The organism is Streptomyces litmocidini (assembly GCF_014649755.1).
GTDB classification, from domain to species: Bacteria; Actinomycetota; Actinomycetes; order Streptomycetales; family Streptomycetaceae; genus Streptomyces; species Streptomyces litmocidini.
Genome location: NZ_BMTQ01000013.1, coordinates 53,660 through 270,657, shown reverse-complemented (window position 1 = coordinate 270,657; position 216,998 = coordinate 53,660). Strand labels below are relative to the sequence as shown.

The window sequence follows — 216,998 nt, the reverse complement described above, 5'->3', positions numbered from 1 at the left end:
GGCGAAGCCGGGGAAGGCGAAGCCGGGGAAGGCGAAGCCGGGGAAGGCGAAGCCGGGGAGGGCGAAGCCGGCCGGGGGCGGCCGGACATCGCCTTCGCCGGTTCGGCGGTGCCGCCGAACATCCTCGGGGCGGTCAGTCGAGCGCCCTCGGGGCGGTCGGTCCGACGTCCTCGGGGTGGGCACGCGGGGGCCCGTCCGGGGTGGGGCGCAGCCCCGGGACGAGCGCGGCGAGGGCCGCGCGGGTGGAGGAGGCGTCGACGTGCAGGTGGGCCCGCATCCCGACGGCTCGCGCGCCGAGCACGTTGGGCTCGGCGTCGTCGACGAAGACCGCGTTCCCGGCGGCGACGCCGAGGCGCGCGAGGGTCAGCTCGTAGATCGGGGCCGCCGGCTTGCGCAGACCGACCTCGCCGGAGACGACGACGGGATCGAGCAGCGCGTCGAGCCGCTCGCGCGGGTAGGTGTTGCCCCAGCTGTTGGACAGCAGGGCGACCCGGAGGCCGAGCGCGCGCAACTCCTCGACGAGCGCGAACATCTCCGGGTCGGGCCGCATCCCGGCGAAGAGCCGGGAGAGCACGCCGACCGGATCGACCGGCCGGCCGTCGACCATGGTGAGCTGCGCGGCGAGGAGGGCGTCGAACTCCTCGACGGTCAGCTCTCCGGTCTCCAGGCGGTGGATCGGGGTGCCTGCGGGCGCGCCGCGGGACATCCAGGCCTTGAGGGTCCGGGAGAACGACGCCGGGTCGATGCCGTCGGCTTCGATCCAGGCCGCGATCGACTCCTTCACGGGCCCGGTGAGCACGCCGCCGTAGTCGAGGACGACGGCCTCGACCCGTGCGGTGGGCGGGGTGCCGGCGCCGGTCATTCGCCTGCCGCGACGCGCGTGACGCCCCCGTCGACGACGACGGTCTGGCCGGTGAGCCAGGCGGCGTCCTCGGAGAGCAGGAAGGCGACGACCCCGCCGATGTCCTCGGGCTCCCCCAGCCGCTTGAGCGGGTAGCGGGCCGCGAGCTGTTCCTCACGGCCCTCGTACAGGGCGGTGGCGAACTTCGTCTTGACGACGGCCGGGGCGACCGCGTTGACCCGGATGTCCGGGCCCAGTTCGACGGCCAGGAGCTCGGTCATCGAGATCAGCATCGCCTTGCTGGCGCCGTACATGCCGATCATGGGCGCCGGCTGGACGCCGGAGACCGAGGAGACGTTGACGACGGCGCCGCCGTGCTCCTTCATCCACGCGCCGTGGACCGTCTGGATCCAGGAGAGCGCGGCGAGGCAGTTGATCTCGACGATCTTGCGGCCGGCCGCCAGGTCGAGCTCGATCATCGGACCGTACACCGGGTTGATGCCGGTGTTGTTCACCAGCAGGTCCACGCTGCCGAACGCCTCGATCGCCTGGCGGACGGTGTCGGCCTGGTGTGCCTGGTCGTCGGCCTTGCCGGCGACGCCCAGGGCGTGCGCGGGACCGCCGAGGCCGGCGACCGCCCGGTCGAGCGTGTCCTTGGTGCGGCCGGTGATGACGACCCGGGCCCCCTCGGCGACGAGCCGCTCGGCGATGGCCAGGCCGATGCCGCGGCTGGCACCGGTGACGATCGCCGTCTTTCCCTCGAAACGCTTCATGCCTTCCGTGCTCCTTCTCGATCTCGATGCGGACGTGCTCAGCGACGTGCTCAGCCCGGACGCTCGGCGGTCACGGCCGTGCCCACGCCGCCGCCCGCACCCGTGAGCTCGACGCCGGACCGCTTGTCGTGCCGCTGGAGCGGGGTGGTGAGGACGGTGGTGACGCGGGCGCCGGTCATGTCGAACGGCCGGCGGGGCCGGGGCTCTTCAGCGCGGCGGCGTCGAGCGGCGGGCGCCGTCGGCGGTCACGGTGCCGCGCGGGCGCGTGACCGGGGTGATCCCGCGCGGGTCGAGCTCGGGCACGGAGGCCTCCGTCCACATGCTAAGCGGTTGCTTACTCAGGGTGGGCCCACTGTGCAACGGGCAAGGGGCGGTAGTCAACAGCCGCCGGGGCGGGGGCGGCACGGCCCCGGCAGGGCCTTCGCCGACGGAGCCGGCGCCGACACTGTCGCCGACGCCGATCCCGTTCGGCGTGGGGCCGCCGGCGAGCCGGGGCGTCCGGCCCGGCGGGCATGGGGCGGAACCGTGCGGCGACGGGCAGCAGCCGCCGCCTCCACCGTCGCCGGAGCCAGGCCCGGGGTCGACGAAGCGCAGCGGGCTCCGACGGTCCCCGCGGAGCGCGCCGCGGCGCATGGACGCCTCGAACCGCATCCGCGGGGCCGGGAGTCCGAGGCCCTGAGGCCCTGAGGCCCTGAGGCCCTGAGGCCCTGAGGGAAACCGGACCTGAGGTCCCGTCAGAAAGCGAAGACCGTACTGTCCGCCGTGCGGGCCCGCAGTTCACACGGGTTGCCGTAGGTCGCCGACCAGGTGACGCGCCGGCCCTGCCAGACGCCGTCACCGGTGATCGTGACCGGGTTCCACTCGTGCGTACAGGGGTGGCCCTCCCGCGAGCCGGTCAGGCTCGCGAAGTCGCCTCCCGCGGAGGCCAGTTCCCCGCAGGCCGCTTCCGGCGCGGGGTGACTGCCGGACGGCAGGGGGGCGCAGTTCAGGGTGACCGCGCGGACGACGGTGTCGGTCGCCGGGTGCGCGCCCTCACTCATGGTGAGGACGAGCGCCGACGGCGCGTAGAGGCTCGCGGGCGCCGCCTCGGCGGTGCCGGTGCCGGTGAAGGCGGTGCCGACGAGCGCGAGGCCGGTCGCGGTGGCGAAGGCGGTGGCGCCAAGGGCACGGAAGTAACGCACGGAAATGTCCCTTCCTGGGATGACTCGGATGATCGGGATGGCGGGTGCGATGCGAGCCGATCGGCTTCGCAACGGAGTCTTGTCGACGCGGAGGGTGATCGCACACGCGGTCGCACCTTTCCGGCCGCGCCCTCGACAGCCCCCTACCGACTGGTCGTTCGGCCAGTTGAGAGGTGGTGTTCCGGTACTGCGCCCCGCCTGCCGGGCGCGGACGCCACAGGCGGTCCAACCTCGAACAATCCGCTGACCTGGGCCGTCGCCGAAATGGTTCGGAACGTGACCGCCCGCACCCGCCCGCGATCGTCCGGAATCCAGGACCCCGGCACGGTCCAGCCGGGCCCCGGCAGGCCCGCGCCGCCACCCCGGACACGCGGGAGGCACTGCGGCACGCCCGGGCCCCGTACGCGATGCGGGGCCATCCAGGTGACCGGCAGGGGTCCACGGGGGGCAGTGGCTCGGGTCCTCGGCGGCTCCACTCCTATCGTGGAGCACAGTGACGGTCGGCACCGAGGTGGGCAGTGTATGAGGAAACCGCAGATCGACTATGCGGCGGTGTTCCAGGCCCTGCCCGGAATGGTGGCTCTGCTCACGCCGGACCTGGTGTACGCGGACGCCAACGAGGACTTCCTGCGCCTGGCCGGACGCACGCGCGAGGAATTGCTGGGCCGGTACATCTTCGACGTCTTCCCCGGGAACCCCGACGACCCGGCCGCGGCGGGCAGGAGGGAGACCGAGGCGTCGATGCTGCGCGTGGTGGCCACCGGGGAGCGGGACACCATGGCACTGCTGCGCTACGACATCGAGGATCCCGGCCGGCCCGGCCACTGGGTGGAACACTTCTGGAGCCCCGTCAACGCCCCCGTACTGGGCCCGGACGGAAGGGTGGTGCTGATCGTCCACCGGGTGGAGGAGGTCACCGAACTCATTCGCGCCCGGGGCGACACGGGCGACCACGACAGCCGCGCCCGCGGCACGGCCAACGAGGGCAGCCGGGCCCGCGTCCTGGAGGCGGAACTCTACACCCGTGCCCGGGAGCTGCAGGAGGTCAACGAACGTCTGCGCCGTGCTCATGCGCGCGAGCGCGAGGTCGCCCTGGCTCTGCAGGAGGCGATGCTGCCCGCCCCGACGCCCCTCAGGAACCATCGGGTGGCCGTGCGCTACCGGCCCGCCGTCGGCGCCCTGAACGTGTGCGGGGACTGGTACGACCTGGTCGACCTGCCCGGAGACCGCATCGCGGTCGCCGTCGGCGACGTCGTCGGCCACGGCCTCGGTGCCGCCTGCGTGATGGGACAGCTGCGCAGTGCGCTGAGCGCGGCCGCCCGTGTCGCCGACGGCCCGGCCCGGGCCCTGGAAGCCCTGGGCCTGTACGCCCGCCATGTCGACGGGGCCGAGTCGACCACGGTGGTGAAGGCATTCGTCGACTGGGACACCCACACCCTCACGTACAGCAGCGCCGGCCATCCACCGCCCGCTCTGCTCCACCCCGACGGCACCGTGACCTTCCTCGACCGGGCGACCGATCCGCCGCTCGGCGCCCGCCCCGAACACGTCCCCCGGCCACAGGCCAGTGCGCCCTTCACCGAGGGCGCCACCTTGGTCATGTACACCGATGGGCTGATCGAGCGCCGTGACGAGGACATCGACGTGGGCCTGGGCCGCCTCGCCGGCTCCCTCGTCCGTCACGGGGCGGCCGACTCCGAGGCCCTGGCCGACGCACTCCTGGCCGACCTCCTCCCGCCCGGCGGCAACACCGACGACACGGCGCTGGTCATCATCCGCCTGTGACCCGTCCGGCGGCGAAGCCGAGGACCCGGTCGGCGCCCGTCCGCCGGGGCACGGCCGGGAATCCGGCCGTGCCGGCGGCGGGACGCGGGCGGGCGACGGACGGCCCGGCCTCGTCGGGCAGTCCGGTCTGCGCGGTTCACGGTCCCCCACTCGGGGGCCGGGGCAGGCCCTGCTGCCGCCGGCGGTGCCGGACGGCGGCCACGACGAGCCGGATCGCGAGACCGAGAACGATCAGGTTGGCGACCATCTGCCCGGTCACCACCAGCCGCGCCGTCTGGGACTTGGCGGTGATGTCGCCGAAGCCGACGGTGGCGAACACGGTGACGGCGAAGTACAGACCGTCGGTGTGCGTCAGACGCCCGCCGAAGTTGACCGGCGACAGCGCGGCCAGGACGACGTAGGAGGCGGCGAACAACAGCAGGAAGAACGGCACGCTGAGGGCCAGGGCCTCGACCGCGCGGACGACCGGGATCGGCGACCGGATGATCGTCCGGATCTGGAGACCGACCAGCACGACGAACGCGGCCAGCCCGGCGACCAGGATCGTGATGGCGGACCGCGTGGAGGTGCGGTCCAGGGGAAGGGCGTAGTAGAGGGCCAGCAGCACGGCGACCGACGCCACCGCCCTCAGCACCATCCACGCGATCCTGCCGGAGGAGAGCCCGGGCGCGGGCCGGGCGCCTCGTGCGGTCGTGGCGCGGTCCGTCATGACCTGCGCCGCACCTCGCCCAGGGCGGACCGGAACGACAGGCCGTGCTCCGTCCACACCAGACCGAGTGCCGCTCCCAGGACCAGGACCACCCCGATCGCGATGAAGAAGGACATCAGCGCGAACACGGTCCCGATCAGACCGTATCGCTCGTCGTAGCTGACGATCAGGCCGGAGAAGATCACCGAGAACACCGCCATCATGCCCGTCCAGCAGGCGCCGGTGGCGACCGCGCACGGCAACAGGCCGCGCCAGGTGATCCTCCCGGCCAGCAGGAACCACATCGAGAACCAGAAGAAACCGATGCTGAGCACGGTGTGCGCGATCCAGAACAGTACCGGACCGGTTCCGCGCAGCCCCGGCCCCGCCGCGGAGACCGCGAACACCGTGCCCACGACCAGCGCCAGCCACACGAGGGCGCGCACCGAGTCCGCCGCGCCCCTGGTCCGTACGTCGAACACCCGCTGGTACAACTGCTGGACCGCCTTCACCCCGGCCACCCCGGCCAGGACGAAGAACACCCAGGACAGCCCGGTCACCGCGGCGGAAATGGCGGAGGAAGAGGCGAACAGCTTTCCGACGTCGGCCGCCGCCTGTTCGTCGAGGCCCATGCGATGCGACAGCGTCGACGCCGCCGACCGCCCGGCCAGAGCCGTCACGATCAGGAAGAACGGCACCACGCACAGCAGCAGCGTGGCGGCCAGCACCATGGCCTGGCTGATGAAGTCCACCGCGTCCAGCCGCTGCCACAGGGAATCGGCCCACGACCCGCTGTACTTCGCCCTGCCCCAGTCGGCCGTCCGGCGCACCCGGCCCGCGCCGCGCGGGGCCGTGGACGGACCGTCCGACGGGCGGGGGCCTGCGGCCTCCGACGACCGCGCCCCCGGCTCGTCCCCCTCGCCCTTCGGAGTTCTGCTCGACGAATTCATGTCCCTCTCCCGGTGACGCGTTCACCTGGAGGCCGGCGACCGGCTCGGGCGCGCGGATCCGGGACCCGGCACCCGGCGGTCACACCGCCGGCGGCGTACGCCCTACCTCGATCGTCTCTCGCGCCCGCCACCCTCGCGGCGGCCGGATGCCCCCGGGGGGCATCCGGCGGTTTTCCCGTCAGTGATGGAACCCGACACGGTCCTTGTCGCGCGGGCGGCCCTCGTCGAGCTGTTTGATGGCGCGGCGCATGTCGTCGGCGAGGAGCTCGAGCTCGTCGCGGTCGACGCCGTGGCGGACGAGGACGCGTTGGATGACGGTCTCCTGCCGGTCGGGCGGCAGCGGGTACGACGGCACCTGCCAGCCGCGCATCCTCAGCAGGTCGGAGAGGTCGTACAGGCTCCAGCCGACCGAGTCCGGGTCGGTGAGCGTGTAGGAGACGGCCGGCAGCGCCCCCGCTCCGTCGTACAGCAGGGTGAAGGGGCCCATCTCCGCGACCTGCCGGGCGAAGTGCCGGGCGGTGTCGGAGCAGGCCTGGTAGACCCGGCGGTAGCCCTCTCGCCCCAGCCGCAGGAACATGAAGTACTGGGTGACGACCTGGCCGCCGGGGCGGGAGAAGTTCAGGGCGAGGGTGGGCATGTCGCCGCCGAGGTAGTCGACGTGGAAGACCAGGTCGTCGGGCAGTGCGGCCTGGTCGCGCCACAGTGCCCACCCGACGCCGAGCGGGGCCATCCCGTACTTGTGGCCGGAGGCGTTGATGGAGGCGACCCGCGGCAGCCGGAAGTCCCACACCAGGTCGGGCTGGAGGAACGGCGCGATGAACCCGCCCGACGCCGCGTCGACGTGCAGCGGTACGTCGAGGCCGGTCTCCGCCTGCAACCGGTCCAGCTCGGCGGCGATCTCCGCGACCGGCTCGTACGTGCAGGTGTAGGTCACCCCGAGGATCGCGACCACGCCGATGGTGTTCTCGTCGACGTACTCCCGCAGCTGGTGCGGCTGAAGACCCGTCGCCCCGGGCTCCACCGGCACCTGCCGCAGCTCCACGTCGAAGTACCGGGCGAACTTCTCCCAGCACACCTGCACCGGCCCGCACACCAGGTTCGGACGTTCCGCCGGCTGTCCGGCCGCGCGCCGCCGGTCCCGCCAGCGCCACTTGAGGGCGAGGCCGCAGAGCATGGCCGCCTCGCTGGAGCCGGTGGTCGAGCAGCCGACCGCGTTGGCCTCGTCGGCGCCGGCCGGGGCGTGCCAGAGGTCGGCGAGGATGTTCACGCAGCGCGACTCGATCTCCGCGGTCTGCGGGTACTCGTCCTTGTCGACGATGTTCTTGTCGAGGCACAGGTCCATCAGGCGGCGGACCTCGTCGTCCGCCCAGGTCGTGCAGAAGGTGGCGAGATTCTGCGCGGCGTTGCCGTCCAGCAGCAGTTCGTTGCGCAGCAGCTGGAAGACCACGGGCGGTGGGGCGGGGAACTCCGGCATGGCCCGCTTGGGCAGCGGACGCTCGCTCAGCGGCGAGGCGAAGATGTCGACGGCGGGATCGGCCGCCGGCTCCTGAGCATTGTGCAGCGCCACCAGTCACCTCACGTGTCATTTCTCGGACTCGAACCAGACATTACGGACCCGGCCAGGCGCGCGGCATGAACACGTACGCCATCCGAGCGCGACCCGGTGGCCCTCGGGCCCGCCGGGCAGCCCTCCGCTGCGGCGTCGTCGCGGCGGGGACGGACGGCGACCGGTTCGACTCTTCGGGTGCCTCTGCCGAGGCGGAAGGTGTCAGGTCCGAATCCCGCGGCTCTGCCCGCGACGGCGCTCCCGGGGCCCGACGCCGCACGGCGGCCCTGTTCTCGCCGCCCGGTTCACGCCCCCCGGGGGGACCCGATGAGGCACATCCGTACGGTCTGCTCGCGCGGTTCCGGTCGCCGGGCCTCCACGTGGTGGAGACGCGCGGGCCCCCCTGACGTGGATCACCGGCGCACGGGCCTGCCGTGACAGCGGGCCCACTTGCGTCCCCCCGCGCACGGACAGGGCGAATTGTGCGGCCGGCGGGCGTCGGCGTCCGCGTACTGGCGCATGATCAGGGCGGGGGCCTGCCCCTGGCGCAGCAGCCCGGTCATGGTGCGCATCGGAGGGTCGACGTGGTGGAAGAAGGACTTGAAGCCGGCGCACAGGTGGTTGAGGCCGGGCTCGCCGTCCGGAGCGGTGTCGAAGCGGTCCTTGGGGCAGCCGCCGTGGCAGGCGAAGCGGACGTCGCAGTCGAGGCAGTACCGGGGCAGGCCGTCGTGCTTGTCCCGGCCGAACTTCCGTTGCTGCGGCGAGTCGACGAGCTCCAGCATGTGCCGGTCGCCGATGTTGCCGAGCAGGTGGCCGGGCTCGACGAAGTGGTCGCAGGAGTACAGGTCCCCGTTGTGCTCCAGGGCGAGGGCGCTGCCGCACGTCTCGGAGTGCACGCACAGGGAGGGCGGCTCGCCGTACCAGTTGGCCAGGGCCACGTCGAACATCTGGACGTACACGCGGCCGACGTCGTGGCGGACCCAGTCCTCGAAGACGTCGATGAGGAACCGGCCGTACTGCTCCGCCGTGACCGACCGGCCGGTGACGTGGTCGCCCTCCTGCCGGTACAGGGGCCGGTCCTCGGCGCGGGCGCCCCAGCCGGCGTCGGCCGACGGCAGCCCGTCCGCGGTGGTGCGTTCCACGATCGGGATGAACTGCATGTGCTCGGCGCCGCATTCGTCGCGCAGGAAGGCGTAGACCTCGCGGCCGTGCCCGGCGTTGGCGTCATGCAGCGTGGTGAGCGCGTTCCACCGCACGCCGTGCGCGCGCAGCTGCCCGAGCCCGCTCATGACGCGGTCGAAGGTGGGCTTGCCGCCCTTGTCGACCCGGTAGGCGTCGTGGAGCTCGCGGGGGCCGTCGATCGACAGGCCGACGAGGAAGTCGTTGTCGCGGAAGAACCGGGCCCATTCGGCGTCGATGAGCGTGCCGTTGGTCTGGATGGTGTTGACGATCCGCCGGCCGGGACGGGCGTACCGCCGCTCGTACTCCAGGGACCGGCGGAAGAAGTCGAGGCCCATCAGGGTCGGTTCACCGCCCTGCCAGGCCACGGTGACCTCGGGCGCCGGACCGTGCGCCTCGATCAGCTGCCGGATGTAGGCGTCCAGCAGTTCGTCCGCCATGCGGAACCTGCTGCCTTCGTAGAGCAGCTCCTTGGACAGGAAGAAGCAGTAGGTGCAGTCCAGGTTGCAGATCGCCCCGGCCGGCTTGGCCAGGAGGTGGAACGGCCGGCGCCGTACGGTCGGATCGGGCGGCTTCACGGTGCTCATCCGCCCAGGATGGGACGCATGCCCGCGTGAGCGCGTCACTCGCCTCGGGTGACGCGGGGAGATTCCCTCGTACGCCGTCGGGCACCGTGGTCAGAGGTGGTCGCGGGGTGGGCGCGCCGTCCCGGTCGGATCCGCGACCGGCCGCCGGCACGCCGGCGGCTCATCCTGCTCACGCACGGCGACTTCGAGCAGCGCCCGGGGCCGGTCAGCCTGGTCGCGGAGGCCGGGTGGCGTGGGCGCCGCACTTCCTCGGGGCCGAGGGGGCGTGTGGCGCTCACGGCGTCCACGGGCACCGGCGCGCTGCGTAGCACCAGCGGCGCGGGGGTCCGGACGAAGACGTCCTGGGCCCACCGGCCGTATCCGGACCGCCACCGCCTCCGGAACCCCTCGGCCTCGCCCTCCACGAGCCGCGCGGCGCCCCGGAACACGCCCGGCCGACGGGCGAGCCACCGACGCCGGCCGAGCATGACCACCAGGAACGCCACGAGGACCCAGAAGGTCGACACCGAGGACGGCGAGCAGTGCGACGAGCAGGCCCTTCACCTCCCCTCACCGCGGGAGACCGTCCCGGCACCCCCGTCAGTCCCGCCGCACGACGCACAGGGCCCAGATGACGAAGGCGTACAGCGCGATCAGGATGATCGACCAGAACGGGTAGTACGGGATCGACAGGAAGTTCGCGATGATCAGCAGTCCCGCGATGCCGACGCCGACGACCCGGGCCCACGTGGCGCGGGCGAAGAGGCCGAAGCTGACGAGCAGGGCGATCACGCCGAGGATCAGCTGGATCCAGCCCCAGCTGGTCAGGTCGAACTTGAAGAGGTAGTTGGGCGTGGACACGTAGACGTCGTCATCGGCGATCGCCATGATGCCCCGCAGGACGTCCAGGACGCCGGCGATGAACAGCAGGACGGCGGCGAGCGTCGTCAGTCCGCCTGCCGCCCCCTCGGCCGCGTCCGAGTGATGGTGGAGCTTGGCCATGGGTCTTCCTCACTTCGTCGGTACGACGCAGCGCCGAGCGCTGCTCCACTGCTCCTTCGAGCATGCGGAGGCGGCCGGGGACCTGTGATCACCCGCGACGGGTGATGTCGGCGGGCCGGATCACTGGTGCGCTGAAGGCCCACGGACGGAGAGGGTCCGGAGATGAGCGGTGAAACCTGGACCGGTGTGGCGGTGGCGGGCGTCACCGCCGCGTACGCGCTCGGCTCGCGACGGCTCGCCTCGACACCGGTGTCCTCGGCGATGGTGTTCGTCGGCTGCGGGGTGCTCCTGGGACCCGCCGTGCTCGACGTCATCGATTTCGAGCGCGACGCAGGCCCGATCCTCACCCTGCTCGAGGCCGCCCTCGCCCTGATCCTGTTCACCGACGCCATGACCGTGCGCCCGCGGGACCTGCGGTCGGGCGGTTTCCTGCCGGGCCGCCTGCTCGGCATCGGACTGCCGTTGACCATCGGTGCGGGCTGGCTGCTGGCATGGCCCCTGCTGCCCGGCCTGACCGTCTGGGAGCTCGCCCTGGTCGGCGCCGTCCTGGCTCCGACGGACGCGGCCCTCGGCAAGACGGCCATGACGAGTCCACGGGTCCCGGCGCTCGTACGGAACGGACTCAACGTGGAGAGCGGACTGAACGACGGCATGGTGCTGCCCTTCTTCGTGCTCTTCCTGGCCGGCATTCCGGGCACGTCCGCCGCCGAGGAGGGGGCGGCGGGCGTGTTCTGGCGCGCGCTCGTGCTGAGCGCGGTGCTGGGCCTCCTGGTCGGCGCGGGCGGGGGCCGGCTGCTGGGAGCGGCACAGGCCCGGGGGTGGGTCTCGCGGGAGTGGGCGCAGCTCTTCGTCCCGGCGGCGGCCGCGGCGGCGTACACGCTGGCCGTCGTGGTGGACGGCAGCGGCTTCATCGCCGCCTGGGTCGCTGGATTCTCCTTCGGTCTCGCCCTGCGCCGCTCCCGGACCACCGGGGCGGCTGTCGGTCCGCAGGAGGGGTCCGGCCGCACCGCGGACTTCACCGAGCACCTCGGCGCCCTTCTGGCCTCGGTCAGCCTGCTCGTCTTCGGCGCGGTACTCCTCGGTCCGACGCTGGAGGACCTGAGCTGGCGGATCGTCGGCTACGCGCTACTCAGCCTCACCGTCGTCCGGATGCTGCCGGTGGCCGTCGCACTCGCCGGCAGCGGGCTCCGGCTGCCCACGGTGGTCTACATCGGGTGGTTCGGGCCGCGCGGTCTGGCGTCCGTCGTGCTGGGGCTGCTCGTTCTGGAGGAGCACGTCCACGGTACGGGGCTCCTGGGCAGGGTGGTCGCGGTCACCGTCGGCCTGAGCGTCCTCCTGCACGGCGTCTCGGCCATCGCCCTCGCCGACCGGTACGGCCGCTGGATCGAGCGGACCACGGCCGGAGGCAAGGAGCTGCGTGAGGGCGCCCCCGTTCCCGAGGCCGCCCGGCGACGCATCACCGCTCGATGACGCCGTACGCCTGCTCCACGGACGGTGTGGTGCTCCAGGAGCCTGTCACCCGAAACGGGTGAGGCGGAACGGGCCGTCCCTGGTGATGGTGGAAGTTGCGCCGGTGCAGAACTCGGGGCAGCGAGGAGAACCGTCATGGCCAAGCCGTTCAAAGGGAAGATCGCCCTCGACATCCGTGACGCAGAGCCGGACTGGGCGCCCTACCTCGCCCCGAAGGCGCCCGAGAACGCTCCGAACGTGCTGGTGATCGCGTGGGACGACGTCGGCTACGGGACGATGGACTGTTTCGGCGGTCCGGTGAGGACGCCGGCGATGTCGCGGATCGCCGACATGGGGGTGCGCTACTCGAACTTCCACACCACCGCGTTGTGCTCCCCGACCAGGGCCTCGCTGCTGACCGGCAGGAACGCGACGTCGAACGGGATGGCGACGATCGCCGAGTTCGGCTCCGGTTTCCCCGGCATCTCCACCCGCATCCCGTTCGAGAACGGCTTCATCTCGGAGGTGCTGGGCGAACGCGGCTACAACACCTACTGCATCGGCAAGTGGCACCTCACCCCCGGCGACGAGACCAACATGGCCGCGTACAAGGGCCGCTGGCCCCTGGGACGCGGCTTCGAGCGGTTCTACGGCTTCCTCGGCGGCGAGTCGAGCTGCTGGTACCCGGACCTGATCCACGACAACCACCCGGTCGACCCGCCGGCCACGCCCGAAGAGGGCTACCACATCGCCAAGGACTTCTCCGACAGGGCCATCGAGTTCATCCGCGACGCCAGGGCGGTCGACCCCGACAAGCCGTTCTTCATGTACCTCTCCCTCGACGCCGCCCACGCGCCGCACCACGTCTTCAAGGAGTGGGCCGACCGGTACGAGGGCGTGTTCGACGAAGGGTACGAGGCGATCCGGCCCGGGATCCTGCGACGTCAGAAGGACCTGGGCCTGCTGCCGGAGGACACCGGGCTCTCCGCGATCAATCCGCACGGGGAGCCCGCCGTGACCGGCCCGGACGGCCAGCTGTGGCCGGTGCTCGACACCGTCCGGCCCTGGGACGACCTCAGCGCCGACGAGCGACGGCTGTTCATCCGCATGGCCGAGGTCTTCGCCGGATACGTCTCGTACAGCGACGACCAGCTGGGCCGGGTGCTCGACTTCCTGGAGTCCGCCGGCGAGCTCGACAACACGATCATCGTGGCCGTCTCCGACAACGGGGCGAGCGGTGAGGGCGGCCCGAACGGGACGTTCAACGAGTGGCGGTTCTTCAACGGCATGGACACGCCGACCGCACTGTCCCTGGAACACATCGACGAGCTCGGCGGCCCGACCTCGTACAACCACTACAACACCGGCTGGGCCTGGGCGTTCGACACGCCGTTCCCGTACTGGAAGCGCTGGGCCGGTTACGAGGGCGGCGTGGCCGACATGTGCCTGGTCGCCTGGCCTGCGGGAATCGAGGCCCGGGGCGAGGTGCGCCGGCAGTACGTCCACGCGGTCGACGTCGTGCCCACCCTCTACGACCTGCTCGGCATCGAGCCGCCCGAAGTGATCAAGGGCTACCCGCAGAACCCCATCGAGGGCGAGAGCTTCAAAGCTTCGCTCACCGACCCCGACGCGCCGGGACGGCGGACCCAGTTCTACACGATGCTCGGACAGCGGTCCTTGTACCACGAAGGATGGCTGGCCTGCACGGTTCACCCGCCGCTGAGCGGCTGGGGCAACTTCGCGAACGACGTGTGGGAGCTCTACGACCTCACCACCGACCGCGCGCAGTCGACGGACCTGGCCGCCCGGGAACCGGAACGGCTGGAGACCCTCAAGAGCCTCTGGTACTACTACGCGGGCATCTACAACGGGCTACCGCTCGACGACCGCACCGCCCTGGAACAGGTACTGGCCGAGCGCCCGCACGGAAGCCCCGAACGCGACCGCTACGTGTACTTCCCGGGCTCCGCGGCGGTGCCCGAACAGTCCGGCGTCGTGACCAACGGCCGGTCGTACGCGATAGCGGCGGGAGTGGACGTCGAGTCGGCCGAAGCCGAGGGCGTTCTGTACGCCCACGGCGGCGTGGCGGGCGGTCACAGCCTCTACGTCAAGGACCACCGTCTGCACTACGCGTACAACTGGGTCGGCACCACCCTCCAGGTCGTGCACGCGGACCGGGAGATCCCGCCGGGCAAGCACGTGCTCACGGCCGAATTCGCGGCGAACGGACGCAGCAGCGACCCGGCCATGCCGGGTGCCGCGGGGACGCTCACCCTCTACATCGACGACCAGGAGGTGGGCAGCCAGGACATCACCACCCAGCCCGGCGCCTTCTGCGCCGTCGGGGACGGGATCTGCGTGGGCCGCGACGACGCCTCACCGGTCACACCCGACTACCAAGGGCCCTTCCCGTTCACCGGAGGCACGATCGACAAGGTCGTCGTCGACGTCTCCGGCGAACGCTACGTCGACCACGAAGCCCAGGTACGCGGCTGGTTCATGCTCGACTGACAGGACAACGCCCACACACGGAACCGGACGGACGGAGCCGGAACATGGCGGAACCAACGCAAGGGGCAGGTGCCGTGAACATCCCCGACGAGTCCGAGACCCCCCTACTCGACACCCTGGTCCAGATGACGCTCAACGCGTTCGAACGATCCGGTCTGGACCCCGAGACGTATCTGCTGACCCGCATCGCGGCGCTGGTGGCCATGGGCGCGTCCCCCGCCTCGTACCTGCTCAACGTCGGCGCCGCCGACGACATCGGCGTCCCCCCGGAGAAGATCCGGGGCACCCTCGTGGCCATCGCCCCCGTCGTCGGCACCGCCCGCGTGGTGACCGCCGCCGGCGGCATCGACGAAGCGTTCGGGCTGCGCCTGTTGCCCGGCGGAGGCGAGGAAGAAGGAGCGGTGACATGATTCTGGCCTACGACTACCCCGTCCTCGGAGCGTTCTGGACGGTCATGTGGATCTTCCTGTGGATCCTGTGGATCATCCTGCTCTTCCGGGTCATCGGCGACGTCTTCCGGGACGACACCCTCGGTGGGGGCGGCAAGACCGGATGGCTCGTCTTCGTGGTCCTGGTCCCCTTCCTCGGCGTGTTCGTCTACGTCCTGGCCCGGGGCAAGGGCATGGGCAAGCGCGAGGTGAAGCACGCCCAAGCCCGGCAGCAGGCCTTCGACGACTACGTCCGCGAGACCGCCGGCACCGGGTCCGGGAGCGAGGCCGATCAACTCGCCAAGCTCTCCGAGATGCGCGCCAAGGGCGACATCACCGACACCGAGTTCCAGCGGGCCAAGGAGAAGATCCTCCACTGACCGCCGGGACGTGGCGCCGCGCCGGCTGCTCGCAGCGGTCGGCGCAGCACCATGTGACGCCTCCTCAGGATCAGGCGGCCTCAGCGGGCAGCCGTCCGGCTTCGACGGCCTCGACGAGCGCCTGGTGATCCCGTTCGTTCTGGTCGGCGTACCGCTCGGCGAACGTCACCAGCGCCCGGTCGAACGCGTCGCCGCCGCCCAGATAGGAGGCGATGGCGATGCGGTCACCGGACCTGGCGTGGGCGCGGGCCAGCGTCGCGCCGCACAGGGCGCCGAACGTGCGCATGCCCCGCGGCACCATGTCCTCGGCCACCGCCACCCACTTCCAGTCCCGCAACTGCCTCACGTAGAAGTCCCGGCGCCGCCCGTCGATCCCGTCGACCCGCTCCCAGCCCAGGAAGATGTCGCTGGTGGCCTGCATCAGCCGCTGCCCGGAGACGACCCGCTCGCCCTGCGTCAGGTACGTGCTGGCCCCCACGTGGGGCGCCAGTACGGACTCGTCGGCCTCCTTGGCCTGGAGGAACAGGGGGTCCTCGCCGTCCCGGCCCAGCAGGAGCACGATCCAGCAGCGGGTGCCCACGCTGCCGACCCCCACGACCTTGCGTGCCATGTCGGCCACCCGGTACTGCTCCAGCAGGAACCTCCGGTCGGACTGAAGGGTCCTGCCGTAACGCTCGATCAGCCGGGTGATCTGCTGCTCCAGCCGCCCGCGCGACTCGTCCGGCAGCAGGTCCTCCAGAGGAGTGATGAGCGGCGGATCGGGTGTGATCCGGCGCTCGCCGTCGACGACACGGGTGAGCTTGTCGAAGACCTGGAGGGTGTCGTGCGAACGTGCCTTGGTGACCGCCTGCGCCCAGCGTTCACGGCCCCGCGCGGACAGGCCCGATCCGAACCGGCCCCGTACCCATGCCTCGTCGAACTGGGCGTACCAGACGGCCAGGTTGCCCATGCCGGCGAAGGCCCGCATGCTCTCGCGGTAGGAGCGCACGGTGGCCCGTACGATCCCGGCCCGCTCCTTGGTGCTGAAGCCGTTCGCCCGGCCTGCGATGACGAGACTGGAGGCCAGGCGCTTGACGTCCCACTCCCAGGGGCCCGGCAGCGTCTCGTCGAAGTCGTTGATGTCGAACATGAGCCGGCGCTCGGGCGAGGCCAGCAGCCGGAAGTTCAACATGTGGGCGTCGCCGCACAGCTGGGCCCGGAGCCCCGTCCTCGGTGTGTTCGCGAGGTCCGACGCCATGATGGCGGCGGCCCCCCGGTAGAACCGGAACGGCGACTCGGACATCCTTCCGTAGCGGATCGGCACGAGCTCGGGCAGCCGCGTCGCCGACTGCCGCTCGATGATCCCCAACGGATCCGGCCGCTCGGGACCCGGCGAGAACTCGGCGTGGCTGGAGCGGGGCACGGCGGCCCGCGCCTCCTTGCCCAGCGCGGCCCGCTCCCGTGCGGTGTAGTGCCGCAACTCGCGGCCGTCCGGGTGGTTCTCGGTCATACCAGCGGCTCCAGGGACGGACACGTGGCTCGGCGGGGCACTCGTGGCGAACGGGGTCAGGGGGCGGCGGCACCGGCCCGGGGCGGTGCCTCCGGTGCGGGGCCGCGGTCGTCCAGGAATTCGCGGATCGCGAAGCCCACCAGGACGATCACCGCGGTCCACACCACGACCGCCGTCGTCGGGTAGCTCCAGGTGAACAGCACGACCGCGGCGACCACCAGGATGGCCACCCCGATCCAGCGCTTGAAACGATGGACGAACCGCCCGACCGCGCCGAGACGAAGCCCCGCCGACGTCGTCACGTCGCGCAGGGCGCCGATGCTTCTGCGGCAGCCGGTGCGCGTGAGGACGGCGATACGGGACGGGCCCGCGAGGAAGGCGCCGACGGCGGTGAAGAGGGCGACCGCGGCGAGCGCCCGCACACCGGCCCTCAGGAACTTCACCAGGGCGTCGTACACGGTTCCCGCCGCGGCCTGGGACGCCCCGGGGGGCAGGTGGTCGAGGTAGACGTCACGGGCGACGGTGAGGCCGATCCCGAGAACCAGCATGGCGACGAAGACGGCCAGCGCGGCCCCGATGAGCGCATGCCTGCGGTTGAACGCCACGTACACCCCGGCGGCCGCGACCAGCAGCGCGATGACGGGCAGCCAGCCGCCGAGGATCTCCAGCACCCTCACGTAGGTCTTGATCTTGCCGACATCCTGCGACGCGAACACCACGAAGTCCGTGTGGACGGCCGGGATCTTCGCAGCGGGTGCGAAGCCTGCGTCGACCAGCTGGTCCTTCACCTGGGCGACGATCGGACCGAGGTCGATGACGACCTGGTTGTTCTTCAGCTCGACCGCGCTGTCGGATCGGCCCGTCAGTGCTTTGTCCAGCGCCGTGTGCGCCCTGCGGTTGGCGTCCACCCAGACCGTCTGGAAGGCACTGCTGGTGACCACCCGCTCCACCGTGTTGTGCACCAGTTGCTTGAGACCGTTCGCGATCGGGGTGTCCAGGTCGCCCAGCAGCTTGGACACCCGTGGCGGGGCGCCCTTCTCTGCTGCGGCGTCCGTCAGTTGCTTGACCAAGGCGTCCACGTCGACCTGCGCCAGCACCGCGTCGGTGACCCGGTTGGTGACCGCCTGCTGCACGTCGGGATCGCTCGCCAGCGGTCCGACGGTGGCGACGTAGCGGTCCGTGTCCTCGACAATGCTGTTCGCCCACACCGCGACGACGGACAGCAGCGACAACAGCGCGGCGAAAAGGATCAGCACGACCGAGCCGAGCGAGCGGAACGGGTGATGACGTGGGGGACGTGCCGGCCCGGCACCCTCCAGGGCGTTCACCCGCTGTCGCAGATCGGCCAGCTCGCTGCGCTCCGTGGCCGAGAGCCGCTCGTCACCGTTGTCGCTCATGGCCACCAGCAGATCCGTACGGCGTACGGCCCGCGACCCGGGCGAACCAGGCGGGTGAACGGCGTACCGGGGCGCGACGGCGGTGCCCCGATGGCGGGGGCGACGTCGTCACCAAAACGGTCAGGGGCCGTTCCAGATTGCTCTGAAACGGCCCCTGATCTGCGACTCTTTCGAGTCGGGACGACAGGATTTGAACCTGCGACCCCTTGACCCCCAGTCAAGTGCGCTACCAAGCTGCGCCACGTCCCGATACCCGTCTGACCTGGGGTTTCCCCTGGCCGAACGCGCATGAGAACAATACCGCACTTTCCCCGGTGGTCACGCACGCCTTTCCGGACGCCCGGGCGGGTGCGCACCGGTGAAGGGGTGTCACTCTCCGTGACGCTCCTCTGCGCCTCCGCGCCTCGGCGCGCGCCCGCGCGTCCGTTCCGGCGGGGCGGGAGGAGGAGCCGAGGGGCGAGGAGGGATGCCGCCCGGACGGAGGGAGGGAGGGAGGTGTTCCGGAATGTCTCCCATCCCGCGAGGAAGGGGCCGACGGGATGGTACGGGCGCTTTCATCACGTTGTGTCCCCATCCTCGCCTCCATGGATGCATGGCGGAAAGACGCCCATGGAGAAAGAGGCCCGGACCCGGTCGAGAGGGCCAAGACCACACGAAACACAGTCAGATTCGATCGTCAACCGCTCCTGTTTCGGACAAACTTCATGGCGATATTGATCCGTTCTGGAAAGATCAACACCATGAATGGGTCGGCCTGTTCGGGACGGGACCACTGCCGATGCTCCACCTGTTCGGACAAACCGCCGAGCAGGCATTTCGCAGGTGAGGACTCGGATGGACAGCTACTTCAGCAGCCGACTGCATCATGAGCTCAGGAAGACGGTCCGTGACTTCGCGGAGCGTGAGGTCCGGCCCCGGATAGCCGAGATGGAGGAGTCCCGGACGGTCCACCACGAGCTGTCCCGCATGATCGCAGAGCAGGGCTGGCTGGGCGCGACAATCAGCCAGGAGTACGGCGGCATGGGCGCCGGCCACCTGGCCAAGACGATCATCATCGAGGAGCTCTCCCGGGTCAGCGGCGCCATGGGCGCCATGGTCCAGGCCTCCCAGCTGGGCACCGCCAAGATCGTCCACTTCGGCAGCGACGAGCAGCGCAAGACCTGGCTCCCGGAGATCGCCGCCGGCGCCTGCCTGCCGACCATCGCGGTCACCGAGCCCGAGTCCGGCGGTCACGTCCTCGGCATGAGCGCCAGCGCGGTCCGGGACGGCGACGACTACGTCCTCAACGGCAGCAAGGTCTACGTGGGCAACAGCCACGTCGGCGATCTGCACGGCGTCGTGGTCAGGACCGGTCCGGGCTCGAAGGGACTCACCGCATTCCTGGTCGAATCCGACCGCCCGGGGTTCAGGACCGGTCCCCAGCAGCAGGCGATGGGCCTCCACGGCTTCAGCTTCGGCGAGCTGATCTTCGAGAACTGCCGGGTGCCGGCCGCCAACCGGCTCGGCGACGAGGGCGACGGGCTCGCCGTCGCGTACTCCTCCAGCGTGCTGTACGGACGGGCCAACCTCACCGCCGTCTCGCTCGGCATCCACCAGGCGATCCTGGAGGAGACCACGCGCTTCGCCTCCGAGCGCATCCGCTACGGCAAGCCGCTCCACGACCTGCCCACGGTCAAGCTGAAGCTGGGGCAGATGCAGTCCCGGCTGATGACCGCCCGGCTGGCCGCGTACCACGCCGTGCACCTGCTCGACCAGGGGCTCTCCTGCGACACCGAGCTGATGAACGCCAAGCTCGTCAACGTCGAGTCGGCGATCGACTCCGGTCGCAACGCCATGGAGATCCACGCCGCCGCCGGCCTCTTCACGGACCGGGCCATCGAGCGCTACCTCCGGGACGCCCACCACATCTTCGCCCCGGCCGGCACCTCCGACATCCAGCTGCTGCGGCTGGCCGAGGTCGCCCTCGGCCAGGACAAGGGCAGCTGGTCGGAGCGCCTGTCCGAACTGGTCCGCACTCCGGAGCCGGAGTTCCTGCACGTCTGATCCCACCCCCACGGGCCGGGGGCCCCGGTACGGCAGCGGCCGTACCGGGGCCCCCGGCTGTCGTCGGACGGTGACGGTCAGTACCTGCCGTCCTCACGGCGGTGGATCTGCTCCATGAGCTCCATCGCCATCGACTTGATCGTCTCCAGACCGGCACGCCCCCACGGCCGGACGTCGGTGTCGACCACGCAGATGGTGCCCAGGGCGACACCGGTGCGGTCGATCAGCGGCGCCCCCATGTAGGACCGGATGCCGATCTCGTCCACGACCGGGTTGCCCGCGAAGCGCGGGTAGTCGCAGACGTCCTCCAGGACGAGCGCCTTGCGCCGCACCACGACGTGCGGGCAGTAGCCGTGGTCGCGGGCCATGAAGCGGCCGACACCACCGCCCGCGGCGGCCGCGCCCAGGTCGCTGCCGGAGTGGGTGCCCTCGGGGGTGTGCAGCCCCGCGAAGAACTGCCGGTTCTCGTCGATGAAGTTGACCATCGAGAACGGGGCGCCGGTCACCTCGGCGAGCCGGTGGGCGAAGTCGTCGAACGCCGGGTCCGGCCGCTCCCCGAGACCGAGTTCGCGCAGCCGCTGCACGCGGGCGGGCGCCTCCTTGTCGATGGGGGTCAGCAGGAGGTGACCGGTCGGGTCGTAGGTCATGGCGTGGCTCCGTAGCTCGGCACGGTGTCCGGAATGGTGGTGAGCAGATGCTGGACGAGGGTCAGCAGGGTGCGGATGCCGGAGCTGGAGATCCGGGCGTCGCAGTTGACGACCGGCACCTCCGGCTTGAGGTCGAGGGCGGTCCGTACCTCGTCCGGTTCGTAGCGATGGGCGCCGTCGAACTCGTTGACCGCCACGATGAACTGGATGCCCCGCCGCTCGAAGAAGTCCACGGCGGAGAAGCACTCCTGGAGCCTGCGGGTGTCGGCCAGGACGACCGCCCCGAGCGCACCCTCGGAGAGTTCGTCCCACATGAACCAGAAGCGCTCCTGGCCCGGGGTGCCGAAGAGGTACAGGACGTGGCGGTCGTCGAGCGTGATGCGGCCGAAGTCCATGGCGACGGTGGTGGTCGTCTTGGACTCCACGCCCTCCAGGCTGTCGGTGGCCGCGCTGACCGAGGTGAGCAGTTCCTCGGTGCTCAGCGGTTCGATCTCGCTGACCGCGCCCACGAGGGTCGTCTTGCCGACGCCGAATCCGCCCGCCACCAGGATCTTCAGCGCGGTGGGAAAGGGATCGGTCGCGAAACCGTCGTGGCGCTCAGAGCCGTTGTCGTAGGCCATCGAGCACTGCCTCCAGCAAGGAACGGTCGGTGGGATTGGCGTGGAAGCGGGGCGCCCGGGCGGTCAGCGCCCCGCAGTCCACGAGGTCGGAGAGCAGGACCTTGGTCACGACGGCCGGAAGCCGTAAGTGCGCCGCGATCTCGGCCACCGAGGTGGGCCCGTCGCACAGCCCGAGGGCCAGGCTGTGCTCGGGACCCATGTGAGCCTGGGGGGTCGAACCGGTCGCCATCACCATGGACAGCAGGTCCAGGGCGGTGGTGGGCTTGGTCCGGCCGCCGCTCACGGTGTACGGGCGGATCAGCCGCCCGGCCGCGTCGTCGAGCCAGGGTCCTTCCTGATGGGACGTCACGTCTACTGCCCGCGCCCGCCGACCACGCCGGCGGCCTGCCTGGCGGGGGTGACCAGGTACGGCCGGACGCTCTTGACGAGCATCGCCATCTCGTAGCCGAGGACGGCGGCGTCCGCCTCCCGCCCGGCGAGGACGGCCAGGCACGTGCCGGAGCCCGCGGTGGAGACGAACAGGAGGGTGGAGTCGAGCTCCACGACCACCTGGCGGACCTCTCCGCCGTCACCGAAGCGGGCGCCCGCGCTGCGGCCGAGCGAGTACAGCCCGGAGGCGAGGGCCGCCATGTGGTCGGCGGCGTCGGGGTCGAGGCCGTGCACGGATTTCACGAGACCGTCGGAGGAGAGCAGGACGGCGTTGCGGGTGTACGGGACCCGCTGGACCAGTCCGCTGAGCAGCCAGTCGAGGTCCGAGGAATGGCCGGTCGGCACATTGCTCGCCATGGTGATCTACTCCTTGTGCGCGTCGCCGGGACGCTGCGATTCGTGGGGGGCGGGCTGGGATTCGGCGAGGCCGATGCCGCGCTGGAACGCGGCCATCAGACCCGGGTCGTGCAGGGCGTGCTCCTCGGTCTTCCGGACCACGGGCTCGTCCCGCAGCTGCGGGACGAGGTGCTCCTGCGCACGCCTCTTGGGGAGCAGGGGCCTGCCGTCGGCCTCGGCGCGGGGGGCCGGGGGGAGCGGTGAGAGCAGGTGGTCCGGCGGTCCGGCGGACCCGGCGCCGACCGGCCCGTCCGGCATCGCGGGGGCGGGACCGGTGTCTCCGTACCCGCCCGACCGCTCGCTCGTACGGAGGTACGGGTGCGAGCCGGGCACGGGGGCCTCCTCGTGACGGACGGCGGCCCGCTCCGGGGTGGGCGAGGGTGCGGGTGCGGACTGCGGTACGGGAGCGGTGGGAGCCGCCGTCCCGTTCGCACCGGACGGCGCGGGCGCCTGGGCGTGGCCGGCGGCATGGCCCGTGGCCTGCGGCGCGACCGGGGCCGGCGTCTGGTGCGGCAGGGGGGCCTGGCTCTGGGCCGGGACGTGGCCGGGCACGGGGGCCGGGGGCTGGACCGGGGCGTGGCCCGGGGCCTGCGCCGTGACGGCGGCCGCGGGCCGGGCCTGCGGCTGCATCTGCACCTGGTCGGGCGGGATCGCCGCGGAGCCGGCGGTCGCGGCGGTCTGGCGCTCGTGCTGCGCGAGGCCCTCGGGGTCGGAGCCGAGGAGGCCCTGCGGGAGGACGAGGACGGCCTGCACACCGCCGTAGATGTTGGACTGGAGGCGCACGGCGATGCCGTGCCGGCGGGCGAGCGCCGAGACGACGAAGAGTCCGATGCGGCCGTCCTGGAGCAGGTGCGCGACGTTGACCTGGTCGGGGTCGGCGAGCAGGGCGTTCATCTTGTTCTGCTCGGTGACGGGCATGCCCAGGCCCCGGTCCTCGACCTCGATCGCGAGGCCCGCCGTGACGTACTGGGCGCGCAGCAGCACCGTGGTGTGCGGTGCGGAGAACAGCGTCGCGTTCTCGACGAGTTCGGCGAGGAGGTGGATGACGTCGGCCACGGCATGGCCCCGGAGCGTACCGTCGATCGGGGGCACGAGCTTCACGCGCGGGTACTGCTCGACCTCGGCGATGGAGGAGCGCAGCACCTCGGTCATGGTGACCGGGTTCGACCACTGGCGGCGGGAGATGGCGCCGCCGAGCACGGCGAGGTTCTCGGCGTGGCGGCGGATGCGGGTGGCCAGGTGGTCGACGTGGAACAGGCCCTTGAGCAGTTCCGGGTCCTCGACCTCGTTCTCCAGCTCGTCGAGGAGCTGGATCTCGCGGTGGACCAGGGACTGCAGGCGCCGGGCGAGGTTGACGAAGACCTCGACCTTCTGTTCGTTGCCGACGCTGCTGGAGAGCCGGGAGGCCTGCACGACGGCCGCCACGGCGGCTTCGTGCGAGCGCGTCAACTCGTGCGAGAGGAGGTCGAACTCGTCGCCGGAGGCGGGGGCGGTCGGCTGCGCCGGCCGTGCCGGCGGGGCCTCTCCCCTGCGCAGCTGCTCGACGACCGCCCGGAGTTCGCTCTGCCCCCGGGCGCTGGTGCGGCGCAGGGAGTTGCAGCGGTCGAGGACGGCCTTGGCCGCCCGGTCGGCGCCGAGCGCGGCGGCCGTCACGGAGGCGATGGTGAGGGCGGCGGCGCCGGTGAGCGCGGCCCAGAGGCCGGGACTCGGGCTGGCTCCCGTGGACCGGATGGTGAAGAGGACGGCCGCCGCGCCGCCCAGGGCCACCGCGACGGCGGGAAGTACGGAGGTGCGCAGGAGTTGGGGGCGTATGCGGGCTTCGGCGGGGAGCGGTGCGGAGGCCTGCGCCGGGGGGTTGCTGTGGGTACCGGTGGCGGAGCGGGCGCCTGGCCGGCCGTGCCGCCCGCCCTCGCGTCGTTCGGACCGCGAGGCGGGTGCGCGAAGTTGAGACATGAGTGTCCTTGGTACGTGCCCAGGAGTCGGCGTACTGCGGGAGTGTGTGTTCTGCAGGGGGTGTACGGGGGGAGGTGTTCTACAGACGTTCGATGAGCCTACCGATGATCATCAGCCACACACTGTAGTCGTCAACCGTTCATGTGCGGTGCGCAGTTGACAAACTTACCCGTAGACCGGCCCGCTCTGGTATCGACCCCCGTACGACCGGCCGAGAATGATCGGCCGAAACTCGACGCCACGGCTGGACGGGGGCGTCGGAGAACGGGAACGGAAGAGCCCGGAAGTGCCCCCGCGCCACCCCCCTGGCGGAAAACACCTCCTACCGGAATGCGCCGGAGGCGACGCGGCTCCTCGACCGGCACTCCTCCCCTCCGGGGCGAACGCGGTCTCCGGTCCGCCCCGCCCGCGCCCCCGCCGGGCCCCCCGGCAGCCCCTCCGGCCCACGGATCGCCCGCGCCGCCGGGCTCCGGACCCGGTCGGGCGGTGACGGTCGGTGAGAGCGGGGACCCGACGGGGCAACACCGCCCCGGGCAGTCGTGACGGCCGCGGACACGTTATGTTCGGGGTCATGGAGCACCACGATCCGTCGGAGAACGAGATCCAGCTCAAAGCCATCGCGGCGCTCACGGCTCTGCGCGGTGGCGTCGGAGCGGACTACGTCTCCGAGCTGCTCGGCGAGGTCATCCCGACGGCGTTCCTCGTCCCCGACACCGGCGATCCGGCCGAGATCGGCTCCGCCGTGCTCGACCAGCTCTCCGCACCGCTGAGCGCCCTGATCAACGGATTCGTGCTGGCCTTCGAGCAGCTGGCGGACGCCTACGACCGTACGGAGCCCGAGGCGCCCACCGACGCCGTCCTGCAGTCGCTCGCACTGGCCCTCGCGCGCGAGCAGGACTGATCCCGCCGCCTGCCGGCGGGGCCCGTCACGCCGCCGCGAGCGGGCGACCGGAGCGGTCGAGGGTGAACAGCGCGCCGTCGGGGTCCCGGAGCGTCACCTGACGGCCGCCGCCCCACTCCGGGCCGGTGACCGTGCCGCCGCCGTGTTCCAGCGCCCGTGCGACCGCCCCGTCGAGATCCGGGACCCTGAAGTGGACCAGCCAGCGGGGCCGCAGCTGCGGTTTCGGCGCCGCCTCTTCGACGGGCCCGCTGTTCAGCCTGGCGACAGGCCGGCCGCGCCGCCGCAGCACGACCTGGTCCTCCTCGTACGAGGTGTCGCAGGCGCTGTCGCCGTCGGCACCCCGGCCCCACCCCAGCACCTCGCCGTAGAACAGCGCCGCGTCGAACGCGTTGCCCGTGTGGAGCTCCAGCCAGGCCGGGGACTCGGCCGCACCGACGCTCCACCCGGCCAGGACGCCCCCGTCCCAGACGCCGAAGACCGCTCCCTCCCGGTCCGCCACCAGCGCGGCCCGGCCGCTCGGCGGGTACGACACCGGGCCCACCCCGACCGTCCCGCCCCGCTCCCGGATCCGGGCCACGGCCGCATCGGCGTCATCGACGGCGAAGTACGGGGTCCAGGCCACCGGCACGCCGAAGTCACCCGCCACGGCCCCGATGCCGGCGACGGGCACTCCGTCGGCCTCGGCCACCGAGAAGGCCCGCCCGAAGCTGCCCGGGCGAAAGGTCCAGCCCAGCACGGCTTCGTAGAACCGCTCCGCCGCCCCACGGTCGCGCGCTGCCAGACTCAGCCAGCAGGGCGCGCCGATCGCGTCCGCTGCCACCAGCACCACGGGAGTCCCCTTCCGCGCGTCTCCGAAGCCCCCGCCAGGGCGTACGGGAGCACTCACCTGTGACCATGCCCCCCGGCACGCCCTCTACGCGGCCCTGCCGGGGCCGGGCCCGGACGCCCGGGGCCGCTGTGGCGGGGTCGTGGGTGACGTCGGCGGAACGCGGCCACGGCCCGCGCACGACGGCGAACCGAAAGGGACGGAACCGGGACGACCAGACATCCCGGGCAAGGGCGTGCCGGAAAGCACGGGGGCGTGTTCGGCCCTCGGCCGTTCGGAGGGACACCGTCCCCGACGGCGCGAAGGACGGCGCCTCCGGGCCAACGGTTCCGTGACGCGGAAGTCCCTCGCGGACGAGCGGACGAGCGGACAAGCGGACCGATGGCACCGGCCCGGCCCGGCCGGAGGACGGCCGTGGCGTCCTCCCTCGGTCACGGCGAGGGCACGGAGGGAGGCGGCGGCCGTGGCGCGCCTGCTGGTGCGGAACGACGACGCGGTCGTACGGCCGTCGGGCGAGAGGCGCTCCTCGCCCGGCGGAAAGAGATGCGGACGCCCCTCGCGGACGTGCGCGGGGCGGGGCGAGACGGACTGGTGGCACACCTCGCGGGGCACCGCGGGGCACGGGCGCCGACGACCGGAACGCTTCTGCCCGGGCACGTGGCGGCATGCGGGCGGCACGGACTTCGTCGCCGTACACGCTCCCGGCCCGGTGGCCGTGGTCGATCTGTTCCCCGGCCGCCGTTTCGCCCGCCCCTCCGTCTCCGCCGCCGCCCCGGAGCGCACGGGCACCGTGCGGGCCGTGCGGCTCGCGGCGCGGCGGGCGCGGGAGGCGACAGGTCCGTCCGGCGGCGCACGGCGGCACGAGCCGTCATGAGACGGAGGAGGAGGCGGAAGGGCGTCCCGCCGAGCCGTCGCCCGGCCGGCGGGACGTCCGTTCGTCCGTTTCGCGCCGCGAGCGTCAGCGGCCCGAGGCGCGGGTACGCGGGGTACGCGGGTACGCGGGTACGCGGGTACGCGGGTACGCGGGTACGCGGGTACGCGGGTACGCGGGTACGCGGGTACGCGGAGGGAGCTTCGCGAGGGCCCGCGGGTGCGGTCCGCCGCTGTCCGGCGCCCTCGGCACACGGTCACGCCCTTCGGGCGGGAGGCGCTCCGGCGTCGGCGACCCCGGCAGGACCGTCCCCGGCCGCTGTCACCTGTCGCCCGCGAGGTCGAGGTCACCGCTCCGCGTCTCCCCGGCCGTGACCTCGACGCTCCGGGGCCGGCGCCACGGGCGTGCGACCGGACGGGACACCGCCCGCCACCACGACTCGCCGGGCAGCTTCCCCGCAGGCTCGAACGGCTCGCCGGGGAGGGGGAAGGCCACCGCCTGGCCGGCTTCCTCTGCCGCGTCCCGCGTCCACTCCCCCGGCTCCGCCCAGGCGTGCGGGGCGAGGTTGAAGGTGCCCCAGTGGATCGGCAGCAGCACACCGCCCGGAGCGCCGCCCTGGAGGTCCAGGTGGGCCCGCATGCCCTCGGCCGGAGTCATGTGGATGTCGGTCCAGAACTCCGAGTAGGCGCCGATCTGGATCATGGTGGCGTCGAAGGGGCCGTGGGCGGCGCCGATGTCCTTGAAGCCGGAGAAGTAGCCGGTGTCGCCGCTGTGGAAGATCCGGTGGACCGGCCCCCGCACCGCCCAGGAGGCCCAGAGCGTGTGCTGCTTGTTGCGCAGGCCGCGGCCGCAGAAGTGCCGCGCCGGGGTGGCCGTGAGCCGGAGCTCGCCGACCTCGGTGGACTCGTTCCAGTCCAGCTCGCGCAGCCGGGAGGCGGGCACGCCCCAGCGTTCGAGGTGCGCGCCGACGCCGAGCGGCACCGCGAAGAGCGTGTCCGTGGTGGCCAGGGCCTTGATCGTCGGCAGGTCGAGGTGGTCGTAGTGGTCGTGCGAGATCACGACGACGTCGACCGGGCCGAGCTCGGCGAGCGGCACGGGCACCGGGTGGAGCCGCTTGGGGCCGGCGAAGGGGAACGGCGAGCAGCGGTCGCCCCAGACCGGGTCGAAGAGGACCCGGTGGCCGTCGATCTCCGCGAGGACGCCGGAGTGTCCCATCCAGGTCAGGCGCAGGCCGGTGGCCGGGGGCCCGGCCAGGTCGGCGAGGGTGGTGGGATGGACGGGGATCGTCCCGGTGGGGACGCGGCGCGCGCGCCCCTCCTTCTCGAAGTAGATCTTGGCGAACTCGATGCCGGACCCGGAGGGACCGCGTCGTGCCGGTTCGGGGTTCTGGAAGATCCCGTCCTTGAAGTTCGGCGAACGGCGGATCCGGGCGAGGCGCGCACCCGTGGGTTCCGCGCCGAAGGACTCGGGGCGCAGCTCGCGCAGCCGGGCCCGTGGCGAACGGTCGGAGCCGGTACCGGTCACAGGACCTCCTGATCTCTGGGGGTCGTTCCATTATGGGCGCCCCGCGCCGGGGACGGCCGGGCCGGTCGCCCTACCGAACCGCCGTTCAGTACGACCTCGGCCCTCCGCGGTCTGGAGGTCCTTCCGTGAACGCCGCTCCCCTGCTGTCCGTCGACCGGGCCGACCACGCGACCGGGCGCCGGGGCCACCTGGTGACCGGCCGGCCGGCCGAGGGCCGGCGGCCGCGGATCGGGGGCTGGGCCGTCGCGCTCCGCGGCCTCCCTCTCCCGCACCACGACGCTCCGCCGGGCGGACACGGCCCTCGCCCGTGAACCGGACCTCCCGGACCAGGACCCGTCGGCCGCAGACCGGGACGCCGGGACCGGGGCCGAGGCCGGGGTCGAGGCCGGAGCCGGGGCCGGGGCCGCAGAGCAGGGCGCCTCGTCCGGGGCCGGTTCTCCTCAGACGAGCTCGTAGACCGCCGAGACCGTGACCTGCTCCTCGATCTCGCCCGGCGCCAGAGGAACGGTCGGTTCGTCCGCCGAGACCTCGGGGGCCGCGCCGGGGCCGGGGCGTACGGACTCGCCCTCGCTCAGCGAGACGAGCCGGCCGAGTCGGTGGCCGCTGAGCCGGGCGTGCTGCGCTGCCTTGTCGTACGCGTCCTGGTAGGCGGCCTCGCGGGCCTTCGCGCGCAGCGCGGACGGGTCGGCGACGTCGAAGACGACGCCGTTGATCCGGCCCGCGTCCTTCTTGGCGTCGTTGACCGCGCCGATGACCTGGCCGGTCCTGTCGAGGTCGCGGACCTTCACGGAGAAGGACTGACCCGCCTGATAGCCGGTCACCTTGCTGTCCCCCTCCTTGTTCTGGGTGTAGACCGGAGTGAGCGAGAGGTTGTCGGTGCGGATGTCCCGGTCGGCGATCCCCTGTCCGTGCAGCACGTCGAGCACCCTCTCGGCGGCGGTGGTCTGCGCCGCCATCGCCGCCTTCGCCGTCGGGCGGGTGGCCTCGACCCCGACGGACAGGATCGCCAGGTCGGGCGCGGCGGACGCGCGGCCGTTGCCGGTGACGGTGACGGTGGCCGGGGCGGTCTCCCGGACGGTGGTGCGGAGGGCGGTCCGCTCGGGCGCGGCGGCCAGGGCGGGGGCCGCGGTGCCGGCGAGGAGGCCACCGAGCACGGCGGTGGCGGCGAGCAGTCTGGCGGTACGGGCGGCGCTGGGCCGGCGGGTCGTCACAGGCGGTCCTTTCGGGAGGTGGGTGCCGGGGCTCCGGCGGGCACATCCCAGCACCCGGCGCCGCCGCCTCCCGCGCGCCACTCCTGACCGGCGGCTCCCTTCACCTCTCCGCACCAACCGCGGCCGGATCCCGGGCGTGCGCTCAGGTCTGGACGAGCGGCTCGTACTCCTCGGGCCGCAGGCCGAAGGTCCAGGCGACGCCCTCCCGCGCGGTCCGGGTCCTGGGCGGCACCCGCAGCCAGTACGTGCGGTGGGTGCCGTCCGGCTCGGGCGTGGAGTTGACGACCTCGACCATCACGACGTCCTCGTCGTCGGCGAGTGCGATCCGCCAGAGGACACCCGTCTCGTCGCTGTGCTCGTGCCGGGCCCCCGAGGCGGCGAGGTACCGGTCGTAGCCGTGGTACTCCAGCATCACGCGCCGCAGTTCGGCGTTCTCCTCCTCGCGTATCCGCTCGGGGGTGAGGTCGGTGAGACCGGCGAGGAAGTCGGCGGAGACCCGCAGGCCCCGCCAGGCGTGGAGGGCGAACCCGTCACGGAAGGCGAGTGCGGGACCGTCGCCCCGGTCGAGGCGTCCCGCCTCGTCCCGGTGGAGCTCGACGGGTCGCTCGCAGAGCACGGCGGCGTTCTCGTACGGCCACCACCACCCGGCGTGCTCGGCGACGGCGGCGAGGCCCGCGAGGCGCTCCCCGTGCCCGTCGAAGGCGGCGAGCCAGGCGGCGTCGTGCTGGCCGAGCACCGCGTCGAGCAGCACGAGACGCACGTCGCCCTCCCCGGCGCCCTCCTCCGCCTCCTCGACGGCCTCCGCCACCGCCGCGCGTATCCGGTCGACGAGGGCCCGCGTGAGGTCCCAGAGCGGCGCCCCCGTCGCCTGCCAGTGGCCCGCCCAGCCGGCCGGGCCGAGTGCGTCGTGGAGGCGACGGCGCTCCTCGGCCCACGGCCGGGTGCGCACCTCGTCCCGCACCGAACGGCCCGTGCCCGTCAGGCCCCGGAGGAGCGTGACGGCCGCGAGCGGCGAGTCCGCCCAGAGGATCCGCTCGGGCCCGGCGAGGCCCGCCGAGCGGTAGGCGAGCCGGACGCCGGCCTCGGCGGCGGCCCGGTCGGCGGGTCCGGTGGCGGCGGCGACGGCCCGCCACTTGTCGGCGGCGGTGGTGCGGTTCATCTCGGTGTCCTCCCTGTCCTTCCCTGCTTCTCCGGCGGATGCTTCTCCGGCGGACATCAGTCCGCGACGATCCGGTACGCGCCGGGCACGTACTCCCGCTGCCGCACCACCCGGTACCAGCCCTTGGGAAGGGGTATCGGCGCGTGTTCCTCGTGCACCACCCGTCCGCCCTCGGGCAGTTCGAGCAGGAGCGGGCCGAGGGGCCCCGGCTCCCGCACGAGCCGGCCGGGGCCGGGGACCGCGTGGGCGTGTCCGGTGACCTCGCCGAGGGCGAGGACCAGGCGGCCCCGGCCGTCCCTCGGCTCCCCCGCCGCCTCCTTCACCCGCTCCGGAACGGCCGCCTCCGCGACGGGCGCGATCAGCACGTCTCCCTGCCGGTACATGGCTCTCCCTCCCCGTCCGGCGCCTGTGGCCGAACACGAGAACGACGCTAGGACCCGGCACTGACAATCGGTCGGGAGGCGACCCGGCGAGGCGCGTTGTCGGTGCCGCTTGGTAGAACTCTCTCCATCAGCCGAGCCCCTCGACCGTCGTCTGGAGCCCCGTCATGACCGTTGGCAGCCACCTTCAGGAATTCCACGGCCTGCCCGTGTTCGACTTTCCGGGTGCGGACGCGCGGGTCGAGCTGCCGGCGGCGGACTCGGTCGCCTGGCGGATCTCCGCCCCGACGTACTCCGATCCCGGTGACGAGCTGTGGGGGCCGCAGTTCGAGCGGTTCCTGAAGACGGTCGACACGGGCCGGGTGCGCGCGCTGGTCGTCGGCGGCTGGGACGAGGCCTACGAGAACTCCTCCGCGGACATCGTCACCGCGCTGATCGGCGCCAACGATCGGCTGACGGCCCTGGAGGCGGTCTTCCTCGGTGACATGACCGGCGAGGACTGCGAGATCTCGTGGATCATCCAGTCGGACGTGACGCCGCTCCTCGCCGCCTACCCGGCCCTCCGGGAGTTCGGCGTGCGCGGTGGCTCGGAGCTGGCCTTCCCGTCGGTCCGGCACACCGGTCTGGAGACCCTGGTCGTGGAGACCGGCGGCCTGGGCGCCGAGGTGGTGCGGGGGATCGCGGGCAGCGACCTGCCCGCCCTGGAGAAGCTGGAACTCTGGCTCGGCACCGACGAGTACGGCGGTGACAGCACCCCCGAGGACCTGGCGCCGCTCCTCGCCGGCACGGCCTTCCCCGCCCTGCGCAGTCTGGGCCTGTGCGACAGCGCGATCCAGGACGCCGTGGCCGCGGCCGTCGCGGGCGCGCCCGTCGTCGCGCGCCTGGAGCGGCTCGACCTGTCCATGGGCGTGCTCACCGACGAGGGCGCGGCGGCCCTTCTCGACGGGCAGCCGCTGACCCATCTCGCCCACCTCGACCTCTCCCACCACTACCTGTCGGAGGCGATGTGCGAGCGGGTCCGCGCCGCACTCGTCCCGTACGGCGTGACCGTCGACCTCGGTGACGCGCAGGTCGGCGAGGACGACGGCGACGGGGACGTCTGGCGCTACGTCGCGGTCGCCGAATGACCTCCGGCCCGCGCCTCGTGGTCGTCGGCGATCCGGCGGGCCGCCGCGTCGCGTTCTTCCAGGACGCGCTGCGGGCCGCCGGGCTGCCCGGGGCGCGGGCGGTGTCCTGGCCGGAGGTGCTCCGGGGCCGGGCGCGGTTCGCCGTCGGGGAGACCGTGCGTCTCGACTCGCCCGGCGAGGACCCGGAGGCCGACGGGCTGCTGCGCGGGGTCGACGATCCGGCCCGGGTCGAGGGCACGGGCCGCTGGTACGGACGGTTCACCGCCGCCGTGGCGGACCTCGCCCGCTCCGTCGCGGAGGCGGGCGCCGTCCTCGTCGACGACCCCGCCGAACTCGCGGTCCTGTTCGACAAGAGGCTGAGCCACGGCCGGCTCCGGGCGGCCGGGGTCCCGGTGCCCGACTCCCCGACCTCGGGCCCCGGCGCCCCGGTCGTACGTGACTGGGCGGACGTCAGGGCGCTGACCGCGGAGGCGGGCATGCGCCGGGTGTTCGTGAAGCTCGCGCACGGCTCCTCCGCGTCGGGGGTGCTGGCGGTGGAGACGAACGGCGCGGGCCGGGTCCAGGCCACCACCTCGGTGGAGCGCGGAGCCGACGGACGCCTCTTCAACTCCCTGCGGGTGCGGCGCTACACGGGCGAGCACGAGGTCGCCGCGATCGTGGACGCCCTCGCCCCCGACGGCCTGCACGTCGAGCGCTGGCTGCCGAAGGCGACCCAGGACGGCCGGGCGGCCGACCTTCGGGTGGTGGTGGTCGACGGGCGGGCCACCCATGCCGTGCTCCGCACCAGCCGTTCCCCCATGACCAACCTGCACCTGGGCGGTGCCCGGGGCGACCTGGACGCCGCGCGGGCGGCGATCGCCTCGGCCGGTGGCCGGTGGGCGGACGCGCTCGCGGTCTGCGAGCGGGCCGCCGCCGTCTTCCCGGGCACCCGGTGCGTGGGGGTCGACCTGCTGCCCACGACCGGCTGGCGCCGGTTCGCCGTGGGCGAGGTGAACGCCTTCGGCGATCTGCTGCCCGGCCTCACGGGCCTGCCCGGCAGCGGCGCCGAGGGACTCGACACGTACGCGGCGCAGGTCGCGGCGCAGTTCCGGAGCGCGTCCGGCGTCCCCCGCACCCCCATGAACCTCCCCCGCACCACAGGAACGAGCACCCCGTGAACCAGCCCGACATGAACGCGATCGTCGGCAGCCACGATCTGCTCCTGGTCACCCTCGACACCCTCCGGTACGACGTGGCCGCCGAGCTGGCGGCCGAGGGCCGCATCCCGAACCTGGCCCGTCACCTCCCCGGCGGAGTCTGGGAGCGGCGGCACGCGCCAGGAAGCTTCACGTACGCCTCCCACCAGGCGATCTTCGCCGGATTCCTGCCGACCCCCGCGGCCCGGGGCCCCCATCCGCGGCTGTTCGCGGCCCGCTTCGCGGGCAGCGAGTCGACGGCGGACGGCACGTGGGTCCACGACACCCCGGACTTCGTCTCCGCGCTGGCGGCCGAGGGCTACCGGACGGTGTGCGTGGGCGGGGTGGGCTTCTTCAACAAGCGGCCGCCCCTGGGCTCCGTGCTCCCCGGCCTGTTCCGGGAGAGCCACTGGGAGCCCTCCTTCGGCGTCGCCTCCCCGACGTCCTTCGAGTCCCAGGTCGCGTGCGCCGAGGAGGTCGTCGCCGGCCTCCCCCGCGAGGAGCGCCTCTTCCTCTTCGTGAACGTGTCGGCGCTGCACCAGCCCAACTGGTTCCATCTGCCGGGGGCGACCCGCGAGGCGGGCGACTCTCGGGAGACGCACGCGGCCGCCCTGGAGTACGTCGACCGGCACGTCGGGCGGCTCTTCGCCGCGATGAGCAGCCGCCGCCCCTGTTTCGCGATCGTCTGCTCCGACCACGGCACCGCGTACGGGGAGGACGGCTTCACCGGGCACCGGCTCGGCCACGAGGTCGTGTGGACCGTGCCGTACGCGCAGTTCGTCCTGGCCGGCCCCGAGGGCGGGGCGGCATGAGCGACGTCCCCCGTCCGTACCGGAGCTACGTCTACGCCTATCCGCACAAGACGGCGTACCGCGCGCTCCCCGAGCGCCCGGAGCTGGCCGCGCTCTGGGCCGGGGAGCCGAAGGACGCGCTCTCCCTGTACGCGCACATACCGTTCTGCGAGGTCCGCTGCGGCTTCTGCAACCTCTTCACCCGGATCGGCGCCCCGGACGGGCTGACCACCCGTTACCTCGACGCGCTCGACCGGCAGGCCGCCACCGTCCGCGAGGCCCTGGGGGACGCGTCGCCGGTGCGGTTCGCCACGGCCGCGTTCGGCGGCGGCACGCCCACCTTCCTCACCGCCGCCGAGCTGGAGCGGCTCTGCGACATCGCGGAGGAGCGGATGGGCGTGGACCTGCGGGCGGTGCCGCTCTCCGTGGAGACCTCGCCCTCGACCGCGACCGCCGACCGGCTCGCGCTGCTCGCGGACCGGGGCGCGACGCGGCTCAGCATCGGCGTGCAGAGCTTCGTGGAGGCCGAGGCGCGGGCGGCGGTCCGGCCGCAGCGCCGCGCGGACGTCGAGGCGGCGCTCGGCCGGATCCGGGACACGGGCGTGCCCGTGCTCAACATCGACCTGATCTACGGCATCGACGGGCAGACGGAGCGGTCCTGGCGGGTCTCGCTCGACGCGGCCCTCGCCTGGCGGCCCGAGGAGCTGTACCTCTACCCGTTGTACGTGCGCCCGCTCACCGGTCTCGGCCGGATCCAGGATCCGGCGGCCGCCGACCGGGAGTGGGACGAGTCGCGGCTACGGCTGTACCGGTACGGCCGGGACCACCTCCTGGCGCACGGCTACGAGCAGGTGTCGATGCGGATGTTCCGCCGCGCGGACGCGGGCCCCGCGGGGCCGGACGACTACGCCTGCCAGACGGACGGCATGATCGGTCTGGGCTGCGGTGCCCGCTCGTACACCTCGGCCCTGCACTACTCCTTCGACTACGCCGTCGACATGCGGGAGATCCGCTCGATCATCGACGCGTACACGGAGACGGAGGACTTCTCCCGCGCCGAGGTGGGCCGGGCGGTGGACGGGGACGAGGCGCGTCGCCGGCATCTGCTCCAGTCGCTGCTGCAGGCCGAGGGCATGCCGGTCGCCGGGTACGAGGAGCGGTTCGGGTCCTCGCCGTTCGCGGACTTCGGCCCGGAGCTCGCCCGGTTCGAGGAGTACGGCTGGATCGCGGACGCCCCGGCGGGGCTGCTGCGGCTGTCGCCCGAGGGGCTCGCGCACTCCGACGGGCTCGGCCCCGAGCTCTTCTCCCCCGTCGTGCGGGCCGCGATGGCCGCGTACGAGGCGAAGTAGGCGGCGATCGTGGACCTGACCCTGCTCTACCGGGGCCCGCTCTCCTCCTGCGACTTCGACTGCCCGTACTGTCCCTTCGCCAAGCGCCGGGACAGCCGGGAGCAGCTGCGTGCGGACCGGGCGGCGCTCGAACGGTTCACCGGCTGGGCCGCCGCGCAGACCGGGGACCGGCTGCGGATCCTCTTCACCCCGTGGGGCGAGGGGCTCGTCCGGTCCTGGTACCGGCGGGCGCTGGTCGAGCTGTCGCGGCTGCCGCACGTGGAGCGGGTGGCGATCCAGACCAATCTGAGCTGCCGGACGGAGTGGCTGGCGGAGGCGGATCCGGAGAGCGTGGCCCTGTGGTGCACGTACCACCCGGGGCAGACGCCGTACGAACGGTTCCTGGCGAAGTGCCACGAGCTGGCGGAGCGGGGCGTCCGGTACAGCGTCGGGGTGGTCGGTCTGCCCGAGCACCGGGAGCACGCCCGCCGGCTGCGGGAGGCGCTGCCGCCGCACGTCTACCTCTGGGTGAACGCCGCCGAGGGGCACGCGTACACCGACGCGGAGGCCGAGGGGTGGACGGAGCTCGACCCGTTCTTCCCGTACAGCCGGCATCCGCACCGTTCGGCGGGGCTGCCCTGCCGCACCGGGGAGTCGGTGGTCTCGGTGGACGGCGAGGGGACGGTGCGGCGCTGCCACTTCGTCAGGGCCGAGCTGGGGAACCTGTACGACGGTTCGTACCGTGCCGCGCTGCGCCCCCGCGCCTGCCCCCTCGCCGTCTGCGACTGCCACATCGGCTACGTCCACCTGGAGACGCTGCCGCTGTACGACGTGTTCGCCGGCGGGGTCCTGGAGCGGATCCCCGCCGCGCCACGGGCTACAGGGGCATGAGGTCGGGGCGCTTCGCCTCGACGTGGTCGCCGGAGCTCTCGCCGCGCAGCCGGCGTCCGATCCAGGGCACCAGGTACTCCCGGGCCCAGTGGATGTCGTCCTTGCGGACCTCCAGCGTGCCGCGCGGCGGTACCGGCGGCCAGGGCTGGTCCGGGTCGGCGGGCACGGGCAGGCCGATCACCTGGGCGGCGCGTAGGGCGACGCGGGTGTGCCCCTCGGGCGAGAGGTGCAGCCGGTCGTCGTCCCAGGCGCGCCGGTCCTGGACGGACTTCAGCGACCACAGGTCGAGGACCGGGCAGCCGTAGCGGTCCGCGACGGCCCGGACGTGACCGTTGTAGGTGGCGATCTTGCCGCGCAGGTGCTTGAGGAGCGTCACGCCGCGGGTGTCGAAGCCGGTGGTCACCATGACGGTGCCGACGGCGGAGGTCAGGTCGGCGACGGCGCGCTCGAAGCGCTCGGCCACGTCGTCCGGGTCCGTCCCGGGGCGGATGATGTCGTTGCCGCCCGCGCAGAAGGTCACCAGGTCGGGGGCGAGTTCCTTGGCCCGCGGGACCTGTTCCGCCACGATCTGGTCGAGGAGGCGCCCGCGCACGGCCAGGTTGGCGTAGCGGAAGGCGTCGTGCTCCGGCAGCTGGTCGGCGAGCAGGACCGCGAAGCGGTCCGCCCAGCCGACGTACGTCCCGTCGGGGCCGGGGTCGCCGACGCCCTCGGTGAAGCTGTCACCGATCGCCGCGTACGACCCGAATGCGTTCTTGTCTGTTGATCTCGAATCGTCTGCCACGGGAACACATCCTTCCTCCTCCGGTGTGACCTACGCGACCGTAAGGAGGGGTTGACGGTGGGTGACATATGCCACCGATAAAGATTCCCCCAAACCGGAATACGCCGGAGGCCCGGCACGTGGGTGCCGGGCCTCCGGAGGGCGGGAGGAGACGACGGTGCGTCAGATGTTCACGCCGTGCTGGCGCAGGGCGGCCAGCGGGTCGATGTCGGAGCCGTACTCCGGTCCGGTGCGGATCTCGAAGTGCAGGTGCGGTCCGGTGACGTTGCCGGTCGCGCCGGACAGGCCGATCTGGTCGCCGCCGCTGACGGCCTGGCCGGCGGAGACGGAGATCGAGGAGAGGTGGGCGTACTGCGAGAAGGTGCCGTCGGCGTGCTGGATGACGACCTGGTTGCCGTACGCGCCGCCGTCGCCGGCGGAGTAGACGGTGCCGGGGCCGACCGCGTGGACCGGGGTGCCGGTGGAGGCGATGAAGTCGACACCGGTGTGGTAGCCGGAGGACCACATGGAGCCGGCCTGGTGGTACGGGGTCGACATGCCGGCGCCGGCGATCGGGGCGACCCAGCCGGAGGAGGAGGTCGCACCGGAGGTCGCGGAGGACGGCGAAGAGGTGGCGGCGGTCGCGGCGGCCGGGGCCGAGGAGCGCTCGCCGCCCCGGGAGGCGCGGGGGGCGCTGTCGCCGTTCTTGCCGGAGCTCCGCGTGCTCTGGTGGTCGGCCTTCGGCGCGGCGGTGTTCTTCGTGCCGAGGGTGAGCTTCATGCCGGGCAGGATCAGCGAGGGGTCCTCGCCGATGACGCGGCGGTTGTCCTTGTACAGCTTCTGCCAGCCGCCCGCGAGGTGGTGCTCGGTGGCGATCTTCGAGAGGTAGTCGCCGCGGACGACGGAGTACGTCTTCGGCGCGGCCTTCGCGGCGGCGGGGGCGGCGGTCTGCACGTGGGCGACGGCCTGGGCGGGGGCGGCGGCCGGGGCGGCCTGCTCGGCGGCGTGGGCGCCGGTGGCCCCGAGGAGCGGGAGGGCGACGACGGCGCCGCCGGTACCGGCGGCGGCGATGCCGCGGGTCAGACGGTTGGACTTGGTGCGGCGGTGCTTACCCTTCGCGGGCATGGCGAATTCCTCTCCGGCGCCTGCGAGGTGAGCTGTCGGGTTCGGACTGGAGATGTCCGGCCGCGCGTTCACGCGGCTTCACCCCGAGCCGTCCTTCTTCGAGGGATCGGCGACTTACCTGGGTCCCCCGCTCCTGCCTCGTACGGGTGAGTGCGGATTCCGGTCGGTGGCAGGATTCGGCGGTCCGTCCGGATTGAGCGCGACGCTAGACGAGGGGGGTCGGCGCGAACAAGCCACGGTTTTCAAGTGCGCCGGGATTCTTCGGGATCCGGCTGGTGTCCGGCCGGAATTCCGGTCACCCTCCGTGGAGGGCGGTCCTTCGATCTCCTTTTGCCGGGGGGTATTTGGAAAAGACGATCAGGCACGGTCCGTCACGGTTATGACGCTGCTCACGCACCGCTCCCCATCTCCCCTGCAACCGGGGCGGGTTATGGCGAACACCTCAATACGGACAGATCACCCATTCCCATCCGAGGGGGTGCCCGTAACGGTCTCCGGCCGGGATGATTGCCCCAGGAACCGATCGACAGAACAGGAGCAGCCGTGACGCAGCAGCTGCCGCAGATCCCGTCCGCCGAAGCCGCCGAGCCCGAGCTGACGGAGGTCCGCAACTTCCGGGACGTGGGCGGCCTGCCGACGACGGACGGACGCGCCGTCCGCCCCGGCCGTCTCTTCCGCAGCGGTCACCTCGCCCACGCGACGGAGGGCGACGCCGCCTTCCTCGCCTCGCTGGGCCTGCACACCGTCTTCGACTTCCGCAACGAGTCGGACCGGAAGGTCGAGGGCGCGGACGTCGACCTGCCCGGCGTGCGGAACGTGAACATACCCCTCAACGACCCGGCCGACGGCAAGGAGTTCTGGAAGCTGGTGCGCGACGGCGAGATCGCGCAGCTGCGGGAGGTCCTCGGCGACGGCAAGGCGGCCGCCCGCATGTCCGACTCGTACCGGAAGATGGTGATCGAGCGGACCGTGGAGCACAGCCGGATCCTGCACTCCATGGCGGAGGAGAGCGTCCCGGCGCTCATGCACTGCGCGGCCGGCAAGGACCGGGCGGGGCTCGCCGTCGCGATCACCCTGCTCGCGGTCGGGGTCGAGCGGGAGGCCATCGAGGCCGACTACGTGAAGTCGAACGAGCCGCACCGCCGCTACAAGGTGCGCCGCAGCTCCACCTCCCCGGACGCGATGTCGCCCGAGGTGATGGAGCTGCTGAGCCCGCTCTTCGACGCGCGGGTGGAGTACCTGCGGGCCGCCTTCGAGACGATCGAGGCGACCTGGGGCTCGGTGGACGCCTACCTCGCGGAGGGCCTGAAGCTGGCGCCGGAGACCCGTGAGCGCCTGCGGGAGCGACTGCTGACGGAGGCGTGAGGCCGCCTACTGGTTCTGCGCGCCCATCATGAAGAGCAGGTAGAGGAAGCCTGCGAAGAGGTGGCCTGCGATCAGATAGGCGAAGAGGCGGAGCACGAGCCCCTTGGGGAACTTGCCTTCACCGCGCTCCTCGCCGGTGACCGGTGCGGACTTCTCGGACATGTCGTTCCTTTCCTGGGGATTCAGGACTCGGAAGGGGGCGTGCGGGATCAGCGCCGGTGCGGGGTCCCGTCACCGAGGCACAGCTCGGCGGCGGGGCTCTGCATCAGGGTGTGGACGAAGAGCAGCTCGGCCCCGCCGGGGGTGGCGGCGCCGATCCGGTGCGGGGTCAGCGAGTCGAAGTGCGCGCTGTCCCCGGGATCGAGGACGTGGACGGCCTCGCCGAGCGCGAGCCGGACCCGTCCCTCCAGGACGTGGATCCACTCCTCGCCGGGGTGGACGCGCACGATGTCGGCCCGGGTGGCGTACGGCACGTGGACCCGCAGGCACTGGAGGGCGCGACCGGCGCCGCCCGCCTGGCGGTAGATCCAGCCGTCGGCCTCGACGGGTTCGGAGCGGTCCGCCCGGACGACGGGGTCGCGCTCGGGGGGCGACTCGCCCAGGAGCTCGGAGACCGTCGTACCGTAGATGCGGGACAGTGCCAGCAGCATCGGCAGCGAGGGCTGCCGGTTCCCCGTCTCCAGGCGCGAGAGGTGGGCCGGCGAGAGGCCGGCCCGCTGGGCGGCGGCCTCCAGGGTGAGCCCCCTGCGGCGGCGCAGGGCCCGCAGCTGCGGGGCGACGTCGGGCAGGACGTCGGGGGCGGCGGGGTCCGGGGAGGTGTCCCCGGGGACGTGGTCCATGCGTCCATTCCGCCAGGATCGTGCCTCTGAGGCAAGTTTCTTGCCTCAGAGGCAAAAGCGGCGTCGAGAACCGGTCAGCGCTGCGCGACCGCCTGCTTGACCAGCGTCTTCCCGAAGTCCCACATCAGTCCGCCGCCGCCGTGGGCGTCGTCCATGACCGCGGTGAAGGCGGTGACGAACCGGTCCACGTCCGCCTCGTCGATGACCAGCGGCGGGATCAGCTTGATCACCTCCAGGTGGTCCCCGGAGACCTGGGTGAGGATCCGGTGCCGCTGGAGGAGCGGGACGACGACCATCTGGGCGAAGAGGCCCTTGCGGGCCGCCTGGAGCATCGTCCAGCGCCCGCGCAGTCCGAGCGAGGACGGCCGCCCGAACTCGATCCCGATCATCAGGCCGCGCCCGCGGATCTCGTGCAGCAGCTCGTACCGCGGCACGAGGTCCCTCAGACGGCCGGAGAGCAGGTCGCCGATCCGGCGGGCGTGGGCGACGGTGCCCTCCTCCTCCATGACCGAGAGGACGGCGAGTCCGGCGGCCATGGCCTGCGCGTTCGACCCGAAGCTCGCCGAGTGGACCAGGACCCGGTCCATCGACGAGTAGACCTTCTTGAAGATCCAGTCCTTGCCGAGGGTGGCGCCGACCGGGACGTAGCCGCCGGAGAGCGCCTTGGCGACGCAGACCAGGTCCGGCTCGACCCCCTCCTCGTGCTGGTAGGCGTAGAAGTCGCCGGTCCTGCCGAGGCCCGTCTGCACCTCGTCCGCGATGAGCAGCGCACCGTGCCGGTGCAGCAGCTCCTGGGCCTCCCGGAGGAAGCCCGGCGGCGCCGCGTGGACGCCCTTGCCCTGGATGGGCTCGACGACGAAGGCGGCCACGTCGCCCCCGCGCAGCTCCCGCTCCAGGGCGTCGAGGTCGCCCAGCGCGATCGCGGTGTCCGGCAGGAGCGGGTCGAAGCCCTCCCGGAAGCCCTGCTCGCCGTTGACGGAGAGGGAGCCGGTGGTGAGCCCGTGGAAGGCGTGGTGGCAGTAGAGGACCCTCGGCCGCCCGGTGGCGTACCGGGCGAACTTGAGGGCGGTCTCCACGGCCTCGGTGCCGCTGTTGCCGAAGAAGACCCGGTCGAGGTGCGGGCTGTGGGTGAGCAGCTTCTCGGCGAGGAGGCCCGGCAGCGGCTGGCAGTCGAAGCGGGTGAGGTCGGCGAGCCGGGCGTCCAGGACGTCGTGGAGGGCCTTGCGGACGACGGGGTGGTGCCGTCCGAGGCCCATCACGCCGAAGCCGGCGAGCATGTCGAGGTGGTCGACGCCGTCGGCGTCCCAGAAGTGGGCGCCCTCGGCCCGCTCGTAGACCTTGTCGAAGCCGATGGTGTGCAGCATGCGCGGCAGCTGGGGGTTGAGGTACCGGGAGTGCAGCTCGTACCGCTCGCCGCCGCGCTCGGAGAGCAGCGCCCGCAGGTCGAACCCGCCGGTCATGGCGTGGTGGTCCCGGAGACGGTCTCCCGGATCGCGCGCAGGGACTCCTTGAGGGAGCCCATGGTGGCGAGGACGGCGGTGGGCTCGTAGCCGCAGTGCGCCATGCAGTTGGCGCAGCGCGGGTCCTTGCCGCGGCCGTACTTGTCCCAGTCGGTTTCCTCGACGAGCTCGCGGTACGTGGGGACGTATCCGTCGCTCATCAGATAGCAGGGTCGCTGCCAGCCGAAGAGCGAGTAGTTGGGAATGGCCCAGGCGGTGCAGGGGAAGTCGGCCTTTCCTTCCAGGAAGTCCAGGAAGAGCGGCGAGTGGTTGAGCCGCCAGCGGCGCCTGTTGCCGCCGGCGAAGGCCTTCTTGAAGAGTTCGCGGGTCTGCTCGACGCCGAGGAAGTGCTCCTGGTCGGGGGCCTTCTCGTAGGCGTAGGCGGGCGAGATCATCATTTCGTCGACCTGGAGGTCGTCGTTGAGGAAATTGAGCACCTCGATGATGGTCTGCGGGGTGTCGGTGTTGAAGAAGGTCGAATTGGTGGTGACCCGGAAGCCGCGCCGCTTGGCCTCCTTGATGGCCGCCACCGCCTCGTCGAACACGCCCTCCTTGGCGACGGACTCGTCGTGCCGTTCCCGCAGGCCGTCGATGTGGACGGCGAAGGCGAAGTACGGGGAGGGGGTGAACTTCTCCAGCTTCTTGCGCAGCAGCAGCGCGTTGGTGCAGAGGAAGACGTACTTCCGGCGGGCCACCAACTGGCGCACGATCTCGTCGATCTGAGGGTGCATCAGGGGCTCGCCGCCCGCGATGGACACCATGGGCGCGCCGGACTCCAGGACCGCGCCGACCGCCTGGGCGACCGGCATGCGCTGCTTGAGGACACCCGCCGGGTGCTGGATCTTTCCGCAGCCCTCGCACTTGAGGTTGCAGGCGTAGAGCGGCTCCAGCTCGACGATCAGCGGGAACTTGTCCCGCTTGCGGAGCTTCTGTTCGAAGAGGTAGGTCCCGACCCGGATGGACTGACGGAGCGGCATGGCCATAACTCGTTCACCTCCTGGGGAGCAGCAAAGAACGGTGCCATTCGAAGAAAGCGGGAAGGACGGCACGAAGAACACGGAAGGCTGATATTCCCCCGCGTACCGTGCCGATCCGGACCAGTTCATGTTCCGGAGCGTCCACGACCACCCGGACGGCCGCAACCGGGCGGGGTCCGGACGACGCCGCGGTACGGAGCGTGGTGGCGGACTCCATGTCGACGGCGATCGCGCCGCCGGCGCCCAGCGCGGCCCGCTCGGGGCCGCGCACCACGTGGTCGGAGCCGATCAGCGGCCCGGTGTGGACGGCGCGCCGGGGCACCGCCTTGACCAGGGCCTTCACCAGGAGCTCGGTCCCGGTGCAGGGGGTCGTGCCGTCGGGTCCGCGGGTCTCGTCCGCGACGATCAGATCCCCCGGGTGCATGCCCGGCGCGAGACCCGCGCAGAAGCCGGAGGCGATCACCGCGGCGTCCCGCCAGGGCTCCTCGCCGAGCACCCGGGACACGGCCCGGCGGGCCCGGTCCGGTCCCATGCCGGTGCGCAGCACGGTCACCGGGCCGGACGCGCCGCCCCGCTCCCCGCTGCGCAGGGCGAACTGCTCGATGCCGAGGGCACAGGCGATCAGCAGCGGCGGCCCGGCGCCCGGGCCGGGCCCGCGGCCCATCAGCCCGCCTTGCGGGGCGCGGGGTCCCCGTGCACGTAGCGCCCGAGCGCCGTGAGCGGGAACACCTGCCGGTAGAGGTGGTAGTTGATGGAGAAGTCCCAGGGGAAGCCGGTGCCGGTGAAGTACGGCTCGTCCCAGGACCCGTCCTCCCGCTGGCTCTCGGCCAGCCAGGCGACGCCCCGGCGGACGGGCTCGGAGTCGCGCTCGCCGGCGGCGAGGAGGGCGATCAGCGCCCAGGCCGTCTGGGAGGCGGTGGAGGGGCCGCGCCCGACCCATTCCTCCTCCTTGTACGAGCGGAGGTCCTCCCCCCAGCCGCCGTCGTCGTTCTGCACGGCCGCGAGCCAGGCGACGGCCCGGCGGACCGCCGGGTGGGAGCCCGGCAGTCCGGCGGCGACGAGCGCGGGGAGCACCGAGCCCGTGCCGTACACGTGGTTGACGCCCCAGCGGCCGAACCAGGCCCCGTTGGGCTCCTGTTCGGCGAGCAGCCACTCGATGCCCCGGCGGGCGCGCGGGTCGTCGGTCATTCCCTCGTACGCGAGCATCTCCACCACGTGGGCGGTGACGTCGGCGGAGGGCGGGTCGATGACCTCGCCGAAGTCGCAGAACGGCAGCTTGTTGGGGAAGGCGCTGGTGTTGTCGGCGTCGAAGGCCCCCCAGGCTCCGTTGCGCGACTGCATGCCGAGCGTCCAGCGGGCGCCGCGGGCGACGGCCGCCTCCACCCGGGCGGGGTCGGGGTGCTCGACCCGGCGCAGGGCGAGCAGGACCTCGGCGGTGTCGTCGATGTCGGGGTAGTTGTCGTTGTGGAACTCGAACGCCCAGCCGCCCGGCGGGAGTCCGGGCCGGCGCACCGCCCAGTCGCCGGTCCGGGTGATCTCCTCGTCGAGCATCCAGTCCACGGCCTTCACCAGCGCCGGGTGGTCCGGGCGGAGGCCCGCGTCGGCGAGGGCGATGGTGGCGAGGCAGGTGTCCCAGACGGGCGACTGGCAGGCCTCGATCATCCGCGAGCCGTCCTCGCGCCAGACGGCGAACCGGTCGAGGGATTCCAGGCCGGCCCGCATGACCGGGTGTCCGAGGTCGTAGCCGAGGAGGTGGAGGGCGATGACCGAGTAGACGGCGGGCGGCTGGATGCCGCCCCAGCAGCCGTCGTTCTCCTGACGCTCGACGATCCACCGGGCGGCGACGTTCATGGCCGCCCTGCGCAGCGCGCGCGGGGCGAAGCGGTGGTAGACGTGCAGCGCCTTGTCGAGCCGCTGGAAGATCCCGTCCCAGCCGGTGGCCGGGGCGAGCGGCCGGGGCGGGTTCGGCCGCGCGGGGTCGGTGTGCAGCTCGTCCAGCGGGAAGGGCGCGGGCCTGACCGGGCGCTTCGCGGACACCACGGTGAGCGGCACGATCGTCTGCCGGGCCCAGCAGCCGAAGTCGTAGATGTTGAGCGGGAACCACTTCGGCAGGAAGATCAGCTCCGGCGGCAGCTCGGGCAGGTCCTCCCAGCGCCACCAGCCGAAGAGCGCCAGCCAGATCCGGGTGAAGACCCGGGCGGCGGCGATCCCGCCGCGGGCGCGGACCCAGGCGGAGGCGCGGGCCATGTGCGGGGCGTCGGGCGGGTCTCCGGCGAGCCGCAGGGCCACATAGGCCTCGACGGTGGCGGAGAGTTCGCCGGGGCCGCCGTAGAACGTGGCCCAGGCGCCGTCCTCGCCCTGCCGGCCGCGGATGTGGAGGGCGGCGGCGCGGGTGGTGTCGGCGTCGAGGATGCCCAGGAACTGGCGGAGGAGCAGGTCCTCGGCGTCCATGGTGACGTTGGTCTCCAGGTCGCCCTTCCACCAGCCGGCCGGGTCCTGCCGGGCGAGCAGGTGCTCGACGGCCCGTTCGACGGCCCGCGCGGCGGTGCCGTCGAGGCCGGACGCGGAGGCGTCGGCGTCGTTCGTCCTGCTGGCCGCGGCCGCCCGGGGGCCCACGGCCCCGGCGCTTCCGTCGGTCGTCGCTGTCATGGCTTCCCCTTCGTGCAGTCGGTTCCTTCTGCTCCTGCGGGTCTGCCGTCGGCCGGCGCCGGGTGGCACCGGCCGGCGACCGCGAACTCATATCAGGGTGATGGTGATCATCTCTTCCGTACGACCACGAAATCGGCCAGTGCGGTGAGCTGCGCCCTCACGCGGGCGGGCATGTCCACCTCGTCCAGGGCCTCGATCGCGACGGCGTGCTGGCGGCGGGCCTCCTGGGAGGTCCACTCCCGTCCTCCGGCCTCCTCGATGAGGGCCGCGCGGGCGGCGAACTCCTCCTCGGAGAAGGTGTCGAAGTCGATGGACTTGGCGTCCGCGGCGAGCAGCTCGCCGAGCCGCTCGGAGGCCGGGCCGCCCGCGGCGAGGGCGGCGACGACCGGGAGGGACTTCTTGCGCTGCCGCAGGTCGCTCCAGGTCTGCTTGCCGGTGGCCTCCGGGTCGCCCCAGATGCCGAGCAGGTCGTCCACGGCCTGGAAGGCGAGGCCGAGGTGGTAGCCGTACTCCTCCAGCTTGTCGGCGGTGCGGTCGTCGGCCCCGCCGAGGACGGCGCCGATGGAGACCGCGCAGGCGAGCAGGGCGCCCGTCTTGTTGCCCTCCATCTCCAGGCACTCCTCGACGGTGACCCGCTCGCGGTGCTCGTAGGAGATGTCCTGGGCCTGCCCGTCGATGAGCTTGCGGCTGGCCGTGGTCAGCCGGCGGGTGGCGCGGCCGGCCTCGACGGTGCCGAGTTCGAGCAGGATCTCGTTGGCCAGGGCGAAGAGGGCGTCGCCGACGAGGATCGCCTGCGCGGGGCCGTGCACCTTCCACACCGTGTCGCGGTGGCGGCGCTGCTCGTCGCCGTCCATCAGGTCGTCGTGGAGCAGCGAGAAGTTGTGCACGAGCTCCACGGCGACGGCGCCGGGGATCCCGACCTCGGGCGCGGCGCCCGCGGCCTCGGCCGACAGCAGGGCGAGCGCCGGGCGGACGGCCTTGCCGCCGTCGCCGTCGGCGGGGTTGCCCTGCACGTCGATCCAGCCGAAGTGGTAGGCGGCCACGGTGTCCATGGGCGGCGCGAGGCGGTCGACGGCCGCCCGCAGTACGGGGGTGGACAGGGTCCGCCCCCGCTCCAGCAGTGCGGACACGTCCGCGGTGTCGACGGCCGGATGTCCCGGCGGCACTGTCGGCACGGTCTCTCCTCTTGTTCCGGTACTCACACTCATACCGCCTCCTGCAGCGGATGGTCATGGCGGCGGCCGAGGGCGGAGAGCGCGGCGCCCGCGGCGCTGAATCCGCTGCGGACGGCACCCTCCATGGTCGCGGGCCAGCCGGTGGCGGTCCAGGCCCCGGCCAGGTACAGCCCCGGGGCGCCGGTACGGGCGCCGGGCCGGAGCCGGCCGACGCCCGGGGTGGGGGCGAACGTGGCCGTCCGCTCCCTGGTGACGAAGAAGTCGCGGATCCCGGCGCCGCGGGCGGCGGGCAGGAGCCGTTCCAGTTCGGGGAGGTACTTCGCGCGCAGAGCGGCGACGGGCTCGTCGATCTCGTCCCGGGCGGCGGACTGGGAGACGGCGAGGTACTGGCCGCCGCCGGTGAGCCCGGAGGAGTCGGTGCGGTCGAAGACCCACTGCACCGGGGAGCCGAGCGTGGTGAAGAAGGGCCGCTTCAGCACCTTGCGGTCGTAGACGACGTGCAGGTTGAGGATGGGGGCGGTGTCGATGTCGAGGAGCCGGTCGGGGTCGTCGAGGGCGCCTTCGGGGAGCAGGCCGTGGGTCTCCCGCTGCGGGACGGCGAGGACGACGGCGTCGGCCTCGAGGCGCTCCCCCGGTACGTCGACGGTCCAACGTCCGTCGTCGGTACGGGAGATCCGTTCGGCCTTGGCGCGGAGCAGGGTGCGGACGCCGAGGGCGTCGAGCTCCTTCGCGGCCCGGGTGTCGTGGAGTTCGCCGAGCGGGACGTGGGCCCAGCCGATGTCGGCGGCGCCGGGCTCGGAGAGGAGCCCGGTCTTGAAGACCATCGCGGCGAGCCCCATGGAGGCCCGGGGGGCAGGGGCGTTGAGGGTGGGGATGCCGACGAGGTCCCAGAGGGCCTCGACGGCCCGCGGGGACTGTCCGTGCCGGCCGAGCCAGGTGGCGAAGTCGATGCCGTCGAGCGCCGGGTCGGCGGGGTCGAGCTTCTTCAGGGCGAGCGCGGCCCGGCCGACGGAGGCGCGCTCGGCGAGGGAGAGGTGCGGATACGTGGCGAGGCTGCGCGCGAGGTGCAGCGGTACGGGCAGGTCGTCGCGGCGGATCCGGCCGAGCCGGGGGCCGCGGGGGTGCGCGACGTCGAGGACGGGGACGTCGAGGCGGTCCTGGAGGGGGGCGAGGCGGGCGCCGCCGATCCGGTCGAGGAACCAGCGGTAGGCGGTGCAGCAGCGCAGGTAGACGTGCTGGCCGTTGTCGACGGTCAGGTCGCCCCGGCGGAAGGAGAAGGCGAGGCCGCCGAGCCGGGGCCGGCCTTCGAGCAGCGTGACGCGGACGCCGCCCTCGGCGAGCCGGAGCGCGGTGGTGACACCGGCGAGCCCACCCCCGACGACGACGGCCCGGGGCTGCGAGCCCCCGCCGGTGCGGGCGGCCGGCGCGGCACGGGAACCGGCCCCGGTGCCGGAGACGGACCCGGTGGTCGTGAGAGGCGCGCCCGGACCGGTGCCGGAGGCCGGAGCGGGATCCGCGCCCGGCGGGGCGGTCCGCTCGGTCGCTTCGTGGTTCACGCCGCCTCCGTTCGGGTCGTCGTCGCGGTCGGGTTCGGGGGTGCCTCCGGCAGGGACGCCGGGGCGGTGCCCGGGGTTGCCCGGGGGGCGGGGGCGCAGGGACGCATCAGGCGCGCCTCCTGACGGTGCGCCGGGCGATGTTGCGGGTGTCGAGGCCGGAGAGGCCGCGCACCGCGACGTACGCCTTCTCGCGGCCCGGCAGCGAGACGCGGCCGCGCAGGACGGCCCCGGGGTCGCGTTCGATCCGGTCGAGGAGGCGCCGGTAGATGCCGGCCATGGCGGCGACGCAGGCGCCGCTGCGCCGGTCGAGCATCGGCAGGAGCCGGTAGCCCTCGGCGAACAGGGCGCGGGCACGCCGCACTTCGAAGTGGACGAGACCGGCGAAGTCGGCCCCGGGGGCCGGGGTCTCGCTGTGGAAGCCGTCCCCGCAGCCGAACTTGGCGAGGTCGTCGGCGGGCAGGTAGGTGCGCCCGTTCCCGGCGTCCTCGCGTACGTCCCTGAGGATGTTGGTGAGTTGGAGGGCGAGGCCCAGGGTGTCGGCGTACTCGGGTGCCCGGTCGGCGCCCTGGGCGCCGGGCTGGGTGCCGAAGACGCCGAGGGAGAGGCGGCCGATCGCGCCGGCGACGCAGCGGCAGTAGACCTTGAGGTCGTCCCAGGTCTCGTAGGTCGCGCCGCGCACGTCCATGAGGACGCCGTCGATGAGCTCGTCGAGGCCGTCGAGCGGGATCGGGAAGCGGCGGGCGGAGTCGGCGAGGGCGACGGCTACGGGGTCGGTGTCGTCCTCCTCGACCAGGCCCTTGCGGATGCGGTCGAGGACGTCGCGGGTGGCTTCGAGCCGCTCCCGCTTCTCCTCGGGCGCGAGCGTGCCGTCGCCGATGTCGTCGACGCGCCGCGAGAAGGCGTACAGCGCGGACATCGCCTGGCGCTTCTCGGCCGGGAGCAGCCGGATCCCGTAGGCGAAGTTGCGGGCCTGCTGTCCGGTGACCGCCTCGCAGTAGCTGTAGGCGGCCTGGACCGGTGCGGACGGCTGGTGCTGGGCCTCCACCGTCGTGCTCACCCCTCTCTCCGCGCCCGGAGCAGAACCGCTCCCACCTGGCGCATCAGGCTCGGCTTGGTGGCCTTCGGTGGGCCGGTCAGCACGTCGTACCCGGCTTCGGTGATCGCGTCGAGCGCCGCGAGGCCCCCGCCGGTGAAGCCGGCGAGGAGGACGCGGAGCCGTCCGTGGACGCTGCCGACGAGGGGGGCGCCCGCGTGGAGGAGCCCGCGGGCCCGCTCGGCCTCGAAGGCGATCAGGGCCCGCACGGAGGCGCCCGCGGTGGGCGCGGCGAGGTCGCGCTCGGTGACGTGGAAGCGCTTCAGGTCCTCGGCGGGCAGGTAGATCCGGTCGTGCGCGAGGTCCTCGGCGACGTCCTGGAGGTGCTCGACGATCTGCAGGGCGGTGCAGATCTCGTCGGAGCGCCGGATCCGCTCGGGGGTGTCGGTGCCGGTGAGGGCGAGGACGAGCCGGCCGACGGGGTTGGCGGAGAGCTCGCAGTACGCGAGGAGGTCGTCGTACGTCTCGTAGCGGCGGACCAGCTGGTCCTGCCGGTTGGCGGCGATCAGCCCGAGGAAGGGTGCGGGGGTGAGCCCGCGCCGCTCGACGGTCGGCTGGAGGGCGCGCAGCAGGGGGTGGTGCGGGGTGGAGTCGAAGACCCGCCGGAGGTCGGCCTCGAAGGCGTCGAGGAGGGCGAGCCGGTCCTCGGCGGCCTCGGGGGCGACGCCGAGGTGACGGGCGTCGGCGCCGCCGGGGGCGAGGTCGCCGTCGCCGATGTCGTCGACGAGCCGGGCGAACCCGTAGACGGCCATGAGGTCGTCGCGCCAGGCGCGGGGCAGGAAGAAGGGGGCCACGGGGAAGTTCTCGTCCGCGGCCTTGCCGAGTGTGGTGCGCGAGGAGGCGTCGATGCGCGCCTGCCGGGTCTCCGTCACTGGGCGCTTCCTGACGGAGGGACGGCGAGACCCTCGTGGAGCTGGAGATTCTGCGTCATGGCCGTCACGTCTCCCGTTCTACACTGCCGATCCAATCCATCCTATTTCGGACACGCCGCCGACCCCTGCCCGTAGGTCCGCCACCCGCGGGCCCGATGGCCGCGGGTATCGCCCTACTTGCCGCGAAACAGACCGGTCCAGCTTACGTTGTACGACGACCTTCGCCATTCCGGGGTGGCGGACGTCGCGCGCCTCACCCGTACGGGGTTCGCGGCAGCCGCCAACACACTTTTCCCGCAAGGAAGTTCGGGATCAGCCGACGGCCGCTCCGGAGACCACCATCGCGAGGGTCGCCTCGACGACGACGCCGCGGCGCTGCGCGGAGAGACGGCGAAGGGGCCCGTCGACCAGGAGGAGTGACAGGCCGTGCACGGCCGACCACGCGGCGGCGGCGGTGGCGGGACGGCCGCCGGGCCGTGCGGCGCCCTGCCCCGCGAGCGCTTCGAGGGCCTCCCTGAGCAGGGTGAACGCCAGGATCTCGGGCTCCGCGGGCGGCCGGACGGGCAGGGGCTCGTCCACGGCGGGGCCGGGGACGCAGAACGCGGCCCGGTAGAGCCCGGGCTGCTCCACGGCGAAGCCGACGTATCCCCGGCAGAGGGCGGTGACCCGGCGCTCGGCGGCGAGGCCGGGGTCGTCGGCGCCCGGCTCGCGGGCGGCGGCCCGCTCCATGGCCGCGGCGAGTTCCCGCCGGGCGTGGGTCCGTACGGTGCGGAGGAGTTCGCCCCGCCCGTCGAAGTGGCGGTAGGCGGCGGTGGGCGAGACGCCGACCCGGCGGGCCGCCTCGCGCAGGACGACCCGTTCGGGGCCGCCTTCGGTGGCGAGGTCGACGGCCGCGCAGATCAGCGCGTTGCGCAGATCGCCGTGGTGGTAGGTCTTTCCCGCCGAGGTCGCTGCCATGGACGTATCCTGCCCGAAGTTAACCGCATGAACATTCCAGGCGGGGGAGCGACGCGCGGGAACCGGAAGAGCCCCTACCGGATGAATGGATCCGGCAGGGGCTCCTGGACGTCGGGCCTCAGCGCGCGGTCTCGCGCTCGTAGGCCTTGAGGACCTCGTCCGTGGGGCCGTCCATCAGGAGCTGCCCCTTCTCCAGCCAGAGCACCCGGTCGCAGGTGTCCCGGATGGACTTGTTGCTGTGGCTCACCAGGAAGACCGTGCCGGCCTCCTTGCGGAGCTCGCGGATGCGCTCCTCGGAGCGGATCTGGAACTTGCGGTCACCGGTCGCGAGCGCCTCGTCGATGAGGAGGACGTCGTGGTTCTTGGCCGCCGCGATGGCGAAACGGAGCCGGGCGCCCATGCCGGAGGAGTACGTCCGCATGGGGAGGCTGATGAAGTCGCCCTTCTCGTTGATGCCGGAGAAGTCGACGATGTCCTCGTAGCGGGAGCGCACCTCCTCGCGGCTCATGCCCATGGCGAGGCCGCCCAGGATCACGTTGCGCTCGCCGGTGAGGTCGTTCATGAGGGCCGCGTTGACGCCCAGGAGCGAGGGCTGCCCGTCGGTGTAGACCTTGCCGCTCTCGGTGGGGAGCAGGCCGGCGATGGCGCGCAGGAGCGTGGACTTGCCGGAGCCGTTGGTGCCGATGAGGCCGATGGCCTCGCCCCGGTAGGCGGTGAAGGTGACGCCGCGGACGGCGTGGACCTTGCGGACGCCCCGGGAGACCTCGGCCTTGCCGCGGCCGACGATCCGGCTGAGCGCCGCCGTGGCGCTGCCCTTGCCCCCGCCTCCGGTGTGGACCCGGTAGACGATGTGGACGTCGTCGCAGATGACGGTGGGGACGCGGTCCCGGTTCGTGTCAGCCACGGCCGTACCTCTCCTCGGCCTTCCAGAAGTAGACGAAACCGCCGATGCCGAAGACCAGGGCCCAGGCGAGGGCGGTCATCCAGACGTGCGACGGCAGGTTCTCGGCGCCGTAGCCCTCGATGAGGGAGTAGCGGATCAGGTCCATGTAGACCGCCGCCGGGTTGTACATGAGGACGTCGGCGATCCAGGCCGGCTTGTCCGCCAGCATGGCCGAGATCGAGAACATCACGCCGGACGCGTACATCCAGGTCCGCATGACGAACGGCATCAGCTGGGCGAGGTCCGGCGTCTTGGCGCCCATCCTCGCCATGATCAGGGCCAGCCCGATGTTGAACACGAACTGCAGGAGCAGTGCCGGGACCAGCAGCAGCCATCGGAGGGAGGGGTAGCTGCCGAAGGAGATCGCGACCGCCACGAGCACGATCATCGAGAACAGCAGCTGCTGGAGCTGCTGGAGCGAGAAGGAGATCGGGAGGGTGGCGCGCGGGAAGTGCAGGGCCCGGACCAGGCCGAGGTTGCCCGAGATGGCCCGGACGCCCGCCATCACCGAGTTCTGGGTGAAGGTGAACACGAAGATGCCGGTGACCAGGAACGGGATGTAGACGTCCTTGCTCAGGCCCTTACCGGCGCCGAGGATCAGCCCGAAGATCAGGTAGTAGACCAGGGCGTTCAGCAGGGGGGTCGCCACCTGCCACACCTGGCCCAGCTTCGCCTGGCTGTACTGGGCGGTCAGCTTCGCCGAGGAGAAGGCCAGGATGAAGTGGCGACGGCTCCACAGATCGCGGACGTACTCGAACAGGCCGGGCCGGGCGCCGCTGACGGAGAGGCCGTACTTCGCGGCGAGGGCGGCCGGGTCCAGGCCCTCGTCGGCGGAGGACGGAGGCGCGCTCGTCGCGACCGCCCCGCCCAGGTGTGTGTCACTCACAGTCGAAACTTTCGTGTTCAAGATGCGCGGCACGTGGAGTACCACGATGTCAGACGACCGGGGGGCGACCCAGCCGGGTCAGGCGCCACACCGTACGCCACCTCATGGGGCGGCGCGGTCCGCAGGGGGTCGTCCAGCCCGCGCGGAATCCGCCGAGCCACGCCTTCAGCGCGGAGGGCGAGGGCCGCCGGGCCAGGGTGAGCAGGAGCCAGACGCCGAGGTAGACCGGCACCAGGGGCGCGGGCAGGTTGCGACGTGCCAGCCACACTCGGTTGCGGGCCACGTTGAAGTGGTACGAGGCGTGCCGGGACGGGGCTGTGGTGGGGTGCAACAGCACCATGTCGGAACGGTAGTCGATCATCCAGTCGGCGTCGAGCGCGCGCCAGGCGAGGTCGGTCTCCTCGTGCGCGTAGAAGAACTCGTCCGGCAGACCGCCCACTTCGGCGAAGACCTTGGTGCGGACGGCGTTGGCGCCGCCGAGGAAGGTGGTCACCCGCGAGGAGCGCATCGGGTCGGCCGCACGGAGCCGGGGCACGTGCCGGCGCTGGGTGGCCCCGGTCTCCGGATCGGCGATCCGGAAGCTGATGATGCCGAGGCGCGGGTCGGCGGTGAAGGCCTGCCGGACCAGCTCGACGGTGTCCCGGTGGGCGAGCAGCCCGTCGTCGTCGAGGAAGAGGAGGACGTCGACGTCGGTGCCGCCGGGGCCGAAGGCCTCGATGCCGACGTTCCGGCCGCCGGGGATGCCGAGGTTCTCGGGCAGGTCGACGGTCCGCACCCGGTCGGGCACCCCGGTGACCGGGGTGCCCTGACCGACGACGACGACCTCGACCGGGTCGCCCTCCTGCGCGGCGACCGAGTCGATGAGCGCGCGCAGGTCGTCGGGGCGGTTGCCCATCGTGATGATGACGGCGCCCACCCTGAGCGGCGCACTCACGGCCGGCCTCACTTCAGCCTGCTGGAGACCATGATCGACACGAGGTGCAGCACGGTCTGGAGCAGGGCGATGCCGGCGAGGACGGCGACACCGAGCCGGGAGAAGAAGAGGTCTCCCCTGACCCGGTCCGCGACCGCCAGGACCACGATGAGCAGCGAGGCCTCGATGCCGAGGACGAGCCGGTGGAACTTGAGCGCGGCGGCGGCCCGGCGGGCCAGCGCCATGCCGGAGGAGCGCGGCTCGGACGCCGCCTCCTTGACCGGCGGCAGCCCGCCCTGGTGGCGGGCGACGCCGACGAGGTCGGTCTCGGCCTTGATCAGGACGGCGCCGAGCGCGGCCAGCGTGCCCAGGAAGGCCCACAGCCAGTCGATCCGGCCCGAGCCCCACAGGTCGGCGGCGCGCAGTCCGAAGCCGACGAGGACGGCGGCGTCGCACAGGTAGGCGCCGACCCGGTCCAGGTAGACGCCGGCCAGCGAGTACTGCTTCTTCCAGCGGGCCACCTCGCCGTCGACGCAGTCGAGCAGCAGGTAGAGCTGGACCATGAGCGCGCCGAGCAGCGCCCCCGGGATCCCGGGCACCAGCAGGGCCGGTGCGGCGAGGACGCCCGCGAGCGTCATGACGTACGTCAGCTGGTTCGGCGTGATCCTGGTGCCGACGAGCTGCCGGGTGATCCTGAGCGAGATCTCCCGCATGTAGAGGCGGCCGCCCCAGTGCTCGCCGCTCCGCCGGTCCTTCACGCCCGGGGGGTGGACGACCGGGCGGAGCTCGGCCACCGAGGGCTTGCGCGAAGGACGGAGCTCAGCTACCGATGGATTTGGCATAGTCGGCGTACGCGTCCCTGATCTCGTCGTCGGACAGGTCGAGGTGTTCGAGGATGGTGTAGCGGCCCGGTCGGGTCTGCGGGGCGAAGGACACCGCCCGGACGAACTCGTCCACGGTGAAGCCCATCTCCTCCGACAGGACGGGGAGCCCGTGCCGTCGGAGGGTCTCGACCATCAGGGCGGACGCGTCGCGGTCGCCGCGCAGGTGCATGGCGAAGGCCGCGCCGAGTCCGCACTGCTCGCCGTGGCTGGCGGCGCGGTCCGGGAAGAGCAGGTCGAAGGCGTGGCTGATCTCGTGGCAGGCGCCCGAGGAGGGGCGGCTGTCGCCGCTGATCGACATGGCGATGCCGGACATCACCAGGCCCTCGGAGAGGGTCACGAGGAAGTCGTCGTCGCCGACGCCGCCGGGGTGGCGGAGCACGGCCTCGCCGGCGCTGCGGGCCATGGCGGCCGCGAGGCCGTCGACCTTCTCGCCGGTCTCGCGGTGCGAGAGCTCCCAGTCCGCGATGGCGGAGAGGTTGGAGATCGCGTCGCCGATGCCGGAGCGGACGTACCGCACGGGGGCGTCCCGGATCACGTCGAGGTCGATGACCAGCGCGATCGGGGTGGGGACGCCGTACGAGCCGCGGCCGTTGTCGTTGTCCAGGGTGGAGATCGGCGAGCAGATCCCGTCGTGCGACAGGTTGGTGGCGATGGCCACCAGCGGCAGCCCGACCCGGGCCGCCGCGTACTTCGTCACGTCGATGATCTTGCCGCCGCCGAGGGCGACCACGGCGTCGTACCGCTTGCCGCGCATGGCGTCGGCGAGCTTCACGGCCTCGTCGATCGTGCCGCCCGAGACCGGGTACCAGTCGGCGCCGGGCAGCTCGGGGGCGAAGTGGTCGCGCAGCTTGAGGCCCGAGCCGCCGCTGATGGCGACGGCGATCTTGCCGTTGCTGGAGATCCGCTGGTCCGCGAGGAGCGCGGACAGGTCGTCCAGCGCTCCCCGGCGGATGTCGACGACGACCGGCGAGGGGATCAGCCGGGTCAGTACTGGCACGCGATCTCACGGCCCTTCGCGAGGTCGTCGTGGTTGTCGATCTCGACCCACTTGACGTCGCCGATGGGGGCCACGTCGACGGTGAAGCCGCGGTTGACGAGCTCCTGGTAGCCGTCCTCGTAGTAGAGGTCGGGGTCGCGCTCGAAGGTGGCCTTGAGGGCGTCGGCGAGCTCCTCGGCGGCCTCGGCCTCGATGAGGGTGACGCCGATGTACTCGCCGGTGGCGGTGGCCGGGTCCATGAGCTTGGTGATGCGCTGGACGCCCTTGCCCTCGGCGGTGATGACCTTCATCTCCTCGTCGGCGAGGTTCTTCACCGTGTCGAGGGCGAGGATGATCTTCTGGCCGTCGCCGCGGGCGGCGAGCAGGGTCTTCTCGACGGAGACGGGGTGGACGGTGTCGCCGTTGGCGAGGATCACACCGCGCTTGAGGACCTCACGGGCGCACCACAGGGAGTAGGCGTTGTTCCACTCCTCGGCCTTGTCGTTGTCGACGAGGGTGATCTTGAGGCCGTACTCGGCCTCCAGGGCGTCCTTGCGGTCGTAGACGGCCTCCTTGCGGTAGCCGACGACGATCGCGACCTCGGTGAGGCCGATCTCGGCGAAGTTCTTCAGCGTGAGGTCGAGGATGGTGGTGTCACCGTCGACCGGCACGAGGGCCTTCGGAAGGGTGTCGGTGTAGGGGCGCAGACGCCGTCCGGCACCGGCTGCCAGTACGAGGCCGATCATGCTGTTTCTCCTTCGTCGTGAACGGCGGGTGCTCCGGAGGAGACCCAGAAGCGGATGGACTCCACGAGCACCACCAGCGCGACGGCGACCGCGAGCGCGGTCAGTGCCAGGGTGAAGTCGTCGCCGCGGTCCGCCAGCAGGGCGGCGAGGACGGTCACCAGGAGCGTGCGCCCCTCGTGCCCGCCGGTGACGCGCACCAGCCAGGCGGGCGGCGCGCCGGTGCCTCCGCGGATGCGGTACACCGTGTCGTAGTGATGGTAGGCGACGGCCGCGACCAGCCCGAATGCGGCGGGGAGCGCCTGGGGCACATCGGAGCGGGCGGCGAGCACGAGGACGGTGGTGTACTCGGCGGCGCGGAAGAGCGGGGGGACGAGCCAGTCGAGGGCGCCCTTGAGGGGGCGGGCGACGGCGGCGCCGGCGAACACCACGTACATGCACGCGGCGACGACGGTCCCGCCGTCCCCGAAGGGACGGCCGAGGACGGCGGGGATCAGCACGCCCGCGGCGACGAACGCGAGGACGAACCCGGGGAGCTTCGCGATCCCGGCGCGGCCGGAGATCCGGCCCACGAGGCTCGCGAGTGGCCCGGAGTCCGCGAGGTCCGCCAGTGCCTGGGCGGCACGGTCGGTCCGCTTCGCCTTGCGGGTCAGGGAGCGCAGCACCCGGCCCGCCGTGGTGTAGCAGGCGCCGAAGGCGCAGCCGACGATCAGGGCCCAGAAGACGATCCGGGGGCTGGTCGCCGCGGTGAGGACGGCGATCATCGCCCAGCGCTCGCCGATCGGCAGGATGATCATGCGGCGGGCCCAGACGGTCCAGCCGACGCCGTCGAGCTTGCTGGAGAGGGCCGCGGTCGGGCTGGTGTTGGCGGTGGCGTCGTGGTTGGCCTCGTTGAAGGAGAAGTCCACGACGTGCCGGCAGGTCATGAGGACCATGGCGCCGAGGGCGAGCGCCCACACGTCGTCGCCGTCGCGGGCGGCACCGAGGGCGAGGCCCGCGTAGAAGGCGTACTCCTTGGCCCGGTCGAAGGTGGCGTCGAGCCAGGCGCCCATCGTCGAGTACTTGAGCGCGTAGCGGGCGAGCTGCCCGTCGGTGCAGTCGAGGACGAAGGAGACGATGAGGAGGACGCCGGCGGCGATGTAACCGCCGCGGGCTCCGGTCGCCGCGCAGCCGGCCGCGATCAGCGCGGTGAGCAGCGAGGCGGTGGTGACCTGGTTGGGGGTCAGTCCGCGGCGCGCGCACCAGCGGGCGATGTGGCGCGAGTACGGGCTGACGAAGAAGGTGGTGAAGAAGCCGTCGTGCGCCTTGACGGCCGAGCGCAGGCGCACGGCCTCGTCGTCGACGGCCTCGACGGCGGCGCGGGCCGCGTGGCGGGCCTCGGCGTCGGTGGGCACGGTGGCGACGAGGGTGCCGAGCTGCGGCCGGTGCACGGCGACGCCGTCGGCGTCGAGGGCCTCGGCGAGCGAGTCGGTGAGGCCGTGCGCGTCGGTGAGCGTGCCGCTGCCGGGGGCCCCGGCGGCCGTGGAGACCGCTTCCAGGGCGCGGGCGAGCGCGGGGCGGGCCTCCCGTTGGGCGGTGAGCGCGCCGGGGGCGGCGGCCGCGGGGAAGCGGGGGTCGGTCAGGGCGAGGCGCAGCGCGTGCAGGTGACCGACGAACCGGGGGTCGACGAGCGCGACGCGCTCGCCCGCCGGGACGGCGGCCAGCAGGACGCGGGCCTCCTCGGCGCCGGAGGCGATCCGGACGTCGAAGCCGAGCGACCGCAGATCACCGTCGAGCGAGGATCCGGGTGCCGGCGGGCCGGTGAGGATGGCGGTCGACAGACGAACTCACTCCTTGGAGCTGACGGAGGGGCCGGCGGGGCCATGGCGGTCCCGGCACGGCGGTGCGGCCCGGCACCGGGCGGCGACACGTCGGCTGAGGCTATCGGATGAACGGAACGCGATTTCACCGAGGCTTCGCCGACAGGACCCCCCCGGGACCGTCCGTGTCCGTCCGGGTGCGCCGCGTTCCGCGGAGATCATCACCGGTGATCGGCGTCCCGCCCCGCGAACCCCGCCCCCGGAGTTCGGCGGCGGGGCCCCTCGTTCTGACGTCGTCGCAGGTCAGAGCATATGACAACGGTGTTCAGTACCGTGTTGCGCATACCCCCCACCCGTAGTTCACTTGCGAATCGGGGCACACACTCGACACGACCGGGAGGCCTTGTCATGGGGGCTGGACACGATCACGGGCACGGCCACGGCGGCCCGCCGCCGACGGGTACGGCGGCCGCCGCGTACAGGAACCGGCTGCGGATCGCACTCGGCATCACGCTCTCCGTGATGGTGATCGAGATCGTCGGCGGCCTGGTGGCCGACTCGCTCGCCCTGATCGCGGACGCGGCGCACATGGCGACCGACGCGGTCGGCCTCGCGATGGCGCTCCTCGCGATCCACTTCGCGAACCGGCCCCCCTCGGGGAACCGCACGTTCGGGTACGCCCGGGCCGAGATCCTGGCCGCGCTCGCCAACTGTCTGCTGCTGCTCGTCGTCGGCGGGTACGTGCTGTACGAGGCGGTCCGGCGCTTCGTCGAGCCGGCCGAGACCCGGGGCGGCCTGACGATCGCGTTCGCGGTGGTCGGCCTGGTGGCCAACGTGATCTCGCTGTCGCTGCTCATGCGGGGCCAGAAGGAGAGCCTCAACGTGCGCGGGGCCTATCTGGAGGTGCTCGCGGACGCGCTGGGTTCGGTCACCGTGATCGTCGCGGCCGCGATCATCCTGGCGACGGGCTGGCAGTACGCGGACCCGATCGCCTCGATCGTGATCGGCCTGATGATCGTGCCGCGCACGGTCAAGCTGCTGCGCGAGACCCTGGACGTCCTCCTGGAGGCGGCTCCGAAGGGCGTCGACATGGCGGAGGTGCGGGCGCACGTCCTGGCCCTGCCGGGCGTCGAGGACGTGCACGACCTGCACGCCTGGACGATCACCTCGGGGATGCCGGTGCTCTCCGCGCACGTGGTCGTCGACCAGGACGCGCTCGACTCGGTCGGGCACGAGAAGATGCTGCACGCCCTCCAGGGCTGCCTGGGCTCGCACTTCGACGTGGAGCACTGCACCTTCCAGCTGGAGCCGGTCGGCCACGCGGAGCACGAGGCGAAGCTCTGCCTCTGAGCGGCCTCCTGCTGTTAGCCTCCTCGTACGAACGCGTGGGGAGAGGAGCTGAGGTCGATGACCGTCGTGATGGAGGCCGCCCAGTGCGGCGGCGCCCGGTCGTCCCTCAGCCTCCGGGTCTCCGGCTGACCTGATCCCGGTCCTTCCACCGGTGCGTCACGTCGTCGGCCGGGGCCCTTTCACACCAAGGGTCTCCACGTTGTCCGACAACGCTTTGCACGACTCCTTCTTCGCCCTGCGCCACGGCCTGCCGCGCCAGGGGCCGGGCTCCGACGCCACCACCCGTCGGCTCCTCGCGCTCGCCGGGCGGCTGCCCGGGCGTCCGCGCGTGCTCGACCTGGGCTGCGGCCCCGGCCGCTCCGCGCTGCTCCTGGCCGCCGAGGCGGGCGCCGAGGTGACCGCCGTCGACACCCACGAACCGTTCCTCGCGGAGCTGCGGGAGGCCGCCGCCGCCCGCGGGCTCGACGGCGCGGTCCGCACCCTGAACGCCGACATGCGCGCGCTGCCGTTCCCCGACGGCTCCTTCGACCTGGTCTGGGCGGAGGGCTCGGTCTTCGTCCTCGGCTTCGACCGGGCCCTCGCCGAGTGGCGCAGGCTCCTCGCGCCCGGGGGCACGCTGGTGCTCACCGAGTGCGTCTGGACCACCGGGGAGCCGGGCCCGGCGGCCCGCGCCTTCTGGGAGGAGCACTACGCCCTCCGCACCGTCGCCGGGAACGCGGCGGCGGCCGTGGCGGCCGGCTACCACGTCCTGGGAACCGTCCCGCAGCCCGAGAGCGACTGGGACGAGTACCACGTCCCCCTCGCCGCGCACGCCGACGCGGCGGACACCACCGTGCCCGGCACGGCCGAGGCGGTGGCGGGGGCCCGCGCCGAGATCGCGCTGCGGCGCGAGCACGGCTCCGACTACGGGTACGCCGGCTTCGTCCTGCGGGCCGCCGATCCGCGCTGGCCCACGCGGCCGGAGACCGAGGCGGACGCGGCGGCGGTCCGGCGGGTCGTGGCCGCCGCCTTCGGCCCGGAGGGGGCGGCCACGGCGCCGGAGGCCGATCTGGTCGACGCGCTCCGGCACGACGACGCCTGGCTGCCGGGCCTGTCGTACGTGGCCGAGGCCCCGGACGGCACGGTCGCGGCGCACGCGCTGATCACCCGGTGTCTGGTGGGCGGCGTCCCCGCGGCCGCTCTCGCCCCGGTCTCGGTGGCGCCCGCCCGGCAGCGGACGGGGGCCGGGCAGGCCGTCGTCCGGGCGGTGCTCGACGCGGCGCGGCTGCAGGGAGAACGGCTCGTGCTCGTACTGGGCCATCCGGAGTACTACCCGCGGTTCGGGTTCGTACGGGCGTCCGAGTATGGAATCAAGCCAGGTTTCGAGGTTCCGGACGAGGCGATGATGGCGCTCGTCCTGGACGCTTCCGTGCCCGTTCCCCGTGGCACGCTCGTCTATCCGGCGCCTTTCGGGGTGTAGTGCCCCTCCGCGTCCCTCCCGCTCCCGCCGCACCGCTTGTACTCCGGCGCGGTGGGAGCGGCCGCGTCCGGACGCCGAAGTGCGGACAAGCCGCTTTTGTACGGCACACTGTGGGGGCCCCACAGGGCCGAGGACCGATGCGAAGGATGGGTATGCCGACCACACCAGCCACCGCGGCTCAGATCTCGCCGGAGATCACGTCGAACGGTGTCCAGCCGTCCGGAGCCCCGGCGCCGATCATGCTCGAACTGGTCGACGAGGAGGGGAGGACCATCGGCACCGCGGAGAAGCTCGCCGCGCACCGGGCGCCGGGACAGCTCCACCGCGCCTTCTCCGTCTTCCTCTTCGACGAGTCGGGCCGGCTGCTGCTCCAGCGACGGGCGCTCGGCAAGTACCACTCCCCCGGCGTCTGGTCGAACACCTGCTGCGGCCACCCCTACCCGGGCGAGGCGCCGTTCGCCGCGGCGGCCCGGCGGACCTTCGAGGAGCTGGGCGTCTCGCCGACGCTGCTCGCGGAGGCCGGCACCGTCCGCTACAACCACCCGGACCCGGCCTCGGGCCTGGTGGAGCAGGAGTTCAACCACCTCTTCGTCGGCCTCGTGCAGGCCGCCCCGCGGCCGGACCCGGAGGAGATCGAGTCCACCGACTTCGTGACCGCCGAGGAGCTGGTCGAGCGGCACGCCGCCGCGCCCTTCTCCGCCTGGTTCATGACGGTCCTGGACGCGGCGCGGCCGGCGATCAGGGAGCTGACGGGTCCGTCCGGGGGCTGGTGACCCCGGGCACGGCCTCCCGGCCCCGGTGCCATCGGGGCCGGGGCTTCCGGCCGCCCGCGCCGGAACCGGACTCCGGGGCCTCCGGCCGCGTGCGCCGGAAGCCGGACCCGGCGGGCTCCGTCAGACGGGTCCCAGGGGCAGCGCCGCCCAGATGATCTTCCCGCCGCTCGCGGTGTGCTCGACGTCGCAGGCGCCGCCGGCCTCCTGGGCGATCTCGCGGACCAGGAGGAGCCCCCGGCCGCCGGTCTGTCCCCAGTCCGCCTCCAGGGCCTTGGGGCGGTAGGGGTGGTTGTCCTCGACGGACACCCTGACCCACTCGGGGCCGATCGCGACCTCCACCGCTATCTCCGGGGAGAGCAGCGCCGCGTGCCGCACGGCGTTGGTCACCAGCTCGGAGACGATCAGCAGCAGGCCGTCCATGATCTCCTCGCGGACGGGGACGCCCTGGCGGACCAGCAGGTCGCGTACGGCGTGCCGGGCCTGCGGGACGGAGACGTCGACCGCCGCAGCGGTGAAGCGCCAGACTCCTTCGTAGGACGGTTGCCGGGCGGGGAGACCCCCGTGGGTCTCCACGGTCCCGTTCCCACCCTCGTGCTCGATTCTCGCCACGGATCGAGTCTTGGCAATGCGCGCGAGCGGACCGGCCTACTGACCAGAAGTCGACACCTATCGGTCACCTTCTGATCGGCTGGGTATGCCAACGTCAGTTGTTCGACTGATCCTGCGCGGTTTCTGGGGAGTCCGGAGAGGAGCCCTCCTGCGGCGACGGCGTCACCATACCGACGATCCGCCTGCCGCCCACCCCGATCGCGATCAGGCCCAGCCCGTCGAAGAGCAGGGCGAGCGAGAAGAAGAGCCCGAGGACGTACCGGCTGCTGTGCGGCCAGTCGAACAGGACCAGCAGGCCCAGCAGCAGCCCGAAGGCGCCTTGGAGCAGCGTCCAGCCGAACTGAGGCCCGCGCACCACCACGCTGCCCACCAGCCGGAACAGCCCGCCGGTGAGGAAGAGCAGGGCGGCGAACAGCGTCAGCGCCTCCGCCGAGCCCTGCGGGTGACGGATGACCACGACACCGGCCGCGATGTTCAGGGCGGCCACCACCGCGGCGAGCCAGAAGTAGCTGGTCCCGCGCGACTGGACGGCCTGCAGCAGCCCCACGACGCCGCCGATGAGCAGCAGCCAGCCGAAGAGCAGCATCGAGGTCAGGGTGGCGACGCCCGTGTAGACCAGACCGACGACACCGCCGACGACGAGCAGGGCGCCGAGCGCGGCCAACCAGCCGAAGCCGCGGCTGAGCCTCTTCCCCTCGCGCGCCATCTCCCGGACCGGGTCGGGGCCGGCTCGCGCCCCTCGGGCGTCCTCGGTCATGCGGTGCCTCCTCGGGCGACCCCTTCCTGATCGTACGTTCGGGCCCGGCGGATAGCATCCGGCCCATGGAGCCGCAGCTGAAGGACAGCGTCACGGACGGGATCGCCACCGTCGTCATCTCCAACCCCGCCAAGCGCAACGCCATGAGCGCCGGCATGTGGCGCGCCCTGCCCGCCCTCCTGGAGCGGCTCGCCGCCGACCCGGCCGTCCGGGTGCTGGTCCTCACCGGCGAGGGCGACACCTTCTGCGCCGGGGCGGACATCGCGGCGCTCCGGGAGCCCGGGGACGAGCAGCAGACGCTCGCGGTACGGGCCGAGGAGGCGCTCGCGGCCTTCCCCAAGCCGACCGTCGCGGCGGTGCGGGGCTTCTGCGTCGGGGGCGGCAGCCAGCTCGCCGCCGCCTGCGACCTGCGCTTCGCCGAGGAGGGCGCCCGCTTCGGGATCACGCCCTCCAAGCTCGGCATCGTCTACCCGTCCTCCTCGACCCGCAGGCTCACCGCCCTGGTCGGCCCCTCGACCGCCAAGTATCTTCTGTTCTCCGGCGAGTTGATGGAGGCCGAGCGGGCCCTGCGGACCGGTTTCGTGGACGAGCTGCACCCGGCGGGCGCGCTGGACGAGCGGGTGGCCGAGTTCGCCCGGCTGCTCGCCTCCCGCTCGCTGCTCACCCAGGCGGCGGCCAAGGAGTTCGCCGACGGCCGGCCGGACCGGGACGCCCACTGGGCGGAGCAGGCGCGCGGCAGCGGTGACACCGCCGAGGGCGTCGCCGCCTTCCTGGAGCGCCGCGCGCCCCGCTTCACGTACGGCCTCTGAGCCGGTCCCGCGCGCCCGGCCCGACGGCCGTCCGGCCGTTCCCCTCGTACCGACCAGTCGGTAACCTTCGGTCCATGACGACTGCTCTCCCCCCGCGCGCGGGCCGCCGGTGCCACAACGCCCTCAACCCGATGCACTCCGCGCTGTACTTCTCCCCGGACCTCGACCGCGAGTTCACCGCCCTCGGCTTCACCGACCAGAGCGCGATGCGGCTCGCCGCGCGGAGCGCCGCACTCGGCGCGGTGGGCGCGGGCACAGTCGCCGCCACCTTCTACAACTACAACCACGAGTTCCTCTCCGGGCACCTCCCGGCCCTCTGGGAGACCGCCTCCCCCGCCGAGGTCCTGGACGCGCGGCTGCGCACCGCCGACGCCACCCTGCGGCGGCTGCTCGGCGACGACGTCGTCGCCTCCCCCGAGATGGCCGAGGCGGCGGAGCTCGCCCTGCGCGCCACCGAGGCCTGCGCCCGGCACGCCCGGCCGCTCTACTCTGCCAACGCCGACCTGCCGGTGCCCGAGCAGCCCCACCTCGCCTACTGGCACGCCGCCACCCTGCTCCGCGAGCACCGCGGCGACGGCCACCTCTCGGCCCTGCTCGCCGCCGGCCTCGACCCCGTCGAGGCCCTCGCCTCCCACACCGCCACCGGCAAGGGCATGTCCCCGCGCTGGGTGCTCGGCACGCGCGGCTGGCGGCGCGCCGACTGGGAGGCGGCACGGGAGCGGCTGCGCGAGCGCGGGCTCCTGGACGCCGAGGGCGAGCTGACGGAGGCGGGGACGGCCCTGCGCGCCGCACTGGAGGAGCACACCGACCGGCTGGACTCCGCCCCGTACGAGCACCTCGGCGCGGCCGGGGTCGAGCGGCTCACCGAGCTGGGGCGCGGCTTCCTGGTCGCGGCGGTCGGCGCGGGCGCCTTCCCGGCGGACCTGCTCGGCAAGGACTGACCCGGCGGACGGGGACGCGCGCGGGACGGGTCGGTTGCCGCATACGGGTGACCGACCCGGCAGAATGCACTCGCAAGCTTGAGGCACGAGAAGGCGAGTCGGGACACCGTGACGACGTCCATCGAAGCAAGGATCGCCGAGGAGCTCGGCGTACGCGAGCGACAGGTGAAGGCAGCCGTCGAGCTCCTCGACGGCGGTTCGACCGTGCCGTTCATCGCGCGCTACCGCAAGGAAGCGACCGAGATGCTCGACGACGCGCAGCTGCGCACCCTGGAGGAGCGGCTGCGCTATCTGCGCGAGCTGGAGGACCGTCGGTCGGCGATCCTCGACTCGGTGCGCGAGCAGGGCAAGCTGACGGCCGAGCTGGAGGCGAGCATCCGGGCGGCCGACACCAAGGCGCGGCTGGAGGACATCTACCTGCCCTTCAAGCCGAAGCGCCGGACGAAGGCCCAGATCGCCCGTGAGGCGGGGCTCGAACCGCTGGCCGAGGGGCTGCTCGCCGATCCGTCCGTCGAGCCGGCGGCCGCCGCCGCGGCCTTCGTGGACGCCGGCAAGGGCGTCGCGGACGCCGCCGCGGCCCTGGAGGGCGCGCGGGCGATCCTCGCCGAGAAGTTCTCCGAGGACGCCGACCTCATCGGCGAGCTGCGCGAGCGCATGTGGGGCCGCGGACGGCTCGTGGCGAAGGTCCGCGACGGGCAGGAGGAGGCGGGAGCGAAGTTCGCCGACTACTTCGACTTCGCCGAGCCCTTCACGGCGCTGCCCTCGCACCGCGTGCTCGCCATGCTGCGCGGCGAGAAGGAGGACGTCCTCAGCCTGGAGCTCGAGCCGGAGGAGCCGACGGAGGGACCGTCCTCGTACGAGGGGATCGTCGCGAGCCGCTTCGGCGTCGCCGACCGCGGCCGCCCCGGGGACAAGTGGCTCCGCGACACGGTCCGCTGGGCCTGGCGCACCCGGATCCTGGTGCACCTCGGGATCGACCTGCGGCTGCGGCTGCGCACGGCCGCCGAGGACGAGGCGGTCCGGGTCTTCGCGGCGAACCTGCGGGACCTGCTGCTCGCCGCGCCGGCCGGCACCCGGGCGACGCTGGGACTCGACCCCGGTTTCCGCACGGGCGTGAAGGTCGCCGTCGTCGACGCGACCGGCAAGGTCGTCGCCACCGACACGATCCACCCGCACGTCCCCGCCAACAAGTGGGACCAGGCGCTGGAGAAGCTGGCGCGCCTGGCGAAGGAGCACGCGGTCGAACTGATCGCGATCGGCAACGGCACGGCCTCCCGCGAGACCGACAAGCTGGCGACCGAACTCCTCGCCAAGAACCCCGAGTTGAAGCTGACCAAGGTGATGGTCTCGGAGGCCGGCGCCTCGGTCTACTCGGCCTCGGCCTTCGCCTCGCAGGAACTCCCGGACCTCGACGTGTCGTTGCGCGGCGCCGTCTCCATCGCCCGGCGGCTCCAGGACCCGCTCGCGGAGCTGGTGAAGATCGACCCGAAGTCCATCGGCGTCGGCCAGTACCAGCACGACCTGGCCGAGGTGAAGCTGTCGCGCTCGCTCGACGCGGTGGTCGAGGACTGCGTGAACGGCGTCGGCGTGGACGTCAACACCGCCTCGGCGCCCCTGCTCTCGCGGGTCTCGGGCATCAGCTCCGGACTCGCGGAGAACATCGTCGCGCACCGGGACGCCCACGGCCCCTTCCGCTCCCGCAAGGCGCTCAAGGACGTGGCCAGGCTCGGCCCGAAGGCGTACGAGCAGTGCGCGGGCTTCCTGCGCATCCGGGGCGGCGACGACCCGCTCGACGCCTCGGCGGTGCACCCGGAGGCGTACCCGGTGGTGCGCCGGATGGTGAAGGCGACCGGCGGCGAGGTCGCGGCGCTGATCGGCGACACGGGCACGCTGCGCTCGCTGCGGGCGGACGACTTCGTCGACGAGACCTTCGGCCTGCCGACGGTGACGGACATCCTGCGCGAGCTGGAGAAGCCGGGCCGTGACCCGCGGCCGGCGTTCCGTACGGCCACCTTCAAGGAGGGCGTCGAGAAGATCGGCGACCTGGCGCCGGGGATGGTCCTGGAGGGCGTCGTCACCAACGTGGCCGCGTTCGGCGCGTTCGTGGACGTCGGTGTGCACCAGGACGGTCTGGTGCACGTGTCGGCGATGTCGAAGACCTTCGTCAAGGACCCGCGTGACGTGGTGAAGCCCGGTGACGTGGTCAAGGTGAAGGTCGTGGACGTGGACATCCCGCGCAAGCGGATCTCGCTGACGCTGCGGCTGGACGACGAGCCGGGCGCGGGCGGCCAGGGCGGCGCGCCCCGGCGTGACCGCGGCGAGCGGGGCGAGCGGGGCGAGCGTTCCGGTCGGCCGCCGCAGCAGCGTCAGGGCGGTGGCCGGCGGACCGAGGGCGGAAACCGGAACGACCGGGGGGAGCGGGGCGGCCGGGACCGTTCGGCGGCGCCCGCGCCCGCGAACAGCGCGATGGCGGACGCCCTCCGCAAGGCCGGCCTGCTCGGCGAGGGCGGCGGCAAGCGCCGGTAGACGCACAGGTCGGACGGGGGTTCCGACAGGCCCGGCGAGTCCGTCCTCGCGCGCCCCGACCGGGGACGCGGGGACGGACCCGGGCCGACCGGGCATCGTGCCGAAGCGATCCGTTTTGCCCGTTGACGCGCTCAGGGCAGGCGTTCATGATCGTCTTCGGCCTCCACGGGGGAGGCGCACGATGTTCCTGCTCCTGGAGGTCGCACCACCCATGAAGCGCATGATCGCGAAGGTGGCGGGCACCGCGGCCGCCGCAATGACCATGGCCCTGGTCCCGCTCGCCGGCACCTCGTACGCCGCCGGCTGCAGCGGGTCCGGCTGCGACAACCTCGGCCCCGTCTCGCAGGCCTGCGACGGCGACGCCACGACCAAGGCGACCGCCGTCAACGGCAACGGCTTCAAGGCCGAACTGCGCTGGTCCGGCGCGTGCCAGGCGGGGTGGGTCCGCGTCACGTCCCCCTCCGGCAGCCAGTGGTGGCCCCGGTACGGCTCCATCGAGAAGTGGCTGGGCCCCGGCACCGACTTCCAGCGCAGCCTCACGGTGCAGTTCCCCTACCAGGCGGGCAGCGACTGGTCCAACATGCTGGGCAGCGGCAGCGCCTACTACCGCGTCTGCATCAGTGACAACGGCAACGTGACCTGCAGCAACTTCTGGTAGGCCGCCGGCCCCCGCGTCCGCGTGAACGAGGCCGCGGCCCGGAGGGCCGCGGCCTCGTCGCGTCGCGCCCGGTCACGGCAGGAAGCGCAGCGCCCAGTCGGCGCGGTTGGCGACGGAGAGGTCGTCGTCCTCCGTCATCGGCCGGAGGAGACGACGGGCCGTCTTCGGGTCCGCCTGGACCAGGTCGACGATCTCGGCGGCCAGGCCGTCCTGGTCGTCCCCGAGGTCGACGGCGGAGGCGCGGATCAGGACCGGGAGGACCTCCGGGCCGCCGAGGGCGGCGAGGACGCCGCCGAGGAGTTCCCGGGCGTAGGCGTTCCGCTCGGTGAGGGCCCGGTCCAGCTGCGTCCGGAGGCCCGGCAGGAGACCGGCGTCGCCCGAGGCGGCGATCTCGTCGGCGAGGTCGATCGTCTCGTCCACGTCCGCGTCCGGATCGTCCAGCATCTCGGTCAGCCGGGTCAGTAGGTCGGTCATCGTGCCTCCTGGAAAGCGCCGTCCACCAGAACGGGAACGGCCGTCGAGCTGTCGATCTCGGCGGTCACGGCCACGTCCTGGGGAAAGCCGTACTCGTACAGTTCACGACCCGGTCCGCAGCCGTGCAAGGCGGCGACCGGGTCCTCGGCCGCCGCCCACGGCGTGGCCGCCGCGGTCGCCTCCGGGTTCATCCGGGTGTGCGGGCCCCCGAGGGCGGAGAGCACCGCGCCCGCGCCCAGCAGGTCTTCGAGCGCCGGGCGCAGCGATCCGTCGGGCCACCGCTCGCCGGCGGCGACGACGGCGAGCGGACGGTCGCCCGTGCCGTACCCCCGGTCGGTGAGCCGGCGGGCGACGGCCGAGCGGTTGCGCAGGGAGGCGACGACGACCGCGCCGCCCGAGGCCGCCTCGGCCGCGATGGTGGAGCCGTTCGGGGACGGCAGGACCGGGCGCGGCGGCCTCGGGGCGGCCCGCAGGGCGGCCGGGGGGAGCGTCCACGGGTGCGCCCCGGTGGCCTCGCTCCGCCCGACGGCGAGGACGGCGTCCGTCTCCCGGGCGTACGCGGCGGCCCTCCGGCGGTACGGCGGGACGGCGGTGCCGCCCTCGACGGCGACGCCCACGGAGGCGGTGAAGGACAGCACGTCGACCACGACCGCGCAGGCGGCCGCCGGGGCGAGGGTCCGCGCCTCGACGGGGCCCCGGCCGAAGGAGACGGTCATCGCGGGCCCGGCCCGGAGGAGAGCGGCATCAGAGTTCGGTCACCTTGCCGTCGGCGACCTCGACGCGGCGGGTGGTGCGGACCGCGTCGAGCATGCGCCGGTCGTGGGTGACGAGCAGCAGCGTGCCGGTGTACGAGTCGAGGGCGGACTCCAGCTGCTCGATGGCCGGCAGGTCCAGGTGGTTGGTCGGCTCGTCGAGGACGAGCAGGTTCACGCCCCGGCCCTGGAGCAGGGCGAGCGCGGCGCGCGTCCGCTCGCCCGGGGAGAGCGTGGTGGCGGGCCGCAGCACGTGGACGGCCTTGAGGCCGAACTTGGCGAGCAGGGTGCGGACCTCGGCGGGCTCGGTGTCGGGCACGGCCGCGCAGAAGGCCTCCAGGAGCGTCTCCGTGCCGTGGAAGAGCTTCCGGGCCTGGTCGACCTCGCCGACGACGACGCCCGAGCCGAGGACCGCGTCGCCGGAGTCCAGCGGAAGACGGCCGAGGAGGGCGGCGAGCAGGGTCGACTTCCCGGCGCCGTTGGCGCCGGTGACGGCGACCCGGTCGGCCCAGTCGATCTGGAGGGTGACGGGGCCGAAGGCGAAGTCCCCGCGGCGGACCTCGGCCTCGCGCAGGGTCGCGACGACCGAGCCGGAGCGGGGCGCGGCGGCGATCTCCATGCGCAGCTCCCACTCCTTGCGGGGCTCGTCGACCGCGTCGAGGCGCTCGATCATGCGCTGGGTCTGCCGGGCCTTCGCGGCCTGCTTCTCGCTGGCCTCGCCGCGCAGCTTCCGGCCGATCTTGTCGTTGTCGGAGGCCTTGCGGCGGGCGTTGCGGACGCCCTTGTCCATCCAGTTGCGCTGCATGAGGGCGCGCCCTTCGAGGGCCGCCTTCTTGTCGGCGTACTCCTCGTACTCCTCGCGCGCGTGGCGCCGGGCGGTGTCCCGCTCCTCCAGGTACGCCTCGTAGCCGCCGCCGTACAGGGTGATCTGCTGCTGGGCGAGGTCGAGTTCGAGGACCTTGGTGACGGTGCGGGTGAGGAACTCGCGGTCGTGGCTGACGACGACGGTCCCGGCGCGCAGCCCCTTCACGAAGGACTCCAGGCGCTCCAGGCCTTCGAGGTCGAGGTCGTTGGTGGGCTCGTCGAGCAGGAAGACGTCATAGCGGGAGAGCAGCAGCGAGGCGAGGCCGGCGCGGGCGGCCTGGCCGCCGGAGAGGGCGGTCATCGGCTGGTCGAGGCCGACGGTGAGGCCGAGGGAGTCGGCGACCTCCTCGGCGCGCTCGTCGAGGTCGGCGCCGCCGAGGTTCAGCCAGCGCTCCAGGGTGAGGGCGTACGCGTCGTCCGCGCCGGGCGTGCCGTCGACGAGGCCCTGGGTGGCCTCGTCCATGGCGGCCTGGGCGGCGGCGACGCCGGTGCGGCGGGCGAGGAACTCCCGCACGCTCTCCCCCGCGCGCCGCTCGGGCTCCTGCGGGAGGTGGCCGACGGCGGCGGTGGGCGGGGAGAGCCGCAGCTCGCCCTCCTCGGGGGTGTCGAGCCCGGCGAGCAGCCGCAGCAGGGTCGACTTGCCGGCGCCGTTGACGCCGACGAGGCCGATGACGTCACCGGGGGCGACGACGAGGTCGAGCCCGGCGAAGAGGGTGCGTTCGCCGTGGCCGGCGGCGAGGTCCTTGGCGACGAGGGTTGCAGTCATCAGGGAACGAATCCTAGGCGACGCGGCGACACGCCGAGGATTCGAGGAGCCGGAGCAGTACGGACCGGTAGGTCGCGCCGTGGAAGCGGTACGGCCCGACGCCGGGGTAGCCCTCGCGCACGGGGTCGGCGGCGGTGCCGGTCTGCCAGGCGAAGTCGCGCCAGACGACGTCCCCGCCCTCGCGGGCGACGACGGCCGTGACCGCGCCGCAGCCGGGGTCCTCGCAGTCGGGGCAGGAGTGGATCACCTGGCGGGTTCCGTCGGCCGGGAGGAGGCGGTGGGCGTGCTCGGGGCGGACGGTGGGCGGGAGGTCCGCCGCGAGGGGCGAGACGACGTCGTGACCGTCGGTCTCGTCGAGCCGGTGGAGCAGCGGCCTGCCGTCGACGAGGAAGTCGTGGTGGTGGGGGTCGCCGCCCGACGGGGCGGCGGGGGCGAGGTCGAAGGACGTGTACGGGACCGGCATGACTCGAGTCTTCCGTCCTTCCGTGGCCGCCTCGTCCCGGAAATGTCCCGGTCCCGGTACGGTCCGGGCCATGAGGAGCGACGTGATCGTGGTGGGAGGCGGGGTCGTCGGTCTGGCGACGGCGACGAGGCTGGCGGAGCGCGGGCTGCGGGTGCTGATCCGGTCCCGGGACGCCGTGACGAGGACGACCTCGGCGGTGGCGGGCGCCCTGTGGTGGCCGTACCGGATCGAGCCGGCGGCCGAGGCCGGGACCTGGGCGCTGGCCTCCCTGCGGGTGTACGAGGAAATGGCCGCCGATCCGGAGCGCAGCGGGGTCCGCCGGGTGTCCGGGGTCCACGCGGGCGTGGCCCTCGGCGGGCTCGGCCCCTGGGCGGAGGAGGTCGGGGGGTTGCGGCAGTTGGAGCCCGACGAGGTGCCGGGGCCGTACCGGACGGGGCTCGGGGCGCGGCTTCCGCTGATCGACATGCCGGTCCACCTGGCCTTCCTGCGCAGCCGGTTCGAAGCGATGGGCGGCGTCTTCGAGGAGCGCGGGGTCACCGGCTTCGAGGAGGCGGCGGCGCTGGCCCCGGTGGTGGTCGACTGCGCGGGGCTCGCGGCGCGGGAGCTCGTACCGGACCCCGGGATGCGGCCGGTGCGGGGGCAGTTGGTCCTGGTGGAGAACCCGGGGATCGAGGAGTGGTTCACGGCGGCGGACGAGTCGGCGGGCGAGACCACGTACTACTTCCCCCATCCCGACCGGCTGGTGCTGGGCGGGACGGCGGAGGAGGGCGACGAACGGCTCGCCCCGGATCCGGCGACGGCGGCGGCGATCGTGGCGCGGTGCGCGCGGGTGCGGCCGGAGATCGCGGAGGCCCGGGTCCTCGGGCACCGGGTGGGGCTGCGGCCCGCGCGGGTGGGCGGGGTGCGGATCGAGGCGGTGCCGCTGCCGGGCGGCGGGCGGCTCGTCCACCACTACGGCCACGGCGGTGCGGGAGTGACGGTGGCCTGGGGCTGCGCCGAGCGGGCGGCGGAGCTGGCGGTCGGCTGAGGACGGCCCTCCCGCCCGGCCGGAAGGGGCGGGAACGGCCGCGGGGCGGTCGCCTCCTTCCGGATGGCGACCGCCCCGCGTGACGTACTGCTTGCTACTTCCAGAGCGGCGGCTTGTTGTTCCGGTCCGCGTCGCTGCACTGCCGGGCCCGGTGCTCCAGGGCGTCGGCGCGGGCGAAGGCCCTGCGGGCCTCCTCCCTGGCGCCGAGGCGCTTGAGCTGGTTGCCCCGGTCGCGCTCCTTGCGGGCGTCCGCGCGCAGCTTGTTGATGTCGCAGGTGATGGGCTTGGCGGCGGCCGGTCCGGCGGTCGCCGTCTGGCCGAGCAGCACGCCCCCGGCGAGCAGCGTGGTGGCGAGCAGAGCCGTGAGCGTCCGGCGCGCGGGCTTGGTGTGGCGCATGGTGCTTCTCCAACTTCAGGGCCGAGCGGCCCTGTTCGAGGCATGGTCAGTACCGACGGGTAACTTTACCTCGGCAAACATCGGGAACGCGCCGCGCCGGGCCGGAGGCGGCCGATCGTCAACACTCCTCCACAGGACTCCCACTGACGAGGTGATAGGCGGACCGCGCGTCCAGCAGCAGCGGGACGAGCGCGCGCTGCGACTGGCGCAGCGGCACGAACGCCCCGGCGCCCTCCGCCCGTACGGTCACGCCGTGCAGGGCGAGTTCGTCGCCGGCCTCGGCGTACCGGGCGGCGTCCAGGCGGTAGCCGCAGGGCGGGTCGGCGAGGATCTCCCCCGGCTCGGCCGGGTCGTTGTCGGCGCCGCCGAGGTAGACCGGACCCCGGTCGGCGAAGCCGGTGCGCCGGGCGAGGGCGGTGGCCGCCGCGAGGGGCCCGCGCCGCTCGTCGAGGTAGGCGAAGGCTCCCTTCAGGGCGGCGTGCTGGGTGGCGACGCGACGCCGGCGGTTGAGGGCCGGATCGTCCTTCTCCGCCTGGTCGAGGGCGTCCACCCGGGTCTCGACGAGCAGCCCGGCGGAGTGCTTGACGCCGGCCGTGTTGCGCAGGATGCGCTCCTGGCCGTCACCGGCGACCTGCTTGACCGGTTCCCCGGTGAGGGGGTCGGTCCAGATGCCGTAGATGCCGCTGGTGTAGCCGGCGGTCCCGGCGGCGGGCCGGACGTAGGACTCCGAGAGCGTCCGGGACTCGTCGTGGACGTGCGGGTCGGCGTCGAGGCTGCGGGGCCAGAGGGCGAGCAGGTCCTTGTCGTAGTAGCGGGGGGTGGCGCCGTACTCGTGGAGGTCGTACACGAGGGCGGGCTTCCGGTCGCGGACGACGGCGGCGATCGCGCGCGCCTCGGCGGTCCGCAGGGCGAGGTGATCGCGGTTGACGTCGACCCCGTCGCCGTTGCCCCGGGTGTCGGCCTCCCGGCCGTCGGGGTTGGCGGTGGGGACGACGAGGAGGGTGGTGCGGGCGAGGAACCGCCGGGTCTGCGGGTCCTGGGCGTACGCGAGGTCGCGCACCGTGCTCAGACAGGTCTCCCTGCCCGCCGGCTCGTCGCCGTGCTGACTGCAGACGAGCAGCACGGTGGTGCCCGCGCGGTCCGCGCCGACGGTGGCGAGCCGCAGCGGGCGCCCCTGGCCGGTGGTGCCGATCTCCCGCAACGACACCCGGTCGCTCCCCCGGTCGACCGCCGCGAGGAACGCGCCCTCCTCGGCCTCGGTCGTCCACCGGGCGCCCCGGCTCTCCTCGAAGCCGGTGCGCGGCAGCGCCTTCGCGGGCGCGCTGTCCGCCGCCTTGGCGGGGACGGTGACGAGCGGCAGGGCGAGGACGGCGGCCCCCGCCACGAGGGCGAGCGACCGGCGCGAACTCCGTTTCCTGATCAGGGAGTTCGAGTGACGGCGGTTCATCGGGCGCCTCCCGGGCCGGCGACCGCTCCCGGGCCGGCGACGGCTCCCGGGCCGGGCAGGCGCGGTCCGGTGACGGCGGCCGGCGGGACGGGACCGCTCGGGGACGGCGCCGCCGTGAGCGGGGGCACGGCCGGGGCCGCTCCCGTCGTCGCCCGGTCGAACGCCCCGGCGCCGCCGACGAGGGGCAGCTTCGCCCAGGTGCGGGCGAGGTCGAGGGTGAGGGCCGGGGTGGTCGACGGAGGATCGAGGAGGTCCTTGTCGGTGCCGCCGACGATCAGGGCGAGCCGGTGGCCGGCCGGGACGACGTGGTCGGTCGGGGCGAGGTCCAGGGTGAGGGTGTACGCCCTCCCGGGGGTCAGCGGGCGCTCCCGGCGCGGGTCGGCCCAGGTCCCGAGGTCGGCCCATCCCCGGCTGACGACCGTGTACGCCACGTCCGCCGTACGGGCCGCGGTCTCCTTGAAGCAGGCGCTGTCTCCCGGTGTGCTCGCGCCCCAGCAGGTGCGGTCGGTGAGGGTGGTGATGCCCTCGCCGTCCGCCGCGTAGTCCCGGATGGTGTCGGGGCCGAGGTCGACGAGGACGGCGGAGAGGTGGGCGGTGGAGGTGGTCGGGGCCGCGGTGACCGTCACCTTCGAGGAGCCGGAGATCCGCAGGTCCCGGGAGAGCGGGCGGGTGACGAACCCGGCCTTCTCGGGGGTCGCGCCGTCGATCCGGGCGGCCCAGTCCAGCTCGCCCAGGTGCGGGTCGTCGGTGAAGGTCGCGGTGGAGCCGGGGGCGGCGGCCGCGCGGCCGAGGACGCCCGGGCCGGAGGCGGGGCCGGGGGCGGGGCGCAGGGTGGTGGTCGTCGCGGCGCGCGCCGGCCACTGCCGGTCGGTGGCCCAGACGTCCGGGGCGCGCTCGACGTCCGCGACGGGCTCGCGGTCGACGCCGTTGTCGTAGCCGAGGAGGTAGTGGTCGAACCAGCGGTGCAGGGTGCGGACCCAGTCGGCGCGCCGGAAGTCGAAGGGGTCGACGTGGCCGGTCTGGGAGAGCCAGATCTTCCGCTCGACGCCGTGGGCGGCGAGCGCGTCCCACCACCGGCCGAACTGGCCGGCGCGGACGTTGAGGTCCTGCTGTCCGTGGACGACGAAGACGCTGGCCCTGACCTTGCCGGCGTCCTTCACGTAGTCGCGTTCGGTCCAGGCCGGGGTCCAGTCGCCGCTGTAGGGCGTGCCCGCGGTGACCCGGTCCTGGACGGCGCCGCAGCGGCCCTGCGCCTCGGGGCTGTTCACGTACTCGGAGAGCCAGCTCGGGTTGGCGTCGTAGAGCGGGGCGCCCTGCGAGTGGAAGTAGTCGTACCAGGAGGAGATCGCGGCGATCGGAACGATCGTTTTCAGCCCTTCCACGCCGGTGGCGGCCACGCCGTTGGCGATGGTGCCGTCCCAGCTCTTGCCGATCATGCCGACGTTCCCGGTGCTCCAGGCGGTGGCGCGGGCCGGGGTTCCGCCGGTGCGGGAGGTGTAGCCGCGGGCGCGGCCGTTCAGCCAGTCGACGACGGCCTTCGCGGACTGGACGTCGGAGCGTCCGCCGACGTCGTCGCAGCCGTCGGAGCGGTTGGTGCCGGCGAGGTCGACGGCGACGAAGGCGTAGCCCCGGGGGACGAAGTAGTTGTCGTAGAAGAGCGGGAGCTGGACGGGGTTGCCGTCGGCGTCGTAGGTCTTCTTCTGGCCCTCGTTGCCGCGTCCGCAGCAGGAGTAGTACGGGCTGGCGTCCATGATGACCGGGACCTTCCGGCCGGCCGCCGCGGGCTCGCGGGGACGCACGATGTCGACGGCGACCCGGTCGGCGCGCCCGTCGCCGTCACCGTCGAGGCCGGTGTCGACCCAGACGGACTCGCGGACGGCGTCGGCGTACGAGTGGACGGGCCGGGACTCGCGCGGGAAGGACGACACCGGTTCCGGCCGGGCGCCGGCGGGGGTGACCAGGGTCGCGAACAGGGCGGCCGTGGCCGCGGAAACGAGGGTTCCGTACGTCAGTCGGGCTCCGCGGGTTCTCCGCTTTCGCATCGGCATGCGCCGGAACGTACCCCGGTCGACTCCCGGGCAAAAGAGTGCCGGAGGGAATCAGGGGGATCCGGGGTCATTCCGGTGACGGACGGGTTCGTGTCGGCCGAATGGCGATCGTGTGACGGGGGGTCCTCTGGGCGTGACGGTGCGTCGAAAGGCTGAATAGGGTCCGAACCAAGGACCGACGACCACCCGTGCGTCTTACGTTTCTTATGACTTGGGGAGCACCTGTGCACCGCAGAATCATCGTTCCGAGCACCCTCGCGGGCTCCCTGCTGCTGGCGATCCCGGCATCGGCGGCCTCCTTCACCCCGGGCGCCCCGGGCATCGGCGACTCCTACTACCCCGCCAGCGGCAACGGCGGCTACGACGTCTCCCACTACGACCTGCGCCTGAAGTACCAGCCGGCGACGGACCTCCTGGAGGGCACGGCGACGATCCTGGCCACCACCGAGCAGGACCTGTCCCGCTTCGACCTCGACCTCGGCCTGAAGGCCAGTGAGGTCCGGGTGAACGGCCGCCCGGCGAAGTTCGCCACCTCGGGCGCCCACGAGCTGGAGGTCACCCCGGCGTCCCCGCTGGCGAAGGGCACGGCGGTCTCGGTGGTCGTCCGCTACGCGGGCAAGCCCTCCGAGTTCAGGATCGACGGCTGGTCGGCCTGGGCCCGCACCCCGGACGGCGGCGTCGCCGCGCAGGAGCCGGACTCGGCCGTCTGGTGGTTCCCGTCCAACGACCACCCCCTGGACAAGGCCACCTTCGACGTCTCGGTGCTCGTGCCGGACGGCCACCAGGCCATCAGCAACGGCGTGCTGCAGTCGCGGTCCTCCCGGCTCGGCTGGACCCGCTTCAACTGGCGCTCCGACAAGCCGCAGGCGACGTACCTGGCGACGCTCGCCGTCGGCAGGTTCGACATCACGACGGACAGGACGGCGAACGGACTGCCCGTCCTCAACGCGTACAGCAAGGACCTCGGCGACAACGCGGGCGCGGCGCGCGCCTCGATCGAGCGCACGACCGAGGTCGCGGAGTGGCTGGAGTCGGTCTTCGGGCCGTACCCCTTCAACTCCCTGGGCGGCTACGTGCCGAACGTGACCAGTGGTTTCGCCCTGGAGACGCAGACCCGTCCGTTCTACAGCCCGCGCCAGTTCGCCAACGGATCGAACGTGTCGGTGGTCGTCCACGAGCTGGCGCACCAGTGGTACGGCGACAGCGTGTCCGTCGCCGACTGGAAGGACATCTGGATCAACGAGGGCTTCGCCCGCTACAGCCAGTGGCTGTGGTCGGAGAAGGAGGGCGAGGGCACGGCCCAGGAGCTGGCGGACTACGTGTACGCCACGCGGGCGGCCGACGACCCGTTCTGGACGGTGAAGCCGGGCGACCCGGGTGCCGAGAACCAGTTCCACGGCGCCGTGTACGACCGGGGCGCGCTGGCGCTCCAGGCGCTGCGCGACGAGGTCGGCGACGAGGACTTCTTCGCGATCCTGAAGGGCTGGCCGCAGGAGCACGCGTACGGCAACGCACACGTCGCGGACTTCGTGCGGTACGCGGAGCGCGTCTCCGGCGAGCCGCTGGCCGCGCTCTTCGACACCTGGCTCTACCAGCCGTCGAAGCCGGCCGCTCCGGCGGCCGCCCCGGCCGGGCCGTCCGCCTCCGCGCCGGCGCCGTCGGCCCGCTCCGCCGCGAAGCCGGCGAAGCCCGTACAGCCGAAGTCGTGGAAGAAGATCGCGGAGACGAACACGATCCACGAGAACGAGGGCCACGCCGGGCACTGACCCGGGCGCCCGTCGGCCGGCTTCGGCGGGCCCACGGTCCGGGCGCCCGCCGGCCGGCTTCGGCCGGCCCGGCCTGCGGGCCGGCCGGTGCCCGGACCGTGCGCTTCGGCGGCCCGCGTCCGGGGCCCGCGGGGCCTTCGGGAGGCCGTCCGTCAGCGCGTCGCGCGGCGGGCGGCCTCGCGGGCCTTCCGGGCCAGGGGCAGATAGCGCAGGCGCTCGGGCAGGACGGGGACCACGGCCCTGACGACGCGGGCGAACCGGCGCAGGGTGCGCTCCTGCGCGTCCGTCCACTCCAGGCCGATGGCCTCGCGGGCGTCCGGCGGCATCAGACCGACGGTGAGGAAGGCGCGCAGCCGCAGGAAGGGGCGGCGGAGGACGGGCCACAGGAGGCGGAGGGCGAGCCGCAGCGGCAGCGGGCCCCGGTCCGGGGCGGGCACCGGAGCGTCGGTGTCGAGCAGCTCCCGTACGACGGTGGTGGCCTCGATCTCCTCGGCGAGGACCTTCCGGTAGTACGGCCAGAACGCCTCGATCGTCCGGGGCATGTCCCGGTCGTGGATGCCGAGGACCCGGCCGACCCGGAGCCACTCGGCGTACAGCTGCCGCTCCTGCGCCTCGGTGAGGGGGCGGGCGAGGAGGCGGAGGCCGTGCCGGTAGATCGGGAAGCCGGTCGCGTGCACCCAGGAGTAGTAGGCCGGGGTGAGGGCGTGGTAGCGGCGGCCGTGGGCGTCGGTGCCCTGGATGGTCCGGTGCAGCTCCCGGAGCCGGCGGCCTTCCCTGGCGGCCTCCTCGCCCCCGTAGATCCACAGCTGGAGCGAGCGCAGGGACCTCTCCCCGCGGCCCCAGGGGTCGGTGCGGAAGACGGAGTGGTCGTCGACGCCGGCGCCGATCGCGGGGTGGGCGACCTGCAGGGTGAGGGCGGCGGGCAGCATCAGGAGCGCCCGGACGTCCCCCGCGACGCTCCACAGCACTCCGCCGACGGGCGGCGGCACGGGGTCGTGACCGGCCGGGGCGCGGTCGAGCGGCCTCGCCCGGTCGTCGGGCGGCTTCACACGGTCCATGGCCTTCTCCTCACGTGTTTCCAGACTGCACCCATGACGAAGGGGCCGTCACGCGGGCGCTGCGGCCCTGGTGACGGCCCCTTCGGGGGAGTGCGGGGTCAGGCGCGGTCGGCGCCGACCGGCTCGCCGACGATGCGGGCGGCGAGGGCGTGGGCCCAGGCGTCGACGTCGGCGTTGAGCTCGCGCTCGGCGGCGGCGCGCTCCTCGGCGATCTTGGCGGCACCGGCGGCGAGGATCGCGTCGCGCTCGGCCTGGCCCTCGGCGCGGGCGGCGGCGATGGCGGCCGAGCCCTCCTCGGTGGCCTGGGAACGGATGCGCGCGGCCTCGTGGCGGGCCTCGGCGAGCTCCGCCTCGTACTGCTCGCGGATCGCGGCGGCCTCGGCGCGCAGGTCGTCGGCGCGCTCGGTGCCGCCGTCGATGGCGTCCTCGCGCTCGTCGAGGGTGCGCTTGATCTTCGGAAGGACGCCCTTCGCCAGGATGAGGAAGGTGAGCCCGAACAACACCAGGCCGAGGATGAGCTCGGCCCAGACGGGGTTGAGCGGACCGAGGTCCATCTTGAAGACAGTGGAGTTCGCGAGGGTCATGCGCGCATTCTACCTGCTCCAAAAAGTGACAAATCAGACAGCGGGGCGAGAGTTGGCGTGACCTTGCAGGCTCGGCAAGATTCCCGGCACCCAGAGGCTACCGGAAGGTAACCACGGCTGGTTGTATGTGCGGCGCCCGTCCAACCCCCCACGCAATCATGGGAGTTCACGTGTCGTTCGCCGCGCTCCGCCGCGCCCCCGGCGCCGCCCTTTCACTCGCGCTCGCCGCCGCCACCCTGGTGACGGCCGCCCCGGCCGCGACCGCCGCCCCCACCGAGGCGCCCCGGCTGAAGGTGCTCACGTACAACACGTTCCTGATGTCCAAGACCCTGTACCCGAACTGGGGGCAGGACCACCGGGCCCAGGCGATCCCCGCCGCGCCCTTCTTCCAGGGGCAGGACGTCGTCGTGCTCCAGGAGGCCTTCGACAACTCCGCCTCGGACGCCCTCAAGGCGAACGCCGCCGGGCAGTACCCCTACCAGACCCCCGTCGTCGGCCGCGGCAAGACCGGCTGGGACGCCACCGGAGGTGCCTACTCCTCGACCACGCCCGAGGACGGCGGGGTGACGATCCTCAGCAAGTGGCCGATCGTCCGCAAGGAGCAGTACGTCTACAAGGACGCCTGCGGTGCCGACTGGTACTCGAACAAGGGCTTCGCCTACACCGTCCTGAACGTGAACGGCAGCCTCGTCCACGTCGTCGGCACGCACGCGCAGTCGACCGACCCGGGCTGCTCGGCCGGCGAGGCGGCGCAGATGCGCAGCCGGCAGTTCAAGGCGATCGACGCGTTCCTCGACGCCAAGAACATCCCGGCGGACGAGCAGGTCATCGTGGCGGGCGACATGAACGTCGACTCGCGCACGCCCGAGTACGGCACGATGCTCACGGACGCGGGCCTGGTGGGGGCCGACGCCCGCACCGGCCACCCGTACTCCTTCGACACCCAGCTGAACTCGATCGCCTCCTATCGCTACCCCACCGACCCGCGCGAGGACCTCGACCACGTCCTCTACCGGGCCGGGAACGCCCGCCCCTCGGGCTGGACCAACAACGTGGTCCTGGAGCAGAGCGCGCCGTGGACGGTCTCCAGCTGGGGCACGCGGTACACCTACACCAACCTCTCCGACCACTACCCCGTCACCGGCTTCTGACCGGGGCGGCGCCTCAGTGGGGGTACCGCCCGAAGAGGCTGTACAGCCAGGCGCCGAGCACCGCGACGACGCAGAGCAGGACGAACCAGGAACCGGGGCCCGTGTGCCGCTCCCCCCGGGGGCGGCGGCCGGTGCGGGCGGCACGGGCCGCCCGCGCCGGCTTCTCCTTCTTCCCGGGCCGTCCCGCGCGCGAGGGCCCCGGACCCGGCGCGGGCCCGGCGGCCGCGGCGACCTCCGCGAGCAGCCGGCGGCAGACGGTCGCCAGCTCCGCCGTCCCGGCCGTCAGGTCGACGACGACCTCCGTACGGGCCGGGGCGGTCGTCCCCCCGTCCAGGATCCGCCCGGCCCGCAGCAGGGCCCGGTCCTTCCCCCCGGTCGGGGCGAGGCTGATCCACCGGCGCACGTGTTCGCCCCGGATCACCACACCGCCGCCCCGCTCCCGGTAGACGGTGTGCTCCCGCCACAGGACTCCGGCCAACTCGTCGGCCGTCTCCCTGAGTTGCGCGTACATCTGACTCCCCTGTTCCGGTCCCCCGATTCGAACAGCCGCCGACTCTAGCCCGTCCGGCCGCACACCCCCACGGCGCCCCGTCCCGTCACCCGTCACCCGTCACCCGTCGAAGTCGTACACGCTGACCGGCACCCCCCGCTCCACGAGCCGCCGGAGGACCAGCGGCTCGACCTCCTCCCAGGAACCGCCCGCGAGCCCGCAGCCGATGCGCGGCATGTGCACGGACGCCCCGAGCTCGACCGCCTTGTCCGCGAGCAGCGCGAGGGCGGCGTCGACGGCCTCGTACCGCACGGGCGCGCCGGTGCTCCGGGCCGTCCGCATCCCCCGCCGTCCCACCAGGTTGGCCACCCAGACGTGCGGCTCGACCTGGACGAACCGGGCCGCGCCGAGGCCGAAGTCGTTCCGGGCGCGCTCGCGGTGCCACCCCCGGAAGGCCGCCTCCGGCTCCGGCCGGCGGCGCGAGACGGCGAGTACGAAGCCCCTGCCCCAGCCGCCCAGGTCGTTGCAGACGTGGGCGACGATCCGGGTGCCCTTCCCCCGGGGTGCGGTGGCGTCGCCCCGTACGTACGTGATCACGGTCATGGGGCCACCGTGGGGAGAGGCACTGACAGCGGGGGCACCCCGAAATGTCAACCAGGGTTGACACCCTTTCGATTGTCAACCTACATTGACAGCATGACCGATGCGACCGATCTCGCCGCACGGGCCGGCGACCGCGACCCCCGGGTCGGGCTGCGGGCCGTCTCCGCCCTGCGGCGACTGCTGGAACAGCTGGAGGCCGTCCAGGTGCGCAGCGCGCGCAACCAGGGATGGTCGTGGCAGGAGATCGCGACCGAGCTGGGAGTCAGCCGGCAGGCCGTCCACAAGAAGTACGGGAGGCAGTGATGTTCGAACGGTTCACGAAGGCCGCGCGCGCCACGGTGAAGGGCGCGGCCGTCCACGCGGAGCGCGGCGGCGCGACCGTGGTCACCCCGGAGCACCTCCTGCTCGCCCTGCTCGACCGCGAGGGCACGCGCGCGGCGGCGGTGCTCGGGCGGCTGTGCCCGCCGGAGCACCGCCCGGCCCTGCTCGCCGCGCTCTCCGACGCGCGGCGCCGGGCCGGGCTCTCCCGGGCGGACGCGGAGGCCCTGGCCGGCCTGGGCATCGACGTCGGCGCGATCGTCGAGCGCGTCGAGGAGACCCATGGCACGGGCGCGCTGGCGGGCGACCGCAAGGACGCCGGGTGGTGGTCGGGCCGCCCCACCTTCTCCCGCGAGGCGAAGACCGTCCTGGAGAAGTCGCTCCGCGTGGCCCTGGCCCGCAAGGACCGCGAGATCGGCGACGAACACCTCCTCCTGGCCCTCACCTCCCTCGGCGGCGTCGTCGCCGAGGCGCTGGCCGACCACGGCGTCACCTTCGCCTCCGTCGACACGGCCCTGTCCTCCCCCGCCCCCCTCTGAACCCCGGCCGCCGGACGTCCGGCGGGTCACCGGGCGGCGAAGACGGGCCCCGGGGTCTTTTACACGAGTGGTGAGACAGCAATACTGTTGAACCATGGAGCAGGCGAGCGACGCGCGAGGGCCCGTGTACACCGTGGACGAGCTGGCCGCGCGGGCCGGGGTCACGGTGCGGACCGTGCGGTTCTACGGGACCCGGGGGCTGCTGCCGCCGCCCGTCATCGGTGCGCGGCGGGTCGGGCATTACGGGCCCGATCACCTGTCGCGGCTCGCGCTGATCGAGGAGCTCCAGCGGCAGGGCATGACGCTGGCCGCCATCGAGCGGTACCTGGAGCAGTTGCCGCCGGACCTCAGCGCGCAGGACCTCGCCATCCACCGGGCCCTCGTGGCCTCGTGGGCACCCGAGTCCGCCGAGACGATCACCCGGCGCGAGCTGGAGCGGCGGGCCGGGCGGGCGCTGACCGGGCGGGACGTGGACCGGCTGGCCGCGATGGGCGTGCTCGACCGGACCGACGAGGACGACACGTACCGCCTCGACGGGGCGCTCCTCCGGCTCGGGGTCGAGCTGCTCGACGTGCCCATCGAGCACGAGACGATCCTCGCCTCCCGGACCGTGCTCCTGGAGCACGCGCGCGCGGCCGCCCAGGAGCTCTCCCGGCTCTTCCGGGACGAGGTGTGGAGCCCGTACCGGGAGAGCGGGGAGGACCCGGACCACCTGAGCGCGATGAAGTCGCTCTCGGCCCACATGCAGCCGATGGTGGTCCAGGCCCTCCTCACGGCCTTTCAGCGGTCCCTGAGCGCGGAGTTGCGGTCCGCGTTCAGGCGTCCGTGAAGGTCTCGCCGCGGTCCGCCTTCTCCACCAGCAGGGCCGGGGGCTCGAAGCGCTCGCCGTACGTCTCCGCCAGCTCGCGCGCGCGGGCGACGAAGCCGGCCACACCGCCCTCGTAACCGTTGACGTACTGGAGGATGCCGCCGGTCCAGGCCGGGAAGCCGATGCCCATGATGGAGCCGATGTTGGCGTCGGCGACGGAGGTCAGCACGCCCTCCTCCAGGAGCCGGACGGTGTCCAGGGCCTCGGAGAACAGCATCCGCTCCTGCATGTCGCGGAACGGGATCTCGTGCCCCGGCTTGGTGAAGTGCTCGCGCAGCCCCGGCCAGAGCTTGCCGCGCTTCCCGTCCTCGCCGTACTCGTAGAAGCCCGCGCCGCCGCTGCGGCCGGGGCGGCCGAACTCGTCGACCATGCGGTCGATGACGGCCTCGCCGGGGTGGGTGACCCAGGTGCCGCCCGCCTCCTCGATCGCCTTCTTCGTCTCGTTGCGGATCTTGCGCGGGAGGGTGAGGGTCAGCTCGTCCATGAGGGAGAGCACCTTCGCCGGGTAGCCGGCCTGGGCGGCGGCCTGCTCGATCGAGGCGGGCTCGATGCCCTCGCCGACCATGGCGACGCCCTCGTTGATGAAGTGGCCGATCACCCGCGAGGTGAAGAAGCCGCGCGAGTCGTTGACGACGATCGGCGTCTTGTTGATCTGGCGGACCAGGTCGAAGGCGCGGGCCAGCGCCTCGTCGCCGGTCCGCTCGCCCTTGATGATCTCGACGAGCGGCATCTTGTCGACGGGCGAGAAGAAGTGCAGGCCGATGAAGTCGCCCTGGCGCTCGACGCCCTCGGCGAGGACCGAGATGGGGAGGGTGGAGGTGTTGGAGCAGAGGAGCGCGTCGGGGGCCACCACGTGCTCGATCTCCTGGAAGACCTTGTGCTTGAGCGCGGTGTCCTCGAAGACCGCCTCGATGACCGCGTCGCAGCCGGCCAGGTCCGCCGCGTCGGCGGTGGGCGTGATGCGGGCGAGGAGGGCGTCGGCCTTCTCCTGGGTGGTGCGGCCCCGGGAGACGGCCTTGGCGCAGAGCTTCTCGGAGTAGCCCTTGCCCTTGGCGGCGGACTCGGCGGAGACGTCCTTGAGGACGACCTCGATGCCGGCGCGGGCGCAGGAGTACGCGATGCCGGCGCCCATCATGCCGGCGCCGAGGACGGCGACCTTGCGGACCTGCCGCTTCTCCACGTCCTTCGGGCGGCTCGCGCCCGAGTTCACCGCCTGGAGGTCGAAGAAGAACGCCTGGATCATGTTCTTCGCCGTCTGGCCGGTGACCAGCTCGGTGAAGTAGCGGCTCTCGATGGTCAGGGCGGTCTCGAAGTCGACCTGGGAGCCCTCGACGGCGGCGGCCATGATGGCCTTCGGCGCCGGGTAGGGGGCGCCGTTCAGCTGCTTGCGCAGGTTGGCCGGGAAGGCCGGCAGGTTGGCGGCGAACTTCGGGTTCGACGGGGTGCCGCCGGGGATGCGGTGGCCGGGGACGTCCCAGGGCTGGTGGGACTCGGGGTGGGTGTCGATGAAGGCGATGGCCTTGGCCATCATCTCCTCGGGGGTGGCGGCCACCTCGTGCACGAGGCCGTTCTCCAGGGCGCGCTTCGGGTTGTACTGGGTGCCCTGGAGCAGCGCCTTGAGGAGGGCGTCGGTGATGCCCATGAGGCGCACGGTGCGGGCGACGCCGCCACCGCCCGGCAGCAGGCCGAGGGTGACCTCGGGCAGGCCGATCTTGGAGCCGGGCGCGTCGAGGGCGACGCGGTGGTGGGAGGCGAGGGCGATCTCGTAGCCGCCGCCGAGCGCGGCGCCGTTGATCGCGGCGACGACCGGCTTGCCGAGGGTCTCGATGCGGCGCAGCGCGTTCTTGATCTCGATGGCGCTGTCGAAGATCTCCCGGGCGTGCTCGGGGCCCGCCTGGATCATGTCCTTGAGGTCGCCGCCGGCGAAGAAGGTCTTCTTCGCGGAGGTGTAGATGATGCCGCGGATGGAGTCCTTCTCGGCCTCCACGCGGTCGGCGATCGCCTTGACCGAGGCCCGGAAGGCCTGGTTCATGGTGTTGGCGGACTGGTCGGGGTCGTCGAGGACGAGGGTGACGATCCCGGTCTCGTCCTGCTCCCAGCGGATGGTGGTGCTCTCGCTCATGACTGCTGCTTCTCCGTAAGAGGGGTGCGGACGGGACGGTCAGACGCGCTCGACGACGGTGGCGATGCCCATGCCGCCGCCCACGCAGAGGGTGGCGAGGCCGTAGCGCTTGTCCTGGCGCTCCAGTTCGTCGACGAGGGTGCCGAGGATCATCGCGCCGGTGGCGCCGAGCGGGTGGCCGAGCGCGATGGCGCCGCCGTTGACGTTGACCTTGTCCAGGGAGAGGCCCATGTCCTTGACGAAGCGCAGGACGACGGCCGCGAAGGCCTCGTTGATCTCGACGAGGTCGATGTCGTCGATGGTGAGGCCCGCCTTGGCGAGGGCCTTGCGGGTGGCCGGGGCGGGGCCGGTGAGCATGATGGTCGGCTCGGAGCCGGAGACGGCGGCCGAGACGATCCGGGCGCGCGGCGCGAGGCCGTTCCGCTCGCCGGCCTCCTTGGAGCCGATGGCGACGAGGGACGCGCCGTCGACGATGCCGGAGGAGTTGCCCGCGTGGTGGACGTGGTCGATCTCCTCGACCCAGTGGTACTTCTGCAGGGCGACGGCGTCGAATCCGCCGAGCTCGCCGATGTCCTTGAAGGAGGGCTTCAGGCGGGCGAGGGAGTCGGCGGTGGTGCCGGGGCGCAGGAACTCGTCGTGGTCGAGGACGGTGAGTCCGGCGCGGTCCTTGACGGGGACGATCGAGCGGGCGAAGCGACCGTCCTTGACGGCGGCGGCGGCGCGCTCCTGGGAGAGGGCGGCGTACTCGTCGACGTCGCGGCGGGAGAAGCCCTCGATGGTGGCGATGAGGTCGGCGCCGATGCCCTGGGGGACGAAGTTGGTCGCCAGGTTGGTCATCGGGTCGGCGAACCAGGCGCCGCCGTCGGAGGCCATCGGCACCCGGGACATGGACTCGACGCCGCCGGCGAGGACGAGGTCCTCCCAGCCGGAGCGGACCTTCATGGCGGCCATGTTGACCGCTTCGAGGCCGGAGGCGCAGAAGCGGTTCTCCTGGACGCCGGCGACGGTGTCGGGCAGGCCCGCGGCGATGGCGGCGATCCGGGCGATGTCGGAGCCCTGGTCGCCGACCGGGCCGACGACGCCGAGGACGATGTCGTCGATGGCGGCCGGGTCGAGTCCGGGGTTGCGGGCCTGGATCTCCCGGATGAGGCCGACGACCAGGTCGATGGGCTTGGTGCCGTGCAGGGAGCCGTTGGCCTTGCCGCGTCCGCGCGGGGTGCGGATCGCGTCGTACACGTACGCTTCGGTGCTCACGGGAAGCCTTTCGCGAGGGGGTTCTTCGAGGGGTGGGGGACGGGGTCAGCCGAGGAGGGAGCGGCCGATGATCTCCTTCATGATCTCGGTCGTACCGCCGTAGATGGTCTGGATCCGGCCGTCGGTGAAGGCGCGGGCGACCGGGAATTCGCTCATGTAGCCGTATCCTCCGTGCAGTTGCAGGCACCGGTCGGCGACCCGCTTCTGGAGTTCGGTCGCCCACCACTTGGCCATGGAGGCGTTGACGGGGTCGAGGCCGAGGCCGGTCGGGTCGGCGTGCTCGGCGATGCAGCGGTCGACGAAGGCGCGGGTGACGGCGCACTCGGTGGCCATCTCCGCGATCTCGAAGCGCACGTGCTGGAGCTTGGCGAGCGGTCGGCCGAAGGCCTCGCGCTCCTTCACGTACCGCGTCGTGAGCTCCAGGAGGTGCTCGGCGCCGGCGATGCCGGCGACGGCGATGGCGAGGCGTTCCTGGGCGAGGTTGGTCATGAGGTGCACGAAGGCGCCGTTGAGCTCGCCGAGCAGGTTCTCCTTGGGGACGCGGACGTCGGTGAAGAAGAGCTCGGCGGTGTCCTGGGACTTCTGGCCGATCTTGTCGAGGTTGCGGCCGCGCTCGAAGCCCTCCATGCCCCGCTCGACGACGAGGAGGGAGAGTCCGTGCGCGCCGCCCTCGGGCGTGGTCCGGGCGACGACGATCACCAGGTCGGCGAGGATGCCGTTGGAGATGAAGGTCTTGGAGCCGTTGAGCGTCCAGTGGTCGCCGTGGTCCTCGGCGGTGGTGCGGATGCCCTGGAGGTCGGAGCCGGCGCCGGGTTCGGTCATCGCGATGGCGCTGATGGTCTCGCCGGAGCAGAAGCCGGGCAGCCAGCGCCGCTTCTGCTCGTCGGTGGCGAGCTTGGTGAGGTACGGGCCGATGATGTCGTTGTGGAGGCCGATGGCGAGGCCGGGGGCCGCCGCCCTGGTGAACTCCTCGGCGAGGACGGAGGCGTACCGGAAGTCGGGGTTGCCGCCGCCCCCGTACTCCTCCTCGACCGCGAGCCCGAGGAGGCCCTGCCGGCCCGCGGCGAGCCAGGCCTCGCGGGAGACGATGCCGTCCTTCTCCCACTGCGCGTAGTGCGGCAGCACCTCCTTCTCCAGGAAGGTGCGGACGGTGGCCCGGAAGGCCTCGTGGTCCTCGGTGTAGAGGGTGCGCTTCATGCGGTCTTCGACTCCTGGGTCTTCAGGGCGGGTACGGCCCAGTCGCGGGCGACCTCGGCGGTGTCGGCACCCGGCAGGGCGGGGCCCGTGCGGAGGGTGCCGGGGGTGACGGAGAAGCGGGGTGCGGGGGCGGGCTGGGGGATGCCGTCCCGCTCGGTGAAGGTGGCGCGGGCCGCGAGGTGCGGGTGGGCCGGTGCCTCACGGAGGGAGAGCACGGGGGCGACGCAGGCGTCGCTGCCGTCGAAGACGGCTGTCCACTCCTCGCGGGTGCGGCTCCGGAAGCGGTCGGCGACGGCCTCGCGCAGTTCGGGCCAGCGGGCGAGGTCGTGGCGGGCGGCGGCGACGTCCTCGGCTCCGAGGAGGCGGACGAACTCGGCGTAGAACCGCTCCTCCAGGGCACCGACCGCCATGTGTCCGCCGTCGGAGGTCTCGTACACGCCGTAGAAGGGGCAGCCGCCGTCGAGGAGGTTGACGCCCCTGCGGTCCTGCCAGCCGCCGGCGGCGAGCATGGCGTGGATCATGGTGGTGAGGTGCGCGGTGCCGTCGACGATGGCGGCGTCGACGACCTGTCCCTCGCCGTGCGTCCGGGCGTGCTGGAGGGCGGCGAGGACGCCGATGACGAGGTAGAGGGAGCCTCCCGCGTAGTCGCCGACGAGGTTGGCGGGGATGGTGGGCGGGCCGTCCGGGTCGGGGCCGAACATGCCGAGGGCGCCGGTGACCGCGATGTACCCGATGTCGTGTCCGGCGGTCGGGGCGAGCGGGCCGTCCTGGCCCCAGCCGGTCATCCGGCCGTAGACGAGGCGCGGGTTGCGGGCGAGGCAGGCCTCGGGGCCGACGCCGAGGCGTTCGGCGACGCCGGGCCGGTAGCCCTCGACGAGGACGTCGGCCCGCTCGACGAGGTCGAGCACGGTGGCGGGGCCGTCCTCAGCCTTGAGGTCGACGAGGACGGAGCGCTTGTTGCGGTTGGTGAGGTCACGGGCGGGGTCGATGCCGATCCCGGCGCCGCCGGGGCGGTCGACGCGGACGACGTCGGCGCCGAGGTCGGCGAGGAGCATGGCGGCGAAGGGGCCGGGCCCGATCCCGGCGAGTTCGACCACGCGCACGCCCGAGAGCGGGCCGTTGCGGGCGGTGTGCGTCGTGCTCATCGAGCCCCCAGGAGTGTGTGACACCAATGATGTAACACCGAAGATGCTAGGAACGTGTTCCACTCGGCACAAGCCCCCGGGCCGAGCAAGCGCTTGGAAATTCCGGAGGCGCGCGGTCCGGGGGCCGCCTTCCGGATCGGGCCGGATCCGGGCGTGGGGACCCGCCCCCGGTTCCGCTATCCTCCGCCGACGACAACCGCGCGCGGCGGCGCGGCACGGCCGAGATGAGGGCTTGATGGAGACAGGGGCGGGCGTGGGGCGCGAGACCGGGACCAGGCCGTACGACGTGGTCCTCTTCGGGGCGACCGGCTTCGTGGGCGAGCTCACCGCGGAGTATCTGGCCGAGCACGCCCCCGCGGACTGCCGCTGGGCGCTCGCCGGGCGCAGCCTCGGCAGGCTGGAGGCCCTGCGGGACCGGCTGGCCGCCGGACGACCGCGGCTCGCCGCCCTGCCGCTGGTCGTCGCCGACTCCGCCGACCCCGGCTCGCTGCGCGGACTCGCCGAGTCCGCGCGGGTGGTGGCGACCACGGTCGGCCCGTACGTCTGGCACGGGGAGGGACTGGTCGCCGCCTGCGCGGAGGCGGGCACCGACTACCTGGACCTGACGGGCGAGGCCGAGTTCGTGGACCTCATGTTCGTACGGCACGACGCGCGCGCCCGGGAGACCGGCGCCCGGATCGTGCACGCCTGCGGCTTCGACTCCGTCCCGCACGACCTGGGCGTGTACTTCACCGTCCGGCAGCTCCCGGAGGGCGTACCGCTGCGCGTCGACGGCTTCGTCCGGGCGGGGGCAGCCTTCTCCGGCGGCACCTTCGCCTCGGCGCTGACCGCGTTCGGCCGGGGCCGGGAGATCCTGCGGGCCGCGCACGAGCGGCGGCTGCACGAACCGCGCCTCGTGGGCCGCCGGGCCCGCGCGCCCCTCGGCGGACCGAGGTTCAGCCGGGAGACGGGCACCTGGGCGCTGCCGCTGCCGACGCTCGACCCCCAGGTCGTGGCCCGCTCGGCCGCCGCCCTCGAACGCTACGGACCGGACTTCCGCTACCGGCACTACGCCTCCGTGAAGACCCTCCCGATGGCCCTGGGCGGCGCCGCCGTCATCGGTGCGGGCGTCGCCGCCGCCCAACTGCCGCCGGTCCGCTCCTGGCTGATGGGGCGTTACTCGTCGGGCCAGGGCCCGTCGGCGGAGCGCCGCGCACGCAGCTGGTTCTCGGTCCGGTTCGTCGGGGAGGGCGGCGGGCGGCGGGTCTTCACCGAGGTGTCGGGCGGCGACCCGGGCTACGACGAGACGGCGAGGATGCTCGCCGAGGCGGCCCTCTGCCTCGCCTTCGACCCCCTCCCGAAGACCGCCGGCCAGGTGACGACGGCGGTGGCGATGGGCGGCGCCCTCACCGACCGCCTGCGGGCGGCGGGCATCCGCTTCCGGGTGGCGCACCGGGGCTGAGGCCCGTCGCCGCCGGGCCCGATCGCGTCCGCCCCCGCGTCCGAGCCGGACGGTTCAGGCCTCCTGGCGCCGGGTCAGGCGCGGACGAGGCGGAAGGGGTGGCCCGCCGGGTCCGCGTAGACGCGCCAGGAGGACGCCTCGCCCCCGTCGAGCGGGACGGCCCCGAGCCCGAGCACGGCCGTGTGGGCGGCGACCGGGTCCCCGACCCGTACGTCCAGGTGGAACTGCTGCTCGGGCGCGCCCCAGACGGGCGGACGGTGGTCGGCCACGCTCTGGAAGGCGAGCACCGGGCCGCCCTCGTCGCACAGCACGGCGGACCCCTCGCCGACGGCGAGCGCCGGGTCGGGGCATTCGACCTCGCCGCCCAGCAACCCCTGGTAGAACGCGGCCAGTTCGCGGGCGTCGGGGCAGTCGAGCACGACGCAGCGCAGACGACCGATCATCCGAGCGTCCAGTCCGCGATGACGTACAGGATGGCGCAGGCCCAGGCGAGGGCGGAGACCCCGGCGACGGCGAGGGCGGCGGTGAGACCGCGGGAGGCGGGAACGCGAGCTGTCATGGACCCCACTCTGCCGTGGGGGTCCGACAACGGGCATCCGTACGGGTACTCACCCGGGATACTCAGACGGGCCCGAGCGAGCCCCGCGCCTCCTCGAGCGCCCTGCGGCAGAGGGAGTCGGCGTGCCGGGTGGTCTCGGGCACGCGGTAGCGGGGGGAGAGGAGCAGGGTGTGGGCGCAGGCGTTGTCGAGGGAGACGCGGTGGCCCACGGAGACGTAGACGGGTTTGACGCCGGCCCGGGTGCGCAGGGCCCTGCCGACCTCCTCCCCGTCGGCGAGGAGCGGGGCGAAGTCGCCGCGCACGCCGCCGGGCGGGTCGTACGTGAAGGTGAAGGGGTTCTTGGCCACGCCGATGGACGGCCGTCCGGTGAGCACCCCGAGGTGGCTGGCGAGGCCGAAGCGGCGGGGGTGGGCGAGGCCGTAGCCGTCGCAGACCAGCAGACCGGGGTCGGTGCCCAGGGCGTCGAGCGCGGCGAGCACGGTCGGGATCTCACGGAAGGCGAGGAGCCCGGGGACGTACGGGAAGGAGACCCGGCCGACCGCCGTGGCCTCCTCCACCACGTCGAGGGTGCGCGCGTCGAGCACGACGGCCGCGGCGGCGACGAGGTCGCGCTCGTCGTCGTAGGCCACGTCGAGGCCGGTGACGTGCCCCTCCCCCGGCGGCGGCCCGCTCTCCCCGAGCACGAGCCGCTCCCGCAGCTCCCGCTGCACGTCCCGCGCGGTGTCCTCGTCGGCGGGCCAGCCCGCCGGAATCCCGATGATCGTCATGATGGGCCCACCCTACGGCGGGACCGGGCGCGGTGACCCGGGCCCGGCACGCCCGGCGGGGCGTGCGGGGACCGGACGGTCGCCGGGGGCGCCGGTAGCCTGGCGCCCATGTTCATACTCGAATTGACCTACACCGCGCCCGTCGAGCGGGTGGACGCGCTGCTCGACGCGCACGTCGAGTGGCTCGACGCCCAGTACGCCGCCGGCGTGTTCCTGGCGTCGGGACGGAAGAACCCCCGGGACGGCGGGGTGATCCTGGCCGCCGGGGTCGACCGCGCGGAGATCGAGAAGATCGCGGCGGCCGACCCGTTCAGCGTCGAGGGCGTGTGCGCGTACCGGATCACGGAGTTCTACGCGACCAAGACGGCCGACGGGATCGCCGCGTACCGGGAGGAACTGCCCTCCTAGTCCTTGGTGGTCAGGTGGTCCTTCGTGGTCAGGTGGTCCTTCGTGGTCAGGTGGTCCTTCGTGGTCAGGCGGGCGATGCGGCCCTTCTCGCCGGAGGCCCAGCAGGAGCCGTCCGGGGTGCAGCCGACCGTGTCGTACGAGCCGGTGTCGACCGTGCGCCAGGTGCGGCCGCCGTCGGTGCTGAGGTCGGTGCCGGTCGGGCCGACGGCGAGCGCGGCCGCCCCGCCGTGCGGGAGCCAGGCGACGCCGGAGCGGTAGGCGGGCGGCGGCGTGGCCGAGCCGTGCCAGGTGCGGCCCCCGTCGGCGCTGACCGCTCCGGCCCGCGGCGACGGCTGGTCCTTGCGGTAGTCGCCGCCGACGGCGATGCCGTGGGCGCGGTCGCGGAAGGCGAGTCCGAAGACGCCGCGGGCCGGGTCGCCGGCCGGGACCGGCGTCTCCGTGGCGGTCCAGGTCAGCCCCCGGTCGGCGGAGTGCAGCACGCGCGCGGTGGCGCCGCCGCCCGTCGCGAGCCACACGTCCCGGGGGCCGGCCGACACGAGGCACTGGCCGCTCGCGGCGAAGCCCGCCTCGCCGGGGAGGGCGTCCGGCATCCCGGCGTCCGGCAGGACCTGCCAGGAGCGGCCGCCGTCACGGGTGGAGAGGATGCGGTACTTCCCGTCGACCGGGTCGCTCACGGCAAGTCCGTGCCGGTGGTCGAAGAAGGTCATGCAGTCGTAGAAGGCCCGCGCGTCGGTGTTCCGGAAGGACTCGGTCCAGGTGGCGCCGCCGTCCTCGGTGCGCAGGACGCGGGAGGCCTCGCCCTCCCCGATGGCGAGGACGACGGCCCGGCGGGCGTCGAAGGCCTCGACGTCGCGGAACTCCAGGCCGCCCGCACCCGCCGGCGATACGTTTCGCCAGCTCCGGCCGCCGTCGGTGGTGCGCAGCACCGTCCCCTTCGAACCCGCGGCCCAGGCGGTCCGGCGGTCGACCGGGGCGAGCCCCCGGAAGCGGGCGTCGGTCCCGGTCGGTGTCGACTGCCAGCCGGCCGCCGCCGTGGGGGTCTCCCCGGCCCGCGCCGGGGCGGCCAGGGTCAGCGCGAGCGCCGCCCCGATCAGCCCCACCGACATCGTTCGTCTCGTCTTCCCCATGGACGTCATGGCGCCGGAAGCTAGTGCCCGGGGCCGGTCCGCGTCCAGGGTGCGTCCTCGGCCGGGCGTTCCTAGGCTGGGTCGCATGACCGACCGTACGGGCGAACGGACGGGCGACGAGAAGCCGAAGCTCAAGGAGTACGAGGGCGAGGGCATCACCGTCACCTTCGAGCCGCGCCGCTGCCTGCACGCGGCCGAGTGCGTCCACGGCCTGCCGGAGGTCTTCGACCCGTCCCGGCGCCCGTGGGTGCTGCCCGGCGCCGCCGAGCCCGCCCGGGTCTCGGAGGTCGTCCGGCGCTGCCCCTCCGGCGCGCTCCAGTACCACCACCGCCCCGGGGACGCCGTCGCCGAGCCCCCTGACTCCCCCACCACGATCCGGCGCACGCCCGCCGGGCAGCTGGTGGTGCGGGGCGACCTCGTCGTGACCGGCGCCCACGGCGACCGGCACGAGACGCGGGTGGTGCTCTGCGGCTGCGGGGCGTCCGGGAACCGGCCGTACTGCGACCGCTCCGGCCCCTGCGCGGAACCGGACGACGACGATGTGCCGGAAGAACGCTGACGGCCGGCCCGGCCGCGTGCGCGCACCGACCCCGTCCGGGCCGCCGGGTCCCGCCCGCCCCGGCCGTACGCGCGGCGACGCCTGACGGCACCGGCCGACGACGGGCCTCGCTCCGGGTGCCCGAGGGGCCGTCCCGGCGGGCGCCGGCCGCCCGGTGACGCAACTCACGTGGAGGGGGAGTGCACGTTCCGGCCCCGCCGCTCGTCTTGAGGGGTGTCAGGTGCCCTGGTGTCGGGGAGACGCACAGGATCCGAAGCCCGCGTGAGAGGAGCCGGTCTTGTCCGCCGTCATCGAGCAGGCCGTGCAGGCCCGTCTGGTCGCGTCCGCTCCCCGGATGGAGACCGTCCCCGCCACGCTGCGGTACGACCGGGAGGATCCGTACGCCGTGAGCATGGCCTTCCCGCCGCCGGCGACCCTGGAGGGCGTCGAGGTCTCCTGGGCCTTCGCGCGCGAGCTGCTCGTGCAGGGGGTCGAGCGTCCGGCCGGGGACGGGGACGTGCGGCTGCGTCCGTACGGCTACGACCGCACGGTGGTCGAGTTCCACGCCCCGGAGGGGGTGGCCATGGTCCACGTGCGGACCTCCGAGCTGCGCCGCTTCCTGGAGCGCTCGCAGCACCTGGTGCCGACGGGGCGCGAGCACCAGTACCTGGACTGGGACCAGGGCCTCGCGGAGCTGCTCCGCGAGCGTCCGTGGGGGCCCGCCGCGTAAATCGTTTGCGGGCCTCCCGGGCCGGGGCGTACGGTCCGTAGCGACCTTGTCGTCGCCCGATCGGAGAAGGACGTTGCTCGTCTGAGGTTGCGAGACACCGAGCCGCGCGTGCCCCCGTGCCGCGTCGTGCCGTTCTCGACCTCGGCGTACGAGCCGTTCTCCCCACTGCCCGCGCCCCGGTGTCTCCTCGCGTTGCCCCATTCCACGCTCGCGCGACCGGGAGGCCTCCATGGCGCACCACCCCACTTTCCTCACCTGTTCCGCCCTTTCCTTCTCCTGGCCCGACGGCACCGAGGTCCTCGACGGCTTCCGGCTCTCGATCGGCCCCGGCCGCACCGGCCTCGTCGGGCTCAACGGCTCCGGCAAATCCACTCTCCTGAAGCTGATCGCGGGCGAACTGACCCCGCAGGACGGCACGGTCAAGGTCACCGGTGAGCTGGGGTACCTCCCGCAGAACCTGGTCCTGGACACCTCGCGGCGGGTGGACGAGATCCTCGGCATCGCCGGCAAGCGGGCGGCCCTGCACGCCATCGAGGCGGGCGACCCCGCGGAGGAGCACTTCAGCGCCCTCGGCGACGACTGGGACGTCGAGGAGCGGGCGCGGGCCGTCCTCGACCAGCTCGGGCTCGACCACGTCGGCCTGGACCGGACCGTGGGCGAGATCTCGGGCGGCGAGTCCGTGCTGCTGCGCCTCGCCGCGCTGCTGCTCGCCCGGCCCGACGTGCTGCTGCTCGACGAGCCCACCAACAACCTGGACCTGCACGCCCGTGCCCGTCTGTACGAGGCGGTGGAGAAGTGGTCGGGGGTCCTGGTCGTGGTCAGCCACGACCGGGAACTCCTGGAGCGGGTCGACCAGATCGCCGATCTGCGCGACGGCGAGGTCGCCTGGTACGGCGGCAACTGGACCGCGTACGAGGCGGCGCTCGCCGCCGAACAGGAGGCGGCGGAGCGGATGGTGCGGGTCGCCGAGGCCGACGTGCAGCGCCAGAAGCGCGAACTCGCCGACAACCAGGTGAAGTCGGCGCGCCGCAAGCGGTACGGGCAGAAGAGCTTCGAGAACAGGGTCGCCTCGAAGCTCGTGGCGAACAGCCAGAAGCGCAACGCCCAGGTCACGGCCGGCAAGCAGCGCACCCTGCACGCCGAACGCCTCTCGGAGGCGCGGGAGCGGCTCGACGCGGCGGTGGAGACGGTACGGGACGACGACGAGATCCGCGTCGAGCTGCCCCGCACCTCGGTGCCCCCGGGCCGCGAGGTGCTGCACCTGAGGGAGCTGGAGCTGCGCCACGGGGTCCGGGTCGACGGCTCGTTCGAGCTGCGCGGCCCGGAGCGGATCGCCCTGGTCGGCCGGAACGGCTCCGGGAAGACGACGCTGCTCCGGACGGTCGCCGGGGAGCTGGAGCCTTCGGCGGGCGAGGTGGACGCGCGGGTGCCGCTGCGCTTCCTGCCGCAACGGCTCGACGTGCTCGACGACGGGCTGAGCGTGGTGGAGAACGTGGCGCGCTTCGCGCCCGGGGCGACGGCGAACGCGATCAGGGCGCGCCTCGCCCGGTTCCTGTTCCGCGGGGCGCGGGCGGACCAGCCCGTCGGCACCCTGTCGGGCGGGGAGCGGTTCCGGGCGACGCTCGCCGCGCTGCTCCTCGCGGAGCCGGCCCCGCAGCTGCTGATGCTGGACGAGCCGACGAACAACCTGGACATGGCGTCGGTGCGGAAGCTGACGGCGGCCCTGGAGGCCTACGAGGGGGCGCTGATCGTGGCGAGCCACGACGTGGCGTTCCTCGAGTCGCTGGGGATCACCCGCTGGCTGCTGCTCGACGGGAGGCTGCGACCGACGACGGCGGAGGAGATCAGGGGGACCGCCCCGAACCCCCGCCGGAGCGAGGACCAGGGCCTGACGGCGGGGTGAGCCCCGGGGCCGGCTCCCCCGACGGCGAAGCCCCGGAGTCGCCCCCCCTCGCCGGGGGAACCCCGGCCTCGGCTCCTCCTCCGGGCCGGGGCGGGCCGGGCCCCGGTCGCCGCGTGCGCTGAGCCGTCGGGCGCGTGCGCTGTGTAGTCGGCCGCTCGGTTCCCCGGCGGCCGTCCGGGGGTGACCTGCGTCTCCGGCGCCCCGCCGGAGCTGCGCGCATAACGGAACGTAACCGGACATCGCCGGGACGGGCTTGGCCGACGCCTTACGGAGCCTTAACCTACGGTCTCGTAACCTACGAATCCGTAGGTACGCCTGTACGCCCTCCCCGTCCCCCATCCCCAGGAGTTCCCGTGACGCTCACCTCCCCTTCTCTCGGCAGCTCGGCGGAGTGGACCGACGCACGGTTGCTCTACGCGCTGGAAGAGGTCGTGGAGAAGGAGCTCAACCGGCACCTGAAGGTCACCAAGGACTGGATGCCGCACGAGTACGTGCCGTGGTCCGACGGACGGAACTTCCCCGGCTTCTTCGAGGACGGCGAGGCCTGGGACCCGTCGCAGTCCAAGGTCACCGAGATCGGCAAGATCGCGCTCGTGGTCAACCTGCTCACCGAGGACAACCTCCCGAGCTACCACCACGAGATCGCCAGCCTGTTCGGCCGCAACGGCGCCTGGGGCACCTGGGTGCACCGCTGGACCGCCGAGGAGGGCCGGCACGGCATCGTGATGCGCGACTACCTGCTCGCCTCGCGCGCCGTCGACCCGGACAAGCTGGAGCAGTTCCGGATGGCGCACATGAGCGAGGGCTTCGAGTCCGACAACAGCCACTCGATGCTGCACTCCGTCGCGTACGTGGCCTTCCAGGAGCTCGCCACCCGCATCTCCCACCGCAACACCGGCCACCAGTCCGGCGACCCGGTCTGCGACCGGATGCTGGCCCGGATCGCCACCGACGAGAACCTGCACATGGTCTTCTACCGCAACCTGCTGGGGGCGGCCTTCGAGATCGCCCCCGACCTGACCATGCAGGCCGTGCGGGACGTCGTGGTCAACTTCCGGATGCCCGGACACGGCATGCCGGGCTTCGAGCGGGCGGCCGCGCAGATGGCCATCGGCGAGATCTACAACATGCGCATCCACCACGACGACGTCCTCCAGCCCGTCCTGCGCTTCCTCAAGGTCCTCCAGATCGAGGGCCTCGGCCCGGACGGCCTGCGCGCCCAGGAGGAGCTGGGGCTCTACATGAACGGGCTGGACAGCGAGGCGAGCAAGTTCGACGAGAAGCTCGCGGCCCGCAAGGCCCGGATGGCCGCGCGCGCGGCCGGCTGAACCACCCGCTCCCGGGCGCCGTCCGGCGGCTCAGCGGCTCCGCCGCTTGAGCCGCCCGCGCTCCTTCTCGGAGAGGCCGCCCCACACCCCGAACCGCTCGTCGTGGGTGAGGGCGTACTCCAGGCACGCCAGGCGGCCCTCGCACGCCCCGCACAGCTGCTTCGCCTCGCGGGTCGAGGAGCCGGGGGCCGGGAAGAAGAACTCCGGGCCGGCCTGGGCGCACAGGGCGTTCTCGCGCCAGGAGAGGTCGGGGGCGGTCAGCACGTCGGTATCCGTCTGCATGACCGACAGCTTGCCCAGGGGCCGTAAACGCGCCATCAACGTTCGATCAATGGCGGATATCCGGTGCCGGGACCGGCGGGAGGTCCGCCGCTCCGTCACCCCCCTCGAACACGGCTCCCGCGTGCCGGACCACGCGTGAACAGAGTGTTTCCGACCCCGTGGGGAGCCTGGTTCGTCTCCCGTCATGTGGGAGCGTGGGAGCCCGATCACCCACGGGGAGCGAACCCATGACGACCGAGGCCGGCATCGTCCGACCCCCGGCGGGCGCCCAGGCGGTCCGCCGCGCACTGGACGTGCTGCACTGTTTCCACGACAACGGGCCCGATCTGAGCGCCTCCGACCTCGCGCGCCGGCTCGGGCTCTCCACCTCGACGGCGCACCGGCTGGCCCGCACCCTGCTCGGCGCGGGCTTCCTGGAGCAGGACGCCCGGACCGCGCGCTACCGGCTCGGTCCGGCGGTGACCGAACTGGGCCGGCTCTCGTACCACCAGCGGGGGCTGCACCGGGCCGCGCCCGAGCTGTCCGATCTCGCCGGGCGGACGGGCGCGGCGGCCGATCTGGCGCTGCGCAGCGGCCCGCACGCGGTGATCGTGGCGGGCGGTCCGGTGACCCCGGAGGTGGGGCTGCGCCGGCCGCTGCACTCGACGGCGCTCGGGAAGGTGCTGCTCGCGTGGCCCCGGGCGGCCGAGGACGGCCCGCGCGCGCTGCCGTCGCCGCACGGGTCCCCGGAGCGGTCCGTCGTCGAACCGACCGACCGGGCAGCCGAGCTGGCGCGCGTACGGGAGGCGGGGTACGCCCTCCAGGACGGCGAGCCGGTCCACGGGGTCCGGACGCTGGCCGTGCCGGTCCTGGGGCGCGCGGGGCACGCCCGGTTCGCGCTCGCGGTGCGGGGGACCCCCGAGCTGATCACCGACGCGCGGCTCGACTGGTACCTGGCGCAGGCGCGGGCCTGCGCGCGGGCCCTGGAGGTGCTGCTGCTCGCCCCGGCGGAGCGGCGGGAGCCGGGAGAGCGGTTCGGGTAGGGCCCGTGGCCGGGGGGCGGACGTCGCCTCGGTCGAGGGACTCGGAGGCCCGTCCCCGGGGCGGATCGCGACCGAGCCGGGGCTGGGCGAGGGCGGCGTCTTCGCCCTCTTCGGCTCCGAGGAGGACGACGAGGACGCCGGAGGAGTGGGCGGCGACGGCCTCGGAGCGCCGTGCCGGGCGTGCAACTCCCGGATGCTCTCGCGGTACTCGACGATGTCGCCCGCCCTGCCGGAGGAGTCGCCGTGACCGGGCGCGTCGGAGGCGACCGGGCCGCATCCCCGCGCGAGGAGCTCCTCGGCGAAGGCGCCGAGCCGTGCGTGCCGGTGCCGCCCGCCCGGAGACGTCCCGGCCCTCCGTTCCCCTTCCCGGCCCTCCGTTCCCCTTCCCGCCCTACTCCCCCTCGGCCCCCTCCTTCGCCCGGCTCGGCTGCACCCGCTTCGGCTCGCCCGGCATCTTGGGGTACTCCGGCGGGTACGGCAGGTCGCCGAGACCGCGCTCCGCCTCGTCCCGCCGGGCCAGTTCGAGCAGCGACTCCAGGCCGAACCGCTCGTCGTCCATGCCGGCGTGGACGTCGCCGACCTCCGCGTACCGGTCCGGCATCGTCCTGATGTCGAAGTCCCGCGGCACGACCTCGCCGATCTCCTCCCACCTCAGCGGCGCCGAGACGGGGGCGTGCGGCCGGGGGCGGACGGAGTAGGCGGAGGCCATCGTGCGGTCCCGGGCCATCTGGTTGTAGTCGACGAAGATCCGCTCGCCGCGCTCCTCCTTCCACCACCGCGTCGTGACCCGGTCCGGCATCCGCCGTTCCAGCTCCCGGCCGCAGGCGATCGCAGCCCGTCTGACCTGGGTGAACGTCCACTCGGGCAGGATGGGCACGAAGACGTGGAGACCCCGGCCGCCGGAGGTCTTCGGCCAGCCGCGCAGGCCGTGCTCGTCGAGGACCGCGCGCAGCTCGTGGGCGGCGCGGACGGCGTCGGCGTAGTCGGTGCCGGGCTGGGGGTCGAGGTCGAGACGGAGCTCGTCGGGGTGGTCGGTGTCGTCCCGGCGCACCGGCCAGGGGTGGAAGGTGACGGCGCCGAGGTTGGCCGCCCAGAGCACGGCCGCGGTCTCGGTGGGGCACATCTCGTCGGCCGTCCGGCCGCTGGGGAAGGCGATGCGGGCCGTCGGGATCCAGTCCGGGAGGTTCTTCGGGGCGTGCTTCTGGAAGAAGGACTCGCCGTCCACCCCGTCGGGCCGGCGCTCCAGGGTGGTGGGGCGGTTCCGCAGGGCGCGGGTGATGCCGTCGCCCACGGCCAGGTAGTACCGGACCAGGTCCAGCTTGGTGTAGCCGGGCTCGGGGAAGTACACCTTGTCGGGACTGGAGATCCGCACGGTCCGGTCGCCGACCTCGAGCTCCACCGCTGCCGCCTTGCCTGCCATGCCGGTCAGCCTAGGGCTCGCCGACGAGCACCGCATACCGGACAATCTCCCCATGGATCTTCCGGTGATGCCGCCCGTGAAACCGATGCTCGCCAAACCGGTGAAGCGGATCCCGCCCGGGATGCACTACGAGGCGAAGTGGGACGGCTTCCGCGCGATCGTGCACCGGGACGGGCCGGAGCTCGTCATCGGCAGCCGGACGGGCAAGCCGCTCACCCGCTACTTCCCCGAACTGGTCGGGGCGCTGACGGCCCGGCTGCCGGAGCGCTGCGTCGTCGACGGGGAGATCGTCGTCGAGCACGACGGCCGCCTCGACTTCGACCGGCTCGCGGAGCGGATCCATCCGGCCGCCTCCCGCGTCCGCCTGCTCGCCGAGACCGCCCCGGCCCGGTTCATCGCCTTCGACCTGCTCGCCCTCGGGGACGACTCTCTGCTCGACACCCCGCTGAGCGAGCGCCGGGCGGCCCTGGAGCGGGTCCTCGCCGGAGTCGACGCGCCCGTCCACCTGGCCCCCGCGACCCGGGACCCCGAGCTCGCGGCACGCTGGTTCGAGCAGTACGAGGGCGCCGGCCTCGACGGGGTGGTCGCCAAGCCGCTCGACCTGCCGTACGAGCCGGACGTCCGCCTCATGTACAAGATCAAGCACGAGCGGACGGCCGACGTCGTCGTGGCCGGATACCGCTTCCACAAGAGCGGGCGGGTCGTCGGCTCGCTGCTGCTCGGCCTGTACGACGGGCGGGACGCCCTCCAGCACGTCGGCGTGTGCGCGGCCTTCACCGCCGCCCGCCGCGCCGAACTCGTCGAGGAGCTGGAGCCGCTCCGGATGGATCCCCCGGGCGGGCACCCGTGGGCGGCGTGGACGGACGGGGCCGCGCACGAGAGCGCCCGGTTGCCGGGCGCTCCCAGCCGCTGGGCGGGCAGGAAGGACCTGTCGTGGGTGGCGCTGCGGCCGGAGCGGGTCTGCGAGGTCGGCTACGACCACATGGAGGGGGACCGCTTCCGCCACACCGTCCGGTTCAAGCGGTGGCGCCCGGACCGGACGCCGGAGTCCTGCGGCTACGAGCAGCTGGAGGAGCCCGTCTCGTACGACCTGGCGGAGATCTTCGCGTAGGCCGTGGCGGCGGCCCGCGGGCCGTGGGCACGGAACGCGCGCCGGCGGAAGCGGCCGGGCCGGTACGTGAGATGCCACACATTCCACGGCCGGGCCGCCCGCCCCCGGCGCCTCGATCCGACGGTACGTTCGACGAACTCCCGCGCGATGCGCAAGATCGGTGCGCGGAGCGGTGGCGGGCGGCCGCCCCCGTACCTGCGGGAACGCGTCCCGGGCCGGACCGCGCCCTCGCCCGGTCCGCTCCCCCGGGGCCCGCGCGGCCCTCCTCCGGCGCGCCCCGCCGTCACCCGGCCGCGACACCGCCGTGCCGGAACCGGTACGGCCATCCGGTACGTATGGAGGTGGAGACCCTTCCGTACCCTTCCCGGACCGACTAGGACTGACCCGTGATCACCTCGCCCTCGCGCCTCGTTCCCGTCCCGATCCCCGACAGCGTGGCCGCGATGATCGGCGCCTGCCTGCCGCTGCACGTCCTCCAGGCCGAGGTCGACGCGGACTGCGCGGCGCGCGAGGTGTACCGCTTCCGGGGACCGCTCTGCGCGGAGGACCGGGCGGACCGCGAGCACGCGCTCGCCGCCCTGGCGCGGGCCAACAAGATCCTCGCCAAGCACCATCCCCGACTGCCCATCACCCCCTGACCGGACCGACACCCCTCCGGCCGTCCCCCGCATGCGTGAGGGCGGTGGCGGTGTGACGCTGCGAGAGTGACCACGATCAGCGACGCAGCGCCCGCGCCCCCGGCCGCCACCGAGCCGCCCGTGCTCGACAGCCGCCGCCGCAACATCGTCTTCGGCACGATCATGCTGGGCGTCCTCCTCGCCGCCCTCGACCAGACGATCGTCGGCACCGCCCTGCCCACGATCGTCGCGGACCTCGGCGGCGCCGCCCACATGTCGTGGGTGGTCACCTCGTACCTGCTGGCGGAGACGGTCGCGACCGTCCTCGTCGGCAAGTTCGGCGACCTCTTCGGCCGCAAGGTGGTCTTCCAGATCTCCGCGGTCGTCTTCATCACCGGCTCGTTCCTCTGCGGACTCGCCACCAACATGACGCTGCTGATCGTCTGGCGCGGCCTCCAGGGCATCGGCGCCGGCGGTCTGATGGTCACCTCGATGGCGCTCATCGCCGATGTGATCCCCCTGCGCGACCGCGGCAAGTACCAGGGCGCGATCGGGGCCGTCTTCGGCGTCTCGACCGTCATCGGCCCGCTCCTCGGCGGTCTGTTCACCGACCACCTCAGCTGGCGCTGGGCCTTCTACGTGAACGTCCCCATCGCGATCCTCGTCGTCATCGCCGCCGCCCGCACGATCCCCTCGGTGCGCTCCGCGAGCCGGCCGGTCATCGACTACGCCGGCATCGCGTTCGTCGCCGTCGGCTCCAGCGCCCTGATCCTGGCGACCAGTTGGGGAGGCAACGAGTACGCCTGGAACTCCGGCGTCATCATCGGACTCTTCGCGGGCGGCCTCGTCGCCCTGGGCCTGTTCTGCTGGGTCGAGACCCGGGCGGTCCAGCCCATGCTGCCCATGCGGCTCTTCCGGAACCCGGTCTTCACCGTCTGCTCCGTGCTCAGCTTCGTGGTCGGCTTCGCCATGCTCGGCGCGATGACCTTCCTGCCGACCTATCTGCAGTACGTCGACGGGGAGTCGGCGACCATGTCCGGCATCCGCACCCTGCCCATGGTCATCGGCCTGCTCATCGCCTCGATCTTCAGCGGCAACGTCGTCAGCAGGTCCGGCCGTTACCGGATCTTCCCCATCGTCGGGTGCCTGGTGATGGGCGTCGGCCTCTTCCTGCTCTCCCTCATGGGACCGGACACCGGCACCGGGCCGGAATCGCTGTACATGTTCGTCCTCGGCGTCGGCATCGGCCTGTGCATGCAGGTCCTGACCATCGCCGTGCAGAACACCGTCGACTACGCCGACCTCGGCACCGCCACCTCCGGCGTCACCTTCTTCCGCACCCTCGGCAGTTCCTTCGGCACGGCCGTCTTCGGAACGATCTACGCCAACTCCCTCCGGCCCAACCTCACCGGCGGGATCGTCGAGGCCGCCGCCGTCGCCCGGCGCCTCGGCGTGGACCCGGCCGGGATCGCGCAGGCCGCCCAGAGCCCGGCCGGGCTCCACGGACTCCCCCCGCGGATCGCCGAGCCGATCGTCCAGGCGTACGCGGACACCCTCCAGACCGTCTTCCTCTGGACGGTGCCGGTCGCGGCCGTCGGCTTCGTCGTCGCCCTCTTCCTGAAGCAGGTGGAGCTGCGCGACTCGGCCCGCTCCGCCGCCCCCGACATGGGCGAGGGCTTCGGCTCCCCCACCATGTCCGGCGACTCGGAGAAGCTCCTCGAACTGGTCGTCGGCCGGATCCTGCGACGGCAGGACATGGAGACGGCCCGCCGGATCGTCGGCGACTCCGACACCCGGCTCGACTTCGCCGGGGCCTGGGCGGTCATGCAGGTCGAGCTCTACACCCGGACCGTCGGGCACGCCAGCCTGGGCCTGATCTCGGCCGGGCGGCGCGTGCCGCCGGAGGTGCTCCTGCCGGTCTTCGACCGGATGGTCGACGAGGGCTTCCTGACGCGGGACGGCAGCCTGCTCTCCCACACCCGGGCGGGCAGGCGCGAGGCGGACGTCATCACGCACGCCTGGGGCGACTGGCTGGCCGACCGGGTCGAGCAGGAGCGCGGACGGCCCAGCGGGCCCGAGCTGCGGGTGGCGACGGACGCCATCGCCAAGAAGATCGTGGCCGAGGACCTCGCGAGCGGAATCCCGAGGGAACGGGTGACGGCGGGCACGGGCGCGCGCTGAGCCGGGAGCCGGCCCGGCCGGGCGAGAGGCCCGGCTCAGTCCAGGAAGTCGCCGTCCACGTACACCCACGCGCCCTCGTGGCGGGCGAAACGGCTCCGCTCGTGCAGGGAGCCGGCCTCGCCGCCGTGGACGTAGCGGGCCGTGAAGGTGACGGTGCCGTGCGAGTGGAAGGCGGTGCCCTCGGTGGTCCCCTCGATCTCCAGGCCGGCCCAGCGCGTCCCCGGGTCGAACTCGACCTCGCCCGGCCGTGTCCCCGGCGCCCAGGTGCGCAGCAGATAGGCCTCGTCGCGGACGACGAAGGCGCTGTAACGGGAGCGCATGAGGAGCTCGGCGGTGGGCGCCGCACCGCCGGTGCCCGAGTGGAACCGGCCGCAGCACGCGCCGTACGCGGCGTCGAGGCCGCAGGGGCAGGGCGAGGCCGCGGTCACGGCGGGGGCCGGGGACGTGCGGGGGCGGGTCTTGCGTCGGGACATGGCGTCATTCTCCCCCACCCGGAGGATCGCGGAGGCGCCCGTCATGTGGACGGCCCCGTGGACGGCGGCCCGGAATCCCGCGGCCCGGAGGGCGCGCCCGAGTAGCGTACGGGCATGAAACTGACGATTCTCGGAGGCGGCGGATTCCGGGTGCCGCTGGTGTACGGCGCCCTGCTCGGCGACCACGCCGAGGGGCGGGTCACCCACGTCACCCTGTACGACCTCGACGAGGGGCGGCTCTCGGCCATCGCCCGGGTCCTCGCGGACCAGGCGGAGGGGGTGCCGGACGCGCCGGCGGTGACGGCGACGACGGACCTGGACGAGGCGCTGCGCGGGGCGGACTTCGTGTTCTCGGCGATCCGGGTCGGCGGTCTGGAGGGGCGGGCGGCCGACGAGCGGATCGCGCTCGCCGAGGGCGTGCTCGGCCAGGAGACGGTGGGGGCGGGCGGCATCGCGTACGGGCTGCGGACCGTGCCCGTGGCCGTACGCGTCGCCCGGAGGATCGCCGAACTCGCCCCCGACGCCTGGGTCATCAACTTCACCAACCCGGCCGGCCTGGTCACGGAGGCGATGTCCCGGGTGCTCGGCGACCGGGTCGTCGGCATCTGCGACTCCCCCGTCGGCCTCGGCCGCCGGGTCGCCCGCGTCCTGGGCGCGAACCCGGACGAGGCCTGGATCGACTACGTGGGCCTCAACCACCTGGGCTGGCTGAGGGGGCTGCGGGTCGGCGGCCGGGACGTGCTGCCGCGGCTGCTCGCCGACGAGGAGGCGCTCGGCTCCTTCGAGGAGGGCCGGCTCTTCGGCCCGGAGTGGCTGCGCTCGCTCGGCGCGGTCCCCAACGAGTACCTGCACTACTACTACTTCAACCGGGAGGCGGTCCACGCCTACCGGACGGCCGAGCGGACGCGCGGAGCGTATCTGCGGGACCAACAGGGCGCCTTCTACGAGGAGATGGCCAAGCCCGACGCTCCGGCCCTCGACACCTGGCACCGTACGCTCGCCGACCGCGAGGCCACCTACATGGCGGCCAACCGGGAGGCCGCCGGGATCGGGGAGCGCGACGAGGAGGACCTGGAGTCGGGCGGCTACGAGAAGGTGGCGCTCGCGCTCATGCGGGCGATCGCCCGGGACGAGCGGACCACGCTGATCCTCAACGTCCGCAACGGCTCGACGCTCTCGGTGCTCGACGCGGACGCGGTGATCGAGGTGCCGTGCTTCGTGGACGCGAACGGCGCCCACCCCGTGTCGGTGGACCCGCTGCCGTACCACGCCGTCGGTCTGGTGACCGCGGTGAAGGCGGTGGAGCGCGAGGTCCTGGCCGCCGTGGAGAGCGGCTCGCGGGCGACGGCCGTCAAGGCCTTCGCGCTGCATCCGCTGGTGGACTCGGTGGCGGTGGCCCGCCGTCTCGTGGAGGGCTACACGGCGGCGCACCCGGGCCTCGCCTGGCTGCGGAGCCGGGACGGCCGAGCGCGAACGGACGGCTGACGAACACCTTTACGGGGCGGGGGGCGCGGCCTAGGCTCGCGCCCCATGACCTCACAGCGCAAGGGAGTTCGACGTGCGGCGGCCCGCCTCGCCGCGGTCTGTCTGCTGGCCGCCGGCCTGGTGGGAACCACGCCGGCGGCCGCCGGGACGCCCACGCCGGGCGAGGGTCCGACCGTCGTCCCCGTGCAGACCACCGGACCCGCCGAGCGACGGTTCAACCTGGTGTTCATGGGCGACGGCTACACCGCGGCGGAGATGCCCGCCTTCCGGGCGGACCTGGAACGGCACCTCAACACCCTGTGGTCCGTCGAACCCTTCGCCTCGTACCGTTCGTACATCAACGTGTGGGCGGTGGAGGTCCCCTCGGCGGAGTCCGGCGTGGACTGCGACCCGGGCCTCGGCGCGCCCGCCCGTGACACGGCGCTCGACATGGGCTTCTGGGGCGGCTGCGATCCGGACAGCGTGCAGCGGCTGCTCACCGTCGACGGCCGGAAGGCCGGAGCGCTCGCCGACCTCGTCCCCGGCACCGGCCGCGCCAACCGGCAGATCGTCGCCCTCGCCCACAGCGACACCTACGGCGGCGCGGGCGGGAGCTACGCCACGGCCTCCGGCGGCAACGCGCTCTCCTCCCTCATCACCCCGCACGAGATAGGGCATTCGCTCGGCGGCCTCCAGGACGAGTACGACTACTACGCGCGCGGGGTCCCCGGCGGGGCCTACGAGGGGCCCGAGCCCTCCTCCGTCCACCACACGCTCCTGACGGAGGAGCAGATGCGGGAGCAGCGGGCCAAGTGGTGGCGCTGGCTCGGCGAGGAGAGCGAGTCCGGCGGGGTCATCGGCCGCCACGAGGGCGGGATGTACAGCACGAAGGGCGTGTGGCGCCCGAGCCGGCACTCCCTCATGAAGACCCTCGGCTACGCCTTCGACCAGGTGGAGCGCGAGGTGATGGTCCGGGCGATCTCGGCGAAGGTGGACCTGGTCCAGGACCACACCCCGGACACGGCGCCGATCGGGGCGGACCGCACGGTGTGGGTGGACACCCTGCACCCGGTGGGCGGTGCGCTCTCCGTGACCTGGAAGCTGGACGGGCGGACCCTCGACACCCGTGGCGCCCGCACCGTCGACCTGCGGAGGCTGCGGGTCCCTCCCGGCACGCACACCCTGACGGCGGCGGTCACCGATCCGACGCCCTTCGTCCGCGACCCGGCGGTCCGCGCCTCGGCGGCGCTCACCCGGACCGTCACCTGGACGGTGGACCCCTCGCTGACCACCGTACGGAGTCCGGAGGCGCCCGGCTTCACCGGGCACACCCCGACCGGGCCCCCCGTCGGCGCCCGCGGCGTCGTCCACGCGGACACCACCCACGCGGTGGACGCCACTCCCGCCGTGCGCTGGCGGCTCGACGGCCGACCGGTCGCGACGGCCGGCCGCAACGACCGTGACCTGGACCTGCGTTCGCTGCGGATCACGCCGGGAACGCACGCCCTCACGGCCCGTCTCGCGGGCACCGGCGAGGAGTTGAGCTGGACGGTGGACGCCCGCCCGGCCACCGCCGCGTACGAACTGTCCGAGCCGCTGCGGACGGTACGGCGTCCCGGGCGTCCCGTGGAGTACGTCTACGACGGCGCGTTCACGATGCGGCTGACCGCGCGGGACGACCGGGAGGGCGCCGTGGTGAGCCAGTTCCGGGTGGACGGCGACGGCTGGTACACGTACTACGGCTGGCCGACGGACGCCTCCGCGCCCTTCCGCTTCTCGCCGGGCGGCACCGTGATCGACGGCCTGGTGTACGGGAAGCTGGGCCGGAGCCGAGCGGTGCCGTGGGACGACGCGACCCCGGACCACGGCACGCACACCGTGGAGTACCGGACGATCGACGCGGCCGGCAACATCGGCCGGGCGCGGAGCTTCCTGGTGACGCTGGTGAAGCCGTAGCGGCACGGAGGAGGGGCCCGCCGGCGTCGTCGGCGGGCCCCTCTTCTCCTACGGACCGGGTCAGGGCTTGCGGGCCACCGCGGCCCATCCCGGGATGGGGTCGTCGCCCTGGACCGGGACGGGCTCGCCCAGCTCCGGGTGCCACTCGGCGGTGAGCGAGACTCCGGGCTCGACGAACTCGAGGCCGTCGAAGAACGCGGCCAGCTCGTCGCGCGAGCGGGGGCGCAGGGTCAGCCCGCGCGCCCTGTACAGGGCGGCGGCCTGCGCCGCGCCCTCGGGGTTGAAGTCCCCGGTGACGTGCGAGAGCACCAGGTAGCTGCCCGGCGCGAGCTTCTCGACGAGCTTGGAGACCAGTTCGTACGCGCCGTCCTCGTCCCCCACGAAGTGCAGCAGGGCGAGCATCGACAGGGCGATGGGCTGGTCGAAATCAAGGACCTTTCCGGCCCTTTCGAGGATGACCTCGGGCTCGCGGGCGTCCGCCTGGATGTACTCGGTGGCCCCCTCCGGGGTCGAGCGCAGCAGGGCGGCCGCGTGCGCGAGCACGATCGGGTCGTTGTCGCAGTAGACGATGCGGGACTCCGGCGCGGCCTCCTGCGCGATCTGGTGCAGGTTGGGCTCGGTCGGGATGCCGGTGCCGACGTCCAGGTACTGGCGGACGCCGTGGGCGCTGAGCCAGCGGATGGCGCGGTGCATGAAGGCCCGGTTGACGCGGGCCATGTCCCGGCCCCGGGCGTCGACGGTGAGCAGCTGGCGGGCCATCTCCTCGTCGACCGGGTAGTTGTCCTTGCCGCCCAGGAACCAGTCGTACATGCGCGCCGGATGCGGCTTGCTGGTGTCGATCCGTACGGCTGCGGATTCCTGGGTCATCGGCTCTCCTGGTCGGGATGAACGGGCTGCGCTGCTACAAGAGTTACGCGATGGTAGGGCTGGGACGGAAGGTTCAGGTGAGCAGAAAATCTGCCTGGCCGGATTTGGCGCCCTGGATGAAAGCGGCGATCTCCCCGTGGGTGTAGATGAGCGCTGGTCCTTCAGGGTCTGCGGACTGTCGCACGGCGACCCTGCCGTCGGCCAGCTTCATGGCCTCCACGCAGTTGCCCCCGTTCCCGCCGCTCCAGGGCTTGTGCCAACCCTCGGCACCGAGCTCCGCGGCGGGCATGCCGTTGTATATGCGATCCATTCACAGCTCCTTGCGGAGGTCCCGGAGGATCTCCTTCGTGCGTTGTGCAGTCGCGGCCTGCGCCGCCATGCGGTCCATGACCTCCAGGTGGGATGCCACCTCGGGACGCGCGTCGAGATAGACCGCGCCGGTCAGGTACTCGCTGTAGACCATGTCCGGGAGTTCGGGCATGGCGAAGCGGAAGAGGACGAACGGTCCGTAGGTGCCGGGGTGGTGGCCGGACGCGAACTCCGCGATCTGCAGGGTGACGTTCGGCAGCTCGGACGCTTCGAGCAGCCGGTCGAGCTGGTCGCGCATCACTTCGGGCCCGTCACCGACCGGTCGGCGGAACACCGTCTCGTCCATGATCACCCAGAGCTTCGGGGCGTCGTCCCTGGTCAGCAGGGACTGACGCTCCATCCGCAGGGCTACATGGCGTTCGGTCTCCTCTTCCCTGGCGGCATCGCTGCCGCCACCGACCGCCCCGCTGCGCAGAATGGCGCGGGCGTACTCCTCGGTCTGGAGCAGACCGGGGACGAACTGGGGTTCATAGGCCCGGATGAGGCTGGCCGCCCCCTCCAGGCTGACGTACATGGAGAACCAGCCGGGCAGCACGTCGTGGAACCGCTGCCACCAGCCGGGGAGGTTGGCCTCCTCCGCGAGGGCGACGAAGCCCTCCGCCTCGGAGTCCGTGATCCCGTACTCCTTCAACAGGAGCTGCACGTACGGGATCTTCAGCGCGACCTCGGCGGTCTCCATCCGCCGGACGGTGGCCGGGGCCACCCGGAGGATCTTCGCGGCCTCTTCCCGCTTCATGCCGGCCCGCTCGCGCAGGTCCTGCAGACGCTTTCCGAGGACGACCTGTCCCACTGTCGGGGCGGACCGCGGCTCGCTCACTCTCAGACCTCCCCGACGCGCTGTTTTCGACGAGTGTGCCACGAAGCCGAGCCAGAGAGAACACAGCACTCTGCAATTTTCAGAGTGCCACTTGCCAAGTGTCCGAGTCAGGAGGACAGTGTTCCGGTGAACCAGTACACGCTGCCTCCGTGCGCCACCGCGCCCGGGCGGCAGCGCCGTACGGCAGTCCTGCCCACTGTTGTGAGGAACCGGTCGTGGCTTCTGGTAACGCGCAGCCCTCAGGTCTCATGAGCCTTCGAGCCCCCCGGGTCATGGCCCAGCGCCCGCACCACACCGATCCCGTCCGCCGCTTCGCCTTCGAGCTCCCGGCCCTCACCGGCTCCGTCGCCCGGGCCCGCCGGCTCGCGGAGGAGCGGCTCATCCTCTGGGGCTGCGGCCCCGACATACGCGACACGGTCGCCCTCGTCGTCTCCGAACTCGTCACCAACGCCGTCGTGCACACCGCGAGCGACCGCGTCGTCTGCGAGCTCCGCGAAGGAGAGGACACCCTGCGGATAGCCGTGCGGGACGAGGGCGGCCCCGCCGGCCCCCGGATACGGGACTGCGGCGAGGAGGAACGCGGCCGCGGACTCCTCATCGTCGACGCGCTCTGCACCGCCTGGGGCGCCGACCGCACCGGCCTCGGCACGGCACAGATCGTCTGGGCGGAACTCGCCCACGGCATGGGGGAACCGTGCTGAGGTCGATGGCGATCCGCATGCTCCCGCGGTCCTTCAGGACCCCCGAGGCCGCCTCCGTACCGGTCCCGCGCCGCTCACCGGAACCCCTGCCCGGCCCCCGCGACCGCATCCGGGGCGCGCACCGGCTCGGCGCCACCCGCCTCACCGTGCCCGTCGGACTCCACACCGGGCTCGGCTGCGACGCCGTCGGCGTCCCCGCCCGCTTCGGCTTCAAGGTCCTCTCCCGGCTCCCCGCCAAGGGCTGCGTCTACGCCGACTCCGAGTGGTGGTGGTGGCTCGTCCCCGCCGGCTCCGACCACGACCTCACCTGGCCGCTGCCCGCCTGCTACGCGCCCGGTGCCGAGATCCCGGACCGCGGCCCGCGCCTCATCCACCACCCCGACGGCACCTCTCCCTACACCCCGCCGATCCCCCTCTACCTCCTCGCCTGCCAACTGACGGGAACCACCCCGTCCTGGCCGGCGCCCCCGGTGGGCAGCACGCTCTGACACGCGGAGGCGCTCTGACGCACGGGGGGCGTGACCCCCTAGGCTCGGTGCCATGTTCACCCCGCAGGGCCCCGGCCTCCGCGAACTGACCGTCCAGGCCCTCTCCTCGGTCGAGCGCGGTTACGACCTGCTCGCCGGCAAGTTCGACGCGACCCCCTTCCGCACCTCCGACCGCCTCCTCGACGCGGTCGCCGAGACCCTGGAGGGCCTCGGCCCCTTCGGCCCGGGCCTCGACGTCTGCTGCGGCACCGGCGCCGGCCTCGGCGTGCTCCGCTCGGTCTGCGCGGGCCGGATCACGGGCGTCGACTTCAGTACGGGCATGCTGGCCCGGGCCCGGCAGGCCCACCCGGACGCCGATCTGGTCCGCGCCGACGCCCTGGCCCTCCCCTTCGCCCCGGCCTTCGACCTGGCGGTCAGCTTCGGCGCCTTCGGCCACTTCCTCCCGGCCGCCCAGCGCGCCCTCTTCGCCCAGGTCCACTCGGCCCTGCGCCCCGGCGGCACCTTCGCCTTCCCGCTCCCCGCGCCCCCGCCGGTCGGATCCCGCCTCTACTGGACCCTGTGGGGCTTCGACGCGGCGATGCGCGTCAGGAACGCCCTCTGGCGGCCGCCGTTCGTCATGTACTACCGCACCTTCCGCCTCGCGGACGTCCGCACCCTGCTGGAGGAGTCGGGCTTCGAGGTCACCCTCGTCCCGATCGGATCCCTGGGCCACCGCGAGGACGGCAGCCCGCGGTGCAGGCTGGTGGTGGCGCGGAAGGCGTAGCCGTCGGGTCGGACCTCCTCGACCGCGCGCTCCCCGCGGTGCCGGCGGCGTCCTCGGCGGGGACCCGCTCGTGGCCGCACCGATGAGCGGCGCCACGCCCCTGAGCTCGGGCGACGATCCGCGGACGGGGAACGGGAAAACGGGAAGTGCCGGTCGATACGAGATCGACCGGCACTTCCGCGTGGTGTCCGAGGGGGGACTTGAACCCCCACGCCCGATAAAGGGCACTAGCACCTCAAGCTAGCGCGTCTGCCATTCCGCCACCCGGACCGGGTGATTGCCGTCCCGGGTTTCCCCCGCGGCGACAGAGATAACTCTACCAGGGGTTCGCGGTGCCTTTCACCAGCGTTTCCCATGGTCAACCGGTACCGGGTGGGAGCCCGGCGCCCCCCGACGCCGGCTCCGTGGAGGCCACACTGACGACCGGGACGCGGTCCGGGCCAATCCTTCGGCGGGAGTCCGTCAGGTCGGTTGACCTGGAAGGGGCCGGCGGACCTCGACCAGGCGGGCCGAGACCACCACGTTGCCCGCGTAGCCGCCCTCCTCGGTGAAGGCGCCGCCGCAGGTGATCAGCCGCAGTTCGGGGACGCCCGCGTCCCCGTAGACCCGCTCGGCGGGGAAGCCCTCCTTGGGGACGACCTCCACCCCGTACACGGCGAAGACGGCGGTCCTGCCGTCGCGCCGGACGACCTCCACGCGGTGGCCCTTGCCGAGGGCGCCGAGGTCGTAGAAGACGGCCCGGCCGTTCGGGGTGTCGACGTGGCCGACGACGACGGCGGTGCCGCGCTCGCCGGGGGTGACCGCCCCGGTGAACCAGCCCGCCAACCGGTCGTCCTCGGGCGGCGGCGCCTCGATCCAGCCGTCGGCGTCGAGCCCGACCGCGGTGACGGGCGCGTCGATGCGGACGGCGGGGACGCGGACCCGGACGGGGGGCGAGGCCGGCAGGGCTGCGGGGACGGACACGGGCGCGAGGGCGGCCCGAGTCCCGTCGGGCGCGGCCGCGGCGAGGGGCTGCGGCGGGCCGAGGGCGGTGAACTCCCCCGTGCCGCCGCGCACGAGGTGCACCCCGACGAGGAGGACGACGGCGACGGCGCCCCAGGCACCGCGCCCTCCCGTACCGTCCGAACGCCCCACTTCCGCCCTCCTCCGCCTTCCGCGCGTGCTGGCGCCCCTCCGTCCCGGACCTCGTCACACCGGGGCGGAGGGGCCGTTTCGGGTCCCCCGGGACCGGGCCGTCAGGCGCGGCCGTCGGCGTGGCGGCGGGTCAGCACGACGGCGGCGCCGAGCGCTCCGGCGATGAGCAGGACGCCGGTGACCAGTTCGGTGGCGCCGAGCCCGTCGGCGTCCGCGCCGGAGGCGGCGGTGCCGTAGCCGGCCTTCACGCCCTTGTGGGCGCCGGTGTGCGTGCCGGTGCCGGTCTCGTGCCCGGTGTTCCCGCCGGTGTCGTCCTGGGCGATGGTGAGCTTGGTGGTGCCCCGCTCGCCCTTGCAGTCGAAGGTGATCTCGTACTGGGTGCCGGCCTTGGCGTCGAGGTCCACGGTCGCGGTGCCCGGACGGCCCTCGTTGAGCGTCACGGTCTCGAAGACGGTGGAGGTGACGGTCACGGAGGGCACTTCGCAGCCGTCGGAGGTGAGGGTGACGGTGCCGCCGGGGGCGATCGTCGCGGGGGTGACGGAGAAGCCGAACGACGTGATGTCGTGGTCGCCCTCGTCGGCCGTCGCCAGGGGCGCGACCGTCACGAGGGCGACGGCGCCGAGCAGGGCGGCGGAAGCGGCACGTATCACGCGCATGGCGGTCCTCCAGATCACGGGAGGGCCCGGAGGCGGATCGATTCCGCAGCCGGAAAGGGACGACCCTCACCGCGATCGAAGCTAGGTCCGCCCCCGGCGCGCCGCCACCGGACTCCGCCGAACGGGGCAACGGCGGCAGGACACCCCCTACGGGACGCGGACGACCTGTCCGGCGTAGGAGAGGTTGCCGCCGAAGCCGAAGAGGAGGACCCTGCCGCCGGAGGGGAGCTCGCCGCGTTCGACCAGCTTGGCGAGGGCGAGCGGGATGGAGGCGGCCGAGGTGTTGCCGGAGTCGACGACGTCACGGGCGACGACGGCGTTGACGGCGCCGATCTTCGCGGCGAGCGGTTCGATGATCCGCAGGTTGGCCTGGTGCAGGACGACGCCCGCGAGTTCCTCGGGGGCGATGCCGGAACGCTCGCAGGTCTGCCGGGCGAGGGCGGGCAGCTGCTGCGTGGCCCAGCGGTAGACGGACTGGCCCTCCTGGGCGAAGCGGGGCGGGGTGCCCTCGATGCGGACGGCGTGGCCCATCTCCGGGACCGAGCCCCACAGGACCGGGCCGATGGCGCCCGTGTCGGTCTCGGTGGCCTCGACGATCGCGGCGCCGGCCCCGTCGCCGGTGAGGACGCAGGTGGTGCGGTCGGTCCAGTCGGTGATCTCGGTCATCTTGTCGGCGCCGATGACGAGGGCGCGGCGGGCCGCCCCGGCCCGGACCGCGTGGTCGGCGGTGGCGAGCGCGTGGGTGAAGCCGGCGCAGACCACGTTGAGGTCCATGGTGGCGGGCGACCCCATGCCGAGGCGGGCGGCGACGCGGGCGGCCGTGTTGGGCGAGCGGTCGATCGCGGTGGAGGTGGCGACGAGGACGAGGTCGATGTCGCCGGCGGTGAGGCCCGCGGCGGCGAGGGCCTTGCCGGCCGCGTGGGCGGCGAGCTCGTCGACGGGCTCGTCGGGCCCGGCGACGTGCCGGGTGCGGATGCCGACCCGGCTGAGGATCCACTCGTCGCTCGTGTCGACCAGTTCGGCGATGTCGTGGTTGGTCAGCACCTTGGCGGGCTGGTAGTGCCCGAGCGCGGCGATGCGAGTGCCCGTCATTCTCGGGACCCCCTAGGTGGTTCGTTCGTCGACAGGATTCCCCAGTGTTGTCAGCGACTGATCAGTAACAGGTGACGTAAACCACCAACATTCCCCCCTACCGCTTGGCCGACCGCGACAAGGCCCCGGGCCCGGCACGGCTCCCCGCCCGACCGCGGACGTGCGTTCGACGGAGGGGCGTGGCGGAGAATGGGGGCCGTCAGGGCCTTCCCGGCCTTCCCGCGGAGAGAATCGAGTGCGTCACGATGGGACGGGTCACCGAGCGACGGCGTGTCCTGCGGATCCGGGGCGGTGCGGTCAACACGCGGCCCGACACCCTGGTGGCGGAGGAGCCGCTGGAGATCCGGCTGAACGGGCGCCCGATCGCGATCACCATGCGCACGCCGGGCGACGACTTCGCGCTCGCGGCCGGTTTCCTGGTGAGCGAGGGGGTCCTGGCGGCGGCGTCGGACGTGCGGAACATCGTGTACTGCGCGGGGGCGACGGACGACGGCCGGAACACGTACAACGTGGTGGACGTGCAGCTCGCCCCCGGCGTGGCGGTCCCGGACATCTCGCTGGAGCGGAACGTCTACACGACGTCCTCGTGCGGACTGTGCGGCAAGGCCAGCCTGGACGCGGTCCGCACCACGGCCCGCTTCCCGATCGCCGACGCTCCCCCGCTCCGGATCGCTCCCGGGCTCCTCTCCCTGCTCCCGGAGCGGCTGCGGGCGGCGCAGCGGGTCTTCGACTCGACCGGCGGGCTGCACGCGGCGGCGCTGTTCACGGAGGACGGCGAGCTGCTCGACGTCCGGGAGGACGTGGGCCGGCACAACGCCGTGGACAAGCTGGTCGGGCGGGCGCTGCGGGAGGGGCTGCTGCCGTTGGGGCGGGCCGTGCTGCTGGTGTCGGGACGGGCCTCGTTCGAGCTGGCGCAGAAGGCGGTGATGGCGGGGATCCCGGTGCTCGCCGCGGTGTCCGCGCCGTCCTCGCTCGCCGTGGACCTGGCCGCCGAGACGGGCCTGACCCTGGTCGGCTTCCTGCGCGGACCGGACATGAACGTGTACGCGGGCGAGCACCGGATCGCGCTCTGAGGGCCCTCAGTTCTTCGGCGGGTCGATCATCTGGAGGGCGAGGGCGGCCGGGGGCGGGCTGACGCCGGGGCCGCCGGCCTCGGTCCAGGCGAGGACCTCGTCGAGGCAGTCGTCGTCCGCGCTCCAGCCGATCCAGGCGGCCCTGCCGCCCCGGCGCCGTCCCTCGGTGGAGGGCTGGACGACGAGGACGTCGGCCTGGGCGCAGGGGCCGAGACAGTCACTGGTGCGGACGACCAGCCGGCCCCCGGAGGCCGCGGCGGCCGCCCGGAGGCGGGCCAGCTGGCCCTCGTGGTCCATGCCCGGGTTCTTGCGGGCGTCGCCGCAGCAGCAGCCGCGGCAGACGACCAGGGAGCAGGGGCGGGCCCCGTACCGTATCGGGACCGGGGTCACTCGGGGCCGTCCAGGGTGATCGCGGAGACCGGGGCGACCGTGCCGAGGCGCGGGAAGTCCAGGTCGACGGAGGCGCGGTGCTCGTCGGCGGTGAGGGCGGCCATGGCGTCCTCCGCGAAGACGAGGTCGTAGCCCAGGTCGCAGGCGGCGCGCGCGGTGGACTCGACGCCGAGGTTGGTGGCGATGCCGCCGAGGACCAGGGTGGTGGCGCCGAAGCCGGCGAGCAGCTCGTGGAGTCCGGTGTCTTGGAAGCCGCCGATGGTGCGCTTGACGACGACGGGGTCGCCGTCCCGGACGAGGTCGGGGACGAGCTCGCTGCCGGACGGCTGGGCGTCGACGTTCGGCCGTTCGACGCGGATGTGGACGACGGGCGCGCCGGCGTCCCGGAAGGCGTCGGCGAGCCGGGCGGAGGCGGCGAGGACGTCGGTCCCGGGGCGGGGGGCGAGGGGCAGCGCGACGATGCGTTCCATCAGGTCGACGAGGACGAGCGCGGTGCTGCCGGGATCGAGTGCGGGCATGGGAGCACCGTAGCGGCCCGGATGATCATCCCGGGCGGGTCAGGGGCGTGATCCGGCCGACGGAGAGGGCGTACGGGGACGGGGACGCGACCACGGGGGTGGTCTCCGGGGCGCGACCACCCGGCTTCCGGGGCGCGACCACGGGGCCGCGGCCCGGGGGGCGCGCGGCCGTCGCGCCTCCCGGAAGCGCGGGGCGGGATCAGGCGCCCGGCGCCGGGACCTCCGACGTCCGTACGGCTTCCGCCGGGCGGCCCGGCACGTCGGCGGGCTCCGGGTCGCGGGAGCGGCGCTTCGCGATGGCCGCGCAGACCACCAGCTGCATCTGGTGGAAGAGCATCAGCGGCAGCACGGCGAGGGAGGCCTGCGGGCCGAAGAGGACGCTCGCCATCGGCAGCCCGGCCGCCAGGCTCTTCTTGGAGCCGGCGAACTGGATCGTGATCCGGTCGGCCCGGTCGAAGCCGAGGCGCCCGGCCCCGTACCAGGTCGCGGTCAGCATCACCGCGAGGAGCACGGCCTCGACGGCGAGCAGCAGACCCAGCCGCGCGGGGGTCACCAGGTGCCAGATGCCGGCGGTCATGCCCTGGCTGAAGGCGGTGTACACGACGAGGAGGATCGAGCCCCGGTCGACGTGGCCCAGGACCTTCTTGTGGCGGACCAGGAAGGCCCCCACCCAGCGGCGCAGGAACTGCCCGGCCAGGAACGGCACGAGGAGCTGGAACACGATCTTCAGGAGCGCGTCGGCGGAGAGCCCGCCCGCGCTGTCGCCGAGGAGCAGCGCCGCGAGCAGCGGGGTGAGGACGATGCCCGCGAGCGAGGAGAAGGAGCCCGCGCAGATCGCGGCGGGCACGTTGCCCCGGGCGATCGAGGTGAACGCGATGGAGGACTGGATGGTGGACGGCACCAGGCAGAGGAAGAGGAGGCCGCCGTAGAGCTGCGGGGTGAGGACGCCGGGGACGAGACCGCGCGCGGCGAGCCCGAGGAGCGGGAAGAGCAGGAAGGTGGAGCCGAGGACGGTGAGGTGGAGCCGCCAGTGCTTGAGGCCGTCGAGGGCCTCGCGGGCGGAGAGCCGGGCCCCGTAGAGGAAGAAGAGCAGGGCGACGGCCCCGGTCGACGTGCCCTTCACGACGCTCGCGGTGGTGCCCGAGGCGGGGAGGAGCACGGCGAGGACGACCGTGCCGAGCAGCGCGAGGACGTACCCGTCGACGGGCAGCCAGGACGGCGGGCGGAGGGAACGGCGTGCGGGAGGGGCGGGCGTGCGGGGGGTCATGGGCTCCACTGCTCTGTGCACTGCTGGGGCGGGTCGCGCCCGTCCATCCTGCGCCACGGCCCGGTGATCGGGAATCCCGTACAGCGCTCTGACTGTCATCGTGGTGCGCGATAACGTCGCGGCATGTACGAGCCCGCCCAGTTGCGCACCTTCCTCGCCGTGGCCCAGACGCTGAGCTTCACCCGGGCCGCGGAGCGGCTCGGGCTGCGCCAGTCGACCGTCAGCCAGCACGTGCGGCGCCTGGAGGAGGCGACGGGGCGCCCGCTGTTCGCCCGGGACACGCATCGCGTGGAGCTGACGGAGGACGGCGAGGCGATGCTCGGCTTCGCGCGCACGATCCTCCAGGCGCACGAGCGGGCGGCGGCCTTCTTCGGCGGGACGCGGCTGCGCGGGCGGCTGCGGTTCGGGGCGTCGGAGGACTTCGTGACGACCCGGCTGCCGGAGATCCTGGAGTCCTTCCGGCGCGAGCACCCCGAGGTGGACCTGGAGCTGACGGTCGAACTGTCCGGGACCCTTCAGGCCCGGCTCGCGGCCGGCCGGCTCGATCTGATCCTGGCCAAGCGGCGCGGGGCCGAGAGCGAGGGCCGGCTCGTCTGGGAGGACGCGCTCGTCTGGATCGGGGCGCCGGGACTGCGGCTGGATCCGGACCGTCCGGTGCCGCTGATCCTGTACCCGCCGCCGGGGATCACCCGGGCGCGCGCCCTGGAGGCGCTGGAGGCGCAGGGGCGGGCGTGGCGGATCGCGTGCACGAGCTCCAGCCTGAGCGCGAACGTGGCGGCGGCCCGCGCGGGGCTCGGGGTGATGGCGCACACGCGGGGTCTGGTGCCGCCGGGGCTCGTCCCGGTGCCGGCCCGCGCGGGGCTCCCGGAGCTCGGGGACGTGGGTTTCGTGCTGCGGAAGGGGCGCCGGGGCGGGGAGACCCAGGAGGCGGCGGACGCCCTCGCGGAGGCGATCCTGGCGGGCGGCGACCGCCTGCACCGGCCGCGCTGAGCGGGGGACGGGCCCGGCGGCACCGGTGGCGCCGGGCGGGAGACGGGCCGCGGCACCGGGGGGAGGGCGGCCCGTGGCGCCGAGCGCGCCGGACGGAGACGGGCCGGCACCGGCCGCGCCCGCCGGGGCCGCTCGGTGTGCCCGGGGAGCGGCGAGAAGGCGCCATGGGAGTGCTCCGGGGGCGGGGGCGTGAGCGGCCGGTACAGATTCCGTGGAGATTCACTCCCGGAGGGCGTACCGTCTGGTCGGTAACCGCCCCGGGCCGCCCTCGACCCGACCGCCCCACCCGCCCTGACCTGTACGAACGCGGAATGTCCCGGATTGGTGAAGCTCCTCCCGCCGACGGGTCGGGTGGGGTACCGTCACCCGCGCCGTACGGAGCGCGACAACAGGCTTTTCCAGCCACCGAGCCGTCGAGGAGCAGGTCAGTGCGCGAGTTCACCGTGCCGCCCGTCGAGGCGGCGCCTCAGGTCGGCGGTCTGGCGGACGCCGTGTTCGACCACGCCCTCGCCGACCCCCAACGGATCGCCTTCGGCCGGAAGGGCCCGGACGGCGCGTGGTACGACGTGACGGCCGAGCGGTTCCGGGACGAGGTGGTGGGCCTCGCGAAGGGACTGGTCGCGGAGGGCGTGCGGTTCGGCGACCGGGTCGCGATCATGGCCCGGACCCGGTACGAGTGGACGCTCTTCGACTTCGCCCTGTGGACGCTGGGCGCGCAGCCCGTGCCGGTCTATCCGACCTCCTCCGCCGAGCAGGTCTTCTGGATGCTGCACGACGCCGGGGTCACGGCCTGCGTGGTGGAGCACGAGGACCACGCGATGACGATCGGTTCGGTGATCGACCGGCTGCCCCGGCTCCAACGGCTGTGGCAGCTGGACGCGGACGCGGTGGGCGAGCTGACGGCGGCGGGCGCGGACATCGACGAGGAGGTCGTGCACCGGCACCGGCGGGCGGTGACCCCGGAGACGATCGCGACCGTCATCTACACCTCGGGGACGACCGGCCGCCCCAAGGGCTGTGTGATCACCCACGCGAACCTGATGTTCGAGACGGACATGGTGATGGGCCGCTGGGAGCCGGTGTTCCGCTCCCGGCCCGACGAGCAGGCCTCGACGCTGCTGTTCCTGCCGCTCGCGCACGTCTTCGGGCGGATGGTGGAGGTCGCGGCGGTCCGCGGCGGGGTGAAGCTGGGGCACCAGCCGGTGATGGCGGCGGCCGACCTGCTCCCGGACCTCGTCGCGTTCCGGCCGACCTTCGTCCTGGCCGTGCCGTACGTCTTCGAGAAGGTCTTCCGCGCGGCCCGCCGCAAGGCGGAGAGCGAGGGGAGGGCCGGCCCGTTCGACAAGGCCGTCGAGGTGGCGGTCGCGTACGCGGAGGCGCTGGAGCAGAAGGCCTTCGGGACCGGCCCGGGGCCGTCGGCGGCGCTGCGCGTGCAGCACCAGTTCTTCGAGAGGACGGTGTACGTCAAGGTGCGCGCGGCCCTGGGCGGGCGGGTGCGGCACGCGATGTCGGGCGGCTCGGCCATGGACCGCAGGCAGGGACTGTTCTTCGCGGGCGCGGGCATCACGGTCTTCGAGGGGTACGGCCTCACCGAGTCCTCGGCCGCCGCCACGGCGAACCCGCCCGGACGGACCAAGTACGGCACCGTGGGCCAGCCGGTCCCGGGGACCACGGTCCACATCGCGGAGGACGGCGAGGTGTGGCTGCACGGCGGCCAGGTCTTCTCCGGCTATCTGAACGCCCCGGAGGCGACGGCCGCCGTCCTCAACGACGGCTGGCTGGCCACCGGGGACATCGGCGCCCTCGACGCGGACGGCTATCTGACGATCACCGGGCGGAAGAAGGAGATCCTGGTGACCTCGGGCGGCAAGAGCGTCTCCCCCACCGCGCTCGAGGAGCGGGTGCGGGCGCATCCGCTGATCGCCCAGTGCATCGTGGTCGGCAACGACCGGCCGTACATCGCCGCTCTCGTGACGGTCGACCAGGAGGCGGTGGACCACTGGCTCGCGATGCAGGGGCGCGCGCCGCTCCCCCCGGCCGAGCTGGTGCGCGATCCCGCCCTGGAGACGGAGATCCGGCGCGGGGTGGTGGCGGCGAACACGCTGGTCTCCCAGGCGGAGTCGATCCGGACGTTCCGGATCCTGGCGCATCCGTTCAGCGAGGAGCAGGGACTGCTCACGCCCTCGTTGAAGCTGAAGCGGAAGGCGATCGAACGGGCGTACGCGGCGGAGGTCGCCGCACTGTACGGCTGAACGCGCCGGCCCTCTCCGGAATGCGTACGGCCGCTCGCCCGTTGACCATGGCAGTAGGACCATGACGACGTAAGGATCCATCCCACGTGAGCACGGACAGCAGCGTTCCCTCGGTCATCCTGAACAACGGCGTGCGCATGCCCCAGCTGGGGTTCGGCGTCTGGCAGGTGCCGGACGACGAGGCGACGGCCGCGGTGGCGACGGCCCTGGAGGCCGGCTACCGCTCCATCGACACCGCCGCGATCTACGACAACGAACGGGGCACCGGCCGTGCCGTCGCCCAGTCGGGGATCGCCCGCGAGGAGCTGTTCATCACGACCAAGCTGTGGAACGACGCGCAGGGCCGCGACTCGGCGCTGCGCGCCTTCGACGCCTCCCTCGACAAGCTGGGGCTCGACTACGTCGACCTCTACCTGATCCACTGGCCGGTGCCGGCGAAGGACGCGTACGTCGACACGTACCGGGCGTTCGAGAAGATCCTCGCGGACGGGCGCGCGAAGGCGATCGGCGTCTCGAACTTCCTGCCGGAGCACCTGGAGCGGCTGATCGGCGAGACCTCGGTCGTGCCCGCCGTCAACCAGATCGAGCTGCACCCGCAGCTCCCCCAGCGGGAGTCGCGCGAGCTGCACGCCCGGCACGGCATCGCGACCGAGGCGTGGTCGCCGCTCGGCCAGGGCAGGGGACTCCTGGAGGTCCCGGCGCTCGTGGCGATCGGCCACAAGCACGGGCGGACGCCGGCCCAGGTGGTGCTGCGCTGGCACCTCCAGCTGGGGAACGTGGTGATCCCGAAGTCGGTCACCCCCTCGCGCATCCGCGAGAACATCGACGTCTTCGGCTTCGAGCTGGACGCCGAGGACCTGGCGGCGATCGCCGCCCTCGACGAGAACCGCCGGCTCGGCCCGAACCCGGCGGAGTTCAACGCCGGCGCCTGAAGGAGTCGGAGGGGCCGGGGACGGCGCGCCGCGTCGGCGGCGCGCCGTCTTCTCGGCAGCCGTGTACGGCGCCGCCCCGGCAGCCGTGCACCGCGCCGCCCCGGCGGCGAGCCGCCTCAGTAGCCGTCCGCGCCGAGTTCGGTGATCGAGGCGAAGAGGTGCTCCCACACCTCGGCGCCGGGCGCGCCGGCGGCCAGCGCCCCGGCGTCCACCTCCGCCATCGCCCGGAGGAAGCCCTTCACGCCGTCCTCCCCGGGGTACGGGTCCCAGCAGACGCCCATGTGACGGCGGACGCCCTCCAGGAAGCGGACGAAGGAGTCCAGGTCGCGGACGAGCGGGAAGACGGCGTCGCCTCCGGGCCCGTGACTGCCGTCCGGCTGGCGCAGGCCGACGGCGCCGGTCCCGGGGTGGACGAAGACCTCCCCCGGGTCGCAGTACCCGAGGTCGAACTCCCCGACGCGCAGCAGGCCTTCGGGGCCGGGGGCCAGCAGCTCGTCCGTGAGGGCGAAGGACGTGACGCCGGCCGCCCAGTGGCGGGGCAGCCCGGCCTCGGCGAGCAGCGTCCGGGTCGGGGCGTGCGTGAGGACGGCGGGGAGGTCGGCCGGCGGGACGCGGACGACCCAGGAGGGTCCGAAGACCCCGTCGAGCCGGGCGGCGGTGAGCGGACCGTCGGCGTTCCTCGTGCCGGGCCGGAACCACGGCCCGCCGTCCACCGGTGTCGGGCGGGAGGAATCGGCCCCGCCCGTCGGCCAGTCGGCGAGGGCGGGGTCGTTCTGTTCCACGACGACCACTCCGCGCGCGTCGTGGAAGACGTGGCGGCCGCCGTCCAGCGGGATCGGCTCCTCCCAGGAGTCGGGGTGGCGCAGCGCCCAGGACTCGTCGTCGCCGTCGAACAGCCAGGGCCCGTCCGGTTCGGTCTCCTCGTACGGTTCGACCGTGTCCTCGGCGGGCGCGGGCCGGGGGCCGCCGGTGGCCAGGTCGAACCAGGCGTCCTCGCACCACAGGGCCCGGACCTTCAGGAGCGGGGTGCCGTCGGCCTCGTACGCCTCGACGGAGCGGTCGCCGCTGAGGTTCGGCGCGGCCTCGTGGGCGCCGACCGGCCGCCACCAGGCCCACACCGTCCGCCACGGCAGCCCGGGTTCGGCGGCCGCCACCCGCTCGGCGTACTCCCGGTGGCCGAGGACGGTCGCCGCGAAGTGCAGCCAGGAGGCGAACTCGGCGGACGTCACCGGGGTGCCCCCGAAGACCGCCTCGGCCTGGGTGAACACCTCGCGGCCGACGCCGCCCTGCTCCTGCGGCAGGGCGGCGAGGCGGGCACGGAGCTCGGCGCGGTCGTGGCGCAGGACCCGGGCGGGGTCGTCGAGCAGGGGACGGAGAGCGAGATCGGTCACCGGCCCATCGTGCCGGCCGCACCGGCGGGCGGGGCCGCGGCCGGTGCGGACCGTGGGGGATCAGCCCTTGCGGGCGGTGTGCACGGTGTGGGCGGTGAGGTGGAACAGGTCCGTGCGGTGGTGCAGGGACAGCGCGTCGGCCGGGTCGAGCAACCGGTCGAGCGTCTCCTTGTCGTCGGCGTCGAGCCGGACGGCCAGTCCGTCCCGGAGGCGCTCGTAGTGGGCGAGGACCAGCTCCCGGACGGCCGGGGAGACGGGCGCGGGGACGTCGACGAGGAACGTGCGGGTGCCGGCCGGAGTGAGGCCGGCGCCGGCGAGCAGCGCCCGCCAGTCGTCCGGCTCGTCCTTGGAGCCGGGGAGCTCGGCGCGCATCTCGCCGAACCACTCGGTGTGGGCGGCGTCGAGCCGGGCTTCGAGGCCGGGCCTGCCGATCCCGATGTTCCGGGGCAGGTGCCGCCGGGGCAGGCCGCCCTCGACGAGGACGACGAGGCCGCCGGGGTTCAGGACGCCGGCGAACTCGGCGAGTGCGGCGCTCTGGTCGCCCATGTGGTGCAGGGAGTTGCCCGCCCAGATGAGGTCGGCCTGTCCCAGGGCGGCGATTCCTCCGGGGAGTTCGGCGTGGCGGGTGGAGACCCGGGCGCCGAGGCCGCGTGCCTCGGCGCGGGCCCGGGCCCGGGTGAGGAGTTCGGGGGCGCCGTCGACGGCGACGGCCTCGGCGGCCGGGAAGGCCTCGACGAGCAGGCTGGTCACCACACCGGGGCCGCTGCCGACGTCGAGGATCCGGCGGACGCCCTGCACCGGCGCGAGGGTGCCCAGCCAGGCGGCGGCTTCCGCGTACGCGGGGCTCGCGATCTCGGCCTGCCGCTCCAGGAGCGACGCCATCTCGCTCCAGTCGAGGTGGGTGCTGTCGTGGTGGTCGTGACCGTGCCGGTGGCCGTGGCCGGGGTGGGACGCGTGATGCTGGCTCATGGCTCCAGGGTGCGACGGGACGGCCGCGGGTGCGAGAAACGTTGCCGTTCCGGCAACGGGGTTCCTGTCGGCGCCGGGCCGGTCAGCCGCGGCCCCGGTGCTCCTGCGGGCTGATGCCCCGCACGCGCTTGAAGGCGGCGCTCAGGGCGAACGCGCCGCTGTACCCGACCTGTCGGGCGACGGACTCGACCGTGGCGTCCGTCCGGCGGAGCAGATCGGCGGCGAGCGCGAGCCGCCAGCCGGTGAGGTACGCCATCGGGGGCTCCCCGACGAGTTCGGTGAACCGGCGGGCGAGCGCGGCCCGGGACGCGCCCGACTCCGCGGCGAGCGAGGCGACGGTCCACGGGCGGGCGGGCTCGTTCTGGAGCAGCCGGAGCGCCCGGCCGACCACCGGGTCGGCCATCGCGCGGTACCAGGCGGGGGCCTCGGCTCCCGGCCGGGAGAACCAGGAGCGGACGGCGGCGATGAGCAGCAGGTCGAGGATCCGGTCGAGGACGACGCTCTGGCCGGGTTCGTCGCGGGAGATCTCCTCGTCGAGGAAGGGCATGAGGGGGCAGTTCCACACGTCGGCGGGCAGGTGCGCCAGTCCGGGCAGGGCGTCGAGGAGCCTGCGGCCGACCTCGCCGTCCATCAGGTAGGTGCCGACGAGGACGGTGGTGCCGCCGTCCGGGGCGTTGCCCCAGGTGCGGACGCCGAGGCGCATCGACTGGGCGAGCGGCTCCCCGGAGAGGGTGGTGCAGCCGCCGCCGGGGCCGATCCTGGCGCGGGGCGGGGCGTCGGGGTCGTGGGCGACGGTGTACGGCTCGGGGCCGCGGGCGATGGCGATGTCCCCGGGGCGCAGCAGGACGGCGTCGCCGGTGTCGGGGACGATCCAGGCCTCGCCCCCGGTGACGCACATGAGGCAGACGGGGGCTTCGTCCTCGATGCGCACGGACCACGGCGGCTCCATGATCATGCGCAGCAGGAAGGCGCCCCTGGCGCGTGGCCCGTCGAGGAGTCCGGCGAGTGCGTCCATGAGGCGCAAGGGTAGGGCGTCGACGGGGCGGGGCGAGACGGAGGCGCAGGGCGTCGACGGGGCGGGCGAGACGGAGGCGCAGGCGGACGAGACTGCGGAGCATGGGCGGGCGGGTCCCCGGGCGGGAGTCTTGAGCCATGACGACGCACACGGACGACACCCCGAACACACCGACCACGACGGTCCTGGTGACGAGCGCCACCGGCAAGACCGGGCGGCGCGTGGCCGAACGCCTGACCGCCCGCGGCGCGGCGGTCCGCGCCGGGTCCCGGCGCGGGGCGACGGTCTTCGACTGGGAGGACCCGGAGACCTGGGCGCCGGCGCTGCGGGACGCGGACGCCGCGTACGTGGCCTACTACCCGGACCTGGCCGCCCCCGGCGCGGTCGGGGCGATGGACGCCTTCGGCCGGCTGGCCGTGGAGAACGGCGTACGGCGCCTCACCCTTCTCTCCGGGCGCGGGGAGCCGGCGGCGGTCCTGGCGGAGGAGGCCCTGCGCGCGGCCGCCCCGGGGGCCGAACTCACCGTCGTACGGGCCTCGTTCTTCGCGCAGAACTTCTCCGAGGGGCTGCTCGCGGAGGGAGTCGCCGAGGGCGCGGTCGTCTTTCCCGCCGGGGACGCGGCCGAGCCGTTCATCGACGCGGACGACCTGGCGGACGTCGTCGTGGAGACGCTGACGACGGACGGGCACGCGGGGCGGGTGCACGAGGTGACGGGCCCCCGGCCGGTCGGCTTCGCGGAGGTGGCGGCGGAGATCTCCCGCGCCTCGGGCCGTCCGGTGGTCTACCGGCCGGTGTCCGAGGGCGAGTACGCCGGGCTGCTCACCGGGTTCGGGCTGCCGGTCCCCGAGGCGGAGTGGCTCGCGGCGCTGTTCGCGACGCTCCTCGACGGCCACAACGCCTCGGCGACGGACGGGGTGAAGCGGATCCTGGGCCGCGAGCCGCGCTCCTTCGCCGACTTCGCGGCGGGGGTCTGGGGCGTACGGGGGGCCTGACGGGCTCCGTTCAGCCGTACCGCTCCGCCAGCGTCCGCACGGTCGCGGCGATGCGGTCGCGGAGGTCCTCCGGGGCGAGGACCTCCACCTCCGCGCCGAGCCCGAGGAAGGTGGCGTGGGCGTGTTCGAGCGATTCGACGGGGAGGGTCGCCCGGGTCCAGCCGTCGGGCTCGGGGGTGCCGCCGGCGGCGAGGGCCCGGGCGGCGGCGCCGGTGAGACGGGCGGCACCGCGCGGGGAGATCCGTACGACCGCCTCGTCCCGGTGGAGCCGGCCGTGGAAGTCCTCCTGACCGGCCCGCCAGTGGGCGGCGAGGTCGAAGCCGGCCGGGATCTCCGCCTCCTCGGCGGTGACGGTGAGGGCGAGGATCTGGTCGACGCGGTAGGTGCGCGGGCCGGGCCCGGCGACCAGGTACCAGCGCCCGGCCTTGAGGACGAGCCCGTACGGCTCCAGGCGCCGGTCGACGTCCGTGGGCTCCTTCCAGCGCCGGTAGCGGACCTCCAGGACCCGACCGGCGCGGACCGCGTCGGCGACCTCGGGCAGGAACGGGGCCTCGGTGGGCTCCGCGTACCAGCCGGGGGCGTCGATGTGGAAGCGGGCCCGCAGCCGGTCGACGTGCTCGCGCAGCGGCGCGGGCAGCGCCGCCCGCAGCTTCAGCTGGGCGTCCGCGAAGTGCGGGCCGAGCCCGAGTTCGTCGGCGGCGACGGGCAGGCCGGCGAGGACGAGCGCCTCGGCCTCCCGGGCGTACAGCTCGGCGAGGCGGTGCCGGTACCCGGCGAGCAGCCGGTAGCCGCCGCGGTGCCCGGCATCGCCGTACAGCGGCACTCCGGCGGCCTGGAGCGCCTCCACGTCGCGGTAGACGGTGCGGACGGAGACCTCCAGTTCCCCGGCGAGGCGGGCGGCCGTCATCGGACCGCGGGTCTGGAGCAGGAGGAGGAGCGAGACGAGTCGGCCGGACTTCACTGACACACGGTGTCAGTGGAAGGTCCTTACGGTCCAGCCATGGCTTTCGCAGAGAAGAACCTCCTCGTGCTGCCGCCGGTCGAGATCGCCGGGCGGCACCTCAAGCGCTACCACGTCACCGCGGATCCGGCGGGCATCGAGCCGGAGGTGGAGAAGGCGGCGTACGCGCTGCTCCCGGAGCTGCTGCCGGAGCCGGACGGCACCCCGGCGGCGGGCTTCGTGGTGCTGCACCGGGGCGGCGACAGCGGCGCGTACCTCAACGCGTACAGCTGGGTGTGGGACAACGTGCTCCACTTCGGCGGCGGGGCCGCGGGGCAGCCCGTCCTGGGCTGTCCCGACACCGATCCGACGCGCTTCGTCCGCGTCGACCGGTCGTGGATCGGCTGTGTGTGGGAGCTACCGCCGCTCGGGCACGAACGGGACGCCTGGGTGCGGCACGTGCTGTCCCCGGACGTCCCGGACCTCGCCGGCTACCTGGAGGACGCGCTGCCCTCCGGCCCGACCGGAGGCCGGGCGTGAGCGCCGGCGGGGCGACCCACCGGGCGGGCTTCGTCAGCCGCGCCTGACGAAGCTCGCGAGCCGGTAGCGGGGGTCGGGGCGGCGGCGGTCCTGGTCCGGGAGGGCGGCCAGGTCGGCGGCGAGCGTCTCGGTGGTCGCCGGGTCTCCGGTGAACCAGGAGGCGAAGTACCCGGCGCGCAGCTTCCTGGCGGTGTCGCGCGGGGTGCTGCCCTGTCCGTGGCCGGTGAAGCGGGTGCCGGGGGCCGGGTCGAGGCCGTGGGCGGCCGCGTACGCGGTGATCAGGTCGGCGCGGTCGGAGGCCGCGTCGGCCGCGCGGTACGGGCGGAGGACGGCGTCGACGTCGCTGCCGACGTCGTGGGCGGAGTCCTTGTCGACGGTGACGACGAGGACGCCGCCGGGCCGCAGCACCCGGGCCGCCTCGGCGACGACGTCCGCCGCGAAGGGGACGAGGTGCAGCAGCCAGACGGCCGCGACGGCGTCCAGGGAGGCGTCGGGCAGCGGGAGCCGCCGGGCGTCGGCGCGTACGGCACGGCCGGGCACCCGGCCCGCGGCGACCCGCACCATGGCCTGGGCGGCGTCGGCCCCGTGGACGCGCAGTCCGGGCCGGGCGAGGCGTTCGGTGACGAGACCGGTGCCGCAGGCGAGGTCGAGCAGGGTGCGGGCGCCGGGCGGGACGAGTCGCAGGACGGCCCCGGCGGCCGCCTCGGCGCGGGGCACCCCGCCGCGGGTCCGGTCGTAGTGCGCCGCTTCTGCCTCGTAGTCGAGCACGGTCTCCGCCATGCCCGCGAGCCTAGGGGAGGGTCAGTGCGCGCCGTGGCCGGGGGCGATCCGTTCGACGCGCTCGGCGAGTTCGAAGTCCTTCTCGGTGACGGCGCCGCCGGCGTCGTGGGTGTTCACCGCGAGGGAGACCGTGTCGTAGCCGAGGGTGAGGTCGGAGTGGTGGTTCAGCTCCTGCTGGATCCGGGCCACGTGGACGACGAGCGCGGTCGCCGCGAAGTGGTCGCCGAGCCGGTAGGTCCGGGTGAGCCGGTCGGCCTCGACGGACCAGCCGGGGAGCTCCCTGAGGCGGTCCTCGATCTCCTTCTGCGACAGCGGCTGTGTGGGCACGGCGGTGCTCCCTCCGGTCGGGTGGTGCGGCTGACGGGGTGACGGACAGGGGCCCCGGGGGGAAACTACCCGGGGTCCCCCTCTGAGATACCGTCTGGCCATGACAACTGTCGTGACCGACACGGGAGTGGGGCCGCTGCTGCGCGGATGGCGTGAGCGGCGGAGGCTGAGTCAGCTGGAGCTGGCGCTGCGCGCCGACTCCTCGGCGCGGCACATCTCGTTCGTGGAGACGGGTCGCTCCCGGCCGAGCGAGGAGATGGTCCTGAAGCTCGCCGAGCACCTGGAGGTGCCGGTGCGGGAGCGGAACGCGCTGCTGCTCGCGGCGGGGTACGCGCCCCGGTACGCGGAGTCGCCGCTGGACGCGCCGCGCCTGGAGACGCTGCGCTGGGGCATCCAGCAGCTGCTCGACGGCTACGAGCCGTACCCGGCCCTGGTGGTGGACGGCACGTACACGGTGGTGGCGGCCAACCGGGGGATCGGGCTGCTGCTCGGCGGGCTTCCGGAGCACCTGCTGACCCCGCCGATGAACGCGATGCGGCTGACCCTGCACCCGGAGGGCCTGGCTCCCCGGATCCGGAACCTGCGGGAGTGGCGGGGCCACCTCCTGGCCCAGATGGAGCGTCAGATCGCACTGGCCCGTTCGGAGCCGCTGCGGAAGCTGTACGCGGAGGTGGCGGCCTATCCGCTGCCCGAGCGGATCGACCCGGAGGACCGGCCGGAGGCGGAACCGTACCCGTACTTCGCGCTGCCGCTGCGGATCGAGCACGACGGGCGGGTGCTGTCGTTCGTGTCGTCGATCTCGACGTTCAACACGCCGATGGACGTGACCGTCGCCGAGCTGGCCATCGAGACGTTCCTCCCGGCCGACCCGGAGACGGTCGCGTACCTGCGCTCGCTCAGCGCGCGGCAGCCCTGAGGGCCGTCCACTGGAGTACGGCGAAGCCGGCGACGGTGGCCGCCTGCACGGGCGTCCAGAACAGGCCGACGGTGGTCGGCTCCAGCCAGGCGACGAGGGCGACGACGCTGAGGACGGCCCAGAGCACGTTGACGTCGACGACGAGCTTCACGGCGAGCGCCGGCGGCTGCGGGCGGCTCGCGAGCCAGGCGACGCCCGCGGCGAACGCGGTGAGGAGGACGCCGAGTTCGAGGAGGAGGCCGGCGTCGACGCCGAGGAGTTCCCCGAGGGGACCGGAGGCGGCGAGGTAGGCGATCCCGTTGGCTCCGGTGACGGCGGCGTCGAGGGCGAGGAACCGGCGCACCGCGGACCGGGGCCGGGTGGCGCGGGCGGTCCTCGAAGATCGGCGCAGGGTCTGGGACATGGCGGATCACCCTCCGAAGGGGACGTTCGTGCTGGTGGTGGACCCGGAGCCCGAGCGGAGTGCGCCGCCCGGGTTCCGGTGTTCCCGAGCATGCCGGGCGGCACGGAGGGGGTCGATTACCTGACGGGTCATGCCGGGCCGTGGACAACCGCGTCGCCGCTCCCGGCGGTGTGAGTAGTCTTCCCGCCGGGGTGGCCGGGACCGGCGCTCCGAAGGGGGAGGACGCAGATGGCGTGGAACAGGGAACGGGCCATGGTGGCCACCGGGGGCGATCACAAGGTGACGCCCGCGGAGCTCTTCTTCGACCTGGTGTTCGTGTATGCGATCACGCAGGTCACCGCCCTCATGGCGGCCGCGCCCTCACCGGTGCGGGTGGTGGGCGCGATGGTCGTGCTCGCGCTGCTGTGGTGGTGCTGGTGCGCCTTCGCCTGGCTGGGCAATGTCGTACGGGCCGATTCCGGCGCGGTGTTCGGCGTGCTCGTCACGGTCATGGCGGTCGTCCTGATCGTGTCCCTCGCCGTCCCGCGCGTCTTCGCGGACGCGTCCGACGGGCTCTCGGCGCCCCTGGTGTTCGTGCTCTGTTACGGCGCGGTGCGCGTCCTGCACCTGACCTCGTACTGGCTCTCCAGTCCGGGTGACGCCGCGCTGCGGGCGACCCTGCGGCGTACGGCCATGGCGTCCGTGCTGCCGCCGCTGGTGCTGCTGCTCACGGGCTGCGCGTACGACGGCCGGGCCCAGCTCCTGTGGTGGCTGGGGGCGGTGGCCGTCGACTACGGCGGGATCTACGTCACCGGTTCCTCCGGCTGGCGGGTCAACTCCCCCGGGCACTTCGCCGAGCGGCACGGCCTGATCGTGATCATCGCCCTGGGCGAGTCCATCGTGGCCATGGGCGTCGGCGTCTCCGATTCCCCGCTCTCGTACGCGGTGCTCGGCGCTTCGGCCGCCGGGCTGCTGCTCTCGGCCGGGCTGTGGCGGCTGTACTTCCGGCAGCTCGGCGAGGCCACCGAGCACCGTCTCACCGGACTGGACGGGGACGACCGCACCCGCTTCGCCCGGGACGCCTACACGTTCCTGCACCTGCCGCTGGTCGCCGGGATCGTGCTCTGCGCGCTCGGGATGAAGAAGGTCCTCCAGCAGGTCGCCGACACCGGGCACTACGGGCTCGCCGAGCCGCTGCACGGCGCCGTGGCCTGGTCCCTGACCGGGGGCGTCGGCGTCTATCTGCTGGGCGCCGCCGCGATCGTGCTGCGGACCTCGGGGCGGCGGCCGACCGCCCTGGCCGTGGGCGGGGCGTGCTGCCTGGCGGCGGGCCCGCTGGTCGGCCTCGTCCCGGCCCTGGTGGCGCTCGCGGTCCTCGCCGCGGCCGCGGCCCTCCTCGTGGAGCTGCACTCCCGAGGGGGCACGCGGACGCTCAGGACGGTGGAGGCGGCCTGACCCCGGCCGGCCGGTGCCCGGCGCGGTGGTGGCCGCGCCGGGGCGGGGTTCAGCGCGGACGGTCCTCCCGGTGGACGGTCGGCTCGGACGTGCGGGCGGTGTGTCCGGAGGTCCGGGCGGTCCGCTCGGCGGGGCGGGTGGATGCCGGGGATCCGGGCTCGGGGGCGGTGCGCCGGGCGCGTGAGGCCTCGGCGCGCAGCAGGGCCTGGAGTACGGCGTACGGGTCGACGGGCATGGCGGAGCTCCTCGTGGTGCGGGGGTGATGTGGGGGGACTGCGGGGAGGCGGGGCCTCTCAGCAGCGCATCACCACGCACCGGAGCGCGTCGCCGCGCGGGGCGGGTACGGGGGCGGGGGCCGGAGTCCGGCGGCGGCCCCGGGGGCCGTGCGGCCGGGGCCCGGACCCGGCGGCGCGGAAGTGCGCGCGGTGGGCGCGGGCCCGGCCGGGGAGTCCGGCCACGGCGCCGGCCGGGTCGTGGGTCTCGCCGCCCGGATCGGAGGCCGGGGCGGCGGCCGCGGCGCGCGTCTCGGCGACGGGGAGCGCGGCGGCGGCCCCGGCGCCGAACAGCGCGGCGAGGACGAGGAGGAGCGCGATCCAGCGGTGCCGCCCCCGGGCCGGGCGCGCCCGGTGCCCCGCCGGGGCGGCGGGCGCGGCGGGCGTCTGGTGCGCGGGGCTCACGGAGATCCGTACTGCCCCGCCGCGGGACCGGTACGGCTCCCCCGGCCGGTGATCCGCCCGGGCGGCCTACGTCAGGGCCCCGGATTCACCGGCCCGGCGGTCACCGGCGAACGCCCGCCCGGCCGGCCGGGGGCGGACCCGGTCACCCCGGGGCGGTGGCGCGCTGCCTGCGGGCCGCCATCCAGGCGTACACGAGCACGCCGGCGAAGAGGAACAGGACGCCCTGGTAGACGGCGGCGTAGCCGGATCCGGCGACCAGCCAGAGGGAGAAGCCGAAGGCGGCGAGGGCGAAGACGGCGTCGCGGGCGAGCCGGGCCCGGGAGACCTCTCCGGAGCGGCCGGAGAACAGGAAGTAGACCTGGGCCGCCGTGGACAGCAGATAGGGCACGGTGGCGGTGAAGGTGGTGACGAGGACGAGGATCTCGAAGACGCCCTTCGTGCCGGCCGTGTAGTTGTAGACCGTCAGGAGAGAGGCGAGGACGACGGTGACGAGGACGCCGACGGTCGGCACACCGCGCCGCTTGACCGTGAACGCCTTCGGGAAGAGTCCGTCGCGGGCGGCCGCGTAGGGGGTCTGGGCGCTCAGCAGGGTCCAGCCGTTGAGGGCGCCGAGCATGGAGACCATGGCCATGCAGGCGACGGCGGCACCGCCCCAGGAGCCGCCGAACATGGCGTTCACGGCGTCGGAGAAGGGTGCGGTGGACGTGACCAGCTCGTCGTGGGCCACGGTGCCGAAGACGGCGAGGGTGCCGAGGAGGTAGACCGCGGCGGCGCCGAGGGTGCCGAGGACGGTGGCGCGGCCGACGTTGCGGCGGGGGTCGCGGACCTCGCCGGCGCTGACGGCGGCGGACTCGACGCCGAGGTAGCTGAAGAGCAGGATCGCGGCGGAGGCGGAGACCGCGCCGAGCGCGCCGCCCCCGCTCGGGTGGAAGGGCCCGAGGTTGGCGCTGTCGAAGAAGAACAGGCCGCCGACGGTGACGAGGATCAGCGGGACGAACTTGAGCACGGTCGCGACGATCTGTACCGCGCCGACGTAGCGGGTGCCGGCCAGGTTGGCGAGCGCGGGCAGCCACTGGAAGAGCAGGGCGGCGGCGATGGTGGCGGGCTTGGACCCGTGGACGGGCACGAGGACGTCGAGGTAGCCGACGGCGGCGACGGCGAGGGCGGCGTTGGAGACCCAGGCGGTGATCCAGTACGACCAGGCGGCGAGGAAGCCGGCGAAGTCGCCGAAGGCGGCGCGTGCGTAGACGTAGGGGCCGCCGGTCTGCGGCAGGCGGTGGGCGAGCCGGCCGAAGACGAGGGCGAGCGCGATCGCGCCGAGGGTGAGGACGCCGAAGGCGACGAGGCTGACGGTGCCGTAGGGGGCGACGGAGGCGGGCAGCAGGAAGATTCCGCCGCCGATGATGTTGCCCATGACCAGGGCGGTCGCGATGGGGAGGCCGAAGCGGCGGGCGTGCTTGTCGTCCGTCTGCCGCGCCGCGTCCCGCTGTGGAGTTGTGGTGGCCGTGCTCATGGGGTGGTGCGCCTTCCGTCGTGCAAATCCGGACCATCGTCCGGTAACGGCGAACAGGCGTCCAAATCAGCGGTTTTTGTCCTGCGGGGCCGGGCCCTCGACCGGAAGAACTGATTCCGTTTCGCGCGTGGACGGGGAAATCTCCCGCGGACCCGCGGACCCCTCCCGCAACGCCCCCGCCCGACCGAGCGGCACCTGCGGACCCGAGGACTCGCGCAGCCAGCGCCGCAGCACCCGGTGCACCTGCTCCGCCCCGACCAGCTCCTGCCCCGCGCCGACCGGCGGCGACAGGTCCGGCGGCGACAGGAGGAAGGCGTGCGACTGCTCCCCGCCGAGGCCGCCGTGCGAGCCGATCTGCTCCTCGAAGGCGTGCACGTTCCCCGTCGCCGGGTCGTACATGGAGTTGATCATGATGTCCGCGACGTGCGGGAAGCCGTCCGTGCGCCGCACCGCCCGCGCCGCGCCCCGCCCGAAGACCGCGAGCGGTCCGTCGTCCGTGAGCTCGGCGACCGGCACCTCCGCGCCGTCGCGGGTGAGCACCACCGAGCCGTGCTCGGCGCTCGCCACCAGCACGAAGCCGATGCCCGGATGGTGCGCGAGGGTGCGCAGGAGGGCCGGATGACGCCGGTCGATCTCCTCCCGGGTCATCCGGTGCGGCACGTCGGGGAAGGAGACGAGCCCCAGGTTGCCCGAGGCCAGGACCACCGGCTCGGAGGGCCTCGCGGGCAGCTCCCGGGCCGTCTCGCCGCTCTCGTCCAGCGGCCGGTGCAGCACGCTGCGCAGCGCGTCCCTGGCCGCGTCCCGCGCCTCCGAACCGCTACGGGTGCGCCGCACCCGGCGCGGCACCGGCAGCCCGCAGCCGGCCCGTACGAGGTCCTTGAGCGTCAGCCCGTACGCCGACTCGAAGGTCTCGCCGGGGCTCTGCCCGTGGTCGGAGAGGAGCACGATCCGGTACGGACGCGGGGCGTGCTCGGCGACGGTGGCGATGAGCGCGATCGCCCGGTCGAGGCGCGCCAGGACCTGGTCCGTGTCGCGGCCGTGCGGCCCCGAGTGGTGCGCCACCTCGTCGTACGCGACGAGGTCGGCGTAGACGGCGGTCCGCCCCGCCAGCATGTCCCCCATCACGGCGGAGACCACGACGTCCCGCTCGACGACCGTCGCGAAGGCGCGGACGAAGGGGTACGTGCCGCCGCGCGAGACCCTCGGCGCCTCCCGCCGCAGCCGCGCCCGCGTCGACTGGTACACCTCCCGGACGCACTCGGCGACGAGCGATCCGGCGGTGCGGACGGCGTTGGCCGGGTCGGAGAAGTACGCGAAGTAGCCGGCCCGGGAGCGGTTGCGGCGGCCGCGCCGGGCGGCCATCGACAGGACGAGGGCGAGCTGGTCGGCGCCGCCGCTGAAGAGGTTGCCCCGGGAGGCCCCGTCGACGGTGAGCAGACCTCCGTCCCCGGTGCGGCGCACGGCCCTGCGCTGGAGCTCGACGGCGCTCGCCGGGCGGTTCGACACCATGAGCCGGCCGGTGTCCTTCTCGTACCAGCGGAAGGCGGGCACGTCCTCGTTGGAGCCGTGCAGGATGCCGAGCTGGCTGGCACCGGTCTGGCTGGACCAGTCGGTGCGCCACGGGGTGAGCCGGTGGCCGGCCTCCAGCCACCCCGCGACGGTCGGCATGAGGCCGTCGGCGACGGCGCCGCGCAGCACGTGGTGGCCGACGCCGTCGAGCTGGAGGAAGACCGTGCCGGGCACGGACCCCGCCGTGTCGCCGGGGTCGCGGGGGCGGGTGCGGCCGGTGAGCCGGTAGAGCCGGCGCCGGTAGGCGTCGTCGTCGCGGACGGCGAGGGCCGTGGAGGTGGCGGAGGCCACGGCCGACATGACGGCGGCCACCGCGACGGCGGTCTCGGGCGCCGCGGCACCGCGCCCGTCGGGGATCAGCCACAGCGCGACGAGCAGCAGCGAACCGTTGAGGAAGAAGACGAGCAGTCCGAGGACGAGCGCCGGGACGAGCAGCACCGCCCGCACGATCAACGGCCAGACGAGCGCGCCGAGCAGACCGAACGCGCCGGCGGCCGTGGCGGCGGTGAGGGCGGTCCTGGTGAAGCTGTCGCCGTCGGCGGACTGGAGCCGGAAGTCGGGCAGCAGCCCGGCGAGGAGGAGCATCGTGAGCGTGGACACCGCCCAGACCACGAGCACCCGCACCAGAGTTCTGCCCGCGGACCGCCAGCGCTCGGCGCCACCCCATCGCCCGTCACCCACGCCCGCTTCGCCTTTCACCCGTTTCCTGCCCCAAGCGTGGCACAACGGCCGTGATCGGGCGGCGGAGGGGGAACTCCGCGCCGAGGGGGACGTCAGGAGCCGGCCCGGGGGACGACCTCAGGAGCCGGTCCGGGGGACGGCCTCAGGAGCCGTCGTACCCGGCGGTGGGCATCGAGAGCCGTCGGTGCACGACCGCCTTGGCCGCCTTGTCGTACGGAGGTTCGTCAAGTCCCACGGTCTCCACCCGGACACCGCGCCGCTCGCACTCGGCGCGGAAGCCCGGCACGGAGGTCAACGCGCGGGCGAGGACCCGTTCGCTGGGTGCCACGAAGAGGTCCACCGTCCCGGCCTCCACATCGGCCCAGAGAGCCGCGTGGTCCGGGCGGATTCCGTAGCAGAACAGCTGGCGGGCGAGCACGTACCCCTGGTCGTCGGCCCAGCGGGCACACACCGCGTGCTGGCCCCTCGTGTCGACCAGGAAGGGGTCGCTGTCGAGCTCTTCGAGCGGGGTGAGGCTGGCGATCGCCGCCACCCGAACGTCGTCCATGGACCGACCCTACTGCCGGAAGGTGACGCCCGAACATCCTCCGGAGCGCGCTCCGGACATCTACCCTCGTGACGACAGACGTCTGACGAGACGGACAGCGGAGGGGCGGCATGCCGGTGGAGGTCACCTGGTGGGGGCACGCCACCTGCACGGTCGAGGACTCGGGGGTCCGCTTCCTCACCGATCCGCTGTTCGCACGGCGGCTCGCCCATCTGCGGCGGCGGCGCGGCGCCCCGCCGCCGCCCGAGGCCGCCCGCGCCGAGGCCGTCCTCATCTCGCACCTGCACGCCGACCACCTCCACCTCCCCTCGCTCACCCGGCTCCCGCCGGGAACGCGGATCCTCGTGCCGCGCGGCGCGCCCGCCGCCGTGCCCGGGCTGCGCAGGCTCGACCGGAACGGGCTGCGGCTGACCGAGGTGGAGCCGGGCGACACGGTGGCGGTGGAGGGCCTGACGGTACGGGCCGTCCCGGCGCTCCACGACGGGCGGCGGCTGCCCGTGGGACCGCACCGCTCCCCCGCGCTCGGCTACGTCGTCGAGGGCGAGGCGCGCACGTACTTCGCCGGGGACACCGGTCTGTTCGACGGCATGGCGGACGCGGTGGGCCCGGTGGACGTGGCCCTGCTGCCGGTCGGCGGCTGGGGACCCTACCTCGGGCACGGCCACCTCGACGCGGGGCGGGCGGCCCAGGCGCTCGCCGCGCTCTCGCCGGCGGCGGCGGTGCCGGTGCACTACGGCACGTACTGGCCGATCGGGCTCGACGGGGTCCGGCCGCACGAGTTCCACGCGCCGGGCGACGAGTTCGTCCGGCACGCGGCCCGGCTCGCGCCGAAGGTGGCGGTCCACCTCCTCGGCCACGGCGACCGGGTGCGGCCGGAGGTCGCGCGGTGATCGGTGGACTCGTGGGGGCCGTGCGCGAGCTGCCGCCGGAGTCGACGCAGCAGGCGGTCGGCTATCCCTCGCTGTTCCTGCTCGTGGCGCTCGGCGCGCTGGTGCCGGTCGTGCCGACGGGCGCGATCGTCAGTTCGGCGGCGGTGGTCGCCTTCCACCAGTCCTCGCCGTTCTCCCTGCTCTTCGTCTTCCTGGTGGCGGCGTCCGCCGCGTTCCTCGGCGACGTGGCGCTCTACTGGTTCGGGCAGCGCGGGGTCCGGTCCCGCAACGGCTCGCGGTGGCTCGCCGCGCTGCAGTCCCGGGTGACGCCGGAGCGGCTCGCGCACGCGCGGGAGCGGCTCGACACGCACCAGGTGTCGGTGCTGGTGCTGTCCCGGCTCGTGCCGGCCGGCCGGATCCCGGTCATGCTGGCGTGCCTGCTCGCCCAGATGCCGCTGCGCCGCTTCGCGCGGGGAGACGTGGCGGCGTGTCTGGCGTGGGCGGCGACGTACCAGCTGATCGGCATCCTGGGCGGCTCGCTCTTCCCCGAGCCCTGGCAGGGCGTGGTCGCGGCGGTGGGCCTGACGGTGCTGGTCAGCGCGGTCCCGGCACTGTGGCGGCGGTTGCGGGGCTCCGGGGCTCCGTCGGGGCCCGAGCACCCGTGAGGGCTCGCCCGGCCCGTCGGGGCCCGAGCACCCGCGAGCCCCGGCCCCTCGGGGCACGGGCACTCCTGAGCCCCGGCCCCTCAGGGCACGAGCACCCTTGACGCGCCGACCGGGAGGTCCCACAGGTCCTCGCGGGGCAGACCGGCCTCCTCCCAGGCGGCCCTGACCCGGGTGAGGGGTTCGAGGACCGGCTCGGCGGACAGCACGAACGTGGCCCAGTGCATGGGCGCCATCCGCCGCGCGCCGAGGTCCTGGTGGGCTCGGACCGCCTCCTCGGGGTCGGTGTGGACGTCGCTGAGCCACCAGCGCGGGGCGTACGCGCCGATCGGGAGCAGCGCCAGGTCGATGCCGGGGTAACGGCGGCCGATCTCGGCGAACCAGTGGCCGTATCCGGTGTCCCCGGCGAAGTGGATCCGGTGCCCGGCCCGGTCGGTGAGGACCCAGCCGCCCCACAGGGAACGGCAGGTGTCCAGGAGGGTGCGCTTGGACCAGTGGTGGGCGGGGACGAAGTCGAAGCGCACCCCGTCGAGTTCGGCCGCCTCCCACCAGTCGAGCTCGGTCACGCGGCTGAACCGGCGGCGGGTGAACCAGCGGCCGAGTCCGGCCGGGACGAAGACCGGGGTGTCCCGGGGCAGCCGCTTGAGGGTGGGGCCGTCGAGGTGGTCGAAGTGGTTGTGGCTGATGACGACGGCGTCGACGGCCGGCAGGTCCTCCCAGCGGACCCCGACGGGGGTGAGGCGGGCCGGCGTGCCGAAGATGCGGCGGGACCAGACCGGGTCGGTGAGGACCGTCAGTCCGCCGACGCGCAGGACCCAGCTGGCGTGCCCGGCCCAGGTGACGGCGACGGTGTCGGGCCCGGCGGGCGGCAGCGGACCGGGCTCGAAGGGCAGCAGGGGGATGTCGCGGAGCCCCTCGGGGCGGGGGCGTACGGCTCCTTCGCGGGCGAGGCGCGCCATGGCCCGGACGCCGGGGAGGGGCGCGGTGAGCCGGTCGGTGAAGGTGCGGGGCCAGTCCTGCCGCAGCCGGCCGACGGGCTGCAGGGCGGGGGGCGCGGCCCGGCCGGGGTGGTGCGGGGCCGGGGCCTGCCCGGCCCGGGCGGGGGGTGCCGTCCGTTCGGTCATCTGCGGGCTCCGTTCCGCTCGTGCTCGGCACATCGGGGAGGGGCGGGGGTCGCGGGGCGCCGGCGCCCGGTCATCGGAGTTCCTCCAAGGCTGCTCCGAAGTCCTCCAACGCCCGGGCGACGTGAGGCAGTTCCACGGGGTCGGGTGCCCCGAGGGCCTCCGCGCACTCCTCCTCGGTGGCGCCCAGGAACATGCCGGTGCCGAATCTGACGCGCAGCGCGCCGAGTTCGTCGCCGAAGCGGTGGCCGCCGGTCGCCGGGGCGCCGAGCCGCGCGGTGAGGTGGCTCTCCAGCTCCAGGGAGTCGGCGACGCCCCGGGCGGCGAGCCCGGCGCGCAGCGGTCCGAGGTCGGCGTAGAGGTGGCGGCCGGCCTGCGGCGGCCGGGCCAGGGCTCCGGCGGCGAGGACGGCGCGGTGCGCGGCCCCGGCGAGCCGCCCGTGGACGGCGGCGGCGCGCCGGGCCCGTACGGTGACGTCCTCGGGCTCGTCGAGGGCGTGGGCCACGGCGGGGGCCACGGGCCCTGGGACGAGGGCGCCGAGGGCGGTGAGCACGTCGAGGACGCGGGCCCTGGGGTCGGTCCAGCGGTCGGCGCGGGACGGGTCGGTGGGCGGGAAGCGGGCGACGGCGCAGGGCCAGGCGGCGGGGGCGAGGGCGCCGCCGAGGTCGGTGAGGACGGTGACGTCGTCGGGGCACATCTCGGCGGGACTGAGCAGCACGGTGCCGCCCGGCTGGTGGAGGGTGTCGCGCCAGGTCTCGTCGCTGATGACGTGCAGGCCCTCGGCGACGGCCGCCTCGCAGGCCTCGCGGACGAGTTCCGGCGCGGGGACGGTGGCGGTGGGGTCGTCGGCGACGGAGAGCAGCACGAGCCGGGGGTCGCCGCCCTCGGCGCGGATCCGGCGGACGGTCTCCAGGAGGGCGTACGGGTCGGGGACGCCGCCCGCCTCGGCGGGCGTGGGCACGTGATAGGCCGGGCGGCCGAGGAGACGGGCCTGCGGGGCCCACCAGGCGGGGCAGGGCCGGGGCAGCAGGAGGTCGCCGCCGTGGGCGGCGATCAGGGCCAGGAGGAGGGCGGGGGCGCCGGGCGCGGCCACCACGTCCTCGGGGTGGGTCCGCAGGCCGCGCCGCCACCAGTAGCCGGCGGCGGCCTCGCGCAGGACGGGCCCGCCGCCGGGCGGTTCGGGAGCGGTCCGTCCGGCGGCGGCGGCGAGCAGCCCGGCGAGTCCGGGCAGGACGGGGAGGCCGGTGTCGGGTGCGGGAGGTCCGTAGCGCACCGGGCCGCGGCCTTCCGGAGCCGTCTGCCGCATGTCCCGTACCTCCTGTGCGCGCGGGGGCGCCGGCGGGCACCCCCGTGCCCTTTATACGAAGGTTCGACCGTTCCCGCTCCTTCGGACGACGGTGACCGGGTGACGCACGACCGCGTCGAGGAGGTACCCCCGGGTGTTGTGCACGGCCTGCGCCGGCCGGGTGTTCCCGGCGCCGTCGGTGGTGCGGGAGAGCAGCGTGACCCGTCCGGTGGCGTGCGGGCGCCACGGCACGCTCCAGCGGACCCGGCCGTCGCGGCGGGGGCGCCGTGGAGCCGGGCGTGCCGCCCGTGGGCGCCGGACCCGGCCGAAGTCGACGCCGCCGAAGACGTACGGATCGTCCAGGACGCGGGGCTGGAGGTCGACGGCGTCGTGGGCGATCCCGGCGCGCCGGAGCACCTCGGCGAGGCGGACGCCGCGCCGGCGGGCGGCTCCGACGGCACCCGGGGTCCAGGCGGTGCCGGTGACCGGTCGGTCCTGCTGGGCGGTGGAGAGGCCGCGGCCGTTTCCGGCGCATTCGATCAGGGCCGTACGGGTGACGGAGGGCAGGTCCCGCAGTTGCCCGTGGGTGAAGTGGACCGGGCCGCGGCCGTGGAGTCCGTCGCCCCGGAGGGTCAGCCGCCGGTCGGCGGCGGCGAGGCCGCCGAGGGCGGAGGCCGCGGGACCCGCTGCGAGCGGCTTCAGCAGGGTGCGGCGGGCGGGCGCGGGCGGGTACGGCACGGGTCTCCTCGACCCGGGGGAGAGAAACGGGCCGCCGGACGGGACGGCGGTGCGGGAGGGGGCGGGTGGGCGGGTCCTGGAGGAACTCCGTTGCCGGCGGGACCTGTTGGAGTGACCCTCTGTCCACATCACAAGACGCTGGTCTCATCATGCGGCGGGGGTGCGTACGGTGGAAGCACGCACCCACACCGAGGGAGTCGCTTCGATGACGCACGCCTCCGCGCAGCCCGCGGCCTCTGAGACCGCCGTCTACACGCACGGCCACCACGAGTCGGTCCTGCGCTCGCACACCTGGCGGACCGCCGCCAACTCCGCCGCCTACCTGCTGCCCGAACTGAGCCCCGGCCTGGACGTCCTGGACGTGGGCTGCGGGCCCGGCACCATCACGGCCGATCTGGCCGCGCTGGTCGCGCCGGGCCGGGTCACCGGGGTCGACGCCGCCGAGGACGTCCTGGCGAAGGCCCGCGGGGTCGCCGCCGAACGCGGCCTGACGAACGTCGGGTTCGCGGTCGCCGACGTCCACGCCCTGGACTTCCCCGACGACTCCTTCGACGTCGTCCACGCCCATCAGGTGCTGCAGCACGTCGGCGACCCGGTCCGGGCGCTGCGCGAGATGCGCCGGGTGTGCCGGCCCGGCGGTGTCGTCGCGGCCCGCGACAGCGACTACGGGGCCTTCACCTGGTACCCCGAGCGGCCCGCCCTGGACGGCTGGCAGGACCTGTACCACCGGGTCGCACGCGCCAACGGCGGCGAGCCGGACGCGGGACGGCGGCTGCTCTCCTGGGCCCGGCGGGCCGGCTTCACCGAGATCACGACGACGGCCGCCGCCTGGTGCTTCGCCACCCCCGAGGAGCGGGACTGGTGGAGCGGCCTGTGGGCGGACCGCACGACCGCCTCCGCCTACGCCGGCCTGGCCGTGGACGGCGGGCACGCGACCGTCGCCGAACTGGAGGCGATCGCGGAGGCCTGGCGGGAATGGGGCGGGCAGGAGGACGCCTGGTTCATGGTGCCGCACGGCGAGATCCTGTGCCGGGTCTCCTGACCCGCACCACGGCCCCCGCCGCCCCTCAGTGCGGGCGCGTCCTGAACTCGTAGGCTTCCGGAAGGGGTTCGTCGGTGAGGTCCGCCCAGACCTCACCGAGCACCTCCGCGCCCTCGCGCAGGTCCGCGACCTCGAAGCCCTCGTCGAAGACGGCACGGGCCTCGTCCGTCCGGCCCTCCGCCCGCAGCATCCGGACCTCCAGGAGACGGAAGGCGCCCCTCCCCCGGACCTCGTCCGGCAGCCGCCCCCACAGCTCCCGCGCCGGACCGGACCGGCCCGCGGCGAGCAGCGCCGCCACGGCCTCGCGCCCGAGGGCGGCGGCCACGAGCCCGCTCCCGTCGTGGTCCGCGTGGTCGGCGAAGGCGTCCGCGAACCGCTCGGCGGCCCGCAGCGGATGGCCGTCCTCCTGGTCGGCGACGGCCAGGCAGTACAGCAGGGGCCAGCGCACCTCGGCCCGGTGGAGTCCGCGCTCCCAGCTCCGCACCGCCTGGGCGCGGTCTCCCGCGTGCCACTGGGCGATGCCCAGGTGGTACTCGGTGGACGGGTCGGCGGGGGCGGTCTCCAGCATGTCCCGCCAGGGGGCGCCGACCAGCGGCGCACCGGGGCCCGCCCCCTTCGCCGGGGACGGCAGGACGCCGGTGCGCAGAAGCTCCCGCCAGGGTTCCTGGTCCGGCCCGAGGGTCGACTCGGGGAAGGGCGTCCCCGGCAACTCGTACCCTCCGCGCAGGACTTCGAGGGCTCCCCAGCCGGAACCGGCCGCGAGGACGGTCTCCGGTGCGGCGTCCGCGGCGCCCTCCCGCCAGGCGGTGTGCGCCGCGTCGACGGCGGCGCGGGGCAGCGCCGCCGCCAGCTCCGCCTCGACGGCGGCGCGGGCGGCGGTCCAGTCGTCGCCGAGGGCCGCGGCGGGGTCTGCGGCGAGCGGCCCGTACGCCTCCAGCCAGCTGAACTCGGCGCCGCCCTCGAGCTCCAGGTGCTCCAGCTGGGTGCGGGCGAGCCCGGCCTGCACCTCGGCGTAGCCGGGGGTGCCGGGCTCGGTCAGCCACTCCTGCCAGCGGCGGCCGCCGCGCCCGGTGCCCCACAGGAAGAGCTTGCGGCCGCGCAGCGCGTCGGTGGAGGTCTGGACGAGCCCGTGGCCGTCCGCGTCGAGGGCGGCGATCCAGCGGCGGCGCCCCTCGGGCAGGTCGTAGAAGTAGTCCGCGGCGTGGACGCCGTTCAGCGGGTACGAGCGGTCGGCGCCGTCCTCGGCGGCCGGCACGGGAAGGCGGTTCAGGCCGCGTTCCCAGCCGTGGTGCCAGGCCGCGTCGGCGGGCACGAGGATCCTGCGCTCCTCGGGGACGGCGGTGTTGGACCACCAGTAGGCGGGGGCGGTCCGCTCGTGGGGGTTGCGGACGCGGACGCCGACGTACAGGAAGTCGGAGTCCTCCGGGAGCCACAGGTCGACCTGGAAGGGCAGGCCGCGCAGGCGCTCCCACTCCCACAGGCGCAGCATCGGGCCGCCGTCGGGGGCGCGGACGGTGGCCGCGTGGAGGGGCGAGCAGGAGAGGGTGGTGTGGCCGGTGGCCCCGATGTTCCACTCGATGCCGCCGGAGAACCAGGCGCCGTTGAGGGCGAAGGCGGCGGGCTGGAACACCGGGTTGCGGTAGAGGAGTTCGCGTCCGGTGGGCTTGTGGTGCAGGGAGTGGACGCGGCCGCCGAGGCCGGGCAGCACGGTCGCCCGGAGCCTGTCGTTCTCGATCACGATCGCGTCGAGGTCGGCGGGCGTGCGCGCGCGGCCGTAGCCGTCGCGCACGGCGACCGGAAGCAGGCTGCGCAGGGGCGCCCGTCCGATGCCCCGGGCCATGTCGCGCGGGAGTTCCGCGAGGGTCCGCGCGTCGACCGCGTGGGCCCCGGCGCCTGCGGGGGCCCGCAGTGCGGGAAGCGGGTTGTCCGGGCCCAACGGGGCCGCGGGCAGCGTCAGTACGGCACGTCGTACGGTCGTCATCGATCCATGGAACACGCCGGAGCCGGTCCTGACCAGGGGTTCTCCACGTCGTGCTTCGGCCAGGCCCCGGCAGGGCCGCCGGGGGCGGGGCGCCCGGATATTCCCGGCGCCGGTGGTGCCCGCCGCCGTAGTGTGGAGGGCCGGTCCGCCGCCTGGGCGTCCGGGAACCAGTGGCACAGGGAGTACGAGGAATGGGCACGCAGCACACCTACCGGGTCATCGTGCGCGGCACGTTCGACGGTCTGTCGGAGGAGAGCCGGTCCCGGCTGCTCGCCGAGGCGGACGCTCACGGGCTGACGGCGATGCGGTTCACGGAGGAGGGCTCGCTGGCCTACGACCGGACGCTGAAGCACTTCTCGTACCGCCTGGTCGTCGTCTCGGACGCCGAGGACGGCGAGGAGATGGCGGGCGCGATCGCGGAGGACCGGGTGGAGAAGGCGCTCGGCGAGCTGGGCCACGGGTACAAGGCGCTGCGCTCGACGGTGACGGACCTCGACACGATGAAGATCAACTACAAGCGTTAGTCCGGGTCGGGCGCGGTGATCGCCCAGCGTTCGTGGTCCCGCCAGGCCCCGTCGATGTGCAGCATCGCGGGCGAGAAGCCCTCCAGGCGGAAGCCGGCGCGGCGGACGAGGGCGCGGGAGGCGGCGTTGCCGGGCTGGATGTTCGCCTCCAGGCGGTGCAGCTCCAGGGGGCCGAAGGCGTGCTCCAGGACCAGCCCGAGTGCCTCGGTGAGGAGTCCGCGTCCGGCGGCGTGCGCGAAGGCGCCGTAGCCGAGGGCTCCGCTGCGGAAAGCACCGCGGACGATGTTGTTGATGTTGACGAAGCCGGCGATCCCGCCGCCGTCGGCGCGCTCGCAGACCAGGAAACCCGCGCGCGCCGGGTCCTCGATCAGGACGCCCGCGTAGGCGGCGTACGCCTCGGCCGTGCACGGCGGGAAGAGCCAGGGGCGGTGGAACTCCCGGCTCTCGCGGGCGCGGGCGGTGAACTCCTCGGCGTCGTCGAGGGAGAAGGGCCGCAGACCCACGCGGGGTCCGACGGCGAGGTAGGCGGCGAGATCGTCGGACATGCGGCCAGGCTACGTGGTGCGGGGCGGCGTCCGGTGGGGGCGGGGCGGTGCCCCGTACGGGCGAGCGCGGCGTCCCGTACGGGCGGGCTGTCGTCCCGTACGAACGGACGCGGCGTCCCGTACCCGCGCGGCGGCGTTCAGCGGCGGGCCTCGCGGACGCGGGGCGGGCAGGTCTCGCCCTTGCGCACGACTCCGATCGTGGCGGTGGTCCGCCGGTCCAGGGCCGTGCCCGCCGCCGGGTACTGGGTGCAGACCTCCCAGCACGGCGGCCACAGCACCCGCCGGTCGCGGCCGCTCACGTCGTGGACATCGAGGCGGGTCCGGCGGTCGAGGCGGGTGAAGACCTGCCACAGGCCCCGGCCCAGGAAGTCCGGCATCGGCCGTGTCCCGGCCTCCTCGCCGGACGTGGCGGCGCCCTCCGCCGAGGAGGCGGCGACGGCCGCGAGCGCCAGGGCCGCGCCGACGCCGACGACGGCGGCCCGCCTCACTTCCGCCTCCGGGCGGCGAAGTAGGCGCCGCAGCCCGCCCCCAGGAGGGCGGTCGCGAGCAGCGCCACGTAGAGCGGCAGGGTGACCTCGGGGACCAGCAGGCGGATCCTGACCTCGCGGGTGTTCTCGAAGATGAAGACCAGGGTGAGGACCGCGACCGCGACCATCGCGATCCGCCCCGGGGTGAGGGCTCCGGCCCACCGGGACTTGCCCCCGCCCGCTGCCCGTGGCGTCCACTTGGGACTCATGCCCGGCCCCTCTCCTCCGTCGTGCCGTCGCCCGTACCCGGCCACAGCCGTGGGACCAGAATGGGACGCGCGGCGCCTCCCCGTGACGGCGAGCAGAGCCGTACGGGTGACTTGTCAGACAACGTGAGCCGACTACCGTGGTGCGGAGGCCGGCGCAGAGCGAGCCGGGGACGAGACGAGGAGGGGCCGTGGCGGTCAGCGGACAGCGGCGGCGACCGGTCGTGGCGCTCTACGAGCGGATCGCGGACGCCGTCCACGACGGCACCTACCCGCCGGGTTCCACGCTCCCCTCCGAGCCGAAGCTCGCCGCCGAGCTGGGCGTCAGCAGGCCGGCCCTGCGCGAGGCGCTGCTGCTGCTCCAGGAGGACGGCGTCCTCACGGTGCGGCGCGGGGTGGGCCGCACCGTCAACGACCGTCCGCCCCGGCGCGGCTTCGAGCACGTCCAGCCGCTGGAGGGACTGATCGGCACGGGCGCCCCGCTGCGGGTGCGGGCGCTGCTCAGGACCGTCGAGGAGCCGACCGACTTCACCACCCAGCACCTGCTCGCGCCCGCCCGCGCCGAGCTGCGGTTCTGGGAGTCCGTCCTGGGCGGGGAGGGAACGGCGGCGGCGTTGAGCCACGAGTGGGCGGCGCCCGACGAGCTGCTCGACCGGGTGCACCCGGAGTTCGCGCGGGCCCTGCGGGCGGCGGAGGCCGAGCCGAAGGGCCGCGGCGCGGTCTCGATGCTGGCGGTGCTGGTGGGGGCCTCGCGGGAGACGGCCCTGAGCGCGCACAGCGGGATCACGGCGACGCTGCTCGGGCGGCGGCGCGGGGAGCAGCTGGGACGTCCGGCGGACACCCCGGCCGTCCTGGTCACCCAGGTGGTGCGGGTCGGCGAGACGCCGGTGCTGGCGGCCAAGCACATGCTCCCGACGGGCACGCCCGCGCTGCCGGTGCTCCAGTCGTACTGAGCGGGGGCGGGGGGACGGGGAGCACCTCGTCGGTCCCGCCCTCCGCTTCCGGCCGTCACCACGGCCGCCGCACCGGACGGGGAACGAGAAGCCCGCCCGGCCTCCGGGCCGTGAACCGCGGGGACGCCTCCGCACGCCTGCCCCCTGCCGCGGGCCACGGGCCGCGGGGGGCGCCTCCGCACGACCGACCCCCGCCGCGGACCGCGGGGCCGCCCCCGCGCGACGCCCCGGACCGCAAGCCGTGCGGGCGCCTCCGCACTCCCGGCCTCCGGGCCGCGAGCCGTGCGGGCGTCCGCCCTTCGGCGCCCCGGCCGAGGGGCCCGTAGGGCGCCTCCCCCCGTCCGCTCGGGGGCGGAGTCCCCGGCCCGTCGACCGCCCGTCGGGTCCGTCACAGCACCCCGCGCGTCCGTGGCGTACACTTCCCCGCCATGCACTTGTCTGACAACTCTGCCTCGCCTGCCGCCGCCACCGTCTCCGAGTGGATCCGCCGGGCCCCCAAGGCCGTCCTCCACGACCACCTCGACGGAGGGCTGCGCCCCGCGACCATCGTCGAGCTGGCGCGGGAGTGCGGCTACACCGCGCTGCCGACCGAGGACCCGGCCGAGCTCGCGGTCTGGTTCCGGGACGCCGCCGACTCCGGTTCGCTGGAGCGCTACCTGGAGACCTTCGCCCACACCTGCGCGGTCATGCAGACCCGCGAGGCGCTCGTGCGCATCGCGGCCGAGTGCGCCGAGGACCTGGCGGCGGACGGCGTCGTCTACGCCGAGATCCGCTACGCCCCCGAGCAGCACCTGGAGGGAGGCCTCACCCTCGACGAGGTCGTCGAGGCGGTGAACGACGGCTTCCGCGAGGGCGAGCGCCGCACCGGCGGCCGGATCACGGTCCGCACCCTCCTCACCGGCATGCGCCACACCGACCGCTCCCTGGAGATCGCGGAGCTCACGGTCGCGCACCGGGACAACGGCGTGGCGGGCTTCGACATAGCCGGCGGCGAGATCGGCAACCCGCCGGCCCGCCACCTCGCCGCCTTCCAGCACCTGAAGCGGGAGAACTGCCACTACACGATCCACGCCGGCGAGGCCGTCGGCGCGGAGTCGATCCACGAGGCCGTGCAGGTCTGCGGCACCGAGCGGATCGGCCACGGCGTGCGGATCACGGACGACATCGCCGAGGACGGCACGCTGGGCCGGCTCGCCTCGTACGTCCGGGACAACCGCATCGCCCTGGAGGTCTGCCCGACCTCCAACCTCCAGACGGGCGCCGCGAAGGACTACGCCTCGCACCCGATCGACGAGCTGCGCCGGCTCGGCTTCCGGATCACGCTCAACACCGACAACCGGCTGGTCTCCGGCACCACCATGAGCGAGGAGTTCCAGCACATGGTGGACGCGTTCGGGTACGGCCCCGAGGTCTTCGAGGAGTTCACGGTCGCCGCCCTGGAGGCCGCCTTCCTGCCGCTGCCGGAGCGGCAGCGGCTGATCGACGAGGTCGTCCGCCCGGGGTACGCGGCGCTGTAGCCCACGCCGTCACCCGACCCTCCCCTCCACCAGGGGGAGGGAGAGCGTCCCCGTGGACTCGGGGGCGCTGACGACGGTCACCGGCTTGACGCCCCGGTTGCCGAAGTACGCGGTGTCGCTCGCCGCGACGACGAACTCCAGCCGGTGGCCCGTCTCGTACCGGTGGACGATGCCCGGCAGCTCGACGGTGAAGGGGCGGGTGACGTCCGGTACGCGCACCGGCGCGACCAGCCGGTTGACCAGGGTCTTCGTCCCGTCGGGCGCGACGTCGTAGAGCTTGGCGAAGAGGACGAGCTTGTCGGCGGCGTCGCCCGACTCCTGGACGCGTTCGGCCGCCGGGGAGACGACCCGAAGGGTCGCCCTCGGCGCGCCGACGAGGTCCACGGGTGCGGTGAGCGGGGCGCTGGTCCAGCCGAGGTAGGTGCCCGGGGTGTCGTACGGCCGGGGGTCGGGGAGCCCGATCATGCCGGCGAGCGAGGACTCGGAGTGGCTCGTCGGGACCAGCCAGTTGGTGTACCGACGGGAGCCGCGGGCGACCTTCGTACGGTTGTCGACGAGCTTGCCGTCGCCGGAGAGGTACAGCTTCTGGCTGAGCGCCGGGACCCGGTCGGCGGTGCCGTAGCCGCTCCGCCCCTCGCGGTACCAGGCGAAGGCGGGACCGGTGTCCGAGGCCGCGTTCTTCCGGAGGTACCGGTCGAACCAGGCGAGGACGCGTTGCCCGACGTAACTCCCCTCCGGGTCCGCGAGGTCGAGTTCGCCCGGCTTCTGCCCTCCGCTGTGGCCCCAGGACTGCCAGATCATCCGGGTGTCGACGCCGCGCTCGCGCAGCCGGTCGTAGGTGGCGCGCGCCTCGTTGAGGTTGAACAGGCTGTCGGACTGGCCCTGGACGATCAGGGTGGGGGCGGTGATCCGGTCCAGGTAGGAGACCGGGGAGACGCTGCGGGCGTACGTGAGCATCTCCTCGCTCTCGGCGGCCGGGTAGCGGCCGGAGTTGAGGAGCCTCACGGTGTCGCAGGCGTCGGTGACGAAGTGCAGACAGCCGAGGGAGTTGATCCGGCTGGGGTCGAGGGACGGGGAGAGCAGGGGCTGGCCCTCGCCGATGAGGTAGAAGCCGTTGGCCCACTGCCACTTGAAGACCCCGGGGGTGGCCCGGTCGGCGGCGTTGGGGGCGAGCGCGTACGCGAGGTCGTTCCAGGTGATGAGGGGGACGAGGGCGTCGATGCGGGGATCGACGGAGGCGGCCGCGAGTTGGACGGCCCCGCCGTAGGAGCCGCCGATCGTGCCGACGCGCGGGTCTCCCGCACCGTCCCGGGTGACGAAGTCGACGCGGGTGCCGTCGTCGGCGGCGCGGGTTCCGGCGAGGAAGTCGACGAGGCGGGCGGCGGCCCGGCCGTCGGTCTCGGGTGCGTCGAGGGAGATCGGACAGCCGGACTTCCCGAAGCCGAGGCCCGAGTAGACGAGGCCGACGTAGCCGCGCTCGGCGAAGGCCTTGCCGATCGCGGCGGTGGAGCCGTCGCTCTTGCTGCCGCCGAAGCCGTTGGTGGCGAGGACGGCGGGCGCGGGGTGGGCGGCGTCCGCGCCGGCGGGCCGGTAGAGGTCGGCGTCGACCGTGCAGCTGCGTCCGTCCGCCTCGACGGTGAACCGGAGCGGGGTGACGGTGTACGCGCCGGGGTCGGCCTCGGCGCCGCTCGCGGGAGCGGCGAGGGCGAGCGGTGCGGCGAGCGCGGCCGCGCCGGCCACGAGCGCGAGGGCCTTGCGGGATCGGGGCACGGCACGGGACACAGGGACCTCCACGCTGAGGACGACACCGAGCGGCCCGACAGCACCTACCGACTGGTAGGTACCCGGGCAGCGCCCATGCTGTGACACGTGTCATGAGGCCGTCAACGCGTCGGACGAAGGTTGTTGACGGAGATTCAGTGAAGGCGACGCTCCCCGCGCGGGCGGCCGGGTGCCGCGGGCCGCCGCCCGCCCCGCGAGGGGAGAACGGCGCCATGACCGGCGCCGAGGAGTTCAGACCCGAATCGGAGCGGGTGACGCGCGTCCTGCGCGATCAGATCATCGACGGGACCCGGGCCCCGGCAGCAGGCTGGTGGAGCGCGAGATCGCGGCCGAGCTGGACGTGAGCCGGCTGCCCGTCCGCGACGCCCTGCGGGACCTGGTCGCGGAGGGCCTGGTGACCCCGCGCCCGCGGACCTGGGCGGTGGTCCGCGAGTTCACGGCGTCCGACGTCGCGGACCTCGGCGAGGTCAGGTCCGCCCTGGAGATCCCCGGCTTCCGGCTCGCCGCGCAGCGCCGCACCCGGGCGGGGCTCACCAAGCTCCGCGCCGACCTCGATGCCGAGCCGGCGGCCGCGGACAAGGGCGACGGGCAGGCCGCCCGGCGGGCGGCCGCCGACTTCCACGAGACCGTCACGGAGCCGGCCGACAACGCCCTGATCGGCGAACTCGACGCGACGCCGCGCAGCCGGATGCGCTGGCTGCTCGGGCAGCACGCCGCCTTCACCGTCGTCGCCGAGGAGCACGCGGAGCCGTACCGGGGGATCGAGGCGCGGGACGTGGAGCGCGTCGAGAAGCCGGCCCTGCGCCACCTGGGGACGAGCCGCGACGAGGCCGCCGCGCACCGGCGCAGGACGGCGGAGCAACCGCTCCGGCACCGCACCGGCTCCCGTCGGCGCGCCTCCGTCCCCGCGCCGTGGGGCCGGCGCCGCGCCGGCGCGTCGGCATCGCCCGCGCGCCGCGCGCCCCTTCAGCGCAGGGCCGGTGCGTCCAGGGTGAGCGTGCCGGTGTCCGCGTCGAGTGCGGCGGTCACGCCGAGCGGCATGGTCAGCGCGGTCGCGCTGTGCCCGAAGCCCATCTCCTCCACGACCGGCACCCCCAGCCCGCCGAGCCGGTCGACGAGCAGCGCCCGCACCTCCTCGTACGGACCGCACTCCTCCCAGGAGCCGAGGCCGATGGCCGCGACCCCGTCGAGCCAATCGGAGCGCAGCAGGTGGGTGAGGATGCGGTCGAGGCGGTACGGCTCCTCCCCCACGTCCTCCAGGAGCAGCAGTCCGCCGCGGGCCGAGGGCCGCCCGTGCGGGGTGCCGATGTCGGTGGCGAGGAGGCTGGCGCAGCCGCCGAGCGTCACGCCCCGGGCGCGGCCGGGCACCAGGGGCCGTGCCGTCTCCAGGCCGAGCGTGAGGACGGTCTCGGGCTCGAAGAGGGTGGCCCGCAGCGACTCCTGGGTTCGGGGATCCGACAGGAAGGTGCCGGCGGCGACCATCGGCCCGTGCAGGGTGGCGAAGCCCGCGCGGACGGCGAAGGCCTCGTGCAGGGCGGTGACGTCGCTGTAGCCGACGAACGCCTTGGGCCCGGCCGCCCGTATCGCCGTCCAGTCGACCAGGTCCACCATGCGCTGGGCCCCGAACCCGCCGCGCGCGCAGAGCACGGCGGAGACCGACGGGTCGCACCAGGCCTCGGTCAGATCGCGGGCGCGCGCCCGGTCCGCGCCCGCGAGGTGGCCGAGCGTGGGGTGGGCGTCCAGGACGTGCGGGGCGACCACCGGTTCCAGGCCCCAGCCGCGCAGGATGTCGAGCCCGGCCGCGAGCCGCTCCTCGGGGACGGGACCGCTGGGGGCGACGACGGCGACCCGCGCCCCGGGACTGAGTCGCTCGGCCCGGGTCAGGGGTTCGACGGCGGAGGACGGGCTGGTCATGTGCGGTACTCCAGGTCCGGGACGTCCGGGCGCTCGATGCCGAAGGTCCGTGCGTACAGGGCGAGTTCGGCCTCCAGGGCCTGGATCATGGTGTCGGCCCGGCGGAAGCCGTGTCCCTCTCCCTCGAAGGCGAGGTAGGCGTGCGGGACGCCCCGGCCGGCCGCGCGGGCGAGGAGGCGCTCGGCCTGCGCGGGCGGACAGATGACGTCGTCGAGGCCCTGGAGCAGCAGGAACGGGGCCGTGACGCGGTCGACGTGCTCGATCGGCGCGCGCTCCTTGTAACGGGCGGGCACCTCGTCGAGCGGTCCGATCAGTCCGTGGAGGTACCGGGACTCGAAGTCGTGGGTCTCGCCGGTGGCCCAGCTCCGCGGGTCCAGGACGGGGTAGATGATCGTGCCGCAGGCGTACACGTCGGTGGAGACGAGGGACGCGGCGCTGGTCCAGCCGCCCGCGCTGCCGCCGCGCACGGCGAGCCGGGCGGGGTCGGCGGTGCCCTCGGCGGCGAGGGCCGCCGCGACGGCCGCGCAGTCCTCGACGTCGACGACGCCCCACCGTTCCCGCAGCCGCTCCCGGTACTCGCGGCCGTAGCCGGTCGAGCCGCCGTAGTCGACCTTGGCGACGCCGATGCCACGCGAGGTGAAGTAGGCGGTCTCCAGGTCGAGGACGAGCGGTGTGCGGCTGGTGGGGCCGCCGTGGGCCCAGATCACATAGGGCGGCAGCTCGCCCTCGGGTCCGGTGAAGCCGGGGTGGCGCGGCGGGTACACCTGGGCGTGGATCTCCCGCCCGCCGGGACCGGTGAAGGTGCGGGCCCGGGGTTCGGGGAGGTAGGCGGGGTCGACGGCGTCGGTGTGCGCGGCGCCGACCACGCGGCTGCGGCCGGTGCGGGTGTCGAGCTCGACGAGCTCGGCGGAGCGGTGCGGTCCGGCGGCGACGCCGACCACCCGGGTGCCGTGGGCGGCGAGGGTCGCGGCCCACTCGGTGCGGGGTCCGCCGGCGTCGACGAGGGCGCGGCGCTCGGGGTCGAGGATCCCGAGGGTGGTGTTCCCCCTGCCGTGGACGACGGCGATCAGGCCGTTCTCCAGGGGGGTGAACCAGCGGAGGCCGATCTGCCAGAGCGGACCGCCGAACTCCTCGGCGCGGGGGCAGAGCGCCTCCGGTTCGGCGAGGCCGCCGTCGGGGGTGACCTCGGCGCGGTAGAGGTTCCACCAGCCGGTGCGGTCGCTGACGAGGAGCAGCCGGCCCGCCGCGTCCCAGTCGACCTGCGGGATCGACTCGGCGGCCGAGCCCGCGACGGTCCTGGCTCCCCGGAAGGCGCCGTCGGGGGTGACGTCGGCGAGCCGGACCTCGGTGCCGTCCCAGGGCATCCGGGGGTGGTCCCAGGCGATCCAGGCCGCCCGGCGGCCGTCCGGGGAGAGCCGGGGTCCGGTGACGAACCGGTCGCGCCCGTCGGAGAGTTCCCGGAGGGCGCCGCGGTCCTCGGCGGCCGAGCCGTCGAGGGGCACGGCGACGAGGACGCGGCGCACGTCGGTGGGCGCGGGTCCGGTGAACTCCTCCAGGACGCACCACACCTCGCCCCGGTCCGGGTGGACGACCGGGTCCGCCCACCGCAGTCCGCCGCCGACGGAGGAGACCGGGGTGAGCGGCCGCGGCCCGGCGGCGGGCTCGGCGTCGGGTTCGTACGCGTAGAGCCGCTGGTCGGGGAAGTGGCAGAACACGGCGAGCGGCCCGCCCGCCGGGCGCGCGACGGCCGCCCAGGGCTGTCCGCCGTACTCGATCACCCTGCTGCGGACGTTCCACGGGGCGGGCAGCAGACTCTCCTCGGTGCCGTCGGCGCGCCGCCGGACGAGGGCGCGCCGGCCGCCCTCGGCGGGGCGGGGCGCGGTCCACCAGAGCTCGTCGCCGACGGCGCCGAGGTATTCGGGCCGCCCGTCGTGGGCGGCGGCGAGCGCGGCGCCGACGGGCGACGGCCAGCTGCCGTACCCGGCCGTGGTCGTGGCCATCTCGTCTCCCCCTGTCATGGGACTGGTCCCCCCTCTGTCCCTACGCGGACTTCAGATAGTGGTCGAGCACGCGGACGCCGAAGTGCAGGGCGTCCACCGGGACGCGTTCGTCGACGCCGTGGAAGAGCGCCCCGTAGTCGAGGTCCGGGGGCAGCCGGAGCGGCGAGAAGCCGTAGCCGGTGATGCCGAGGCGGGAGAACTGCTTGGCGTCCGTGCCGCCGGACATGGTGAACGGCAGGACGTGCCCGGCCGGGTCGAAGCGCTCGACGGCGGCACGGAGCTTGGCGAAGGTCGGGGAGTCGACCGGGGCCTCCAAGGGGACCTCGCGATGGTGGAACTCCCATTCCACGTCGGGGCCGGTGAGCAGGTCCATGGTGGCGGCGAACTCCTCCTCGCCGCCCGGCAGCATGCGCCCGTCGACGTAGGCCACGGCCTGGCCCGGGATGACGTTGACCTTGTAACCGGCTTCCAGCATCGTCGGGTTGGCGCTGTTGCGGACGGTCGACTCGACGAGGGCGGCGGCGGGGCCGAGCTTGTCGAGGAGGACGTCGACGTCGAGGTCGGGGGCGCTCGTGTCGACGTCGACGCCGTACAGCGCGGCGAGTTCGGTGAGGGCGGCGCGGACGGTCGTGGTGAGGCGGACCGGCCAGGTGTGGGCGCCGATCCGGGCGACGGCCGCGGCGAGGCGGGTGACGGCGTTGGCCGTGTTCACCTTGGAGCCGTGGCCGGCCCGGCCGCGGGCGGTGAGCTTGAGCCAGGCGGTGCCTCGCTCCCCCGCCGCAATCGGGTAGAGGGTGGTGCCGGGCTGCGGGTGGAAGCTGAACGCCCCGGACTCGCTGATGCCCTCCGTGCAGCCCTCGAAGAGCGCCGCGTGCCGGTCGGCGAGGAAGTCGGAGCCGTCCTCGGCGCTGGCCTCCTCGTCCGCGGTGTAGGCGAGGACGATGTCGCGGCGGGGCCGGATGCCGTGGCGGGCCCAGGAGCGGACGACGGCCAGGACCATGGCGTCCATGTTCTTCATGTCGACGGCGCCGCGCCCCCAGACGACCCCGTCGCGCACCTCGCCGGAGAAGGGGTGCACGGACCATTCGGCGGGGTCGGCGGGCACCACGTCCAGGTGGCCGTGGACGAGGAGCGCCTCGGCCGAGGGGTCGGTGCCGGGGATCCGCGCCACCACGTTGGTGCGGCCGGGGGTCCGCTCCAGGAGGGTGGGCTCGATCCCGGCGTCCGCGAGCCGCTCGGCGACGTATTCGGCGGCCGGCCGCTCGCGGCAGTCGCCGCCGCCCCGGTTGGTGGTGTCGATGCGGATGAGCTCGGAGGTGAAGGTGACCACCTCGTCGAGCGCCGTCGTGTCCGGGCTCCGGACCTCCTCAGCCATACTGCTCCTCCACCGCGGCCGAGACGATGGTCGTGACCGCCTTGAACGTGCGAATTGCCTCGTACATGGTCTCGCTGGTGAAGGCGACGCGCCGCTCGCCGCTCCGCGCCACGCCGGGAACCACCGTGGCGGCGGCGCCCAGGTGCTCGGCGTCGAACTCCAGCTCCACGGTGAACGGGCCGCCGCGGACCGGCTCGTACCGGACGGCGAGCGCGGCGGCGGTCTTCGCGGCGGCGCGGATGTCCGCGGCAGTCCTCGCCGGGGGGCGGCACACCGCCGCGTACCGGGAGACGTGGTCCTTGACGGCGACCTTGAGTGCCCCGGGCGCGTAGCCGAGGGCGTCCTCGCAGGTCAGGTCGTCTCCGGTGACGAGGACGACGGGCACGCCGTACTCCGCGACCACCTGGGCGTTGAGCAGTCCCTCGCTCGCCCGCTCGCCGTTGAGCCAGACCCCGGTGATGGAGTTGGCGAGGTAGGTGTGCGCGAGGACGCCCTCGGTGCCGGCGCCGGTGTGGTAGCCGACGAAGGCGATGCCGTCGACGTCCCCGTGCTGCACGCCCTCGACCATCGAGAGGGACTTGTGCCGGCCGGTGAGCATCTCGGCCCGCTCGTCGAGCCGCTCCAGGAGCAGGTTCCGCATGGACCAGTGCGCCTCGTTGATGAGGACCTCGTCCGCGCCGCCGTCGAAGAAGCCGAGCACGGCGGCGTTCACGTCGGAGGTGAACATCGCGCGGCACCGCTCCCACTGCGGCGTGCCGGGCAGCACGTCGGCGGGCCAGGTCACACCGGTGGCGCCCTCCATGTCGGCGCTGATGAGGATCTTCATGCCTGGCACCGTACGCGCCGCCCGGCGGCCCTACCACCCCTGTGGATAACCTCCGTTGGAGTGGACCAATGACGTCCACCGGGCGGCGGTACGGATCACCCGGCCGGTTCCGGATGCCCCCTGGGTTCCTCCTCCGCCGGTCGGCACGGCGGCGGCCTGGTCCCCGGGCGGTCTGCGGGCGTCCGGGAGCCGCCGGAGGAACCGGCGCGCCTGCTGCTCCGCGTCAGGTGTGCCGTCGGCGTTCAGGGGCGGCCCGTCGAAGGTGACCACGGTGGGGTCCGGTGCGCGGGAGTCCGTGGAGATCCACCCTCCGGAGTGCCCACCGGGTGAGCGGCGGGCAGCTCCGGCGGGCCCGGCGGCGTGCCCGGCCGCCGTCGTCCGTCCCGGACGACGTGCGGGCCGTCGCGCCGCACGGTGACGCACGGCGCGGCGGCCCGTCGGGGTCGCCGCCGCGCAGGCCCTCGGCGTACGCGTACAGCGCAGGTGCGGGCGTCGGGCGCTCGTGCGAGGGGGGGCTCATCGCGCGGGGGGCACTCGTTTCCGTGGACCAGGGAGGCACGGTGCCCTCCGTGTCGCCCGCTCCGCCACCGATGTGCCGGAGCTTCGAATCGGACGAAACATCGCCAACACGTGTGTATAGGCTGTCGGCCGCAGTTGTCGTTGTCGACCTTCCGGAGAGCTCTCGGTGACCATCGCCTTCACCCCGTCCGAAACGACCCCCGCCGAAGCCGAGAACGTCACGGCGATCTCCGAGCCGGAGTTCTGGGAGCCCTCGGATCCCGAGCCCCGGGACACGCAGGAATCCCGGGACACGCAGGAATCCCGGGATGCGCCGGAGCCCCGGGACACGCCGGAGCCCCGGGACACGCAGGACACGGACGGTGCCGACGGCCACGGGCAGGACCACGATCCCGTCGTCGTGCGTGACGCCCGGGAGTTCGGGGTCTATGCGCGGACCGGCGGCTGGGCCTTCGCGCTGAAGGTGGCCCGGAGCGTCCGGCCGGGCGGTCAGCCCGCCGAGGGGACGGCCCGGACGAAGGTCTCCGCGAAGGCCTTCGCGGAGCTCGCCGGGTGCTCGCCCGAACGGGTCATGCGCTACTACCGGGCCTGGGACATGGCGGCCGACGACGGTCTGGTCCCGCAGTTCGAGGTCCTGGTCCCGGGCGAGGACATCGAACTTCCGGACGCGGACGTCTGGCTCTCGTACTACGCCTCGCGCAACAGCGCCTCCTCCGTGCGCGGCCAGGCCATCAGCGCGGCGGCCGAGGCGGAGGGCATCCGGCCGACGAAGGCCCTGGAGGTCGCGGAGAACCCGACGGCGCTGCGGGCGGCGATCCTCGCGGACCCCGGGACGGCCCAGGCCGCGCGCGGAGCGCTCCTGGACCGGATGAAGGAGGACCCGGCCCTCCAGACCGAGATGGCCCGCGCCATCGCCCGTACCGACGACCTGAAGAAGGCCGTGGCGAACGAGGCGAAGGCGGCCGACCGCATCGGGTACGTGCGGCAGATCGTCGAGAAGGGGCAGATCAAGACCCCCGCCGGGCAGACCGTGGAGGCACCGGCCGAGATCCGGGCCGAGGCCGAGCGGCACCTGTCGCTCCTCGACGAGCTGGACGACTCGGAGGAGGCGGGCGAGTGGGCCGGCGAGGCCTACGACACGGTGAGGAACCTGGTCGCCAGGGCGGTCGACGAGGATCCGGCGCTGCGCGTCCAGGAGCGGCGGACGAAGTTCTACAACAGCCTGCAGAAGGCGACGAAGGTCTTCGAGGAGCTGACGCTCGACGAGGTGATGGAGGAGGACATCTACGAGGCGGACATGCTCCAGCGCCTCGAAGCCCTCCAGGAGGCGATCGGCACCTGCATCAGCGCGCTGCGCAAGGCGACGACCGCCTCCTCCTAGGACTTGTCCGGCCGCTCGTGGCGCCTTCCCCTCGTGTCCGGCCGACGGATCGGGTGATCGGGCGGCCGGACACAGGAGGGCTTCGCGTGGGCCGTGCCGGCCGGGGCACGGACCCGCCCGGGACGAGCTCGACCGGGACGAGCTCGACCGGGTTTCCGTGACGTCCGGCAGGTTCGAAGGGGCGGATCCCGGCGGTCGTCCCTTCCCGGACGACCGCCTCCTCCCGGGAGGGACCGCGGGGTTCACCCGTCCCGTCCGTAGTCGCGCAGGGTGATGTTCTCCGCGGTCTTGCGGGCGATCCTGGCGGCCATGTTCTTGCCCGGCAGATAGGGCATGACCTTGTAGTAGCGGTTGAGGAGGGCGGCCATCAGCCGGCTGCCGGGGACCATCAGCCCGGCGACCCCGTCTCCCATCTTCCGGCAGCCCTCGGCGTACTCCCGCAGTTCCTCCTCGTAGCGGGCGAACGCGACGCGGTGGTCGCCGTGCGCGGCGGCCAGCTCTCCCGCCAGGACGTACGCGCCGACGAGGGCGAGTCCCGTGCCCATGCCGGACAGGGAGGACGGGCAGTGGGCGGCGTCGCCCAGCAGGGCGACGCGGCCGCGGGACCACGAGTCCATGCGGACCTGGCCGACCGAGTCGAAGTGGAAGTCGGGCGCGTGCCGCATGTCCCGGAGCAGTCTGTCGCACTCCCATCCGGTGCCGGCGAACTGCTCCGCCAGGATCGCCTGCTGTCGTGGGACGTCCCGCCGGTCGAGGTCGAGGAGATCGGAGGCGAAGTAGAAGACGGCTTTGGCCTCGGTGTTGTGGCGGGCGCTGTACAGGGCAGCGAGCTTGCCGGCGGTGCGGTAGGCGTGGCCGGTGTGGTCGAGCCCGAGGTGGTTGGCGGTGGTGAAGACCGCGCAGTGGACGCCGAGGTGCTTCACGAACCGCTCCTCGGGTCCGAAGGCCAGCCGGCGGGTGGTGGAGTGCAGCCCGTCGGCACCGATCACCAGGTCGAAGCGGCGCGGCGCGGCGCGTTCGAAGGTGACGGTCACGCCCTCGGCGTCCTCGGTGAGCGAGGTGACGGAGTCCCCGAAGACGTACTCGGTGTGCTCCTCGGTCGCGTCGTGGAGGATCCGCGCCAGGTCGCCGCGGAGGATCTCGACGTCTCCGGCGAAGAGGTCGGCGGGCAGCTTCGCCTGCGGCTTGCCCGCGCTGTTGACGTACGACATGGAGCCCATGCCGGTCCTGGCCCGCTGGACGGCGTCCATGATGCCCATGCGGCGCAGGATCGACAGGTGGGCCTCGCCGCGGAAGTCGACGGCGTAGCCGCCGTCGCGGAGTGCGGGGGCGCGTTCCACGACGGTGGTGGTGAAGCCGTATCGGTGGAGCCAGTGGGCGAGGGCGGGGCCGGCGACGGAGGCGCCGGAGATCAGGACGTCGATGTTCTTCGTGTTCTTGGTGTTCTTCGTGTCGGTCACGGGAAGAGCTTCCGGCGAGGTCCTCACCGCGGGCTCACCGCGGGCTCACCGCGCGCTCACCGCGCGCTCACCGCCGCAGGCACGCCTCCGACACGCTCTCCACGACGTGCTCGGGAAGGCCCAGCAGACGGAGCGCGCCCGGGGTGCCGGGACCCATGGCGGCGGCGGACTCGCCGGCCTCCCGGTAGCGGGCGCGGGCGGTCGCGTGATCACCGCGCGCCTCGGCGACGCGGCCCAGTCCCGCGAAGGTGCGGACCCGAGTGCCGACGCTCCTGACCCAGTGCGGGTCGACCCGTTCGAGGGCTTCCGCGTACAGGCGCTCGGCCTCGCTCAGGTCGCCGTCGAGCAGAGCCGTGTCGCCGAGCCCGCGCAGGGCCGCCGCGAGACCGGTGGAGCTGCCGGACCGGCGGGCGAGGACCGCGGCCCTGTCGTAGTCGGCGCGGGCCGACACCGGGTCCTGGCCGATGCGTTGGTCACCCCGGTTGACGAGCAGGTCGGCGCTGTCCTCCAGCGCGCCGATCTGCTCGGTGAGCGCGAGGGCCTCGTCGGTCAGCTCGACGGCCCGCGCGAGCTCGCCGCGCCCGCCCGCGAGGCCCGCGAGCGCGTCCAGGGCCAGCGCGGTGCCCCAGCGGTCGCCGAGCGAGCGGAAGCCCTCGACGGCCGTGGCGAAGGCGCGTTCGGCCGCCTCGGTGTCCCCCTCGCCGAGGGGCCCGAATCCCGACACGTACCACGCGGTCGCCCTCGCCCACGGCTCGGCGCGGTCGCGCAGGGAGGAGACGAGGGCGAAGGCGCTCCGCGGGTCGGCTTCGCTCGCGTTGCGCAGCATCCACAGGAGCGGGGCGACGGGATGGCGGCCCGTCCGTCCGTCCGCCCACGCGGTGGCCAGCACCTTCTCGGCGGTCGCGCGGTGGCGCTGCCAGACCGGCCGGCCGGCGGCGCCGGAGGCCGCGAGCAGCACGCACAGCACGTACTCCTCCTCGTCGAGGGGATCGCCGCCCGCCTCTTCCAGGAGCGCGATCGCGTGCGGGGCGACCGAGGCGGAGACGCCCCGGATCCAGAGGTGGTTCGCGGCGTGGGCGAGCAGCTTCAGGCCCGTCTCCCGTTCCCCGGCCCGGACCGAGCGGCGCACCGCCGCGAGGAGGTTGTCGTGCTCGGCGGCGAGGACGGGCAGCCACTCCAGCTGTTCGGCCCGGCGCAGGTGGGGGTCGGCGGTCCGCAGCAGCTCCAGGAGCCATTGGGCGTGGGCGTGCTCCGCGTCGGCGCGTTCGTCCGCCGCGTCGAGCCGTTCGGCGCCGTAGGCGGCGATCGTCTCCAGCATCCGGTAGCGGCCGCCCGCCGCCTCCAGGAGCGACTTGTCGACCAGCGACTCCAGGGTCTCGTCGTCGGTCGCGCACACCCGCAGCGCGGACGCGGCCGTCGCTCCTCCGGCGAAGACCGTGAACCGCCGGGCCGCCCGCTGCTCCTCCTCGGAGAGCAGGTCCCAGCTCCAGGCGACCACGGCGCGCAGGGTCCGGTGCCGTTCGTCGGCCGTACGGCTGCCCCGGGTGGCGACCCCGAGCCGGTCGTCGAGGCGTCCCGCGAGGTCGTCGGCGTCGAGCGTGCGGACGCGTGCCGCCGCGAGTTCGATGGCCAGCGGCAGATGGTCGAGGGCCGCGCAGATCCGGCCGACGACCTCCGGTTCGGCGGCGAAACCGCGCCGCACGGCGCGGGCCCGGTCGGTGAAGAGGCGCACGGCGGCGACGGCGTCGAGCGGCTTGACCTGCCAGAGGTTCTCACCGGTGATGCCGAGCGGCTCACGGCTCGTCGCCAGGACCCGGAGCCGTGGGCAGACCGCCAGGAGCCGTGCGGCGAGCATCGCGACCTCCTCGATCACGTGCTCGCAGTTGTCCAGGACGAGGAGGAGCGCCCGGTCGGAGAGCGCCGCGATCAGCCGGTCGACGGGGCCCTGCCCGCCGGCCCCCGTGCCGAGGCCGTTCTCGCGCAGGCCGAGCGCGCTCGACAGCGCCTGGGGCAGTGCGGCGGCGTCGCGCAGCGGCGCCAGCTCCACGAAGCAGACGTCGTCGGCCGCGGCTCCGGCGAGCCCGGCGACCTCGACGGACAGCCGGGTCTTGCCGACCCCGCCGGGGCCGGTCAGCGTGACCAGCCGGGCCACCCGCAGCAGCCGGGCGACCTCCGTCACCTCGTCGGCGCGGCCGACGAGCGCGGTCAGCTGGGCGGGGGGCGCCGCGGGCCCGGGCGACGGTGCGACGCTCAGCAACTCCTGGTGCATTGAGACGAGTTCGGCGGAAGGATCGGCGCCGAGCTCCTCGGCAAGGCGCCGCCGGGTCTCCTCGAACACCACGAGCGCCGCGGCCGGCCCGCCCTCGGCGAACAGGGCCCGCATCAGCAGTCCCGCGAGGCGCTCCCGCAGCGGATGGCGGCCGATCAGCTCGCGCAGCTCGGGCACGACGGCGCGCGGGTCGCCGGTCCGGAACTCCGCCTCGATCCGGTCCTCCAGGGCCCCGAGCCGGTGCTCCTCGAGCCGGGCGGCGGCGGGCCCGGCGGTCTCGCCCTCGGCGAGGCCGGCCAGCGCGGGTCCCCGCCACAGCCCCAGCGCCTCGCGCAGCGGGGCGAGGGCACGCGCCGCGTCCCCGGCGCGCAGGGCGGCCCGCCCCTCCCGGGCCAGGCGCTCGAAGCGGCCGGCGTCCACGTCGTCGGGTGCGACCAGGATCCGGTAGCCCGCCCCGGCCTGTTCGATCACGGCCCCGGAGCCGAGGGCCTTGCGCAGCCGGGACATCTGGGACTGGACCGCGTGGGCCGACACCGCGCCGTCCGGGTCGACGGCGTCGGCGAGCCGGTCCGTCGACACGACCTCCCCGGGCCGTATCAGCAGCAGGGCGAGCAGCGAGCGCCGGGCGGGCCCGCCCAGGGGAACCTCGGTCCCGTCGTCGTACCACGCGCGCGTCTCGCCGAGGATCCCGAACAGCATGCCGGTGATTATCCACCGGAGTCGATCACCCGTGGGCGACCGGACCGGGACGGGACGGGTCCCGCCCGAGATGCCGGTCGCCCGTATTCCGATCGCCGAGATGCCGGTCGTCCGCATCCCGCTCGCCCGGACGCCGCTCGCCCGGACGCCGCTCGCCCGGCCGACGGCAGGGCCGCCGTGGCGGCGGGAACGCCCCGGCCGCCCGGCCGCCCGGCCGCCCGGCCGCCCGGCCGCCCGGCCGCCCACCGCCCACCGCCCGATGCTCAGTCCTCGTGGCCGAGTTGGAGGTCGCGCTCGGTGCGCCCGCCGCCGGCCACCTGGAGGACGGTGGCGACGGGCGGGTACCCGGCGGCGATGACCGTGTACTCGCCGGAGGACAGGTCGACGAAGCGGAAGGTGCCGTCGGGCCCGGTGGTGAGGGTGTCGACGACGTTGCCCGCGGCGTCCAGCAGGGTGACCCGGGCGTCCTCCACGGGGCGCCCTCCCCCGGCCCGTACGGTGCCGCGCAGCACCGCCCCGCCGGCCAGTTCGATGTCCTGGCGGGTCTCGCGGGAGGCCTGGACGCTGACGGGGAGCGCGGCGGGCCGGAAGGCGGGGGCGCTGGCGGCGAGCGTGTACTCGCCCGCGACCAGTTCGCCGATGACGTAGCCGCCCTCGCGTCCGCTGCGGGTGGAGGCGACGACCTCGCCGCGCACGTCGGTGAGGGTGACGGCCGCGTCGCGCACGGGCGTGCCGTCGGCGGTGACGACGCTGCCCGCGAGCCGCCCGGCGCCGCCGAGGACGACGTCGAGCTCGACCGGCCGGTCGCCGACGGTGACGGAGACGGCCTGCGGCTGGTGGCCGCCGGCCGCCGCGATCAGGACGTACGCGCCGCCGCCGGGGACGCTCAGGGCGTACCGCCCGTCCTCGCCGCTCGCGCCGCGGCCGATCTGCCGGCCCTGGACGTCGATGAGGGTGAGCGCGGCCCGGGGGACCCGGCTGCCGTCGTGGTGCTGGACGGTGCCGCAGACGGGCACTCCGGAGTGGGGAGGGGCCGCGGGAGCGGGGGTGGGGGTGGCGTGGCGGGCGTGCGGGACCGCCTGGAGGCCGCCGGTCTCGTCGGCGTGGGTGGCCTCGGTGAGGGGGCTGTGGTGGGACACCAGCGGTTTCTCCTTGAGGAAGAAGGCGAGGACGAGGCCGAGCACGAGGACCGGCACGAGGTAGAGGAAGATCCGCGGCATCGCGTCCGCGTACGCCTGGACGTACGCGTCGCGCAGGGCGGGCGGCAGGGTGCGGACGGTCCCGGGGGTGATCGACTCGGCCGGCGGCAGCGGGGTGGAACCGTCCTGGGCGAGGACGCCGGCGAGCCGGTCGCCGAGGGCGTCGTCGAGCCGGGAGGCGAAGAGGGTGCCGAAGACGGCGGCGCCGACGCTGCCGCCGATCTGGCGGAAGTAGGTGTGGGCGCTGGTGGCGGTGCCGAGGTCGGCGGGGCGTACGGAGTTCTGCACGGCGAGCACGAGGACCGGCATGACGAGGCCGATGCCGGTGCCGAGGACGGCCTGCCAGAGGCTGTGCTGGAGGCGCGGGGTGTCGGCGTCCATGCGGGAGAGCAGCCACATGCCGAGGACGGAGACGGCCCCGCCGATCACCGGGTAGGGCTTGTAGCGGCCGGTGCGGCTGATGAGCTGGCCGGAGACCACGGAGGCGATGACGATGCCGCCCATGAGGGGCAGCATCAGGAGGCCGGATTCGGTGGCGCTGGCGCCCTCGACCATCTGCAGGAAGCTGGGGAGGTAGCTGGCGGCGCCGAAGAGCGCGATGCCGACGACGGCGCCGACGAGGGCGGTGACGGTGAAGACGGGGTCGCGGAACAGCCGGAGCGGGATGAGCGGTTCGGGTGCGAAGCGCTCGACCACCAGGAAGAGGAGGGCCGTTCCGGCGGCTCCGCAGCCGAGGGCGAGGACGACCCGGGAGTTCCAGGCGTACTCGGTGCCGCCCCAGCTCGTCAGCAGGACGAGGCAGGTGGAGGCGGCGGCGAGGAGCAGCGCCCCGAGGACGTCGAAGCGCGCGCGTGCGGTGGGCTTGGGGAGCTTGAGGACGACGGCGACGACGGCGAGGGTGACGAGCCCGAAGGGCACGTTGAAGTAGAAGCACCAGCGCCAGGAGACGTGGTCGGTGAAGAAGCCGCCGAGCAGCGGTCCCGCGACGGAGGCGAGTCCGAAGGCGGCGCCGATGAGCCCCATGTAGCGGCCGCGTTCCCGGGGCGGGACGATGTCGGCGATGATCGCCTGGACGCCGATCATGAGGCCGCCGGCGCCGATGCCCTGGACCGCGCGGAAGGCGATGAGCTGGTCCATCGTGCGGGACCAGCCGGCGAGGCCGGATCCGATGACGAAGACCACGATGGCGAAGAGGAAGACGCCCTTGCGGCCGAGGAGGTCGCCGAGCTTTCCGTAGACCGGCAGGCCGATGGTGGAGGTCAGCAGGTAGGCGGTGATCGCCCAGGACATCCGGTCCAGGCCGTGGAGTTCGCCGACGATCTTCGGCAGGGCGGTGGCGACGATCATCTGCTCCAGCGCGGCGAGGAGCAGCGCGAGCATGAGGCCGCAGAAGACGAGCCGGACGCGGCGGGGGTCGAGGCCGGCGGGCCCCGGACCGGGCGGTGGCGCGGGGTCGGCGGGCGGGCCGTCCGGGGCGAGCGGTTCCCCGTCCCCGTCGAGGCCTTTCACGATCGTGATCGCACCCACGTGTCTGCTCCCCTCGTCACGGCGTCTGCGCCGCGCCATTCTTCGCATTGCGCGCGAAGGGGGAGCAAGTCGGGCGGTACGGGAGGGGGGTGGCGGGCCGGTGGGTGAACGTCCCTGCACCACGGCGCACTTGGGGCGCTCATCAGCGCGTTTACGAGAAGGCCCGCGCCCCCCGGCGCGCGGAGGGCCGGTACGGGGGGCGCGGGCGATCCACTCGAATCGGTGAACGCTCCGGGCGTTACTTCTCGACCTCGTCGGCCAGCTTGGCGAGGACGGCGTCGTAGATGCGGCCGAGGCCCTTGGGCGCGAAGGTCTTCTCGAAGAAGCCGCCGATGCCGCCGGCGCCGTTCCAGACGGTGGTGACGACGGCGCGGGACTTGCCCTCGCCGGCGGGCGTCACGGTCCAGGTGGTGACCATGGAGGAGTTGCGGTCCTTCTCGACGAGCTGCCCGTCGGTGGGCTCGGTGACCTCCAGGAGGCAGTCGCGGACGCGCTTGCTGGTGGCCTGGAGCTTCCAGTGGACGAGGGTGCCCTCGCCGTCGCCGCCCTCGCGCACCTCGTACTCGCTGAAGTGCTCGGGGAGCAGCTTCGCGCGCGTGCCGCTGTAGTCGGCCAGGGCGTCGAACACCGTCTCCGCGTCCGCGGCGATGATCCGTTCCGTGGTGGCCTCGACCTGCGCCATCGACTTCCTCCAGCTCGTGATTCCTCAGGGGGTGTGGGCCTAGCGAACCACGTGGGCTCCGGGGGGCGAAATCCGGGTTGCGACAATCAAGGGAACAGGTGTTCTATTCTGAGCGAACGGTCGAGGCCGAGCCATCGAGGAGACGTCCATGCGCCGGGACAATCCGGGCGACACCCCCACCGCCCCCGCCGGCATCGCCCTGTTCGGCACGGACGCGGTCACCACCCGCACCTTCGACACCCCCGACCTCCGGGGCGTCACCTTCCACGAGGTCCGGGCCCGCTCGATCCTGAACCGGGTGCCCGGCGCCTCCCGGATGCCGTTCGAGTGGACGGTCAACCCGTACCGCGGCTGCACGCACGCGTGCGTGTACTGCTTCGCCCGCAGGTCCCACGCCCATCTCGACCTGGACACCGGCCTGGGCTTCGACTCCCAGATCGTCGTCAAGGTCAACGCCCCGGAACTCCTGGCCCGGCAGCTCGCCTCCGCCCGCTGGCAGGGCGCGCACATCGCCATGGGCACCAACGTCGACTGCTACCAGCACGCCGAGGGCCGCTACCGCCTCATGCCGGGCATCCTCGCGGCACTGCGGGACCGGGCGAACCCGTTCTCGATCCTCACCAAGGGCACCCTGATCCTGCGCGACCTGGAGCTCCTCGCCCAGGCCGCCCGGGTCACCGAGGTCGGCGTCTCCGTCTCGGTCGGCTTCACCGACCGGGAGCTCTGGCGGACGGTCGAGCCCGGCACCCCCTCACCGCGGCGTCGCCTCGACGTCGTCCGCACCCTCGTCGAGCACGGCATCGACTGCGGGGTCCTGATGGCGCCCGTGGTGCCCTTCCTCGGCGACCGGCCCGAGCAGCTGCGCGCGACGGTCCGCGCGATCGCCGAGGCCGGCGCGAGCTCGGTCACCCCGCTCGTCCTGCACCTGCGGCCGGGCGCCCGCGAGTGGTTCACGGCCTGGCTGCGCGACCACCACCCGGGCCTGGTCCGGCGGTACGAGCGGATGTACGCGGACGGGGCCTACGCGCCGACCTGGTACCAGCGCCGGATCACCCGTCAGGTGCACGAGCTGGCCGCCGAGTTCGGCATCGGGCCCGCCCACCGGGGCGCGGCGCGCCGGATCCCCGTACCGGAGGAGCCGTCCCCGGCGACCGTCCCGGAGCAGCTCACCCTCCCCTGAGCGTCCGGGCGGCACCCCGACAGCGCGCCGGGCCGATCATCGGACCGGTCACCTGACACGCCGTCGGATCCGCATCCGTTCGGGTCAACTCTCGCCGGAACAGGTCCCCTCGGCGCCGGTTCGGGACACAAACGCCCTATGACCCCACGCGCAGGAATGCTGATCGCCGCTGGAGCGCTGGTCGCCGGGACGGTCACCGTCCTGCCCGCCGCCCCCGCGGGCGCCGGTGAACCGGCCCCCCGGCCGATCCCCGGCCTCACCTGGACCGAGTGCGCCACGAAGGCCTACCCCCGGCTCCAGTGCGCCACCCTGAAGGTACCGCTCAACCACGACGACCCGGCCGGGCGGAAGATCACCCTGGCCCTCACCCGCGTCCCGCACACCGCGAGGACCTTCCAGGGACCGCTGCTCGTGAACCCGGGCGGCCCCGGCGGCAGCGGGCGCGGCATGGCCGGGTACGTGGCGGCCTCCCTGCCCCCGAAGGTGGCCGCCGAGTACGACGTGATCGGCTTCGACCCTCGCGGCGTCGGCAAGAGCGAGCCCGCGCTCGACTGCAAGCCGGGCCACTTCGCGCCCGTGCGGGCGGACTCGGTGCCGACCGGGGCCGCGGCCGAGCGGACGGCCGTCGATCGGGCGCAGTCCTTCGCCCGGGCCTGCGGCGAGAAGTACGCGGACGTGCTGCCGTACATCGACACCGTGAGCACCGCCCGGGACCTGGACGCGATCCGGCGGGCGGTCGGCGCTCCGAGGATCAACTACCTCGGCTACTCGTACGGCACCTATCTGGGTGCCGTGTACGCGCGCCTGTACCCGGACCGGGTGCGGCGGATGGCGCTCGACTCCGTCGTGAACCCGCACGGCGTCTGGTACGAGGACAACATCGCGCAGGACTACGCCTTCGACGACCGCCACAAGGACTTCATGGCCTGGGTGGCCCGGCAGAACGCCGTGTACGGGCTGGGCACCGACCCGGCGGCCGTCGAGGCCGCCTGGTACCGGATGCGCGACGCCCTGCGCACGACCCCGGCGGGCGGCAAGGTCGGCCCCGCCGAGCTGGAGGACACCTTCCTGCCCGGCGGCTACTACAACGGCTACTGGCCCCGTCTGGCGAGCGCCTTCGCCGCGTACGTCAACGACGGGGACCCGGAGCCGCTGAAGGAGGCGTACGAGCGGTACGGGGAGGCCGACGCGGCCGCCGACAACGGCTACTCGGTCTACACGAGCGTGCAGTGCCGGGACGCGGGCTGGCCCCGCGACTGGAACGTGTGGCGCAAGGACAGCTGGGACGTGCACGCGAAGGCGCCGTTCTCCACCTGGAACAACGCCTGGTACAACGCTCCTTGCGCCTTCTGGCCGGTGGAGTCGCTGACCCCGCCGGACCTCACCAACGACCAGCTGCCGCCGGTCCTCGTCTTCCAGGCCACGGACGACGCCGCGACGCCGTACGAGGGCGGGGTCGCCCTGCACCGTCTGATGCGCGGCTCCAGCCTCGTCGTCGAGGAGGGCGGCGGGAACCACGGGGTGACCCTCGGCGGGAACGACTGCCTCGACGAGCACCTGGCCGCCTACCTCGCCACGGGCAGGGTCCCGCGCGGCGAGGGCGACACCGAGGTGGACGCGATCTGTGCCGCGCTCCCCGACCCGGAGCCGGAGCCCGTGACCGCGGCCGCCCCGGCGCCCCCGGAGAAGAGCGGCAAGCGGGCGGGCGCGGTGCGCGCGGAACGTGCCGGCATCGCCCTGCACGGTCTCCTCGGCCACGTGCGCTGACCCCCTCCCGCCTTTCCCGGTGGCCGCTCCCCGCAAAAAAAAGGGGGGCGGGCACTGTCGGTGGCGTGCGCGAGGATGGAGGACATGACGAGCCACCTCACCCACGTGCCCGCGCCCGACGGCCTCGCGCCCAGCCCCCAGTACAGCCACGTCGTGTGGGGGACGGGCCGGTTCGTCGCGATCTCCGGGCAGTGCGCCCTCGACGCCTCCGGCGCGGTGGTCGGGGAGGGCGACGCGGCGGCCCAGGCCCACCAGGTCTTCGCGAACCTGGAGCGCTGCCTCGCGGCGGCCGGCGCGGGCTTCGGGGACGTGGTGAAGCTGACGTACTTCGTCACGGACGTGGCCCACCTCCCGGCGGTACGGGAGGCCCGTGACGCCCACTTCGCGGGCGCGCCGCTGCCGGCGAGCTCGGCGGTCCAGGTGTCGGCGCTGGTCCGTCCCGAACTCCTCGTGGAGATCGAGGCGTTCGCGCTGATACCGGAGCAGGCCTGAGCGGCGCCCGGTGAGACCGGCGCGGAGCGCCGTTTGCTAGGTTGACGCGCATGTTCCTCTTCCGTGCGTAGGAGTCGGCGATCCGACGACCGTGCCCAGCCGGGCGCGGTGTCCCGCCGTCCCTTCACGCCCCGGCGCCGCGGGCCGTCTCCCGGCGCCCTCTTCGAGGAACTCCGTCATGTCCGTGACCTCCCCTGCCCGTTTCCCCGCGCCCGGCTACGCCGCGGTGCTGCGCACCCCGCACGCACGCCGCACCTTCGGCGCGGCCCTCCTGGGGCGGCTGTCCAACGGCGTCACCCCGCTCTCCCTGGTCCTCTCCGTGAAGGACGGCACCGGCTCGTACGCCGCGGCCGGCACGGCCATGGCCGTGTTCGGGCTGGCCGGTGTCCTGCTGTCGCCCGCGCGAGCCGGTCTCGTCGACCGGTTCGGGCCGCGCCGCGCGCTGGTGCCCCTGGCCGTCGCGTGCGCGCTGCTGCTCGTCGCGCTCGCGGTGGCGGCGGCCCGGCCCACGGCCCCACCGGCCGCCCTCGCGGTCCTGGCCGCCGGCGCGGGGGCGCTGATCCCGCCGCTCGGCCCGGTGTCCCGGGCGTTGTGGAGCGGGATGCTGTCCGACCGGGACCTGCTGAGGCGGGCGTACAGCCTGGACACGGTGGCGGAGGAACTCCTCTTCGTCACGGGTCCGTTGCTGGTGGGGCTGCTCGTGCGGTACGCGTCGGCGCCGGCCGGTCTCGCGGTGAGCGCCGGACTCGTCCTGACCGGCACCCTCGCACTCGTCACCTCCCCGGTCGTGCGGGGCGCGACGAAGGAGCGGGAGCGCGAGGCTCCCGGGACGGGGGCGGGTCCGGTGGGGTCGCCCGGCGGCGGACCGGCCCGGGCGGCGGCCGTCGCCGCGGCGACGGGCATGTGCCTGGGCGCCGTGGACCTGCTCGTGATCGCCTTCGCGGACGCGCACGGGCGGCCGGGGACGGTGCCCTGGGCGCTGGCCGCACTGTCGGCGGGCAGCGCGGTGGGCGGCCTGGTCCACGGCGCCGTGTCCTGGCGGCTGCCCACCGCCGTCCGCCTCTCCCTGCTCACGCTCGGCCTCGGTGGGGTCCTGGCGGTGGCGGGCCTCTCCCCGCATCCGTACGCGCTGGTCGGCGGGATGGCGTTCGGCGGGCTGTTCCTGGCGCCGGCGCTCACGAACGCGTACCTGCTGGCGGACGAGTCCGCTGCACCCGGCCGCCGCACCCGGGCCGGGGCCTGGGTCAACACCGCGTTCAACGCCGGCAGCACGGCGGCGACAGCGGGGGTGGGCCTCCTGGTGGGGCGGCTGCCGCTGTCCCTGTGCTTCGCGCTGGCCGCGTCCCCCGCGGTCCTCGCGGCCGTCGGAACCCTGGTGCCCGTGCTCCCGCGCCCGGGCCGCCGGTCAGCCGGCGGGGCCGAGCAGGTGCAGTGACCGTGCGGCGGCCGTACCGAGCCTGGGGTGCGGGAGGGCCGCCTCCAGGGCGGGGCGGGCCCGGGTGTCGCCCAGGGCGCCGAGGCCCTCGACGCAGGCGAGGCCGACCCGCCAGTGGGGGTCGTCGGTCCGAAGTCGCCGTCCGAGGACGGTGATCAGGGCCGGCACGGACTCGGGGGCGCGGAGCTCTGCGAGCAGCCGGACCGGGAGCAGGGCGTAGGCGACGCGGAGTTCGTTGGTCGCGAGGGCGGCGGCCGCGCGCGCGGTGCGGGGGTCGCCGAGCCGGACCAGGGCGTGGGCGGCGGTGACGCAGCGCTCCGGGTCGCGGTGGTTGAGGAGCAGGACGAGGGCCTCGAAGGCACGGGGGTCGCCGGCGACGCCGAGGGAGTAGGCGGCGATCTCGCGGGCCCAGAGGGGCTGCCCGGGTGCGGTGAGGACGCGGTGCAGTTCCTCGGGGCCCCCGGAGCCCTCGGTTCCGGCGAGTTCCACGAGTTCCGCGAGTTCCACGAGTTCCGTGAATGCCGTCGGGACCTCTCCGGAGGCATTCTCGATCTCGTCCCGCAATCGATCGATCATCGAGCAGAATTCCGGGTCCTCGGAGATTTCCATGAATCCGACCCTATCCGCGATCCAGATCACACTTTCCCCACTTCCCGGGACTGGCGCGCTCGTTACCGGCCGGTTAGTCTCAGGTGAGCGGGCACCACCCGCACCTCTCACGACGGCCTGGTGACGCAGCCGTTGTGTTCGCTCGTCGGTTCGGCAGTTTCGACGCGGCTCCGGGACAGAGCCCGTCGCACCTTTTCCCGGGCACCGCCCTCTTTTCCGGGCCTCGCCCTTTCCCGCGCCCCTTTTCGTGCGCGCACTGCCCTCAGTCGTCACTCTTCCTCTGGAGTCCCCTGATGGACACCCCTCTCTCCACCATCGCCGTCGTCGGTCTCGGCACCATGGGCACGGGCATCGCCGACGTCCTCGCCCGGGCCGGCCGCGAGGTCATCGGCATCGACATCAGCGACACCGCCGCCGCCCGGGCCGTCGCCGCCCTGGAGGCCTCCACCGCCCGCGCCGTGGCCCGCGAGCGGATCACCGAGGAGGAGCGGCAGGACGTCCTGGCCCGCTTCCGTACCTTCTCCGACCTCCAGGCGGCCGCCGGGGCCGACCTCGTGATCGAGGTCGTGCCCGAGTCGTACGAGGCGAAGCAGGAGGTCTTCCGGGCCCTCGACGGGATCGTCCGCCCGGACGCGATCCTGGCCACCGGCACCAACGCCCTCTCGGTGACCCGGCTCGCCGCCGACTCGGCGCACCCCGAGCGGGTCCTCGGCCTGCACTTCTTCGCCCCGGTCCAGGCGATGAAGCTGGTCGAGGTCGTCTCCTCCGTGCTGACCGACCCGCGGGCCGTGGACGCCGTCACCCGGCTCGCCCAGGACCTCGGCAAGGAGCCGGTGGCGGTCGGCGACCGGGCCGGTTTCATCGCGGACGGGCTGCTCTTCGGCTACCTGAACCAGGCCGCCGCCATGTACGAGGCCAAGTACGCCTCCCGCGAGGACATCGACGCGGCGATGAAGCTGGGCTGCGGCCTGCCGATGGGCCCGCTGGCCCTGCTCGACCTGGTCGGCGTCGACACGGCCCGTACGGTCCTGGAGGCCATGTACGCCGCCTCGCACGACCGGCTGCACGCCCCGGCGCCGATTCTCAAGCAGCTCAGCGAGGCCGGTCTGACCGGCCGCAAGGCGGGCCGCGGCTTCTACACGTACGCGGCGCCGGGCTCCGGCGAGGTCGTGCCCGACGCGCTGACCCCGTCCGCCTCCGCCGACGCCGGCGGCGGCCGCGAGATCCGCTCGGTCGGCGTCGCCGGCTCGGGCACCATGGCCTCCGGCATCGCCGAGGTGTTCGCGAAGGCGGGTTACGCGGTCGTGCTCGCCGCCCGCTCCCCGGAGAAGGCGGACGCCGCCAAGGCCCGGATCGCCAAGTCCCTGGCCCGCTCGGTCGACAAGGGCCGGATGACGGCCGAGGCGCGCGACACGACGCTCGCCCTGATCACCCCGGCCGGCACGCTCGACGCCTTCGCCGAGGTCGACCTGGCCGTCGAGGCGGTCGCCGAGGACCTGGCGGTCAAGCAGGAGCTGTTCGGGCGGCTCGACAAGATCTGCAAGCCGGGCGCGGTGCTCGCCACCACGACCTCCTCGCTGCCGGTCATCGCCTGCGCCCGCGCCACCTCGCGCCCGCAGGACGTCATCGGGATGCACTTCTTCAACCCGGCGCCCGCGATGAAGCTGGTGGAGATCGTCCGTACGGTCCTGACCGCCGACGACGTCCACGCCACCGTCCGCGAGGTCACGGCCAGGATCAGGAAGCACCCGGTGGACTGCGGTGACCGCGCCGGCTTCATCGTGAACGCGCTGCTCTTCCCGTACCTGAACAACGCGGTCAAGATGGTCCAGGAGCACTACGCGACCCTGGACGACATCGACGCGGCGATGAAGCTGGGCGGCGGCTACCCGATGGGCCCGTTCGAGCTGCTCGACGTGGTCGGTCTGGACGTCTCGCTCGCGATCGAGCAGGTGCTGCACCGCGAGTTCCGCGACCCGGGCCTCGCTCCCGCCCCGCTCCTGGAGCACCTGGTGGCGGCGGGCTGCCTGGGCCGCAAGACGGGTCGCGGCTTCCGCGAATATGCCCGACGCTGAGTCCCGCACCGCCGGCTGGGGCGGTCTGCTGAGTCCCCCGGGCGCCGCCGGTGCCCCGGGGGCCTCCCCGCCCCCACCTGGGCACACTCCCGCTCCGATGCAGTACGTTCGGACCATGCCCAAGGCCGCGAAGACACCCCGTGCCACGTCCCCGTCCGACGCTCCGGAGAGCGCGGCGGGCACCCGTGCCGCCGCGCAGCGGCTCAAGATGCGCCGGGAGCTCGCCACCGCCGCGATGGAGCTCTTCGCGACCAAGGGGTACGAGGCGACCACCGTCGACGAGATCGCGGCCACGGCCGGGGTCGCGCGGCGGACGTTCTTCCGGCACTTCCGGTCCAAGGAAGAGGCGATCTTCCCTGATCACGACGACACGCTGGTGCGGGCGGAGGCGGTGCTGAACGCCGCGCCGCCGCACGAGCACCCGCTCGACACGGTGTGCCGGGGCATCAAGGAAGTCATGAAGATGTACGCGGGGTCCCCCGCGGTCTCCGTGGAGCGCTACCGGCTCACCCGCGAGGTGCCGACCCTGCGGGAGCGGGAGATCGCCTCGGTGGCCCGCTACGAGCGGCTCTTCACCCGCTATCTCCTCGGGCACTTCGACGAGCGGGACCACCACGACGGCAACGACGACCCGCTGCTCGCCGAGGTGGCCGCGTCCGCGGTCGTCACCGCCCACAACCACGTGCTGCGCCGCTGGCTGCGGGCGGGCGGCGAGGGCGACGTGGAGGCCCAGCTCGACCACGCCTTCGCGATCGTCCGGGAGACCTTCGGGTCGGGCATAGGCGCCCGCCCGGTGGCCGCCGGGAGCACCACCGCCGCACCGGCCGAGCCGGTCCCCGAGGCGCCGGTCGTGACGGCGTCCACGACGGGTGACGTCGTGGTCGCCGTGGCGCGCACGGACGCCCCGCTCGACGAGGTCATGCGCACCATCCAGCAGGCGCTCACCAAGCCCTGAGTCCCGCTCCGCCGAGAGGGCCGCCCCCGGATTCCGGGGGCGGCCCTCTCGGCGTTCCCGTGATGTTCCCGCAGCTCACGGGCCATTTCGATCGATCATCGCTCATCCGTGACGGGCAGATTGCATCTGAGTGAAATTGTTGGCACGCAGTGCCTTGTCAGGTGACACGCCGTGCCATACGTTGATGTTGTCCGGGCGGCCGGCGCGCAGAGACCACACCTCGCGCGCCGGCTGTCCCCACCAGCCGACGGCCGGTGCGCCCGGACGCCTGCGTCACAGGCACCCTCGCGCTCCACCACACAGCGCCGCCACCGCACCACCGCGCCGAACCGACGGCACACCTCCACAGCAGTACTCACCGCCGTAACCCCCAGGCGTCCCTCCCTCAGGACGCTCACCGCCGGAGGCAACCCGTGAAGGAAATCCTGGACGCGATCCAGTCCCCGGACTCCACGTCCGCCGACTTCGCGAACATCAAGCTCCCCGAGTCGTACCGGGCCGTCACCGTCCACAAGGACGAGGCGGAGATGTTCGCCGGCGTCGACAGCCGCGACAAGGACCCGCGCAAGTCGCTCCACCTCGACGACGTCAAGCTCCCCGAGCTCGGCCCGGGCGAGGCGCTCGTGGCCGTCATGGCGAGCTCCGTCAACTACAACTCGGTCTGGACCTCGATCTTCGAGCCGGTCTCGACCTTCGGTTTCCTGGAGCGCTACGGGCGCCTCTCCGAGCTCACCAAGCGCCACGACCTGCCGTACCACGTCATCGGCTCCGACCTCGCGGGCGTCGTCCTGCGCACCGGCCCGGGCGTCAACGCCTGGCAGCCCGGCGACGAGGTCGTCGCGCACTGCCTCTCGGTCGAGCTGGAGTCCTCGGACGGCCACAACGACACGATGCTCGACCCCGAGCAGCGCATCTGGGGCTTCGAGACCAACTTCGGCGGCCTCGCCGAGATCGCCCTCGTCAAGTCCAACCAGCTGATGCCGAAGCCCGGCCACCTGAGCTGGGAGGAGGCGGCGGCCCCCGGCCTCGTCAACTCCACCGCCTACCGCCAGCTGGTCTCCCGCAACGGCGCCGGCATGAAGCAGGGCGACAACGTCCTCATCTGGGGCGCCAGCGGCGGGCTCGGCTCCTACGCCACGCAGTTCGCCCTGGCCGGCGGCGCCAACCCGATCTGCGTCGTCTCCTCGCCCGAGAAGGCCGACATCTGCCGGTCCATGGGCGCCGAGGCGGTCATCGACCGCAACGCCGAGGGCTACAAGTTCTGGAAGGACGAGAACACCCAGGACCCGCGCGAGTGGAAGCGCTTCGGCTCCAAGATCCGTGAGCTGACCGGCGGCGAGGACATCGACATCGTCTTCGAGCACCCGGGCCGCGAGACCTTCGGCGCCTCCGTGTACGTCACCCGCAAGGGCGGCACCATCACCACCTGCGCCTCGACCTCGGGCTACATGCACCAGTACGACAACCGCTACCTGTGGATGTCGCTGAAGCGGATCATCGGCTCGCACTTCGCGAACTACCGCGAGGCGTGGGAGGCCAACCGCCTGATCGCCAAGGGCAAGATCCACCCGACGCTGTCGAAGGTCTACTCCCTGGAGGAGACCGGCCAGGCGGCGTACGACGTCCACCGCAACCTGCACCAGGGCAAGGTCGGCGTCCTCGCCCTCGCCCCGCAGGAGGGCCTGGGCGTCAGCAACCCCGAGCTCCGGGCCCAGCACATCGACGCCATCAACCGCTTCCGGAACATCTGAGGTCCCGAAGATGACTGAGCGCCAGAAGGACCGGCCGTGGCTCATGCGGACGTACGCCGGCCACTCGACCGCCGAGGCGTCCAACGAGCTGTACCGGCGCAACCTCGCCAAGGGTCAGACCGGCCTCTCGGTCGCGTTCGACCTGCCGACGCAGACCGGGTACGACCCCGACCACGTCCTCGCCCGCGGCGAGGTCGGCCGGGTCGGCGTCCCCGTCTCGCACCTCGGTGACATGCGCCGGCTGTTCCAGGACATCCCCCTGGAGCAGATGAACACCTCGATGACCATCAACGCCACCGCCATGTGGCTGCTGGCGCTCTATCAGGTGGCCGCCGAGGAGCAGGGTGCGGACATCACCAAGCTCCAGGGCACCACCCAGAACGACATCGTGAAGGAGTACCTGTCGCGTGGGACGCACGTCTTCCCGCCCGGCCCCTCGCTCCGCCTCACGACGGACATGATCGCGTACACGGTCAACCACATCCCGAAGTGGAACCCGATCAACATCTGCAGCTACCACCTGCAGGAGGCCGGGGCCACGCCGGTCCAGGAGGTCTCGTACGCGATGGCGACCGCGATCGCGGTCCTCGACTCGGTCCGCGACTCCGGTCAGGTCCCCGAGGACCGCTTCGGCGAGGTCGTCGCCCGCATCTCCTTCTTCGTGAACGCGGGCGTCCGCTTCATCGAGGAGATGTGCAAGATGCGCGCCTTCGGCCGCATCTGGGACAAGATCACGCTGGAGCGGTACGGCATCGAGGACCCGAAGCAGCGGCGTTTCCGCTACGGCGTCCAGGTCAACTCCCTCGGCCTGACCGAGGCCCAGCCGGAGAACAACGTCCAGCGGATCGTCCTGGAGATGCTGGCCGTCACCCTCTCCAAGGACGCCCGCGCGCGCGCCGTGCAGCTCCCGGCCTGGAACGAGGCCCTCGGCCTCCCCCGGCCCTGGGACCAGCAGTGGTCGCTCCGCATCCAGCAGGTGCTCGCCCACGAGTCCGACCTGCTGGAGTACGAGGACATCTTCGCCGGCTCGCACGTGATCGAGGCCAAGGTGGACGCCCTGGTCGAGGAGTCCCTGGCCGAGATCGACCGGATCCAGGAGATGGGCGGCGCGATGGCCGCCGTCGAGTCCGGCTACCTCAAGTCGCAGCTGGTCTCCTCGCACGCCGAGCGGCGCGCGCGGATCGAGGCCGGCGACGACAAGATCGTCGGCGTCAACATCTTCCAGTCGACCGAGGAGAACCCCCTCACGGCCGACCTGGACACCGCGATCATGACGGTCGACCCGGCGGTCGAGGCCCGGGTCGTCGCCTCGATGAAGACCTGGCGCGACAACCGCTACCAGCCGCCGTTCAACCACCCGCGGCCCTGCAAGGCCCTGGAGCGCCTCAAGGAGGCCGCGAAGGGCACGGAGAACCTCATGGAGGCCACCCTGGAGTGCGCCCGCGCCGGGGTCACCACCGGCGAGTGGGCCGGGGCCCTGCGCGAGGTGTTCGGCGAGTTCCGCGCCCCCACGGGCGTCTCCTCCGCCCCGGTCGCCGTGACGGCCGAGGCGGGCACGCCGCTCGCGCTGGTCCGCGAGAAGGTGGCCAGGACCGCCGAGGACCTGAACTGCGGACGGCTGCGGCTGCTCGTCGGCAAGCCGGGGCTGGACGGGCACTCCAACGGGGCCGAGCAGATCGCCGTACGCGCGCGCGACGCCGGCTTCGAGGTGGTCTACCAGGGCATCCGGCTGACCCCCGAGCAGATCGTCGACGCCGCCCTGGCGGAGGACGTGCACTGCGTGGGCCTGTCGATCCTCTCCGGCTCGCACTCCGCGCTGGTCCCGGACGTCCTGGACCGCCTCCGCGAGGCGGGCGCCCCGGACATCCCGGTCATCGTCGGCGGGATCATCCCGAACGCCGACGCCGCAGAACTGAAGCGCGCGGGCGTGGCCGCCGTCTTCACACCGAAGGACTTCGGTATCACGGAGATCATCGGCCGTATCGTCGACGAGATCCGCCAAGCGAACAAGCTCAGCCCCCTGGAAAGTACGGAGGTCCTCGCATGACCAGCCCTGTGAACCGGCTCCGCCCCCGCCGCTCCTGCCTCGCGGTCCCCGGCTCCAACCCGCGCTTCCTCGAGAAGGCCCAGGGCCTCGCCGCCGACCAGGTCTTCCTCGACCTGGAGGACGCGTGCGCCCCGCTGGCCAAGCCCGAGGCCCGGCACACCATCGTGAAGTTCCTGAACGAGGGCGACTGGACCGGCAAGACCCGCGTGGTCCGCGTCAACGACTGGACGACCCACTGGACCTACCGCGACGTCGTCACGGTCGTCGAGGGCGCCGGCCAGAACCTCGACTGCATCATGCTGCCGAAGGTCCAGGACGCCCAGCAGATCGTCGCCCTCGACCTGCTGCTCACGCAGATCGAGAAGACCATGGGCTTCGAGGTCGGCAAGATCGGCATCGAGGCGCAGATCGAGAACGCGCAGGGCCTGACCAACGTCAACGCGATCGCGCAGGCCTCCCAGCGCGTCGAGACGATCATCTTCGGCCCGGCCGACTTCATGGCCTCCATCAACATGAAGTCCCTCGTCGTCGGCGAGCAGCCGCCCGGCTACCCGGCGGACGCGTACCACCACATCCTGATGAGCATCCTGATGGCGGCGCGCGCCAACAACCTCCAGGCGATCGACGGCCCCTACCTGCAGATCCGCAACCAGGAGGGCTACAAGGCGGTCGCCCGGCGCGCCGCCGCCCTGGGCTTCGACGGCAAGTGGGTGCTCCACCCCGACCAGGTCGCCGCCGCGAACGAGATCTTCTCGCCCTCGCAGGAGGACTACGACCACGCCGAGCTGATCCTCGACGCGTACGACTACTACACGTCCGAGGCCGGCGGGAAGAAGGGCTCCGCGATGCTCGGCGACGAGATGATCGACGAGGCCTCCCGCAAGATGGCCCTGGTCATCTCCGGCAAGGGCCGCGCCGCCGGCATGCAGCGCACCAGCAAGTTCGAGATCCCGGAGGCCTGAGTCCGATGCAGTTCGGCCGTACCTACGAAGAGTTCGAAGTCGGTGCCGTATACAAGCACTGGCCCGGAAAGACGGTCACCGAGTACGACGACCACCTCTTCTGCCTGCTGACGATGAACCACCATCCGCTGCACATGGATGCGAACTACGCCGAGAACACGACGGATTTCGGCAAGAACGTCGTCGTCGGCAACTACATCTACTCGCTGCTGCTCGGCATGTCCGTGCCGGACGTCTCCGGCAAGGCGATCGCCAACCTGGAGATCGAGTCGCTGCGGCACGTGGCGCCGACCTTCCACGGCGACACGATCTACGGCGAGACCACGGTCCTCGACAAGACCCCGTCGAAGTCGAAGAACGACCGCGGCATCGTCTACGTCGAGACCAAGGGCTACAAGCAGGACGGCACCCTCGTCTGCGTCTTCCGCCGCAAGGTGATGGTCCCCACCGAGACGTACATCAAGGAGCGCGGCGGCGAGCAGCCCGGCCGCCCGGAGCTGAAGGCACAGGAGAAGTAGCCATGGCGCGACTCGCCCAGACCCACGGTCTGACCGATGTCCAGCAGGAGATCCTCGCCACCGTCCGGGACTTCGTCGACAAGGAGATCATCCCGGTCGCGACGGAACTGGAGCACCGCGACGAGTACCCGCAGCAGATCGTCGACGGGCTCAAGGAGCTCGGCGTCTTCGGCCTGATGATCCCCGAGGAGTACGGGGGCCTGGGCGAGTCGCTGCTCACCTACGCGCTGTGCGTGGAGGAGATCGCCCGCGGCTGGATGTCGGTCTCCGGCATCATCAACACCCACTTCATCGTGGCGTACATGCTCAAGCAGCACGGCACCCAGGAGCAGAAGGAGCACTTCCTTCCGCGCATGGCGGCCGGCGAGACGCGCGGCGCCTTCTCGATGTCGGAGCCGGGCCTCGGCTCGGACGTGTCGGCGATCACCTCGAAGGCGGTCAAGGACGGCGACGAGTACGTCCTCAACGGCCAGAAGATGTGGCTGACGAACGGCGGCACGTCGACGCTGGTGGCCGTTCTCGTCCGAAGTGACGAAGGACACCCGGAGGGCACGGCCCCCCACAAGTCGATGACGACCTTCCTCGTCGAGAAGGAGCCCGGCTTCGGAGAGGTCCGCCCCGGCCTCACGATCCCCGGCAAGATCGACAAGATGGGTTACAAGGGCGTCGACACGACCGAGCTCATCATGGACGGCCTGCGCATTCCGGCCAATCGTGTGCTCGGCGGGGTCACCGGCCGAGGGTTTTACCAAATGATGGACGGTGTCGAGGTCGGCCGCGTGAATGTGGCGGCCCGTGGTTGCGGCGTCGCGCAGCGTGCTTTCGAGCTGGGCGTTTCGTACGCCCAGCAGCGCCACACCTTCGGCAAGGCGATCGCCCAGCACCAGGCGATCCAGTTCAAGCTGGCCGAAATGGCTACCAAGGTCGAGGCCGCCCATGCCATGATGGTGAACGCAGCACGCAAAAAGGACTCCGGAGAACGAAACGACCTCGAAGCAGGGATGGCGAAGTACCTCGCCTCCGAATACTGCAAGGAGGTCGTCGAGGACGCCTTCCGGATCCACGGTGGATACGGGTTCTCGAAGGAGTACGAGATCGAGCGCCTCTACCGGGAAGCCCCGATGCTGCTCATCGGTGAAGGTACCGCCGAGATCCAGAAAATGATCATTGGTCGTCGGCTGCTCGAGGAGTACCGATTCCAGGGTTGATTGTCGCTTTTGAGCCGGTTCGGCCGCGAAGAAGATCACACCCTGTGTTCGTCTTCCGGCCGCCGACTCGGTTCCTGGCTTGCCCAGTTGCGCCCCGCAACCGATAGCATCGCCGGAAAGCCGCCGTCCCCCGTTGCCAGTGCGGCATCATCCGCTACGAAGGTCATCCATGCCCGACAGTCGAACCTCTGCACATCGCGACAGCCTCAAGGGCGCGCGCATCGCACGCGGAGCATCGCCGTGGCTTCTGCCGACCGTCGCCACCGCGGCGCTCAGCCTCGTGCGCGCGCGCAAGTCGAGGCGGGCCGCGGCCATCGCCGTGCCGACCACCGCTCTCGCGGCCGGCATGCTGTGGTTCTTCCGCGACCCCGAGCGCGAGATCGCTCAGGGCCGGGTCATCTCCCCCGCCGACGGTGTGGTGCAGAGCATCATGCCGTGGAAGGACGGACGCACCCGGGTCGCCATCTTCATGAGCCCGCTGAACGTCCACGTCAACCGCGCGCCGCTGGCCGGCACGGTGACGTCCGTGGAGCACGTTCCCGGCGGGTTCGTCCCGGCGTTCAACAAGGAGAGCGAGAACAACGAGCGCGTTGTCTGGCACTTCGACACCGAGCTCGGTGACATCGAGATGGTGCAGATCGCCGGCGCCGTCGCCCGGCGGATCGTGCCGTACATCCCGCAGGGGACGAAGGTCGAGCAGGGTGACCGCATCGGTCTGATCCGGTTCGGCTCGCGCGTCGACATCTACCTCCCCGAGGGCGTGGAGGTCGCGGTCGAGGTCGGCCAGGTCACCACCGCGGGGGTGACTCGCATTGACCGTGATTGATCCCGACACACGGGCCGCCGACTGGGTCGCCGAGGCCGAGGCGGTCGAGGACGCCGAGGAGATGCCGCTGTCGCTGAGGCTGTCCATAGCGGACGCCCTCACGCTCGGTAACGCCACGTGCGGCTTCATGGCGGTGTACTTCACCACCACCGGAATCCTCATCCCGCACCTCACCGGCAGCAGCGAGACCGGCATGGCGCGCAACAGCGCCGCCACCGCCGTGATCCTGATGCTGGCCGCGGCGATCTTCGACCTCTTCGACGGCATCGTGGCGCGCAAGCTCCGCAGCTCGCCGATGGGCGCCGAGCTCGACAACCTGTCGGACCTGATCAGCTTCGGTCTGGCCCCGGCCTACTTCGTGCTCGTGTACGGCATGGTCGCGGACGACGCGCAGCAGAAGGTCTCGGCCGTGGCCGCGATCGTGGTGCTCCTCGCCGTGGTGCTGAGGCTCGCGAGATTCTCGTGCGTGACGATGAAGGACGGCATGTTCCAGGGCATGCCGAGCCCCTTCGGCGCGCTGACGGTCGTCTCGATCGTGCTGCTTGAGCTGCCCTTCATCCCGACGCTGCTCGCGATCATCGGAGTGGCGTGGCTGATGGTCAGCCGGGTCGAGTACCCGAAGCCCCGGGGCGTCCTCGCGGTGGCGATGCTCAGCTGGATCGTCGGTGCGATGGCCATGCTGGCGGCCTGGGCGTTCGACGCGCCGGGCGGGGCGTTCCTGCTCCAGACCGGTTGCGCGCTGCAGGTCGTGCTGGGCGCCGTGATCCCCCTCTTCGCGACGGCCCGCCGGGTGAACACCTTCCGTGACAACCGGCGCGAGAGCCGGGAGGCGCGGGCGGCACAGCTGCCGTAGCGGGCAGCGGAACAGCGTACGGAAGGGCTCCGGGAGGCGAACCGCCTCCCGGAGCCCTTTTCGCGTGCCCGGGGCCCCTAGAGACGCTTGTAGTAGAGCGTGGTGGGGCGGAGGGTGCCGGCGGGGTCGGCGGCGTACTCCGGGATCGTCCCGGCGGCGGTCCAGCCCGCTCCCCGGTAGAGGCGCTCCGCCGGGCTGCCGGTCTGGGTGTCCAGGACCAGCAGCGTGAGGCCCGTCGCGGCGGCGTGCGCCTCGGCCGCGGCAAGGAGGCGCTGCCCGAGGCCCCGGCCGCGGGCCGAGCTGTGGACGAGGAGCCGGGCGATCTCGCCGCGGTGCCGGCCGTTGGCCGCCCCGACGCGGACGAGGGTGACGACGCCCGTCAGCCGCCCGTCGGGGGCGCGGGCCGCCCAGACGTCCCGTACGCCCCGCGCGGCCTCCTCGGCGACCCCGGACCACCAGGAGGCCGCCTCCGCGGCGTCCAGGGGCGCCAGGAAGCCGACGGAGGCCCCGCCGTCCACGGCGTCGACGAGGAGCGCGGCGAGGCCGTCGGGAGCGTGGGCCCGTACGGCCTCGGGGGTGAGCCGCTCGACGACGTCGAGCCGCCGCTCCAGACAGAGGAGGTCCGGGCGGTCGTCCCAGGACGCGACGGGGCCGAAGCCCAGGCTCCGGTAGAGGGCGAGCGGCTCCTCCCGCCAGTTCCAGACCGTGAGGCGTACGGCGGGGGCGCCGGCGTCCGCCGCCCGGCGCAGGGCCTCCGCCACGAGTGCCCTCGCGACCCCCTTCCTGCGGGCCTCGGGCGCGACCCAGAGCCGCTTGATCTCGGGCACGCGGCCCTCCCGGGGCGCCTTGAGGACCACACAGCCGGCCGGCTCGTCGGCGCCGGGCGGAGTGGCGAGCAGGACGGTGTCGGCGGCGAACGCGACGGCCGGGTCCTCGGCCTCGGCGCGGTACCCGGGCGGGAGCCCGGCGGCGGTCGCCACGGGGACGCCCTTCTCGGCCTGGTTCACGAGGTGGTAGGCGGTGAGCAGGGCGGGAAGGCGGGGGTGGGAGCGGTTCTCCTCGATGCGTGCGGTCATGCACGGAGCTTCACACCACCGTGTTACCACCAGGTGACGCTCTTCTAGGGTGGGCCCATGCGTGTACTGGTAGCGGGCGCCACGGGCGCCGTCGGTCGTCAGTTGTCGCCCCGTCTGGAGGCGGCCGGCCACGAGGTCGTGGGCCTCTCCCGGCGCGGGCCCCGGCCCGTGGACGTGCTCGACGCGGAGGCGGTGCGCCGGGCGGTGTCCTCCATCGCGCCGGACGCGGTGGTGCACCAGCTCACCGACCTGGGCGGGGCGGACGGGGCCGCGAACGACCGGCTCCGCGTCGACGGCACCCGCAACCTGGTGGACGCGGCGCGCGCGGCGGGCGTGCGCCGGATCGTCGCGCAGTCGATCAGCTGGGCGTACGCCCCCGGGGACGGGCCCGCCGACGAGTCCGTACCGTTCGATCCGACCGAGGAGGCGCCGCGGGCCCGGATCGTCGCCGGGGTACGGGCCCTGGAGTCCGCGGTGGCCGAACTGCCCGAATCGGTGGTGCTGCGCTACGGCATCCTCTACGGGCCCGGCACCTGGTACGCGCCGGGCGGCGCCGTCGCCGCCGCGCTGGCCGGGGATCCGGCGGCACGGTTCCTCGGCAGTACGGCGGCCGACGATTCGGTCAGCTCGTTCGTACACGTCGCCGACGCCGCCGAGGCGGCCGTGCGGGCCCTGGAGTGGCCCTCGGGCGCGTACAACGTGGTGGACGACGAGCCGGCCCCCGGGCACGCCTGGCTGCCGGTCCTCGGAGCGGCCCTGGGCGTACCGGTCCCGGAGCGGTCCGGGGGCCGGGCGGGCTGGGCCCGGGGGGCGCTGAACGCCCGGGCCCGTGCGCTCGGGTGGGCCCCGGCCCGGACGTCCTGGCGGACGGGCTTCGCGGACCAGGGGGCGTAGACCACGGGCCGGTGCCCCTCCCCCGCGGGGCGGCACCCATCCCTGCCCGCAGGGGGCCCGCGCCCGGCGGGGCGGCGCCCCTCCCGCACCCCCCGTGGGGCCCGCGCCCGGCTGGGCGGCGTCCCTTCCGCCCCCCCGCCGTGTGGGCAATCGTCCCGCTGGGCGAAGGGGGTCCCCCCTGCTCGAGCGAAGCCGAGAGCTTGGGGGAGGGTGGGCACACGGGACGGCGCCCATCAGCGGCGCCTCCGCGTTCCGCGCCCGGACCCGCACCACGCGCGCGGCGCACGGCTCGGTGCGGGTCCGGGCGCAGCAGCCTCGGGCGCCGGCAAGGGCGCCGTTCCGTTGTGCCCACCCTCCCCCGAGCTCTCGGCTGCGCTCGAGCAGGGGGGGACCCCCTTCGCCCCAGCGGAACGACTGCCCACAACGGGGGCACGGGGCGCCTCCTGGCGGGCGCAGCCCACAGGGGGGCGGGGCGCCGCCCCCCTGTGGGGCGGGCGCCCGCAAAGGGGTGGGGCTACGGCAGGAAGTCGCGGGCGATGTTCGACGCCACCGTTTCCAGCAGCGGCCCCGCGTTGGCGATGCACTTCGCCGTGTCCGGCTCCAGGTCCGTGAGCGGGTACGCGCGGCGGATCCCGGCGGCGCCCAGGACCTCGGGCGCCAGGGCGAGGCGCCCGCAGACCGCGACGACCTCCTTGCCCGCGGCGCGGGCCGCGGCGGCGACCCCGGCCGGGGCCTTGCCGTGGAGGGTCTGCTCGTCGAGGGAGCCCTCTCCGGTGATGACGAGGGTGGCGCGCTCCAGGGCGGGGGCGAAGCCGAGGACCTCCAGCATCAGCTCGATGCCGGGCCGGAAGCTCGCGCCGAGGATGAGCGCGCCGTACCCGATGCCGCCCGCGCCGCCCGCGCCGGGCGCGACGGCGGCCTCGGCTGCCCGGGAGCCGACGCTCTTCTCGAGGACGGTGGCGAAGTGCGCGAGGGCCGCGTCCAGGACCTGGACGTCGTCCGGGGTCGCGCCCTTCTGCGGGCCGTAGACGGCGGGGGCGCCCTTGGGCCCGGTGAGCGGGTTGTCGACGTCGCTCGCGAGGATCAGGTCGACCGAGGCGAAGCGGGGGTCGAGGCCGCTGAGGTCGGCCGTGGCGAGGTCGGCGAGGGGTGCGCCGCCGGGGCCGACGGGCTCGCCGGCCGCGTCGAGGAACCGGGCGCCGAGCGCGGCGAGCATGCCGGCGCCGCCGTCGGTGGTGGCGCTGCCGCCGACGCCGAAGACGAGGGTGGTCGCGCCCGCGTCCAGGGCGGCGCGGAGCAGTTCTCCGGAGCCGTACGTGGTCGCCGTGAGGGGGGCGAACACACCGGGCGGGAGCAACTGGAGGCCCGAGGCCTCCGCCATCTCGACGACCGCGGTGGTGCCGCGCAGTGCGAACGCCGCGGTGACCGGCTCGCCGAGCGGGCCCGTCACGCGGACCTCGCGCCGCTCGAAGCCGGCCGCGACGGCCGCCGCGACGGTGCCGTCGCCGCCGTCCGCGACGGGCAGCGTCTCCACCGTGAGCTCAGGGACGACCCGTCGCAGTCCTGCTGTGACCCGCTCCGCGACCTGCACGGCCGTGAGCGAGCCCTTGAACTTGTCGGCCGCCACGAGCACGTGAGCGACCTGAGTTGCTGCCCCGTCCGTCACCTTGCATCCCTTGCTTTCGAACGTGCAGTCGCGCCGAGGCAGACCCTATCCGCACGGCCAGACGGCGTGCCACCCCCTGATGAGGCGATATTCCGCACCATAGTGGGGTCGCATGAGCACGGAAAAGATCGTTCCGGACGGCGGACCGGACGGCGGACCGGACGGCAGGCCCGACGGCAAGGTCATCGGAATCGGGGTCGCGGCCGTGGTCGCGGTGGTCGGCTGGGCGGCGCTGGGCGAGGACTCGTTCGACGGCGCGTCCTCCTCCGCCCTGAAGTGGGTGCTGTCGAATTTCGCCTGGCTCTTCGTGGTCGCGGCGGACGCCTTCCTGGTGCTGTGCGTGGTGATCGCGCTGAGCCGGTTCGGACGGATCAGGCTGGGCGCGGACGACTCGGAGCCGGAGTTCACGAACCTGGCGTGGATCGCGATGATGTTCAGCGCCGGAATGGGCATCGGGCTGATGTTCTACGGGGTCGGGGAGCCGCTGACGCACTTCCTGGATCCGCCCCCGGCGAGCGGCGCCCCCGCGGGGAGCGGCGCGGCGGCCCTCACGGCGATGGAGTACTCGTTCTTCCACTGGACGCTGACCCCGTGGGCGATCTACGGGATCGCGGGCCTCGCGCTCGCGTACGCGGGCTTCCGCAAGGGACGGGGGAACCGGCTGAGCTCCGCCTTCGTGCCGCTGCTGGGGGAGCGCCGGGCGGACGGGTGGCCGGGCAAGGCGATCGATCTCCTCGCGGTGTTCGCGACGGTGTTCGGCACGGCGACGAGTCTGGGGCTGGGCGCGCTCCAGGTCGCCGAGGGGCTGAACCTGACGATGGACGTGGAGAACTCGACGGCCACGCAGCTGATCGTCATCGTGGCGCTGTCGGCGGCGTTCGTGCTGTCGGCGTTCTCCGGTCTCCACAAGGGCGTGAAGTGGCTGTCCACGCTGAACATCGTCCTCGCGGCCTGTCTGATGCTCTTCGTGTTCCTGCTCGGCCCGACGGTCTACATCCTGGACACCATTCCGGCCTCCGTCGGCGGCTATCTGCACCAGCTGCTGCCGATGGCCAGCCGTACGGGCGCGTTCACCGACCGCGACTGGCTGGGGACGTGGACGATCTTCTACTGGGCGTGGTGGCTGTCCTGGGCGCCGTTCGTCGGCACCTTCATCGCCCGGATCTCGCGCGGCCGGACGATCCGGGAGTTCCTGGTGGGGGTGCTGCTCGTGCCGTCGGGGGCGACGGTGGTGTGGTTCTGCGTGATGGGCGGGACCGCGATCCGGCTGGAGTCGACGGGCGCGGCGGACCTGGCGACGGCGGTGAAGGACGGCGCGGAGGCCTCGCTGTTCGCGATGCTGGAGGCGCTGCCGATCGGGACGGTGACGTCGGTCGTCGCGATGCTCCTGGTGATGACGTACTTCATCACGAGCGCGGACTCGGCCTCCCTCGTGATGGGTTCGCTGACGAGCCGCGGCTCGCTCCATCCGCCGACCTGGCTCGTGGTGACGTGGGGCGTCCTGATGGCGGCGGTGGCGGCGGTGCTGTTGGTGGTGGGCGGTCTGAACTCGCTGCAGACGGCGACGATCCTGGTGGCGCTGCCGTTCGTGGTGGTGATGCTGGTGCTGTGCTTCGCGCTCCTGAAGGAGCTGCGGGCGGACCCGGGGGCGGGCCCGGCCCGGCACCAGGCCCTGCACGGGCTGCGGGACGCGGTGCGGACCCTGGTCGGGGAGGCGATGACCGAGCGGGCCGGCGGCCGCCGCCCCGACCGGCCCCGGGAGGCGGCGAAGGCCGGTACCGGAGCGGAGGCCCCCGACGGCGAGGACTGAGACGCGCGTCCGTGGCCCGGCGCGCGTCCGGCCGCCGGATTCGGTACACCGGAGGTATGGGGTGCACGGACGGGGAGCTCGGGGACCGGATCCTGGGCGGCTGGACGGGCCGGATCGCCGGGAACATGCTCGGCAAGCCCGTGGAGCAGGGGGACCACTGGACCCGGGAGCGCATCGACGCGTACCTGCGGCTGACCGGGGCGCTCCCGCTGACGGACTACCTCCCTCCCCCGCCGCCCGGGGCGGGGGGCTTCGGGCTGCGGCCCGAGTGGGAGCGGTGCGTGCGGGGCGGGATCGACGGCAGCTGCCGGGACGACGACGTCGACTGGTCGGTCCTGGGACTGCACCTCCTGGAGACGTACGGCTCCGCGTTCACCACCGAGCAGGTCGGCACGGAGTGGCTGCTGCGGCTGCCGTACCTGCGGACGTTCACGGCGGAGCGGGTCGCCTACCGGAACCTCGCCGGCGGGCTGCGGCCGCCGCTGACGGCCACGTACGACAATCCGTACCAGGAGTGGATCGGGGCGCTGATCCGGGCCGACGTCTACGGCTGGACCTGTCCCGGCGACCCGCGCCGGGCCGCCTCGCTGGCCCGTCGGGACGCGGTCCTCTCGCACACCGGGAACGGCGTGTACGGGGCGATGTGGGCGGCGGCGCTGATCGCGGCGGCCTTCACCGCGCCGGACCTGCGGTCGGCCCTGGAGACGGGTCTGGAGCGGGTGCCGGCGGGCAGCAGGCTCGCCCGGACCGTGCGGGGCGCGATCGCGCTGTACGAGGCGGGGCTCGGCTGGTCGGAGGCGCTCACCGAGCTCGCGGGGCGGACGGCGGGCCTCGGCTGGATCCACGTCGTCCCGAACGCGGCCGTCCTGACGGCCGGACTCCTGTACGGGGAGGGCGACTTCACCCGGACGATCGCGCTGACCGTCCGCGGCGGCCTGGACACCGACTCCAACGGGGCGACGGCGGGTTCGGTCGCCGGGGTCCGCTGCGGCGCGGCCGCGATCCCGCCGCAGTGGTCGCAGCCCCTGCGGGACCGGGTGCGCAGCGCCGTCTTCGGCTTCGACGGGGTCCGCATCAGCGAACTGGCGGACCGTACCCTGCGGTTGGCCGAGCGGGCGGAGTGAGCACCGGTTCGGGGACGTCCTGGGGGTTCCCGGTGCCGGCTGGGGCCTTGACTTCCACGCCGAGTGCCGCGTCGAGCGTGGCGTTCGCCCCGGCCGTGGCGGGAACCCGGCACCCGGAAACCCGCTCGCGGGAGCGGTTCGGCGGTGTCTGGGGTCTCCGCATGACGATGGTCGCGATCCTCAGTGGCTGTTGCCTTTCCGTGCTTGATGGCTGCGTTTCTGCTGTTTAGGGATGGGAGCGGCGGTCTCGGGGAGTGGTGACGTGTCATGTCGTCGCTCTGGTGGAGGGCGGGGATGCCGTCGGTCGTGGGGCTGCTGGAACAGCGTGAGCTCGCTGCTCGCCGTCGTGTGGACGCGTTGCAGGAGGAGACGGGCCGTATCCAGGCCGAGCTGGTCGCGGCCGAGCGGGAGTGGAACGAGTGGGTCATCGCCCGTACACGCGTCGGCGAGGTCCTGTCCCCGGGCGACATCGCCGGCCCGGCCGTCGGCGAGGAGCCGTCGGATCGCGGTGAACCACCGGCGCTGCCTGCGTCTTCGGAGGCGGCGAAGCCGAAGTCGGTGGTGCCGGTGTGGCATGCGGGGCTGGCCTGGTCGGCACTGTCGGCGGACTACCAGCGCATCGTGCGGGCTCTCGCGGACCGCAAGCGGCTCGGTCAGGGTCCGCTGACGTGCCAGGAGATGGCCGCTTGTTTCGGTCTGGACCCGGCACCCGCGAAGGTCGAGGCGTTGCGGTCGAAGGCGAAGCGGCTGACAGCGCGCAGGTGGCTGGTCGAAGTGTCGCCGGGCCGGTTCACGCTCGTGAAGGCCGTGGCCGGGCCAGGCGCCGGGTCATGAGCTGCGTCATCGACCAGTAGACCATCGCCTCCGCACTGCCGGTAGACCGTTCGAAGTCCCGCACGAGGCGGCGGCTTCGCATCAGGTGGGCGAAGAACCGCTCCACGATCCAGCGTTTGGGCAGCACGACGAAGCCGCGCATGTCGTCACTGCGCTTGACGATCGCGAGGACCAGGGCGAGGACGGTGCGGCCGTACTCGACGAGGCTGCCTGTGTAGCCGCCGTCGGCCCAGACCAGCGTCAGTCGGTGGTACTTGGCCGCGACCTGGGCGAGCAGAACCTGCGCGGCGGCGCGGTCGCCGATGTCGGCGTCGGTGACCAGCACCCCCAGCAGCAGGCCGAGGGTGTCGACCACGGCGTGCCGCTTGCGGCCGTTGATCAGCTTGCCGCCGTCGAAGCCGCGGCTGTCGGCCCCGACGACGGCGTCCGCCTTGACGGACTGAGAGTCGATCACCCCCGCACTCGGCTCCGGGTCCCGCCCAGCCTGCTCGCGGACCTTGCGGCGGAGCCGGTCGTGGAACTCCTTCACCAGGCCGTGGTCGCGCCAGCGGCGGAAGAAGGCATAAACCCGGTCCCACCGCGGGAAGTCGGCCGGCATCGCCCGCCACTTCGTTCCGTTGTCGACGAGGCAGCGGATCGCGTCCAGCATCGCGCGATGGCAGTACACCTCCGGCTGCCCGCCCCGCCCGCGCAGCCAGCCCGGCACCGGCAGCAGCGGCCGCACCACCGCCCACTCCGCATCGGACATGTCCGTCGGGTAGCGGCGCACACGGATCCCGTGGTCGGCGGCGTTCCCGAACCGGTGTGCCAGGCAGTCACACGCGAGAATGACCGAAGTGGACCCTGCCCCCGCGGTGCCGTAGAGCTGCGACAACAGGGCCTCCTGGACAGCTCTTTGGCGTAGACACCCTTCGAGCTACCAAGAGGCCCTGCTTTCATGCGCGGCGGCCGCCGCACTCAGCCGATCGAGACTCCCGTTCGACCGTCACCCCTCAAGATCGGAACGGCAACAGCCACTCCGTGTCAGCCCTCCGCCCAGTACAGGGTGGGAACGATCGTCGGGTTGCCCTGGTAGAGCAGCTCCATCACCGAGTCGTAATCGAATTCACCCTGCTTGAAGTTGTCGATGATCTGCTGAGCATCCTTGGCGAACTTGGCGTCCTTCGAGATGAATTCGGTGAGCCACCAGCTCTCGTCCAGGATGAGAGGGCGGTAGTTCTCCTTGCTTACTGGGTCGGTGATCCCCTCGATCCATGCCGAGACCTTCTTGTAGTCCTTATCCGGCAGCAGCCAGAACGCCAGCCCCTGATCCTCCTTGTGCCGAATGAGGGTCTTAAAGTCCTCATCGAACTCAAGGTACTTGGCCGGCAGGTTCCGGGCCTCGAGCATCTCTTCCCTGTTTTCCGGGAACAGCCAGCTCCTCTTGCCGCCGAAGAGGAAGATGGCGTTTTCGAGCACCTCGGGCGGAACCGCCTTGTACTGCTTCGAGAGGAAGCTTGCACTCAGGAAGGCATAACGTCGCGTGTCCTCGACCATCACAGGTCTCCCTCAGTCTTCGGTTGCTTTGCCATCGCACAGCCATGCCCAGGGCAATGACGTGAAAACACCCAAACCCACATTTCACCCGTTCGAGCGGAGGCTGGCGCGGCCCCGACTGCCGACGCCAACGGCCTTACCGAACCCGCCCCGGCACGGCACCAGCCGCCCACGTACGACTTGCCAGTCCCGATGGCCATCTGCACGGTCGCCCTCCGGGCGCCACCACACCCGGGCGCGGCGTCAGCGACGGAAGAACGCGTATACCCGGCCCCACGGCGGGAAGTCGGCCGGCATCGCCCGCCACTTCGTTCCGTCGTCGACGAGGTAGCGGATCGCGTCCAGCATCGCGCGGCGGCAGTAACACCTCCAGCTGCCCGCCCCGCCCGCGCATGCACGCCGGCCGCCGCACTCACCCGATCGAGACTCCCGTTCGACCGTCACCCCTCAAGATGGAACGACAACAGCCACTCAGTGGTGCCGGCATCTCCACGGACTCGGGCATCCCCGACTACCGGGGGCCGAACGGGGTGTGGCGACAGGACCCCGGGGCCGAGCGGCTCGTCACGTACGGGCCCTACATGGCCGATCCGGAGATCCGCCGCCGATCGTGGCGGATGCGGCTCGACGGCCAGGCCCTGAGCGCCGGGCCGAACGTGGCGCACCGCGCGATCGCCGCGTACGAGCGGACGAGCGGCAACCCGCTGCGGGTGATCACGCAGAACGTGGACGGGCTGCACCAGGACGCCGGGGTGACCGCGCGGAAGGTCCTCGAACTCCACGGCTCGGCGCGGTCGGTGGTGTGCACGTCCTGCCACGCGCGCTCGTCGATGGCGGAAGCGCTCGACCGGGTGCGGGCCGGTGACGACGACCCGGCGTGCCGGACGTGCGGCGGGATCCTGAAGTCCGCGACGGTGATGTTCGGGCAGCGGCTCGATCCGGTGGTGCTCGGCCGGGCCATGTCGATCGCCAAGGCCACCGAGGTGTTCGTCGTGGTCGGCAGCAGCCTCCAGGTCCAGCCGGCGGCCTCCCTCGCGGGGATCGCGGTCGAGCACGGCGCCCGGCTGGTCATCGTGAACGCCGAGCCCACCCCGTACGACTCCGTCGCCGACGAGGTCGTGCGGGAGCCGATCGGCACGGCGCTGCCCGCGCTCCTCGACCGGCTCCGCTAGAAGAGGGCGTCCGGTTCCGCCGTGCCCGACTCGAAGGCGAGCAGCCGCTGCTTGCGGTCCAGGCCGCCGCCGTAGCCGGTGAGGCCGCCGCCCGCTCCGACCACCCGGTGGCAGGGGACGATGATGCTGACGGGGTTCTTGCCGTTGGCGAGGCCCACGGCACGGGAGGCGCCGGGACTACCGAGTTCCTCGGCGAGTTCGCCGTACGTCCGGGTCTCCCCGTACGGGATGCGCAGCAACTGCTCCCAGACCCGCAGCTGGAACGGGGTGCCGATCAGCTTCAACGGCAGCTCGAACTCGGTGAGTTCGCCCGCGAAGTAGGCGTCGAGCTGGCGGATCGCCTCACCGAAGGGCCGCGGGTCGGGCTCGCCGAAGGTCTCCTCCGGCGGGCGGTGGCGCTGGCCGGTCATGTGGACGCGGCTGAGGACGCCGTCGACGGCGACGAGCGTCAGCGGCTCGTACGGGCTGTCGACGACGGTGTGTCGGACGGCGGGCATGGCGCGGGGTCCTTTACGCGGGCAGGTGGTTGATCGGGTGGTCGTCGGTCGCCCAGAGGTGCTGGACGGCGTAGGCGCGCCAGGGGCGCCAGTGCGCGGCGCGGGCGGTGAGCGCGGCCGGGGTGCCGGGCAGGCCGAGTCCCTCGGCCGCGCGGCGGACGCCGAGGTCGCCGGAGAGGAAGGCGTCGGGGTCGCCGAGGGCCCGCATGGCGATGATCTCGGTGGTCCAGGGTCCGAAACCGGGCAGGGCGAGCAGCCGGGCGCAGGCCTCCTCGCGGTCGTCGGCGGGGCCGAGCGGGAGTGAGCCGTCGGCGAGGGCCCGGACGAGGGTGAGGAGGGTGGTGCGGCGGCTGCGCGGCAGGGCGAGGCTCTCGGGGTCGAGGGCGGCGAGCGCCTCGGGCTCCGGGAAGAGGTGGGTCAGCCCGCCCTCGGGGTCCTCGATCGGGACGCCGTGCGCGGCGACCAGGCGGGCGGCGTGGGTGCGGGCGGCGGCGGTGGACACCTGCTGGCCGAGGACGGCCCGTACGGCGAACTCGGCGGGGTCGACGGTCCCGGGGACGCGGCGGCCGGGCGCCCCGTCGACGAGCGGGGCGAGCAGCGGGTCGGCGCGGAGCCGCTCGTCGACGGCGACGGGGTCGGCGTCGAGGTCGAGGAGCCGGCGGCAGCGGCTGATCGCGTGGGTGAGGTCGCGCGGGTCGGTGAGGGAGAGGCGGCAGGCGATGTGGTCGGCGCGGGGGGCGAGGGCGACGACGCCGTGGCCGTACGGGAGGCTCAGCGTCCGCCGGTAGGCGCCGTCGCGCCACTCCTCCACGCCGGGGACGGCGGTCGCGGCGAGGTGGCCGAAGAGGTTGGAGGGTTCGAGCGGGGTGCGAAACGGCAGCCGGAGGCCGATGACGCCGGGGGTCGCGGTCGCCCGGACCGGCGACCGGCGGGCCGCGCGGGCGCGGAGCTCGCCGGGGGCGAGGGCGAAGACCTCGCGGACGGTGTCGTTGAAGGTGCGGATGGAGGAGAAGCCGGCCGCGAAGGCGATCTCGCCGAAGGCCATGGGGGTGGTCTCGATGAGCAGCCGGGCGGTCTGGGCGCGCTGGGCGCGGGCCAGGGCGAGCGGCCCGGCGCCCAGTTCGGCGAGGAGCTGGCGTTCGATCTGGCGGGTGGACCAGCCGAGCCGCCGGGCGAGTCCGGGGACGCCTTCGCGGTCGACGACGCCGTCCTGGATGAGGCGCACGGCACGGGCGACGGCGTCGGCCCGGACGTTCCACTGGGGCGAGCCGGGGCTGGTGTCCGGCCGGCACCGCTTGCAGGCCCGGTAGCCGGCCCGCTGGCAGGAGGCTGCGCTGGGGTGGAACTCCATGTTCTCGGGCTTGGGCGGGACGGCCGGGCAGCTGGGCCGGCAGTAGATCCGGGTGGTGCGGACGGCGGTGAAGAAGACGCCGTCGAAGCGCGCCTCCTTGGACCGGACGGCTCGCACGCAGCGCTCGGTGTCGGTGTGCATGGTTCCAGGATCGGGGACGGAGGGCTCGCGGGCTGGCGAGAAAACGACATGGACGTCCGCCTTCCGCCCCCGCCCCGCTCCCTCGGGCCGTGACCGTCCGGTAGGGCCCGGTGGGGGTCCGGTAGGGGGTGGTCGGCCGGCCGTCCCCGCCGAGGACGCGGAAGGCCGTCGGGCGGGGGTGGCGGTCGGAGAGCGCGGCGAGCCGCTCCTCGCCGAACTGCCGGGGCCCGTCCACGCGCGGGGTGTGCGACGGGACCGGCGGATGGGGGAGGGCGACCGGGACCGGCACCTCGTGCGGGGTGCCGGCGAGGACGCCGTCGAGCCGTTCGGTCGTCCCGTCCTCCGGGAGGCCCCGCTACTCGAAGCGGGTGGTGTCCCCCGCGCCGCGGCGGACGATCTCGGGCTCGCCGCTGGAGAAGTCGACGACGGTGGTGGGTTCGGTGCCGCACTCGCCGGAGTCGAGCACCGCGTCCACCTGGTGGTCGAGCCGTTCCTTGATCTCCCAGCCCTGGGTCAGCGGTTCGGCCTCGTCGGGCAGGAGCAGGGTGCTGGAGAGCAGCGGCTCGCCGAGTTCGGCGAGGAGGGCCTGGGTGACGACGTGGTCGGGGATGCGGACGCCGACCGTCTTCTTCTTGGGGTGCAGCAGCTGGCGGGGCACCTCCTTGGTGCCCGGCAGGATGAAGGTGTACGCGCCGGGGGTGGACGCCTTGACCGCGCGGAAGACGTCGTTGTCGATGTGCACGAGCTGACCCAGCTGGGCGAAGTTCGCGCACATCAGCGTGAAGTGGTGCCGGTCGTCGAGGTCGCGGATGGCACGGATCCGGCTGATGCCGTCGCGGCTGCCGATGCGGCTGCCCAGCGCGTAGCAGGAGTCGGTCGGGTACGCGACGAGCGCACCGTTCCGGATGGAGTCGGCCACCGCGTTGATGGTGCGGGGCTGCGGGTTGTCGGGGTGCACGTCGAAGTACTTGGCCATGGGGACCAGTCTATTTTCGCAGGCTCCGCCAGACGGCCTTCGCCGCGTTGTGCCCGGACATGCCGTGGACGCCGGGGCCGGGCGGGGTCGCGGAGGAGCAGAGGAAGACCGCCGGGTGCGGGGTCGCGTAAGGGCGGAGGGACAGCGTGGGGCGCAGCAGGAGCTGGAGGCCGCGGGCGGCGCCGCAGGCGATGTCGCCGCCGACGTAGTTGGCGTTGCGCTCGGCGAGTTCGGGCGGGCCGGCGGTGGCGCGGGCCAGGACGCGGTCGCGGAAGCCGGGGGCGAAGCGCTCGATCTGACGCTCGATCGCCTCGGTGAGGTCGCCGCGCCAGCCGTTGGGCACGTGACCGTAGGCCCAGAAGACGTGTTTGCCCTCGGGGGCACGGGAGGGGTCGACGAGGCTCGGCTGGGCGGTGATGAGGAAGGGCACGTCGGGGGCGGTCCCGGAGGAGGCCTCGCGCAGGGCGGTGCCGATCTCCCCGGCGGTGGGGCCGACCTGGACGGTGCCGGCGCGGCGGGCCTCCTCGGCGGTCCAGGGCACGGGCCCGTCGAGCGCGTAGTCGATCTTGAAGGCGCTGGCGCCGTACTCGTAGTGGTCGTAGTGCCCGCCGAAGCCGGCGATCCGGGCCAGGGCGGTGGGCGAGGTGTCGAAGACGTAGGCGCGGGCCGGCGGCAGGTCGTCGAGCCGCTTGACCTCGAAGTCGGTGTGGACGGCGCCGCCGAGGTCCTCGAGGTACGCGGCGAGGGCGTCGGAGATCGACTGCGAGCCGCCCCGGGGCAGCGGCCAGCCGCCCGCGTGCGCGGCGAGCGCGAAGACCAGGCCGACGGCGCCGGTGGCGATGCCGTCCAGCGGGGCGATGACGTGACCGACGAGCCCCGCGAGGAGCGCGCGGGCCTTCTCGTCCCGGAACCTTCGCATCAGCCAGGTGGACGGCGGCAGTCCGGCGAGGCCGAAGCGGGCGAGGGTGACCGGGTCGCGGGGCAGCGCGGTGAGCGGCAGCTGCATGAAGTCGCTCGCCAGCGTGTCCCACTTGCCGAGGAAGGGGGCGACGAGCCGACGGTACGTCCCGGCGTCGCGCGGCCCGAAGGAGGCGGCGGTCTCGGCGACGGAACGGGCGAGGACGGCGGCGGTGCCGTCGCCCCAGGGGTGGGCCATGGGCAGTTCGGGGTGGAGCCACTCCAGGCCGTACCGGTCGAGCGGCATCGTCTTGAAGACGGGCGAGCCCGCCCCGAGCGGGTGCACGGCGGAACAGGGGTCGTGGCGGAAGCCGGGGAGGGTGAGCTCCTCGGTCCTGGCGCCGCCGCCGACGGTGGCCTTGGCCTCGAAGACGGCCACGGACAGGCCGCGCCGGGCCAGTTCGACGGCGGCCGTCAGTCCGTTGGGCCCCGCCCCCACGACGACGGCATCGAGCATCGACGTCTCGTTCGTCACCTTCGGGCTCCTTCGTCAGCCGATGGCCAGGGGTCCCAGGATAGGCGGGTGGGAGAGCGCGCCTCACGCGCCCCCGAGGAGCGTCCGGATCCGCTCGGCGGTCGCCGCGTCCCGGGCCGTCGTGAAGGGCAGGGCGTTGCCCCCGGTGATGCGGAACGGCTCCCCCGCGACCGTCGTGGTCGTGCCGCCCGCCTCGGCGACCAGCAGGAGGCCGGCGGCGTGGTCCCAGGCGTACTCCCAGGAAAAAGCGGTTCCGGACAGCTCCCCGCGCGCCACGGCGAGGTACTCGAGACCGGCCGAACCGCAGGGGCGGGGACGGACGCCCTCGGTCCGCAGGCCGAGCAGGGCGCGCTTCTGGTCCGGGGTGGCGTAGTCGGGGTGCGAGGTGGCGACCTCCAGGGCCTCGCCGGGCACCGGCGAACCGGACCGTATCTCCCGCCCGTTGAGCGTGGCGCCGCGCCCGCGCACGGCGACGGCGAACTCCCCCAGGGCCGGCGCGAAGGTCCAGGAGGCGAGGACCTCGCCGTGCCGGGCGAGGGCGACGAGGGTGCAGAAGGCCGGGTCGCCGTGGACGAACTGGCGGGTGCCGTCGACGGGGTCGACGATCCAGACGGGGGCGTCGCCGCGCAGCTCCTCGTACACGGTGGGGTCGGCGTGCACGGCCTCCTCGCCGACGACCACGGACCCGGGCAGAAGGGCCGTCAGCGACGCGGTGAGATGGGCCTCGGCGGCCCGGTCGGCGACGGTGACCAGGTCGTGCGGCCCGTTCTTCTCGACGATGTCGTCGGCCGCGAGCTGCCGGAAGCGCGGCGTGATCTCGGCGGCGGCCGCCTTGCGGACGGCCTCCTCGACCTCGGCCGTACGGCCGCCGAGGACCTGCTCAAGGAAGTCTTCGATCATGTCCCCCAGCTAAGCACGGGCCGCTGACAACCGGTATGCCGCACTCGTCGTCCCCCGTTCTCCCGGGGAGTACCCTTTGGCCGAGTTCACCCCTTACACGCAGGGAGGGTTCCCGTGCACGGCGCCTACCACGGCGAGTACAAGGTCCCCGGCGGAAAGCTGGTGGTCGTCGACCTCGACAGCGAGGACGGCGTCCTGCGGAACGTCCGGGTCGCGGGCGACTTCTTCCTCGAACCGGACGAGGCGATCCTCGCGATCGACGGGGCGCTGGACGGCGCGCCGGTCGACACGGACGCCCAGGGGCTCGCCGCGCGGATCGACGCGGCGCTCCCGCCGGGCACGCAGATGTTCGGCCTGACCTCGGAGGGCGTCGGGATCGCGGTCCGGCGCGCCCTCGCCCACGCCACGGACTGGACCGACTACGACTGGCAGCTGATCCACGAACCGCCGCAGTCCCCCGCGCTGCACATGGCGCTCGACGAGGTCCTGACGGCCGAGGTGGCGGCGGGCCGCCGCCCGCCGACCCTGCGGGTCTGGGAGTGGGGCGCCCCGGCGGTGGTGATCGGCAGCTTCCAGTCCCTGCGCAACGAGGTGGACGCGGAGGCGGCGGAGCGGCACGGCGTCCAGGTGGTGCGCCGGATCAGCGGCGGCGGGGCGATGTTCATCGAGCCGGGCAACACCATCACGTACTCGCTCTCCGTCCCCGACGCCCTCGTGCAGGGCCTGTCCTTCGCCGACAGTTACGCCTACCTGGACGACTGGGTGCTCGGCGCGCTCGGCGACATGGGGATCCGGGCCTGGTACCAGCCGCTCAACGACATCGCCACGGACGCGGGGAAGATCGCGGGCGCGGCGCAGAAGCGGCTCGTGGCGGGCGAGGGGGCGGTGCTGCACCACGTGACGATGGCGTACGACATCGACGCGGACAAGATGGCCGAGGTGCTGAGGATCGGCCGGGAGAAGCTCTCCGACAAGGGCACGAAGAGCGCGAAGAAGCGCGTGGATCCTCTGCGCCGTCAGACGGGGCTGCCGCGCGAGGCGGTGATCGAGCGGATGATCGCCTCTTTCCGCGGGCGGTACGGGCTTGCGGAGGGGCACCTCACGGAGGACGAACTGGCCCGGGCGAAGGACCTGGCGGAGTCCAAGTTCGGCACCCGGGAATGGACGTCCCGGGTGCCGTAGCCGCCGCGCGGGGCGGGCGCCGTCCCGGTGGGCGCAGCCCGCGACGGCGGGCGCGAGGGGCGGGCGCCGTCCCGGTGGGTGCGGGAGTGGGCTCCGGCCCGGTGGAGTGACGGGCGGCCACCGACTGGGCGCGGCATGCGCGTCGTCGCGGTCGCCAGTCCGGCCCCGTCGTCGGGTGACCTCGTCGCGCCCGTCTCGTTGATGCCCACGCGGGCCGGGACGACGGACGTGCGGAAACGTCTCCGCACGGGACCGGCCCCGGGAACACGGTGTCGACAGGGCGGAGATCAGGTGGGACGGGCGAGGAAGCTGATGGCGGCGGTCGCGGGCACGCTGATGGCGGTGTGCCCCCTCGGCGTCGCGCCGCCCGCGCACGCGGTCGTCGGGGGCCGGGAGGCGCGGCCCCACCAGTACCCGTTCATGGTGGGGCTCGTGGACCTGGCCGAGCGGCGGGTGATGTGCGGCGGTGCCCTGGTCGGCGAGCGGTACGTGCTCACCGCCGCGCACTGTCTGACCGGCTCGTACGGCGACACCGCGCGCGTGGGGGTGCTCCTCGGCGACCACGACCTGACGCGCGGGGACGACAGCCCGAACGCGGTGCTCGCGACCCCCGCCGCCTTCCTCACGCACCCGGACTACGACCCGGCCGCCCAGCGCGACGACATCGCGCTGGTCCGGCTGGCCGAGCCGGTGGCGTTCAACCGTGACGTGCGGCCGGTCGCCCTGCCCGTCCGGTACGCCCACGGCACCTTCGACCACACGCAGGTCGAGGCTCCCGGCTGGGGCACCACCTCCTTCGGGGGTCGCACCTCCGACGTCCTGCGGACCGTGCTCCTGGGCACCATGAGCAACCCGACGTGCGGGGCCCGGGGCATGCCCCGGGTCACCGACGCCCAGCTCTGCACGTACGCGCCCGGCCGGGACACCTGTCAGTACGACTCCGGCGGCCCCCTGGTCCACACGATCGCGGGACGGCCGTACCTGGTCGGTCTGGTCTCGTACGGGAAGGGGTGCGCGACCGACACCCCCGCCGTGAACACCCGGGTCTGGTCCTACCTCAGCTGGATCGGAAGGACGGCCGGGAGGCTGCCCCGCGCCTCATGAGGGCGGTGTACAGGAGCAGCGCGGCGGCGAGGCCGACGGCCCAGCCGTAGTCGGCGAGCGGTTCGAGGAAGGGGACGAGCCCGTCCTCGGGGAACGGGCCCGTGCCCGGCGCCGAGTGGGAGCCGCCGACGGCGAGGACGCCGCCGACCGCGAAGGCGAGGACGGCCGCCGGGTTCCAGCCGCCCCGGTACCAGTAGGGGCCGTCGGACCGGTAGAGGCCTTCGAGGTCGAGGACGGTCCGGCGGACGAGCCAGTAGTCGGCGATGAGGATGCCGGCGACCGTGCCGAGGAGCCCGCCGACCAGACCGAGCCAGGTGAAGATGTACAGCTCGGGGGTGGCGGTGAGCTTCCACGGCATGAGGAGCACGCCGACGACGCCGGTGATCAGCGCGCCCGTACGGAAGTTCACCAGTCTGGGGGCGAGGTTGGCGAGGTCGTACGCCGGGGAGACGACGTTCGCCGCGATGTTCACGGAGAGGGTGGCGACCAGCACGGTCACCAGGGCGAAGAGCAGCCCGAAGACGTCGTCGGTCTTCGCGGCGAGCGCCACCGGGTCCCAGACGGGCGCCCCGTACACGGCCTGCGAGCCGGAGGTGACCAGCACCGAGAGCAGCGCGAACAGGGTCATGGTGGTGGGCAGCCCGAGGATCTGGCCCAGTGCTTGGGACCGCTGGCCCGCGCCGAAACGGGTGAAGTCGGGGATGTTGAGGCTGAGCGTGGCCCAGAAGGCGATCATGCCCATGAGGGCGGGGAAGAACACGGGCCAGAAGTCGGCGCCCCAGCCCAGCTTCGACGGCTGGTCGAGGAGCGGACCGAGGCCGCCCGCCTCGGCCGTGATCCAGACGAGCAGGGCGAGCGCGCCGACGATCACGAAGGGCGCGGCCCAGTTCTCGAAGCGGCGCAGGGCCTCCATCCCCCGGTGGATGACGGCGAGTTCGAGGGCCCAGAAGAGGACGAAGCAGAGCCACAGCGTCCAGGGCTGTCCGCCGACCTTCGACGCCTCCGCCCAGCCGCCGCCGAAGACCCTGTCGAGCAGGACGAAGACGCCCTGGCCGCCGATCCAGGTCTGGATGCCGAACCAGGCGCAGGCGACGCCGGCCCGGACGAGGGCGGGCAGGTTGGCCCCGCGCAGTCCGAAGGAGGCGCGGGCGAGGACGGGGAAGGGGATGCCGTACTTGGGTCCGGCGTGCCCGGTGAGCAGCATCGGCGCGAGGACGACGACGTTGGCCAGGGCGATGGTGAGGACGGCCTGTTTCCAATCCATGCCGAGGGCGACGAGACCGGAGGCGAGCATCCAGGAGGGGATGTTGTGGGCCATGCCGACCCAGAGGGCCGCGAAGTTGTACGTGGTCCAGCGGCGGTCGGCCACGGGGACGGGGAGCAGGTCGTCGTTGGCGAAGCGGGGGTCCGCGGGGGCCGTGCCGGGCGCGAGCTCGACACGGTCGCTGTGGGTGCCGGAAGGGCCGGATCCACCGGAGGGCGCGGTTGCGGTCATGGACGGAACCCTTCGTTCGGGGACGGAACGAGGCCGTGCGGGGCGTGGGGTTCTTGACCGTGCGGAGTCTTGTCCCGTGGGGCAGGGGCGTCAAGGGAGGCGGGGCGCCCCGCGCTCCGGGCCGCCCGCGCTCTTGGCGGCCCGCGCTCTTGGCGGCCCTTCCGGCTCTGCCGTTTCTGTCGGTCCTTCCGTCGTGGACACGACCGCGCTCCTGAGACGCGCCGCCGTCCCCCTGCGTGCTGGTGATCGAGAGGCACCCCGACGCCGGCGCCCGTGGGGTCGGCCACGCCTCGATCACGCCGGCGGAGATCGCCGCCCCGCGGTGCGACGGCTCCGGACTACGGGCCGATCGCGGGGATGACGTCGGAGCCGTACGCGTCGATGGTGCCCTCGCGGTTGTCGTGCATGTCGTAGACGGCGAACTGGTCGACTCCCAGGCTCTTGAGGTGGCGGAGCTTGTCGACGTGGGCCTCGGCGGGGCCCAGGAGGCAGAAGCGGTCGACGATCTCGTCGGGGACGAAGGCGGTGTCGGGGTTGTCGGCGCGGCCGTGGTGGGAGTAGTCGTAGCCCTGCCGGTTCTTGATGTACGCGGTGAGCTCGTCCGGCACCATCGAGGAGTGCTCGCCGTACTTGGCGACCAGGTCGGCGACGTGGTTGCCGACCATGCCGCCGAACCAGCGGCACTGGTCCCGGGCGTGGGCCAGGGCCTCCGGGGAGTCGTCGGCCGTCACGTACGCGGGGGCGGCGACGCAGATGGTGAGGGCGTCGGGGTCGCGGCCGGCGTCCGTGGCGGCCTGCCGGACGGCCTTGACCATCCACTCGGCCAGGAAGGGGTCGGCGAGCTGGAGGATGAAGCCGTCGGCCTTCTGCCCGGCCAGGGCGAGGGCCTTGGGGCCGTAGGCCGCCATCCACACCGGCAGCTTCCCGTCCCTCACCCACGGGATGCGGATCGGGCTGCCGTCGACCTCGGCCTCCCGGCCCTCGGCGAGGTCGCGGATGACCTCGATGGCCTCGCCGAGGCGGGCGAGGGTGTTCGGCTTGCGGCCGGCGACGCGCATGGCGGAGTCGCCGCGGCCGATGCCGCACACGGTCCGGTTGCCGTACATGTCGTTGAGGGTGGCGAAGGTGGAGGCGGTGACCTCCCACGTACGGGTGCCGGGGTTGGTCACCATCGGCCCGACGTGGAGCTTGGTGGTGTGTTCGAGGATCTGGCTGTAGATGACGAAGGGCTCCTGCCACAGCACGGCGGAGTCGAAGGTCCAGCCGTAGCGGAAGCCGTTGCGCTCCGCCCGGCGCATCAGGCCCACGACCTGCGAGGCGGGCGGGTCGGTCTGCAGGACGAGTCCGAAGTCCAACGTCGTTCTCCTAGTTCAGGTACTGACAGGTGGCGCGCGGGGTGAAGGCGCCGTGGCCGGCTCGACCGGTGAACTTCCGCTGCTCGATGACCGGTTCGCCGCGCGAGAGGACCGTCTCCACCTGGCCGGTGACCCTCTTCCCCTCGTACGCGGAGTAGTCGACGTTCATGTGGTGGGTCTCGGCCGACAGGATCTGGGTCGCGTGCGGGTCGTAGATGACGATGTCCGCGTCGGCGCCCGGCGCGATCGTGCCCTTCTGCGGGTAGAGGCCGAACATCCGGGCCGGGGTGGCGCAGGCGATCTCGATCCAGCGGCGGCGGCTGATGTGCCCGTCGACGACGGCCTGGTGGAGGAGGTCCATGCGGTTCTCCACGCCCGGCAGGCCGTTGGGGATCTTGGAGAAGTCGCCGCGCCCGAGGTCCTTCTGGCCCACGAAGCAGAACGGGCAGTGGTCGGTGGAGACCACCTGGAGGTCGTTGGTCCGCAGCCCGCGCCACAGGGCCGCCTGGTGCTCCTTCGGCCGCAGCGGCGTCGAGCACACGTACTTGGCGCCCTCGAAGCCCGGCTCCGCCAGGTTGTCGGTGGAGAGGAACAGGTACTGCGGGCAGGTCTCGCCGAAGACCGGCAGGCCCTTGTCGCGGGCGGCGGCGATCTCGGCGACGGCCTCCTCGGCGGAGACGTGGACGACGTAGAGCGGGGCGCCCGCCACTCGTGCCAGCTGGATCGCCCGGTGCGTGGCCTCCGCCTCCAGCAGGGCCTTGCGCACCTCTCCGTGGTAGCGCGGGTCCGTCTCGCCCCGGGCGAGGGCCTGCTCCACCAGGACGTCGATCGCGATGCCGTTCTCCGCGTGCATCATGATCAGCCCGCCGTTGTCGGCGGAGCGCTGCATGGCGCGCAGGATCCGGCCGTCGTCGCTGTAGAAGACGCCGGGGTAGGCCATGAAGAGCTTGAAGGAGCTGATGCCCTCCTGGACGAGCTTGTCCATCTCCTTGAGCGTCTGCTCGTTCACGTCGGAGAGGATCATGTGGAAGGCGTAGTCGATCACACAGTTGCCGTCGGCCTTGGCGTACCAGGTGTCGAGTCCTTCGCGCAGGCTGTGGCCGACGCTCTGGACGGCGAAGTCGACGATGGTGGTGGTGCCGCCCCAGGCGGCGGCGCGGGTGCCGGTCTCGAAGGTGTCGGAGGCGGAGGTGCCGCCGAAGGGCAGCTCCATGTGGGTGTGGGCGTCGACGCCACCGGGCAGCACGTAGCGGTCGGTGGCGTCGACGGTCCGGTCGGCGGTCCAGCCGGCCGCCGTGTCCGAGCCGTGGGCGGCGAGGGCGACGACGCGGCCGTCCTCGATCAGCACGTCGGCGTGGAGTTCGTCGGCGGCGGTGACGACGAGGCCGCCGCGGATGAGGGTACGGGTGCTCACGGGACTTCTCCCCTGCCGGCTAGAGGGACCTGAGGGACTGTTCGAGGATCGCGGCGCCTTCCTCGGCCTCGGCGACGGTGAGCGAGAGCGGTGGGGCGATGCGCAGGGTGCTGGTGTCGTGGCCGCCGCCCTTGCCGATGAGCAGGCCGTTCTCGCGGGCGGTCTCCAGGACGGCGGCGGCCGCGTCCGGGTTCGCCCGGTCGGTGCCCGGTTCGGTGAGCTCGATGCCGATCATCAGACCGCGGCCGCGGACCTCCCGCACCTCCGCGACCCCCGCCGCGGCGGCCCGGACGCGCTCGATGAGGAGGCCGCCGACGCGGCGGGCGTTGCCCTGGAGGTCGTGCTCCAGGAGGTGGGAGAGGTTGGCCAGCCCGGCGGCCATGGTGATCGGCGAACCGCCGAAGGTGGAGATGGAGTTGGCGTCCAGGCAGTTCATGACCTCGGCGCGGGCGACGACGCCGCCGATGGACATGCCGTTGCCGATGCCCTTGGCGAAGGTGAGGACGTCGGGCGGGCCCGCCTGCCCGTGGGCCTGCCAGCCCCAGAAGTGCTCGCCGGTGCGGCCCCAGCCGGTCTGCACCTCGTCGGAGATCCAGAGGATGCCGTGCCGGTCGAGGACGCGGCGGAAGGCGGCGTAGAGGCCGTCGGGCGGGGAGGTGAAGCCGCCGACGCCCTGGATCGGTTCGGCGATGAGGGCGGCGACGCCCGCGCGGGTCTGGCCGAGCATGTCCTCCAGGTCCGCGACGCACGCCTCGATGAAACGCTCGTCGGTGAGCCCGGCGTACGGACCGCGGCCGCGGACGCCGCCGTGCACGTACAGGGTCTGGAGCGGCGAGAGGCCCGTGGGCGACCAGGCGCGGTTGCCGGTGATGCCGACGGTGGAGAAGGAGCGGCCGTGGTAGCTGTTGCGCATCGCCAGGATCTGGTTCGAGCCGCGGTACGTGGTGGCGAGGAGCAGGGCGGCGTCGTTGGCCTCGGTGCCGGAGGTGGTGAAGAAGACGCGGGCGTCGGGGATGCCGGAGAGGCCGGCGACCCGCTCGGCGAGCTCCACCATGGGGCGGTTGAGGTAGAGGGTCGAGGAGTGGATGATCCGCCCGGCCTGCTCGGCGACGGCCTTGGTGACCTCGGGCAGGGCGTGGGCGGTCATGGTGGTGAGGATGCCGCCGAAGAAGTCGAGGTACTTGCGCCCGTGGGCGTCCCAGACGTGGCGGCCCTCGCCGTGGGTGATCTCGATGGGGTCGCGGTAGTAGAGGGCGATCCAGTCGGGGATGACGGCCTTGTGCCGGTCGTACAGGCTGCTCACGGCCGCACCAGCCCGTCGTACGCGTCGGGGCGGCGGTCCCGGTAGAAGGCCCACTGCTGGCGCACCTGCTCGATGAGGCCGAAGTCGAGGTCGCGGACGACGAGTTCCTCGGCCTTGTCGGAGGCGACGTCGCCGACGAACTGACCGCGCGGGTCGACGAAGTAGCTGGTGCCGTAGAAGTCGTTGTCGCCGTACTCCTCGATGCCGACGCGGTTGATGGCGGCGACGAAGTACTCGTTGGCGACGGCGGCGGCGGGCTGCTCCAGCTGCCAGAGGTAGGAGGAGAGCCCGCGGTGGGTGGCCGAGGGGTTGTAGACCAACTGCGCTCCGTTGAGGCCGAGTTGGCGCCAGCCCTCCGGGAAGTGGCGGTCGTAGCAGATGTAGACGCCGACCCGTCCGACGGCGGTGTCGAAGACCGGCCAGCCGGCGTTGCCCGGACGGAAGTAGTACTTCTCCCAGAAGCCCTTGACCTGGGGGATGTGGTGCTTGCGGTACTTGCCGAGGTAGCTGCCGTCGGCGTCGATCACGGCGGCGGTGTTGTAGTAGAAGCCCTCGCCCTCGACCTCGAAGACGGGGACGACGATCACCATGCCGGTCTCGCGGGCGAGGTCCCGCATCCGGCGGACGGTCGGGCCGTCGGGGACGGGCTCGGCCCAGCGGTAGTGCTCGGGCTCCTGGACCTGGCAGAAGTAGGGCGCGTTGAAGACCTCTTGGAAGCCGATCACCTTGGCGCCCTGCCGGGCGGCCTCGCGGGCGTGCTCCTCGTGTTTGGCGATCATGGATTCGGTGTCGCCGGTCCAGGTGGCCTGGACGAGTGCGGCGCGTACGACGTGGGTCATGAGCTGCTCCTTCGGCGCGGCGTCAGAGAGCCTCTACGCACGTAGACGCGGTGCGTAGGAGGAGAACGTAAGCCCCGTCACACCCCGGAGCAAGACCGCCGCCGTGAAGCGGCCGGGTCGATCATGTTTCATACCCGAGTGGTCCACGTCGGACACGTACCGACACGTACGGACCAGTACGGATTGCCCCCCGACCCGCCCGCGCCGGGGTGGGTGGAGGTGGGTGCCGACGCGGGCGGGGCCGCTCCCCTCCGCGCGGTGGCCCGCCCGTCGCCCGTCACGCCCCCGCCAGGCCCGCCACCCTCAGCGCGTGGAGCAGGTCGCGTTCGCGCGCCGCGGACACCTCGCGGGCCGCGGCGAGGAGCCGGGGGACCAGGCCGTGCGGGTCCACGCCCGCGAGACGGGCGGTGTCCTCGGGGGTGCGAACCCGGACGAACGCGGTGAGCAGGGCGTGCGCCTCACGGTGGTGGCCCTCGGCGCGCAGCGCGGCGCACGCGCCCGCGAGCTCCTCGGCCGGGCGGGCCACGCCCTGCCGGAGCAGCTGCTCGCAGTCGGCCGTCCGCCCCGCGTCGGCGAGCACGCCCGCGACGGCGGCGAGCCGGGTGGGCGGCAGCGAGGCCGCCTCCCAGAGCAGGGTGGACCAGTCGGCGCCGAGCCCGGCCCGGTGCAGCTCCGCCGCGAGGGCGGGCAGCCGGGCCGGCGGTCCGGCGAGCGCTTCGCAGAGCAGGACGTGCGCCTCTCCGCTGCGGCCCTGCGCGCGGAGGCGCCGGAGGGCGTGGACCGCCGCGGCCGCCGCGCGGCCGGCTTCGGCGGAGTCCGGGGCGGGGGCCGCGAGGGCGGCGACGGGGTCGGCGGCGGCGCCGAAGCGGGCCCCGCGGGGTGCCGCTCCCCCGGCCGGGAGCACGGGCAGGGGCGCCGGTCCCCGCTCCACCGTCTCGGCTCCCTCCTCCAGCCAGGCGTACCGGGCACCCCGGGGTCGCCGCCCGGCCTTGGCGGGCTTCGCGGCAGCCGCCGACGGGGCGGCGGCGCGGGGCGGCGCGACCGAGACCTGACCGACGACACGAGCCGGCACGGCCGGCACCGGCCCGGCGGCGCGAGCCGGCACGGTCGACACCGGCCCGGCGGCGCGAGCCGGCACGGTCGACACCGGCCCGGCGACACCGGCCCGCACGGCCGGCACCGGCCCGGCGGTCCCGGTGGGCGACGCCCCGGCCGCAGCCGACACCCCCGGCCCCGCCTCCGGCCCCGGCCCCGGCCCCGGCCCCGGCCCCAACCGGACAAGGCGCGTCGTCAGTTCCCTCACCCGGGCCGCCGCCCTGGCCTCGTCGTCCCGCGCCCAGGCGAGGTCGTGCTCCAGGCGGGCGGCCTCCGCCGGGTCAGGGGTGCCGCGCAGCCGCTCGGCGAGTTCGCGGCACCGGGTCCCGGCGTACCGGCGTTCGGCCTCCATGAGGTCCCGGCGCTCCGCGAGCGCCTCCGCTCCGCCGGGGCGGCCGTCGTGGGCTCCCGCGGCCGCCGCGTACAGGCTCCGGCCCCGGACGGCGAACGGCCCGTCGACGGCTTCGCCGACGTCCTGGAGGAGGGATTGGACGATGTCCCAGGGCAGGATGTCGGCCCCGTCGAGGCAGGCGCGCAGGCCTTCCGGGTCGCGTGCGGCGAAGACCCCGTACCAGCCGCCCTCCGGCCGGGCGCGGCCCGCGAGCTCGGTCAGCCAGCGCGTGAACGCCGCTGTTCCGGAAGGCGGTTGATACCTCGTCATGCGTCACGCACCTGCCCCGCGGTCGACTGGGACCTTCCGGTCCGCGGGTATTGGACCGCAGTCGTGTTACGGGACGACTACGGACTGTTTTCCTCCGGATGTGCGGGGGTCAGAACGTCACGACGATCCCGGTGTGCGGGCGCTTGCCGCGTCGGACGATCATGGCCGGCACGTCGGTCAGCCAGTACTGCCAGGTGTACTTGCGCGAGAGCAGGCGCCGGATCCGGCGCAGCTCCTCCCCCTCCACGAGGCGTCCCGTCCCGGCGAACCGCTCGGCGCCGTCGGCGACGTTGCCGCGCAGGTCGCAGACGGCGACCTCGACCCGGGGGTCGTTCCGCAGGCGCTTGACCTTCCAGGAGTCGGAGCGGGTCCACACGTACAGCTCGGAGCCCTCCGTCGCGTACCAGACGGGTGTCGCGACCCCCGTGCCGTTCTTCCGGAAGGTGGTCAGACTGACGTAACGGCCGCGTCGCAGCTCTTCGGGCATCATGCCCGGCAGCCTAGGCGGGCGTGGCGTTCGAGGCGTAGGCGGCGCGGGCCTCGGTGATCTCGGGGGCGTGGGTGCGCGTCCAGGCGCACGCCGCGTCGAGCGGGGCGAGGAGGGACCGGCCGAGGCCGGTGAGGGCGTACTCGACGCGGGGCGGGTTCTCGTCGTGGACGGTGCGGGTGAGGAAGCCGTCGCGCTCCATGGAGCGGAGGGTCTCGGTGAGCACCTTGGGGGTGATCCAGTGCAGCGGGACGCGGAGTTCGGAGAAGCGGCGGGGCGCTCCGTCCTCCAGGCAGCGCAGCACCATCGCGGTCCACTTGCCGCCGACGCGGAGGGGACGGGGGGGACTTCCGGCGCAGTCGGGGTCGTCGAAGAGGGAGGGACTCAGCGGCTGCGGGGACGGCTGCTCCATCATGCGGCCGACGCTAGCCCAGTACCGTTGAAGTAACCAGGGGCGCCCGTTCTACGGTCCCGTCATGAACAACGACAGCAACAGCGACTGCAAGAGCGTCATCGTCTTCGGGGCCGGCGGGCGCGTCGGCCGGGCGGCCGTGGCGGAGGCGGTGGCGCGGGGCCACCGGGTGACGGCCGTGGTCCGCGACCCGGCCGCCCACGGCGACCTGGAGGGCGCGGGAGTCACGCTCGTACGGGGTGACGCGACGGACGCGGCCTCGGTGGCGGCGCTCGCGGCGGGCCACGACGCGGCGGTGAACGCCGCGGTCCGTCTCGACGTGCCCTCGGTGGACTTCTTCACGGCCGCGGCGAAGGCGATGGTCGCCGGGCTCACCGAGGCGGGCGTCGGGCGGCTGGTCACCCTGGGCATCGCCACCACCCTGGAGACGGCTCCCGGGGTGCGGCTGATGGACGCGCCGGACTTCCCGGAGCAGTACCGGACGTTCTCCCAGGGGCACGTGGCCGAGTTCGAGCTGCTCACGGCCGAGGCCGGGCCCGGACTCGACTGGCTGATGGTGGTGCCGGGCATCGACCTGAACGCGGAGGCCGAGCGGACGGGCGGCTACCGGACGGCGGTGGGCACGGTGATCGACGGCCCGGGCCGCATCGCCCACGCCGATCTGGCGCTCGCCCTCCTGGACGAGATCGAGCGCCCGCGCCACAGCCGGGTGCAGCTCGCGGTCTCCGTCTGACCCGGGAGGACGCGTCAGACGGGAGTCGGGGTGCAGTGCACCACCAGCTCGTCCATGGAGAGGCCGAGGACCCCGGCCAGCGCCGCGACGGTGAAGAAGGCCGGGGTCGGGGCACGGCCGGTCTCGATCTTGCGGAGGGTCTCGGCGGAGAGGCCGGCGGCCGCGGCGATCTCCACCATGGACCGCTCGCCGCGCGCCTCGCGCAGGAGCAGGCCCAGGCGCTCGCCGCGCTCGCGCTCTTCGGGGGTCAGGGGGGTGCGCACCATGCCGACCATTCTAATACCGGTATAGTAATTGGCCATGGTGGAGATCAAGACGAACGAATCCCTGGCGGCCATGCGCGAGTCGGGGCGGGTGGTGGCCCGCGCCCTGGCGGCCGTACGGGAGAAGGCGGCGCCCGGCGTGCGGCTCACCGAGCTGGACCGGGCCGCGCGTGACGTGCTCGCCGAGGCGGGCGCCGGCTCGCCCTTCCTCGGCTACCGCCCGGACTGGGCCCCGGTGCCGTTCCCCGCGGTCGTGTGCGTCTCCGTCAACGACGCCATCGTCCACGGCATCCCCGACGACACCCGGCTGGCCCCGGGCGACCTGGTCTCCGTGGACTGCGGGGCGACGCTGGGCGGCTGGGCCGGCGACTCGGCCGTCAGCTTCACGGTCGGCGCCGCCCGGCCGGAGGACACGCGCCTCGTCGCAGCGGCGGAGGAGGCCCTGGAGGCCGGCATCGCCGCGGCCGTCGTCGGCAACCGCATCGGCGACATCGCCCATGCGATCGGCCGGGTCTGCCGGGACGCGGGCTACGGCATCCCGGACGGCTTCGGCGGCCACGGCATCGGCCGCGCCATGCACGAGGACCCGGGCGTCCCCAACGAGGGGCGCCCGGGCCGCGGCATGAGGCTGCGCCACGGGATGGTGCTCGCGATCGAGCCGATGCTCATCGGCGGCGGCACGGACGAGCACTACACGGCGCGGGACGGCTGGACGATCCGTACGTCCGACGGCTCGCGCGCGTCCCACGCCGAGCACACGGTGGCGATCACGGACGACGGCCCGCGCGTCCTGACGGCCCTGTAGCCCGCCGGGACGCGCGGACCCGCCCGGCCGCCGCCGGGACGCCGGCCTCCCGACCGCCGCTACGACGCCGGCCGCACGACCATCGCCGAGCCGCCGCCCCTGCGGACCGTCTCCGCGGCGGCCACCCAGCGGCCGTCCGGGAGGCGCTGGACGCCGGTCGCCGCGCCGATCTCCGGGTTCTGCCGGAAGCCGTGCCCGATGGCCTCCAGTTCCGCCCTCAACGGGCTGTTCCACAGGGCGGGTTCGAGTTCGGTGGTGGTCTGGTTGCGCTGGCTGGCGCGCGGCGCGGCGATCGCGTCGACGAGCGGGAGCCCCCGGTCGAGGACGCCCGTCAGGGTCTGGAGGACCGTGGTGATGATGGTCGCGCCGCCCGGGGAGCCGAGCGCGAGGACGGGCCGGTCGTGCCGGTCGAGGACGATGGTCGGGGAGATCGAGGAGCGCGGCCGCTTGCCGGGGCCCGGCAGGTTCGGGTCGTGGACGGCCGGGTTCGCCGGGGCGAAGGAGAAGTCGGTCAGCTCGTTGTTGAGCAGGAAGCCCCGGCCGGGCACGGTGATGCCGCTGCCGCCGGTGGACTCGATGGTGAGGGTGTAGGCGACGATGTTGCCCCACTTGTCCGCCACCGTCAGATGGGTGGTGTTCTCGCCCTCGTACGTGGTCGGGGCGGCGGTTCCGCCGCTCGCGCACGGCACCGGGTCGCCCGGGTCGCCGGGGGCGAGCGGGCTGGTGAGGGCGGCGTCGTCGCGGATCAGGCAGGCCCGTGAGTCGGCGAACCGCTGGGAGAGCAGGCCGCGGGTCGGCACGGACTCGAAGGCCGGGTCGCCGACCCAGCGGCCCCGGTCGGCGAAGGCGATGCGGCTGGCCTCGATGAAGCGGTGCAGGTACTGGGCCCGGGAGGCCGTCGAGAGGTCGGTGCCCTCCAGGATGTTGAGCGCCTCGCCGACGCTCGTGCCGCCGGAGGAGGACGGGGCCATGCCGTAGACGTCGAGCCCGCGGTACGAGACCTTCGTGGGCCTGCGGGACTCGGTGCGGTACGCGGCGAGGTCGGCCTCCGTCAGGTCGCCGGCGCGGACGGTCCGGGTGGCGCCCTCGCGGACCGGGGGCGTGCGGACGGTGTTCACGATGTCCCGGGCGAGGGGGCCCCGGTAGAGGGCGCCGACGCCTTCGCGGCCGAGCTTCTCGTACGTGCGGGCCAGGTCGGGGTTCTTGAAGACGGAGCCGACCACGGGCAGCTGCCCGCCGGGCAGGAAGAGCGCGGAGGTGGCCGGGAAGTCGCGGAACCGGGCCTCGTTGGCCGCGGTCTGGGCGCGGAAGGTGGGGTCGACGGTGAAGCCCTCGCGGGCGAGCCGCTCGGCCGGTTCGAGCAGGGTGTCGAGCCGCTTGCTGCCCCAGGCGTCGAGGGCGGTCCTCCAGGTGGCGGGGGTGCCGGGGGTGCCGACGCCGAGGCCGCTGGTCTGGCCCTCCTCGAAGGGGATGGGCTTGCCGTTCTCCGTGAAGAGGTCGGGTCCGGCGGTCCGGGGCGCGGTCTCGCGCCCGTCGACGGTCCGTACCGTACGGCTCTTCGCGTCGTAGTACACGAAGTAGCCGCCGCCCCCGATGCCGGCCGAGTAGGGCTCCGTGACGCCGAGGGCGGCCGCGACGGCGACGGCCGCGTCGACCGCGTTGCCGCCCTTGCGGAGCACCTCGATGCCGGCGGCCGAGGCGTCGGCGTCGACACTGGCTACGGCGCCGCCGTAGCCGACGGCGACGGGTTCCTTGACGGGTGGGTCCACGACGGGCGGCGTCTTCGGGGGCGCGGCGGCGCCCATCGAGAGCACCGTCGCCGCGACGGCGAGAAGGGATACCTTGCCAGCGGCGGATCGACGCATTCCTACCTCCAGTCAACGACCGTCCGCGCAGCGTAACTTCCCGCGCCGCCTTCCGTCAGGACCGCCTCGAACTGGAGGCCGGATCGCCGCTAGCATGCGCGCCCATGAACGACGACGTCCGCAACATCGTGCTCGGGGTCCTGGCGACCGGGGTCAGCGCCGCCTTCGGGTGGCTGGGCCGCACGTACCAATGGCGGCGCAGGCTCCGCCGCAAGCAGGCGTTCTTCGGTCTCCCGCGGAGCTCCGAGTGCCTGCTCGTGGTGAACAAGGAGGCGGGCGGCACCACCGCCGTGCACCGCTACGACGTGTTCGCGCTCCTCGAACTCTGCGCGCTCATCAAGGACTGCGGGGCGCACGCGCGCATATTGCAGCACGACCAGGCGCACCAGGGCTTCGGCGACCGCACGGAGTTCTGCGTGGGCGGGCCCTACTCCAATCGGCGCATGGCCGCTCATCTGGCGACCCTGCTGCCCGGGCTCACGGTGAACACGGACGTGGAGCGGGGGCCGGATCAGGGTTCGTTCCTGATCGGCCCGGAGCGCCACCGGATGAACTCGGGGGTCGAGGAGTACGTGATCCTGGCCCGTCTCATGGCGGGCGAGGACTGCCGTCCGGTCTTCCTCTTCTGCGGACAGACGGCCATCACCAACCAGGCGGCGACCCGCTACCTCGCCCGTCACCACGAGTCGCTGGCGCGCCGCCACCGCGACGGCTCCTTCGTGCTCCTCCTGAAGGTGGTCAATTCGCAGGCGTACGGCCCCGACGTGGTGGAGCTGGTGGCCGACGTCACGGGCGCGGCGCGGAGGGCCCCAGCGGTCGAACCGGCAGCGACTTGACGCCGTTGACGAAGTTGGAGACGAGGTGCCGGGGCGGCCCCGCGAGGGCGAGGCCGCCGCAGGCCGCGCGCACCTCCTCGTAGAACACCCGGAGCTGGAGCCGGGCGAAGTGGGCGCCGAGGCAGACGTGCGGGCCGTCGCCGAAGGAGACGTGCGGGTTCGGGGTCCGGCCGAGGTCGAGGCGGTGCGGGTCGGTGAAGACGCGCTCGTCGTGGTTGGCGGAGGCGTGGAAGACGACGACCTTGTCGCCCTCCCGGATCTTCCGCCCGGCGAGTTCGGTGTCGCGGGCGGCGGTGCGCCGGAAGGAGAGCACGGGCGGGTGCACGCGGAGGAGTTCGTCCACGGCCGTGTCCACGGCGACCTCGCCGCCCCACAGTCTCCGCTGTTCGCCGGGGTGCTCGGCGAGGGCGAGGATCCCGCCGGGGGCCGCGCTGCGGACGGTGTCGTTCCCGGCGACGGTCAGCAGGAAGAAGAACATCTCCAGTTCGGCGTCCGCGAGTTCGGAGGCGGCGAGCACGCTCATGACGTCGTCGGCCGGGTGCGCGCGCTTGTGCGCGGCGAGCTCCTGGGCGTAGTCGAACATCTCGGCGAGCATGGCGGGCGAGCGGGGGTTGACCGGTCGCCCCTCCGCGTCGAGGACCGGTGGCTCGTCGGGGTCCTGGTAGGCGATGACCCGCTCGGTCCAGGCGTGCAGCAGTCCCCGGTCGCTCGCGGGCACTCCGAGCAGGTCCGTGAGGTTGAGCAGCGCGTAGTCGTCGGTGACGGCCCGGACGAGGTCCACCTCGCCGCCGTCCGCGAACGCGGCGCCGAGCAGCTCGCGGGCCCGCTCGCGGGCGGTCGCGGCGAAGCGCTCGATCCGCCCCGGAGTGAAGGCCCGGCTGACCAGCCGCCTCGACCGGCCGTGTCCCGGCGGATCCTGGTTGAGCATCATGCGCCGGATGAAGGGCAGGTCCGCGGGGTCGGGATCGCGGATCTGGGTGGCGCCGAGGTACGAGGAGTACGTCCCCGAGTCCTTGAGCACCCGGACGACGTCGGCGTGCCGGGTGACGGCCCAGAACCCGGGCCCGGCGGGCCAGCCGAGGAGCTCCGGCTCCTCCTGGCGGGCGACGGGGGCCCGGTCGCGCAGGACGCGGAAGCGGTCGTGCGGGATGCCCGCGGCGTAGATCCGCGGGTCGAAGACGTCGGGCGTGTCGTCCGTGTTCCCCACCGGCCCTCCCCTCGGGGTGAAGACGTCACCATCATGACAGGCCAGAGCCGTTCTCCGTAGGCCGGAGCGCACGGTTCGAGGGCCTTCGACGAGGGCGTGGACCTCGTCCGGCGCCCGGCCGCCGACCCCGGCGCGCCCGCCCGCGCCCTCACCGACCGGTCCGTGTTCCTCCTCGCCGTCGAGCGGTACGGGGAGGCGCACGCCGGCTTCGCCGGGGCCGACGCTCTCCGGCCAATCGTTACCCGCACGTAACTTACCG

Annotated in this window: 205 protein-coding genes, 2 tRNA genes, 2 pseudogenes and 1 riboswitch; of the genes and pseudogenes, 82 read left to right on the top strand and 127 right to left on the bottom strand. The window is 73.5% G+C overall.

The window, feature by feature from the left end:
- Positions 1-133: 133 nt before the first annotated feature.
- From IE180_RS26340 to IE180_RS26325, 4 genes are all read right to left on the bottom strand, one after another.
- Entirely contained in the window at positions 134-862 is a 729-nt protein-coding gene (locus IE180_RS26340; RefSeq protein ID WP_190159429.1) for an HAD family hydrolase, read from the bottom strand.
- On the bottom strand, positions 859-1,614 hold the full coding sequence (locus tag IE180_RS26335) for an SDR family oxidoreductase (RefSeq protein ID WP_190159428.1): 756 nt from the start codon (positions 1,612-1,614) through the stop codon (positions 859-861). Before IE180_RS26335 ends, IE180_RS26340 begins: the two co-directional genes overlap by 4 nt.
- Before the next feature lie 50 nt (positions 1,615-1,664).
- The gene (locus IE180_RS26330; RefSeq protein WP_190159427.1) at positions 1,665-1,793 is read right to left on the bottom strand and encodes a hypothetical protein; all 129 of its coding nucleotides are present in this window, start codon (positions 1,791-1,793) and stop codon (positions 1,665-1,667) included.
- A gap of 555 nt (positions 1,794-2,348) precedes the next feature.
- Positions 2,349-2,795, bottom strand: coding sequence for a subtilase-type protease inhibitor (locus IE180_RS26325; protein WP_190159426.1), 447 nt, complete (start codon positions 2,793-2,795; stop codon positions 2,349-2,351).
- A gap of 522 nt (positions 2,796-3,317) precedes the next feature.
- Between IE180_RS26325 and IE180_RS26320 the strand changes: the two genes are divergently transcribed.
- The gene (locus tag IE180_RS26320) at positions 3,318-4,580 is read left to right on the top strand and encodes a PP2C family protein-serine/threonine phosphatase (RefSeq protein ID WP_190159425.1); all 1,263 of its coding nucleotides are present in this window, start codon (positions 3,318-3,320) and stop codon (positions 4,578-4,580) included.
- Positions 4,581-4,716: 136 nt separating this feature from the next.
- Here IE180_RS26320 and IE180_RS26315 read toward each other — a convergent pair whose 3' ends face one another.
- From IE180_RS26315 to IE180_RS26295, 5 genes are all read right to left on the bottom strand, one after another.
- Complete coding sequence (locus IE180_RS26315) at positions 4,717-5,289, bottom strand: potassium channel family protein (protein ID WP_190159424.1); 573 nt, start codon at positions 5,287-5,289, stop codon at positions 4,717-4,719.
- Positions 5,286-6,218, bottom strand: coding sequence for a YhjD/YihY/BrkB family envelope integrity protein (locus IE180_RS26310; RefSeq protein ID WP_190159423.1), 933 nt, complete (start codon positions 6,216-6,218; stop codon positions 5,286-5,288). Before IE180_RS26310 ends, IE180_RS26315 begins: the two co-directional genes overlap by 4 nt.
- Before the next feature lie 178 nt (positions 6,219-6,396).
- Entirely contained in the window at positions 6,397-7,785 is a 1,389-nt protein-coding gene (gad, locus tag IE180_RS26305; protein ID WP_373302823.1) for a glutamate decarboxylase, read from the bottom strand.
- 392 nt (positions 7,786-8,177) lie between these two features.
- Positions 8,178-9,530 (bottom strand): anaerobic sulfatase maturase, encoded by a 1,353-nt coding sequence (locus tag IE180_RS26300; RefSeq protein WP_190159422.1) that lies wholly within the window; start codon positions 9,528-9,530, stop codon positions 8,178-8,180.
- 579 nt (positions 9,531-10,109) lie between these two features.
- Complete coding sequence (locus tag IE180_RS26295) at positions 10,110-10,511, bottom strand: DUF7144 family membrane protein (protein WP_190159421.1); 402 nt, start codon at positions 10,509-10,511, stop codon at positions 10,110-10,112.
- Positions 10,512-10,673: 162 nt separating this feature from the next.
- Here IE180_RS26295 and IE180_RS26290 point away from each other — a divergent pair, with 162 nt between their 5' ends.
- The 4 genes from IE180_RS26290 to IE180_RS26275 all read left to right on the top strand — a co-directional run bounded on the left by IE180_RS26290 (position 10,674) and on the right by IE180_RS26275 (position 15,279).
- Positions 10,674-11,981, top strand: a complete 1,308-nt coding sequence (locus tag IE180_RS26290) for a cation:proton antiporter domain-containing protein (protein ID WP_190159420.1) — start codon at positions 10,674-10,676, stop codon at positions 11,979-11,981.
- A 135-nt stretch (positions 11,982-12,116) separates the two neighbouring features.
- Entirely contained in the window at positions 12,117-14,471 is a 2,355-nt protein-coding gene (locus IE180_RS26285) for an arylsulfatase (RefSeq protein WP_190159419.1), read from the top strand.
- A 74-nt stretch (positions 14,472-14,545) separates the two neighbouring features.
- A complete protein-coding gene (locus IE180_RS26280; RefSeq protein ID WP_229860880.1) occupies positions 14,546-14,881 on the top strand; it encodes a carboxymuconolactone decarboxylase family protein in 336 nt (111 codons plus the stop codon).
- Entirely contained in the window at positions 14,878-15,279 is a 402-nt protein-coding gene (locus IE180_RS26275) for an SHOCT domain-containing protein (RefSeq protein WP_190159417.1), read from the top strand. The genes IE180_RS26280 and IE180_RS26275 overlap by 4 nt, the downstream gene beginning before the upstream one ends.
- Positions 15,280-15,349: 70 nt before the next feature.
- On the opposite strand, the gene IE180_RS26270 is transcribed toward IE180_RS26275, so the two are convergent.
- The 3 genes from IE180_RS26270 to IE180_RS26260 all read right to left on the bottom strand — a co-directional run bounded on the left by IE180_RS26270 (position 15,350) and on the right by IE180_RS26260 (position 18,414).
- Positions 15,350-16,768, bottom strand: a complete 1,419-nt coding sequence (locus tag IE180_RS26270; RefSeq protein WP_190159416.1) for a DUF2252 domain-containing protein — start codon at positions 16,766-16,768, stop codon at positions 15,350-15,352.
- 56 nt (positions 16,769-16,824) lie between these two features.
- The gene (locus tag IE180_RS26265) at positions 16,825-18,165 is read right to left on the bottom strand and encodes a hypothetical protein (RefSeq protein ID WP_229860877.1); all 1,341 of its coding nucleotides are present in this window, start codon (positions 18,163-18,165) and stop codon (positions 16,825-16,827) included.
- Between the two features lie 175 nt (positions 18,166-18,340).
- Positions 18,341-18,414: transfer RNA gene (locus IE180_RS26260), tRNA-Pro, on the bottom strand.
- Between the two features lie 585 nt (positions 18,415-18,999).
- Between IE180_RS26260 and IE180_RS26255 the strand changes: the two genes are divergently transcribed.
- Positions 19,000-20,208 (top strand): acyl-CoA dehydrogenase family protein, encoded by a 1,209-nt coding sequence (locus IE180_RS26255; protein ID WP_190159415.1) that lies wholly within the window; start codon positions 19,000-19,002, stop codon positions 20,206-20,208.
- A 77-nt stretch (positions 20,209-20,285) separates the two neighbouring features.
- Here IE180_RS26255 and IE180_RS26250 read toward each other — a convergent pair whose 3' ends face one another.
- Genes IE180_RS26250 through IE180_RS26230 form a run of 5 tightly spaced genes read right to left on the bottom strand, consistent with a single transcriptional unit; the run spans position 20,286 to position 24,253 of the window.
- Positions 20,286-20,855: a GAF domain-containing protein gene (locus IE180_RS26250; RefSeq protein ID WP_190159414.1), complete on the bottom strand. Its 570-nt coding sequence runs from the start codon at positions 20,853-20,855 to the stop codon at positions 20,286-20,288.
- Positions 20,852-21,475: a GTP-binding protein gene (locus IE180_RS26245; RefSeq protein WP_190159413.1), complete on the bottom strand. Its 624-nt coding sequence runs from the start codon at positions 21,473-21,475 to the stop codon at positions 20,852-20,854. Before IE180_RS26245 ends, IE180_RS26250 begins: the two co-directional genes overlap by 4 nt.
- The gene (locus tag IE180_RS26240; RefSeq protein ID WP_189806647.1) at positions 21,453-21,824 is read right to left on the bottom strand and encodes a DUF742 domain-containing protein; all 372 of its coding nucleotides are present in this window, start codon (positions 21,822-21,824) and stop codon (positions 21,453-21,455) included. Before IE180_RS26240 ends, IE180_RS26245 begins: the two co-directional genes overlap by 23 nt.
- Positions 21,825-21,826: 2 nt before the next feature.
- Positions 21,827-22,261 carry a roadblock/LC7 domain-containing protein gene (locus IE180_RS26235; RefSeq protein ID WP_190159412.1) on the bottom strand — a complete coding sequence of 145 codons (435 nt, stop codon included), beginning with the start codon at positions 22,259-22,261 and terminating at the stop codon, positions 21,827-21,829.
- A gap of 6 nt (positions 22,262-22,267) precedes the next feature.
- Positions 22,268-24,253 carry an ATP-binding protein gene (locus IE180_RS26230; protein WP_190159411.1) on the bottom strand — a complete coding sequence of 662 codons (1,986 nt, stop codon included), beginning with the start codon at positions 24,251-24,253 and terminating at the stop codon, positions 22,268-22,270.
- A 571-nt stretch (positions 24,254-24,824) separates the two neighbouring features.
- On the opposite strand from IE180_RS26230, the gene IE180_RS26225 reads away from it, so the two are divergent.
- A complete protein-coding gene (locus tag IE180_RS26225; RefSeq protein ID WP_190159410.1) occupies positions 24,825-25,154 on the top strand; it encodes a hypothetical protein in 330 nt (109 codons plus the stop codon).
- A gap of 25 nt (positions 25,155-25,179) precedes the next feature.
- On the opposite strand, the gene IE180_RS26220 is transcribed toward IE180_RS26225, so the two are convergent.
- Positions 25,180-25,980 carry a VOC family protein gene (locus IE180_RS26220; protein ID WP_190159451.1) on the bottom strand — a complete coding sequence of 267 codons (801 nt, stop codon included), beginning with the start codon at positions 25,978-25,980 and terminating at the stop codon, positions 25,180-25,182.
- A gap of 1,192 nt (positions 25,981-27,172) precedes the next feature.
- The gene (locus IE180_RS26215; RefSeq protein ID WP_190159409.1) at positions 27,173-28,375 is read right to left on the bottom strand and encodes an MBL fold metallo-hydrolase; all 1,203 of its coding nucleotides are present in this window, start codon (positions 28,373-28,375) and stop codon (positions 27,173-27,175) included.
- 125 nt (positions 28,376-28,500) lie between these two features.
- Between IE180_RS26215 and IE180_RS26210 the strand changes: the two genes are divergently transcribed.
- The gene (locus IE180_RS26210; protein ID WP_190159408.1) at positions 28,501-28,686 is read left to right on the top strand and encodes a hypothetical protein; all 186 of its coding nucleotides are present in this window, start codon (positions 28,501-28,503) and stop codon (positions 28,684-28,686) included.
- 129 nt (positions 28,687-28,815) lie between these two features.
- On the opposite strand, the gene IE180_RS26205 is transcribed toward IE180_RS26210, so the two are convergent.
- From IE180_RS26205 to IE180_RS26195, 3 genes are all read right to left on the bottom strand, one after another.
- Positions 28,816-29,586, bottom strand: a complete 771-nt coding sequence (locus IE180_RS26205; RefSeq protein WP_190159407.1) for an SIMPL domain-containing protein — start codon at positions 29,584-29,586, stop codon at positions 28,816-28,818.
- 142 nt (positions 29,587-29,728) lie between these two features.
- On the bottom strand, positions 29,729-30,745 hold the full coding sequence (locus IE180_RS26200) for a DUF6745 domain-containing protein (RefSeq protein ID WP_190159406.1): 1,017 nt from the start codon (positions 30,743-30,745) through the stop codon (positions 29,729-29,731).
- 56 nt (positions 30,746-30,801) lie between these two features.
- Positions 30,802-31,128 (bottom strand): DUF8820 family protein, encoded by a 327-nt coding sequence (locus tag IE180_RS26195; protein ID WP_190159405.1) that lies wholly within the window; start codon positions 31,126-31,128, stop codon positions 30,802-30,804.
- 164 nt (positions 31,129-31,292) lie between these two features.
- On the opposite strand from IE180_RS26195, the gene IE180_RS26190 reads away from it, so the two are divergent.
- Genes IE180_RS26190 through IE180_RS26170 form a run of 5 tightly spaced genes read left to right on the top strand, consistent with a single transcriptional unit; the run spans position 31,293 to position 36,437 of the window.
- Positions 31,293-32,252, top strand: coding sequence for an STM4015 family protein (locus IE180_RS26190; protein ID WP_190159404.1), 960 nt, complete (start codon positions 31,293-31,295; stop codon positions 32,250-32,252).
- Positions 32,249-33,409 (top strand): STM4014 family protein, encoded by a 1,161-nt coding sequence (locus tag IE180_RS26185; RefSeq protein WP_190159403.1) that lies wholly within the window; start codon positions 32,249-32,251, stop codon positions 33,407-33,409. The genes IE180_RS26190 and IE180_RS26185 overlap by 4 nt, the downstream gene beginning before the upstream one ends.
- An 11-nt stretch (positions 33,410-33,420) precedes the next feature.
- Positions 33,421-34,239 (top strand): STM4013/SEN3800 family hydrolase, encoded by an 819-nt coding sequence (locus IE180_RS26180; protein WP_190159450.1) that lies wholly within the window; start codon positions 33,421-33,423, stop codon positions 34,237-34,239.
- Complete coding sequence (locus tag IE180_RS26175; protein ID WP_190159402.1) at positions 34,236-35,567, top strand: STM4012 family radical SAM protein; 1,332 nt, start codon at positions 34,236-34,238, stop codon at positions 35,565-35,567. Before IE180_RS26180 ends, IE180_RS26175 begins: the two co-directional genes overlap by 4 nt.
- 9 nt (positions 35,568-35,576) lie before the next feature.
- Positions 35,577-36,437: an STM4011 family radical SAM protein gene (locus tag IE180_RS26170; protein WP_190159401.1), complete on the top strand. Its 861-nt coding sequence runs from the start codon at positions 35,577-35,579 to the stop codon at positions 36,435-36,437.
- Here the strand turns inward: IE180_RS26170 and IE180_RS26165 are convergent.
- Entirely contained in the window at positions 36,424-37,218 is a 795-nt protein-coding gene (locus IE180_RS26165; RefSeq protein WP_123456331.1) for an SGNH/GDSL hydrolase family protein, read from the bottom strand. The genes IE180_RS26170 and IE180_RS26165 overlap by 14 nt on opposite strands.
- 162 nt (positions 37,219-37,380) lie before the next feature.
- Complete coding sequence (locus tag IE180_RS26160; protein WP_190159400.1) at positions 37,381-38,322, bottom strand: M23 family metallopeptidase; 942 nt, start codon at positions 38,320-38,322, stop codon at positions 37,381-37,383.
- A gap of 4 nt (positions 38,323-38,326) precedes the next feature.
- Positions 38,327-38,481: riboswitch (cyclic di-AMP (ydaO/yuaA leader) on the bottom strand.
- Positions 38,482-38,865: 384 nt separating this feature from the next.
- Between IE180_RS26160 and IE180_RS26155 the strand changes: the two genes are divergently transcribed.
- Entirely contained in the window at positions 38,866-39,687 is an 822-nt protein-coding gene (locus IE180_RS26155) for a tyrosine-protein phosphatase (RefSeq protein ID WP_190159399.1), read from the top strand.
- Positions 39,688-39,693: 6 nt separating this feature from the next.
- On the opposite strand, the gene IE180_RS26150 is transcribed toward IE180_RS26155, so the two are convergent.
- The 18 genes from IE180_RS26150 to IE180_RS26065 all read right to left on the bottom strand — a co-directional run bounded on the left by IE180_RS26150 (position 39,694) and on the right by IE180_RS26065 (position 58,412).
- Positions 39,694-39,849 (bottom strand): DUF6126 family protein, encoded by a 156-nt coding sequence (locus IE180_RS26150; RefSeq protein WP_185094682.1) that lies wholly within the window; start codon positions 39,847-39,849, stop codon positions 39,694-39,696.
- 47 nt (positions 39,850-39,896) lie between these two features.
- Complete coding sequence (locus tag IE180_RS26145; RefSeq protein WP_190159398.1) at positions 39,897-40,526, bottom strand: helix-turn-helix domain-containing protein; 630 nt, start codon at positions 40,524-40,526, stop codon at positions 39,897-39,899.
- Positions 40,527-40,600: 74 nt separating this feature from the next.
- Positions 40,601-41,986 carry an aspartate aminotransferase family protein gene (locus IE180_RS26140; RefSeq protein ID WP_190159397.1) on the bottom strand — a complete coding sequence of 462 codons (1,386 nt, stop codon included), beginning with the start codon at positions 41,984-41,986 and terminating at the stop codon, positions 40,601-40,603.
- A complete protein-coding gene (hpnH, locus tag IE180_RS26135; protein ID WP_190159396.1) occupies positions 41,983-43,008 on the bottom strand; it encodes an adenosyl-hopene transferase HpnH in 1,026 nt (341 codons plus the stop codon). The genes IE180_RS26140 and hpnH overlap by 4 nt, the downstream gene beginning before the upstream one ends.
- 7 nt (positions 43,009-43,015) lie before the next feature.
- Positions 43,016-43,666 carry a phosphorylase family protein gene (locus IE180_RS26130; RefSeq protein WP_190159395.1) on the bottom strand — a complete coding sequence of 217 codons (651 nt, stop codon included), beginning with the start codon at positions 43,664-43,666 and terminating at the stop codon, positions 43,016-43,018.
- Positions 43,666-45,651, bottom strand: a complete 1,986-nt coding sequence (gene shc / locus IE180_RS26125) for a squalene--hopene cyclase (RefSeq protein WP_190159394.1) — start codon at positions 45,649-45,651, stop codon at positions 43,666-43,668. The genes IE180_RS26130 and shc overlap by 1 nt, the downstream gene beginning before the upstream one ends.
- Positions 45,652-45,758: 107 nt before the next feature.
- Positions 45,759-46,859 (bottom strand): polyprenyl synthetase family protein, encoded by a 1,101-nt coding sequence (locus IE180_RS26120; protein WP_190159393.1) that lies wholly within the window; start codon positions 46,857-46,859, stop codon positions 45,759-45,761.
- Positions 46,856-48,382 (bottom strand): hydroxysqualene dehydroxylase HpnE, encoded by a 1,527-nt coding sequence (gene hpnE, locus IE180_RS26115; protein ID WP_190159392.1) that lies wholly within the window; start codon positions 48,380-48,382, stop codon positions 46,856-46,858. The genes IE180_RS26120 and hpnE overlap by 4 nt, the downstream gene beginning before the upstream one ends.
- A gap of 106 nt (positions 48,383-48,488) precedes the next feature.
- Positions 48,489-49,439 (bottom strand): presqualene diphosphate synthase HpnD, encoded by a 951-nt coding sequence (hpnD, locus tag IE180_RS26110; RefSeq protein ID WP_190159391.1) that lies wholly within the window; start codon positions 49,437-49,439, stop codon positions 48,489-48,491.
- A complete protein-coding gene (gene hpnC, locus IE180_RS26105; RefSeq protein ID WP_190159390.1) occupies positions 49,436-50,347 on the bottom strand; it encodes a squalene synthase HpnC in 912 nt (303 codons plus the stop codon). Before hpnC ends, hpnD begins: the two co-directional genes overlap by 4 nt.
- Before the next feature lie 312 nt (positions 50,348-50,659).
- Positions 50,660-51,304 carry a TetR/AcrR family transcriptional regulator gene (locus IE180_RS26100; protein WP_190159389.1) on the bottom strand — a complete coding sequence of 215 codons (645 nt, stop codon included), beginning with the start codon at positions 51,302-51,304 and terminating at the stop codon, positions 50,660-50,662.
- Positions 51,305-51,422: 118 nt separating this feature from the next.
- Positions 51,423-52,208 carry an ABC transporter ATP-binding protein gene (locus IE180_RS26095; protein ID WP_190159388.1) on the bottom strand — a complete coding sequence of 262 codons (786 nt, stop codon included), beginning with the start codon at positions 52,206-52,208 and terminating at the stop codon, positions 51,423-51,425.
- Positions 52,201-53,133 carry an ABC transporter permease gene (locus IE180_RS26090; RefSeq protein ID WP_190159387.1) on the bottom strand — a complete coding sequence of 311 codons (933 nt, stop codon included), beginning with the start codon at positions 53,131-53,133 and terminating at the stop codon, positions 52,201-52,203. Before IE180_RS26090 ends, IE180_RS26095 begins: the two co-directional genes overlap by 8 nt.
- Before the next feature lie 49 nt (positions 53,134-53,182).
- A complete protein-coding gene (locus IE180_RS26085; protein ID WP_190159449.1) occupies positions 53,183-54,028 on the bottom strand; it encodes a glycosyltransferase family 2 protein in 846 nt (281 codons plus the stop codon).
- 47 nt (positions 54,029-54,075) lie between these two features.
- On the bottom strand, positions 54,076-54,888 hold the full coding sequence (locus IE180_RS26080; RefSeq protein WP_190159386.1) for a CDP-alcohol phosphatidyltransferase family protein: 813 nt from the start codon (positions 54,886-54,888) through the stop codon (positions 54,076-54,078).
- A complete protein-coding gene (locus IE180_RS26075) occupies positions 54,866-55,927 on the bottom strand; it encodes an iron-containing alcohol dehydrogenase family protein (protein WP_190159385.1) in 1,062 nt (353 codons plus the stop codon). Before IE180_RS26075 ends, IE180_RS26080 begins: the two co-directional genes overlap by 23 nt.
- Positions 55,915-56,652, bottom strand: coding sequence for a phosphocholine cytidylyltransferase family protein (locus tag IE180_RS26070; RefSeq protein ID WP_190159384.1), 738 nt, complete (start codon positions 56,650-56,652; stop codon positions 55,915-55,917). The genes IE180_RS26075 and IE180_RS26070 overlap by 13 nt, the downstream gene beginning before the upstream one ends.
- Positions 56,649-58,412: a DUF5941 domain-containing protein gene (locus IE180_RS26065; RefSeq protein ID WP_229860889.1), complete on the bottom strand. Its 1,764-nt coding sequence runs from the start codon at positions 58,410-58,412 to the stop codon at positions 56,649-56,651. The genes IE180_RS26070 and IE180_RS26065 overlap by 4 nt, the downstream gene beginning before the upstream one ends.
- A gap of 444 nt (positions 58,413-58,856) precedes the next feature.
- On the opposite strand from IE180_RS26065, the gene IE180_RS26060 reads away from it, so the two are divergent.
- The 3 genes from IE180_RS26060 to idi all read left to right on the top strand — a co-directional run bounded on the left by IE180_RS26060 (position 58,857) and on the right by idi (position 62,030).
- Positions 58,857-59,798, top strand: coding sequence for a cation diffusion facilitator family transporter (locus tag IE180_RS26060; protein ID WP_190159383.1), 942 nt, complete (start codon positions 58,857-58,859; stop codon positions 59,796-59,798).
- A gap of 199 nt (positions 59,799-59,997) precedes the next feature.
- Positions 59,998-61,257, top strand: coding sequence for a bifunctional class I SAM-dependent methyltransferase/N-acetyltransferase (locus IE180_RS26055; RefSeq protein WP_190159382.1), 1,260 nt, complete (start codon positions 59,998-60,000; stop codon positions 61,255-61,257).
- Positions 61,258-61,409: 152 nt separating this feature from the next.
- Complete coding sequence (gene idi, locus IE180_RS26050) at positions 61,410-62,030, top strand: isopentenyl-diphosphate Delta-isomerase (RefSeq protein ID WP_190159381.1); 621 nt, start codon at positions 61,410-61,412, stop codon at positions 62,028-62,030.
- 120 nt (positions 62,031-62,150) lie between these two features.
- Here idi and IE180_RS26045 read toward each other — a convergent pair whose 3' ends face one another.
- Together IE180_RS26045 and IE180_RS26040 are read right to left on the bottom strand one after the other, a co-directional pair.
- Positions 62,151-62,603: an ATP-binding protein gene (locus IE180_RS26045; protein ID WP_190159447.1), complete on the bottom strand. Its 453-nt coding sequence runs from the start codon at positions 62,601-62,603 to the stop codon at positions 62,151-62,153.
- 130 nt (positions 62,604-62,733) lie between these two features.
- Positions 62,734-63,396 (bottom strand): HdeD family acid-resistance protein, encoded by a 663-nt coding sequence (locus IE180_RS26040; RefSeq protein ID WP_190159380.1) that lies wholly within the window; start codon positions 63,394-63,396, stop codon positions 62,734-62,736.
- Between the two features lie 65 nt (positions 63,397-63,461).
- Between IE180_RS26040 and IE180_RS26035 the strand changes: the two genes are divergently transcribed.
- From IE180_RS26035 to IE180_RS26020, 4 genes are all read left to right on the top strand, one after another.
- Entirely contained in the window at positions 63,462-64,205 is a 744-nt protein-coding gene (locus tag IE180_RS26035) for an enoyl-CoA hydratase/isomerase family protein (protein WP_190159379.1), read from the top strand.
- A 74-nt stretch (positions 64,206-64,279) separates the two neighbouring features.
- Positions 64,280-65,146, top strand: coding sequence for an SCO6745 family protein (locus IE180_RS26030; protein WP_190159378.1), 867 nt, complete (start codon positions 64,280-64,282; stop codon positions 65,144-65,146).
- Positions 65,147-65,254: 108 nt separating this feature from the next.
- Positions 65,255-67,672: a Tex family protein gene (locus tag IE180_RS26025; RefSeq protein ID WP_190159377.1), complete on the top strand. Its 2,418-nt coding sequence runs from the start codon at positions 65,255-65,257 to the stop codon at positions 67,670-67,672.
- Positions 67,673-67,853: 181 nt separating this feature from the next.
- Positions 67,854-68,330, top strand: a complete 477-nt coding sequence (locus tag IE180_RS26020) for a DUF2690 domain-containing protein (RefSeq protein WP_190159376.1) — start codon at positions 67,854-67,856, stop codon at positions 68,328-68,330.
- Between the two features lie 72 nt (positions 68,331-68,402).
- Here the strand turns inward: IE180_RS26020 and IE180_RS26015 are convergent, their stop codons facing one another.
- The 4 genes from IE180_RS26015 to IE180_RS26000 are packed head-to-tail and all read right to left on the bottom strand — an operon-like array spanning position 68,403 to position 71,649.
- Complete coding sequence (locus tag IE180_RS26015; protein WP_190159375.1) at positions 68,403-68,804, bottom strand: hypothetical protein; 402 nt, start codon at positions 68,802-68,804, stop codon at positions 68,403-68,405.
- Positions 68,801-69,520: a 2-phosphosulfolactate phosphatase gene (locus IE180_RS26010; RefSeq protein WP_190159374.1), complete on the bottom strand. Its 720-nt coding sequence runs from the start codon at positions 69,518-69,520 to the stop codon at positions 68,801-68,803. Before IE180_RS26010 ends, IE180_RS26015 begins: the two co-directional genes overlap by 4 nt.
- A 28-nt stretch (positions 69,521-69,548) precedes the next feature.
- Positions 69,549-71,186: an ABC-F family ATP-binding cassette domain-containing protein gene (locus tag IE180_RS26005; protein ID WP_190159373.1), complete on the bottom strand. Its 1,638-nt coding sequence runs from the start codon at positions 71,184-71,186 to the stop codon at positions 69,549-69,551.
- Positions 71,187-71,199: 13 nt separating this feature from the next.
- On the bottom strand, positions 71,200-71,649 hold the full coding sequence (locus IE180_RS26000; protein WP_190159372.1) for a hypothetical protein: 450 nt from the start codon (positions 71,647-71,649) through the stop codon (positions 71,200-71,202).
- Between the two features lie 70 nt (positions 71,650-71,719).
- Between IE180_RS26000 and IE180_RS25995 the strand changes: the two genes are divergently transcribed.
- Complete coding sequence (locus tag IE180_RS25995) at positions 71,720-72,676, top strand: NAD(P)/FAD-dependent oxidoreductase (protein ID WP_190159371.1); 957 nt, start codon at positions 71,720-71,722, stop codon at positions 72,674-72,676.
- A 94-nt stretch (positions 72,677-72,770) separates the two neighbouring features.
- On the opposite strand, the gene IE180_RS25990 is transcribed toward IE180_RS25995, so the two are convergent.
- The 3 genes from IE180_RS25990 to IE180_RS25980 form a co-directional block, all read right to left on the bottom strand.
- Positions 72,771-73,073 carry a hypothetical protein gene (locus IE180_RS25990; protein WP_190159370.1) on the bottom strand — a complete coding sequence of 101 codons (303 nt, stop codon included), beginning with the start codon at positions 73,071-73,073 and terminating at the stop codon, positions 72,771-72,773.
- Positions 73,074-73,191: 118 nt separating this feature from the next.
- A complete protein-coding gene (locus IE180_RS25985) occupies positions 73,192-74,520 on the bottom strand; it encodes a M14 family metallopeptidase (protein WP_190159369.1) in 1,329 nt (442 codons plus the stop codon).
- Positions 74,517-76,568 (bottom strand): Xaa-Pro dipeptidyl-peptidase, encoded by a 2,052-nt coding sequence (locus IE180_RS25980; protein WP_190159368.1) that lies wholly within the window; start codon positions 76,566-76,568, stop codon positions 74,517-74,519. The genes IE180_RS25985 and IE180_RS25980 overlap by 4 nt, the downstream gene beginning before the upstream one ends.
- A gap of 224 nt (positions 76,569-76,792) precedes the next feature.
- Here IE180_RS25980 and IE180_RS25975 point away from each other — a divergent pair, with 224 nt between their 5' ends.
- Complete coding sequence (locus tag IE180_RS25975) at positions 76,793-78,334, top strand: M1 family metallopeptidase (RefSeq protein ID WP_190159367.1); 1,542 nt, start codon at positions 76,793-76,795, stop codon at positions 78,332-78,334.
- Positions 78,335-78,486: 152 nt separating this feature from the next.
- On the opposite strand, the gene IE180_RS25970 is transcribed toward IE180_RS25975, so the two are convergent.
- Positions 78,487-79,392 (bottom strand): oxygenase MpaB family protein, encoded by a 906-nt coding sequence (locus tag IE180_RS25970; RefSeq protein WP_190159366.1) that lies wholly within the window; start codon positions 79,390-79,392, stop codon positions 78,487-78,489.
- Between the two features lie 98 nt (positions 79,393-79,490).
- Positions 79,491-79,976, bottom strand: a complete 486-nt coding sequence (locus IE180_RS25965; protein ID WP_190159365.1) for a F0F1 ATP synthase subunit B family protein — start codon at positions 79,974-79,976, stop codon at positions 79,491-79,493.
- A 158-nt stretch (positions 79,977-80,134) separates the two neighbouring features.
- Between IE180_RS25965 and sph the strand changes: the two genes are divergently transcribed.
- Complete coding sequence (gene sph, locus IE180_RS25960; RefSeq protein ID WP_190159364.1) at positions 80,135-81,127, top strand: sphingomyelin phosphodiesterase; 993 nt, start codon at positions 80,135-80,137, stop codon at positions 81,125-81,127.
- A gap of 13 nt (positions 81,128-81,140) precedes the next feature.
- Here sph and IE180_RS25955 read toward each other — a convergent pair whose 3' ends face one another.
- Together IE180_RS25955 and IE180_RS25950 are read right to left on the bottom strand one after the other, a co-directional pair.
- Positions 81,141-81,638: a hypothetical protein gene (locus IE180_RS25955; protein ID WP_190159363.1), complete on the bottom strand. Its 498-nt coding sequence runs from the start codon at positions 81,636-81,638 to the stop codon at positions 81,141-81,143.
- Positions 81,639-81,737: 99 nt separating this feature from the next.
- On the bottom strand, positions 81,738-82,220 hold the full coding sequence (locus IE180_RS25950) for a macro domain-containing protein (protein ID WP_190159362.1): 483 nt from the start codon (positions 82,218-82,220) through the stop codon (positions 81,738-81,740).
- 93 nt (positions 82,221-82,313) lie between these two features.
- On the opposite strand from IE180_RS25950, the gene IE180_RS25945 reads away from it, so the two are divergent.
- The 3 genes from IE180_RS25945 (at position 82,314) to IE180_RS25935 (ending at position 83,906) form a co-directional block, all read left to right on the top strand.
- Positions 82,314-82,523: a helix-turn-helix domain-containing protein gene (locus IE180_RS25945; protein ID WP_030315760.1), complete on the top strand. Its 210-nt coding sequence runs from the start codon at positions 82,314-82,316 to the stop codon at positions 82,521-82,523.
- Complete coding sequence (locus IE180_RS25940) at positions 82,523-83,077, top strand: Clp protease N-terminal domain-containing protein (RefSeq protein WP_190159361.1); 555 nt, start codon at positions 82,523-82,525, stop codon at positions 83,075-83,077. Before IE180_RS25945 ends, IE180_RS25940 begins: the two co-directional genes overlap by 1 nt.
- 94 nt (positions 83,078-83,171) lie before the next feature.
- Complete coding sequence (locus IE180_RS25935; protein ID WP_190159360.1) at positions 83,172-83,906, top strand: MerR family transcriptional regulator; 735 nt, start codon at positions 83,172-83,174, stop codon at positions 83,904-83,906.
- Here IE180_RS25935 and IE180_RS25930 read toward each other — a convergent pair.
- The 4 genes from IE180_RS25930 to IE180_RS25915 are packed head-to-tail and all read right to left on the bottom strand — an operon-like array spanning position 83,893 to position 89,663.
- Positions 83,893-86,067: a 3-hydroxyacyl-CoA dehydrogenase NAD-binding domain-containing protein gene (locus IE180_RS25930; protein WP_190159359.1), complete on the bottom strand. Its 2,175-nt coding sequence runs from the start codon at positions 86,065-86,067 to the stop codon at positions 83,893-83,895. The genes IE180_RS25935 and IE180_RS25930 overlap by 14 nt on opposite strands.
- Positions 86,068-86,106: 39 nt before the next feature.
- Positions 86,107-87,321 (bottom strand): acetyl-CoA C-acetyltransferase, encoded by a 1,215-nt coding sequence (locus IE180_RS25925; protein ID WP_190159358.1) that lies wholly within the window; start codon positions 87,319-87,321, stop codon positions 86,107-86,109.
- Between the two features lie 45 nt (positions 87,322-87,366).
- Positions 87,367-88,518: an acyl-CoA dehydrogenase family protein gene (locus IE180_RS25920; RefSeq protein ID WP_190159357.1), complete on the bottom strand. Its 1,152-nt coding sequence runs from the start codon at positions 88,516-88,518 to the stop codon at positions 87,367-87,369.
- A complete protein-coding gene (locus IE180_RS25915) occupies positions 88,515-89,663 on the bottom strand; it encodes a CaiB/BaiF CoA transferase family protein (protein WP_190159356.1) in 1,149 nt (382 codons plus the stop codon). Before IE180_RS25915 ends, IE180_RS25920 begins: the two co-directional genes overlap by 4 nt.
- A gap of 235 nt (positions 89,664-89,898) precedes the next feature.
- On the opposite strand from IE180_RS25915, the gene IE180_RS25910 reads away from it, so the two are divergent.
- The gene (locus IE180_RS25910) at positions 89,899-91,104 is read left to right on the top strand and encodes a saccharopine dehydrogenase family protein (RefSeq protein ID WP_229860874.1); all 1,206 of its coding nucleotides are present in this window, start codon (positions 89,899-89,901) and stop codon (positions 91,102-91,104) included.
- A gap of 74 nt (positions 91,105-91,178) precedes the next feature.
- Here the strand turns inward: IE180_RS25910 and IE180_RS25905 are convergent, their stop codons facing one another.
- From IE180_RS25905 to IE180_RS25900, 3 genes are all read right to left on the bottom strand, one after another.
- Positions 91,179-91,547: a VOC family protein gene (locus IE180_RS25905; protein ID WP_190159355.1), complete on the bottom strand. Its 369-nt coding sequence runs from the start codon at positions 91,545-91,547 to the stop codon at positions 91,179-91,181.
- The gene (gene mmpA / locus IE180_RS37585; protein WP_373302822.1) at positions 91,544-91,663 is read right to left on the bottom strand and encodes a morphogenic membrane protein MmpA; all 120 of its coding nucleotides are present in this window, start codon (positions 91,661-91,663) and stop codon (positions 91,544-91,546) included. The genes IE180_RS25905 and mmpA overlap by 4 nt, the downstream gene beginning before the upstream one ends.
- Positions 91,664-91,725: 62 nt before the next feature.
- Positions 91,726-92,430 (bottom strand): endonuclease V, encoded by a 705-nt coding sequence (locus IE180_RS25900; RefSeq protein ID WP_190159354.1) that lies wholly within the window; start codon positions 92,428-92,430, stop codon positions 91,726-91,728.
- Positions 92,431-92,538: 108 nt separating this feature from the next.
- Here IE180_RS25900 and IE180_RS25895 point away from each other — a divergent pair, with 108 nt between their 5' ends.
- The gene (locus IE180_RS25895; protein WP_190159353.1) at positions 92,539-92,838 is read left to right on the top strand and encodes a YciI family protein; all 300 of its coding nucleotides are present in this window, start codon (positions 92,539-92,541) and stop codon (positions 92,836-92,838) included.
- Here IE180_RS25895 and IE180_RS25890 read toward each other — a convergent pair.
- The gene (locus tag IE180_RS25890; RefSeq protein WP_190159352.1) at positions 92,835-93,974 is read right to left on the bottom strand and encodes a WD40/YVTN/BNR-like repeat-containing protein; all 1,140 of its coding nucleotides are present in this window, start codon (positions 93,972-93,974) and stop codon (positions 92,835-92,837) included. The genes IE180_RS25895 and IE180_RS25890 overlap by 4 nt on opposite strands.
- 76 nt (positions 93,975-94,050) lie before the next feature.
- On the opposite strand from IE180_RS25890, the gene IE180_RS25885 reads away from it, so the two are divergent.
- The 4 genes from IE180_RS25885 (at position 94,051) to IE180_RS25870 (ending at position 98,464) form a co-directional block, all read left to right on the top strand.
- Positions 94,051-94,524, top strand: coding sequence for a (4Fe-4S)-binding protein (locus tag IE180_RS25885; RefSeq protein WP_190159351.1), 474 nt, complete (start codon positions 94,051-94,053; stop codon positions 94,522-94,524).
- A 277-nt stretch (positions 94,525-94,801) separates the two neighbouring features.
- Positions 94,802-95,233 (top strand): spore wall synthesis regulator SsgD, encoded by a 432-nt coding sequence (gene ssgD, locus IE180_RS25880; protein WP_190159350.1) that lies wholly within the window; start codon positions 94,802-94,804, stop codon positions 95,231-95,233.
- Between the two features lie 229 nt (positions 95,234-95,462).
- Positions 95,463-97,136: an ABC-F family ATP-binding cassette domain-containing protein gene (locus tag IE180_RS25875; RefSeq protein ID WP_190159349.1), complete on the top strand. Its 1,674-nt coding sequence runs from the start codon at positions 95,463-95,465 to the stop codon at positions 97,134-97,136.
- A 353-nt stretch (positions 97,137-97,489) separates the two neighbouring features.
- Positions 97,490-98,464 (top strand): acyl-ACP desaturase, encoded by a 975-nt coding sequence (locus tag IE180_RS25870; protein WP_190159348.1) that lies wholly within the window; start codon positions 97,490-97,492, stop codon positions 98,462-98,464.
- 30 nt (positions 98,465-98,494) lie between these two features.
- On the opposite strand, the gene IE180_RS25865 is transcribed toward IE180_RS25870, so the two are convergent.
- Entirely contained in the window at positions 98,495-98,746 is a 252-nt protein-coding gene (locus IE180_RS25865) for a WhiB family transcriptional regulator (protein WP_030686652.1), read from the bottom strand.
- 227 nt (positions 98,747-98,973) lie between these two features.
- Here IE180_RS25865 and IE180_RS25860 point away from each other — a divergent pair, with 227 nt between their 5' ends.
- The gene (locus IE180_RS25860) at positions 98,974-99,768 is read left to right on the top strand and encodes an IclR family transcriptional regulator (RefSeq protein ID WP_190159347.1); all 795 of its coding nucleotides are present in this window, start codon (positions 98,974-98,976) and stop codon (positions 99,766-99,768) included.
- A gap of 391 nt (positions 99,769-100,159) precedes the next feature.
- Here IE180_RS25860 and ligD read toward each other — a convergent pair whose 3' ends face one another.
- The gene (gene ligD / locus IE180_RS25855; protein WP_190159346.1) at positions 100,160-101,188 is read right to left on the bottom strand and encodes a non-homologous end-joining DNA ligase; all 1,029 of its coding nucleotides are present in this window, start codon (positions 101,186-101,188) and stop codon (positions 100,160-100,162) included.
- Between the two features lie 52 nt (positions 101,189-101,240).
- Here ligD and IE180_RS25850 point away from each other — a divergent pair, with 52 nt between their 5' ends.
- The 3 genes from IE180_RS25850 to IE180_RS25840 all read left to right on the top strand — a co-directional run bounded on the left by IE180_RS25850 (position 101,241) and on the right by IE180_RS25840 (position 105,097).
- On the top strand, positions 101,241-102,299 hold the full coding sequence (locus tag IE180_RS25850) for an ATP-dependent DNA ligase (protein WP_190159345.1): 1,059 nt from the start codon (positions 101,241-101,243) through the stop codon (positions 102,297-102,299).
- 443 nt (positions 102,300-102,742) lie between these two features.
- Positions 102,743-102,937, top strand: a complete 195-nt coding sequence (locus tag IE180_RS25845) for a hypothetical protein (RefSeq protein ID WP_373302824.1) — start codon at positions 102,743-102,745, stop codon at positions 102,935-102,937.
- Positions 102,938-103,003: 66 nt separating this feature from the next.
- Positions 103,004-105,097, top strand: a complete 2,094-nt coding sequence (locus tag IE180_RS25840; protein WP_190159344.1) for an MDR family MFS transporter — start codon at positions 103,004-103,006, stop codon at positions 105,095-105,097.
- A 35-nt stretch (positions 105,098-105,132) separates the two neighbouring features.
- Here the strand turns inward: IE180_RS25840 and IE180_RS25835 are convergent, their stop codons facing one another.
- Positions 105,133-105,570: a YchJ family protein gene (locus IE180_RS25835; protein ID WP_190159343.1), complete on the bottom strand. Its 438-nt coding sequence runs from the start codon at positions 105,568-105,570 to the stop codon at positions 105,133-105,135.
- A 114-nt stretch (positions 105,571-105,684) separates the two neighbouring features.
- On the opposite strand from IE180_RS25835, the gene IE180_RS25830 reads away from it, so the two are divergent.
- A complete protein-coding gene (locus tag IE180_RS25830) occupies positions 105,685-107,055 on the top strand; it encodes a 6-phospho-beta-glucosidase (protein WP_190159342.1) in 1,371 nt (456 codons plus the stop codon).
- Positions 107,056-107,100: 45 nt separating this feature from the next.
- Positions 107,101-108,990, top strand: a complete 1,890-nt coding sequence (locus IE180_RS25825) for a M64 family metallopeptidase (RefSeq protein WP_190159341.1) — start codon at positions 107,101-107,103, stop codon at positions 108,988-108,990.
- A gap of 60 nt (positions 108,991-109,050) precedes the next feature.
- Here the strand turns inward: IE180_RS25825 and IE180_RS25820 are convergent, their stop codons facing one another.
- The 3 genes from IE180_RS25820 to IE180_RS25810 form a co-directional block, all read right to left on the bottom strand.
- Complete coding sequence (locus IE180_RS25820) at positions 109,051-109,857, bottom strand: SAM-dependent methyltransferase (RefSeq protein WP_190159340.1); 807 nt, start codon at positions 109,855-109,857, stop codon at positions 109,051-109,053.
- A gap of 73 nt (positions 109,858-109,930) precedes the next feature.
- Entirely contained in the window at positions 109,931-110,167 is a 237-nt protein-coding gene (locus IE180_RS25815) for a DUF397 domain-containing protein (RefSeq protein WP_015037566.1), read from the bottom strand.
- On the bottom strand, positions 110,168-111,043 hold the full coding sequence (locus IE180_RS25810; protein ID WP_190159339.1) for a Sco1979 family transcriptional regulator: 876 nt from the start codon (positions 111,041-111,043) through the stop codon (positions 110,168-110,170).
- Between the two features lie 272 nt (positions 111,044-111,315).
- Between IE180_RS25810 and IE180_RS25805 the strand changes: the two genes are divergently transcribed.
- From IE180_RS25805 to IE180_RS25795, 3 genes are read left to right on the top strand one after another with little or no spacing between them, the layout of a single operon-like run.
- Entirely contained in the window at positions 111,316-111,744 is a 429-nt protein-coding gene (locus IE180_RS25805) for an ATP-binding protein (RefSeq protein WP_190159443.1), read from the top strand.
- Positions 111,738-112,232, top strand: a complete 495-nt coding sequence (locus IE180_RS25800; RefSeq protein WP_229860873.1) for a hypothetical protein — start codon at positions 111,738-111,740, stop codon at positions 112,230-112,232. Before IE180_RS25805 ends, IE180_RS25800 begins: the two co-directional genes overlap by 7 nt.
- A gap of 52 nt (positions 112,233-112,284) precedes the next feature.
- A complete protein-coding gene (locus IE180_RS25795) occupies positions 112,285-112,995 on the top strand; it encodes a class I SAM-dependent methyltransferase (protein WP_190159338.1) in 711 nt (236 codons plus the stop codon).
- Between the two features lie 182 nt (positions 112,996-113,177).
- Here the strand turns inward: IE180_RS25795 and IE180_RS25790 are convergent.
- From IE180_RS25790 to IE180_RS25775, 4 genes are all read right to left on the bottom strand, one after another.
- Positions 113,178-113,265, bottom strand: a tRNA-Leu gene (locus IE180_RS25790).
- A gap of 192 nt (positions 113,266-113,457) precedes the next feature.
- Complete coding sequence (locus IE180_RS25785; RefSeq protein WP_190159337.1) at positions 113,458-114,129, bottom strand: class F sortase; 672 nt, start codon at positions 114,127-114,129, stop codon at positions 113,458-113,460.
- Between the two features lie 101 nt (positions 114,130-114,230).
- A complete protein-coding gene (locus tag IE180_RS25780; RefSeq protein ID WP_190159336.1) occupies positions 114,231-114,785 on the bottom strand; it encodes a hypothetical protein in 555 nt (184 codons plus the stop codon).
- 147 nt (positions 114,786-114,932) lie between these two features.
- Positions 114,933-115,877 (bottom strand): beta-ketoacyl-ACP synthase III, encoded by a 945-nt coding sequence (locus IE180_RS25775; protein WP_190159335.1) that lies wholly within the window; start codon positions 115,875-115,877, stop codon positions 114,933-114,935.
- Positions 115,878-116,122: 245 nt separating this feature from the next.
- On the opposite strand from IE180_RS25775, the gene fdhD reads away from it, so the two are divergent.
- Entirely contained in the window at positions 116,123-116,950 is an 828-nt protein-coding gene (gene fdhD, locus IE180_RS25770) for a formate dehydrogenase accessory sulfurtransferase FdhD (protein WP_190159334.1), read from the top strand.
- A 6-nt stretch (positions 116,951-116,956) separates the two neighbouring features.
- On the opposite strand, the gene IE180_RS25765 is transcribed toward fdhD, so the two are convergent.
- The 3 genes from IE180_RS25765 to IE180_RS25755 form a co-directional block, all read right to left on the bottom strand.
- Complete coding sequence (locus tag IE180_RS25765; protein WP_190159333.1) at positions 116,957-117,340, bottom strand: (2Fe-2S) ferredoxin domain-containing protein; 384 nt, start codon at positions 117,338-117,340, stop codon at positions 116,957-116,959.
- Positions 117,337-117,858, bottom strand: a complete 522-nt coding sequence (locus IE180_RS25760; RefSeq protein ID WP_190159332.1) for an isochorismatase family protein — start codon at positions 117,856-117,858, stop codon at positions 117,337-117,339. Before IE180_RS25760 ends, IE180_RS25765 begins: the two co-directional genes overlap by 4 nt.
- A 199-nt stretch (positions 117,859-118,057) precedes the next feature.
- Complete coding sequence (locus IE180_RS25755; protein WP_190159331.1) at positions 118,058-119,125, bottom strand: bile acid:sodium symporter family protein; 1,068 nt, start codon at positions 119,123-119,125, stop codon at positions 118,058-118,060.
- Between the two features lie 123 nt (positions 119,126-119,248).
- On the opposite strand from IE180_RS25755, the gene IE180_RS25750 reads away from it, so the two are divergent.
- The 3 genes from IE180_RS25750 (at position 119,249) to IE180_RS25740 (ending at position 123,299) form a co-directional block, all read left to right on the top strand.
- On the top strand, positions 119,249-120,115 hold the full coding sequence (locus IE180_RS25750; RefSeq protein ID WP_190159330.1) for a LysR substrate-binding domain-containing protein: 867 nt from the start codon (positions 119,249-119,251) through the stop codon (positions 120,113-120,115).
- Positions 120,116-120,543: 428 nt separating this feature from the next.
- Positions 120,544-122,367, top strand: coding sequence for an AMP-dependent synthetase/ligase (locus IE180_RS25745; RefSeq protein ID WP_190159329.1), 1,824 nt, complete (start codon positions 120,544-120,546; stop codon positions 122,365-122,367).
- Between the two features lie 137 nt (positions 122,368-122,504).
- Positions 122,505-123,299: an aldo/keto reductase gene (locus tag IE180_RS25740; protein WP_190159442.1), complete on the top strand. Its 795-nt coding sequence runs from the start codon at positions 122,505-122,507 to the stop codon at positions 123,297-123,299.
- A 116-nt stretch (positions 123,300-123,415) separates the two neighbouring features.
- On the opposite strand, the gene IE180_RS25735 is transcribed toward IE180_RS25740, so the two are convergent.
- The 3 genes from IE180_RS25735 to IE180_RS25725 all read right to left on the bottom strand — a co-directional run bounded on the left by IE180_RS25735 (position 123,416) and on the right by IE180_RS25725 (position 126,674).
- A complete protein-coding gene (locus IE180_RS25735) occupies positions 123,416-124,690 on the bottom strand; it encodes an SUKH-4 family immunity protein (RefSeq protein WP_190159328.1) in 1,275 nt (424 codons plus the stop codon).
- Positions 124,691-124,750: 60 nt separating this feature from the next.
- Positions 124,751-125,659, bottom strand: a complete 909-nt coding sequence (locus IE180_RS25730; RefSeq protein WP_190159327.1) for a class I SAM-dependent methyltransferase — start codon at positions 125,657-125,659, stop codon at positions 124,751-124,753.
- 82 nt (positions 125,660-125,741) lie between these two features.
- A complete protein-coding gene (locus IE180_RS25725; protein ID WP_190159326.1) occupies positions 125,742-126,674 on the bottom strand; it encodes an AraC family transcriptional regulator in 933 nt (310 codons plus the stop codon).
- A 137-nt stretch (positions 126,675-126,811) separates the two neighbouring features.
- Here IE180_RS25725 and IE180_RS25720 point away from each other — a divergent pair, with 137 nt between their 5' ends.
- Positions 126,812-127,666 (top strand): Rossmann-fold NAD(P)-binding domain-containing protein, encoded by an 855-nt coding sequence (locus IE180_RS25720; protein ID WP_190159325.1) that lies wholly within the window; start codon positions 126,812-126,814, stop codon positions 127,664-127,666.
- Between the two features lie 10 nt (positions 127,667-127,676).
- On the opposite strand, the gene IE180_RS25715 is transcribed toward IE180_RS25720, so the two are convergent.
- Complete coding sequence (locus IE180_RS25715) at positions 127,677-128,627, bottom strand: helix-turn-helix transcriptional regulator (RefSeq protein WP_190159324.1); 951 nt, start codon at positions 128,625-128,627, stop codon at positions 127,677-127,679.
- 39 nt (positions 128,628-128,666) lie between these two features.
- Between IE180_RS25715 and IE180_RS25710 the strand changes: the two genes are divergently transcribed.
- A complete protein-coding gene (locus IE180_RS25710; protein WP_190159323.1) occupies positions 128,667-129,146 on the top strand; it encodes a hypothetical protein in 480 nt (159 codons plus the stop codon).
- 33 nt (positions 129,147-129,179) lie between these two features.
- On the opposite strand, the gene IE180_RS25705 is transcribed toward IE180_RS25710, so the two are convergent.
- Both IE180_RS25705 and IE180_RS25700 read right to left on the bottom strand, forming a co-directional pair.
- Positions 129,180-129,926: a class I SAM-dependent methyltransferase gene (locus tag IE180_RS25705; RefSeq protein WP_229860870.1), complete on the bottom strand. Its 747-nt coding sequence runs from the start codon at positions 129,924-129,926 to the stop codon at positions 129,180-129,182.
- A gap of 21 nt (positions 129,927-129,947) precedes the next feature.
- Positions 129,948-130,253: a 4a-hydroxytetrahydrobiopterin dehydratase gene (locus IE180_RS25700; protein ID WP_190159322.1), complete on the bottom strand. Its 306-nt coding sequence runs from the start codon at positions 130,251-130,253 to the stop codon at positions 129,948-129,950.
- A 100-nt stretch (positions 130,254-130,353) separates the two neighbouring features.
- Between IE180_RS25700 and IE180_RS25695 the strand changes: the two genes are divergently transcribed.
- On the top strand, positions 130,354-131,169 hold the full coding sequence (locus IE180_RS25695; protein WP_190159321.1) for a helix-turn-helix domain-containing protein: 816 nt from the start codon (positions 130,354-130,356) through the stop codon (positions 131,167-131,169).
- Here the strand turns inward: IE180_RS25695 and IE180_RS25690 are convergent.
- On the bottom strand, positions 131,150-131,572 hold the full coding sequence (locus IE180_RS25690; RefSeq protein WP_190159320.1) for a hypothetical protein: 423 nt from the start codon (positions 131,570-131,572) through the stop codon (positions 131,150-131,152). The genes IE180_RS25695 and IE180_RS25690 overlap by 20 nt on opposite strands.
- Positions 131,573-131,800: 228 nt before the next feature.
- Between IE180_RS25690 and IE180_RS25685 the strand changes: the two genes are divergently transcribed.
- A complete protein-coding gene (locus tag IE180_RS25685; protein ID WP_190159319.1) occupies positions 131,801-133,006 on the top strand; it encodes a low temperature requirement protein A in 1,206 nt (401 codons plus the stop codon).
- 49 nt (positions 133,007-133,055) lie between these two features.
- Here IE180_RS25685 and IE180_RS25680 read toward each other — a convergent pair whose 3' ends face one another.
- The 5 genes from IE180_RS25680 to IE180_RS25660 all read right to left on the bottom strand — a co-directional run bounded on the left by IE180_RS25680 (position 133,056) and on the right by IE180_RS25660 (position 137,993).
- Positions 133,056-133,241 (bottom strand): hypothetical protein, encoded by a 186-nt coding sequence (locus IE180_RS25680; RefSeq protein ID WP_190159454.1) that lies wholly within the window; start codon positions 133,239-133,241, stop codon positions 133,056-133,058.
- Between the two features lie 58 nt (positions 133,242-133,299).
- Positions 133,300-133,683 carry a hypothetical protein gene (locus IE180_RS25675; protein ID WP_190159318.1) on the bottom strand — a complete coding sequence of 128 codons (384 nt, stop codon included), beginning with the start codon at positions 133,681-133,683 and terminating at the stop codon, positions 133,300-133,302.
- Positions 133,684-133,825: 142 nt separating this feature from the next.
- Positions 133,826-135,196, bottom strand: coding sequence for an amino acid permease (locus IE180_RS25670; RefSeq protein WP_190159317.1), 1,371 nt, complete (start codon positions 135,194-135,196; stop codon positions 133,826-133,828).
- Between the two features lie 66 nt (positions 135,197-135,262).
- Positions 135,263-137,446 (bottom strand): phage holin family protein, encoded by a 2,184-nt coding sequence (locus IE180_RS25665; protein ID WP_190159316.1) that lies wholly within the window; start codon positions 137,444-137,446, stop codon positions 135,263-135,265.
- A gap of 142 nt (positions 137,447-137,588) precedes the next feature.
- Positions 137,589-137,993, bottom strand: a complete 405-nt coding sequence (locus tag IE180_RS25660) for a hypothetical protein (protein ID WP_190159315.1) — start codon at positions 137,991-137,993, stop codon at positions 137,589-137,591.
- A gap of 110 nt (positions 137,994-138,103) precedes the next feature.
- Between IE180_RS25660 and IE180_RS25655 the strand changes: the two genes are divergently transcribed.
- The gene (locus IE180_RS25655; protein WP_190159314.1) at positions 138,104-138,883 is read left to right on the top strand and encodes an MBL fold metallo-hydrolase; all 780 of its coding nucleotides are present in this window, start codon (positions 138,104-138,106) and stop codon (positions 138,881-138,883) included.
- Positions 138,880-139,527, top strand: coding sequence for a DedA family protein (locus IE180_RS25650; protein WP_229860869.1), 648 nt, complete (start codon positions 138,880-138,882; stop codon positions 139,525-139,527). The genes IE180_RS25655 and IE180_RS25650 overlap by 4 nt, the downstream gene beginning before the upstream one ends.
- Before the next feature lie 80 nt (positions 139,528-139,607).
- Here IE180_RS25650 and IE180_RS25645 read toward each other — a convergent pair whose 3' ends face one another.
- From IE180_RS25645 to IE180_RS25635, 3 genes are all read right to left on the bottom strand, one after another.
- The gene (locus tag IE180_RS25645) at positions 139,608-140,648 is read right to left on the bottom strand and encodes an MBL fold metallo-hydrolase (protein ID WP_190159313.1); all 1,041 of its coding nucleotides are present in this window, start codon (positions 140,646-140,648) and stop codon (positions 139,608-139,610) included.
- 70 nt (positions 140,649-140,718) lie between these two features.
- Positions 140,719-141,951 carry an aminotransferase class I/II-fold pyridoxal phosphate-dependent enzyme gene (locus IE180_RS25640; protein WP_190159312.1) on the bottom strand — a complete coding sequence of 411 codons (1,233 nt, stop codon included), beginning with the start codon at positions 141,949-141,951 and terminating at the stop codon, positions 140,719-140,721.
- A gap of 51 nt (positions 141,952-142,002) precedes the next feature.
- Positions 142,003-142,668 carry a molybdopterin-dependent oxidoreductase gene (locus IE180_RS25635; protein WP_190159311.1) on the bottom strand — a complete coding sequence of 222 codons (666 nt, stop codon included), beginning with the start codon at positions 142,666-142,668 and terminating at the stop codon, positions 142,003-142,005.
- A 205-nt stretch (positions 142,669-142,873) separates the two neighbouring features.
- Here IE180_RS25635 and IE180_RS25630 point away from each other — a divergent pair, with 205 nt between their 5' ends.
- Complete coding sequence (locus tag IE180_RS25630; RefSeq protein ID WP_190159310.1) at positions 142,874-143,710, top strand: methyltransferase domain-containing protein; 837 nt, start codon at positions 142,874-142,876, stop codon at positions 143,708-143,710.
- A gap of 25 nt (positions 143,711-143,735) precedes the next feature.
- Here IE180_RS25630 and IE180_RS25625 read toward each other — a convergent pair whose 3' ends face one another.
- Entirely contained in the window at positions 143,736-145,691 is a 1,956-nt protein-coding gene (locus IE180_RS25625; protein WP_190159309.1) for a DUF5107 domain-containing protein, read from the bottom strand.
- A gap of 191 nt (positions 145,692-145,882) precedes the next feature.
- Between IE180_RS25625 and IE180_RS25620 the strand changes: the two genes are divergently transcribed.
- Entirely contained in the window at positions 145,883-146,215 is a 333-nt protein-coding gene (locus IE180_RS25620) for a DUF6204 family protein (RefSeq protein WP_190159308.1), read from the top strand.
- Here IE180_RS25620 and IE180_RS25615 read toward each other — a convergent pair.
- The 3 genes from IE180_RS25615 to IE180_RS25605 all read right to left on the bottom strand — a co-directional run bounded on the left by IE180_RS25615 (position 146,212) and on the right by IE180_RS25605 (position 147,496).
- Entirely contained in the window at positions 146,212-146,760 is a 549-nt protein-coding gene (locus tag IE180_RS25615) for a GNAT family N-acetyltransferase (RefSeq protein WP_190159307.1), read from the bottom strand. The two genes, IE180_RS25620 and IE180_RS25615, sit on opposite strands and share 4 nt — an antisense overlap.
- Positions 146,761-146,897: 137 nt before the next feature.
- The gene (locus IE180_RS25610) at positions 146,898-147,248 is read right to left on the bottom strand and encodes a hypothetical protein (protein WP_190159306.1); all 351 of its coding nucleotides are present in this window, start codon (positions 147,246-147,248) and stop codon (positions 146,898-146,900) included.
- Positions 147,245-147,496 carry a lipopolysaccharide assembly protein LapA domain-containing protein gene (locus tag IE180_RS25605; protein WP_093873255.1) on the bottom strand — a complete coding sequence of 84 codons (252 nt, stop codon included), beginning with the start codon at positions 147,494-147,496 and terminating at the stop codon, positions 147,245-147,247. The genes IE180_RS25610 and IE180_RS25605 overlap by 4 nt, the downstream gene beginning before the upstream one ends.
- Before the next feature lie 188 nt (positions 147,497-147,684).
- On the opposite strand from IE180_RS25605, the gene IE180_RS25600 reads away from it, so the two are divergent.
- The gene (locus IE180_RS25600; RefSeq protein ID WP_190159305.1) at positions 147,685-148,446 is read left to right on the top strand and encodes a GntR family transcriptional regulator; all 762 of its coding nucleotides are present in this window, start codon (positions 147,685-147,687) and stop codon (positions 148,444-148,446) included.
- 428 nt (positions 148,447-148,874) lie between these two features.
- Positions 148,875-149,963, top strand: coding sequence for an adenosine deaminase (locus IE180_RS25595; protein ID WP_190159304.1), 1,089 nt, complete (start codon positions 148,875-148,877; stop codon positions 149,961-149,963).
- Between the two features lie 9 nt (positions 149,964-149,972).
- On the opposite strand, the gene IE180_RS25590 is transcribed toward IE180_RS25595, so the two are convergent.
- On the bottom strand, positions 149,973-151,745 hold the full coding sequence (locus IE180_RS25590; RefSeq protein WP_229860867.1) for a CocE/NonD family hydrolase: 1,773 nt from the start codon (positions 151,743-151,745) through the stop codon (positions 149,973-149,975).
- A gap of 169 nt (positions 151,746-151,914) precedes the next feature.
- Between IE180_RS25590 and IE180_RS25585 the strand changes: the two are divergent.
- Positions 151,915-152,499, top strand: a pseudogene (locus tag IE180_RS25585) (GntR family transcriptional regulator); the annotation flags it as partial.
- Positions 152,500-152,711: 212 nt separating this feature from the next.
- Here IE180_RS25585 and IE180_RS25580 read toward each other — a convergent pair.
- From IE180_RS25580 to IE180_RS25565, 4 genes are read right to left on the bottom strand one after another with little or no spacing between them, the layout of a single operon-like run.
- Positions 152,712-153,659, bottom strand: a complete 948-nt coding sequence (locus IE180_RS25580; RefSeq protein WP_190159302.1) for a S66 peptidase family protein — start codon at positions 153,657-153,659, stop codon at positions 152,712-152,714.
- Positions 153,656-155,677 (bottom strand): prolyl oligopeptidase family serine peptidase, encoded by a 2,022-nt coding sequence (locus IE180_RS25575; RefSeq protein ID WP_190159301.1) that lies wholly within the window; start codon positions 155,675-155,677, stop codon positions 153,656-153,658. The genes IE180_RS25580 and IE180_RS25575 overlap by 4 nt, the downstream gene beginning before the upstream one ends.
- Positions 155,678-155,699: 22 nt before the next feature.
- A complete protein-coding gene (locus tag IE180_RS25570) occupies positions 155,700-157,034 on the bottom strand; it encodes a M20/M25/M40 family metallo-hydrolase (protein ID WP_190159300.1) in 1,335 nt (444 codons plus the stop codon).
- Positions 157,027-157,860 (bottom strand): M55 family metallopeptidase, encoded by an 834-nt coding sequence (locus tag IE180_RS25565; protein ID WP_190159299.1) that lies wholly within the window; start codon positions 157,858-157,860, stop codon positions 157,027-157,029. Before IE180_RS25565 ends, IE180_RS25570 begins: the two co-directional genes overlap by 8 nt.
- A 685-nt stretch (positions 157,861-158,545) precedes the next feature.
- Here IE180_RS25565 and IE180_RS25560 point away from each other — a divergent pair.
- Positions 158,546-159,760, top strand: a complete 1,215-nt coding sequence (locus IE180_RS25560; RefSeq protein ID WP_190159298.1) for a hypothetical protein — start codon at positions 158,546-158,548, stop codon at positions 159,758-159,760.
- A gap of 242 nt (positions 159,761-160,002) precedes the next feature.
- Here the strand turns inward: IE180_RS25560 and IE180_RS25555 are convergent, their stop codons facing one another.
- The 4 genes from IE180_RS25555 to IE180_RS25540 all read right to left on the bottom strand — a co-directional run bounded on the left by IE180_RS25555 (position 160,003) and on the right by IE180_RS25540 (position 167,596).
- Positions 160,003-161,220, bottom strand: coding sequence for an FAD-dependent monooxygenase (locus tag IE180_RS25555; protein WP_190159297.1), 1,218 nt, complete (start codon positions 161,218-161,220; stop codon positions 160,003-160,005).
- 67 nt (positions 161,221-161,287) lie between these two features.
- Entirely contained in the window at positions 161,288-164,188 is a 2,901-nt protein-coding gene (locus IE180_RS25550) for an ATP-binding protein (RefSeq protein WP_190159296.1), read from the bottom strand.
- Positions 164,189-164,451: 263 nt separating this feature from the next.
- Positions 164,452-166,914: an MFS transporter gene (locus IE180_RS25545; protein WP_229860863.1), complete on the bottom strand. Its 2,463-nt coding sequence runs from the start codon at positions 166,912-166,914 to the stop codon at positions 164,452-164,454.
- A 238-nt stretch (positions 166,915-167,152) separates the two neighbouring features.
- Positions 167,153-167,596 (bottom strand): SRPBCC family protein, encoded by a 444-nt coding sequence (locus IE180_RS25540; protein WP_030686492.1) that lies wholly within the window; start codon positions 167,594-167,596, stop codon positions 167,153-167,155.
- 148 nt (positions 167,597-167,744) lie between these two features.
- On the opposite strand from IE180_RS25540, the gene IE180_RS25535 reads away from it, so the two are divergent.
- The 4 genes from IE180_RS25535 (at position 167,745) to IE180_RS25520 (ending at position 172,470) form a co-directional block, all read left to right on the top strand.
- Positions 167,745-168,776 (top strand): Rv2578c family radical SAM protein, encoded by a 1,032-nt coding sequence (locus IE180_RS25535; protein WP_190159295.1) that lies wholly within the window; start codon positions 167,745-167,747, stop codon positions 168,774-168,776.
- 138 nt (positions 168,777-168,914) lie between these two features.
- Entirely contained in the window at positions 168,915-170,543 is a 1,629-nt protein-coding gene (locus tag IE180_RS25530) for an alpha/beta hydrolase (protein WP_229860862.1), read from the top strand.
- An 84-nt stretch (positions 170,544-170,627) separates the two neighbouring features.
- Positions 170,628-171,035 (top strand): RidA family protein, encoded by a 408-nt coding sequence (locus IE180_RS25525; RefSeq protein ID WP_190159294.1) that lies wholly within the window; start codon positions 170,628-170,630, stop codon positions 171,033-171,035.
- 178 nt (positions 171,036-171,213) lie between these two features.
- Positions 171,214-172,470, top strand: a complete 1,257-nt coding sequence (locus IE180_RS25520) for an MFS transporter (protein WP_190159293.1) — start codon at positions 171,214-171,216, stop codon at positions 172,468-172,470.
- On the opposite strand, the gene IE180_RS25515 is transcribed toward IE180_RS25520, so the two are convergent.
- A complete protein-coding gene (locus tag IE180_RS25515; RefSeq protein WP_190159292.1) occupies positions 172,441-173,079 on the bottom strand; it encodes a HEAT repeat domain-containing protein in 639 nt (212 codons plus the stop codon). The two genes, IE180_RS25520 and IE180_RS25515, sit on opposite strands and share 30 nt — an antisense overlap.
- A gap of 293 nt (positions 173,080-173,372) precedes the next feature.
- On the opposite strand from IE180_RS25515, the gene IE180_RS25510 reads away from it, so the two are divergent.
- The 9 genes from IE180_RS25510 to pssA all read left to right on the top strand — a co-directional run bounded on the left by IE180_RS25510 (position 173,373) and on the right by pssA (position 184,274).
- On the top strand, positions 173,373-175,154 hold the full coding sequence (locus IE180_RS25510; RefSeq protein ID WP_190159291.1) for a 3-hydroxyacyl-CoA dehydrogenase family protein: 1,782 nt from the start codon (positions 173,373-173,375) through the stop codon (positions 175,152-175,154).
- A 115-nt stretch (positions 175,155-175,269) separates the two neighbouring features.
- Positions 175,270-176,109, top strand: a complete 840-nt coding sequence (locus IE180_RS25505; protein ID WP_229860859.1) for a TetR family transcriptional regulator — start codon at positions 175,270-175,272, stop codon at positions 176,107-176,109.
- Between the two features lie 413 nt (positions 176,110-176,522).
- Complete coding sequence (gene ccrA / locus IE180_RS25500; protein ID WP_190159289.1) at positions 176,523-177,860, top strand: crotonyl-CoA carboxylase/reductase; 1,338 nt, start codon at positions 176,523-176,525, stop codon at positions 177,858-177,860.
- Between the two features lie 10 nt (positions 177,861-177,870).
- A complete protein-coding gene (locus IE180_RS25495; RefSeq protein ID WP_190159288.1) occupies positions 177,871-179,907 on the top strand; it encodes an ethylmalonyl-CoA mutase in 2,037 nt (678 codons plus the stop codon).
- On the top strand, positions 179,904-180,869 hold the full coding sequence (locus IE180_RS25490; protein ID WP_030686470.1) for an HpcH/HpaI aldolase/citrate lyase family protein: 966 nt from the start codon (positions 179,904-179,906) through the stop codon (positions 180,867-180,869). Before IE180_RS25495 ends, IE180_RS25490 begins: the two co-directional genes overlap by 4 nt.
- Positions 180,870-180,874: 5 nt before the next feature.
- Positions 180,875-181,387, top strand: a complete 513-nt coding sequence (locus IE180_RS25485; RefSeq protein WP_190159287.1) for a MaoC family dehydratase — start codon at positions 180,875-180,877, stop codon at positions 181,385-181,387.
- A 2-nt stretch (positions 181,388-181,389) separates the two neighbouring features.
- On the top strand, positions 181,390-182,595 hold the full coding sequence (locus tag IE180_RS25480) for an acyl-CoA dehydrogenase family protein (protein ID WP_190159286.1): 1,206 nt from the start codon (positions 181,390-181,392) through the stop codon (positions 182,593-182,595).
- Positions 182,596-182,764: 169 nt separating this feature from the next.
- Entirely contained in the window at positions 182,765-183,421 is a 657-nt protein-coding gene (locus IE180_RS25475; protein ID WP_190159285.1) for a phosphatidylserine decarboxylase, read from the top strand.
- The gene (gene pssA / locus IE180_RS25470) at positions 183,414-184,274 is read left to right on the top strand and encodes a CDP-diacylglycerol--serine O-phosphatidyltransferase (RefSeq protein ID WP_190159438.1); all 861 of its coding nucleotides are present in this window, start codon (positions 183,414-183,416) and stop codon (positions 184,272-184,274) included. The genes IE180_RS25475 and pssA overlap by 8 nt, the downstream gene beginning before the upstream one ends.
- Before the next feature lie 77 nt (positions 184,275-184,351).
- On the opposite strand, the gene IE180_RS36730 is transcribed toward pssA, so the two are convergent.
- Together IE180_RS36730 and IE180_RS36725 are read right to left on the bottom strand one after the other, a co-directional pair.
- Complete coding sequence (locus IE180_RS36730) at positions 184,352-184,885, bottom strand: GNAT family N-acetyltransferase (RefSeq protein ID WP_229860884.1); 534 nt, start codon at positions 184,883-184,885, stop codon at positions 184,352-184,354.
- 48 nt (positions 184,886-184,933) lie between these two features.
- Positions 184,934-185,350 (bottom strand): annotated as a pseudogene (locus IE180_RS36725) (GNAT family N-acetyltransferase); the annotation flags it as partial.
- Between the two features lie 57 nt (positions 185,351-185,407).
- Here IE180_RS36725 and IE180_RS25460 point away from each other — a divergent pair.
- Entirely contained in the window at positions 185,408-186,244 is an 837-nt protein-coding gene (locus IE180_RS25460) for an NAD-dependent epimerase/dehydratase family protein (protein WP_190159283.1), read from the top strand.
- Positions 186,245-186,758: 514 nt separating this feature from the next.
- Here IE180_RS25460 and IE180_RS25455 read toward each other — a convergent pair.
- Positions 186,759-187,910: a glycerate kinase gene (locus IE180_RS25455; RefSeq protein ID WP_190159282.1), complete on the bottom strand. Its 1,152-nt coding sequence runs from the start codon at positions 187,908-187,910 to the stop codon at positions 186,759-186,761.
- Positions 187,911-188,022: 112 nt separating this feature from the next.
- Between IE180_RS25455 and IE180_RS25450 the strand changes: the two genes are divergently transcribed.
- The 3 genes from IE180_RS25450 to IE180_RS25440 all read left to right on the top strand — a co-directional run bounded on the left by IE180_RS25450 (position 188,023) and on the right by IE180_RS25440 (position 191,678).
- Complete coding sequence (locus tag IE180_RS25450) at positions 188,023-189,720, top strand: BCCT family transporter (protein ID WP_229860858.1); 1,698 nt, start codon at positions 188,023-188,025, stop codon at positions 189,718-189,720.
- Positions 189,721-189,776: 56 nt separating this feature from the next.
- Positions 189,777-190,844 (top strand): ADP-ribosylglycohydrolase family protein, encoded by a 1,068-nt coding sequence (locus IE180_RS25445; RefSeq protein WP_190159281.1) that lies wholly within the window; start codon positions 189,777-189,779, stop codon positions 190,842-190,844.
- A 294-nt stretch (positions 190,845-191,138) separates the two neighbouring features.
- Complete coding sequence (locus IE180_RS25440) at positions 191,139-191,678, top strand: hypothetical protein (RefSeq protein WP_190159280.1); 540 nt, start codon at positions 191,139-191,141, stop codon at positions 191,676-191,678.
- On the opposite strand, the gene IE180_RS25435 is transcribed toward IE180_RS25440, so the two are convergent.
- The 3 genes from IE180_RS25435 to IE180_RS37580 form a co-directional block, all read right to left on the bottom strand.
- Positions 191,635-192,426: an IS5 family transposase gene (locus tag IE180_RS25435; protein WP_190159279.1), complete on the bottom strand. Its 792-nt coding sequence runs from the start codon at positions 192,424-192,426 to the stop codon at positions 191,635-191,637. The genes IE180_RS25440 and IE180_RS25435 overlap by 44 nt on opposite strands.
- 275 nt (positions 192,427-192,701) lie before the next feature.
- The gene (locus tag IE180_RS25430) at positions 192,702-193,214 is read right to left on the bottom strand and encodes a hypothetical protein (protein WP_190159278.1); all 513 of its coding nucleotides are present in this window, start codon (positions 193,212-193,214) and stop codon (positions 192,702-192,704) included.
- Positions 193,215-193,457: 243 nt separating this feature from the next.
- Positions 193,458-193,562, bottom strand: a complete 105-nt coding sequence (locus IE180_RS37580; protein WP_373302821.1) for a transposase — start codon at positions 193,560-193,562, stop codon at positions 193,458-193,460.
- Between the two features lie 104 nt (positions 193,563-193,666).
- Here IE180_RS37580 and IE180_RS25420 point away from each other — a divergent pair, with 104 nt between their 5' ends.
- Positions 193,667-194,386, top strand: coding sequence for an SIR2 family NAD-dependent protein deacylase (locus IE180_RS25420; RefSeq protein ID WP_190159277.1), 720 nt, complete (start codon positions 193,667-193,669; stop codon positions 194,384-194,386).
- Here IE180_RS25420 and IE180_RS25415 read toward each other — a convergent pair.
- The 5 genes from IE180_RS25415 to IE180_RS25395 form a co-directional block, all read right to left on the bottom strand.
- Complete coding sequence (locus tag IE180_RS25415) at positions 194,383-194,883, bottom strand: methylated-DNA--[protein]-cysteine S-methyltransferase (RefSeq protein ID WP_190159276.1); 501 nt, start codon at positions 194,881-194,883, stop codon at positions 194,383-194,385. The two genes, IE180_RS25420 and IE180_RS25415, sit on opposite strands and share 4 nt — an antisense overlap.
- Before the next feature lie 13 nt (positions 194,884-194,896).
- Positions 194,897-196,375: an AlkA N-terminal domain-containing protein gene (locus tag IE180_RS25410; RefSeq protein ID WP_190159275.1), complete on the bottom strand. Its 1,479-nt coding sequence runs from the start codon at positions 196,373-196,375 to the stop codon at positions 194,897-194,899.
- Positions 196,376-196,730: 355 nt separating this feature from the next.
- A complete protein-coding gene (locus IE180_RS25405) occupies positions 196,731-197,351 on the bottom strand; it encodes an L-threonylcarbamoyladenylate synthase (protein ID WP_030694474.1) in 621 nt (206 codons plus the stop codon).
- A gap of 10 nt (positions 197,352-197,361) precedes the next feature.
- Positions 197,362-198,765 (bottom strand): phytoene desaturase family protein, encoded by a 1,404-nt coding sequence (locus IE180_RS25400; protein WP_190159436.1) that lies wholly within the window; start codon positions 198,763-198,765, stop codon positions 197,362-197,364.
- An 81-nt stretch (positions 198,766-198,846) separates the two neighbouring features.
- Complete coding sequence (locus tag IE180_RS25395) at positions 198,847-199,683, bottom strand: inositol monophosphatase family protein (RefSeq protein WP_190159274.1); 837 nt, start codon at positions 199,681-199,683, stop codon at positions 198,847-198,849.
- 114 nt (positions 199,684-199,797) lie between these two features.
- Between IE180_RS25395 and lplAB the strand changes: the two genes are divergently transcribed.
- Positions 199,798-200,865, top strand: coding sequence for a lipoate-protein ligase LplAB (lplAB, locus tag IE180_RS25390; RefSeq protein ID WP_190159273.1), 1,068 nt, complete (start codon positions 199,798-199,800; stop codon positions 200,863-200,865).
- 291 nt (positions 200,866-201,156) lie between these two features.
- On the top strand, positions 201,157-201,969 hold the full coding sequence (locus IE180_RS25385) for a serine protease (protein WP_229860856.1): 813 nt from the start codon (positions 201,157-201,159) through the stop codon (positions 201,967-201,969).
- Here IE180_RS25385 and IE180_RS25380 read toward each other — a convergent pair.
- From IE180_RS25380 to IE180_RS25345, 8 genes are all read right to left on the bottom strand, one after another.
- Complete coding sequence (locus tag IE180_RS25380; RefSeq protein WP_190159272.1) at positions 201,923-203,464, bottom strand: NCS1 family nucleobase:cation symporter-1; 1,542 nt, start codon at positions 203,462-203,464, stop codon at positions 201,923-201,925. The genes IE180_RS25385 and IE180_RS25380 overlap by 47 nt on opposite strands.
- A 338-nt stretch (positions 203,465-203,802) precedes the next feature.
- A complete protein-coding gene (locus IE180_RS25375) occupies positions 203,803-204,819 on the bottom strand; it encodes a TIGR03842 family LLM class F420-dependent oxidoreductase (protein ID WP_190159271.1) in 1,017 nt (338 codons plus the stop codon).
- Positions 204,820-204,829: 10 nt separating this feature from the next.
- A complete protein-coding gene (gene hydA / locus IE180_RS25370; protein ID WP_190159270.1) occupies positions 204,830-206,233 on the bottom strand; it encodes a dihydropyrimidinase in 1,404 nt (467 codons plus the stop codon).
- A 19-nt stretch (positions 206,234-206,252) separates the two neighbouring features.
- A complete protein-coding gene (locus IE180_RS25365; RefSeq protein ID WP_190159269.1) occupies positions 206,253-207,536 on the bottom strand; it encodes an aspartate aminotransferase family protein in 1,284 nt (427 codons plus the stop codon).
- Positions 207,533-208,375 carry a nitrilase-related carbon-nitrogen hydrolase gene (locus IE180_RS25360; RefSeq protein ID WP_030692943.1) on the bottom strand — a complete coding sequence of 281 codons (843 nt, stop codon included), beginning with the start codon at positions 208,373-208,375 and terminating at the stop codon, positions 207,533-207,535. The genes IE180_RS25365 and IE180_RS25360 overlap by 4 nt, the downstream gene beginning before the upstream one ends.
- Positions 208,376-208,652: 277 nt before the next feature.
- A complete protein-coding gene (locus IE180_RS25355; RefSeq protein WP_190159268.1) occupies positions 208,653-210,131 on the bottom strand; it encodes a UL36 very large tegument protein in 1,479 nt (492 codons plus the stop codon).
- A 109-nt stretch (positions 210,132-210,240) separates the two neighbouring features.
- Positions 210,241-210,621 (bottom strand): PPOX class F420-dependent oxidoreductase, encoded by a 381-nt coding sequence (locus tag IE180_RS25350; RefSeq protein ID WP_190159267.1) that lies wholly within the window; start codon positions 210,619-210,621, stop codon positions 210,241-210,243.
- Positions 210,622-210,631: 10 nt separating this feature from the next.
- Entirely contained in the window at positions 210,632-211,033 is a 402-nt protein-coding gene (locus IE180_RS25345; RefSeq protein WP_190159266.1) for a winged helix-turn-helix transcriptional regulator, read from the bottom strand.
- Positions 211,034-211,094: 61 nt separating this feature from the next.
- On the opposite strand from IE180_RS25345, the gene IE180_RS25340 reads away from it, so the two are divergent.
- Complete coding sequence (locus IE180_RS25340) at positions 211,095-211,763, top strand: NAD(P)-dependent oxidoreductase (protein WP_190159265.1); 669 nt, start codon at positions 211,095-211,097, stop codon at positions 211,761-211,763.
- Between the two features lie 14 nt (positions 211,764-211,777).
- Here the strand turns inward: IE180_RS25340 and IE180_RS25335 are convergent, their stop codons facing one another.
- Complete coding sequence (locus IE180_RS25335) at positions 211,778-212,029, bottom strand: helix-turn-helix domain-containing protein (protein ID WP_190159264.1); 252 nt, start codon at positions 212,027-212,029, stop codon at positions 211,778-211,780.
- A gap of 34 nt (positions 212,030-212,063) precedes the next feature.
- Here IE180_RS25335 and map point away from each other — a divergent pair, with 34 nt between their 5' ends.
- Positions 212,064-212,831 carry a type I methionyl aminopeptidase gene (gene map / locus IE180_RS25330; protein WP_190159263.1) on the top strand — a complete coding sequence of 256 codons (768 nt, stop codon included), beginning with the start codon at positions 212,064-212,066 and terminating at the stop codon, positions 212,829-212,831.
- 59 nt (positions 212,832-212,890) lie between these two features.
- Here the strand turns inward: map and ggt are convergent, their stop codons facing one another.
- A complete protein-coding gene (gene ggt, locus IE180_RS25325; protein WP_190159262.1) occupies positions 212,891-214,696 on the bottom strand; it encodes a gamma-glutamyltransferase in 1,806 nt (601 codons plus the stop codon).
- A gap of 104 nt (positions 214,697-214,800) precedes the next feature.
- Here ggt and IE180_RS25320 point away from each other — a divergent pair, with 104 nt between their 5' ends.
- On the top strand, positions 214,801-215,532 hold the full coding sequence (locus IE180_RS25320) for a hypothetical protein (RefSeq protein WP_190159261.1): 732 nt from the start codon (positions 214,801-214,803) through the stop codon (positions 215,530-215,532).
- Here the strand turns inward: IE180_RS25320 and IE180_RS25315 are convergent.
- Complete coding sequence (locus IE180_RS25315; RefSeq protein WP_190159260.1) at positions 215,483-216,739, bottom strand: cytochrome P450; 1,257 nt, start codon at positions 216,737-216,739, stop codon at positions 215,483-215,485. The two genes, IE180_RS25320 and IE180_RS25315, sit on opposite strands and share 50 nt — an antisense overlap.
- 96 nt (positions 216,740-216,835) lie before the next feature.
- On the opposite strand from IE180_RS25315, the gene IE180_RS25310 reads away from it, so the two are divergent.
- The gene (locus IE180_RS25310) at positions 216,836-216,991 is read left to right on the top strand and encodes a hypothetical protein (RefSeq protein ID WP_190159259.1); all 156 of its coding nucleotides are present in this window, start codon (positions 216,836-216,838) and stop codon (positions 216,989-216,991) included.
- The last annotated feature ends 7 nt before the right edge of the window (positions 216,992-216,998 follow it).

Excerpts from the sequence above, each read along its gene's own strand:
- IE180_RS26340 (WP_190159429.1), bottom strand. The coding sequence starts at position 862 with ATGACCGGCGCCGGCACCCCGCCCACCGCACGGGTCGAGGCCGTCGTC.
- IE180_RS26335 (WP_190159428.1), bottom strand. The coding sequence starts at position 1,614 with ATGAAGCGTTTCGAGGGAAAGACGGCGATCGTCACCGGTGCCAGCCGC.
- IE180_RS26330 (WP_190159427.1), bottom strand. The coding sequence starts at position 1,793 with ATGACCGGCGCCCGCGTCACCACCGTCCTCACCACCCCGCTCCAGCGG.
- IE180_RS26320 (WP_190159425.1), top strand. The coding sequence starts at position 3,318 with ATGAGGAAACCGCAGATCGACTATGCGGCGGTGTTCCAGGCCCTGCCC.
- IE180_RS26315 (WP_190159424.1), bottom strand. The coding sequence starts at position 5,289 with ATGACGGACCGCGCCACGACCGCACGAGGCGCCCGGCCCGCGCCCGGG.
- IE180_RS26310 (WP_190159423.1), bottom strand. The coding sequence starts at position 6,218 with ATGAATTCGTCGAGCAGAACTCCGAAGGGCGAGGGGGACGAGCCGGGG.
- IE180_RS26300 (WP_190159422.1), bottom strand. The coding sequence starts at position 9,530 with ATGAGCACCGTGAAGCCGCCCGATCCGACCGTACGGCGCCGGCCGTTC.
- IE180_RS26295 (WP_190159421.1), bottom strand. The coding sequence starts at position 10,511 with ATGGCCAAGCTCCACCATCACTCGGACGCGGCCGAGGGGGCGGCAGGC.
- IE180_RS26290 (WP_190159420.1), top strand. The coding sequence starts at position 10,674 with ATGAGCGGTGAAACCTGGACCGGTGTGGCGGTGGCGGGCGTCACCGCC.
- IE180_RS26285 (WP_190159419.1), top strand. The coding sequence starts at position 12,117 with ATGGCCAAGCCGTTCAAAGGGAAGATCGCCCTCGACATCCGTGACGCA.
- IE180_RS26275 (WP_190159417.1), top strand. The coding sequence starts at position 14,878 with ATGATTCTGGCCTACGACTACCCCGTCCTCGGAGCGTTCTGGACGGTC.
- IE180_RS26270 (WP_190159416.1), bottom strand. The coding sequence starts at position 16,768 with ATGACCGAGAACCACCCGGACGGCCGCGAGTTGCGGCACTACACCGCA.
- IE180_RS26265 (WP_229860877.1), bottom strand. The coding sequence starts at position 18,165 with ATGAGCGACAACGGTGACGAGCGGCTCTCGGCCACGGAGCGCAGCGAG.
- IE180_RS26255 (WP_190159415.1), top strand. The coding sequence starts at position 19,000 with ATGGACAGCTACTTCAGCAGCCGACTGCATCATGAGCTCAGGAAGACG.
- IE180_RS26250 (WP_190159414.1), bottom strand. The coding sequence starts at position 20,855 with ATGACCTACGACCCGACCGGTCACCTCCTGCTGACCCCCATCGACAAG.
- IE180_RS26245 (WP_190159413.1), bottom strand. The coding sequence starts at position 21,475 with ATGGCCTACGACAACGGCTCTGAGCGCCACGACGGTTTCGCGACCGAT.
- IE180_RS26235 (WP_190159412.1), bottom strand. The coding sequence starts at position 22,261 with ATGGCGAGCAATGTGCCGACCGGCCATTCCTCGGACCTCGACTGGCTG.
- IE180_RS26230 (WP_190159411.1), bottom strand. The coding sequence starts at position 24,253 with ATGTCTCAACTTCGCGCACCCGCCTCGCGGTCCGAACGACGCGAGGGC.
- IE180_RS26225 (WP_190159410.1), top strand. The coding sequence starts at position 24,825 with ATGGAGCACCACGATCCGTCGGAGAACGAGATCCAGCTCAAAGCCATC.
- IE180_RS26200 (WP_190159406.1), bottom strand. The coding sequence starts at position 30,745 with ATGAACCGCACCACCGCCGCCGACAAGTGGCGGGCCGTCGCCGCCGCC.
- IE180_RS26195 (WP_190159405.1), bottom strand. The coding sequence starts at position 31,128 with ATGTACCGGCAGGGAGACGTGCTGATCGCGCCCGTCGCGGAGGCGGCC.
- IE180_RS26190 (WP_190159404.1), top strand. The coding sequence starts at position 31,293 with ATGACCGTTGGCAGCCACCTTCAGGAATTCCACGGCCTGCCCGTGTTC.
- IE180_RS26185 (WP_190159403.1), top strand. The coding sequence starts at position 32,249 with ATGACCTCCGGCCCGCGCCTCGTGGTCGTCGGCGATCCGGCGGGCCGC.
- IE180_RS26180 (WP_190159450.1), top strand. The coding sequence starts at position 33,421 with ATGAACGCGATCGTCGGCAGCCACGATCTGCTCCTGGTCACCCTCGAC.
- IE180_RS26175 (WP_190159402.1), top strand. The coding sequence starts at position 34,236 with ATGAGCGACGTCCCCCGTCCGTACCGGAGCTACGTCTACGCCTATCCG.
- IE180_RS26160 (WP_190159400.1), bottom strand. The coding sequence starts at position 38,322 with ATGCCCGCGAAGGGTAAGCACCGCCGCACCAAGTCCAACCGTCTGACC.
- IE180_RS26150 (WP_185094682.1), bottom strand. The coding sequence starts at position 39,849 with ATGTCCGAGAAGTCCGCACCGGTCACCGGCGAGGAGCGCGGTGAAGGC.
- IE180_RS26145 (WP_190159398.1), bottom strand. The coding sequence starts at position 40,526 with ATGGACCACGTCCCCGGGGACACCTCCCCGGACCCCGCCGCCCCCGAC.
- IE180_RS26140 (WP_190159397.1), bottom strand. The coding sequence starts at position 41,986 with ATGACCGGCGGGTTCGACCTGCGGGCGCTGCTCTCCGAGCGCGGCGGC.
- hpnH (WP_190159396.1), bottom strand. The coding sequence starts at position 43,008 with ATGGCCATGCCGCTCCGTCAGTCCATCCGGGTCGGGACCTACCTCTTC.
- IE180_RS26130 (WP_190159395.1), bottom strand. The coding sequence starts at position 43,666 with ATGGGCCGCGGGCCCGGCCCGGGCGCCGGGCCGCCGCTGCTGATCGCC.
- shc (WP_190159394.1), bottom strand. The coding sequence starts at position 45,651 with ATGACAGCGACGACCGACGGAAGCGCCGGGGCCGTGGGCCCCCGGGCG.
- IE180_RS26120 (WP_190159393.1), bottom strand. The coding sequence starts at position 46,859 with ATGAGTGTGAGTACCGGAACAAGAGGAGAGACCGTGCCGACAGTGCCG.
- IE180_RS26100 (WP_190159389.1), bottom strand. The coding sequence starts at position 51,304 with ATGGCAGCGACCTCGGCGGGAAAGACCTACCACCACGGCGATCTGCGC.
- IE180_RS26085 (WP_190159449.1), bottom strand. The coding sequence starts at position 54,028 with ATGGGCAACCGCCCCGACGACCTGCGCGCGCTCATCGACTCGGTCGCC.
- IE180_RS26080 (WP_190159386.1), bottom strand. The coding sequence starts at position 54,888 with ATGCCAAATCCATCGGTAGCTGAGCTCCGTCCTTCGCGCAAGCCCTCG.
- IE180_RS26070 (WP_190159384.1), bottom strand. The coding sequence starts at position 56,652 with ATGATCGGCCTCGTACTGGCAGCCGGTGCCGGACGGCGTCTGCGCCCC.
- IE180_RS26060 (WP_190159383.1), top strand. The coding sequence starts at position 58,857 with ATGGGGGCTGGACACGATCACGGGCACGGCCACGGCGGCCCGCCGCCG.
- idi (WP_190159381.1), top strand. The coding sequence starts at position 61,410 with ATGCCGACCACACCAGCCACCGCGGCTCAGATCTCGCCGGAGATCACG.
- IE180_RS26040 (WP_190159380.1), bottom strand. The coding sequence starts at position 63,396 with ATGACCGAGGACGCCCGAGGGGCGCGAGCCGGCCCCGACCCGGTCCGG.
- IE180_RS26035 (WP_190159379.1), top strand. The coding sequence starts at position 63,462 with ATGGAGCCGCAGCTGAAGGACAGCGTCACGGACGGGATCGCCACCGTC.
- IE180_RS26030 (WP_190159378.1), top strand. The coding sequence starts at position 64,280 with ATGACGACTGCTCTCCCCCCGCGCGCGGGCCGCCGGTGCCACAACGCC.
- IE180_RS26020 (WP_190159376.1), top strand. The coding sequence starts at position 67,854 with ATGTTCCTGCTCCTGGAGGTCGCACCACCCATGAAGCGCATGATCGCG.
- IE180_RS26015 (WP_190159375.1), bottom strand. The coding sequence starts at position 68,804 with ATGACCGACCTACTGACCCGGCTGACCGAGATGCTGGACGATCCGGAC.
- IE180_RS26010 (WP_190159374.1), bottom strand. The coding sequence starts at position 69,520 with ATGACCGTCTCCTTCGGCCGGGGCCCCGTCGAGGCGCGGACCCTCGCC.
- IE180_RS26005 (WP_190159373.1), bottom strand. The coding sequence starts at position 71,186 with ATGACTGCAACCCTCGTCGCCAAGGACCTCGCCGCCGGCCACGGCGAA.
- IE180_RS26000 (WP_190159372.1), bottom strand. The coding sequence starts at position 71,649 with ATGCCGGTCCCGTACACGTCCTTCGACCTCGCCCCCGCCGCCCCGTCG.
- IE180_RS25995 (WP_190159371.1), top strand. The coding sequence starts at position 71,720 with ATGAGGAGCGACGTGATCGTGGTGGGAGGCGGGGTCGTCGGTCTGGCG.
- IE180_RS25990 (WP_190159370.1), bottom strand. The coding sequence starts at position 73,073 with ATGCGCCACACCAAGCCCGCGCGCCGGACGCTCACGGCTCTGCTCGCC.
- IE180_RS25985 (WP_190159369.1), bottom strand. The coding sequence starts at position 74,520 with ATGAACCGCCGTCACTCGAACTCCCTGATCAGGAAACGGAGTTCGCGC.
- IE180_RS25980 (WP_190159368.1), bottom strand. The coding sequence starts at position 76,568 with ATGCCGATGCGAAAGCGGAGAACCCGCGGAGCCCGACTGACGTACGGA.
- IE180_RS25970 (WP_190159366.1), bottom strand. The coding sequence starts at position 79,392 with ATGGACCGTGTGAAGCCGCCCGACGACCGGGCGAGGCCGCTCGACCGC.
- IE180_RS25965 (WP_190159365.1), bottom strand. The coding sequence starts at position 79,976 with ATGACCCTCGCGAACTCCACTGTCTTCAAGATGGACCTCGGTCCGCTC.
- sph (WP_190159364.1), top strand. The coding sequence starts at position 80,135 with ATGGGAGTTCACGTGTCGTTCGCCGCGCTCCGCCGCGCCCCCGGCGCC.
- IE180_RS25955 (WP_190159363.1), bottom strand. The coding sequence starts at position 81,638 with ATGTACGCGCAACTCAGGGAGACGGCCGACGAGTTGGCCGGAGTCCTG.
- IE180_RS25950 (WP_190159362.1), bottom strand. The coding sequence starts at position 82,220 with ATGACCGTGATCACGTACGTACGGGGCGACGCCACCGCACCCCGGGGG.
- IE180_RS25945 (WP_030315760.1), top strand. The coding sequence starts at position 82,314 with ATGACCGATGCGACCGATCTCGCCGCACGGGCCGGCGACCGCGACCCC.
- IE180_RS25940 (WP_190159361.1), top strand. The coding sequence starts at position 82,523 with ATGTTCGAACGGTTCACGAAGGCCGCGCGCGCCACGGTGAAGGGCGCG.
- IE180_RS25935 (WP_190159360.1), top strand. The coding sequence starts at position 83,172 with ATGGAGCAGGCGAGCGACGCGCGAGGGCCCGTGTACACCGTGGACGAG.
- IE180_RS25930 (WP_190159359.1), bottom strand. The coding sequence starts at position 86,067 with ATGAGCGAGAGCACCACCATCCGCTGGGAGCAGGACGAGACCGGGATC.
- IE180_RS25920 (WP_190159357.1), bottom strand. The coding sequence starts at position 88,518 with ATGAAGCGCACCCTCTACACCGAGGACCACGAGGCCTTCCGGGCCACC.
- IE180_RS25915 (WP_190159356.1), bottom strand. The coding sequence starts at position 89,663 with ATGAGCACGACGCACACCGCCCGCAACGGCCCGCTCTCGGGCGTGCGC.
- IE180_RS25910 (WP_229860874.1), top strand. The coding sequence starts at position 89,899 with ATGGAGACAGGGGCGGGCGTGGGGCGCGAGACCGGGACCAGGCCGTAC.
- IE180_RS25905 (WP_190159355.1), bottom strand. The coding sequence starts at position 91,547 with ATGATCGGTCGTCTGCGCTGCGTCGTGCTCGACTGCCCCGACGCCCGC.
- mmpA (WP_373302822.1), bottom strand. The coding sequence starts at position 91,663 with ATGACAGCTCGCGTTCCCGCCTCCCGCGGTCTCACCGCCGCCCTCGCC.
- IE180_RS25900 (WP_190159354.1), bottom strand. The coding sequence starts at position 92,430 with ATGACGATCATCGGGATTCCGGCGGGCTGGCCCGCCGACGAGGACACC.
- IE180_RS25895 (WP_190159353.1), top strand. The coding sequence starts at position 92,539 with ATGTTCATACTCGAATTGACCTACACCGCGCCCGTCGAGCGGGTGGAC.
- IE180_RS25890 (WP_190159352.1), bottom strand. The coding sequence starts at position 93,974 with ATGACGTCCATGGGGAAGACGAGACGAACGATGTCGGTGGGGCTGATC.
- IE180_RS25885 (WP_190159351.1), top strand. The coding sequence starts at position 94,051 with ATGACCGACCGTACGGGCGAACGGACGGGCGACGAGAAGCCGAAGCTC.
- IE180_RS25875 (WP_190159349.1), top strand. The coding sequence starts at position 95,463 with ATGGCGCACCACCCCACTTTCCTCACCTGTTCCGCCCTTTCCTTCTCC.
- IE180_RS25865 (WP_030686652.1), bottom strand. The coding sequence starts at position 98,746 with ATGCAGACGGATACCGACGTGCTGACCGCCCCCGACCTCTCCTGGCGC.
- IE180_RS25860 (WP_190159347.1), top strand. The coding sequence starts at position 98,974 with ATGACGACCGAGGCCGGCATCGTCCGACCCCCGGCGGGCGCCCAGGCG.
- ligD (WP_190159346.1), bottom strand. The coding sequence starts at position 101,188 with ATGGCAGGCAAGGCGGCAGCGGTGGAGCTCGAGGTCGGCGACCGGACC.
- IE180_RS25850 (WP_190159345.1), top strand. The coding sequence starts at position 101,241 with ATGGATCTTCCGGTGATGCCGCCCGTGAAACCGATGCTCGCCAAACCG.
- IE180_RS25845 (WP_373302824.1), top strand. The coding sequence starts at position 102,743 with ATGATCGGCGCCTGCCTGCCGCTGCACGTCCTCCAGGCCGAGGTCGAC.
- IE180_RS25835 (WP_190159343.1), bottom strand. The coding sequence starts at position 105,570 with ATGTCCCGACGCAAGACCCGCCCCCGCACGTCCCCGGCCCCCGCCGTG.
- IE180_RS25830 (WP_190159342.1), top strand. The coding sequence starts at position 105,685 with ATGAAACTGACGATTCTCGGAGGCGGCGGATTCCGGGTGCCGCTGGTG.
- IE180_RS25825 (WP_190159341.1), top strand. The coding sequence starts at position 107,101 with ATGACCTCACAGCGCAAGGGAGTTCGACGTGCGGCGGCCCGCCTCGCC.
- IE180_RS25820 (WP_190159340.1), bottom strand. The coding sequence starts at position 109,857 with ATGACCCAGGAATCCGCAGCCGTACGGATCGACACCAGCAAGCCGCAT.
- IE180_RS25815 (WP_015037566.1), bottom strand. The coding sequence starts at position 110,167 with ATGGATCGCATATACAACGGCATGCCCGCCGCGGAGCTCGGTGCCGAG.
- IE180_RS25805 (WP_190159443.1), top strand. The coding sequence starts at position 111,316 with ATGGCCCAGCGCCCGCACCACACCGATCCCGTCCGCCGCTTCGCCTTC.
- IE180_RS25795 (WP_190159338.1), top strand. The coding sequence starts at position 112,285 with ATGTTCACCCCGCAGGGCCCCGGCCTCCGCGAACTGACCGTCCAGGCC.
- IE180_RS25780 (WP_190159336.1), bottom strand. The coding sequence starts at position 114,785 with ATGCGCGTGATACGTGCCGCTTCCGCCGCCCTGCTCGGCGCCGTCGCC.
- IE180_RS25775 (WP_190159335.1), bottom strand. The coding sequence starts at position 115,877 with ATGACGGGCACTCGCATCGCCGCGCTCGGGCACTACCAGCCCGCCAAG.
- fdhD (WP_190159334.1), top strand. The coding sequence starts at position 116,123 with ATGGGACGGGTCACCGAGCGACGGCGTGTCCTGCGGATCCGGGGCGGT.
- IE180_RS25760 (WP_190159332.1), bottom strand. The coding sequence starts at position 117,858 with ATGCCCGCACTCGATCCCGGCAGCACCGCGCTCGTCCTCGTCGACCTG.
- IE180_RS25755 (WP_190159331.1), bottom strand. The coding sequence starts at position 119,125 with ATGACCCCCCGCACGCCCGCCCCTCCCGCACGCCGTTCCCTCCGCCCG.
- IE180_RS25750 (WP_190159330.1), top strand. The coding sequence starts at position 119,249 with ATGTACGAGCCCGCCCAGTTGCGCACCTTCCTCGCCGTGGCCCAGACG.
- IE180_RS25740 (WP_190159442.1), top strand. The coding sequence starts at position 122,505 with ATGCCCCAGCTGGGGTTCGGCGTCTGGCAGGTGCCGGACGACGAGGCG.
- IE180_RS25730 (WP_190159327.1), bottom strand. The coding sequence starts at position 125,659 with ATGAGCCAGCATCACGCGTCCCACCCCGGCCACGGCCACCGGCACGGT.
- IE180_RS25725 (WP_190159326.1), bottom strand. The coding sequence starts at position 126,674 with ATGGACGCACTCGCCGGACTCCTCGACGGGCCACGCGCCAGGGGCGCC.
- IE180_RS25720 (WP_190159325.1), top strand. The coding sequence starts at position 126,812 with ATGACGACGCACACGGACGACACCCCGAACACACCGACCACGACGGTC.
- IE180_RS25710 (WP_190159323.1), top strand. The coding sequence starts at position 128,667 with ATGGCTTTCGCAGAGAAGAACCTCCTCGTGCTGCCGCCGGTCGAGATC.
- IE180_RS25705 (WP_229860870.1), bottom strand. The coding sequence starts at position 129,926 with ATGGCGGAGACCGTGCTCGACTACGAGGCAGAAGCGGCGCACTACGAC.
- IE180_RS25695 (WP_190159321.1), top strand. The coding sequence starts at position 130,354 with ATGACAACTGTCGTGACCGACACGGGAGTGGGGCCGCTGCTGCGCGGA.
- IE180_RS25690 (WP_190159320.1), bottom strand. The coding sequence starts at position 131,572 with ATGTCCCAGACCCTGCGCCGATCTTCGAGGACCGCCCGCGCCACCCGG.
- IE180_RS25685 (WP_190159319.1), top strand. The coding sequence starts at position 131,801 with ATGGCGTGGAACAGGGAACGGGCCATGGTGGCCACCGGGGGCGATCAC.
- IE180_RS25680 (WP_190159454.1), bottom strand. The coding sequence starts at position 133,241 with ATGCCCGTCGACCCGTACGCCGTACTCCAGGCCCTGCTGCGCGCCGAG.
- IE180_RS25670 (WP_190159317.1), bottom strand. The coding sequence starts at position 135,196 with ATGAGCACGGCCACCACAACTCCACAGCGGGACGCGGCGCGGCAGACG.
- IE180_RS25660 (WP_190159315.1), bottom strand. The coding sequence starts at position 137,993 with ATGGACGACGTTCGGGTGGCGGCGATCGCCAGCCTCACCCCGCTCGAA.
- IE180_RS25655 (WP_190159314.1), top strand. The coding sequence starts at position 138,104 with ATGCCGGTGGAGGTCACCTGGTGGGGGCACGCCACCTGCACGGTCGAG.
- IE180_RS25645 (WP_190159313.1), bottom strand. The coding sequence starts at position 140,648 with ATGACCGAACGGACGGCACCCCCCGCCCGGGCCGGGCAGGCCCCGGCC.
- IE180_RS25640 (WP_190159312.1), bottom strand. The coding sequence starts at position 141,951 with ATGCGGCAGACGGCTCCGGAAGGCCGCGGCCCGGTGCGCTACGGACCT.
- IE180_RS25630 (WP_190159310.1), top strand. The coding sequence starts at position 142,874 with ATGACGCACGCCTCCGCGCAGCCCGCGGCCTCTGAGACCGCCGTCTAC.
- IE180_RS25625 (WP_190159309.1), bottom strand. The coding sequence starts at position 145,691 with ATGACGACCGTACGACGTGCCGTACTGACGCTGCCCGCGGCCCCGTTG.
- IE180_RS25620 (WP_190159308.1), top strand. The coding sequence starts at position 145,883 with ATGGGCACGCAGCACACCTACCGGGTCATCGTGCGCGGCACGTTCGAC.
- IE180_RS25615 (WP_190159307.1), bottom strand. The coding sequence starts at position 146,760 with ATGTCCGACGATCTCGCCGCCTACCTCGCCGTCGGACCCCGCGTGGGT.
- IE180_RS25605 (WP_093873255.1), bottom strand. The coding sequence starts at position 147,496 with ATGAGTCCCAAGTGGACGCCACGGGCAGCGGGCGGGGGCAAGTCCCGG.
- IE180_RS25595 (WP_190159304.1), top strand. The coding sequence starts at position 148,875 with ATGCACTTGTCTGACAACTCTGCCTCGCCTGCCGCCGCCACCGTCTCC.
- IE180_RS25580 (WP_190159302.1), bottom strand. The coding sequence starts at position 153,659 with ATGACCAGCCCGTCCTCCGCCGTCGAACCCCTGACCCGGGCCGAGCGA.
- IE180_RS25575 (WP_190159301.1), bottom strand. The coding sequence starts at position 155,677 with ATGACAGGGGGAGACGAGATGGCCACGACCACGGCCGGGTACGGCAGC.
- IE180_RS25570 (WP_190159300.1), bottom strand. The coding sequence starts at position 157,034 with ATGGCTGAGGAGGTCCGGAGCCCGGACACGACGGCGCTCGACGAGGTG.
- IE180_RS25565 (WP_190159299.1), bottom strand. The coding sequence starts at position 157,860 with ATGAAGATCCTCATCAGCGCCGACATGGAGGGCGCCACCGGTGTGACC.
- IE180_RS25550 (WP_190159296.1), bottom strand. The coding sequence starts at position 164,188 with ATGCTGTTCGGGATCCTCGGCGAGACGCGCGCGTGGTACGACGACGGG.
- IE180_RS25540 (WP_030686492.1), bottom strand. The coding sequence starts at position 167,596 with ATGGCGCAGGTCGAGGCCACCACGGAACGGATCATCGCCGCGGACGCG.
- IE180_RS25535 (WP_190159295.1), top strand. The coding sequence starts at position 167,745 with ATGCGCCGGGACAATCCGGGCGACACCCCCACCGCCCCCGCCGGCATC.
- IE180_RS25530 (WP_229860862.1), top strand. The coding sequence starts at position 168,915 with ATGACCCCACGCGCAGGAATGCTGATCGCCGCTGGAGCGCTGGTCGCC.
- IE180_RS25525 (WP_190159294.1), top strand. The coding sequence starts at position 170,628 with ATGACGAGCCACCTCACCCACGTGCCCGCGCCCGACGGCCTCGCGCCC.
- IE180_RS25520 (WP_190159293.1), top strand. The coding sequence starts at position 171,214 with ATGTCCGTGACCTCCCCTGCCCGTTTCCCCGCGCCCGGCTACGCCGCG.
- IE180_RS25515 (WP_190159292.1), bottom strand. The coding sequence starts at position 173,079 with ATGGAAATCTCCGAGGACCCGGAATTCTGCTCGATGATCGATCGATTG.
- IE180_RS25510 (WP_190159291.1), top strand. The coding sequence starts at position 173,373 with ATGGACACCCCTCTCTCCACCATCGCCGTCGTCGGTCTCGGCACCATG.
- IE180_RS25505 (WP_229860859.1), top strand. The coding sequence starts at position 175,270 with ATGCCCAAGGCCGCGAAGACACCCCGTGCCACGTCCCCGTCCGACGCT.
- IE180_RS25495 (WP_190159288.1), top strand. The coding sequence starts at position 177,871 with ATGACTGAGCGCCAGAAGGACCGGCCGTGGCTCATGCGGACGTACGCC.
- IE180_RS25490 (WP_030686470.1), top strand. The coding sequence starts at position 179,904 with ATGACCAGCCCTGTGAACCGGCTCCGCCCCCGCCGCTCCTGCCTCGCG.
- IE180_RS25485 (WP_190159287.1), top strand. The coding sequence starts at position 180,875 with ATGCAGTTCGGCCGTACCTACGAAGAGTTCGAAGTCGGTGCCGTATAC.
- IE180_RS25480 (WP_190159286.1), top strand. The coding sequence starts at position 181,390 with ATGGCGCGACTCGCCCAGACCCACGGTCTGACCGATGTCCAGCAGGAG.
- IE180_RS25475 (WP_190159285.1), top strand. The coding sequence starts at position 182,765 with ATGCCCGACAGTCGAACCTCTGCACATCGCGACAGCCTCAAGGGCGCG.
- IE180_RS25460 (WP_190159283.1), top strand. The coding sequence starts at position 185,408 with ATGCGTGTACTGGTAGCGGGCGCCACGGGCGCCGTCGGTCGTCAGTTG.
- IE180_RS25450 (WP_229860858.1), top strand. The coding sequence starts at position 188,023 with ATGAGCACGGAAAAGATCGTTCCGGACGGCGGACCGGACGGCGGACCG.
- IE180_RS25445 (WP_190159281.1), top strand. The coding sequence starts at position 189,777 with ATGGGGTGCACGGACGGGGAGCTCGGGGACCGGATCCTGGGCGGCTGG.
- IE180_RS25440 (WP_190159280.1), top strand. The coding sequence starts at position 191,139 with ATGCCGTCGGTCGTGGGGCTGCTGGAACAGCGTGAGCTCGCTGCTCGC.
- IE180_RS25435 (WP_190159279.1), bottom strand. The coding sequence starts at position 192,426 with ATGTCCGATGCGGAGTGGGCGGTGGTGCGGCCGCTGCTGCCGGTGCCG.
- IE180_RS25430 (WP_190159278.1), bottom strand. The coding sequence starts at position 193,214 with ATGGTCGAGGACACGCGACGTTATGCCTTCCTGAGTGCAAGCTTCCTC.
- IE180_RS37580 (WP_373302821.1), bottom strand. The coding sequence starts at position 193,562 with ATGCTGGACGCGATCCGCTACCTCGTCGACGACGGAACGAAGTGGCGG.
- IE180_RS25420 (WP_190159277.1), top strand. The coding sequence starts at position 193,667 with ATGGAACGACAACAGCCACTCAGTGGTGCCGGCATCTCCACGGACTCG.
- IE180_RS25415 (WP_190159276.1), bottom strand. The coding sequence starts at position 194,883 with ATGCCCGCCGTCCGACACACCGTCGTCGACAGCCCGTACGAGCCGCTG.
- IE180_RS25410 (WP_190159275.1), bottom strand. The coding sequence starts at position 196,375 with ATGCACACCGACACCGAGCGCTGCGTGCGAGCCGTCCGGTCCAAGGAG.
- IE180_RS25405 (WP_030694474.1), bottom strand. The coding sequence starts at position 197,351 with ATGGCCAAGTACTTCGACGTGCACCCCGACAACCCGCAGCCCCGCACC.
- IE180_RS25400 (WP_190159436.1), bottom strand. The coding sequence starts at position 198,765 with ATGCTCGATGCCGTCGTCGTGGGGGCGGGGCCCAACGGACTGACGGCC.
- IE180_RS25395 (WP_190159274.1), bottom strand. The coding sequence starts at position 199,683 with ATGATCGAAGACTTCCTTGAGCAGGTCCTCGGCGGCCGTACGGCCGAG.
- IE180_RS25380 (WP_190159272.1), bottom strand. The coding sequence starts at position 203,464 with ATGACCGCAACCGCGCCCTCCGGTGGATCCGGCCCTTCCGGCACCCAC.
- IE180_RS25360 (WP_030692943.1), bottom strand. The coding sequence starts at position 208,375 with ATGACCCACGTCGTACGCGCCGCACTCGTCCAGGCCACCTGGACCGGC.
- IE180_RS25355 (WP_190159268.1), bottom strand. The coding sequence starts at position 210,131 with ATGACGAGGTATCAACCGCCTTCCGGAACAGCGGCGTTCACGCGCTGG.
- IE180_RS25350 (WP_190159267.1), bottom strand. The coding sequence starts at position 210,621 with ATGATGCCCGAAGAGCTGCGACGCGGCCGTTACGTCAGTCTGACCACC.
- IE180_RS25345 (WP_190159266.1), bottom strand. The coding sequence starts at position 211,033 with ATGATGGAGCAGCCGTCCCCGCAGCCGCTGAGTCCCTCCCTCTTCGAC.
- IE180_RS25340 (WP_190159265.1), top strand. The coding sequence starts at position 211,095 with ATGAACAACGACAGCAACAGCGACTGCAAGAGCGTCATCGTCTTCGGG.
- IE180_RS25335 (WP_190159264.1), bottom strand. The coding sequence starts at position 212,029 with ATGGTGCGCACCCCCCTGACCCCCGAAGAGCGCGAGCGCGGCGAGCGC.
- map (WP_190159263.1), top strand. The coding sequence starts at position 212,064 with ATGGTGGAGATCAAGACGAACGAATCCCTGGCGGCCATGCGCGAGTCG.
- ggt (WP_190159262.1), bottom strand. The coding sequence starts at position 214,696 with ATGCGTCGATCCGCCGCTGGCAAGGTATCCCTTCTCGCCGTCGCGGCG.
- IE180_RS25320 (WP_190159261.1), top strand. The coding sequence starts at position 214,801 with ATGAACGACGACGTCCGCAACATCGTGCTCGGGGTCCTGGCGACCGGG.